This window comes from Actinomadura terrae, from assembly GCF_022751215.1.
GTDB classification, from domain to species: domain Bacteria; phylum Actinomycetota; class Actinomycetes; order Streptosporangiales; family Streptosporangiaceae; genus Spirillospora; species Spirillospora terrae.
Window position 1 is genome coordinate 341,980 of record NZ_JAICDG010000001.1, and the last position, 230,686, is coordinate 572,665.

The 230,686-nt window shown below is 72.6% G+C and carries 180 protein-coding genes, 2 tRNA genes, 2 pseudogenes and 1 riboswitch (2 of these 185 running past the window's edge); of the genes and pseudogenes, 102 read left to right on the top strand and 82 right to left on the bottom strand.

Annotated elements, in window-relative coordinates:
* A protein-coding gene (locus K2F47_RS01535) for an FAD-dependent oxidoreductase (protein ID WP_242900840.1) crosses the window boundary here: on the bottom strand, positions 1-1,093 show its 5' portion. 302 nt of this gene lie to the left of the window's left edge; the window shows 1,093 of its 1,395 coding nt (coding positions 1-1,093); its start codon is at positions 1,091-1,093; its stop codon lies off the left edge, out of view.
* Positions 1,094-1,366: 273 nt separating this feature from the next.
* Between K2F47_RS01535 and K2F47_RS01540 the strand changes: the two genes are divergently transcribed.
* Positions 1,367-2,197: a hypothetical protein gene (locus tag K2F47_RS01540; RefSeq protein WP_242900841.1), complete on the top strand. Its 831-nt coding sequence runs from the start codon at positions 1,367-1,369 to the stop codon at positions 2,195-2,197.
* Between the two features lie 117 nt (positions 2,198-2,314).
* Here K2F47_RS01540 and K2F47_RS01545 read toward each other — a convergent pair whose 3' ends face one another.
* Complete coding sequence (locus K2F47_RS01545) at positions 2,315-2,920, bottom strand: TetR/AcrR family transcriptional regulator (protein ID WP_242900842.1); 606 nt, start codon at positions 2,918-2,920, stop codon at positions 2,315-2,317.
* 104 nt (positions 2,921-3,024) lie between these two features.
* On the opposite strand from K2F47_RS01545, the gene K2F47_RS01550 reads away from it, so the two are divergent.
* Positions 3,025-3,993: an NADP-dependent oxidoreductase gene (locus tag K2F47_RS01550; RefSeq protein WP_242900843.1), complete on the top strand. Its 969-nt coding sequence runs from the start codon at positions 3,025-3,027 to the stop codon at positions 3,991-3,993.
* Positions 3,994-4,389: 396 nt separating this feature from the next.
* Here the strand turns inward: K2F47_RS01550 and K2F47_RS01555 are convergent, their stop codons facing one another.
* Positions 4,390-5,439, bottom strand: coding sequence for a hypothetical protein (locus K2F47_RS01555; protein WP_242900844.1), 1,050 nt, complete (start codon positions 5,437-5,439; stop codon positions 4,390-4,392).
* 100 nt (positions 5,440-5,539) lie between these two features.
* Entirely contained in the window at positions 5,540-6,073 is a 534-nt protein-coding gene (locus tag K2F47_RS01560) for a peptidoglycan-binding domain-containing protein (protein WP_242900845.1), read from the bottom strand.
* A 180-nt stretch (positions 6,074-6,253) separates the two neighbouring features.
* Between K2F47_RS01560 and K2F47_RS01565 the strand changes: the two genes are divergently transcribed.
* On the top strand, positions 6,254-7,087 hold the full coding sequence (locus tag K2F47_RS01565) for a transporter substrate-binding domain-containing protein (protein WP_242900846.1): 834 nt from the start codon (positions 6,254-6,256) through the stop codon (positions 7,085-7,087).
* Here the strand turns inward: K2F47_RS01565 and K2F47_RS01570 are convergent.
* Complete coding sequence (locus tag K2F47_RS01570; RefSeq protein WP_242900847.1) at positions 7,066-10,575, bottom strand: indolepyruvate ferredoxin oxidoreductase family protein; 3,510 nt, start codon at positions 10,573-10,575, stop codon at positions 7,066-7,068. The genes K2F47_RS01565 and K2F47_RS01570 overlap by 22 nt on opposite strands.
* 94 nt (positions 10,576-10,669) lie before the next feature.
* Here K2F47_RS01570 and K2F47_RS01575 point away from each other — a divergent pair, with 94 nt between their 5' ends.
* A complete protein-coding gene (locus K2F47_RS01575; RefSeq protein ID WP_242900848.1) occupies positions 10,670-11,179 on the top strand; it encodes an Lrp/AsnC family transcriptional regulator in 510 nt (169 codons plus the stop codon).
* Positions 11,180-12,741: 1,562 nt separating this feature from the next.
* On the opposite strand, the gene K2F47_RS01580 is transcribed toward K2F47_RS01575, so the two are convergent.
* The 3 genes from K2F47_RS01580 to K2F47_RS01590 all read right to left on the bottom strand — a co-directional run bounded on the left by K2F47_RS01580 (position 12,742) and on the right by K2F47_RS01590 (position 18,214).
* On the bottom strand, positions 12,742-14,295 hold the full coding sequence (locus K2F47_RS01580) for an HNH endonuclease signature motif containing protein (protein ID WP_242900849.1): 1,554 nt from the start codon (positions 14,293-14,295) through the stop codon (positions 12,742-12,744).
* Positions 14,296-14,598: 303 nt separating this feature from the next.
* Complete coding sequence (locus K2F47_RS01585; protein WP_242900850.1) at positions 14,599-15,684, bottom strand: acetate/propionate family kinase; 1,086 nt, start codon at positions 15,682-15,684, stop codon at positions 14,599-14,601.
* Positions 15,685-15,739: 55 nt separating this feature from the next.
* Positions 15,740-18,214: a phosphoketolase family protein gene (locus tag K2F47_RS01590; protein ID WP_242900851.1), complete on the bottom strand. Its 2,475-nt coding sequence runs from the start codon at positions 18,212-18,214 to the stop codon at positions 15,740-15,742.
* Positions 18,215-18,646: 432 nt separating this feature from the next.
* Between K2F47_RS01590 and K2F47_RS01595 the strand changes: the two genes are divergently transcribed.
* A complete protein-coding gene (locus K2F47_RS01595) occupies positions 18,647-19,942 on the top strand; it encodes an amidase (RefSeq protein ID WP_242900852.1) in 1,296 nt (431 codons plus the stop codon).
* Here the strand turns inward: K2F47_RS01595 and K2F47_RS41200 are convergent.
* From K2F47_RS41200 to K2F47_RS01615, 4 genes are all read right to left on the bottom strand, one after another.
* Positions 19,875-21,431 (bottom strand): toprim domain-containing protein, encoded by a 1,557-nt coding sequence (locus K2F47_RS41200; protein WP_242900853.1) that lies wholly within the window; start codon positions 21,429-21,431, stop codon positions 19,875-19,877. The genes K2F47_RS01595 and K2F47_RS41200 overlap by 68 nt on opposite strands.
* A gap of 61 nt (positions 21,432-21,492) precedes the next feature.
* Positions 21,493-24,189 carry an AAA family ATPase gene (locus tag K2F47_RS01605; protein ID WP_242900854.1) on the bottom strand — a complete coding sequence of 899 codons (2,697 nt, stop codon included), beginning with the start codon at positions 24,187-24,189 and terminating at the stop codon, positions 21,493-21,495.
* 197 nt (positions 24,190-24,386) lie between these two features.
* Positions 24,387-25,340 (bottom strand): serine hydrolase, encoded by a 954-nt coding sequence (locus K2F47_RS01610; protein WP_242900855.1) that lies wholly within the window; start codon positions 25,338-25,340, stop codon positions 24,387-24,389.
* On the bottom strand, positions 25,337-26,290 hold the full coding sequence (locus K2F47_RS01615) for a LysR family transcriptional regulator (protein WP_242900856.1): 954 nt from the start codon (positions 26,288-26,290) through the stop codon (positions 25,337-25,339). The genes K2F47_RS01610 and K2F47_RS01615 overlap by 4 nt, the downstream gene beginning before the upstream one ends.
* Positions 26,291-26,415: 125 nt before the next feature.
* Here K2F47_RS01615 and K2F47_RS01620 point away from each other — a divergent pair, with 125 nt between their 5' ends.
* The gene (locus K2F47_RS01620; RefSeq protein ID WP_242900857.1) at positions 26,416-28,086 is read left to right on the top strand and encodes a penicillin-binding transpeptidase domain-containing protein; all 1,671 of its coding nucleotides are present in this window, start codon (positions 26,416-26,418) and stop codon (positions 28,084-28,086) included.
* Here the strand turns inward: K2F47_RS01620 and K2F47_RS01625 are convergent.
* Together K2F47_RS01625 and K2F47_RS01630 are read right to left on the bottom strand one after the other, a co-directional pair.
* Positions 28,083-29,114 carry a magnesium transporter CorA family protein gene (locus K2F47_RS01625; protein WP_242900858.1) on the bottom strand — a complete coding sequence of 344 codons (1,032 nt, stop codon included), beginning with the start codon at positions 29,112-29,114 and terminating at the stop codon, positions 28,083-28,085. The two genes, K2F47_RS01620 and K2F47_RS01625, sit on opposite strands and share 4 nt — an antisense overlap.
* A 32-nt stretch (positions 29,115-29,146) precedes the next feature.
* A complete protein-coding gene (locus tag K2F47_RS01630; protein ID WP_242900859.1) occupies positions 29,147-30,151 on the bottom strand; it encodes a LacI family DNA-binding transcriptional regulator in 1,005 nt (334 codons plus the stop codon).
* A gap of 94 nt (positions 30,152-30,245) precedes the next feature.
* On the opposite strand from K2F47_RS01630, the gene K2F47_RS01635 reads away from it, so the two are divergent.
* Entirely contained in the window at positions 30,246-31,517 is a 1,272-nt protein-coding gene (locus K2F47_RS01635; RefSeq protein ID WP_242900860.1) for an MFS transporter, read from the top strand.
* Positions 31,518-31,533: 16 nt separating this feature from the next.
* Here K2F47_RS01635 and K2F47_RS01640 read toward each other — a convergent pair whose 3' ends face one another.
* Entirely contained in the window at positions 31,534-33,222 is a 1,689-nt protein-coding gene (locus K2F47_RS01640) for a dolichyl-phosphate-mannose--protein mannosyltransferase (RefSeq protein ID WP_242900861.1), read from the bottom strand.
* A gap of 146 nt (positions 33,223-33,368) precedes the next feature.
* Between K2F47_RS01640 and rsmI the strand changes: the two genes are divergently transcribed.
* Both rsmI and K2F47_RS01650 read left to right on the top strand, forming a co-directional pair.
* Entirely contained in the window at positions 33,369-34,202 is an 834-nt protein-coding gene (gene rsmI, locus K2F47_RS01645) for a 16S rRNA (cytidine(1402)-2'-O)-methyltransferase (protein WP_242902526.1), read from the top strand.
* A gap of 201 nt (positions 34,203-34,403) precedes the next feature.
* Positions 34,404-34,706, top strand: a complete 303-nt coding sequence (locus tag K2F47_RS01650) for a hypothetical protein (RefSeq protein WP_242900862.1) — start codon at positions 34,404-34,406, stop codon at positions 34,704-34,706.
* Between the two features lie 70 nt (positions 34,707-34,776).
* Here the strand turns inward: K2F47_RS01650 and K2F47_RS01655 are convergent, their stop codons facing one another.
* On the bottom strand, positions 34,777-36,621 hold the full coding sequence (locus K2F47_RS01655) for a glycosyltransferase family protein (protein WP_242900863.1): 1,845 nt from the start codon (positions 36,619-36,621) through the stop codon (positions 34,777-34,779).
* A gap of 311 nt (positions 36,622-36,932) precedes the next feature.
* On the opposite strand from K2F47_RS01655, the gene K2F47_RS01660 reads away from it, so the two are divergent.
* Complete coding sequence (locus K2F47_RS01660; protein ID WP_242900864.1) at positions 36,933-38,294, top strand: glycosyltransferase family 2 protein; 1,362 nt, start codon at positions 36,933-36,935, stop codon at positions 38,292-38,294.
* 219 nt (positions 38,295-38,513) lie between these two features.
* Entirely contained in the window at positions 38,514-40,367 is a 1,854-nt protein-coding gene (locus K2F47_RS01665) for a hypothetical protein (RefSeq protein WP_242900865.1), read from the top strand.
* A gap of 2 nt (positions 40,368-40,369) precedes the next feature.
* On the opposite strand, the gene K2F47_RS01670 is transcribed toward K2F47_RS01665, so the two are convergent.
* On the bottom strand, positions 40,370-41,992 hold the full coding sequence (locus K2F47_RS01670; RefSeq protein WP_242900866.1) for a glycosyltransferase family 39 protein: 1,623 nt from the start codon (positions 41,990-41,992) through the stop codon (positions 40,370-40,372).
* A 330-nt stretch (positions 41,993-42,322) separates the two neighbouring features.
* Between K2F47_RS01670 and metG the strand changes: the two genes are divergently transcribed.
* Positions 42,323-44,116: a methionine--tRNA ligase gene (metG, locus tag K2F47_RS01675; RefSeq protein ID WP_242900867.1), complete on the top strand. Its 1,794-nt coding sequence runs from the start codon at positions 42,323-42,325 to the stop codon at positions 44,114-44,116.
* The gene (locus tag K2F47_RS01680) at positions 44,113-44,937 is read left to right on the top strand and encodes a TatD family hydrolase (protein WP_242900868.1); all 825 of its coding nucleotides are present in this window, start codon (positions 44,113-44,115) and stop codon (positions 44,935-44,937) included. Before metG ends, K2F47_RS01680 begins: the two co-directional genes overlap by 4 nt.
* Before the next feature lie 14 nt (positions 44,938-44,951).
* Here the strand turns inward: K2F47_RS01680 and K2F47_RS01685 are convergent, their stop codons facing one another.
* On the bottom strand, positions 44,952-45,785 hold the full coding sequence (locus tag K2F47_RS01685) for a hypothetical protein (RefSeq protein ID WP_242900869.1): 834 nt from the start codon (positions 45,783-45,785) through the stop codon (positions 44,952-44,954).
* A gap of 463 nt (positions 45,786-46,248) precedes the next feature.
* On the opposite strand from K2F47_RS01685, the gene K2F47_RS01690 reads away from it, so the two are divergent.
* From K2F47_RS01690 to K2F47_RS01720, 7 genes are all read left to right on the top strand, one after another.
* Positions 46,249-46,995: an FHA domain-containing protein gene (locus K2F47_RS01690; RefSeq protein ID WP_242900870.1), complete on the top strand. Its 747-nt coding sequence runs from the start codon at positions 46,249-46,251 to the stop codon at positions 46,993-46,995.
* Between the two features lie 116 nt (positions 46,996-47,111).
* Complete coding sequence (locus tag K2F47_RS01695) at positions 47,112-47,927, top strand: resuscitation-promoting factor (protein ID WP_242900871.1); 816 nt, start codon at positions 47,112-47,114, stop codon at positions 47,925-47,927.
* A 57-nt stretch (positions 47,928-47,984) separates the two neighbouring features.
* Positions 47,985-49,004, top strand: coding sequence for a 16S rRNA (adenine(1518)-N(6)/adenine(1519)-N(6))-dimethyltransferase RsmA (gene rsmA / locus K2F47_RS01700; RefSeq protein ID WP_242900872.1), 1,020 nt, complete (start codon positions 47,985-47,987; stop codon positions 49,002-49,004).
* Complete coding sequence (locus tag K2F47_RS01705; RefSeq protein WP_242900873.1) at positions 48,904-50,073, top strand: glycoside hydrolase family 26 protein; 1,170 nt, start codon at positions 48,904-48,906, stop codon at positions 50,071-50,073. The genes rsmA and K2F47_RS01705 overlap by 101 nt, the downstream gene beginning before the upstream one ends.
* A gap of 101 nt (positions 50,074-50,174) precedes the next feature.
* Positions 50,175-51,113 carry a 4-(cytidine 5'-diphospho)-2-C-methyl-D-erythritol kinase gene (locus K2F47_RS01710; RefSeq protein ID WP_242900874.1) on the top strand — a complete coding sequence of 313 codons (939 nt, stop codon included), beginning with the start codon at positions 50,175-50,177 and terminating at the stop codon, positions 51,111-51,113.
* Between the two features lie 131 nt (positions 51,114-51,244).
* Positions 51,245-51,481 carry a hypothetical protein gene (locus K2F47_RS01715; protein ID WP_242900875.1) on the top strand — a complete coding sequence of 79 codons (237 nt, stop codon included), beginning with the start codon at positions 51,245-51,247 and terminating at the stop codon, positions 51,479-51,481.
* Positions 51,482-51,536: 55 nt separating this feature from the next.
* A complete protein-coding gene (locus tag K2F47_RS01720) occupies positions 51,537-53,312 on the top strand; it encodes an ABC-F family ATP-binding cassette domain-containing protein (protein ID WP_242900876.1) in 1,776 nt (591 codons plus the stop codon).
* A 60-nt stretch (positions 53,313-53,372) separates the two neighbouring features.
* Here the strand turns inward: K2F47_RS01720 and K2F47_RS01725 are convergent, their stop codons facing one another.
* Entirely contained in the window at positions 53,373-53,861 is a 489-nt protein-coding gene (locus K2F47_RS01725) for a MarR family winged helix-turn-helix transcriptional regulator (RefSeq protein ID WP_242900877.1), read from the bottom strand.
* A gap of 182 nt (positions 53,862-54,043) precedes the next feature.
* Here K2F47_RS01725 and K2F47_RS41900 point away from each other — a divergent pair.
* Positions 54,044-54,526 (top strand): annotated as a pseudogene (locus tag K2F47_RS41900) (TerD family protein); the annotation flags it as partial.
* Between the two features lie 785 nt (positions 54,527-55,311).
* A complete protein-coding gene (locus tag K2F47_RS01735; protein ID WP_242900879.1) occupies positions 55,312-56,100 on the top strand; it encodes a trans-aconitate 2-methyltransferase in 789 nt (262 codons plus the stop codon).
* A 193-nt stretch (positions 56,101-56,293) separates the two neighbouring features.
* On the opposite strand, the gene K2F47_RS01740 is transcribed toward K2F47_RS01735, so the two are convergent.
* Entirely contained in the window at positions 56,294-57,037 is a 744-nt protein-coding gene (locus K2F47_RS01740) for a TetR/AcrR family transcriptional regulator (RefSeq protein ID WP_242900880.1), read from the bottom strand.
* A gap of 53 nt (positions 57,038-57,090) precedes the next feature.
* Positions 57,091-58,044 (bottom strand): acyl-CoA desaturase, encoded by a 954-nt coding sequence (locus K2F47_RS01745; protein ID WP_242900881.1) that lies wholly within the window; start codon positions 58,042-58,044, stop codon positions 57,091-57,093.
* A gap of 398 nt (positions 58,045-58,442) precedes the next feature.
* Here K2F47_RS01745 and K2F47_RS01750 point away from each other — a divergent pair.
* The 12 genes from K2F47_RS01750 to rfbD all read left to right on the top strand — a co-directional run bounded on the left by K2F47_RS01750 (position 58,443) and on the right by rfbD (position 71,337).
* Positions 58,443-58,514: transfer RNA gene (locus K2F47_RS01750), tRNA-Gln, on the top strand.
* A 167-nt stretch (positions 58,515-58,681) separates the two neighbouring features.
* A complete protein-coding gene (glmU, locus tag K2F47_RS01755) occupies positions 58,682-60,118 on the top strand; it encodes a bifunctional UDP-N-acetylglucosamine diphosphorylase/glucosamine-1-phosphate N-acetyltransferase GlmU (RefSeq protein WP_242900882.1) in 1,437 nt (478 codons plus the stop codon).
* Between the two features lie 131 nt (positions 60,119-60,249).
* Positions 60,250-61,230 (top strand): ribose-phosphate diphosphokinase, encoded by a 981-nt coding sequence (locus K2F47_RS01760; protein WP_214620841.1) that lies wholly within the window; start codon positions 60,250-60,252, stop codon positions 61,228-61,230.
* 599 nt (positions 61,231-61,829) lie between these two features.
* Positions 61,830-62,447, top strand: a complete 618-nt coding sequence (locus K2F47_RS01765; RefSeq protein WP_242900883.1) for a 50S ribosomal protein L25/general stress protein Ctc — start codon at positions 61,830-61,832, stop codon at positions 62,445-62,447.
* 65 nt (positions 62,448-62,512) lie between these two features.
* Positions 62,513-63,082, top strand: coding sequence for an aminoacyl-tRNA hydrolase (gene pth, locus K2F47_RS01770; protein WP_242900884.1), 570 nt, complete (start codon positions 62,513-62,515; stop codon positions 63,080-63,082).
* Between the two features lie 169 nt (positions 63,083-63,251).
* Positions 63,252-64,727, top strand: a complete 1,476-nt coding sequence (locus tag K2F47_RS01775; RefSeq protein ID WP_242900885.1) for a sugar transferase — start codon at positions 63,252-63,254, stop codon at positions 64,725-64,727.
* Between the two features lie 143 nt (positions 64,728-64,870).
* On the top strand, positions 64,871-65,797 hold the full coding sequence (locus K2F47_RS01780; protein WP_242900886.1) for a 3'(2'),5'-bisphosphate nucleotidase CysQ: 927 nt from the start codon (positions 64,871-64,873) through the stop codon (positions 65,795-65,797).
* A gap of 169 nt (positions 65,798-65,966) precedes the next feature.
* On the top strand, positions 65,967-66,881 hold the full coding sequence (cysD, locus tag K2F47_RS01785) for a sulfate adenylyltransferase subunit CysD (RefSeq protein ID WP_242900887.1): 915 nt from the start codon (positions 65,967-65,969) through the stop codon (positions 66,879-66,881).
* Between the two features lie 5 nt (positions 66,882-66,886).
* Complete coding sequence (locus tag K2F47_RS01790; protein WP_242902527.1) at positions 66,887-68,155, top strand: sulfate adenylyltransferase subunit 1; 1,269 nt, start codon at positions 66,887-66,889, stop codon at positions 68,153-68,155.
* A 244-nt stretch (positions 68,156-68,399) separates the two neighbouring features.
* Complete coding sequence (locus K2F47_RS01795; RefSeq protein WP_242902528.1) at positions 68,400-69,467, top strand: glucose-1-phosphate thymidylyltransferase; 1,068 nt, start codon at positions 68,400-68,402, stop codon at positions 69,465-69,467.
* On the top strand, positions 69,464-70,453 hold the full coding sequence (rfbB, locus tag K2F47_RS01800; RefSeq protein ID WP_242900888.1) for a dTDP-glucose 4,6-dehydratase: 990 nt from the start codon (positions 69,464-69,466) through the stop codon (positions 70,451-70,453). Before K2F47_RS01795 ends, rfbB begins: the two co-directional genes overlap by 4 nt.
* Positions 70,450-71,337 (top strand): dTDP-4-dehydrorhamnose reductase, encoded by an 888-nt coding sequence (gene rfbD, locus K2F47_RS01805; protein ID WP_242900889.1) that lies wholly within the window; start codon positions 70,450-70,452, stop codon positions 71,335-71,337. Before rfbB ends, rfbD begins: the two co-directional genes overlap by 4 nt.
* Before the next feature lie 120 nt (positions 71,338-71,457).
* Here rfbD and rfbC read toward each other — a convergent pair whose 3' ends face one another.
* Complete coding sequence (gene rfbC, locus K2F47_RS01810) at positions 71,458-72,048, bottom strand: dTDP-4-dehydrorhamnose 3,5-epimerase (protein ID WP_242900890.1); 591 nt, start codon at positions 72,046-72,048, stop codon at positions 71,458-71,460.
* A gap of 33 nt (positions 72,049-72,081) precedes the next feature.
* On the opposite strand from rfbC, the gene K2F47_RS01815 reads away from it, so the two are divergent.
* Positions 72,082-73,149, top strand: coding sequence for a hypothetical protein (locus K2F47_RS01815; RefSeq protein ID WP_242900891.1), 1,068 nt, complete (start codon positions 72,082-72,084; stop codon positions 73,147-73,149).
* Here the strand turns inward: K2F47_RS01815 and K2F47_RS01820 are convergent.
* Entirely contained in the window at positions 73,099-74,466 is a 1,368-nt protein-coding gene (locus K2F47_RS01820; RefSeq protein ID WP_242900892.1) for an O-antigen ligase family protein, read from the bottom strand. The genes K2F47_RS01815 and K2F47_RS01820 overlap by 51 nt on opposite strands.
* A 149-nt stretch (positions 74,467-74,615) precedes the next feature.
* Here K2F47_RS01820 and K2F47_RS01825 point away from each other — a divergent pair, with 149 nt between their 5' ends.
* Positions 74,616-75,434 carry a sulfotransferase domain-containing protein gene (locus tag K2F47_RS01825; RefSeq protein ID WP_242900893.1) on the top strand — a complete coding sequence of 273 codons (819 nt, stop codon included), beginning with the start codon at positions 74,616-74,618 and terminating at the stop codon, positions 75,432-75,434.
* Between the two features lie 86 nt (positions 75,435-75,520).
* Here K2F47_RS01825 and K2F47_RS01830 read toward each other — a convergent pair whose 3' ends face one another.
* Positions 75,521-77,308 carry a right-handed parallel beta-helix repeat-containing protein gene (locus K2F47_RS01830; RefSeq protein ID WP_242900894.1) on the bottom strand — a complete coding sequence of 596 codons (1,788 nt, stop codon included), beginning with the start codon at positions 77,306-77,308 and terminating at the stop codon, positions 75,521-75,523.
* A gap of 93 nt (positions 77,309-77,401) precedes the next feature.
* Positions 77,402-78,004 carry a hypothetical protein gene (locus tag K2F47_RS01835; RefSeq protein WP_242900895.1) on the bottom strand — a complete coding sequence of 201 codons (603 nt, stop codon included), beginning with the start codon at positions 78,002-78,004 and terminating at the stop codon, positions 77,402-77,404.
* 248 nt (positions 78,005-78,252) lie between these two features.
* Here K2F47_RS01835 and K2F47_RS41205 point away from each other — a divergent pair, with 248 nt between their 5' ends.
* Positions 78,253-81,453, top strand: a complete 3,201-nt coding sequence (locus tag K2F47_RS41205; protein ID WP_242900896.1) for a LamG-like jellyroll fold domain-containing protein — start codon at positions 78,253-78,255, stop codon at positions 81,451-81,453.
* A gap of 256 nt (positions 81,454-81,709) precedes the next feature.
* The gene (locus tag K2F47_RS01845) at positions 81,710-83,356 is read left to right on the top strand and encodes a PQQ-binding-like beta-propeller repeat protein (RefSeq protein ID WP_242900897.1); all 1,647 of its coding nucleotides are present in this window, start codon (positions 81,710-81,712) and stop codon (positions 83,354-83,356) included.
* A 98-nt stretch (positions 83,357-83,454) separates the two neighbouring features.
* Here K2F47_RS01845 and K2F47_RS01850 read toward each other — a convergent pair whose 3' ends face one another.
* Both K2F47_RS01850 and K2F47_RS01855 read right to left on the bottom strand, forming a co-directional pair.
* Complete coding sequence (locus K2F47_RS01850) at positions 83,455-84,327, bottom strand: phosphotransferase (protein WP_242900898.1); 873 nt, start codon at positions 84,325-84,327, stop codon at positions 83,455-83,457.
* A 102-nt stretch (positions 84,328-84,429) separates the two neighbouring features.
* Positions 84,430-85,542, bottom strand: a complete 1,113-nt coding sequence (locus K2F47_RS01855; protein ID WP_242900899.1) for a DUF1972 domain-containing protein — start codon at positions 85,540-85,542, stop codon at positions 84,430-84,432.
* 183 nt (positions 85,543-85,725) lie between these two features.
* Here K2F47_RS01855 and K2F47_RS01860 point away from each other — a divergent pair, with 183 nt between their 5' ends.
* From K2F47_RS01860 to K2F47_RS01870, 3 genes are all read left to right on the top strand, one after another.
* Positions 85,726-86,892, top strand: a complete 1,167-nt coding sequence (locus K2F47_RS01860; protein ID WP_242900900.1) for a glycosyltransferase family 4 protein — start codon at positions 85,726-85,728, stop codon at positions 86,890-86,892.
* Between the two features lie 15 nt (positions 86,893-86,907).
* Positions 86,908-88,473, top strand: a complete 1,566-nt coding sequence (locus tag K2F47_RS01865; protein ID WP_242900901.1) for a YveK family protein — start codon at positions 86,908-86,910, stop codon at positions 88,471-88,473.
* A gap of 62 nt (positions 88,474-88,535) precedes the next feature.
* Positions 88,536-89,801, top strand: a complete 1,266-nt coding sequence (locus tag K2F47_RS01870) for a polysaccharide biosynthesis protein (RefSeq protein WP_242900902.1) — start codon at positions 88,536-88,538, stop codon at positions 89,799-89,801.
* On the opposite strand, the gene K2F47_RS01875 is transcribed toward K2F47_RS01870, so the two are convergent.
* The 3 genes from K2F47_RS01875 to K2F47_RS01885 form a co-directional block, all read right to left on the bottom strand.
* Entirely contained in the window at positions 89,778-90,746 is a 969-nt protein-coding gene (locus tag K2F47_RS01875) for a sulfite exporter TauE/SafE family protein (RefSeq protein WP_242900903.1), read from the bottom strand. The two genes, K2F47_RS01870 and K2F47_RS01875, sit on opposite strands and share 24 nt — an antisense overlap.
* 119 nt (positions 90,747-90,865) lie before the next feature.
* Positions 90,866-92,338 (bottom strand): adenylyl-sulfate kinase, encoded by a 1,473-nt coding sequence (gene cysC / locus K2F47_RS01880; protein ID WP_242900904.1) that lies wholly within the window; start codon positions 92,336-92,338, stop codon positions 90,866-90,868.
* Between the two features lie 246 nt (positions 92,339-92,584).
* Positions 92,585-93,592, bottom strand: coding sequence for a class I SAM-dependent methyltransferase (locus K2F47_RS01885; protein WP_242900905.1), 1,008 nt, complete (start codon positions 93,590-93,592; stop codon positions 92,585-92,587).
* Between the two features lie 273 nt (positions 93,593-93,865).
* Between K2F47_RS01885 and mfd the strand changes: the two genes are divergently transcribed.
* The 6 genes from mfd to K2F47_RS01915 all read left to right on the top strand — a co-directional run bounded on the left by mfd (position 93,866) and on the right by K2F47_RS01915 (position 102,947).
* Positions 93,866-97,417: a transcription-repair coupling factor gene (gene mfd, locus K2F47_RS01890; protein ID WP_242900906.1), complete on the top strand. Its 3,552-nt coding sequence runs from the start codon at positions 93,866-93,868 to the stop codon at positions 97,415-97,417.
* Positions 97,418-97,474: 57 nt separating this feature from the next.
* Positions 97,475-98,128 (top strand): SurA N-terminal domain-containing protein, encoded by a 654-nt coding sequence (locus K2F47_RS01895; RefSeq protein WP_242900907.1) that lies wholly within the window; start codon positions 97,475-97,477, stop codon positions 98,126-98,128.
* Complete coding sequence (locus tag K2F47_RS01900) at positions 98,125-99,150, top strand: nucleoside triphosphate pyrophosphohydrolase (RefSeq protein WP_242900908.1); 1,026 nt, start codon at positions 98,125-98,127, stop codon at positions 99,148-99,150. Before K2F47_RS01895 ends, K2F47_RS01900 begins: the two co-directional genes overlap by 4 nt.
* A gap of 70 nt (positions 99,151-99,220) precedes the next feature.
* On the top strand, positions 99,221-101,674 hold the full coding sequence (locus K2F47_RS01905; RefSeq protein WP_242900909.1) for a penicillin-binding protein: 2,454 nt from the start codon (positions 99,221-99,223) through the stop codon (positions 101,672-101,674).
* A gap of 97 nt (positions 101,675-101,771) precedes the next feature.
* Positions 101,772-102,719 (top strand): NADP-dependent oxidoreductase, encoded by a 948-nt coding sequence (locus K2F47_RS01910; RefSeq protein WP_242900910.1) that lies wholly within the window; start codon positions 101,772-101,774, stop codon positions 102,717-102,719.
* A 9-nt stretch (positions 102,720-102,728) separates the two neighbouring features.
* The gene (locus tag K2F47_RS01915; protein ID WP_242900911.1) at positions 102,729-102,947 is read left to right on the top strand and encodes a hypothetical protein; all 219 of its coding nucleotides are present in this window, start codon (positions 102,729-102,731) and stop codon (positions 102,945-102,947) included.
* Positions 102,948-103,141: 194 nt separating this feature from the next.
* Here the strand turns inward: K2F47_RS01915 and K2F47_RS01920 are convergent, their stop codons facing one another.
* The 4 genes from K2F47_RS01920 to K2F47_RS01935 all read right to left on the bottom strand — a co-directional run bounded on the left by K2F47_RS01920 (position 103,142) and on the right by K2F47_RS01935 (position 107,418).
* Positions 103,142-104,470 carry a sensor histidine kinase gene (locus K2F47_RS01920; RefSeq protein ID WP_242900912.1) on the bottom strand — a complete coding sequence of 443 codons (1,329 nt, stop codon included), beginning with the start codon at positions 104,468-104,470 and terminating at the stop codon, positions 103,142-103,144.
* A 242-nt stretch (positions 104,471-104,712) separates the two neighbouring features.
* Positions 104,713-105,591: an ABC transporter permease gene (locus K2F47_RS01925; RefSeq protein WP_242900913.1), complete on the bottom strand. Its 879-nt coding sequence runs from the start codon at positions 105,589-105,591 to the stop codon at positions 104,713-104,715.
* Positions 105,581-106,372, bottom strand: coding sequence for an ABC transporter ATP-binding protein (locus K2F47_RS01930; RefSeq protein ID WP_242900914.1), 792 nt, complete (start codon positions 106,370-106,372; stop codon positions 105,581-105,583). The genes K2F47_RS01925 and K2F47_RS01930 overlap by 11 nt, the downstream gene beginning before the upstream one ends.
* The gene (locus K2F47_RS01935; protein WP_242900915.1) at positions 106,369-107,418 is read right to left on the bottom strand and encodes an ABC transporter substrate-binding protein; all 1,050 of its coding nucleotides are present in this window, start codon (positions 107,416-107,418) and stop codon (positions 106,369-106,371) included. The genes K2F47_RS01930 and K2F47_RS01935 overlap by 4 nt, the downstream gene beginning before the upstream one ends.
* Before the next feature lie 198 nt (positions 107,419-107,616).
* Here K2F47_RS01935 and eno point away from each other — a divergent pair, with 198 nt between their 5' ends.
* The 4 genes from eno to K2F47_RS01955 all read left to right on the top strand — a co-directional run bounded on the left by eno (position 107,617) and on the right by K2F47_RS01955 (position 111,041).
* Positions 107,617-108,900 (top strand): phosphopyruvate hydratase, encoded by a 1,284-nt coding sequence (eno, locus tag K2F47_RS01940; RefSeq protein ID WP_242900916.1) that lies wholly within the window; start codon positions 107,617-107,619, stop codon positions 108,898-108,900.
* Positions 108,901-108,998: 98 nt separating this feature from the next.
* Positions 108,999-109,442, top strand: a complete 444-nt coding sequence (locus K2F47_RS01945) for an FtsB family cell division protein (RefSeq protein WP_242900917.1) — start codon at positions 108,999-109,001, stop codon at positions 109,440-109,442.
* A 160-nt stretch (positions 109,443-109,602) separates the two neighbouring features.
* Entirely contained in the window at positions 109,603-110,094 is a 492-nt protein-coding gene (locus K2F47_RS01950; RefSeq protein ID WP_242900918.1) for a DUF501 domain-containing protein, read from the top strand.
* Entirely contained in the window at positions 110,091-111,041 is a 951-nt protein-coding gene (locus K2F47_RS01955) for a Ppx/GppA phosphatase family protein (protein WP_242900919.1), read from the top strand. The genes K2F47_RS01950 and K2F47_RS01955 overlap by 4 nt, the downstream gene beginning before the upstream one ends.
* A gap of 31 nt (positions 111,042-111,072) precedes the next feature.
* Here K2F47_RS01955 and K2F47_RS01960 read toward each other — a convergent pair whose 3' ends face one another.
* Positions 111,073-111,861: a DUF2510 domain-containing protein gene (locus K2F47_RS01960; RefSeq protein WP_242900920.1), complete on the bottom strand. Its 789-nt coding sequence runs from the start codon at positions 111,859-111,861 to the stop codon at positions 111,073-111,075.
* A gap of 138 nt (positions 111,862-111,999) precedes the next feature.
* On the opposite strand from K2F47_RS01960, the gene K2F47_RS01965 reads away from it, so the two are divergent.
* Complete coding sequence (locus K2F47_RS01965; protein ID WP_242900921.1) at positions 112,000-112,815, top strand: uracil-DNA glycosylase; 816 nt, start codon at positions 112,000-112,002, stop codon at positions 112,813-112,815.
* Between the two features lie 12 nt (positions 112,816-112,827).
* On the opposite strand, the gene K2F47_RS01970 is transcribed toward K2F47_RS01965, so the two are convergent.
* Positions 112,828-113,361, bottom strand: a complete 534-nt coding sequence (locus K2F47_RS01970) for a DUF4232 domain-containing protein (protein ID WP_242900922.1) — start codon at positions 113,359-113,361, stop codon at positions 112,828-112,830.
* A gap of 303 nt (positions 113,362-113,664) precedes the next feature.
* On the opposite strand from K2F47_RS01970, the gene K2F47_RS01975 reads away from it, so the two are divergent.
* From K2F47_RS01975 to K2F47_RS01990, 4 genes are all read left to right on the top strand, one after another.
* Complete coding sequence (locus tag K2F47_RS01975) at positions 113,665-115,026, top strand: NAD(P)/FAD-dependent oxidoreductase (protein ID WP_242900923.1); 1,362 nt, start codon at positions 113,665-113,667, stop codon at positions 115,024-115,026.
* Between the two features lie 29 nt (positions 115,027-115,055).
* Positions 115,056-116,300 (top strand): class I SAM-dependent methyltransferase, encoded by a 1,245-nt coding sequence (locus K2F47_RS01980; protein WP_242900924.1) that lies wholly within the window; start codon positions 115,056-115,058, stop codon positions 116,298-116,300.
* A 170-nt stretch (positions 116,301-116,470) separates the two neighbouring features.
* Positions 116,471-116,543: transfer RNA gene (locus K2F47_RS01985), tRNA-Leu, on the top strand.
* A 209-nt stretch (positions 116,544-116,752) separates the two neighbouring features.
* Positions 116,753-117,583 (top strand): Bax inhibitor-1/YccA family protein, encoded by an 831-nt coding sequence (locus K2F47_RS01990; RefSeq protein WP_242900925.1) that lies wholly within the window; start codon positions 116,753-116,755, stop codon positions 117,581-117,583.
* A 166-nt stretch (positions 117,584-117,749) separates the two neighbouring features.
* Here the strand turns inward: K2F47_RS01990 and K2F47_RS01995 are convergent, their stop codons facing one another.
* The 3 genes from K2F47_RS01995 to K2F47_RS02005 all read right to left on the bottom strand — a co-directional run bounded on the left by K2F47_RS01995 (position 117,750) and on the right by K2F47_RS02005 (position 120,695).
* Entirely contained in the window at positions 117,750-117,977 is a 228-nt protein-coding gene (locus tag K2F47_RS01995; protein ID WP_156219064.1) for a DUF4287 domain-containing protein, read from the bottom strand.
* Between the two features lie 174 nt (positions 117,978-118,151).
* The gene (locus K2F47_RS02000; RefSeq protein ID WP_242900926.1) at positions 118,152-119,372 is read right to left on the bottom strand and encodes an acetyl-CoA C-acetyltransferase; all 1,221 of its coding nucleotides are present in this window, start codon (positions 119,370-119,372) and stop codon (positions 118,152-118,154) included.
* A gap of 330 nt (positions 119,373-119,702) precedes the next feature.
* Entirely contained in the window at positions 119,703-120,695 is a 993-nt protein-coding gene (locus tag K2F47_RS02005; protein ID WP_242900927.1) for an SGNH/GDSL hydrolase family protein, read from the bottom strand.
* 201 nt (positions 120,696-120,896) lie between these two features.
* Here K2F47_RS02005 and K2F47_RS02010 point away from each other — a divergent pair, with 201 nt between their 5' ends.
* The gene (locus tag K2F47_RS02010; protein ID WP_242900928.1) at positions 120,897-122,288 is read left to right on the top strand and encodes a cystathionine beta-synthase; all 1,392 of its coding nucleotides are present in this window, start codon (positions 120,897-120,899) and stop codon (positions 122,286-122,288) included.
* 16 nt (positions 122,289-122,304) lie between these two features.
* Here the strand turns inward: K2F47_RS02010 and K2F47_RS02015 are convergent, their stop codons facing one another.
* Positions 122,305-123,477: an ROK family transcriptional regulator gene (locus K2F47_RS02015; protein WP_242900929.1), complete on the bottom strand. Its 1,173-nt coding sequence runs from the start codon at positions 123,475-123,477 to the stop codon at positions 122,305-122,307.
* Between the two features lie 119 nt (positions 123,478-123,596).
* Between K2F47_RS02015 and K2F47_RS02020 the strand changes: the two genes are divergently transcribed.
* Positions 123,597-125,399 (top strand): glycoside hydrolase family 9 protein, encoded by a 1,803-nt coding sequence (locus tag K2F47_RS02020; protein ID WP_242900930.1) that lies wholly within the window; start codon positions 123,597-123,599, stop codon positions 125,397-125,399.
* Between the two features lie 173 nt (positions 125,400-125,572).
* Here the strand turns inward: K2F47_RS02020 and K2F47_RS02025 are convergent, their stop codons facing one another.
* Positions 125,573-127,735, bottom strand: a complete 2,163-nt coding sequence (locus tag K2F47_RS02025; RefSeq protein WP_242900931.1) for an MMPL family transporter — start codon at positions 127,733-127,735, stop codon at positions 125,573-125,575.
* 156 nt (positions 127,736-127,891) lie between these two features.
* Here K2F47_RS02025 and K2F47_RS02030 point away from each other — a divergent pair, with 156 nt between their 5' ends.
* Together K2F47_RS02030 and K2F47_RS02035 are read left to right on the top strand one after the other, a co-directional pair.
* Complete coding sequence (locus tag K2F47_RS02030; protein WP_242900932.1) at positions 127,892-129,040, top strand: cystathionine gamma-synthase; 1,149 nt, start codon at positions 127,892-127,894, stop codon at positions 129,038-129,040.
* A gap of 173 nt (positions 129,041-129,213) precedes the next feature.
* On the top strand, positions 129,214-130,344 hold the full coding sequence (locus tag K2F47_RS02035) for an alpha/beta hydrolase (RefSeq protein WP_242900933.1): 1,131 nt from the start codon (positions 129,214-129,216) through the stop codon (positions 130,342-130,344).
* 22 nt (positions 130,345-130,366) lie between these two features.
* Here the strand turns inward: K2F47_RS02035 and K2F47_RS02040 are convergent, their stop codons facing one another.
* The 3 genes from K2F47_RS02040 to K2F47_RS02050 form a co-directional block, all read right to left on the bottom strand.
* Positions 130,367-130,873 (bottom strand): hypothetical protein, encoded by a 507-nt coding sequence (locus K2F47_RS02040; RefSeq protein ID WP_242900934.1) that lies wholly within the window; start codon positions 130,871-130,873, stop codon positions 130,367-130,369.
* 120 nt (positions 130,874-130,993) lie between these two features.
* On the bottom strand, positions 130,994-133,030 hold the full coding sequence (locus K2F47_RS02045; protein WP_242900935.1) for a vWA domain-containing protein: 2,037 nt from the start codon (positions 133,028-133,030) through the stop codon (positions 130,994-130,996).
* 48 nt (positions 133,031-133,078) lie between these two features.
* Positions 133,079-134,500 carry a sigma 54-interacting transcriptional regulator gene (locus tag K2F47_RS02050; RefSeq protein WP_242900936.1) on the bottom strand — a complete coding sequence of 474 codons (1,422 nt, stop codon included), beginning with the start codon at positions 134,498-134,500 and terminating at the stop codon, positions 133,079-133,081.
* Between the two features lie 208 nt (positions 134,501-134,708).
* Here K2F47_RS02050 and K2F47_RS02055 point away from each other — a divergent pair, with 208 nt between their 5' ends.
* The 3 genes from K2F47_RS02055 (at position 134,709) to ilvA (ending at position 138,209) form a co-directional block, all read left to right on the top strand.
* On the top strand, positions 134,709-135,872 hold the full coding sequence (locus K2F47_RS02055; protein WP_242900937.1) for an FIST signal transduction protein: 1,164 nt from the start codon (positions 134,709-134,711) through the stop codon (positions 135,870-135,872).
* Positions 135,869-136,831 carry an ROK family protein gene (locus K2F47_RS02060; RefSeq protein ID WP_242900938.1) on the top strand — a complete coding sequence of 321 codons (963 nt, stop codon included), beginning with the start codon at positions 135,869-135,871 and terminating at the stop codon, positions 136,829-136,831. The genes K2F47_RS02055 and K2F47_RS02060 overlap by 4 nt, the downstream gene beginning before the upstream one ends.
* A gap of 154 nt (positions 136,832-136,985) precedes the next feature.
* Positions 136,986-138,209 carry a threonine ammonia-lyase gene (gene ilvA, locus K2F47_RS02065; RefSeq protein ID WP_242900939.1) on the top strand — a complete coding sequence of 408 codons (1,224 nt, stop codon included), beginning with the start codon at positions 136,986-136,988 and terminating at the stop codon, positions 138,207-138,209.
* 21 nt (positions 138,210-138,230) lie between these two features.
* Here ilvA and K2F47_RS02070 read toward each other — a convergent pair whose 3' ends face one another.
* The 6 genes from K2F47_RS02070 to hppD form a co-directional block, all read right to left on the bottom strand.
* Positions 138,231-139,661, bottom strand: a complete 1,431-nt coding sequence (locus K2F47_RS02070) for a M1 family metallopeptidase (protein ID WP_242900940.1) — start codon at positions 139,659-139,661, stop codon at positions 138,231-138,233.
* Between the two features lie 127 nt (positions 139,662-139,788).
* Complete coding sequence (locus tag K2F47_RS02075) at positions 139,789-141,213, bottom strand: M1 family metallopeptidase (protein ID WP_242900941.1); 1,425 nt, start codon at positions 141,211-141,213, stop codon at positions 139,789-139,791.
* A gap of 108 nt (positions 141,214-141,321) precedes the next feature.
* The gene (locus K2F47_RS02080) at positions 141,322-142,911 is read right to left on the bottom strand and encodes a M1 family metallopeptidase (protein WP_242900942.1); all 1,590 of its coding nucleotides are present in this window, start codon (positions 142,909-142,911) and stop codon (positions 141,322-141,324) included.
* A gap of 63 nt (positions 142,912-142,974) precedes the next feature.
* Complete coding sequence (locus K2F47_RS02085) at positions 142,975-143,943, bottom strand: RDD family protein (protein ID WP_242900943.1); 969 nt, start codon at positions 143,941-143,943, stop codon at positions 142,975-142,977.
* Between the two features lie 76 nt (positions 143,944-144,019).
* Entirely contained in the window at positions 144,020-144,904 is an 885-nt protein-coding gene (locus K2F47_RS02090) for an RDD family protein (RefSeq protein ID WP_242900944.1), read from the bottom strand.
* A 121-nt stretch (positions 144,905-145,025) separates the two neighbouring features.
* Positions 145,026-146,117 carry a 4-hydroxyphenylpyruvate dioxygenase gene (hppD, locus tag K2F47_RS02095; RefSeq protein WP_242900945.1) on the bottom strand — a complete coding sequence of 364 codons (1,092 nt, stop codon included), beginning with the start codon at positions 146,115-146,117 and terminating at the stop codon, positions 145,026-145,028.
* Positions 146,118-146,241: 124 nt separating this feature from the next.
* On the opposite strand from hppD, the gene K2F47_RS02100 reads away from it, so the two are divergent.
* The gene (locus K2F47_RS02100; RefSeq protein ID WP_242900946.1) at positions 146,242-146,715 is read left to right on the top strand and encodes an Lrp/AsnC family transcriptional regulator; all 474 of its coding nucleotides are present in this window, start codon (positions 146,242-146,244) and stop codon (positions 146,713-146,715) included.
* Between the two features lie 93 nt (positions 146,716-146,808).
* Here the strand turns inward: K2F47_RS02100 and greA are convergent, their stop codons facing one another.
* Both greA and K2F47_RS02110 read right to left on the bottom strand, forming a co-directional pair.
* The gene (gene greA, locus K2F47_RS02105) at positions 146,809-147,309 is read right to left on the bottom strand and encodes a transcription elongation factor GreA (RefSeq protein WP_214620878.1); all 501 of its coding nucleotides are present in this window, start codon (positions 147,307-147,309) and stop codon (positions 146,809-146,811) included.
* Between the two features lie 188 nt (positions 147,310-147,497).
* A complete protein-coding gene (locus K2F47_RS02110; protein WP_242900947.1) occupies positions 147,498-147,884 on the bottom strand; it encodes a DUF4307 domain-containing protein in 387 nt (128 codons plus the stop codon).
* Positions 147,885-148,074: 190 nt separating this feature from the next.
* On the opposite strand from K2F47_RS02110, the gene mca reads away from it, so the two are divergent.
* From mca to K2F47_RS02135, 5 genes are read left to right on the top strand one after another with little or no spacing between them, the layout of a single operon-like run.
* The gene (gene mca / locus K2F47_RS02115; protein WP_242902529.1) at positions 148,075-148,935 is read left to right on the top strand and encodes a mycothiol conjugate amidase Mca; all 861 of its coding nucleotides are present in this window, start codon (positions 148,075-148,077) and stop codon (positions 148,933-148,935) included.
* Entirely contained in the window at positions 148,935-149,174 is a 240-nt protein-coding gene (locus K2F47_RS02120) for a hypothetical protein (protein WP_242900948.1), read from the top strand. Before mca ends, K2F47_RS02120 begins: the two co-directional genes overlap by 1 nt.
* Before the next feature lie 42 nt (positions 149,175-149,216).
* The gene (locus tag K2F47_RS02125; RefSeq protein ID WP_242900949.1) at positions 149,217-150,053 is read left to right on the top strand and encodes a tetratricopeptide repeat protein; all 837 of its coding nucleotides are present in this window, start codon (positions 149,217-149,219) and stop codon (positions 150,051-150,053) included.
* 51 nt (positions 150,054-150,104) lie between these two features.
* Entirely contained in the window at positions 150,105-151,061 is a 957-nt protein-coding gene (locus tag K2F47_RS02130) for a ribonuclease Z (RefSeq protein WP_242900950.1), read from the top strand.
* A complete protein-coding gene (locus K2F47_RS02135) occupies positions 151,058-152,416 on the top strand; it encodes a dihydrolipoyl dehydrogenase family protein (protein WP_242900951.1) in 1,359 nt (452 codons plus the stop codon). The genes K2F47_RS02130 and K2F47_RS02135 overlap by 4 nt, the downstream gene beginning before the upstream one ends.
* A gap of 15 nt (positions 152,417-152,431) precedes the next feature.
* On the opposite strand, the gene K2F47_RS02140 is transcribed toward K2F47_RS02135, so the two are convergent.
* Positions 152,432-154,009, bottom strand: coding sequence for a recombinase family protein (locus tag K2F47_RS02140; protein ID WP_242900952.1), 1,578 nt, complete (start codon positions 154,007-154,009; stop codon positions 152,432-152,434).
* Between the two features lie 107 nt (positions 154,010-154,116).
* Here K2F47_RS02140 and K2F47_RS02145 point away from each other — a divergent pair.
* From K2F47_RS02145 to K2F47_RS02170, 6 genes and pseudogenes are all read left to right on the top strand, one after another.
* Positions 154,117-156,126 (top strand): annotated as a pseudogene (locus K2F47_RS02145) (thioredoxin domain-containing protein).
* 233 nt (positions 156,127-156,359) lie between these two features.
* Positions 156,360-157,535, top strand: coding sequence for a C40 family peptidase (locus K2F47_RS02150; RefSeq protein WP_242900953.1), 1,176 nt, complete (start codon positions 156,360-156,362; stop codon positions 157,533-157,535).
* Between the two features lie 95 nt (positions 157,536-157,630).
* Positions 157,631-158,152 (top strand): ATP-binding transcription factor AbmR, encoded by a 522-nt coding sequence (gene abmR / locus K2F47_RS02155; protein WP_272496407.1) that lies wholly within the window; start codon positions 157,631-157,633, stop codon positions 158,150-158,152.
* Between the two features lie 152 nt (positions 158,153-158,304).
* Positions 158,305-159,180: an isoprenyl transferase gene (locus tag K2F47_RS02160; RefSeq protein ID WP_272496408.1), complete on the top strand. Its 876-nt coding sequence runs from the start codon at positions 158,305-158,307 to the stop codon at positions 159,178-159,180.
* Positions 159,181-159,342: 162 nt separating this feature from the next.
* Complete coding sequence (gene phoH2, locus K2F47_RS02165) at positions 159,343-160,659, top strand: RNA 5'-3' helicase PhoH2 (RefSeq protein ID WP_242902531.1); 1,317 nt, start codon at positions 159,343-159,345, stop codon at positions 160,657-160,659.
* Positions 160,660-161,182: 523 nt separating this feature from the next.
* Positions 161,183-162,079 carry an aggregation-promoting factor C-terminal-like domain-containing protein gene (locus K2F47_RS02170; RefSeq protein ID WP_242900954.1) on the top strand — a complete coding sequence of 299 codons (897 nt, stop codon included), beginning with the start codon at positions 161,183-161,185 and terminating at the stop codon, positions 162,077-162,079.
* Between the two features lie 40 nt (positions 162,080-162,119).
* On the opposite strand, the gene K2F47_RS02175 is transcribed toward K2F47_RS02170, so the two are convergent.
* From K2F47_RS02175 to K2F47_RS02190, 4 genes are all read right to left on the bottom strand, one after another.
* Complete coding sequence (locus K2F47_RS02175; protein WP_242902532.1) at positions 162,120-163,520, bottom strand: class II fumarate hydratase; 1,401 nt, start codon at positions 163,518-163,520, stop codon at positions 162,120-162,122.
* A gap of 94 nt (positions 163,521-163,614) precedes the next feature.
* Complete coding sequence (locus K2F47_RS02180; RefSeq protein ID WP_242900955.1) at positions 163,615-164,880, bottom strand: serine/threonine-protein kinase; 1,266 nt, start codon at positions 164,878-164,880, stop codon at positions 163,615-163,617.
* Positions 164,881-164,981: 101 nt separating this feature from the next.
* The gene (locus tag K2F47_RS02185; RefSeq protein WP_242900956.1) at positions 164,982-166,625 is read right to left on the bottom strand and encodes a fumarate hydratase; all 1,644 of its coding nucleotides are present in this window, start codon (positions 166,623-166,625) and stop codon (positions 164,982-164,984) included.
* On the bottom strand, positions 166,625-167,608 hold the full coding sequence (locus K2F47_RS02190) for an EamA family transporter (RefSeq protein WP_242900957.1): 984 nt from the start codon (positions 167,606-167,608) through the stop codon (positions 166,625-166,627). The genes K2F47_RS02185 and K2F47_RS02190 overlap by 1 nt, the downstream gene beginning before the upstream one ends.
* A 115-nt stretch (positions 167,609-167,723) precedes the next feature.
* Here K2F47_RS02190 and pdxR point away from each other — a divergent pair, with 115 nt between their 5' ends.
* Both pdxR and K2F47_RS02200 read left to right on the top strand, forming a co-directional pair.
* Positions 167,724-169,160 (top strand): MocR-like pyridoxine biosynthesis transcription factor PdxR, encoded by a 1,437-nt coding sequence (pdxR, locus tag K2F47_RS02195; protein ID WP_242900958.1) that lies wholly within the window; start codon positions 167,724-167,726, stop codon positions 169,158-169,160.
* 29 nt (positions 169,161-169,189) lie between these two features.
* Positions 169,190-169,420 (top strand): hypothetical protein, encoded by a 231-nt coding sequence (locus K2F47_RS02200; protein ID WP_242900959.1) that lies wholly within the window; start codon positions 169,190-169,192, stop codon positions 169,418-169,420.
* Positions 169,421-169,441: 21 nt separating this feature from the next.
* On the opposite strand, the gene K2F47_RS02205 is transcribed toward K2F47_RS02200, so the two are convergent.
* The 3 genes from K2F47_RS02205 to K2F47_RS02215 form a co-directional block, all read right to left on the bottom strand.
* A complete protein-coding gene (locus K2F47_RS02205) occupies positions 169,442-170,665 on the bottom strand; it encodes an MFS transporter (protein ID WP_242900960.1) in 1,224 nt (407 codons plus the stop codon).
* Positions 170,666-170,771: 106 nt separating this feature from the next.
* Positions 170,772-171,569, bottom strand: a complete 798-nt coding sequence (locus K2F47_RS02210) for an ABC transporter permease (protein ID WP_242900961.1) — start codon at positions 171,567-171,569, stop codon at positions 170,772-170,774.
* Complete coding sequence (locus K2F47_RS02215) at positions 171,566-172,462, bottom strand: ABC transporter ATP-binding protein (protein WP_242902533.1); 897 nt, start codon at positions 172,460-172,462, stop codon at positions 171,566-171,568. The genes K2F47_RS02210 and K2F47_RS02215 overlap by 4 nt, the downstream gene beginning before the upstream one ends.
* 185 nt (positions 172,463-172,647) lie before the next feature.
* Here K2F47_RS02215 and K2F47_RS02220 point away from each other — a divergent pair, with 185 nt between their 5' ends.
* The gene (locus K2F47_RS02220; protein WP_242900962.1) at positions 172,648-173,256 is read left to right on the top strand and encodes a DUF1707 SHOCT-like domain-containing protein; all 609 of its coding nucleotides are present in this window, start codon (positions 172,648-172,650) and stop codon (positions 173,254-173,256) included.
* A gap of 26 nt (positions 173,257-173,282) precedes the next feature.
* Here K2F47_RS02220 and K2F47_RS02225 read toward each other — a convergent pair whose 3' ends face one another.
* Positions 173,283-173,999, bottom strand: coding sequence for a DUF4245 domain-containing protein (locus K2F47_RS02225; RefSeq protein WP_242900963.1), 717 nt, complete (start codon positions 173,997-173,999; stop codon positions 173,283-173,285).
* A 20-nt stretch (positions 174,000-174,019) separates the two neighbouring features.
* Entirely contained in the window at positions 174,020-174,685 is a 666-nt protein-coding gene (locus tag K2F47_RS02230) for a TetR/AcrR family transcriptional regulator (protein ID WP_242900964.1), read from the bottom strand.
* A 192-nt stretch (positions 174,686-174,877) separates the two neighbouring features.
* On the opposite strand from K2F47_RS02230, the gene glpX reads away from it, so the two are divergent.
* Positions 174,878-175,912, top strand: coding sequence for a class II fructose-bisphosphatase (glpX, locus tag K2F47_RS02235; protein ID WP_242900965.1), 1,035 nt, complete (start codon positions 174,878-174,880; stop codon positions 175,910-175,912).
* 28 nt (positions 175,913-175,940) lie between these two features.
* On the opposite strand, the gene K2F47_RS02240 is transcribed toward glpX, so the two are convergent.
* Positions 175,941-176,168 carry an exodeoxyribonuclease VII small subunit gene (locus tag K2F47_RS02240; RefSeq protein ID WP_242900966.1) on the bottom strand — a complete coding sequence of 76 codons (228 nt, stop codon included), beginning with the start codon at positions 176,166-176,168 and terminating at the stop codon, positions 175,941-175,943.
* A gap of 12 nt (positions 176,169-176,180) precedes the next feature.
* Positions 176,181-177,401: an exodeoxyribonuclease VII large subunit gene (xseA, locus tag K2F47_RS02245; RefSeq protein ID WP_242900967.1), complete on the bottom strand. Its 1,221-nt coding sequence runs from the start codon at positions 177,399-177,401 to the stop codon at positions 176,181-176,183.
* 110 nt (positions 177,402-177,511) lie between these two features.
* Between xseA and K2F47_RS02250 the strand changes: the two genes are divergently transcribed.
* Positions 177,512-177,937, top strand: coding sequence for a MarR family winged helix-turn-helix transcriptional regulator (locus K2F47_RS02250; protein ID WP_308198352.1), 426 nt, complete (start codon positions 177,512-177,514; stop codon positions 177,935-177,937).
* A gap of 69 nt (positions 177,938-178,006) precedes the next feature.
* Positions 178,007-179,215, top strand: a complete 1,209-nt coding sequence (locus K2F47_RS02255) for an MFS transporter (RefSeq protein WP_242900968.1) — start codon at positions 178,007-178,009, stop codon at positions 179,213-179,215.
* Positions 179,216-179,261: 46 nt separating this feature from the next.
* On the opposite strand, the gene K2F47_RS02260 is transcribed toward K2F47_RS02255, so the two are convergent.
* Positions 179,262-180,125, bottom strand: coding sequence for a DUF8129 domain-containing protein (locus K2F47_RS02260; protein ID WP_242900969.1), 864 nt, complete (start codon positions 180,123-180,125; stop codon positions 179,262-179,264).
* Between the two features lie 239 nt (positions 180,126-180,364).
* Here K2F47_RS02260 and K2F47_RS02265 point away from each other — a divergent pair, with 239 nt between their 5' ends.
* Positions 180,365-181,330: a 4-hydroxy-3-methylbut-2-enyl diphosphate reductase gene (locus tag K2F47_RS02265; RefSeq protein WP_242900970.1), complete on the top strand. Its 966-nt coding sequence runs from the start codon at positions 180,365-180,367 to the stop codon at positions 181,328-181,330.
* A 3-nt stretch (positions 181,331-181,333) separates the two neighbouring features.
* On the opposite strand, the gene K2F47_RS02270 is transcribed toward K2F47_RS02265, so the two are convergent.
* Positions 181,334-182,038, bottom strand: coding sequence for a DUF6542 domain-containing protein (locus K2F47_RS02270; protein ID WP_242900971.1), 705 nt, complete (start codon positions 182,036-182,038; stop codon positions 181,334-181,336).
* A complete protein-coding gene (locus K2F47_RS02275) occupies positions 182,035-183,495 on the bottom strand; it encodes a DNA recombination protein RmuC (RefSeq protein WP_242900972.1) in 1,461 nt (486 codons plus the stop codon). The genes K2F47_RS02270 and K2F47_RS02275 overlap by 4 nt, the downstream gene beginning before the upstream one ends.
* 178 nt (positions 183,496-183,673) lie before the next feature.
* On the opposite strand from K2F47_RS02275, the gene ychF reads away from it, so the two are divergent.
* The 8 genes from ychF to K2F47_RS02315 all read left to right on the top strand — a co-directional run bounded on the left by ychF (position 183,674) and on the right by K2F47_RS02315 (position 197,748).
* Entirely contained in the window at positions 183,674-184,765 is a 1,092-nt protein-coding gene (gene ychF, locus K2F47_RS02280; RefSeq protein ID WP_242900973.1) for a redox-regulated ATPase YchF, read from the top strand.
* Positions 184,766-185,307: 542 nt separating this feature from the next.
* Positions 185,308-186,312 (top strand): conjugal transfer protein, encoded by a 1,005-nt coding sequence (locus K2F47_RS02285; protein ID WP_242900974.1) that lies wholly within the window; start codon positions 185,308-185,310, stop codon positions 186,310-186,312.
* Between the two features lie 72 nt (positions 186,313-186,384).
* On the top strand, positions 186,385-186,663 hold the full coding sequence (locus tag K2F47_RS02290; RefSeq protein ID WP_372490830.1) for a hypothetical protein: 279 nt from the start codon (positions 186,385-186,387) through the stop codon (positions 186,661-186,663).
* Positions 186,664-186,737: 74 nt separating this feature from the next.
* Complete coding sequence (locus K2F47_RS41920) at positions 186,738-190,769, top strand: TcpE family conjugal transfer membrane protein (RefSeq protein WP_504911678.1); 4,032 nt, start codon at positions 186,738-186,740, stop codon at positions 190,767-190,769.
* Positions 190,770-190,914: 145 nt separating this feature from the next.
* Positions 190,915-193,404, top strand: a complete 2,490-nt coding sequence (locus K2F47_RS02300; RefSeq protein ID WP_242900977.1) for an ATP-binding protein — start codon at positions 190,915-190,917, stop codon at positions 193,402-193,404.
* Positions 193,401-196,055: a type IV secretion system protein gene (locus tag K2F47_RS40390; RefSeq protein WP_272496411.1), complete on the top strand. Its 2,655-nt coding sequence runs from the start codon at positions 193,401-193,403 to the stop codon at positions 196,053-196,055. The genes K2F47_RS02300 and K2F47_RS40390 overlap by 4 nt, the downstream gene beginning before the upstream one ends.
* Positions 196,055-196,705: a hypothetical protein gene (locus K2F47_RS02310; protein WP_242900978.1), complete on the top strand. Its 651-nt coding sequence runs from the start codon at positions 196,055-196,057 to the stop codon at positions 196,703-196,705. Before K2F47_RS40390 ends, K2F47_RS02310 begins: the two co-directional genes overlap by 1 nt.
* Positions 196,702-197,748 carry a C40 family peptidase gene (locus K2F47_RS02315; RefSeq protein ID WP_242900979.1) on the top strand — a complete coding sequence of 349 codons (1,047 nt, stop codon included), beginning with the start codon at positions 196,702-196,704 and terminating at the stop codon, positions 197,746-197,748. The genes K2F47_RS02310 and K2F47_RS02315 overlap by 4 nt, the downstream gene beginning before the upstream one ends.
* 65 nt (positions 197,749-197,813) lie before the next feature.
* Here K2F47_RS02315 and K2F47_RS02320 read toward each other — a convergent pair whose 3' ends face one another.
* Positions 197,814-198,266: a guanyl-specific ribonuclease gene (locus K2F47_RS02320; protein ID WP_242900980.1), complete on the bottom strand. Its 453-nt coding sequence runs from the start codon at positions 198,264-198,266 to the stop codon at positions 197,814-197,816.
* A gap of 138 nt (positions 198,267-198,404) precedes the next feature.
* Entirely contained in the window at positions 198,405-198,938 is a 534-nt protein-coding gene (locus K2F47_RS02325; RefSeq protein WP_242900981.1) for a MarR family winged helix-turn-helix transcriptional regulator, read from the bottom strand.
* A 62-nt stretch (positions 198,939-199,000) separates the two neighbouring features.
* On the opposite strand from K2F47_RS02325, the gene K2F47_RS02330 reads away from it, so the two are divergent.
* The 3 genes from K2F47_RS02330 to K2F47_RS02340 are packed head-to-tail and all read left to right on the top strand — an operon-like array spanning position 199,001 to position 201,571.
* On the top strand, positions 199,001-200,308 hold the full coding sequence (locus tag K2F47_RS02330) for an amidohydrolase family protein (protein ID WP_242900982.1): 1,308 nt from the start codon (positions 199,001-199,003) through the stop codon (positions 200,306-200,308).
* A gap of 46 nt (positions 200,309-200,354) precedes the next feature.
* The gene (locus K2F47_RS02335) at positions 200,355-201,146 is read left to right on the top strand and encodes a Mut7-C RNAse domain-containing protein (RefSeq protein WP_308198353.1); all 792 of its coding nucleotides are present in this window, start codon (positions 200,355-200,357) and stop codon (positions 201,144-201,146) included.
* 32 nt (positions 201,147-201,178) lie between these two features.
* Complete coding sequence (locus K2F47_RS02340) at positions 201,179-201,571, top strand: (deoxy)nucleoside triphosphate pyrophosphohydrolase (RefSeq protein WP_242902536.1); 393 nt, start codon at positions 201,179-201,181, stop codon at positions 201,569-201,571.
* A 27-nt stretch (positions 201,572-201,598) separates the two neighbouring features.
* On the opposite strand, the gene K2F47_RS02345 is transcribed toward K2F47_RS02340, so the two are convergent.
* A complete protein-coding gene (locus K2F47_RS02345; RefSeq protein ID WP_242900983.1) occupies positions 201,599-202,630 on the bottom strand; it encodes a C40 family peptidase in 1,032 nt (343 codons plus the stop codon).
* A 7-nt stretch (positions 202,631-202,637) separates the two neighbouring features.
* Positions 202,638-202,767: riboswitch (cyclic di-AMP (ydaO/yuaA leader) on the bottom strand.
* 272 nt (positions 202,768-203,039) lie between these two features.
* On the opposite strand from K2F47_RS02345, the gene typA reads away from it, so the two are divergent.
* On the top strand, positions 203,040-204,893 hold the full coding sequence (gene typA, locus K2F47_RS02350) for a translational GTPase TypA (RefSeq protein ID WP_242900984.1): 1,854 nt from the start codon (positions 203,040-203,042) through the stop codon (positions 204,891-204,893).
* A 296-nt stretch (positions 204,894-205,189) separates the two neighbouring features.
* On the opposite strand, the gene K2F47_RS02355 is transcribed toward typA, so the two are convergent.
* The 7 genes from K2F47_RS02355 to K2F47_RS02390 all read right to left on the bottom strand — a co-directional run bounded on the left by K2F47_RS02355 (position 205,190) and on the right by K2F47_RS02390 (position 215,089).
* Positions 205,190-206,518 carry an FHA domain-containing protein gene (locus tag K2F47_RS02355; RefSeq protein WP_242900985.1) on the bottom strand — a complete coding sequence of 443 codons (1,329 nt, stop codon included), beginning with the start codon at positions 206,516-206,518 and terminating at the stop codon, positions 205,190-205,192.
* Positions 206,506-207,252, bottom strand: a complete 747-nt coding sequence (locus K2F47_RS02360; RefSeq protein ID WP_242900986.1) for a 4Fe-4S single cluster domain-containing protein — start codon at positions 207,250-207,252, stop codon at positions 206,506-206,508. Before K2F47_RS02360 ends, K2F47_RS02355 begins: the two co-directional genes overlap by 13 nt.
* The gene (locus K2F47_RS02365) at positions 207,249-209,165 is read right to left on the bottom strand and encodes an AAA family ATPase (protein ID WP_242900987.1); all 1,917 of its coding nucleotides are present in this window, start codon (positions 209,163-209,165) and stop codon (positions 207,249-207,251) included. Before K2F47_RS02365 ends, K2F47_RS02360 begins: the two co-directional genes overlap by 4 nt.
* 52 nt (positions 209,166-209,217) lie before the next feature.
* Positions 209,218-210,366, bottom strand: coding sequence for a response regulator receiver protein (locus K2F47_RS02370; protein WP_242900988.1), 1,149 nt, complete (start codon positions 210,364-210,366; stop codon positions 209,218-209,220).
* Entirely contained in the window at positions 210,363-212,846 is a 2,484-nt protein-coding gene (locus tag K2F47_RS02375; protein WP_242900989.1) for a serine/threonine-protein kinase, read from the bottom strand. Before K2F47_RS02375 ends, K2F47_RS02370 begins: the two co-directional genes overlap by 4 nt.
* 10 nt (positions 212,847-212,856) lie before the next feature.
* Complete coding sequence (locus K2F47_RS02380) at positions 212,857-213,132, bottom strand: DUF4282 domain-containing protein (RefSeq protein ID WP_242902537.1); 276 nt, start codon at positions 213,130-213,132, stop codon at positions 212,857-212,859.
* 412 nt (positions 213,133-213,544) lie between these two features.
* Positions 213,545-215,089, bottom strand: a complete 1,545-nt coding sequence (locus K2F47_RS02390) for an LCP family protein (RefSeq protein ID WP_242900990.1) — start codon at positions 215,087-215,089, stop codon at positions 213,545-213,547.
* A gap of 515 nt (positions 215,090-215,604) precedes the next feature.
* On the opposite strand from K2F47_RS02390, the gene sdhC reads away from it, so the two are divergent.
* From sdhC to K2F47_RS02425, 6 genes are all read left to right on the top strand, one after another.
* Positions 215,605-216,435, top strand: a complete 831-nt coding sequence (gene sdhC / locus K2F47_RS02395) for a succinate dehydrogenase subunit SdhC (RefSeq protein ID WP_242900991.1) — start codon at positions 215,605-215,607, stop codon at positions 216,433-216,435.
* Between the two features lie 11 nt (positions 216,436-216,446).
* The gene (locus K2F47_RS02400; RefSeq protein ID WP_242900992.1) at positions 216,447-218,546 is read left to right on the top strand and encodes a fumarate reductase/succinate dehydrogenase flavoprotein subunit; all 2,100 of its coding nucleotides are present in this window, start codon (positions 216,447-216,449) and stop codon (positions 218,544-218,546) included.
* Positions 218,543-219,313 carry a succinate dehydrogenase/fumarate reductase iron-sulfur subunit gene (locus K2F47_RS02405; RefSeq protein ID WP_242900993.1) on the top strand — a complete coding sequence of 257 codons (771 nt, stop codon included), beginning with the start codon at positions 218,543-218,545 and terminating at the stop codon, positions 219,311-219,313. Before K2F47_RS02400 ends, K2F47_RS02405 begins: the two co-directional genes overlap by 4 nt.
* A gap of 122 nt (positions 219,314-219,435) precedes the next feature.
* Positions 219,436-220,350 (top strand): VOC family protein, encoded by a 915-nt coding sequence (locus tag K2F47_RS41210; protein WP_308198354.1) that lies wholly within the window; start codon positions 219,436-219,438, stop codon positions 220,348-220,350.
* Positions 220,351-220,715: 365 nt separating this feature from the next.
* The gene (locus tag K2F47_RS02420) at positions 220,716-221,423 is read left to right on the top strand and encodes a Crp/Fnr family transcriptional regulator (RefSeq protein ID WP_242900994.1); all 708 of its coding nucleotides are present in this window, start codon (positions 220,716-220,718) and stop codon (positions 221,421-221,423) included.
* A gap of 98 nt (positions 221,424-221,521) precedes the next feature.
* Entirely contained in the window at positions 221,522-222,523 is a 1,002-nt protein-coding gene (locus tag K2F47_RS02425) for a LysR family transcriptional regulator (RefSeq protein ID WP_242900995.1), read from the top strand.
* A 10-nt stretch (positions 222,524-222,533) separates the two neighbouring features.
* Here the strand turns inward: K2F47_RS02425 and K2F47_RS02430 are convergent, their stop codons facing one another.
* A complete protein-coding gene (locus K2F47_RS02430; protein WP_242900996.1) occupies positions 222,534-223,796 on the bottom strand; it encodes an MFS transporter in 1,263 nt (420 codons plus the stop codon).
* A 176-nt stretch (positions 223,797-223,972) separates the two neighbouring features.
* On the opposite strand from K2F47_RS02430, the gene K2F47_RS02435 reads away from it, so the two are divergent.
* Positions 223,973-224,428 carry a hypothetical protein gene (locus K2F47_RS02435; RefSeq protein WP_242900997.1) on the top strand — a complete coding sequence of 152 codons (456 nt, stop codon included), beginning with the start codon at positions 223,973-223,975 and terminating at the stop codon, positions 224,426-224,428.
* A 153-nt stretch (positions 224,429-224,581) separates the two neighbouring features.
* The gene (gene secY, locus K2F47_RS02440; protein ID WP_242900998.1) at positions 224,582-225,868 is read left to right on the top strand and encodes a preprotein translocase subunit SecY; all 1,287 of its coding nucleotides are present in this window, start codon (positions 224,582-224,584) and stop codon (positions 225,866-225,868) included.
* A gap of 79 nt (positions 225,869-225,947) precedes the next feature.
* On the opposite strand, the gene K2F47_RS02445 is transcribed toward secY, so the two are convergent.
* The 4 genes from K2F47_RS02445 to K2F47_RS02460 form a co-directional block, all read right to left on the bottom strand.
* Positions 225,948-226,700 (bottom strand): succinate dehydrogenase/fumarate reductase iron-sulfur subunit, encoded by a 753-nt coding sequence (locus tag K2F47_RS02445; RefSeq protein WP_242900999.1) that lies wholly within the window; start codon positions 226,698-226,700, stop codon positions 225,948-225,950.
* Entirely contained in the window at positions 226,701-228,638 is a 1,938-nt protein-coding gene (locus tag K2F47_RS02450; protein ID WP_242902539.1) for a fumarate reductase/succinate dehydrogenase flavoprotein subunit, read from the bottom strand. It lies immediately after the preceding gene.
* Between the two features lie 2 nt (positions 228,639-228,640).
* A complete protein-coding gene (locus K2F47_RS02455; protein WP_308198355.1) occupies positions 228,641-229,330 on the bottom strand; it encodes a succinate dehydrogenase cytochrome b subunit in 690 nt (229 codons plus the stop codon).
* A gap of 194 nt (positions 229,331-229,524) precedes the next feature.
* A protein-coding gene (locus K2F47_RS02460; protein WP_242901000.1) for a PP2C family protein-serine/threonine phosphatase crosses the window boundary here: on the bottom strand, positions 229,525-230,686 show its 3' portion. The gene runs 56 nt beyond the window's last position; the window shows 1,162 of its 1,218 coding nt (coding positions 57-1,218); the start codon falls outside the window, past its right edge; its stop codon occupies positions 229,525-229,527.

The following is a 230,686-nucleotide window of genomic DNA, read 5'->3' on the forward strand; positions in this document are numbered from 1 at the left end:
CGATGATCTTGGCGATGTCGGCCAGGAACGCGCCGGGCGCGGGCGGCACCCCGCGGCGCAGGTGCTCGCGCAGCTTCATCGCCTCCAGCGACGCCACGCTCATGCCCTGCCCGTAGACGGGGTTGAAGCTGCACACCGCGTCGCCCATCACGAGCAGCCGCTCGGGCAGCCGGGTCAGCTTCTCATAGCGCCGCCGCACGCTGGCCGGGAAGCGGAACGACACCGCCTCGTCCAGCGGCTCGGCGTCGCGGATCGCCTGGTAGACGTCCGGGACGGGCAGCGTCCTGGCGAAGTCCAGGAACGCCTCGTGCTCGGTCGGCGGGTGGTCGCCGAGGATGCCGGTCAGCGACAGGATGCACGTGTCCCGGCCGACCTGCCCGAAGAACGCGCCGCGCGGATGGGCGGGGGAGGCCACCGGGTTGATGGACTGCACCCCGTCGAACCACTCCGGCTGCGTGCGGTAGTGCCGCGTCGTGTACGCGAGACCGATCTTGACCTTGTCCTCGGCCGGACGGTCGTAGCCCAGCTCGGCGAACCACGCGGGGGTACGGGAGCCGCGCCCGGTCGCGTCCACGACCAGGTCGGCGTCGAGCAGCTCCTCCTCGGCGCCCTCGACCCGCCGCCGCACCCGCACGCCGACGATCCGGTCCCGCGCCTCGTCGGCCACCAGGCCCTCGATGTAGTGCCGCTGGAGGAACGTGACGTTCGGCAGCGCCGCCACGCGGTCCCGCACGTGGTTCTCCAGCACCGGACGCGGCGCCGTCACCGACACGAGCCCCGTGTGCGCCGGACGCAGCTTCCGCGCGTTGAAGTACCAGCGCATCTCGCCGAGGTCGCCGGTCGGCACACCGTCGGCGCGCAGCTCGTCGGTGAACCCGGGGAAGAGCTCCTCCATGATCAGATGCCCGCGCGCGTGCAGGCCGTGCGCGTGGACGGTGTGCGGCGATCCCCGCCGCGACACCCGCACCCCGAGCACCTCGTCCCGGTCCACGACCAGGACCTGCCCGTAGGACTCGGCGAGCACCCGGGCGGCCAGCAGGCCCGCGATGCTCCCGCCGAGGACGACCGCCCGTTCACCGAGATTCCCGCTCATCGGCCACCCACCTTCAGGGAAAGGGGCCACCAGGGCCCGTTCGGGTGGGGCGGACCGCGTGTCACCGCCGGTTCGCCCATGGCCGGCGGAATTCGTCCGCCGGCGCACGCGACCGTCTCGTCCGGCCACATCCGAAAGGGTCACATCCGGCCGGAGACCCCACATCTTCCCGATTGCGCAGGCGCTGTGGATCTAGGAGCGCACATTGGCGGATGTGGCCGCCGGCGCCGGTCCCTAGCGTCGTCATCGGACCAGCCACCAAAGGAGGAATCCGTGGCTCTACACAAGTTGAGGCGGCGCCACGTCATCGCGGCGGCCGCGAGCGTCGTGGCGCTGGCGGTGCCCGCCGGTGCCGCCGCCGCCAACGCGGCGAACGCCGACTCCGCCGCGCGACCGCCCCGGACCCCGCACACCGGGGCCGCGTGCACCACCTGGGAGCGGCTGAGCAGCTTCGCGGTGGAGCAGCGCCGGGTGCTGAAACTGTTCAAGGGCTTCGAGGTGCTGCGAAACCAGGCCGACATGGACCGCCTCGCCAAGGTCAACCCCCAGTACGGCACCCACTACGCGCTCCTGTCCCACATGTACAACAGCATGAAGGGGGTGGGGCTGACCATCGTCAACGACGGCGCCCAGGGGCCGGGCAAGCCGACGCTGGTGTTCTACAAGCCGAACCCCCGCGTGAAGGACCCCACGAAGGCGTTCGAGCCGAACTTCCCCTACCGGCTCGCCGGCTGGGGCTACGTCAGCCCCTACACTCCCGGCAAGGCGCCCGCCTTCCCGGACGACCCCGGCCTGCGCTGCCTCAAGCCGAAGGACTCCTTCATCCACGAGCGCAGCGTCCACCCGTCCGACACCTGGTTCAACACCCGGGTCCCCCCGAAGAACGAGGCGTGGAAGGGCGAGGACCCGGCCGCCTCGTGGCCGACCGCCGAGGAGTGCAACTGCCAGGTCGGCATGGCGCACGGCCGTTTCTGGGACAGCCACCTGTTCCTGACCGGCACCCCGTTCCCGTGGGTGTCGATGTTCAACCCGGGCAAGCCCATCCCCGGCTTCGACGCGGTCCCCGGCCAGGGCTTCTTCTTCCCGGAGCGGCCCGCCTCCTGACCCCGCGCCCATCCCTTCGCATCCGACCCTTCGCACCCGCACCCCGTGCCAGTCCCGGGGCCGGGTGCGAAGCACGTCGGCCCGGTTTCGAGAGCGGCCCGGTCTTGGACGGTGGTGTCAGAGGACGGTCGGGGCGGGGTGGGGCAGCGGGTGGGCGCCGGCGGGGCGCAGCCCGTCGAAGATGATCGCGAGGTAGCGGCGCCACAGGTCGGGGGAGGCGTCCGGCAGGTACTCGGCGACGTGGTTCGGCGCGCACATCAGCAGGACGACGTCGGCGCCGGTCACGTCCGCGCGGACGACGCCCTGGTCGCGGGCGCGGTCGACCAGGATGTGCACGATCTCGAACAGCCGCGCGCGGGCCTGTGCCACCTCCGTGCCGGTCTCGCCCAGGTTGTGCAGGAACGACACGTCGCGCTGCTGGCGGCTGTGCCCGGCTACGGTGAGGAACTCCAGGAGCGCGCCGCCCGCGTCCGGGCGGTCGAGGAGGCGCTCGCCCGCCTCGCTGAGCCCGTTCAGCCGGTGGAGGATGATCGCGGAGATCAGGTCGTCCTTGGTGGGGAAGTGGCGGAACAGCGTGCCCTTCCCGACGCCCGCGCGGCGGGCGATGTCGGCGACCGAGGCGTCCGCTCCGTGCTCGGCGAACTCGTCCGCCGCCGCCGCCAGCAGGGCCTCCCGGTTGCGCGCGGCATCGGCGCGCAGCGGGCGGGACGGTGTCAGGGTCACCCCCCCAGCCTACCAAGTTGACCGTTCGGTCCGTTTAACGCTAGCGTCGCGGCTAACATGACCGTGCGGTCCGCTTATTGCCGGGCCTGCTGCTGGGAGGGCTTATGAAGGCTGCCGTCGCCACCGAGTACGGACCACCCGAGCGGTACGCGGTGGTGGATCTGCCGGTGCCCGCGCCCGGGCCCGGGCAGATCCAGGTCCGCGTCGCGGCCGCGTCCGTCAACCCCGCCGACCTCCGCCTGCCCACCGGGGAGTTCCGCGACGTCGCGCCGCTGGATTTCCCGCACGTCCTCGGCATCGACTTCGCCGGGACGGTCACGGAGACGGGCGCGGGCGTGACCGCGTTCGCGGTGGGGGACGAGATCTTCGGGCAGGCGCTGCCGCGCGCGCTGCGGCCGATGGCGGGGGCGACCCGGCCCTCGCTCGGCACCGGCACGATGGCCGAGTACGCGGTCTTCGAGGCCGATACCCCGCTGCTGGCGCACCGCCCGGCCGGTGTCGCGGCGCGGGACGCGGCGGCGCTCGCCACCACCGGCCTCACGGCGGGGGCGCTGATGGCGACGGCCAAGGCCGCCGCGGGGCAGACCGCGCTGGTGGTCGGCGCCACCGGCGGCGTCGGGACCGCGCTCGTCCCCGTCCTCGCGGCGGCGGGCGTCCGGGTGATCGCCACCGCCACCGATGACGACGCGGACGTGCTGCGCGCTCTCGGCGCCGAAAAGATCATCGGCTATACGGAAGCGGACTATCCGGCGGGCGTTGATTTGGCGTTCAACCTGGTCTTTCCCGGCGACCATCTGACCGGCGTGGCGGCGGCGCTGCGTCCGGGCGGGCACCTGCTCACGATCACCTTCCCCGTGCCGGAGCCGGAATGGCTCGGCCGGAGCGATGTCGAGCTGAGTTTCGTCCTCGACATGGACGGCGAGCTCGGCGGAATGCGCGAGGTGGGCGAACGCGCGGAGAGCGGCGTGCTGCGCGCCACGGTCGGCCGCGAGTACGGCCTGGCCGAGGCCGCGCGGGCCTGCGTCGACTTCGCGCGCACGCACACGACCGGCAAGCTCGTCGTCACGATGTGAAGGACCGGGCGCCGCGTCCCACCATTTTGGTTTCGAGCAGTTGAATTCGCATAAGGGCTGGTGGGGCGGGGCGGAATCGGCGGGTGCCGATATTTCGGCATACCGTCTGCGCAACGACCGCGCATACTCCCGCGATCGTGGGATATCGTCCCGCGTGGCACGTCTCCGGCAAACCGTGGCAGGACTCGGGCGGACGAATGCGCCGCCGCCGGCCCGCGGGGACGAGTGAGCCGGTCATCGGCCGGAAACACACGCCGGTTACAGGCCCACCGGGCGTTTGGACGCGGCGTCCGGTGCTGGGGGCGGGCGCCCGGGCCAAGGCTTGATCCCTGCCTTCCTGGGCGCCCGTTTCCCCCGCTTCCGTCGCCCGGTTCCGTCTTTCGGGCTCCCGCACGGTCAGGCGCGGCGCCAGGCCTCCAGGAGCCGGGCCGCCGAGCCGCCGATCGGGCCGACCGCGTCGGCGAGCGTGCGCGGGTCGGGCAGCCGCGCGTCCTGGACGGCCCGGACCGCCGCTCCCGCGTCCTCGATCGCGGCCGAGCAGACCGCCCGCAGGTAGTCGGGCACCTTCAGGGCCGGGTCGGTACAGCCCACCAGCGGCGTCCCCACCGCGGCGATCAGCGGGAAGATCGTCCCCGGGATGCCGATCGCGGCCTCCGCGCGGGCCGAGGCCCGCAGCGTCGGGACCGTGCTGATCTCGTACTTCTCCCACAGGCGGCGGTCCTCGCGCGGGTGCAGGCCGACCAGGACCCGCTTCCCGGCGCCCCGCAGGTTCTCGGCCGCCTTGAGCAGCAGCTCGGTACCGGGGGCGGCGCCGCCCGTCCCGTCCGGGTGGGTGACGCTCGTGACGACCAGCACCAGCCCCTTCTCCGGCGCGCGCACCGGGAGGTCGTCGGTCTGCGGCGACCCGACGACCCGGACGCGGCGGTGCGTACCGAGGTAGCTCGCGAACGCGCGGGCCTCCGCCGGGGACGAGGAGGTGACGGTGCGCAGCCGGTGCCGCAGCCACCACGCGCCCGGCGCCTCGTCCGGGCCGAGGTAGGCGAGCGAGCTGGCGGCCAGGCGCAGGTGCCGGAAGCGCCGCGCGCACTCCAGCGGCCAGTCGCCCGCCCCCGCGACGACCAGCAGGTCGGCGCGCGGCGCCCGCCGGGGGACGGCGACCGGGACCGGGTCGCCCGGCTTGATCTGGGAGAGGTCGGGGACGAGCTGCGTCAGCCGCACGCCCCGCCGCGCGGCCTCGGCGAGCAGCGGCGCGACGTGGTAGGTGCCCCAGGGCTCGTTCGTCGCGACGAGCACCCGCAGGCGGCGGTGCGGCGGCCGGTGTGAGGGGTGCCCGGCGGCGTCGGCGGGCGCGGCGTCGAGACCCAGCGCGGCGGCCCCGGCCAGCCCGCCGAGGGCGCCGCCCAACAGTGCTCTGCGCGAGGGTCCTGTTTTGTCGATCTTGTCCATCGGTGCAGCGTAGGAGCCGTTTCCGTCCAGAGGGTGAACCCCCGGCGACGGTGCGGCGCGCGTCCGCGCCGCATGTCCCGCACGGCCCCGGGACGGACGGTCACTTGCCGAGGATCAGCCGGTGATAGGTGCGCACGTCCGGGACGCCGGTGGCGGGCAGCCCGTGCTCGGACTGGAACCGCACCAGCTTCTTCTTCGTGCGGGGGCCGTGGTAGCCGGTGATCGGCAGGTCGTCGTTGTAGCGCCACTTGTTGAGCAGCACCTGCAACGCCTTGACGCAGTGGTTCTTCTGCCCGTATCCGGTGGGCGCGGCATGCGTGAGCAGGGCCGTCCAGGTGAGCGCGCCCACATTGCCGTCGAAGGACGTCAGGTAGCGCTGCTGGAAGGCGCGGACGTTCGCGGTGGTCTTCGGCCCGTAGTGCGAGGGGGCGGGCTGGTCGTAGCCGTCGCAGCTCAGAAACCATTGCAGGGCGCGGACGTTCTCGCTGACCTGCCCCTGCTTCAGGACGGGCCAGTACCCATACGGCGAGGCGTAGGGGACGGTGTCGGCCGACGCGGGGGAGGGCAGCGCCGTCCCGCCCGCGACGACGGCGGCGGCGACCAGACCGGTGACGGCGATCCGCTTCACCTTCATGGGGGTTCCTTCCGGGGTGGGGGGGTACCGGGTGTCTCTTCCGGTTACGCAGGATTAGAAGGGTGTTGACCTGCGAATGTTCGGCGATGGCCGGGTTGAGCCAGTACCGAACCGGGGCGATCGCGGCGGAATCCAAGGGACCCGTCTTGACTGTCGCGGCGGACCGGGGATCATTTCCCTGTGCGAAACCGAAGGCCGACGCGGCTGCTTGCGACGATGATGCTGCTGGGCGGGCTGCTTGCGGCCTGCGCCGATGTGGGCGACGTCGGCGGCGGCGGGGAGTCGCTGCTCGACAAGGACGCGCTGGTCGTGGGCGTCCGTCCCGACCTGCCCGGCATCGGCCTGCGCCGTCCCGGCGGCGGCTACGAGGGCTTCGACGTCGACGTCGCCCGCTATGTCGCGGGCAAGCTCGAGCGCAAGGTCCGCTTCGTCGAGGTGCTCTCGAACGACCGGCTCAAGGTGCTGACGGACGGGAAGGCCGACATGGTCCTCGCGACCCTGTCGGTGACGCCCGAGCGCAAGACGAAGGTCTCGTTCGCGGGCCCGTACTACGTGTCCTACCAGGACATCCTCGTCCGGTCGGACGAGCGGGCCAGGGCCGTCCGCGACCTCAAGGGCCGCCGGTTCTGCGGGGTCGAGGGCTCCGATCCCGTCAAGCGGCTGCTCGCGGTGCACGGGATGACGGCGAAGATCGTCTCCGCCAAGGACTACGACGCCTGCATGGCGAAGATCCGCACCCGCGCCGTGGACGCGATCACCACCAACGACGTGATCCTCGCCGGGCTCATCCGCCGGGAGGGCACCGGGTACCGGCTGGTCAACGCGCGGATCAGCGAGCAGAACACCGGGATCGGGGTGCGCCGCGGCGACGTCGACGGCTGCGAGGCGCTGAACCGGGCGATCACGAAGATGTACCAGGACGGCACCGCCGCCAAGCTGATCACCAAGTGGTTCGGCGGTACCGGCCTCGACCTGACCTACGTGGAGATCCCTCAGTTCGAGGGCTGCTCCTGACGGGCAGTCCGGTGCGCGCCGCGCCATGACCCGAGCAGCTCGCGGCGGCGCTCCCGATAGCGCGCGACGTTGGCGGTCTTGACGTCCTCGTAGCCGCGGATCATGTCCGGCAGCTCCGCGATCTGGACGGCGAGGTCGTGGCGCCGCTCGTCCAGCCCGTTGAGCAGCTCCGCGACGGTGCCGAGGTACTCGGTGACCAGGCGGCGCTCCTCGCGGCGCTGCGCGGTCACACCGAACGGGTCCAGCGGCGTACCGCGCAGCCGCCGCATCGCCCGCAGCGCCCGGAACGCCGGACGCGCCGTCCGGCCGAGGGCGATCTTCCGGTCCAGGCCGAGCGCCCGCAGGACCGGCGGATGCAGCATGTACCGGACCGACGCGCCGGGCCCGAACCGCTCCTCCACCCGCCGCGCCAGCTCGGGGTCGAGGTGCAGGCGGGCGACCTCGTACTCGTCCTTGTAGGCCATCAGCTTGTAGAGGTTGCGCGCCACGGCGATCGCGAGCCGCTGCCCCTCGACGCCGGCGGCGCGCTCGGCGTCCGCGACGCGGCCCACCGCGTTCAGGTAGCGCCTGGCCAGCGCGACATCCTGGTAGGCGGCGAGGTCGGGGACGCGAATCCGCAGGACGCGCAGCAGCTCCCCGTCGGCGCCCGACGCGGCCACCAGGTTCAGCGCGGCGGGTGCGGACGCGTCCAGCGGACGGACGACCGGCTGCACCGCCTCCGGTGCGTCGTCCGCGAACGCCGGGTCCAGGACGAGGCGGCGGCCCGCGCGGAACGCCTGCACGTTCGCCTCCACCTGGACGCCGTTGAGCGCGAGCGCCTCCTCGATCGCGGCGGCCGGAACCGGCAGCAGGCCCGACTGGTACGCGGCGCCGACCACGATGAGGTTCGCCGTGGTCGTCGAGCCGAACCAGCGCTCGGCGAGAGCCAGCGCGTCCAGCGCGACCAGCCGGTCGCCGTCGGTGTGCTCGGCGATCCGCCGGACCAGCACGGCCCCCGGCGGCAGCGCGGCCGACGTGTCGGTGATCATCCGTCCGGTCGGGACCTCGCTGGTCGACACCACCGCGCCGGTGCGGCCGGGCGCGCAGCGCCGCAGGTTCGGCTCGGACGTCCCGGCGAGCGAGTCGAACACCAGGTAGGCGTCCGCGCCGCCCGCGCCGACCATGCCCGGACGCTCCCGGCCCTTCGCGCCCCGGGGGCCGATCCGCAGGTGCGACACGACCGCGCCCGCCTTCTGGCTGAGCCCCGTCTGGTCGAGCGCGCGGGCGTCCTTGCCGTCGAGCAGCGCGGCGGTCGCGAGGACCTGGTTGACGGTGACGACGCCCGTCCCGCCGATGCCGACGAGCAGGACGTCCGCCGCGTCGGGACGCACCAGGGGCTCGGGCAGGTCACCGATCGGCTTGAGCGACGGCGCTCCGGCCTTCCGCTCGCCCGGGATCACGGTGAGGAACGACGGGCAGTCGCCGTCCAGGCAGGAGTAGTCCTTGTTGCAGGACGTCTGGTTGATCTGCGTCTTGCGGCCGAACTCGGTCTCGACCGGCTCGACGCTGAGGCAGTTCGACGCGGTGCCGCAGTCGCCGCAGCCCTCGCACACCGCCTCGTTGATCAGCACGCGCGCCGCCGGGTCCGGCGCGAGCCCGCGCTTGCGCTTGCGCCGCGTCTCCGCCGCGCACGCCTGGTCGTACAGCAGCACGGTCACGCCAGGGACCTCGCGCAGCTCCCGCTGGACGGCGTCGAGGTCGTCGCGGTGCCGGACCCGGACGCCCGGCGCCCAGTCCGTTCCGCGCGGATACCGGGCCGGATCGTCCGCGACCACGACGATCCGCGCGACGCCTTCGGCGTGCAGCATGCGGGTGACGGCCGCCGGGTCCACGCCGCCGTCGGCGTCCTGCCCGCCCGTCATCGCGACGGCCGCGTTGAACAGCAGCTTGAACGTGATGTTCGTGCCCGCCGCCACGGCCTGCCGCACCGCGAGGCTGCCCGAGTGGAAGAACGTCCCGTCGCCGAGGTTCTGGAACATGTGCGCGGTGTCGCTGAACGGCGCCGCGCCGACCCACATCGCGCCCTCGCCGCCCATCTGCGTCGTGCCGATGCTGCGGTCGTTGAACACGGTCATGATGTGGCAGCCGATGCCGCTCGCCGCGACCGACCCGTCCGGGACGACCGTCGACCGGTTGTGCGGGCAGCCCGAGCAGAAGAACGGCGTCCGTGCGGCCGACAGCAGGTTCAGCGTCGGCTTGCGCGGCGTCAGGGCCGGATCGCGCAGGTCGAGGTGCTCCTCCCCGACCCGGTCGGCGAGGAACCTCGCGAGCGCGCGGACGATCCGGTCGGCGTCCAGCCCTCCGTCGGCGGGGATCAGCGGCGTGCCGTCCGGGCCCTTCTTGCCGAGGACGGCCGGACGCTCCGCCAGGTCGTACAACACGTCCCTGAGCTGCGTCTCGACGAACGCGCGCTTCTCCTCCACCACCACGATCTCGCGCAGCCCCCGCGCGAACTCCCGCGCCTTCTCCGCGTCGAGCGGGTAGATCAAGCCCAGCCTGAGCAGCCTGACGCCGCGCCGCTCCAGACCCGCGTCGTCCAGGCCGAGCCGGTCGAGGGCCTCCCGCAGCTCAAGATAGGTGCGGCCGGCCGCGACCAGCCCGACCGTCGCCTCGACCGCGCCGTCGATGCCGTCGACACCGTTCGCTTTGGCGAATGCGGTCGCGGCCTGAAGCCGCCCCTCCAGCACCTCGGCTTCCAGCGACGTGGTGTCCTTCAGGTCGACCCCGGGCCTGCGCGTCGGCTTCCACGGCCGCCCGCGCCACTCCCACTCGGGGACGGTGAAGTCCGGGACCGGCTCGACGTCCACCACCTCGTGGGAGTCCGCCACGTCCGTCACGAGCTTGAAGCCGGTCCAGGCGCCGCTGAACCGCGACATCTCGAACCCGGCCCGGCCGAGACGCAGCACGTCCGCGATCGACGCGGGCGACAGCACCGGCATGAACGCCTCGGCCAGCGCGCCCTCCGTAGCCGACGGCAACGTCGAGGACTTGCACGACGGATCGTCGCCCACCACCGCGAGGACGCCGCCGCGCTCGCTCGTCCCGAGCCAGTTGGCATGCTTGAACGCGTCCATGGAGCGATCCACGCCGGGGGCCTTGCCGTACCAGAGCCCGAACACGCCCTCGTACCGCGGCCCGGGCAGATGCTCCACGAGCTGCGACCCGTACACCGCCGTCGCCGCCAGCTCCTCGTTCACGCCCGGGACGAACCGGATGCCATGCCGATCGAGGAGCGCCGCGTCCCGGACGAGCTGCTGGTCGAGCCCGCCCAGCGGCGACCCCCGATACCCCGACACGAACCCGGCCGTAGCCCACCCGCGCCGCGCGTCCGCGCGCCGCTGATCGAGCAGCAGCCGGACGAGCGCCTGCACACCGCCGAGGGCGATCCGTCCGCGCTCCAGCTCCAACCGGTCGCGGAGCGGGTTCTTTGGGGTGGTGGTGGGGGTCATGCGTGCATTGAGCAACTTTCGCTGAGCAGGGTGCAAGATGTGAGAGAGAGAATTGAGCGGATTGCTCAAGTGTGAGCCGAGTCACCTGCCGGAGGTGAGCGATGTGACGCGCCCCACCCTGCTCGACATCCAGATCCTGCGCCGCCTCGTCGACCAGCCCCGCATCGGCATCACCGAACTAGCCGCCAAGCTGGGCATAGCTCGCAACACCGCCCACGCACGCGTAGAACGCCTAGAACGCGAGGGCGTGATCGGACACCGCGGCCGCGAGGTCGACCTCGGCGCTCTCGGCTTCGAACTCACCGCCTTCGTGACGCTGGAGGTGGCGCAGGGCCGCCTGAGGGAGGCGGCCGGTGCGCTGTCGGCTATCCCCCGCGTGCTGGAGGTACTGGGGATCACAGGCCAGGGCGACCTGCTCGTCCGCGCCGTCGCTCCGAACGGCAAACAGCTACACGAGGTGATCGACGCCATCCTCGCCTGCCCCGGCGTGCGGCGCAGCACGACGTCCATCGTCCTGACACACCAGGTTCCTTTCCGCATCGCCCCTCTTCTGGAAGACGAGGAAAACCGCGCCCGAGCAGAGGACCGCCGCCCGGCGCGGTGACCTTGTTGGTGTTGGTTCGCTGGGATGCTGCGGCCCGGCGTCATAACTCGAATGACGGCATGGGCATGGAGGTGCGTAAGCGCGCCACCGGGCCTCTAGACCGCCTGCCGCCCCGACGAACGAGCCGCCGCACTGCACGCGCAGGCCGGTCGGTCATAGCGGATTTTTCTCCGAGGTGATGCCGGGAGACGGCGGATCAGTGGACGCGCCGTCAGGCTTCCAGGCCGTCTGCCGCAGAGACGAACGGGCCGCCGTGCTGCGTGCGCGGGGAGGTCGGTCGTGGCGGATGCCGTGTGAGGTGGTGCCGGGGCGGCGTGCCCTGGCGTGGTAACTCGGGTGACGGCGGGGGCGGCGGACGTGTGGGTGCGCCGTCGGGCCTCCGGACCGCCACCCGCACGGACGAATCGGCTTGGGGTGGGGCCTTGGGTTGGTGGCCTCGGCCGAAGTGCTCTTGGTGCGGGGCCTAATGGGTTTGGTGGGTTTGGTGGTTGTAGTGGGTTTGGTCGAGGTGGGGCGGTAGGGGACTCGGCAGTTTTTTAACCGACATTCTTTAACCGGCATTGTTCACTCGCGGTGGGGGCGGCGCTGCGTACGGGGCCGCCCCTCCAAAGTCAAGGGCGCTGCGCGTCGCTTCGCGATGGGACTTCGTCCCACCCTTGACTTTGGAGCCTCTGCGGCCCCTGGGTGCAGCTTTCGTCGGGCAGGCTCCGCCTGCCCCCTGCCCGACGCGCCGCCCCCACCGCCTCTTCAGTACGTTCACTCGTGGCACGTCCACAGCCCGCACAGCACTGGGGCACGACCCGGAACCCGGGCCGGGAGCCTGCCCGGGCGGTCCCCCCAGGCCCAGCAAAGTGCCGTGGCGTCGTGCGGTGCTGTTGGTGCCTGTAGCGGGAGACTTCGGGCTCGTCGCATCAGAGCAGCGAGAACCGGAGGGGAGGGGCCATGGGGAGGATGCCCAGGGTGAGGGGGGTGTCAAGGGGAGAGGAGCCCTCGGGGCAGAGCCGAGCCACGCCAGACGGGAGGGGGCCTGGCGGGAGGGGGCAGGGCGGGGGCCTGGAGGCGAGGGCCGGGGCCCGGAACCGGGAGGCGGGGCGCGCGGGCGGAGACCGGGGACGTGAACGGAGGCCTGCGGGCCGGGGCCCGGCAGGGGAACAGGGCCGGGGTCGGAGCCTGGGAGGGGGGTGGGCGGAGGCTCTCGGGCCGGGGCTAAGCAGGGGCGGGGCCAATGACGGAACCGGGGGCCATGGGGGCCAGGGATGGTGCGTGGGCGCTGGGCGGAGACGCGGATGGAGGCTCTCGGCCGGGGCCAGGTCGGGTGGGGCCGATGACGGGCCGGGGCCTGGAAGGGGGGTAGGTGGGGGCGCGAGAGCGGGGGCGGACGGGGCCCTCTGGCCGGGGCCGGGTCGGGCGGGGACTAACAACGGGGCCGGGGGCCTGGGAACACGGCCGGGGCCTGGCGAGGGCCAAGGGGCGGGGGCGCATCGACGAAGACCCGAGGACCGAGGACCGAGGACCGAAGACCGGGGATGGCGTCCGGAGCTTGGAGACCGGAGCCTTGGGGGCTAGGGGCCGCTGGTTTGGCGTTGTTGGCCTGGGGGGCGGTTGCTGTTTCGAGTGGGGCGGGCCGCCTGCGCGCGGGGGCGGGGGCGGAGCTGGACTCGATGGGGCGCTGAGCTCGCAGCCGGTGTCGACGCGGGGGGTTCCAACCACGGGTTCGTTGTGAGGGAGGGAATCGGGAGGGAGGGAGCGTCTTCGTTCTGCGGGAGATCTGGCGCCGGGGCGGCCGCAGCGGTGACGGGCGCGGTGGGGGAGGAGTCGAACGCCGTCGCCGTCGGCCTCGGCCTCGCCGTCGGCCTTGGGAGGCGGGTGGGGGGCGGGATGAGGCGGTAGGTGTAGCGGCCGCTCTCGTCGGTGGTGATCTGGAGCTGCGACGGGTTGGTGTGCTTGAAGCGGTTGTGCCAGCCGCAGCACAGCGCGAGCTTGTCGATGTCGGTGGGGCTGTCACCGAGTGCCCAGCCGTCGACGTGGTCGATCTCGCACAGGGTGCCGGGCACCTCGCAGCCTTGTACCGCGCACGTCGAATACAGGGCTTCGAGGACTTGGCGTTGTGCTGGGCTTGCGAATCTTCGTCGATGACCGAGGTAGAGGGGCAGGTTCCCGCGCCCCAGCAGTAGTGGGGAGACCCCGGCGTTCAGCGCGATACGGCGGGCCTGCTCGGCCGGGATCGGCGTGCCGTCGGTGAGGCGGGCGGGAGCGTCGCCGCCGGTGAGGGTCTCCAGGTCGCAGATGACGGTGACCTTGGTCGCGGTGTGCCCGCCCGCCAGGACTCCGGTCAGCGCGGCCGCCGTTCGTTCCGACAGGTCGCGGCGGTCGTCGGTGCCAGCGGGCTTGGCCAGCGGCCCGAGTGTGCCCTCCCAGATGGCGGAGTCCTCGGGGTTCAGCCAACCCTTGATGTACCGGCCGCCGTCCAGGGAACGGGTGGAGTCGATCCACGACCGTTCGTATCCGCGTCGGGAGTCGGGGTCGGGGGTCTCGGTGCCGTCCCGCTCGGCGATCACTTCGCGGATGCGCTTACCGAACGAGGCGACCTTTCCGGCCGAGAATTCCTTGTCGACCATGTCGAGCAGGATTTCTTCGGCGGCCTGGCAGTCATCGTCGTCAAGGCGAGCGACGGCCCCGGCGATGGTAGCGGCATACCCGAAAGACAGGCTTCCGCTGGCCCACCGCTCAGTGACCTGGTTGAGTCGCTGACGCTGGCGGGCGAGAGTAAGACGTTCCTTGGCGCGAGAGTCGCGCATTCCCAACCGAGATCGCAGCCACGCCTGAGTGGACGGCAACCCCCAGCGCTGCACTTCGCCGTGAGTGTCGACACGGGCGATGAGCCCGGCAAGTGCACTCTCACATTGGTCGGTGGCGGCCGCGAGGGTTTCGCTGAGTTCCATGCACGCCGCCGAGGAATCCGGCGTGGGCCGCTGAGCGAGTTCGGCGACGATGACCGAGAGAGCGTTCACCATTTCTCTGGTGGACGCCTCATCGAGGTCGATCATCATCGAACGCATATTCATATCATACCCCACTCTCATGATCAATAGAGCCCCCAAGGGCCAGAAATTCAAGAATTCATGATGATCAAAAAATACGCGCCACAATAACCCAAAAGGGGCAAACGCCAAAAACAACACCCGAACGTTAAGAGGCGGTGGGGGCGGCGCGTCGGGCAGGGGGCAGGCGGAGCCTGCCCGACGAAAGCTGCACCCAGGGGCCGCAGAGGCTCCAAAGTCAAGGGTGGGACGAAGTCCCATCGCGAAGCGACGCGAAGCGCCCTTGACTTTGGAGGGGCGGCCCCGTACGCAGCGCCGCCCCCACCGCGAGTGAACAATGAAGCTTGAACAATGATGAATACACGCTGGTGGCCAGGGCTAACTAAGTACCTGACGAACCCCGGCAGCGATCTCCAGGTCCTCGCGAGCACGTATCACCAAAGACCGAACCCCAGCGCCATCCGACGTAACCTCCGCGTCCCCCGCGACACCCGCACCCGCGCCCACACCCTCATTGCGCTCATGGTCAATACCAACGCCCAAAAACCCGAGATCCTCAGCAAGCCGTATACGCACCGACGGATCGTGCTCCCCTACACCCCCCGTAAATACAAGAACATCCAACCCGCCCAACGAAGCGACCATAGCGGCAGCACACCCACGAAGCCGATGATGATAGACATCCAAAGCGGCCAGAGCATCAACATCATAAGAAGCAGCACGAGAACGAATCTCACGCATGTCCCCAGTGCCAGTAAGCCCAAGCAGCCCGGAGTCGCGCTCAAGACCGTCATTGACCTCGGCAGCATCCACCCCATGCTTGATCAACCACAGCGGGATCCCAGGATCGAGACTCCCCGCCCGAGATGCCATGACCAGCCCCTCCAGCGGAGTGAACCCCATCGTCGTATCAACAGACACACCATTCGCTACCGCAGCCAGAGAAGCGCCAGACCCCAGATGGCAGATCACCATCCGAAAAGCAGCGGGATCGCCACCAAGCAGCTCACCGGCCCGCCGCACCGCATAGGAGAACGACAACCCATGAAACCCATACCGCCGCAGACCGAACTGCTCCCGCCACCGTGCAGGCAGGGCATAGGTTGCGGCGGCATCCGGAAGAGTGGCATGGAAAGCGGTGTCGAAGCACGCCACCGCAGGGACTCCCGGCAGCGCTGCACTGATCTCCGACAAGGCATGCAATGAAGCAGGCTGATGCAGCGGCGCCAGATCGGCAAGAGCATGCAGCCGCTCGACGACACCATCATCGACCACGACAGGCCCAGTGAAATCGCTTCCGCCATGGACGAACCGAACGCCCACCGCATCCGGCCGAGGCATGCGGGCGACGAGCGGGGCCATCTCGTGCCCCGCCCCGGACTCTTCGGCGAGTACGGTTCCGTCCGGTTCGACCAAGCTCAGCTTCAGGCTGCTGGACCCTGGATTGACCGTCAGAACACGCATAAAGCTAGAGCCGGAGCTAGAGCCAGGGCTAGAGCTACGCATCAGACAAGCTCCCTCACCGAGGCCAGGTCCAGTCGCGGATTTCCGGGGCGTCCTCGCCGTGTTCGCGGGTGTAAGCACGTAGCCGGAGCCGTTCATCGGCCATACGCTGTCGGATGTGGGCGACCCGGCCGCCAAGCGACGGAACGCGGTCGATGACGTCCATGACGAGGTGGAAGCGGTCCAGGTCGTTGAGCATGACCATGTCGAACGGCGTCGTGGTGGTGCCCTCCTCCTTGTAGCCGCGGACGTGCAGGTTGTGGTGTCCGTTGCGGCGGTAGGTGAGCCGGTGGATCAGGTACGGGTAACCATGGAAGGCGAAGATGACCGGCTTGTCCGTGGTGAACAGCGCGTCGAAGTCGCGTTCGGGAAGGCCGTGCGGGTGCTCGGAGTCGGGTTGCAGCCTCATCAGATCGACGACGTTCACGACGCGGACGCGCAACTCGGGGAACAGGTCGCGGAGCAGCGCGGCGGCAGCGAGCGTCTCCAGCGTGGGCACATCACCCGCGCAGGCCAGCACGACATCGGGATCGGCCCCATCATCAGTAGAAGCCCATTCCCAGATACCGATGCCGCGGGTGCAGTGGGCGATGGCGTCGTCCATCGGCAGCCAGTTCAGCGCGGGTTGTTTTCCGGCGACGATGACGTTGACGTAGTCGCGGGAGCGCAGGCAGTGGTCGCCGACCGATAGCAGCGTGTTGGCGTCCGGCGGCAGGTACACCCGGACGATCTCGGGCTTCTTGTTCATGACGACGTCGAGGAAGCCGGGGTCCTGGTGGGTGAAGCCGTTGTGGTCCTGGCGCCACACGTGTGAGGACAGCAGGTAGTTCAGTGAGGCGATCGGACGCCGCCACGGCAGGGCGCGAGTGACCTTCAGCCATTTGGCGTGCTGGTTGAACATCGCGTCCACGATGTGGATGAACGCCTCGTAGCTGTTGAACAGCCCGTGCCGACCGGTCAGGAGATAGCCCTCCAGCCATCCCTGGCACAGATGCTCGCTCAGCACCTCCATGACGCGTCCCTGCGCGGCCTGGTGCACGTCGGTCGGGTAGCGCTCGCCGAGGAAGACCCGGTCGGTGGCCTCGAAGACGTCCTGGAGGCGGTTGGAGGCGGTCTCGTCCGCGCCCATGATCCGGAAGTTGGACGGGTTGGCGCTGACGACGTCGCGCAGGAACGTCCCGAGCAGGCGGGTGGGCGCGGTTGTGGTCGTGCCGGGCTCGCCGACTTCCGCGGCGTAGTCGCGGAAGTCGGGCAGGTCCAGCGGGCGCAGCAGCAGGCCGCCGTTGGCGTGCGGGTTCGCGCTCATCCGCCGTTCGCCCTCGGGCGCGGACGCCAGCAGGTCCGCCACCGGACGGCCCGCGTCGTCGAACAGCTCCTCCGGGCGGTAGGAGCGCAGCCACGCCTCCAACTGCGCCAGGTGGTCGGGGTTGTCCCGAACCCCCGCGAGCGGGACCTGGTGCGAGCGCCACGTGCCCTCCACGGGCTCGCCGTCGACCTCCTTCGGGCCCGTCCACCCCTTGGGCGAGCGCAGGATGATCAGGGGCCAGCGGCGGCGCTCGACCGAACGTCCCTCCCGCGCCGCGGTCCGGGCGGCGTGCTGGATGGCCGCGATCTCGTCGAGCGCCTGGTCGAGCGCGACGGCCATCTTGCGGTGCATGGACGCGGGCTCGTCGCCGCTCACCAGGACGGGGTGGTAGCCGTAGCCGTCGAAGAGCTGGACCAGTTCCTCCTCCGGGAGCCGTGCCAGCACCGCCGGGTTGGCGATCTTGTAGCCGTTGAGGTGCAGGATCGGCAGAACGGCCCCGTCGTGCACCGGGTCCAGGAACTTGTTGGAATGCCAACTGGCCGCCAGCGGGCCCGTCTCGGCCTCCCCGTCCCCGACGATGCACGCCACCACCAGATCGGGGTTGTCGAAGGCGGCGCCGTAGGCGTGCGCCAGCGAATACCCCAACTCCCCGCCCTCATGAATCGACCCGGGCGTCTCGGGCGCGACGTGACTGGGGATTCCGCCGGGGAAGGAGAACTGGCGGAACAGCCGCGCCATCCCCGCCCCGTCCCGCGACACCTGCGGATAGACCTGGCTGTAGGTGCCCTCCAGCCACGCGTTCGCCACCGCCGCCGGGCCCCCGTGCCCCGGGCCCATGATGTAGATCATGTCCAGGTCCCGCGCCCGGATCACCCGGTTCAGATGGGCGTAGCAGAAGTTCAGGCCCGGCGAGGTGCCCCAGTGCCCCAGCAACCGCGGCTTGATGTGCTCGGGCCGCAACGGCTCACGCAGCAGCGGATTGCCCAGCAGATAGATCTGACCCGCCGACAGATAGTTCGCCGCCCGCCAGTACGCGTCGATCCGCCGCGCCTCGTCGTCCGTCAGGCCGGGGCCCGGCGAGCCACGGTCCGGCGAGCCACGGTCCGGCGAGCCACGGTCCGGCGAGCCACGGTCCGAGGAGCCACGCTCCGGCGAGGTGCGGTCGGTGACAGCGTGGTCGGACATGGGCGCGTCCCTCCGGGTCGGTGTACCGCCGGAGGATCACGTCCCCGCGATCGACACCGCTTAACCGACGGGGGCGACGGGGGCCGACGGGGCCGAGGAGGCCACGGCGGCGGGTGCGCGCCGTCTACCGCGCCGCCGTGGCCTCGTCCCCCCACCCCGGCTGGACGTCACCGGCCGTGGGGCGGCGGCAGTCGAAGGGCCGCCGCCCCGCCCCCCATACGAACCGGTGGGAGCGTCTCCGCAAGGTGCGTTGAAGCTTGCCTTGTACCGGCGCGTAGGTTCGCCGGATCGGCGGACGCCTCGGCGAACGGTCCGTGACTCGCGATGAGCGGATGGTGACGGGTGCCGGGCGGACGCGACCGTTCCGACCGCTGTCCAGCCGGGGCGGCGTCTGCGATGCTACGCGGAAGATCAGGAGCGTGAGGAGGCGGAATGGGCGGATTCTTCGCCGGACGGACGCTGGCGGACCTCGGCGCGGCGCTGCGTGCGGGCACCGAGTCGGCGGCGGGGCTGCTGGAGCGGGCGCTGGAGTCGGTCGACCCGTCCCTCAACGCCTTCGTGACCCTCGATCCGGACGGCGCGGCGGTGGCGGCGCGGCAGGCCGACGAGGAGCTCGGGTCCGGTGCCGACCGCGGTCCGCTGCACGGCGTCCCCGTCGCGGTGAAGGACATCATCGACGTCGCGGGCCTGCCCACCGGCATGGGCTCGGCGCACTTCGCCGGGAACGTGGCCGAGCACGACGCCGCCGTGGTGACGCGGCTGCGCACCGCCGGCGCGGTGATCGTCGGCAAGACCGGGACGCACGAGTTCGCCTACGGCGGCACCGGCGACGTGTCGGCGGACGGCCCGTGCCGCAACCCGCGGGACCCGGCGCGGATGTCGGGCGGCTCGTCCAGCGGCAGCGCGGTCGCGGTCGCGGCGGGGACGGTCCCGCTGGCGATCGGCACCGACACGGGCGGGTCGGTGCGCATCCCCGCGGCGTTCTGCGGGATCACCGGGTTCAAGCCGCGGTTCGGCGCGATCCCGACCGGCGGCGTGTTCCCGCTGTCGCCGTCGTTCGACCATGTGGGCGTGCTCGCGGGCGGCCCGGCCGACTGCCGCACCGCCTACCGCGTGCTCGCCGACCTGCCGTCCGAGTCGCGGCAAGGGCGGAGCGGAAGCGTCGCCTGGATCGAGCCGCACGAGGTCGACCCGGACGTGGAGCGCGTCGTGGCGGGGACGGTCCGCGCGGTGTTCCCGGACGTCGCGTCCGAGAAGGTGGATCTGAAGGAGCTGCGCCGGGTCTTCGCGGCGATCCAGGACAGCGAGGCCTACGAGGTCCACGCCGAGCGGGTCGCCGCCGCGCCGGAGCTGTTCCAGCGCCCGACGCTGGAGCGGCTGGAGCGCGCCGGGAGAACGCCCGGGTGGCGGTACGTCCGGGCGGAGCGCGAGCGCGCGGAGTTCCGCCGCGAGGTCGACGCGCTGCTCGGACGGCATGACCTGCTCGTCCTGCCGACGATGGCGATCACCGCGCCGCCGATCGGGACGACCGAGAGCGACGGCCTCGGCCCGCTGACGCCGCTGCTGATCAGCCTCACCTGCGCGTGGAACGTGCTCGGGCTCCCGGCGATCAGCGTCCCCGCCGGGACCGTGGACGGCCTCCCGGTGGCCGCGCAGCTCGTCACCCGGCCGGGCGCGGAGGACCTGCTCTTCGAGGCCGCCGAGCGGCTTCGATCAGCGCCTCTGTGACGAGCCAGATGGGGACGCCTGTCCGTTCGGCGGCGCGCACGGCCTGACGTGCCGCCTCGGATGGGCGCTCCGCGATGACCGACGCGGCGGCGCGGAGCGCGGCGAGGCGCTCCTCGACGGTGGCGAGCGCGCCTCCGGCCCGCTCGATGGCGGCGTCGACGACGGCGTCCGCCAGCGGCGTGTGGGTGCGCAGGGCGCGGCGGACGGCCGCGCGCCCTCCCTCGTGCAGCAGGTCGGCGGGGTCGCGGCCGGACGGAAGCGCGACCAGGTCCACCGGTCCGGCGACGCGCGCGAGCGTCTCCCAGGCCCGGACGGCGCCGGACCGTCCCGCCGGGTCGCCGTCCAGCGCGACCAGCACGCCGGTCGCGGCGAGGTCGGCGACGCCGCCGAGCGCGCCGAGCTGCGCGCCGGTGAGCGACAGCCCGCAGGTCGCCACGGCCGCGTGCCTCGGGTCCCCGGCGACGGCGACGGCGATCGCGTCGAGCGGCCCCTCGACCAGGACGGGACGCGCCCCCGCCGCGAACCGGTCGCGCGCCTCGTGCAGGCCGTAGAGCAGCTCGGACTTGTGGAAGAGCGCGGTGGCCGGTCCGTTGAGGTACTTCGGGCCCTCGGCGCCGTCGCGGCGGCGGCCGAGGAACCCGGCGATCGCGCCGTCGGCCGTCCGGATGGCGAACATCAGCCGGTCGCGGAAGGTGTCGTGGAGGCCATCGTCGTCAGAGCGCTCACCGGCGGGCTTCGCCAGGCCGGACGCGACGATCTGCTCGTCGTCGTGGCCGAGCCCGCGCAGGTGGTCGGTGAGGGCCCGGGGGCCGGGCGGGGCGTGGCCGAGCTGCCAGCGCCGCTGCACGCCGAGGGGGAAACCGCGTCCCGCGAGGTAGGCGGGCACCCAGCTTTCGGGGCGCCGCGCCTGGAAGAACCGGTGCGCCGCGTCCATGATCCCGACGGACGGCGCCTGCCCGCACGCGGCCGAGTAGAGGCGCCTGGCGAGCCGCAGGATGCGGTCCCCGGCGTCCGGCCCGGCCCAGAAGGCGTTGACCGGGAAGACGGGCGGACGCGGCTCCAGCCCGAGCCACGCCCGCACCAGAAAACCGACCGAATCCGCCTCCACCACATGCAAATGGCGGACATGCTCGGACCAATCCCAGGACGGCGAGGCGTCACGCGACCCGGCACGCAGTGGTAACCCGGTCGTTTGCGCGACGTCGAACACCGCGCGCACCCCGCCGGACGGCCCGAACACGCGAATCCCGGTCTCGCCGCGCCGGACCTGACGCCCGGCCGCCTGCCACTCCTCGTACGAGCGGACGTCGATCGCCGCCCGCCACTGCGCCGCGATCAGCAGCGTGTTGGTGTACCCGAACCGGCGGCCGTGCAGGACGGCGCGCTCCAGCCACCACGTCCACGGGCGGGTCCCGTCGCGCAGCCGCGCGGTCTCCCGCGAGGCGATGCCCCGCAGCACGCGCTGTTCCTCGTCCAACCCCGAGAGCACGGCAGGGCCTCCTCACTCGCAGCGGGAAGCCGAACGGGGTTATACCCACATATGACCTCGGCTAGAGGTAGAGGCCGAAGAACTCCTCGGGGTGGTCCAGCAGCGGCGGCAGGTCCTCGGCGGTGAGCGTGATCAACTCCTTCTTGGACGGCGTCCGCGGCGGCTTGTCGCCCTTCTTCGCCGCCCGCCTGGCGGTGACGGCGGCGGAGGCGACCCGGTCGGCCTGGTTCGCGACCGCGACGTCCAGCATGTTGCGCATCAGGCGGCCGTTGCCGAAGGACGGGCCGCGCGGCGCCCGGCGCAGCATCGAGCGCAGCACCTCGTGCGTGCCGTCGGCGAGGCGGAAGCCGTCGGCGGCGGCGAGCTGCTCGAACACCGTCAGCAGCTGGTCGTCGGTGTAGTCGGGGAAGTGCAGCTGCTTGGGGAAGCGCGAGTCCAGCCCCGGGTTGGCGGCGAGGAACTCGGCCATCTCCTGCTGGTATCCGGCGACGATGACGACGAGGTCCTCGCGGTGGTCCTCCATCAGTTTGACCAGTTCGGCGATGGCCTCGTGGCCGTAGTCGCCCTTCAGCGGCGACTGCGTCAGCGTGTACGCCTCGTCGATGAACAGCACGCCGCCGATCGCGCGCTCCACCAGCCGCCGGGTGCGCGGCGCGGTCTGCCCGATGTACTCCCCGACCAGGTGCGCGCGGGACGCCTCGACGAGGTGCCCCGACGAGAGCACGCCGAGCCGCCGGTAGATGCGGCCGAGCAGCCGCGCCACCATCGTCTTGCCGGTGCCGGGGTTGCCGGTGAACACCATGTGCCGGGTCGGCGGCGTGATCCGCAGCCCGGACTCGCCGCGCAGCCGCGCCGCGTGCGTGCCCGCGACCAGCAGCGCGATCTCGTGCTTGACGGTCTCCAGGCCGGTGAGGTCGCGCAGCTCGGCGAGCGGGTTGCCGATGGACTGCGCGGTGTCGAGCGTCTCGGGGACGTCCTGCTTGCGGACGACCAGCTCCGCGCCCTCGGCCGTCCGCGCCTTGACGGCGGCGACGACCTGGTCGGCGAGGTGCGGCGCGAGGCGCGCGTTGCGGAGCGTCTGGGTCGGCGGGGTCGCCTCCAGCAGCGCGCCCGCCGCCTCGATCGCGTGCCGCGTCGCGCGGACGCCGTGCCTGTCCAGCGCGCGGCGGAACAGCTCGGCGTGCCCGGCCGCGTCGAACGGCCGGGTCCGCGCGATCCGGAACCGCTGCGGCAGGACGGGGTTGATCTCGCGGATGCGCTCGTCGCCGCCGGTGTCGCACAGCGCGACGACCTGGAGGTCGGGGTGGACGGCCAGCAACCGGTGCAGCTCGGCGGCGAGCGCCTCGCCGTTGCCGGGGTCGGCGACGACGCCGTCCAGCCCCTCGATGATCAGCAGCCGGTCGCCGGCGCAGTCGCGGGCGTCGGCGTGCAGCTTGGCGACCGCGTCCGAGAGCCGCTGCCCGGAGAACAGGTTGTCGGTGACCCACAGCGGGTCGCGGCTGAGCGCGAGCGCCTTGCCGAGCTCCTGCGCCGCGTCCCGCTTGCCGGTGCCGTCGGGGCCGGCGAGCAGCAGCCGGACGGGCTCCTTGCCGCGGGTCAGCTCGTCCAGCGCCGCCGTCACCTCCGGCTGCCCGACCAGCGACGTCGCCAGCTCGGGACGCGCCGCCGGGGCGGCGACCGCCGTGCCGGAGGTCACCCGCAGCCCTTCGATCAGCGGGTTCACGACGTGGCGGCGCGGCGCGTACAGCCGCCGCAGGTCGGTCTGGAACTGCCCGACGGGAATCCACTCGGCCTTCGGGAACCACGGGTCGCCCGGCAGGCCCTGCACGATCGCGACGAACCGCATCGCCATGTCGAGCCAGGCCCGGCACGCGTCCGCCGCGCCCGACACCAGCGCGCGGACCAGCCACGCCCGCGTCTGCTCCTGCCACGCGCCCGCCTTGAACCCGCGCCGCTCGCCGCTGAACCGCTGCTGCAACTCGCGGTAGCGGTCCTCGCCGAGCGCGACCGCCAGCTCCGCCGGGACGTGCTCCAGGCTGCCCTGGAGCAGCAGCTGGATCAGGTGCGACTCGACGGACTCCTCGCGCGGCGCGACGTTCGTCAGGTGCTCGTAGGCGGCGAGCAGCCCGGCGCACACCCACTCCAGGTAGCCGACCGGGCCGAGCAGCTCGGGGATGGACGCGATCGCCGCGTCGTCGGCGTGCGCGTGCCAGTGCTCGCGCAGCTCCATCTTCGGCAGGTTCACATCGCACGCGGGCGGGTCGTCGTAGAGCCGCAGCAGCGCGCGGCGCCGCTCGTCCAGCGGCTCGATGCCCTCCAGGACGCCGAGGCACTCGCGGGCCAGCTCGATCGCCAGCTCCCGGTCGGGCGCCTCGACCAGCCAGTCGACCGGTGGCCGCCACCGGCCGCCCGGCGCGTCCCAGCGGGTCATGCGGGTGCTGAGCGGGCCGGGGTTGACCAGGTGCCGGTTCAGCAGCCGCTCGGGGAGCTGCGACCACGAGCCCGCCTTGATCGCGCCGCCGCCGGGCAGGAACGCCAGGATGCCGAAGATCTCCGCGGTGACCAGCGAGGCGGGCAGCGTCAGCAGCTTGTGCTCGTCGGTGGTGAGGTCGACGGCGCGCGGGTCGGCGGCCAGCGCGTCGATCCGCGCGGCGATCTCCTCGAACAGCCCGTCCGGGACCCGCCACGGGCCGTAGGCGTAGACGTCGAGCACCGGCTCGTCGGTGAGCAGTAGCTCCAGATGCTCCGGCAGCCGCAACGCATTCTCCCCAAGAGTGATCAAAGCAGAGGTACAGCCTACGTTTCCGTAGGGGGTGCTGGTTTAGCGGTCAGGTGCGGCACGGGTATTGGGACGAGCACGTTTCCACGACGCACCAGGCGGCGTCAGTGACGGGTATCACACGTCGCACCGAAACCTTTTCGGCGCCGCGTGTGCGGCGCGGGTGCGGCGCGCGTTCACGGGGTGCGGCGCAGCGACTCGACGGCGAGCCGCGCGGCGGTGCCGATCACCGCGTCCGCCTGCGGCAGGACGGCGTTGGGCAGCAGCGAGCGGGTGAAGACGGCGACGGCGTACCGGCCGCCGTCGGGGTACTCCACGACGCCGACCTCGTTGCGGATCGTCGGGAGCGTCCCGGTCTTGCCGCTGACCACGACGTCGTCGAACGGGAACCCCGACGACAGCCGGTGCGGCCAGACCTGGAGGCCGAACAGCCGCCGCATCGCCGCGCACTCGGCGGCGGGGGCGGCCTCGTCCCGCCAGACGGCGCCGAGCAGCCGGGTCATCTCGCGCGGGGTGCTGCGGCTGGTCAGGACGGGGTCGAGGGCGCGCAGCCGGTCGAGCACGCCGGGCTCGTCGAGCCGCGCCCACACCTCGCCGAAGCTGTCGGCCTCCGCGTCGGCGAGCAGCGTCTCGAACAGGTCCCGCCCGCTGCCCTCGACGCGCGTGCGGGGGAGGCCGAGTTCGGCCGCGGTGGCGTTGACCGCGTCCAGCCCGACCCGCTCCAGCAGCACGTCCGCGGACGCGTTGTCGCTGACGGTGATCATGAGGCAGGCGAGGTCGCGCAGCGACACCCGCACCTCGTCGAGCAGCGCCGACAGCCCGGTCGGCCCGGCGGTGCGGTCCTGCGGGCGCAGCGTGAGCTGCTCGGTCGGGTCGAGCACGCCGCCGGCGACCTGCCGGTAGAACGCGACGAGCAGCGGCACCTTGAACACCGACGCGAGGACGACCGGCGCGTCGGCGCGGAGCCCGACCTCCCGTCCGGTGTCGATGTCGGTCGCGTGCAGGTACCCGGTCACGCCCGCGTCGCGGAACGCCGCCTCGATCCCGCTCGTCCCGGTCGTGTTCCGTCCGGTGGTCTTCCGTCCGGCGGTGCTCCGCCCGGCCCGTCCGGCCTGTTCTGGCGCGCTCATGCCAGGAACCCCGACGACGGGCGCGGGACGACGCGGCGGGCGGGCGCGCGGTCCAGCGGCGTCATGCCCGCCTCGCGGCGCAGCACGGCGGTCGCGACGGCGGCGAAGTCGGCGACGCCGTCGGGCGGGTCGGGGGTGCGCCACGCGCACGAGGTGCGCAGCGACAGCGGCTCGCCCGCGAGCGGCCGCCAGACGACGCCGGGCGTCGGCCCGTCGGCGGGGCGCGGGACGAGCGCCACCGCCGTCCCGGCGAGGACGAGCCCGACCGCGAACTGCGGGTGCCGGGCCTCGTGGACGGCGGGCGGCGCGTACCCGTGCCTGCGGCAGGCCGCCAGCAGCTCGTCGTAGCTGCCGGGCGCCTCCTCGCGCGGGAACGTGACGAGATCGTGGGCGTCGAGGTCGGCCAGGCGCACCTCGCCGGCGGGGGCGGCGCCGTCCGGGAGCAGGACGCCGAGGGGCTGGCCCAGCATCGGCCCGAACTCCAGGTCGCGCGCGGCGCACGGGTGCCGGAGCACGCCCGCGTCCAGCGCGCCCTCGGCGAGCGCGCGGACCTGCTCGGCCGTGCCCGTCTCGCGCAGGTCGAGCCGCAGGTCGGGGCGGCGCTCCCGGAACGCGGCGATCAGCGCGGCGACGATCGGGCCGCCGAGGTCGCTCGGCAGCCCGGCCCGCACCGCGCGGGCCTCGCCGAGCCGCGCCCGCTCGGCGACGGAGTAGACGCGGTCCACGCGGGCGAGGATGTCACGCGCCTCGTCCAGCAGCAGGGCGCCGGGGGCGGTCAGCTCCACCTTCCGGCTGGAGCGGTCGAACAGCCGCACGCCGAGCTCCTTCTCCAGGCGCTGGATCCGCTGGCTCAGCGGCGGCTGGGCCATGCCGAGCCGTTCCGCCGCGCGGCCGAAGTGCAGTTCCTCGGCGACCACGACGAAGCACCGCAGATGCCCCACCAGGTTCACGGAAGAGGACGATATCAAAGTCCATATGGCTGCGAGAGCGATATCAATCTTGGACTTTTCGCTGGTCGGATGGTGTCCTATGGCGGCGGTGTCAACGGGGGCGCCGTGGACGGAGGGGGAGGCCGATGACGCGCCGATCGCGTTGGGGGCTCGTCGCGGCGGTCGCGGCGGTGGCCGTGTTCGCGGGGGCGGGCGCGGTGTGGTTCCTGCGGGACGGGGAGGGCCCGCGCGGCACCGTGGAACGCTACCTCGCCGCCTGGAGCAGGGGCGACCTCGCCGCGATGCGGACGCTGACCGACGGCCCGCCCGCCGACTTCGAGCAGCGGTTCGCGCGGATGCGCGACGACCTCGGCGTCTCGCGGCAGCGGTACACGGTCGCGTCGGTCGGACGTCCCAAGGACGGGAGGGCCGGTTCGTCCTACGGCGCCGACCTGACCCTCGCCGGGTCCCGGACGTGGACGTACTCCGGGCAGCTTCCGCTGGTCGAGCGCGGCGGGAAGTGGCGCGTCCGCTGGTCGCCGGAGGTCGTGTACCCGACGCTGAAGGAAGGGCAGCGGCTCCGCGCCGCCCGGACCTGGCCGACGCGGGCGGGCATCTCGGCGGCGGACGGCAGCGATCTCGGCGGCTCGCCGTCGGGATCGGTGCAGCAGCTCGTCGGGCCGCTCGGCGCCGCGTCCGCCGAGGCCGCCAGGAAGCTCGGCGCCCCGTACCGGGCGGGCGACACGATCGGCGCCGAGGGCCTTCAGAAGCAGTACGAGCGGCGCCTCGCCGGGACGCCCGCGCTCGCCGTGCAGATCGTCGGCGCGGACGGCACGCCGGTGAAGACGCTCCAGCGGTTCGGCGGCACCGACGGGAAGCCGCTGCGGACGACGCTCGACCCCGCGACGCAGAAGGCGGCGGGGGAGGCGCTGGCGAGTGCCGCCAAGCCCGCCTCGCTGGTCGCGCTCCGCCCGTCCACGGGCGAGGTCCTCGCGGTCGCGAACAAGCCGGGCGGCTACAACCGGGCGCTGATGGGCCGTTACCCGCCCGGCTCGACCTTCAAGATCGTCACGGCGGCGGCGCTGGTCGCCGGGGGCATGGACGCGCGGACGCCGGTCCCGTGCCCGGCCACCACGTCCGTCGGCGGCCGCTCGTTCCACAACTACCACCACGAGGACTTCGGGACGGTCCCGCTCCGCGAGGCGTTCGCGCACTCGTGCAACACCACGTTCGCGCGCCTCGCCGTCGACAAGCTCGGCGTGAAGCGGGTGACGCAGCTCGCGGCCCAGTTCGGGTTCAACGCGCCGATCGTCGGCGGGCTGCCCGCCGTCCGCGCCGCGTTCCCCGCGCCCAAGGACGACACGGCCTTCGCCGCCGCCTCGTTCGGGCAGGGCGAGGTGCTGACCAGCCCGCTCAACATGGCGAGCATCGCGGCCGCCGCCGCGAACGGCACCTGGCGCTCGCCGCGCCTGGTGGACGCCTCGCTCGCCGGCAAGGCCGCCGACGCCGGGAGCCGCCGTCCCGAGCCGCCGCACCCGCTGGAGCCCGCGGTGAAGGCCGCCCTGCACTCGCTGATGCCCGCCGTCGTCAGCGAGGGCACCGCGTCCGGCGTGGACTTCCCGTCAGGGACGGCGGGCAAGACCGGCACGGCCGAGTTCGGAGAGGGCAGGAACCCGCCGACCCACGCGTGGTTCGTCGGCTACCGGGGCGACCTGGCGTTCGCGGTGATCGTCGAGGGCGGCGGCACCGGCGCCGAAGCCGCCGCCCCCATCGCCGCCGCGTTCTTGAAGGGGGCCCGTGGTCAAGGCAGGCGCTAGAGCCAGTCGCGCCGCTTGAAGACCAGGTACAGGCCGACGCTGCACACGATGATGACGATGGTGCTGACCACGAACCCGTCGTGCTGGGAGAAGCCGGGATAGGGGACGTTCTGCCCGTAGAAGCCGGTCACGGCGGTCGGGACCGCGATGATCGCCGCCCAGCTCGTGACCTTCTTCATCACCTCGTTCATCCGGTTGCCCTGGAGCGCCAGCCGCGTGTCGATGAGGTTCGCGACCAGGTCGCGCAGCCCGTCGGTCGACTCGGCGACGCGCAGCGTGTGGTCGTAGACGTCCTGGAAGTAGGGCACCAGCGCGGGCGGGACGAGCCGCAGGTCACGGCGCAGCAGCGTGTTGACGACCTCGCGCATCGGCAGCGCCACCCGCCGCAGCGCGACGAGGTTCTTGCGCAGCTGGTAGCTGCGCAGCTGCATCTCCTTGACCGGGAAGCTCTCGTCGAACACGAGCTCCTCGACCTCGTCGCCCGCGTCGTCCAGCGCCGTCGCCGCGGCCAGCTGGAGGTCGACGATCATGTCGAGCAGCCCGTAGAGCAGGTACGCGGCGCCGGTCCCGGCGAGGTCGCCGCCGAGCCCCTCGTCCCAGCGGCGGATCAGCGCGTCGATGTCGATGCCCGGGTCCTGCCGGATGGTCACGAGCGCCCGCTCGGACAGGAACGCCGACACCTCGTACAGGACGAGGTCGCCGTCCTTCACCTCCGGGATGTAGGCGTTGAGGAACGCATACCCCTGGTACCGGTCGAACTTGGCGCGCTCGTGCCGGGACACCGCGTCCTCCACCGCGACGTGGTCGAGCCCCAGCTCCTCGCTGATCACCCGCAGGTCCTCGTGGCGCGGCGCGCACAGGTCGAGCCAGACGACGACGTCCGGCCGCTCCAGGTAGTCGCTCACTTCGGCGACCGGGAACCCCTCCGCCTCGACCCTCCCGTCCAGCCAGGCTCTGGTGCGCGGCGGCGCGCCGCCGATGCGGTTGCCGGGGTGCGCGACATCGGTCTCGGACGGATGGGATCCCATGGGCCCCTCTATACCCCACCATCGCTTTCGACTCAGCGGGCGGTGCGCGCGGGTGGAGCGGTGGAGCCGCGCACGACCAGCTGGCCGCGCAGGACGCGGCGGGCCGGGCGGCCGCCGTCCAGCAGCTCCAGCAGCGCCTCCATGCCCCGCGCGCCCAGGTCCTCGGCGGGGAGCCGGACGGTGGTCAGCTCCGGCTCCAGCGCCGTCGCCAGCAGCACGTCGTCGAACCCGGTGACCGACAGGTCGGACGGGACGTCCAGGCCGAGCGCCCGCGCCGCCTTGTAGGCGCCCGCGGCGAGCAGGTCGTCGTCGCAGACGAGCGCGGTCGGCCGGTCGGGGTGGGCGAGCAGCCGCGCGGCGGCCTCGCGGGCGGCGCCGACCTCGATCGCGCACGCGGCCCGGGTCAGGGTTCCGCCGGCGCGCGCGGTCACGGCGGCGAGCGCGTCGGCGCGGGCGCGGAACGTCCACTGGTCGACGGCCGCCGCGACGTGCCCGATCCGGCGGTGGCCGAGCGCGACGAGGTGCGCGGCGAGCGAGCGCATCCCGTCCGCGACGCCGAACCCGACCGTCGGCACCGGGCCGGACGGGTCGCTGTCGAGCATCACGGCGGGCGTCCCTCGGAACTCCGCGAGCGCCTCGACCTCCATCGAGGACGCGAGGATGCCGTCGATCGCCTCGCGCGGCGCCGCGAACGGGCTCCCGGCGGGGCGCGCCGCGTCGTCCGGCCACACGTAGGCGACGACGCCGAAGCCGTGCCGCGCCGCGACCCGCACCGCGCCGGTGTGGACGGGCCCGAAGAACGGGGCGGTGAGCGTCGGCACCATGAGCAGGACGGTGCGGGTGGTGCCGAGGCGCAGGTTCCGCGCCGCCTGGTTCGGCCGGTAGCCGAGCCGCTCGGCGGCCTCCCGCACGCTCGCCGCCGTCGCGGGGGAGATACGGCCCGACCATTTCCCGCCCAGCACCAGCGAGACCGTGGACTGCGAGACCCCGGCCTCGTGCGCCACGTCCTTGCTGGTGGGACGGCTGGTCGCGGGCACCTGCGCCTCCCTGTGCGATCACCTGACGGCCGTCGCGGTCACCTGACGGTCACGGAACTTCCCCAGAGTAGGGCCGGGATGTCGGGTGGTACGTATGATTGCCCCGAGTACTACGTATGACCTGAACGACCTCACCCACCCCGGGGGCCGGATGCGCGCCTACGTCGAGTTCCTGCGCCGCCCCCACGCGGGCCGGCTCCTCGGCGGCACCCTGCTCGGCCGCCTGCCGAACGGCATGGGCATGCTCGCGGTCGTCCTGCACGTCCGCGCGGACGGCGGCGGCTACCCCCTCGCGGGCACGCTCGCCGCGCTGCTCGGGCTCGCGATGGCGGCGGGGCAGCCCGTCCTCGGCCGCGCGATGGACCGGCTCGGCCAGACCCGCGTGCTGCTCCCGGCCGCCGTCGCGTCCGCCGCCGGGTTCGCGGCCTTCGCGGCGGTCGGCGCCGCGCCGCTCCCGCTGGCGGTCGCGGCGGTGTCCGTCGCCGGTTTCGCGACCCCGCCACTGGAGGCCGGGCTGCGCGCGCTCTGGCCGGACGTCCTGGACGGCCCCGAGCAGGTCGACGCCGCCTACGCGCTCGACGCCGCCGCGCAGGAGATCCTGTTCACCGCCGGGCCGCTGATCGTGGTCGCGGCGGCGGCGGTCGACACCGAGGCCGCGCTGCTGCTGACCGGGCTGCTCGGCGTCGCCGGGACGCTGGCGGTCGCGCTGTCCGGGCCGTCCCGGCGGTGGCGGGGCGCGCCGCGCGCCGCCGACTGGGCCGGGCCGCTGCGCTCGCCGGGGCTGCGCGTCCTGCTGACGTCGCTCGCGTGCGCCGGGATCGCGCTCGGCGTGTACGCGGTCGCGGTCGTCGCCTACGCCGAGCGGCTCGACTCGGGCGTCGCGTCCGGGCTGCTGCTGGCCTGCATGGCGGCGGGCGCGCTGGTCGGCGGCCTCGGCTACGGCGCCCGCCGCTGGCTCGGCGAGCCGCACCGGCGGCTGCCCTGGCTGATGGCCGCGCTCGCCGCAGGATACGTCCCGCTCGTCCTCGCGCCGGGCCTCGCGGCGATGGCGGCGCTCGCGTTCGCCAGCGGCGTGTTCCTCGCGCCCACGCTCGCGTGCAGCTTCACGCTCGTGGACCGGCTCGCCCCCAGCGGCACCGTCACCGAGGCGTTCGCGTGGGTGGTCGCGGCGGTCGGCGCGGGCAGCTCGCTCGGCTCGGCCGTCGCCGGACTCGGCGAGGACCTCGCGGGCGTCCCCGGCGCGTTCGCGGGCGCGGGCGGCGGCGGCGCGCTGGCCCTCGCGATCTGCCTGGCGGGCGGGCGGACGCTCCGCCCCGTCCAGGACACCCCGGACTGGCGCCCCGACCAGGCCGAGGAAGCCGCCTAGCAGGCGTTCGAGGACATCAGACCCAGGTGCCGAACCAGATCCGGGCGTGCCAGTCGTCGTAGGGGAGCGTCTGCGCGGCGAGGATCGGATAGAAGTAGGCGAAGTTCGCCAGCACCACCAGCAGGAACGCGCCCGCCGCGGCGGCGCCGATGACGCGGCGCAGGCTCGCCGGGGGGTGCTGGACGCGGGTCGCGGTCGCTCCGGAGGCTTCCGGGACGTCGTCCAGCGCGTAGCCGAACCTGTCGGCGTCGGCCGGATCCGCGCGGGGGACGGACGCGGCGTGCGCGCCCATCACCGTCGACGCCGGGCCGATCAGATAGCCCAGCACCAGCACCACGGCGAGGACCATGAACGGGATCATCGGCGTCGCGTAGAACAGGAACATCGTGCGGTCGGCGAACGCCGACGGGAACCAGGTCAGCCAGCCCGCGAGGAAGCCCAGCACGATCGCGCCCGCGCGCCAGTCGCGCAGGATCAGCCACAGCAGCAGGACGCCGACGAGGGCGGCCAGCGCGCCCCACCACAGCGCGGGCGTGCCGATGCCGAGGATCTCCCGGGAGCAGCGGGCGGCGCCGCAGCCGGTCTTGGGCTCGTTGTAGAAGAACGCGACCGGGCGGCGCAGGATCGGCCAGTCCCACGGCCAGGACTGGTAGGGGTGCGAGGCGTCCAGGCCGGTGTGGAAGTGCAGCATCTCCTTGTGGTAGCGCCACAGGTCGGGCATCGCCTCGAACGGCCGCCACAGCGGGTTGCCCGCCACCTCGCCGCGTCCCCAGCCGCCCGGCTTGAAGATCCACCCCCACCAGGACGCCAGGTAGGTCACCACCGCGACGACGACGAGCTGGACGAACGCGGGCCCGGCCTCCAGCAGCACGGTCCCGGCGAACGGCTGCCGGACGGCGGCGGCGCGGCGGGCGCCGTAGTCCCACAGCACGACCATCAGGCCGAACGCGGCGATGTAGAAGACGCCCGTCCACTTGGTGGCGCAGGCGAGGCCGAGGCAGACCCCGGCCGCCCAGCGCCACCCGTGCAGGAGGAACGGCCCGTAGGGGGAGGGGTCACCGGCCTCGATCCGCTCCGCCAGCTGGCGGCGGGAGCGGTCGCGGTCGTTCACCAGGCAGGCGAACCCGGCGAGGATCCAGAACATCACGAAGATGTCGAGCAGCGCGGCCCGGCTCGTGACGAACTGGAGGCCGTCCAGCGCCAGCAGCAGCCCGGCGGCGCAGCCGAGCAGCGTCGAGCCGGTCATCCGCCGCGCGAGACGGCACAGGATCAGCACCGACAGCGTCCCGACCAGCGCCGGGACGAACCGCCACCCGAACGGCGTCGCGCCGAACAGCCACTCGCCGATCGCGATCATCCACTTGCCCGCCGGCGGGTGCGCGACGAAGGACGGCCCGTCCCCCCAGATGTCGGCGTGCTTGTCGGCGATGAGCATCTTGTCGGCGTTGTCGACCGTGTTGTGCTCCCAGCCGAACTTCCACAGCGCCAGCGCGTCCTTGGCGTAGTAGGTCTCGTCGAAGACCACCGCGTGCGGCGACCCCAGCCGGTAGAAGCGCAGGAAGCCCGCGAGCGCCGTGACCAGCAGCGGCCCGGCCCAGCCGAGCAGCGCGCTCCCGGGTATCGCGGGGGCGAGCCACTCCCGGGGGGTGGGGGTCCGCCGCCGGAGTGCGCCCAGCGGGGCGGCTACCAGTTCCGTCGTCGCCATCCTGCAATCGTACGGGCGGTCTCCGGCGGCATCAGGCGATCTCCACCGCGCCGGACGAACCGCCCGCCCGGGCGGGGGCCGGGGGACCGGTGCCGATAAGACGGGCGGGGCCCGCGGGACCGGTCCGATGGGACAATGGCGGCGTGATGGGGACCTTGCTGCTGGGGGCGGCGCCGATCGGGCGGCCCGAGGACGCGTCGGAGCGGCTCCGGGCGGCGCTGGCGGGCACCCCCGTGATCGCCGCCGAGGACACCCGGCGGCTGCGGCGGCTCGCGGGCGACCTCGGCGTCGAGCTGTCGGCGCGGGTCGTGTCCTACTACGACCAGAACGAGCGGGCCCGCGCCGAGGAACTGCTGGCCGAGCTGCTGGCCGGACGCGACGTCCTGGTGATCACCGACGCGGGGATGCCGGGCGTGTCGGACCCGGGGTACCGGCTCGTGCGCGCGGCGGTGGCGGAGGGGGTGCCGGTGTCGGTGCTGCCGGGGCCGTCCGCCGTGACGACCGCGCTGGTCGTCTCCGGCCTGCCCACCGACCGGTTCTGCTTCGAGGGGTTCCCGCCGCGCAAGCGGGGGGAGCGGGCCCGGCGCCTGGACGCCCTCGCCCGGGAGCCGCGCACGATGGTGTTCTTCGAGGCGCCGCACCGGCTGGAGGAGACCCTCGCCGCGATGGCGGACGCGTTCGGCGCGGACCGTCCGGCGGCGGTCTGCCGGGAGCTGACCAAGACCTACGAGGAGGTCCGCCGGGGCCCGCTCGGCGATCTCGCGGACTGGGCGCGGGACGGCGTGCGCGGCGAGATCACGGTGGTGGTCGGCGGCGCGCCCGAGCCCGAGGGGCTGTCGGAACCGGCCGACCTGGCCGCCGCCGTGGCCGTCCGGGAGGACGCGGGAACCCCGCGCAAGCAGGCGATCCTGGAGATCGCCAAGGAGAACGGCGTGCCCAAGCGGGTCGTCTACGACGCCGTCGTCCAGGCCAGGGGATAGGTCGGTCACGCTCCGTAGTCGCGCTGGGCGTGAGGCCAGGAAACACGCACCTTATCGACACCCCCTCCCGAGTGGTCCAACCACCAGATCCGGGGAATAACTGGTCGGGCCACCTGTTCGGGGTGAATAGGGGATGAAGCGCAATGGGATCGACGCGCTGCGCGACGCCTGCGCACCCGGCGTCACAAGGGGATGAGGGCCATGCATGACACATGGTCAGGCCACGAGATGTGGGTCTATGAATGTCTGGCCTGCATGACGACCTGGGACGAGCAGTTCGAGGTCCGTCACTACGACGACGGGCACGGCGGCGAGGCCGCGGTCTACGAGCGGGGCGGCCAGCGCTGTACGACGCCCTGGACCGACCACGTCTGCCCCAACTGCCAGAGCCAGAACATCAAAGTATTCTCCAAGCCGCTCGGCAGGCACGCCGAGGTGCCGAAGGCCCGCGCCAACGGCGACGTGGCGATGGTCTTCCACCTCCGCCGGTTGCACGCCTGGTAGAACGCTCCAGCCGTCCGGACGCCCCTCTCGCCGGGGCGTCCGCTCCGTCGGCGCGCCCCGCGACCCGGTATCAGGTCGCGGGGGCGGGCGTGGCGTCCCCGTCGTCCTGTGCGGGGCTCTCGTCCGCGGTCACGTCCGCGGTCACGTCCTCGGCCGCCGGGTCCGAGGTCACCGCGCCGCTCTCCGTGCCGCCGTCCGTACCGCCGTCCGTACCGCCGTCCGGGCGGCCGATCCGGCGGACGCGGCGCGCCAGCGTGCCGAAGCCCGCCCTGGCGTCCAGGGAGAACGTCATCCCGGCGGCGAGCGCGGCCAGCGGGACGGCGGGCAGCACGTACCGGTAGTCGAACTCGGCGGTGGCGGCGGGCGCGAGCAGCAGCCCGACCCCGAGCGTCCACGGCAGGAACGCCATGCCGCCGAACCGCCGCCACAGCGGGACCATCCCGGCGAGCCCGACCGCAAGGATGGCGGCGAGCATCGTCCCGCGCAGGAAGACGTGATCCTGGTAGCCCCGGATCAACCCGGCGAACGGTTCGACGACGCGGGTGCGGGCGTTGCCGCGCTCGTAGGCACTGGCCTCCTGCGCGGCGGTCATGCCGGAGCCCATCTGCCATTCGGGCAGCGGCCTGCTGCTCGCCTTGCGGAACTCGTACTGGTTGTAGGTGGCCTCGTCGGGGAAGACGGTGCGCTCCCAGCGGAACACCTTGAGGAAGTCGTGCGCGACGACCCGCGCGTAGTCGACGGGCTGCGCGAGGATCGCCCGCTTGGAGAAGTCGTTGGTCAGCTTGTTGTTCTCGGGACTGAACCGCTCGCCGGTGTAGCGGTTGAGGGGCGATCCCTTGTTCCAGATGCCGTCCTGGGAGTTCGGCAGCCGGTTCACCTGCTCGGTGCACAGCGCGTACTCCTCGACCGGCAGGTCGTGGATCTTGTGGCAGTCGGCGAACTTGTAGACCCGCGAGTACAGGAAGATGCCGTTGCTCTCGGTGATCGCGAACTTGCCGGTCTCGGCCTTGTACCAGCCCATGTAGGCGATGACGGGCAGCACGCACGCGACGAGCGTCACGGCGATGAGCCGCCAGCCGCTGCGCCGCACCAGCATGTAGGCGAGCACGCCGAGCAGCACCGGCATGCCGACCGACCGGGTCAGCCACGCGAGCGCGATGATGAGCCCCACCGAGGCCGCGATCTTCCAGGTCGGGCGGTCGCGCCAGAGCAGCAGCGTCACCGCGCACATCACCAGGAAGGTGAACATCGTGTCGGACAGGACGAGCTCTTCGAGCTGGATCTGGTAGCCGTCCAGCAGCACCGGCACGGTGGCGAGCGCGGCGCCCCAGCCGGGCAGCCGGAACCTGCGGCGCAGCAGCACGTAGATCATCGCGCCCATCGCGAGACCTATCAGGTGCTGGACGAGCACGACGAGCGCGAAGCTGTGGAACGGCTTCAGCGCGATCAGCAGGAACGAGTAGCCGTCCGGACGCAGCGGGTGCGGGTACGGCCGCATCGCGACGTGCAGGTAGTCGAAGGTGTCGTTGAAGTACATCGCGGGCTGGTAGCCGATCATCGCGACCAGCCGCAGCAGCGCCGCTGTGGTGATGATCACAGCGAACGCGGGGTGTCGCCGTACCGTCGCCCACAGTTTCGCCCACAGTTCGGCGGCGCGGCCCTGGCGGCCCTCGTCCTCCCGCGCGGACGGATCGTCCGCGGCGGACGGCTCCCCGTCCCCGCCCTTCGCGTCCGTGTCTTTTTCGAGGTCAGTGCCCGTTCCGGGAGCCGATTCAACCTCGGTCGCGGAATTGGTGACCGTCGCCGTGCGGCCGGGCGTGTCGCCGGACGCGGCGTCCCCTGCCGCCTCGTCGAGCGCGGCCTGGTCCGGCGCGCCCCCGTCGAGTACGGTGCCGTGCGGCGATTCCCCCGCCACTACCGCACCTCCCCTTCGATGCCTGATGTTCCACCTGGTGGCAGTGCGTTTCCCGCGAGCGTCACAGCCGACCCAACCTTTCCGGGCCGCTGTGCCCGTATGCTTGACGTCCTAGCCTGCCGCCCGCGACCGTGGCCGAGGATGGTTTTTCGGTTGCAAGTGAGCAACACGATACGGGCGCTCTTGTGGGGAGTGCCCGGCATCCTCCGTTCCCGGCAGGCATCATGAACCGATTGAGCCGCTCGGCGGAATACAGATGAGATTCATGGTAAACACCGCAGACGGTCACCAGGGGTAACGAAGGAGATCGCGTGGAACTCTCCGTAGTGATGCCATGCCTGAACGAGGCGGAAACGGTCGAGACCTGCGTCCGCAAGACGATCCGCTTCTTTGAGGAAAGCGGCATCGACGGCGAGGTGGTCATCGCCGACAACGGCAGCACCGACGGCAGCCAGCAGCTCGCCCGCGACGCCGGCGCCCGGGTCGTGCCGGTGATCGACAAGGGGTACGGCAACGCGCTGATGGGCGGCATCCGCGCCGCGCGCGGCCGCTACGTCGCGATGGGCGACGCCGACGACTCCTACGACTTCGCCACCCTCGGCCCGTTCGTGGACGAGCTGCGCGACGGCGCCGACCTCGTCATGGGCAACCGGTTCAAGGGCGGCATCGCGCCCGGCGCCATGCCGCCGCTGCACCGCTACCTCGGCAACCCGGTGCTGAGCTTCGTCGGCCGGCTGTTCTTCCGCAGCAAGATCGGCGACTTCCACTGCGGGCTGCGGGCCTTCAACAAGGAGTCGATCCTGCGGCTCGGCCTCCAGACCGGCGGCATGGAGTTCGCGAGTGAGATGGTCGTCAAGGCCACCCTCCAGAAGTACGACATCCGCGAGGTCCCGACCACGCTGTCGCCGGACGGACGTACCCGCGCCCCGCACCTCAACACCTGGCGGGACGGCTGGCGCCACCTGCGCTTCCTCATGCTCTACAGCCCGCGCTGGCTGTTCCTCATCCCCGGCCTCGTGTTCATGACGCTCGGGCTGCTCGCGGGGATCGCGCTCTCGACCGGCCCGGTCACCGTCGGCGACATCGCCTTCGACGTCGACACGCTGGTCGGCGCGTCCGCCGCGCTGGTGATCGGCTTCCAGGCGGTGCTGTTCGCGCTGCTCACCAAGGTCTACGCGATGCAGGAGGGGTTCCTCCCGCACGACCGGCGGGTCCAGAAGATCATCGACTGGTGGAGCCTGGAGCGCGGGCTGCTGCTCGGCGGGCTGCTCGCGGTCGCCGGCCTCGGCGGCCTGGTCGCCTCGCTGCTGCACTGGCGCGTCAACAGCTTCGGCGAACTCGACCCCCGGCACTCGCTGCGCATCGTCGTCCCGGCCGCGACCGCGCTGGTGATGAGCCTCCAGGCCATCTTCGCCTCGCTGTTCGTCAGCATCCTCGGCATCCGCCGCCGCCAGCACCCGCCGCTGGTCGACCCGACCGAGGAGGCCGCCGGCGTCGTCGACGCGGCCGCCGCGAAGGTCGCGGGCGAGCGCAGGGCCGTCGAGGGCGGCCTCACCAGGGCCGACGCCGCCCAGTCCGACGACGATTCGGCCGCCGGGGGCGGCGAGTCCACCGGCACCGCGTCCGCGGAGGAGGGCGAGTCCGTCGAGACGGGCGGCAAGGCCGAGGGCTGAGCCGGTTCCCCGGGCCGCTCCCCGGGGCTTCCCCGGGCGGTCTCGCGCCGCCTCGCGGGCCGGGGCGGTGACCGGTACCGGAAACCGAGAACTCCCTGAACGTTTCCGGGTCGCCGGTGATGCCCCGTTCCCGCTGTGACAGGCTTGCACGGCGATGGATCTTCCTTCCCTGACCGTCCGCCGTCACCGCGCCGGACCTCACCGCGGCGGACCTCCCCGATGAGCACGGGCACCAAGCCGCCGCCCAGCGGCGGCACCGGCGGCACCACCGGGGCGGGCACGGCGAACACGGCGGCCGTCACCCGCCGGCCCCTGCGCGACGTGCTCACCGCCCCCAAGCGCACGGGCACCGCCCCGGCGCGGGCGCGCCGCCGCTGGTTCTGGCTGTTCCTGCTCGGCTGGCTGGCGCAGGTCGCGGTGCGGGTGTGGCTCGCGTCCGGGCAGAGCATGCCGGTCGCGATCCCGGACGAGGCGGGCTACCTGTTCGCCGCCCGGGTGATGACCGGCGGCGCCGACGCCGACCTGTCCTACGGGACGGTCTACCGGGGCGGGTACCCGCTGCTGCTGGTGCCCGCGTACTGGCTCGCCGACGACCCCGTCACCGTCTACCGCTGCGCGCTGGTGATCAACGCGCTGGTCAGCGCCGCGATGCTGCCGCTGGCCTACCTGCTGCTGCGCGCGCTGCGCGTGCGGCCCCGCTGGTCGTATGTGTTCGGGCATGTGACGGCGCTGCTGCCTGGCGTGGTGTTCTACTCCGAGTTCGTGCTGACCGACGCGGTGCTGCCGGTCGTGCTGCTCGGCTGGCTGCTGCTGGTGCACGCGTGGCTGACGGCGCCGTACACGAAGGGGGAGCGCTCGTCCCGCCGCGTGCCGCTGTACGGGGTGGGCGCGTCGCTGCTCGTCGCGTTCGCCTACACCTCGCACACGCGCGGCGCCATCTTCCTCGTCGTGCACGGCGCGCTGCTGGCGGTCGCCGTGGTGTGCCGGTGGCGGCACTGGCGCGGCGCGGCCCTCGCGGCGCTCGTCGCGGGCGCGGGGACGGCCGCCGGGACCGTCCTGAACCATTCGCTGCTGCCGCACCTGTACCCAGACGGCGACAACAATCTGGGCGGCAACCTCGCCCGGCGGCTCACCACCCCCGACGGGCTCGGCTGGACGCTGTCACTCGGCACCGGCCAGGTCTGGTACCAGTGCGTCGCGACCGGCGGGATCGCCGCGGTCGGCCTCGTCACGGTCGGGTTCGCGGCGGCGCGGCGCGGCACCCCAGGGCGGCTGCGGGCGCTCGCGCTGTCGATCCTCGCGATCGTCGCGGGGATCGCGTTCGCGACCTCGGGCGCGCTGCCCGACGAGTACCGCGTCGGCAACTACGTCTACGGCCGCTACCTCGCCTGCGTCACCCCGATCCTGTTCGCGGTCGGCGTCGCGGTGCTGCTGCGCGCCTCGCGCCGGACGCTGCTGTGCGCGGTCGCCGCGGCGGGCACCGCGACCGTGCTGGCGACGTGCGTCGTCCGGTGGTACGCGGGCGACCGGCTCGCCCGCTACACCTTCACCCGCTACGACTTCCCCGAGACCTCGTTCCTGACCTGGGACTGGAACTCGTTCCGGCTGTTGCAGGCGACGCTCGCGGGGCTCGTCCTGCTCGGCCTCGCCGTCCTCACGACGCTGTCGCGGCGGTGGGGCCCGCTGATGCTCGCGGGGCTGTTGGCCACGGTCGCGCTCGCGATGACGGTCACCGCGACCGACCGGATCGCGCGCCCGCTCGTCCGTAGCACGACCGCCTACACCGACATCCGGGGCAGCGCCGACCTGGAGCACACCCGCTCGATCGCGCTCGACTGGAACGTCCCGTGGACGATCCGGCTCTCGCACTACTACTGGGCCTGGTGGGGCGACGGGAGCCTGTTCAACGCCCGCTGGACCGAGCCCCCGCAGGACGTGGACATGATCGTCCTGCGCTGGCCCAAGCACCGTCCCCCTGAGGCGTCCTGGCCGCACGGCGCCCCCGCCGGCTGGAAGGTCGTCGACAGCCGCCGCTCACCCGAGGGCGACTGGGTCGCCTGGACCCGCGGCTGACCTCAGCGGGTCGCGCCGGGCGGCGGGTTCCACAGCTGGAGGACGTTGTCGGACGAGCGCCACAGCAGCCGCCAGCCGCGCGACGGCCGCGGCCGCCAGCCGGCGCCGATCGGCGACTCCTGGCCGCGCCAGCGCGTGTAGAGCATCGGCCCCTCGAAGGCGTCGCGCGGGATCTGCGGCACGTAGTGCGGGAAGTCGCGGATCTCGCCGTGCCAGATCGGGTCGCCCCAGACGTCGCGGGTGTAGAACGTGAGCGTCTGCGCGAGCCGCCGGTCGGCGCAGATCAGCCGGATCTCGTCATGCTTCCCGAGATAGCCGCGCAGCTCGCTCCACGCCGTGTCGCGGGGCAGCTCGGGGACGGCGCGCACGGACGCCGCCGCGTACGTCCCGCCGAGCGCCACCACCAGCAGCGGCGCGAGGACCGTGCGGACGCGCAGTTTCCGCGCCAGGCCGTCCGGCAGCATCCGGGCCATCAGGATCACCGACCCGAACGCCCCCGCCAGCAGCGCGGGCAGCACCGCGAACCAGTAGCGCGGCAGCCACGCCCGGAGCGAGATGCTGTTCGGGTCGAGGACGCCCGACAGCGCCGTGATCGGGACGGCGAGCGTGAAGAACCACACCAGCACGAGCGCGAGCCGCCGGTCGCGGGTGACGGCGAAGCCGATCACGGTCAGCACCAGCGCGCCGGCGAACACCGTGCCGAGCGGCTGCCAGTCGTGCATTGCGCGGATGAACGAGCGCAGCGCGAGCTCGCGGGTCACGTAGTCGCGGGACTGGCCGCCGTGCTCGGCCGCCGACATCAGCCCCGCCAGCGGATCGCCCCACACCACAGCGTTGTGGACGAGGTTGACCACCAGCACCGCCAGCATCGGCAGCGCGAGCGTGACGTTGCGCCGCCACGGGATGCGCAGCAGCCACAGGTACAGCGGGATCGGCAGGAACAGGAACGCCAGGAACTCCCGGACGAGGAACGCCGACGCGAGGAACAGCCCGGCGGCGACCAGCATCCGGGTCTGGGCGCGGCCCGTCCGGCGGCTCGCGACGACCAGGCCCGCCATCCCGATCGTGAACAGCCCCGCGCCCGGCATGTCGGGCAGCATCACGCCGGTCGACCAGGTGACGTCGTGGCCGTAGGGGTTGGTCATCGTGAACAGCGGGTTGACCAGCAGCGCCGCTACCGCGAGGACGCCCGCCACGTCGCCGAACAGCGACCGGACGAGCAGATAGGACCCGGCGAAGAACGCGCAGCCGCCGAGCGCCGCGATCACGAAATAGGACGCCTGCCCCGGCCCGAGGACCTCCTGGACGAGCCGCGCGGGCAGCACCAGCCCGATCCGCGTCACCTGGTGCGGGACCTCGTCGAACGGCCACTGCGAAAGCGGGATGTCGGGCCAGTCGCGGGCGCCGAGCCACACGTAGTACGGGTCGAAGTACAGCGGCGGCGTCATGATCGCCCACTGGGCGAGCACGGTGGCCGCCGCGACGAGGAGCGTGAGCCAGACGACCCGCCGCGTCCGCCGGACGCGGCGCAGCGCCCGGCCGGTCCATCGGCGGTACATCCCGGCGCGCTCGGCGCCGCTCGTTCCCTGCTGGACGTCCGGCTCCCCGGCCGTGGTCTGGGCCATGCCTCGCTACTGCCTCGCTAGGTAGATCTCCGCCTGGACGAGCGGCGGTGCCGTGGCCGCCGGGGCGCCGGGTCCGCCGTACCTGCCGGACGTGCCCGCCGAACGTGCTCGCCGGGAGGGCCGGGGCCCCGGAGCGCCGGACCAGGCTACTCGCGTCCCGGGGCGTTCCGGGTCGTCCGGTCCGGGATTCTCAGGAACCTTCCAACCGGGGGACCTTCCGGCTCGCGGGGCGGCCGCCCGGCGCTCGCGGGCGACTCGCGGGCGATACGCGGGCGGTGCGTGGGCGATATTCGTGCGGCGCGGGGGTCCATGGCGACTACCCTTGATTCCATGTCCTCGTCAAGCCGACACATCTTGACCGCGCCCGCCTGGCCGTACGCCAACGGGCCCCGTCACATCGGGCACGTCTCCGGATTCGCGCTGCCCGCCGACATGTTCAGCCGCTACCAGCGGATGGCGGGCAACAAGGTCCTGATGGTGAGCGGCACCGACGAGCACGGGACGCCGATCCAGGTGCAGGCCGACAAGGAGGGCGTGACGGCCCGCGAGCTGGCCGACCGCTACAGCGGGATCATCGCCGAGGACCTGCACAGCCTCGGCATGACCTACGACCTGTTCACCCGCACCACGACCCGCAACCACTACGCGGTCGTTCAGGAGCTCTTCACGGGCCTGTACAACAACGGGTACATCTTCGAGCGGACGACGATGGGCGCGATCTCCCCGTCCACCGGGCGGACGCTGCCCGACCGCTACATCGAGGGCACCTGCCCGATCTGCGGGTACGACGGCGCGCGCGGCGACCAGTGCGACAACTGCGGCAACCAGCTCGACCCGATCGACCTGATCAACCCGGTGAGCCGGATCAACGGCGAGAAGCCGAAGTTCGTCGAGACCGAGCACTTCATGCTCGACCTGCCCGCCTTCACCGACGTCCTCGGCCGCTACCTGCGCGGCAAGCAGGGCGACTGGCGGCCGAACGTGCTGAAGTTCGCCCTCAACCTGCTGGACGACATGCAGCCGCGGGCGATCAGCCGCGACCTCGACTGGGGCATCCCGATCCCGCTGGACGGCTGGCGCGACAACCCGGCGAAGCGGCTGTACGTGTGGTTCGACGCGGTCGCCGGGTACTTCACCGCGTCGGTGGAGTGGGCGCGGCGCTCCGGCGACCCGGAGGCCTGGCGCGCCTGGTGGCAGGACCCGGACGCCCTGTCGTACTACTTCATGGGCAAGGACAACATCGTCTTCCACGCCGAGATCTGGCCGGCGATGCTGCTCGGCTACAGCGGCCAGGGAGACAAGGGCGGCACGCCCGGCTCGCGGGGCGCGCTGAACATCCCGACCGAGGTGGTGTCGTCGGAGTTCCTGACGATGGAGGGCCGCAAGTTCTCCTCGTCCCGGCAGGTCGTCATCTACGTGAAGGACTTCCTCGAGCGCTACGACGTGGACGCGCTGCGCTACTACGTCGCGATCGCGGGCCCGGAGAACCAGGACACCGACTTCACCTGGGCCGAGTTCGTCCGCCGCAACAACGACGAGCTGGTCGCGGCCTGGGGCAACCTGGTCAACCGGTCGGTGAACCTCGCCGCGAAGAACTTCGGCGCGATTCCCGAGGCCGGCGACCTCACCGACGCCGACCGGGCGCTGCTGGAGCGCAGCCGCGCCGGGTTCGGCGCGGTCGGCGCGGAGCTCGGGCGGTCGCGGTTCAAGAACGCGATCACCGAGGCGCTGGACGTCGTCCGGGACGCCAACCGCTACCTGTCCGACCAGGCGCCGTGGAAGCTCAAGGACGACCCGGCCCGCGTCGGGTCGATCCTGCACACGACGCTCCAGGTCGTCGACGACGCGAAGTCGCTGCTCACGCCGTTCCTGCCGAACACCTCGCAGAAGGTGTTCGAGATGCTCGGCGGCGAGGGCGAGTGGAGCGGCATGCCGGAGATCCAGACGGTGTCGGAGGAGGGCGGCCCCGACTACCGCATCCTCACCGGCGACTACGCGACGAAGGCGCGCTGGGAGTCGGTGCCGATCCGGCCGGGCGTCCCGCTGGCCAAGCCGGCGCCGCTGTTCAAGAAGCTCGACGCGTCCGTGGTGGACGAGGAGCTCGCCCGCCTGGAGCAGCCGTGAGCGACGACCAGGACGGGCAGGCGGCCCGGTCCTTCCCGCCGCTGCCCGAGCGGCTCCCCGTCGACGTCCTCGACAGCCACTGCCATCTCGACATCGTCGAGACGCCGGTGGAGGAGCAGCTCGCGGCGGCGAAGGCGGCGGGCGTGACGCGGATCGTCACGATCGGCTGCGACCTGCCGTCCTCCCGGTTCGCTGTCGACACCGCCGCCGAGTTCGACGACGTGTACGCGGCGGTCGCGATCCACCCGAACGAGACGGCGGGGATCTCCCGCGCCGTGCTGGACGACATCGCGGCGATGGCCGCGCACCCCAAGGTGCGCGCGATCGGCGAGACCGGGCTCGACTACTACCGCGACCGGGCGGGCCAGGACGACCAGCACACCGCGTTCCGCGCGCACGTCGACATCGCCAAGCGCACCGGCAAGGCCCTGGTCATCCACGACCGGGAGGCGCACGACGACGTCCTCGCGATCCTGCTGGAGGAGGGCGCGCCCGAGAAGGTCGTCTTCCACTGCTTCTCCGGCGACGAGCGGATGGCGGCGGTCTGTGCCGAACGCGGGTACGTGATGAGCTTCGCCGGGAACGTCACGTTCAAGAACGCCGACCCGCTGCGCGCGGCGCTGAAGGCGGCCCCGCTCGACCTGGTGCTGGTGGAGACCGACGCGCCGTTCCTCACGCCGGTCCCGCACCGGGGCAAGCCGAACGCCTCGTACCTGATCCCGCACACCGTCCGCGCGATGGCCGAGATCAAGGGCGTGGACGTGGCGGAGCTGTGCACCGCGATCGCGGCGAACGGCGAGCGGGTCTTCGGCCCCTGGTGACGGCGGGCCGGTGATCAGTGGGAGTCCGCGGCGGCGCGGACGGCGACCCGGTCGACGAGCGCCTTGACGGCGCCGACGCCCTCGGCCGGGTCGCACACCGGCGCGCCGGACGCGCCGATCCCGACCGCGCAGGGGAAGCCGAGGCCGGTCAGCGGCTCGGGGAGCGTGTCGCCGCGTCCGGCGAGGACGGTGGTGACGGCCGCGCGGCGGGCGGGGTCGACGGTCTCCAGCAGGCGGCCGAGGACCCGGCAGGACGGGCACCCCTCGGTCAGGTAGACCCGCACGCCCGTGATCTCCTCGGGGCAGGGCTCCACAGCGGCCGGGGCCTCCTCGGGGGTTCGGGTGCCGCCGGGGGACCGGGTGGTGTGCTCTCCGTCCGCGCGGCGGTCGATCAGCAGGACGGCGGCGACCGTCGCGACGGCCGCGGTGGCCGCCGCCCCGAGCCGGACGGCGAGGCTGGACTCCGCGCCCTCGGACGCGGCGAGCGCGATCAGGGCGAGCCCGGCCGCCGCCGCGTTGGCGCCGACGTGGACGCGCCCGACGGACGCGAGCCGCGCCGGGCCGAAGCACACGCAGCGCTGCCCCCGCAGCTGGTAGGCGATACCGGTGAGCGCCGTGTAGGCGGCGAGCACGACGGCCGCCGCGGGCCCGGTCGGGAGCGCGACGACCGCCACCGCGAGGGTGAGCTCCGCGATGCCCGTCAGCCGGGGCCCCCAGGGCGGGCGCAGCGGCCCCTGCCGGAACGGCCACACCAGCCGCCCGGACGGGACGAGCGCCTTCGCGGCGCCCGCGACCGCGAGCGGCCCGGCGAGCAGGCCGGCCAGCGCGTCCGGGATCTCAGACCACATCGTGACGACCTCCGATCGGTGCCCGGGTTCCCCGCGCGCCCCGTCCGGCCGGGAGCCGGGGCGGCGGATGTGTCTCCGCCCCGGCCGCTCCGGGCCGGTCCCGGTGAAATCGACGCACTATTTCCGGCGCCGGTTCCGTGGAATCGTGTGCCGTGTCGGCAATGGCTCAGAAATGGCGCGCCGGTGCGACGGCGAGAGGTGTGGTAAGGGCGGGAGGGCTGGTCCTGCGGTTGCCGTTCATGGGTCCCCCGGTGTTCGAGTAGGCCCGGCGCCCTGGAGGTTTCGACGCTCCGAGGTACCGCCGGGTTCGTTCTGCACGTGGCTTTCGACCGATGCGGGGAATCGGCGGCGCGCACCTGGGCCCGCGCCAATGGACAATCCTGCTGAATGGACGGGCGAGGGGCAACCTGGAAGGTTATAGGGTGGCGTGGATCGTTCCCGTCCCGTCCGGTAGGAGCCGCCGATGCCGGGCATCATCGTCCAGCGGGAGGGCGACGCGCGCTCGACCGAGGTGGCGCCCGGCGGCGAGCTGACGTTCGGGCGCGACCCGTCCGCCGGGCTGAGGCTCGCCGACCCCGCCGTCTCCCGCGTCGCCGGACGCGTCCGCGCCATGGACGGCTACTGGTTGATCAGCAACCTCAGCCGCACCGCGACCTACGTCGTCGAGAACCCCGAGGGCGCGGGGGAGTACCTGAGCGCCCGCCCCCGGCGGCTCGACATGCCGGTCCCGTTCGAGTTCTCCCGCGTGCTGATCCCGGCGGGCACCGGCACGGTGTCGTTCCTCGTCTTCGCGCCCGCCCAGATGTACGCCGACCCGGACGCGCCCGAGCCCACCGGCGGCGACGCCACCGCCATCCCCTACCCGCTGGACGTCGGCGCCAAGTACTTCCTCGTGCTCGTCGCCCTGTGCGAGCCCCGGCTCCGCGACCCCGCCAGCGTCGTGATCCCCACCGTCCCGGAGATCATCGAACGGCTCGGCGACGCCCCGGGACGCGGCGGCCTCACCCGCGCCGCCGTCAACTTCCACATCGACTACCTGGCCTCGGCGAAGCTGCGCGTCAAGGACCCCGCGCCGGACGGCCGCGCCGCCAAGGCCGACTGGCAGCGCGCCGCGCTGGTGTCGCTGGCGCTGCGCTTCAACCTCGTCCGCGACGAGCATCTCGTGCTGCTGCCGCCCGCCGGAGCCGCCGGAGCCGCCGCGCAGGGGTGAGAGCGGGGGTGCCCGGAAGCGACCTTCGGGGCCGAGGAGGTGGCGGCCACCGCCGGTTGGCTCTACTCTCTGGCCGGAACGGGCGCCCCCGAGCCCGGCCGGCCCTGGAGGAAACGGTGCGTCGAGCCCCCACGACCCCTGCGGTTCCCGTCCTGCTGGTGACGGCGCTGCTGGCCGCCGCGTGCGGTGGCGGCGGCGGAGGAGGCGGCGGGGCGGCCAAGCCCGAGGGCGCGGCCCCCGTCGCGGACGCGCCGCGCACCAGCGCCCCCGCGCCGCGCAAGGTCGTCATCGTGGTCGACAAGAAGAAGACCGAGACGATGACGACGGGGACGACCGTCCAGCAGGTCCTCGACCAGGCGAAGATCGCGCTCGGCCCGCACGACCTCGTCGCGCCGCCGCGCGACCGGCCCGCCGGGGCGACGATCAAGGTGGTGCGGCTGCTGTCGGCCCCGGTGACCAAGGTCGTCACGGTCGCGGCGCCGACCATCCGCAAGAAGAGCTCGTCGGTGCCGCCCTTCAGCGAGAAGGAGCTGCGCAAGGGCAAGCCCGGGCTGAAGATCGTGCGGACCGCCTACGTCCGGCGCAAGGGCAAGAAGGTCAAGGCGGTCATCTCCGAGAAGGTCAAGCGCAAGCCGGTCGCGCGCATCCTCGCGGTCGGGCCGCAGTCGGCGGCCGGGGGCTCGGCGGCCCGGCTGAACTGGAGCGGCCTCGCCAACTGCGAGTCGCACAACAACCCGAAGGCGGTCAACCCGGCCGGGTACTACGGGCTGTACCAGTTCTCGATGCAGTCGTGGGCGTCTGTCGGGGGCTCGGGTAAGCCGTCGGACGCGAGCCCGGGCGAGCAGACCTACCGGGCCCAGCTCCTCTACAACAAGGTGAACGGGCGCTGGCAGGGCCAGTGGCCCAACTGCGGACGTTTCCTGTTCTCCTGACATCGCTCTGCTGCATATAGCTCCATATAGCGTCCGCGGGTTTGAGACACTTGCTCCGTGGGGGACAAACAGGGGTTGCTCGGGGCCGCGGACGTGCGGGCGCTCGCGGGGCGGCTCGGCATCCGGCCGACCAAGACGCTCGGGCAGAACTTCGTCATCGACGCGAACACCGTCCGGCGGATCGTCCGGGCGGCCGACCTGCGCGCGGACGACGTCGTCATCGAGGTCGGGCCGGGCCTCGGGTCCCTCACGCTGGCGCTGCTGCCGGAGGCGCGGCGGGTCGTCGCGGTCGAGATCGACCCGGTGCTCGCGGCGGAGCTGCCCGCGACGGCGGCGGCGCGCGAACCGGATCTCGCCGGACGGCTGGAGGTCGTCCGCGCCGATGCGATGAAGATCACAGCGGTGCCGGGGCCGGAGCCGACCGCGCTGGTCGCGAACCTGCCCTACAACGTCGCCGTCCCCGTCGTCCTGCACCTGCTGGCCGCGCTGCCCTCGCTGCGGCGCGCGCTCGTCATGGTGCAGGCCGAGGTCGCCGACCGGATGGTCGCCGCGCCCGGCTCCAAGATCTACGGGGTGCCGTCGGTGAAGCTCGCCTGGTACGGCGAGGCCCGCCGGGCGGGGCCGGTCGGGCGCGCGGTGTTCTGGCCCGTCCCGAACGTCGACTCGGGACTGGTCGCGTTCACCCGCCGCGACCCCCCGGACACCACCGCCCCCCGCGCGGAGGTGTTCGCGGTGATCGACGCCGCGTTCGCGCAGCGGCGCAAGACGCTGCGCGCGGCCCTCGCGGGCTGGGCCGGGTCGGCGGCGGCGGCCGAGCGCGCGCTGCGCGCCGCGGGCGTTGATCCACAAGCTCGGGGCGAAGCCATTGACGTGGCCTCCTTCGCCCGGATTGCCGAGTATGGTCCAGTGAGCGACTCCCACTGCCCCCCGACGGCTGCTCCAGGGGGCGCATCACACGCGGAAGAGGCGGAGGGCGATGGTGAAGGCGCGTTCGCGGACGGCGCGGGTCGGGGTACCCGCGGCGGCGCCGATCGTGATCACGGTGCTGGCGGCGCTGGCCGCCGCCGGTTGCGGTAGCGGGGCGGGCGCCGCACCCAAGATCACGACGACCGCGCGGGCCGGCGTCGCCCCGACCCCGCCGGCGAAGGGCGCCTACTTCGGCGCCTACGCCCCCCCGGAGGACGCCGCCAGGCCCAAGTCCGCCTCGGCCTCCCCCTCCAAGTCCCCGGACGGGTCGAAGAGCCCCTCGGAGGGCCCCTCCGAAAGCCCTTCGGAAAGCCCGTCCAAGAGCCCCTCGGGGAGCCCGTCCGCCAAGCCGACGGGCAAGGACGCGGGCAAGCCCGGCATGGAGCCGGTCGCCGCGTTCGAGAGCGGGCTCGGCCGGCAGCTCGACATCGTGCAGAGCTACGGGGGCTGGAAGTCGCCGTTCCCGTCCGACCTCGACGGCTCGGTCCTCGCCAGCAGCCGGTACCTGCTGCTGACCTGGGGCGGCGCCGACACCAAGGAGATCGTCCAGGGCGAGCACGACGAGCTGATCCGGGCCCGCGCCCGCGCGATCAAGGCCACCGGCAAGCCGATCTTCCTGCGCTGGTCGCGGGACATGGACACGAAGAGCTCGCAGAAGCGCGTCCACTCCGCCGCCGACTTCATCGCCGCGTGGAAGCACCTGCGGGCCGTCTTCAAGCAGGAGAGGGTCGACAACGTCGCCTGGGTGTGGTGCCCGTCGGCGCGCGGCTTCGGCTCCGGCAACGCGGGGTCGTTCTACCCCGGCGACGACGAGGTCGACTGGATCTGCGCCGACGCCCAGCCGGGCGGCGACTACGACTACCGCGACCTGTCCGAGGCGCTGAAGCTGTTCGTGCAGTGGGCCCGGGGACGCGCCAAGCCCATCATGATCGCCGAGTTCGGCGTCCCGAAGGCCTACGGCGAGCGCCGCGCCGAGTGGCTCCGCGCCGCCGCCAAGACCCTCCAGGACCCGCAGGTCAAGGCCGTCGTCTACTTCGACTCCGACGAGCAGGCCGACGACGCGCGCGACCGGCGGCGGGCGTTCGCGGTGACCGGCGACAAGCGCGCCATCTCCGCGCTCCGCGAGATCGCGACCACCCCCTACTTCAACCCGCGCAACCTCCCGGTGACCAGCGACTGACCCGCCGAGACCCCGCCGAGACCCCGTCGAGGGCCCGCCGAGGCCCCGCTGACCTGGGGAGACGGGGCGGTTTCGATGGGAGGGCGCCGCGTCCCGTACGCTTGCGTGACGTGACGGCAGTGAGCGTACGCGTCCCCGCGAAGGTCAACCTCCAGCTCGCCGTGGGGCCGCTCCGCGACGACGGCTACCACGACCTCGTCAACGTCTTCCACGCCGTGTCGCTGTTCGACGAGGTGCGCGCCGTGCCCGCCGCACGGCTGGAGATCACCGTCGAGGCCGCGCCCTACTCCAGGGTGTCGGTCGAGGGCGTCCCCACCGGCGCCGACAACCTCGCCGCCCGCGCCGCGACGCTCGTCGCCGCGCGGCTCGGCGTCGCGCCGGCGGTGGCGCTGCGCATCCGCAAGGCCATCCCCGTCGCGGGCGGCATGGCGGGCGGCAGCGCCGACGCCGCCGCCGCGCTGGTCGCCTGCGCCCGGCTGTGGGACGACCGCGAGAACCCCGTCCTGTCCCGCGACGACCTGCTGGAACTCGGCGCCGACCTCGGCAGCGACGTCCCGTTCGCGCTGCTCGGCGGCACCGCGATCGGGGTCGGCCGAGGCGAGCGGCTCACCCCCGCGCTCGCCAGGGGAACCTTCCACTGGGTGTTCGCGACCGCCGGCGGGGGCCTGTCCACGCCCGCCGTCTACGCCGAGTGCGACCGGATCCGCGCCGCCGAGGGGCGCGCCCCGGCCCGGCCGCGCGTCAGCGAGGACCTGATGGCCGCGCTCGCCACCGGCGACGCCAAGGGCCTCGGCGAGGCGCTCGACAACGACCTCCAGCCCGCCGCGCTCGCGCTCCGCCCGTCCCTGCGCCGCACGATCGCCGCCGGACGCGACCTCGGGGCGCTCGGCGCGCTCGTGTCCGGCTCCGGCCCCACGTGCGCGTTCCTCGCGGCGAACGACGAGCACGCCGCCGAGCTCGCCGCCGACCTGGACGGCGCGGGGGTCGCGGCGTCGATCGTCCGCGCGTCCGGGCCGGTCCCGGGGGCCACGCTGCTCTGACAGCCATGTGAGGGTTACCGCACGGTGAGTGATCGGTGGCACACTAGCTGCTGTAGTCATACAAGCGAACTCCGAGCCCGCCGGGGGCGTCCATAGGGTGAACGCCCGAAATCCGCGGACGAGGTGGAGCGATGACGATTCTGTCCGGGCTGCTGGCACTGCTGGCCATCGCCATGATGGCCACGCTCGTCGGAAGGTCGGTACGCCGCGACCGGGACCTGCGCCGCAACGCCCCCGGCACCGTCGTCGCGCCGGACCCCGCGCTCGCGAGCACGTCGAACGCCGTGCCGGACGCCGTGCCCGCCGCCATGCCGGCGGCCGCGGCCGGTGGGCGGGCCCGGCCCGAGGCCGGTTCGCCGCCCCGCTGACCCGCCCCGCTGAGCCGCCCGACCGGTTCGCCGGGGGCAATAGGCTGGAGGCGTCGTGAATCTGATCAACGTTGAGAACGTCGCCAAGGCCTACGGCCCCGCCCCGCTGCTCGACGCCGTGTCCCTCGGGCTCGACGACGGCGACCGCGTGGGCGTCGTCGGACGCAACGGCGGCGGCAAGAGCACGCTCGTGTCCGTCCTCGCGAAGGAGACCGAGCCCGACGCCGGGCGCGTCACCCACGCCCGCGGCCTGCGGCTCGGCTACCTCACCCAGCGCGACGACTTCCCCGAGGGCGCGACGGTCCGGTCGGTGGTGCTGGGGGAGCGCGCCGAGCACGAGTGGGCGGGCGACACCCGCGCCCGCGAGATCCTCGCGGGCCTGCTCACCGGGCTCGACCTCGACGCCCCGCTCGCCGGGATGTCCGGCGGGGAGCGGCGCCGCGTCGCGCTGGCCCGGCTGCTCGTCCCCGACTCCGACCTGCTGGTGCTGGACGAGCCCACCAACCACCTCGACATCGAGGCGATCGACTGGCTCGCCCGCCACCTGCGCGGCCGCCGGATCGCGCTGCTCGTCGTCACGCACGACCGCTGGTTCCTCGACGAGGTCACCGAGCGGACGTGGGAGGTCGTCGACGGCCGCGTCGAGCGCTACGAAGGCGGCTACTCCGCCTACGTGCTGGCGAAGGCCGAGCGGTCGCGGATCGCCGCCGCGACCGAGGCCAAGCGGCAGAACCTGCTGCGCAAGGAGCTGGCGTGGCTGCGGCGCGGCCCGCAGGCCCGCACGTCCAAGCCGAAGTTCCGGGTGGACGCGGCGCAGGCGCTGATCGCCGACGAGCCGCCCCCGCGCGACTCGGTCGAGCTGACCCGCTTCGCGACCGCGCGGCTCGGCAAGACCGTCTTCGAGGTCGAGGACGCCACCGTCCGCCTCGGCGAGCGCGACCTGTTCTCCCGGGCGACCTGGCGGCTCGGCCCCGGCGACCGCGTCGGGCTCGTCGGCGTGAACGGCAGCGGCAAGAGCACGCTGCTGCGCCTGCTGGACGGCTCGGTCGCCCCGGCGGCGGGCCGGGTGGTGCGGGGCAAGACCGTCCAGCTCGCGCACCTGTCGCAGAACCTGGAGGACCTCGACCCGTCCCGCCGCGTCCTGGAGTCGGTGGAGGAGATCCGCCGCCGCATCACGGTCGGCAAGCGCGAGTGGACGGCGAGCCAGCTCCTCGAACGGCTCGGCTTCGCGGGCGACCGGCAGTGGACGCCGGTCGGCGACCTGTCCGGCGGCGAGCGGCGCCGCCTGCGAGTCCTCCGGCTGCTGATGGGCGAGCCCAACGTCCTGCTGCTGGACGAGCCCACCAACGACCTCGACATCGAGACGCTCACCGAGGTCGAGGACCTCCTGGACGGCTGGCCCGGCACGCTCGTCGTCGTCAGCCACGACCGGTACTTCCTGGAGCGCATCACCGACCACGTCGTCGCGCTGCTCGGCGACGGCCGCGTGACGATGATGCCCGGCGGCGTCGACGAGTACCTGGAGCGCCGCGCGGCCGGAACCGCCGGGGTGGTCGCGCGCGAGGCGCCCGCCGCGTCCTCAACGCCTGCCGCGTCCGCGCCGGCCAAGCCCAAGGGCGGCCAGGACTGGAAGGCCCGCAAGGAGCTCGACCGGCTCGAACGCCGCCTGGAGAAGCTCGCCGGGCAGGAGGCCGAGCTGCACGAGCGGCTCGCCGCGCACGCCACCGACTACGCCAAGCTCCAGGAGCTGGACGGCCGCCTCAAGGAGATCCAGGCCGAGGCCGCCCAGGTCGAGGAGGAGTGGCTGCTGCTCGCCGAGGACGTCGGCTAGCAGGCCCGGCCAGGGCCTCGGCTAGGAGGCTCGGTCACGAGGCTCCGTCACGAGGCTCGGTCACGAGTCGAAGGGGACCAGCAGCGTCCGCAGCAGGTCGGCGAGAGCGTTCCGCTGGGCGGGGCTGAGCCCCTCCAGGAACACCTGCTCGCGGTCGAGCAGGTCGGCGAACGCCGCGTCCACCCGCCGCAGCCCCGCCGGCGTCAGCCGGACGAGGACGCCGCGCTTGTCCAGCGGGTCGGGATGCCGCTCGACCAGCCCCGCCGCCGCGAGCCGGTCGATGCGGTTGGTCATCGTGCCGGACGTGACGAGCGTCGCGTGCAGCAGCCGGCCGGGGCTGAGCTGGTAGGGGGTGCCCTCCCGGCGGAGCGCGGTGAGGACGTCGAACTCCCACGACTCCAGGCCGTGCGCGCCGAACACCGCCCGCCGCGCGCGGTCGAGATGGCGCGCGAGCCGCGAGATCCGGCTGAGGACGTGCAACGGCGCGACATCGAGGTCGGGGCGCTCGTTGTTCCAGGCCGCGACCAGCCGGTCGACCTCATCCTCCATCCCGCCACCCTACCCATCTCGGGTATCGAGACGGCCGCCGCGAACGGCCGCCCGGCCGGGGATCGGCGCGCGGCCGACTCCGGCCAGCCCCACCGCGCCGATCACGATCATGGTCCTGCTGTAATGATCTTTTCGCGTTGCCGCAGGCAGACGGCCGACGCCGAGCCCCTCGGAGAGACACCATGCAGCACACCCTCGGCAAGGGCGGGAACGCTCCACTCGACGGCCCGGCGGCCACGGTCACGATCACGGCGGCCACGCCCATCGACGTCTCTGCGCTCCTGCTCACCGCGGCGCGCAAGGTCCGCGGTGACCACGACCTGGTGTTCTTCAACCATCCGGAGCAGGACGGCGTGAGCGTCGCGGGCGCCACGGTCACCGCCGACCTCGGCCGGGTGCCCGCCGACGTGCACACGGTCGCCGTCGTGGCGAGCGTCGACGCCGACCGTCCGGGGGCGCGCTTCGACGCGTCCAGCACCCCGCGCGCCGCCGTGGCCTGCGGGCCGGGCACGGTCACGTTCGAGCCGCCCCCGCTGGTGGACGGCGAGACGGTCGCCGTCCTGCTGGAGCTGTACCGGCGCGGCGCCGGCTGGAAGGTGCGCGCGGTCGGGCAGGGGTGGGCCAGCGGCCTGGCCGGGCTCGCCGCCGACTACGGCGTGACCGTGGACGACCCGGGCCCCCCCGCCCCCGCCCCCGCGCCGGTCGCGCCCCCGCCGGTCGCGCCCCCGGCCGCCGCCCCGCTCGCGCCCCCGGCGCCGCCGCTCGGCAAGATCACGCTGAAGAAGGCGGGCAAGGCGGCGATCAGCCTGGACAAGCGCGACACCACGGCGACGATCACCGCCACCCTCGAGTGGGACGGCGGCAGCAAGCGCCGCCGCAGCAAGGGCGCGGACCTGGACCTCTACGCCCTCTACGTGCCCGCCCACCTGGTCGCCCCGGCCAAACTGGCCAAGGGGCGCAAGGAGAGCGACGGCGTCGTCTACTACCGCGCCCTCGGCTCCCTCGTCTCGCAGCCCTTCGTCCAACTGGACGGCGACGCCAAGATCCCCGGCCGGGAGACGATCCGGATCACGCGTCCGGACCAGCAGGGCTACGTGCTGCTCTGCGCCTACAGCGCGGTCGAGAACGGCGCCGGGTCCTTCAAGTCCTACGGCGCCCGCGCGGTCGTCACCGACGGGCGGGGCTCCACGGTGACGGTTCCGCTGTTCAACGACAACCCGGGCTCCTACTGGGTCGCGATCGCGCTGGTGGACTTCACCGTCCCGGGCGGCTTCGAGATCAGGCACGTGGAGCGCTACAGCGAGGGCGGCGAGGCGCGTCCGATGCTCTACACGGACGGCACCTTCGAGATGGACGAGGGCCCCGTGGAGTTCAAGGACGACGACTTCTAGCGCGCCGCGCCGACCGGATTCTTGACATCAAGATAGGGGGCGGGGCATCCTCTGTCTTGATGTCGAGAGATGCCGAGTGGGACCCCGCGCAGTACGGGCGCTACGGTGACGAGCGCTCCCGTCCGTTCGCCGAGCTGGTCGGACGGCTCCACGGCCTGGACCCCGGATTCGTCGTCGATCTCGGGTGCGGGTCGGGCGAGCTGACCGCCACCCTCACCGAGCGGTGGCCGGACGCCGTCATCGAGGGCTACGACAGCTCACCCGACATGATCGCGGCGGCGAAGGCGCACGAGATCCCCGGACGGCTCGGCTTCGCGGTGGGCGACGTCGCCGCCTGGCGCCCGGACCGCCCCGTCGACCTGCTCGTCTCCAACGCCGTTCTGCATTGGGTCCCCGAGCATTTCGAACTGCTGCCGCAGTGGGCCGACGCCCTCGCCCCCGGCGGACGGCTCGCCTTCCAGGTGCCCGGCAATTTCGACGAGCCCAGTCATACGCTCCTGCGGGCGCTCTGCCGCTCGCCCCGATGGCGGGACAGGGTCGGCCACCTGATGCCGCCGTCCCCCATCCTCACCCCGGCGGGATACCTCGACCTGCTGGCAAGGCACGGATATGCCGTCGACGCCTGGGAAACGACCTACGCGCAGATCCTGCACGGCGACGATCCGGTTCTCGAATGGGTCAAGGGGAGCACGCTGCGTCCCATCCTGACCGAACTCGACCCGGCCGAGACCGGCGAGTTCATCGACGACTACCGGCGGCAGCTGAACGAGGCGTATCCGGCCGCGCCCTACGGAACCGTGTTCCCGTTCCGGCGCGTGTTCGTCGTCGCGAGCCGCAGCTCACCCTAGACGGGATGCCGTCCGCCCATCAGAGGCAAGCGACTCGTTCCCCTGCGGTGCGCGACCTCGCGGGCGGGCGGCATCCGGAACAGATCCCGGCACCGCGACCCGGCGCCGGCGACCCCGGCCGTCGGCCGTCCGGGCGAACTCCGGACGGCCGATGGTTCCACGGGGGAAACGAGCCACGGGAAACGAATTCCCGTCAACTCTCCTGGGGTTCGGCGTCGGCCTCGCCCCGCACCTTGCGCTGCGCCTTCTCCGCCTTGGCGGCGGCCTTCTCCTCGGCCTTCTCCGCCTTCGCCGCCGCCTTCTCGGCCCGCTTCTCCTGGCGCTCCATCTCCTTGCGGCGCTGCCTCGGATCCAGCGAGGGCCGCGGCTCCAGGCCCGAAATTCCGTTCCACGCGAGGTTCACGATGTGCGCGGCGACCTCCTCGCGGCGCGGCTTGCGCACGTCCAGCCACCACTGGCCCGTCATCGCGACCATTCCGACCAAGCTCTGCGCATACAGCGGTGCGAACTTGTCGTCGTAGTCGTGCCGGTCGAACTCCTGCGCGAGGATGTACTCGACCTCGCCGGCGATCTCGCTGAGGAGGCTGGCGTAGCTGCCGGTCCCGGTGCCGCCGTGCGAGTCGCGGACGAGGATGCGGAACCCGTCCGGATTCCCCTCGATGTACTCCAGCAGCGCCAGCGCGGCCTTCTCCAGCTTGCCGCGGTAGTGGGTCGCCGAGTTCAGCGACTCGGTGATCAGCCGCAGCAGTTTCTCGAACTCGCGGTCGACGACGACCGCGTACAACCCCTCCTTGCCGCCGAAGTGCTCGTACACCACCGGCTTGGAGACTCCGGCCGCGGAGGCGATCTCCTCGACCGAGGTGCCGTCCAGACCGCGCTCGGCGAACAGCGTCCGCCCGATATCGAGAAGCTGCTCGCGTCGTTCCTTGCCTGTCATCCGCTTTCTGCGGGGTCTGGGAGCGGGTTCCGTCACAGGATCAATTGTGGCGGTCAACGAGCCTGCTCGGTGCGTTTGGCCGCGAGCCGCTCCGCATTCGGCCAGCGGACGTCATAGGCCCACCCCGCGCGCTCGAACGCCCAGATGATCCGCGCGCTGATGTCGACCTGCCCCCGCAGCACCCCGTGCCGCGCACAGGTCGGGTCGGAGTGGTGCAGGTTGTGCCACGACTCGCCCAGCGACGGGATGGCCAGCCACCACACGTTGCGGGACTTGTCGCGCACCTCGAAGTGCTCCTTGCCGAACGTGTGGCAGATCGAGTTGATCGACCACGTCACGTGGTGGACGAGCGTGATCCGCACGAATCCGGCCCAGAACAGTGCGGTGAAGAACCCCGTCCACGACATCGTGAAAAGCCCGCCGAGCGCGGCGGGCAGGAAGAACGACAGCGCGACCAGCGCGGGGAACAGCTGGTGGATGCGGACCATGTCGCGGTCGTTCAGCAGGTCCTTGGCGTACCGCGGCTTGGACGTGCGGTTGCCGTCGAACAGCCACCCGTAGTGCGCCCACACGAGCCCCTTGCCGAGCGCCTTCCAGTCGTTGCCGAACCGCCACGGCGAGTGCGGGTCGAAGTCCTTGTCGGAGTGCTTGTGGTGGCGCCGGTGGTCGGCGACCCAGGTGATGACCGGCCCCTCGATCGCGAGGCCCCCCGCCAGCGCCATGAAGATCTTCAGCGGCCGCCGCGCCTTGAACGAGCCGTGGGTGAAGTAGCGGTGGTAGCCGACCGTGATCCCGGCCGCGGACAGCACGTAGAACACGGCCATGATCGCGACGTCCGTCCAGCCGAGGAACCTGCCCCAGGCGAGCGGGACGGCCGCGAAGAGGGCCAGGAACGGGACGCCGGTGAACACGGCGACGAGCAGCCGCTCCGCGTTGCCCTGCTGTTCCGGGTCGAGTTCGGGGCGCCGCTGCGGCCGGGGAGGGTCGAGGGCCGGGGCCGTGGTCATAGAGTCACCGCTTCCTGTGTCTGGGCCTGTCCTACCTACGCCACCGTAACCTACGCCTTCGTAGGTTGTGCAGTGGCGAACGGTAAATTCAGTGGGAATCTCCCCCACGGGCCGCATAACTCACATGCAGCGCACCGGTCCGGTCTCCGTGGGAGGGGGCACGACGGGCCCCTCACCCAGCACGAACGCGCGGCCCCCGGCAAAGGTTCGCGCCGACCGGCGGTACGAGGACGAAGTGCTCGCCTCCGGCCGCCCTAAACCAATCCGGACGAACATCACCATCTCGGTCGCCCCTCGCCGGGGCCCGGGGCGCGGGACAATAGACTGTGATCGTCCCCGCAGGCTCGGTATCGTTGGGGCGCCCGGGCGGTCGGCCGTGTCCGAACTGTCCGCTTTGATCCGGCGTGGTGTAATTGGCAGCACAAGGGTTTTTGGTGCCCTTAGACAAGGTTCGAGTCCTTGCGCCGGAGCTGTCCGCGACGCCGGGGATCGCAGGTCGCCCGGGTGGGGCGGACGCGGCGGCGGTGGCGGGCGGTATCCTTCCCCGTGTCGGGTGCGCTGCGGGCTCCAGGAGGCCGTCGCAGCAGGTAGACAGCCCGACCAGGAAACCTGTCCGCGACGCCGAGGAGCCTCCCCAGTGAGCGCCAGCCGCCCGGCAGCCGTCATCGTCCTCGCCGCCGGCGAGGGAACCCGGATGAAGTCCCGCACCTCGAAGGTGCTCCACGAGCTCTGCGGGCGCAGCATGCTCGGCCATGTACTGGCCGCTGCCCGCGAGCTGGAACCCGGGCGGCTCGTCGTCGTCGTGGGGCACAGACGCGAGCAGGTCGCCGAGCACCTCGCCGCGCACGCGCCGGACGCCGAGACCGCCGTCCAGGAGGTGCGGTCCGGCACCGGCCACGCCGTGCGGATGGCGCTGGAGCAGACCGGCGCGCTGAACGGCACCGTCGTGGTCACCAACGGTGACCACCCGCTGCTGCGCGGGGAGACGCTCGCGGCGCTCGTCCGCGCCCACGAGGACGAGGGCAACGCGGCGACGATCCTCACCACCGAGATCCCCGACCCGACCGGCTACGGGCGAATCGTCCGCGCGGCCGACGGCGGCGTCTCCGCGATCGTGGAGCACAAGGACGCCGACGCGACCGAACGCTCGATCAACGAGATCAACGTCGGCATGTACGCCTTCGACGGCACGCTGCTGGAGGACGCGCTCAAGCGCGTGACCACCGACAACGCCAAGGGCGAGGAGTACCTCACCGACGTCGTCGAGATCATGCGCGCCGACGGCCACCGCGCGGGCGCGCACCTGGCCGCCGACTGGGTCGAGACCCAGGGCGTCAACGACAAGGTGCAGCTCGCCCAGGCCCGCCGCCAGCTCAACGACCGGATCCTGGAGGCGCACATGCGCGCCGGGGTCACGATCGCCGACCCGGCGACCACCTGGATCGACGTGGGCGTGACCGCCGAGCCGGACGCCGAGATCCTCCCGGGTACCCAGCTGCACGGCGAGACCCACCTGGGCGAGGGCGCCCGGGTGGGCCCGAACTGCACGCTGACCGACACCCGGGTAGGCCCCGGCGCGACCGTCATCAACGCGGTCTGCGTGGACGCCGAGATCGGCCCCGAGGCGTCCGTGGGCCCCTACGCCTACCTCCGTCCCGGCACGAGGCTGGGCCGCAAGGCGAAGGCGGGCACCTACGTGGAGACCAAGAACGCCGACATCGGCGAGGGCTCCAAGGTCCCGCACCTGACCTACGTCGGGGACGCGGAGATCGGCGAGCACTCCAACATCGGCGCCAGCTCGGTCTTCGTGAACTACGACGGCGTCGAGAAGCACCGCAGCGTGATCGGCTCCCACGTCCGCACGGGCAGCGACAACATGTTCGTCGCGCCCGTGACGGTCGGGGACGGCGCCTACACGGCGGCCGGCTCGGTGATCGTCCAGGACGTCCCGCCCGGCGCGATGGCCGTCGCGCGGGCCCGCCAGCGCAATGTCGAGGGCTGGGTGGAGCGCAGGCGCGCCGGCACCCCGGCGGCCGAGGCGGCCCGCCGGGCCCGGGAGGACGCGGGCGAGTAGCCCCGGAAGGCGGGACAACGGTGTTCCCCCGAACAACAGGACAGTCCGCGCGCCACGAGACCCATGTGGCGCGGGGCAAGTGGGGACGACAACCCACGTATGAAAATTCGAGCGAGGGGGAGTTGTCAGAGGTGAGTGGGATCAAAGCGAGCGGTCAGAAGAAGCTGATGCTCTTCACCGGCCGAGCCCACCCGGACCTGGCCAAGGAAGTAGCCGACAACCTCCAGGTCGATCTCACGCCGACCTCCGCGTACGACTTCGCCAACGGTGAGACGTTCGTCCGGTTCCTGGAGTCGGTGCGCGGCTCCGACGCGTTCGTGATCCAGAGCCACACCGCGCCGATCAACCAGTGGATCATGGAGCAGCTGATCATGGTGGACGCGCTCAAGCGCGCCTCCGCCAAGCGGATCACCGTGGTCGCCCCGTTCTTCGGCTACGCCCGCCAGGACAAGAAGCACCGCGGCCGCGAGCCGATCTCGGCCCGCCTGATGGCCGACCTGTTCAAGACAGCCGGCGCCGACCGCCTGATCACCGTGGACCTGCACACCGCGCAGATTCAGGGCTTCTTCGACGGCCCGGTCGACCACCTGTTCGCCCTCGACCTGCTGGCCCAGCACTTCGAGCGCCGCCTGGACACCTCGAAGGTCACCGTCGTGGCCCCCGACGCGGGCCGCGTCCGCGTCACCGAGCGCTGGTCGGACCGCCTGGGCGGCGTCCCGATGGCGATCATCCACAAGAAGCGCGACCCCGACGTCGCGAACGAGGTCAAGGTCTTCGACGTGGTCGGCGAGGTCAAGGGCCGCACCTGCGTGGTCGTCGACGACATGATCGACACCGGCGGCACCATCGTGAAGGCCGCCGACGCCCTCTTCGACCACGGCGCGACCAAGGTAGTGGTAGCCGCCACCCACGGCGTCCTCTCGGGCCCGGCAGTAGACCGCCTGAAGAACTCCAGGGTCTCCGAGGTAGTCCTGACCAACACCCTCCCCATCCCCGAAGACAAGCAGTTCGACAAACTCACAGTCCTGTCGATCGCCCCCCTGGTAGCCAGAGCCATCAACGAGGTCTTCAGCGACGGCTCAGTAACCAGCCTCTTCGGAGGCCACAGTTAACATTGCAGTGCCCTCGGCGTCAGGCGCAGAGCGCCTTCCTTCGACGGGCCCTGCGGCGATCGCTGCATCGCTCCGAACTCGCCTGGCGGCTCGCTGCGCGATCAGGTCCTCGCAAGCTCGAACCTGGCTTCGCACGCGATCGCGGGGCTGGGCTTGTTGACGCCTGAGCAGTCGGCTGAGGCCAGCGTGCCCCAAGAGGAGCAACCCCTCACGTAAGCGCGGACAGCAACCACCACGCCAACCCCCGACAAGCGGAAAGGTTGCGATCGCGTCCGAAGGCAAGTTCGAGCTTGCGAGAACTTGATCGCGAAGCGAGCCGCCAGGCGAGTTCGGAGCGATGCCAGCGATCGCCGGAGTGTCCGCCGAAGGAGGGCGCTCTGCGCCTGACGCCAAGGACACTCCAATAGATACTGCTAGACTTGTGCAATCCGCGTATGCCCCGGGTCGTTCAGTGCGGTGCCTGTCCGGAGTCGCACTCCCTGGGGAACGCAAAGAATCTTCGAGGCGCCTGACGCGTCGAGCATCGCCTGATTCGCTCTGTCCGTAGCGGACGTCCATGACGGACGGCCGTGGATCGCAACAAACGAGGAGTTTTCGCCGTGTCCGAGGTACGCATCGCCGCCGAACCGCGCACCGAGTTCGGCAAGGGTGCCGCGCGGCGCACCCGCCGGGCCGGCAAGGTGCCCGCCGTCCTCTATGGTCACGGCACCGACCCGCAGCACATCTCCCTGCCCGGGCACGAGCTGATGCTCGCGCTGAAGACGCCGAACGTGCTGCTGACGATCGAGGGGCTCGGGAACGGGTCGGAGCTGGCGCTGCCGAAGGACGTGCAGCGCGACCCGATCAAGGGGTTCCTGGAGCACGTCGACCTGCTGCTGGTGAAGCGCGGCGAGAAGGTCGTCGTGGACCTGCCGGTGAACGTGGTGGGCGACGTGGTCGCGGGCGGCCGTCTCGTCCAGACCGAGGTGCAGATCTCGGTGGAGGCCGAGGCGACGCACATTCCGGAGTCGGTCGACCTCGACATCTCGGGCCTGGAGATCGACTCGCAGGTGCTCGCGAAGGACCTGAAGCTCCCGCAGGGCACGGCGCTCGCGGCGGACGAGGAGACGCTGATCGTCCAGATCGTGGACGCGACGGTGTCGACCGAGCCGGCCGCCGAGGAGACCGAGGAGGCCGCGGGCGAGGGCGCCGAGGGCGCGGAGCCCGCCGCCGAGTAAGGCCGGGACGTGTGACGGCCCCCGCAGGTGCATACCTGCGGGGGCCTTCGCGGTGAGGAGGCGTGGTGGACGTCTGGCTGGTGGTGGGCCTGGGCAACCCGGGGCCGTCCTACGCGGGCAACCGGCACAACGCCGGGTTCATGGTGCTGGACGTGCTGGCGGAGCGGACAGGTGGGCGGTTCAAGTCGCACAAGGCCCGGTCGGAGGTGCTGGAGGGGCGGCTGGCCGGGGCGCGGGTGGTGCTGGCGAAGCCGCGGACGTACATGAACGAGTCGGGCGGGCCGGTGAAGGCGCTGCGGGACTTCTACAAGGTGCCGGTGGAGCGCATCGTGGTCGTCCACGACGAGCTGGACATCCCGTTCGGGGCGTTGAGGCTGAAGCAGGGCGGCGGTGACAACGGTCACAACGGGCTGCGGTCGGTGACCAGGTCGCTGGGCGACAAGGAGTACCTGCGGGTGCGGTTCGGGGTGGGGCGCCCGCCGGGGCGCATGGACCCGGCGGCGTTCGTGCTGAAGGACTTCTCGGCGGCGGAGCGCAAGGAGCTGGCGCTGGAGGTCGACCGGGCGGCGGACGCGGTGGAGGCGCTCCTGCGCGAGGGGCTGGGCGCGGCACAGAACACCTATCACTCGGGGTGACTGTTCAGTTTCGTCCGATGTCGGCCGCGGGAACGCGGCAACGGTAATGGCCTCGTAAGATTCATCACGAATGAGCTTCGTGATGTGTGTGAACCTGGAGCGCCCCTCACCCGTCTTCGAGGTGAACCGGGGGTTCCGGGGCGGGCGTTACAGGGGACGGTGAGGGCGTATGGCCATCGTTGACAAGGTCGAGGCCGAGTCACCGGTGAGCCGTGACCAACGTCGTCCCCCGGCACAGGACTGGGGGACCCGGTACCGCCGGTTCGCGGGCGCGCTCGACTTCCTCAGCATGCTCGCGGCGGGCGTGATCGCGTTCGCGCTCCGCTTCCCCGGCGTGCCGAGCGACCCGACGGCGCCGTACGTGGCGCTGACGGTGGCGCTGCCGGTCCTGTGGGTGCCGCTGCTGATGCTGTGCCGGGCCTACCAGCCGCGCTACATCGGCGTCGGGTACGAGGAGTTCCACCGGGTGCTGCGGGCGGGGTTCATCTTCACCGCGACGCTCGCGATCCTCGCGTACGCGACGAAGACGGAGGTCGCGCGCGGCTACGTCGTGATGGCGATGCCGCTCGGCACGTTCCTCGACCTGGTGCTGCGGTACCGGCTGCGCAAGTGGCTGCACCGCAAGCGCTGGAACGGGGAGTGCATGCGGCGGGTGGTGGCGGTGGGGCACCGCACGTCGGTCGCCGACCTGATCCGCCTGTTGAAGCAGAAGCGCTACCACGGGATGAGCATCGCGGCGGTGTGCCTGCCCGCGCCGCTGGTGTCGGGCGACGACGCGGTCGGCGAGGTCGAGGGCGTGCCGGTGCTCGGCCACTTCGGGCAGGCCGCGGCGGTCGCCGAGCGGATCGGCGCGGACTCGGTCGCGGTGCTGGCGTGTCCGGAGATGGACGGGGTGGCGCTGCGCCGGCTGGCGTGGCAGATAGAACGCGACGACGTCGAGCTGGTGGTGGCGCCCGCCCTGATGGACGTGACGGGCCCGCGCATCTCGATCCGACCGGTGTCGGGGCTGCCGCTGCTGCACGTGGAGCACCCGGAGCTGGACGGCAGCCGCAAGATCCTCAAGGGCCTGTTCGACCGGACGGCGGCGCTCGGCGGCCTGGTGCTGATGAGCCCGCTGCTGCTGGTCGTCGCGTTCCTGATCAAGACGACCAGCGCGGGGCCGGTGATGTTCCGGCAGGTGCGGGTGGGGCGCGGCGGCCGCGAGTTCACCGTGCTCAAGTTCCGCACGATGGTGCAGGACGCGGAGTCCCGCAAGGGCGCGCTGATGGAACGTAACGAGAACGACGGCGTGCTATTCAAGATCAGGCAGGACCCGCGGATCACCCGGGTCGGCCGGTGGCTGCGCCGCTACTCGCTGGACGAGCTGCCGCAGCTCATCAACGTGCTGCGCGGCGACATGTCGCTGGTGGGGCCGCGCCCGCCGCTGCCGGAGGAGGTCGCCCAGTACGGCGGCGACGTGTACCGCAGGCTGGTGGTGAAGCCGGGGCTGACGGGCCTGTGGCAGGTGAGCGGCCGCTCCGACCTGACCTGGGAGGAGTCGGTCCGGCTCGACCTGCGCTACGTCGACAACTGGTCGCTGGCCCTCGACCTCCAGATCATGTGGAAGACGTGGTCGGCGGTGTTCCGGGGCTCCGGGGCGTACTGACCCCGGGGTTCTAATTGTCTGGCATGGCGGTCTGGGATCGGTAAGCGTCCTCGGGCATCCTGGCACCCTGGCACAAGCCGGGATCGGGTATCCATGAGATCGTGGGTCGGACGTATCTTCCGAGACAGGAACGTGATCGAGGGATGACGGACGGAGACGCCCCCGCGGCGGACGACCACGCCCTCGCGGCCGAGCTGGCCGCGGCGGCGGGGCGTGTGCTGCTGGGCGTGCGGGACGAGGTGGGGTTCGCCGACGCGCGGACCCTGAAGGACACCGGCGACCTACGGGCGCACGAGTACCTCATGGCGGCGCTGCGCGAGCGCTGTCCCGGCGACGCCGTCCTCTCCGAAGAAGGCCGTTCCTCGGTCGCCGGCAAGCGGGCGCAAGGGGCCGACGAGGCCCCGACGCGCAACACCGCCACCGCCGAGCGCCTCACCGCCGACCGGGTCTGGATCATCGACCCGCTGGACGGCACCCGCGAGTTCTCCGAGGAGGGCCGCCGCGACTGGGCCGTGCACGTGGCGCTGTGGACGCGCGCTCCCGGCGGCGGGCAGCTGACGGCCGGGGCGGTGGCGCTTCCGGCGCAGGGCCTGACGCTGCGGACGGCCGCGACGGGCGGGGCGCTGCTCGTCCGGGCCGACCCGGCGGGGACCGACCCCGCGGGCGGCCGCGCGGGCGGTCGCGACCAGCCGCGCGAGGTGCCGCTGCACGCGCCCGCGCCGGACGCCGGGAAGCTCCGCATCGCCGTCAGCCGCACGCGGCCCCCGGAGCTCGTCGAGCGGCTGGCCGAGAAGATAGACCTGGATGTCGAACTGGTGCCGATCGGGTCGGCGGGGGCGAAGATCTCCGCGGTGCTGCTCGGCGAGGTCGACGCCTACGTGCACGCCGGCGGCCAGTACGAGTGGGACTCGGCCGCCCCGGCGGCGGTGGCGCTCGCGGCGGGCGCGCACGCCTCGCGTGTGGACGGGTCGCCGCTGGCCTACAACCGGGAGGACCCCCGGCTGCCGGATATCCTGGTATGTCACCCCGTGTCGGCGTCGACGCTGCTGACCGGCATCCGGGACGGCTGACCGCGAGTACCGACCGCCAGTGCTGACCCAGTGCTGACCTCAGCGCTGACCCCGTTCTGACTTGCCGGGACGAAATCCCGGCGGGCCGACGTTCGAACCGGTGGGCGGGCATCCCGCCAGTCCCGTGCCGCCGGTGCTTCTGCCAGACCACTGAAGAGAGCCCCAGACCATGCAGCGTTGTGACTATCTGCTGTCTCAGCTAGACGTCCTCGAAGCCGAGGCCATCCACATCATCCGGGAGGTGGCGGCCGAGTTCGAGCGGCCAGTGCTGCTGTTCTCGGGCGGCAAGGACAGCATCGTAATGCTGCGCCTGGCCCAGAAGGCGTTCTGGCCCGCGCCGATCCCGTTCCCGGTGATGCACGTCGACACCGGCCACAACTTTCCCGAGGTGATCGAGTTCCGCGACCGGCGGGTCGCGGAGATGGGCGTCCGGCTGGTGGTCGCCTCCGTCCAGGAGTCGATCGACTCGGGACGGGTCGTGGAGGAGAAGGGGCGCCGCGCGTCCCGCAACCGGTTGCAGACCGTGACGCTGCTGGACGCGATCGAGGCGCACGAGTTCGACGCCGCGTTCGGCGGGGCGCGGCGGGACGAGGAGAAGGCCCGCGCGAAGGAGCGGGTGGTCTCGTTCCGCGACGAGTTCGGCCAGTGGGACCCGAAGAACCAGCGCCCCGAGCTGTGGAACCTGTTCAACACGCGCATCCGGCGGGGCGAACACGTCCGGGTGTTCCCGCTGTCCAACTGGACCGAGCTGGACATCTGGGACTACGTGCGGCGGGAGGAGCTGGAGCTCCCGCCGATCTACTTCGCGCACACCCGGTCGGTGTTCGAGCGGGACGGGATGCTGCTGGCCGACCTGCCGTACGCGAACCGGGCCGAGGACGAGCCGGCGTTCGAGGCGACCGTCCGGTACCGGACGGTCGGCGACGCGTCCTGCACGGGCGCGGTGAAGTCGTCGGCGGTGACGCTGGAGCAGGTCATCGAGGAGATCGCGGCGACGCGGATCACCGAGCGGGGGCAGACCCGCGCCGACGACCGGGCCAGCGAGGCCGCCATGGAGGACCGCAAGAAGGAAGGCTACTTCTGATGGCCGTGCAGATGGACATCCTGCGGTTCGCCACCGCCGGCAGCGTCGACGACGGCAAGTCCACGCTGATCGGACGGCTGCTCTACGACTCCAAGTCGATCTTCGAGGACCAGCTGGAGTCGGTCGAGCGCACCAGCGCCGACCGCGGCGAGGAGTACACGAACCTGGCGCTGCTGACCGACGGCCTGCGGGCCGAGCGGGAGCAGGGCATCACGATCGACGTCGCCTACCGGTACTTCGCGACGCCGCGCCGCAAGTTCATCATCGCCGACACCCCCGGGCACATCCAGTACACCCGCAACATGGTGACCGGCGCGTCCACGGCCGACCTCGCGATCATCCTCGTGGACGCGCGCAAGGGCATCCTGGAGCAGTCCAGGCGGCACGCGTTCCTGGCCACGCTGCTCCAGGTGCCGCACCTGGTCGTGGCGGTCAACAAGATGGACCTGGTCGACTACGACCGGGCCACCTACGAGCGGATCGTCGGCGAGTTCACCGCGTTCGCCTCCAAGCTGGAGGTGACCGACCTGACGTTCGTGCCGATCTCGGCGCTGCACGGCGACAACGTCGTCGAGCGCAGCGTGAACATGCCCTGGTACGAGGGGTCGTCGCTGCTGCACCACCTGGAGCACGTCCACATCGCCTCGGACCGGAACCTGATCGACGTCCGGTTCCCGGTGCAGTACGTGATCCGCCCGCACGCCTCGACCGACCCCGAGCTGCACGACTACCGCGGCTACGCGGGCCAGGTCGCGGGCGGGGTGCTGAAGCCGGGCGACGAGGTCGTGCACCTGCCGTCCGGGCTGACGACGACGATCACCCGGATCGACGGCCCGCACGGCCCGGTGGACGAGGCGTACGCGCCGATGTCGGTCACGCTGCGGCTGGCCGACGACATCGACATCTCCCGGGGCGACATGATCGCCCGGCCGAACAACCGCCCCGAGGTCGCGCAGGACCTCGACGCGATGGTGTGCTGGATGACGCCCGACCGGTCGCTGGCGCCGCGGACGAAGCTGATGATCAAGCACACCACCCGCACCGCGAAGGCGATGGTCAAGGACCTGCACTACCGGCTGGACGTCAACACGCTGCACCGCGACGACGAGGCGACCGAGCTCGGGCTGAACGAGATCGGCCGGATCTCGCTGCGGGTCACCCAGCCGCTGTTCGTCGACGACTACGGCCGCAACCGGCTCACCGGCGGGTTCATTTTGATCGACGAGGCCACCAACAACACGGTCGCGGCCGGCATGATCACCAGCGTCCGGTAGCCGCCCGGTAGCGGGGCGCTCGCGGGACGCGGGAACCGGCCCGACCGTTCACCTGAGCGGCCAGGGCCGGTCGCCCGCGGCCAGGGCCGGTCTCCGCGCGTTCGCACGCGTGCGGTGCCGGTAATGTCGGGAGTCATTCCCCTCCGGTTTCCCGCATCGTTGGAGTCCCCTTGAATCTGCCCGTCCCCCCGGGGCACCGCCCGCCGCGCGCGTGCTCCCCGGGCCCGCGCGTCCCGGCCGCCGCGTGAAGGCGCTCGTCCTGGCGGGCGGCGCCGGGTCCCGGCTGCGGCCGATCACCCACACCTCCGCCAAGCAGCTCGTCCCGGTGGCCAACAAGCCGGTGCTGTTCTACGGGCTGGAGGCGATCCGCGACGCGGGCATCCGCGAGGTCGGCATCGTCGTCGGCGACACCTCCGCCGAGATCCGCCGCGCGGTCGGCGACGGCTCGCGGTTCGGCCTGGAGGTGACCTACCTCGTCCAGGACGCGCCGCGCGGGCTGGCCCACGCCGTCCTCATCGCCCGCGAGTACCTCGGCGAGGACGACTTCGTCATGTACCTGGGCGACAACTTCGTCGTCGGCGGCATCGACGGGCTGGTGGAGCGGTTCCGGGCGGAGCGCCCGGAGGCGCAGATCATGCTCACCCACGTGTCGGACCCGCGCGCGTTCGGCGTCGCCGAGCTCGACGGCGACGGCCGGGTCGTGGCGCTGGAGGAGAAGCCCGAGTTCCCGAAGAGCGACCTCGCGCTCGTCGGGGTGTACCTGTTCGGCCCGGCCGTGCACGAGGCCGTCGCGGGGCTGACGCCCTCCGGCCGGGGCGAGCTGGAGATCACCGACGCGATCCAGTGGCTGATCGACCGGGGCCACCGGGTCGAGTCCACGGTGATCACCGGCTACTGGAAGGACACCGGCAACGTCACCGACATGCTGGAGGTCAACCGGCTCGTGCTGGAGAGCGTCGAGCCCGCCGTGCACGGCGAGGTCGACGAGGCCAGCGAACTGATCGGCCGGGTCGTGGTCGAGGCGGGCGCCCGCGTCACCGGCTCCCGGATCGTCGGCCCGGTGATCGTCGGCGCCGGCTCGGTCGTCCGCGACTCCTACCTCGGCCCGTTCACCTCCATCGACCGCGACTGCGCGGTGCTGGACAGCGAGATCGAGTACTCGATCGTGCTGCGCGGCGCGTCCATCGACGGCGTCGGCCGCGTCGAGTGCTCGCTGATCGGCCGCGAGGCCGAGGTCACGCCCGCCCCCCGCGTCCCGAAGGCCCATCGTCTCGTCCTGGGAGACCACAGCAAAGTGCAGATCAGCAAATGAGCGCCCCGCGGGTGCTGGTGACCGGCGGCGCCGGGTTCATCGGATCGAACTATGTGCGCGACCTCGTCGGCGGCGCGTATCCGGCGTGGGCGGGGGCGGAGGTCACCGTCCTGGACAAGCTCACCTACGCGGGAAACCTGCGGAACCTGGAGCCCGTCGAGGGCGAATACACGTTCGTGCACGGCGACGTCTGCGACGCCGGGCTGCTCGCCGACCTCGTCCCGGGGCACGACGTCGTGCTGAACTTCGCGGCGGAGTCGCACGTCGACCGGTCGATCGCGAGCGCGGGCGAGTTCGTCCGCACGAACGTGCTCGGCGTGCAGACGCTGATGCAGGCGTGCCTGGACGCGGGGACGCCCCGGATCGTCCAGGTCTCGACCGACGAGGTCTACGGCAGCATCGACGACGGCTCCTGGGACGAGTCCGCGCCGCTCGCGCCGAACTCGCCGTACTCGGCGGCCAAGGCGGGCGGCGACATGATCGCCCGCGCCTACGCGCGGACGCACGGGCTGCCGGTGTGCGTGACGCGCTGCGGCAACAACTACGGGCCCTACCAGTACCCCGAGAAGGTCGTCCCGCTGTTCGTCACCAACCTGATGGACGGCCGGACCATCCCGCTCTACGGGGACGGGGGCAACGTCCGCGACTGGATCCACGTCGCCGACCACTGCCGGGGCATCCAGGTCGCCGCCGAGCGCGGCGAGCCCGGTGAGGTCTACCACATCGCCGGGACGGCGGAGCTGACGAACCTGGAGCTGACCCAGCGGCTGCTGGACGCGTTCGGCGCCGGCTGGGACCGCGTCGAGCGCGTCGAGGACCGCAAGGGCCACGACCGCCGCTACTCGCTGTCGGACGCCCGGCTCCGGGCCCTCGGCTACGCTCCCCGGGTGCCGTTCGAGGAGGGGCTGGCGGCGACCGTCGCCTGGTACGAGAAGAGCCGCGACTGGTGGGAGCCGCTCAGGAAGCGCGCGGAGGACGCCCGGTGACCTGGCTCGTCACCGGCGCCGGCGGCATGCTCGGCACCGACCTGCTCGCCCGCCTGCGCGGCGGCGCCGTCGCGCCGAAGCGCGGTGAGCTGGACGTCACCGACGCCTCGGCGGTGCGGGAGGCGCTGCGGCGGCACCGCCCCGCCGCCGTGCTGAACTGCGCGGCGTGGACGGCCGTTGACGACGCCGAGACCCGCGAGGACGAGGCGCTCGCCGTCAACGGCACGGCGGTCGCCGCGCTGGCCGAGGGCTGCGCGGAGATCGGCGCCGCCCTCGTCCACCTGTCGACCGACTACGTCTTCGCCGGCACCGGCACGGAGCCCTACCCCGAGGACCACCCGACCGACCCCGTCAACGCCTACGGGCGGACGAAGCTGGCGGGGGAGCGGGCCGTCCTCGCCTACGAGCGCGGGTACGTGGTGCGGACGGCGTGGCTGTACGGCGCGCACGGGCCGAACTTCGTCCAGGCGATGGTGCGGCTCGCGGCCGAGCGGGAGACCGTGGACGTCGTCGACGACCAGACCGGCCAGCCGACCTGGACCGGCGACCTCGCCGACCGCGTCGCCGCGCTCGCCGCCCGCGCCGCCTCGGGCGCGGCGCCCCCCGGGATCTACCACGGCACCAGCGCCGGGCGGACGACCTGGTACGGCCTGGCCCGCGAGGTGTTCACGCTGCTCGGCCTCGACCCGGGCCGGGTGCGGCCGACGACGAGCGACCGGTTCGTCCGCCCGGCGGCGCGGCCGGCGTTCAGCGTCCTCGGGCACGCGCGGTGGGCGGAGGCGGGCCTTGAGCCGATGCGGGACTGGCGCGAGGCCCTCCACGCAGCGTGGCCGTGTCTTCAAGTCCCGGCCCAAGGGGGCTCGCCTGGCGGCTCGCCCCCTTGACCGCGCCTGTGCGGGCGCGGAATCGCTTCGCGATCTTCCCGGCGGGGCCTCGCCTTCGGCGTCGGCCCCGCCGGTCAGCTACGCGCCCGCGTGATGGCTGAGGTCGCTGCGGAGGGCGTCCTAGCCCAGCTTCGCGTAGTAGTCCAGGCAGCTCTGGTAGTCGGGCAGCAGGCCCGTCCGGCGGGCCTCGGCCAGCGTCGGGGCCTCGGCGTCCTTGGGGGACAGGAGCGGCTCGATGTCGGCGGGCCACTCGATGCCGATCTCGGGGTCGAGGGGGTGGACGCCGTGCTCGCGGCCCGGCGCGTACGGCTCCGAGCACAGGTAGACGACGGTGGCGTCGTCAGTGAGCGCCATGAATCCGTGCCCGATGCCCTCGCCGATGTACAGGCACTTGCGGGACGCGTCGTCCAGCCGGACCGCCTCCCACTCGCCGAACGTGGGCGAGCCGACGCGGATGTCCACGACAACGTCCAGGATCGCGCCGCGCAGGCAGGTGATGTACTTCGCCTGACCTGGGGGGACGTCCGCGAAGTGGATCCCGCGCAGCACCCCCTTGGAGGAGGTGGAGCAGTTCGCCTGCGCCAGGTTCAGCGCGTGCCCCGCCTGTTTCTGGAGCGCGTCGCCCCGGAACCACTCGTAGAAGGACCCCCGCTGATCGCCGTGCACGCGCGGGGTGAACAAATAAGTACCGTTGATGCCGAGCGGATCCACATGCGCAAGAATGCCACACGGTCCCCCGCAGAGATGGACGTCACCACAGTGAGAGCACACTCCTCCCGTGCGCTCCGCCTCGCCGCCGGAGGCGCGGCGGCCGCACTCGTGATATCGGCGGCCCCGCCGGCTCCCGCGGGCGCGGCGCCGACGCCGAAGCCCAGCCCGGCCGTGACGAGCACGGTGACCGCCGCGGCGGCGTTCCGTCCCGCCGACCCCCGGCTCACGACCCCCGCCGGGCTCGTCGCGGGCTTCGTCCACCCGGAGATCTGGTGGACGATCGGGTCCGCCTCCGGCCACCCGCTGCTGTTCGCGCTCGACACCCGCGGCCGCACCCGCGCCGCCTACACCCTCACCGGCGTCACCGGCGGCCTGGACGCGATCACGATCGTGAAGAACGGCTCGGGCCAGTCCGGGCTGTTCGTCGGGAACCTCGGCCAGGGCCGCGCCGGGAGCCTCACGCTGTACCGCGTCCCCGAGCCGTCGGCGCTGTCGGGCGGCGCCCTCCAGGTCAAGCCGTTCAAGGTCCGCTACCCCGACGGCGGACACCAGGGCGGCGCGCTGCTGGCCGACCCCGCCGAGAGCCGCGTCTACATCATCACCAGGGACGCGACCGCCGCCGCCGTGTTCGCGCTGCCGGGCGTCCTCGGGCCCCAGGTGAACGCGCTGACCCGGCTGCGGACGCTGGCGTTCCCCGTCCGCGGCGGCGAGTTCACCAGGGACGGCCGCGTCGTCCTCAAGACGACCCGGGACGTGCGGGTGCTCACCGGAATCCGGGAGCGGGTCGGTCAGGTCGTCCGGGCGGCCGTCCGGATGGGCGGGGCCGCGTTCGCGGTGACCTCGGACGGCAAGCGCGTCGTGCTCGCCGACCCGGGTCCGAAGCCGCTGTTCCGCTCCCTCACGCTGCCGACCGGCACCCAGAGCGCGGCGGCGCCGAAGCCGGGCAGCACGCTCCCGGTGGGCGACCAGAGCTCGCCGGTGTCGTTCCCGTCGGAGTCGGGGCCGCCCGGGGGGCTGCTCGGCACCGGCGCCCTCGTCGGGCTGGTGCTGCTAGGGCTGCTGGGAGGCGCCTTCTACGTGCGCGGGCGCCGGCACGGCTGACCACTCCGGGGCCCGCCGGGTCTCCGGGGCTTCGGCCCGCGCCTCGGCGGGCGGGTCGATCGGGTCGAGAGGGTCGCCGCCCTGCCGCCGCATCGTCTCCGCCCAGGCGATGATCAGCAGCATCCAGATATTGGACACGTTGGCGGGCGCCGCGAGGCCCTCGGTGGTGATGCTGTCGACCAGGAAGAACGCGAGGATGCCGAACAGCATGCCCGCGTCGGCGCGCAGCGTCCGGTGGCGGGCGAGCGTCAGCAGCACGAACGCGAGCGTCAGCAGCAGCGTCACGAACGCGGCCGTCCCGACCGTGCCGTTGTCGACCAGCGCGTTGACGAACGCGTTGTGCCCGCCGCCGAGGCCCATCTCGTCCAGGAACATGCCGCGGGACGCGCCGAGCCCGTTCCCGAACAGCGGCTGCTCGGCGTAGGCCTTCATCGCCAGCGACCACAGGTCGGTGCGGGAGTTGAGCGAGGAGAGGGTCTCGGCGGACTCGCCGCGCGCCACGAACGCGAGGATCTTGTCGGAGAACGCCAGCACGCCGAGGACGGCCACGGCGGCGCCCAGCACCAGCACGTCCACCCGGCCCTTGGGCCCGCGCGCGGTGGTCAGCAGCAGGACCAGCCCGGCGGCGCAGCCGAGCGCGGCGCCGCGCGTCCCGGTCGCGACGAGCGCGCCCGACAGGACGGCCAGGGCGCCGATGTAGAGCAGCGGATGCCACATCCGGTCACGGGGGGTCGTCCAGCGGATCAGGTAGCCGGCCGTCAGCAGCACCGCGATGCCCAGGTAGATGCCCGCCTGGACGGGATGGACGTACAGCCAGTTGAACCGCGCCTCGGTGTTGCGGGTGCGCGGGAACGGGTGCGCGACGCCGATCGCCACCGAGACCACCACGATCGCGATGAACACGTGCGCGAGCTTCCGCAGGTCGCCCAGGGTCGCGCGGGTCGCGAGCGTGTGCGCCAGCAGCATCGTGATCAGCAGCTGCGTGCCGCGCACGACGCCGAGCGGGTTGAACGGCGACCACAGCGCCGTGAACGCCACGTACCCGCAGAACACCCACCCCGCGAAAAGCAGGCCGGTGGTGCGCCGCGTCGGCGGCCGGAGCCCGAACTTGTAGACCAGGTAGAGCGCCGCCGCGCCGTACACGGCGATCTCCACCAGCACGGTCAGGTCGGCGCTGCCGCCCACGGCCTGGTCGACCTCGCGGCTGCGGAGCTTGTAGTCGCTGGCCAGCATGAGCGCGAGCGGGAGCGCCACGGCCCACCACCCCGCGCTGGGCGCGGGCGGGGTGCGGCGCGGAAAGATCCCCTTCACGGTCATGATCGTCCTCGCAGGCTCTAAAGACGCGACCAAGAATACGGGTGGCGGGCCGGTAACCTGTCCGCTGTGAATCGAGGTCCGCTGTGAATCGAGCGACGTTGCCCGGCCCGGTCGTGTCCGCGGGCCGGAGTGTGATCCGCGGGTACGGGATGAGCACCGCCGCCCTGCGCCCCGGCCCCGACTTCCTGCTGATCGGCGCGAAGCGGGGCGGGTCGACGTCGATGTACTACACGCTACTGGAGCATCCCCGGGTGATGCCGCTGTTCCCGAACGCGCGGCTGCTGCCCAAGAGCAACCACACCAAGGGCGTGCACTACTTCGACTCCAACTACGACAAGGGCGGCACCTGGTACCGCTCGCACTTCCCCGCGTCGGCGCGCCGATCGGGCAAGGTCGTGGGGGAGGGGTCGCCGTACTACCTGTTCCACCCGCTCGCCGCCGAGCGCGCCGGACGCGACGTCCCGGAGGCGCGCATCCTGCTCGTCCTGCGCGACCCGATCGAGCGGGCGTTCTCGCACTACCGGGAGCGGCGCCGGCAGAACGCCGAGGACCTCGCCTCCTTCGAGGAGGCCCTCGCGGCCGAGAACGACCGGCTGAGGGGCGAGGAGCAGCGGATCGTCTCCGAGCCCGGCTACCTCAGCTACGCCCACGAGCAGCAGTCCTACCGCGCGCAGGGCGAGTACGCCCCGCACCTGCGGCGCTGGATGGAGCACTTCCCGGCGGAGCAGGTCCACGTCGTCGCCGCCGAGGAGTTCTACGCCGACCCGCAGAAGGCCGTCGACGGGGTGGCGCGCTTCCTCGGCCTCGACCCGGCGCCGCTGCCGCCGTCGGCGGTCAAGGTGTGGAACGCCGCGCCCAGCCAGGAGCTGAGCCCCCACACCCGCCAGGAGCTGGCCGAGCACTACGCGCCCTTCAACGCCGACCTGGAGAAGCTGCTCGGTCGCACCTTCCCCTGGACCCGCCCCTGAGCACCTGAAGCGGCCCGCCGAGGCACCCCGGTCACACCCCGAGCCGCCAGGCGAGGGGGGTGACCGTGACTTCTAGACCGTGATTTCTAGAACCACGCGCCTACGTGGCGGGTGCCCGCCGGGCGGCCCAGGAGTCTGGCTATGTCCGCGGGGAGCGGCAGGGCCGTGCTGGTGTTGGCGCGGGCGGCGATCGTCGGGTCGAGGGCGCCGTCCGGGCTGGCGGCGGTGCCGTTGTCGTGGGCGGCGCCCCGCGCCTCCTGGCCGGTCGCCGACCGGAACCGGTCAAGGGAGCCGAAGGGCCGGTTCGACCACATGATCAGCGTGCGGGGGTTCGAGGCGGTCTGGCGGACGTAGAGGTTGCCGTTGACGGTGATGCCCATCCGCCCGGCGTCGCGCTTGCCGGTGTGGTCGGCCACGCACAGCAGGCAGGGGGTGCCCGGACGGGCGTCCGCGAACGTGTTGTTGCTGATGCTGACCCGCTCGACCCGCCACGTCATCGCGGGGTCGGGGGTCTTCTGCCGGGTGTCGCGGCCGGGCACGGACGGGTCGTCCGGGCGGCGCGGGTCCTGGTCGAGGCCGAGCGTGCGGCCGTTGCCGGACATGGAGTTGTTCCAGATCCGGACGTCGGAGGTGTTGTTGACCTTCAGCCCGTCGCCGGCGTTCCCGCTGATCACGTTGCCCGCGACCAGCGCCCGGGCGCTCAGCTCCAGCGAGACGCCGTGGTGGGCGTTGCGCAGGATGCGGTCGCCGGTGATCGTGATGTCGCGGACGGACTCGTCCATCCACAGGCCCTTGCCGAGGTTGTCGACGATCGTGCTGCCGACCACCGCGACGGTCCGGGACCGGGTGATCTTGAAGCCGCCCGAGACCGGCGAGTACTTGAACCGCTCGCGGTTGTTGTGGTCCAGCAGCACCGACTCCAGCCGCAGGTCGTCGGCGGTGTTGGCGTGCACGCCGAGGAGGCCGTTGCGCGAGCTGGTCAGCCGCCGGACGCGGCCGTGGGCGGCGGTGACGGTGAGGCCGGTCGTGGCCGCCTCGGTGGTCATCACGTTCTCGACCGTGACCCTCGGCGCGGTGACGCGGACCATGGCGATGTCGGGCAGCGACGTCCCGTACCGGCGGAAGCCGATGCCGCGCAGGGTGCTGCCCTCGCCGTCGATCGTGATCGCGATGCCGAGCGTGCTCGCGCGGACGTTGTGCCCGCGCGGGTCGGAGCCCAGGTGGAGGCGGGCGGCGGCCTCGTCCACGAAGAACGTGCCGGGCTTCACCGCGCCGCGCGAGGCGACCTGCTCCTGCCGGACGCCGTCCACCCACAGCTGGTCGGGGTGGGCGGCCATCGGGTGCTCGGGGGAGACGAACCGGAAGTCGGCCTTGTCGCTCGCCCGCGCGCCCTTGGTGTAGGTGGGGCTGGAGTCGAACCGCGTCGTCCAGCCGTCGCGGGCCCAGCCGGAGCCGTCGGCCCGCCAGCCGGTCACGAGCGAGCTGCCGTCGAACCAGACGGCCTCGCGGGGGAAGGACTGGATCGTCAGCCGCTTGCCCCTCGGGACGGAGACGGTCTCGTGGTAGACGCCGCCGCGGAGCACGACCGTGCTCCCGGAGCCCGCCTTCGCGACCGCCTTGCCGAGGCTGCGCAGCGGGTGCTCGCGGCTGCCCTCGGCGCCGTCGTTGCCGGACGGCGAGACGAACAGCGCGCCCTTCGGGACCTTGTAGGACGTGCCGCCGACCGGCAGCGACCCCGCCGGCGCGGTCGGGGGGGCGACCGAGAGCCCGCGGTCGCCCGACTGGGGGATCCGCCAGCCGAGGAACCCGGCGCCGACGACCAGCGGCAGCGCGAGCACCCCGGCGAGGGTTGCCCGGTGCGGAATGTTCGGCATGGCGCGACCTCACCCCCGGATAAGTCCTGACATACGAAAGTACCGACCGCGGGCCCGCGCGGCCACTCCCGGCCCACGCCGCCCGGCGGCCCGTCAGGGGTGCAGCGTGCCCACGAACAGCGCCGCCTTGTGCCGCGCGTCGAACTTGACCCCGAGGGAGACCGACTTGTAACCCGAGGTCGGGATGTCGAAGGCGTAGGAGGCCCGCTTGTCCTTGCCGGGCGGCACCGAGCCGTAGAAGTCGTTGATGTTGGCGTAGGACGTGGGCCGCGCCTCGGTCTTGGCCGGGCCGTATCTGGCCACGACCCGGACCTGGTTGAGGTCGAGCGGCTTGGCGGTGCCGTTGGTGAAGCTCAGCGTGAAGATCGTGAGGACCCGGCCGGCGATCTGCCCGGGGCCGTTCGCCTTGGGCTTGACGTAGCGGATCCCGCCGACCTTGACGGTGATCTTGTCGTCGTAGGTGACCGGCTTGCGCAGGCCCGCCGAGGACTTCAGGTCCAGCGACCCGGGCGCGGCGTTGACCTCCGCCTCCGGCTGCGTGCTCGGCGGCGGTGGCGGCTTCGCCTTCCCTGACTTCTTGTCCCCGCCCCCGCCACACGCGGTCAGCGCCAGTGCGGCGGCCAGCGTCACACACGCGCCCGCGGTGAGGCGGCGCCTCCGGCGACCCTTGGGCGGACGCGGTCCGCGATCGGACATGCGGTTCTCCTCGGTAAGAAAGGTCCGGCTGGAAAAGTCAAGCGCGCGGGGCCGGCTCCGGGTGCGGCCGACCGGGGGCTGACCAGTCTAGACATGGTGACTCGGTTACTCTGCCTTTACTCGCGTGACCGTGGAGGCCACGGGAGCGGCTTGGTGTGGATTGGCAGTGATTGGCAGGGATGCACCCGATGAGACCTCTACCTTCGCATTGGCGTGTGCCGCGCGTACGGCGAATGGCGACGGCCGCCGTGACCGCATTTTCGGCGGCGCTGCTGGGGCTGTCGGCCGCGCCGGCCCCCGACGCCGCCGCCGACATCGACCCGCCGGCCGGGACGCCGCCGACGGTGAGCGCCGACCCCCTGCCGACGTGGCAGGTCAATGGCGTCGTGTGGAGCATGACCACGGTCGGTAACACCGTCTACGCGACCGGCAACTTCAGCAAGGCGCGCCCGCCGGGCACCGCGCCCGGTGACGCCCGGGAGGTGGCGCGCGGCAACATCCTGGCGTTCGACCTCACGACCGGCGACCTGGTCACGTCCTTCGCCCATTCGCTGAACGGGCAGGGCCTGCGGATCGTGGCCTCGCCCGACGGCAAGCGCGTGTACGTCGGCGGCGAGTTCACGCAGGTGGACGGCAAGCCCCGCGCCCGCCTCGCGGCCTTCGACACCGCCACCGGCGCGCTCGACGAGGGCTTCGCCCCGCAGGTGTCCTCGATCGTGCGGGGCATCGCCGCGACCAACTCCAAGGTCTACTTCGGCGGGAACTTCTTCAACGTCAACGGCAAGTCCCGGACGCGCCTCGCCGCCGTGAACGCCGCCAACGGCGCCAACGACGACACCTGGCGCCCGACGGCCGACGACAACGAGGTGTTCGCGCTGGCCATGGCGCCGAGCGGCGACCGGGTCGTCATCGGCGGCCGGTTCCAGAAGCTCAACGGCGCGGCCCACGTCGGCATCGGCGCGGTGAACACGACCGACGGCGCGTCGGCGGCGTGGAGCAGCCGTCCGATCCCCACCAAGAAGGACAGCACCCACTTCTCCTACGTCACCGACCTGTTCGTCGCGGGCGACACCGTGTACGGCTCGGCGGACGGCGAGGGCGGCCACTGGTTCGACGGACGGTTCGCCGCCAAGGCCGCCACCGGCGACCTGGTCTGGCTCGACAACTGCTACGGCGCCACGTACGGCATGTTCGTCCAGAACCAGTCGGTCTACAGCGTCTCGCACGCGCACGACTGCGCCTCGCTCGGAGCGTTCACCGAGACCCAGCCGCAGAGCTGGCAGCGGGCGCTCGCCGAGACGACGTTCCCGACCGGCACCGACAAGGCGCCGCCTGGCGCCAACAGCAACTACAGCGGCCAGCCGATCCCGAGCCTGCTGCACTGGTTCCCGACGCTGACGCCGGGGACGTTCACCGGCCAGTCGCAGGCGGCCTGGGCCGTGACGGGCAATGACGCCTTCGTCGCGATGGGCGGCGAGTTCCCGAGGGTGAACGGGAAGGCGCAGCAGGGCCTCGTCCGGTTCGCGCTCAAGGCGAACGCGCCGAACAAGACCGGACCCCTGGACGGGGAGATGGGAACCCCCACGGCCAAGGCCCTCCCGGACGGGAGCGTCCGCGTGGGCTGGAAGACCACCTGGGACATGGACAACGCGTCGCTGAAGTACGAGGTGCTCCGCGACGACGGCACCACGCCCGTCGGCACGGTCGAGAAGACCTCGACGTTCTGGAACCAGCCGTCCGCCGCGTTCGTCGACCGGACCGCGCCGGCCGGCGCCCACACCTACAAGGTCCGCGCGGTGGACTCGACGGGCAACCGCGTGACCAGCGCCGCGTCCGCCTCCGTGACGGCCGGCGGCGGCACGCCCAGTCCGTACTCGGCCGAGGTCAGCGGCGACGACCCGGGTGCGTACTGGCGCCTCGGCGAGAGCAGCGGGCCCGGCTACGACTACGCGGGCGCGTACGACCTCACGTTCGGCTCCGGCGTGACCCGGGCCCAGGCGGGCGCGATCTCCGGTGACGCCGACCGCGCGGTGAAGTTCGGCGGCACCTCCACCGGGACGGCCGCCAGCGGCTCGGCCCCCACCCCGCAGAACTTCACCGTCGAGGCGTGGGTGAAGACCACGTCCAAGACCGGCGGGAAGATCGTCGGATACGGGAACGCCGCGACCGGGAACAGCTCCAAGTACGACCGCCACCTGTACATGACCAACGACGGGCGGGTCGTCTTCGGCGTCTACCCGGGCGCGGTCAGGACGCTCCAGAGCGCGGCCGGGCTGAACGACGGCAAGTGGCACCACGTCGCGGGCACGCTCGACGCCGGCGCCGGGCTCAAGCTGTACGTGGACGGCCAGCAGAAGGCCGCCGACGCCGCGGTGAAGACCGCCGACCCCTACCCGGGCTACTGGCGCCTCGGCGGCGACAACCTCAGCAGCTGGCCCAGCCGGCCGTCCAGCGACTTCCTGAACGGGACGCTGGACGAGGTCGCCGTCTACCCGCGCGCGCTGACCGACGCCGAGGTCACCCGGCACCACGGGCTCGGCACCGGCGGCATCCAGCCGAACAAGCCGCCGACGGCCGCGTTCACCTCGTCCTGCGACCAGCTCGCCTGCGCGTTCGACGGCTCGGGGTCGGCCGACACCGACGGGACCGTCGCGGGCTACGCGTGGGACTTCGGTGACGGCAAGACCGGCGAGGGCGCCAAGCCGTCCCACACCTACGCGACGGCGGGCACCTACACGGTCAAGCTGAAGGCGACCGATGACCAGGGCGCGTCCGCCGAGGTGTCGCACCAGGTCACGGTCACCTCCGCGACGCTCGCGGCCGACGCGTTCGGCCGCACCGTCAGCGGCGGGTGGGGCGACGCCGACACCGGCGGCACCTGGACGCGCAACGGCTCCGGCGGCGTGCTGTCGGTGGGCGGCACCGGGCAGATCGCGCTCGGCGCCCCCGGCAACAGCGGCGGCGGATACCTCAACGGCGTGTCCTCGACAGGCACCGACCTGACGTTCACGGTGGCGCTCGACAAGGAGGGCACCGGCAACGGCGTCTACGTCGCGCCCATCGGACGCCGCGTCGGGAGCGCCGACTACCGGGCGCGGGTCCGGCTGCGTCCGAGCGGCGTGGTGTCGCTCAAGCTCAGCCGCACCGCCGCCGGGAACGCCGAGACCGACATCGTCGCGGAGCAGACCGTCGCGGGCGTGACCTATGAGGCGGGCAAGCCGCTGCACGTCAGGCTCCAGGTCACGGGCACCTCGCCCACGACGCTGAAGGCCAGGGTGTGGGCGGACGGCGCGGCCGAGCCCGACTGGCAGCTCACGGGCACCGACTCCACCGCCGAGTTGCAGAGCGCCGGCGCTCTCGGCGTGTGGACCTATCTCGCGGGCAACACCACCAACGCGCCCATCGTCGCGTCGGTGGACGATCTGGTGGCGGTCCGCGCCACCGGCTGACCGGTCCGCGTGATCGGAATCCGCTTGATCAGAAACGGCGACGCGTGAAAGTGCCCCGGGGTTTACCGCCCGGGGCACTTTCTTTTTCGCGATCAACAATGACAACGGGCGCGCCGTGCCGGGAACTCCTGCGTTCCATGAATTCGGTCACGATTTCATCGGTTGTCCGATGCCGCGGACCGGGCGCCCGCTAAGCTCACCAGATCCAGCGTGGCCGTAGGGGCCACAGGGGTTTCAGCGCAAGGGGATCCGACTCGTGGGAGCTTCATCGCGACGGCGCCGGACGAGCGTGCGCGCCGGCCTCGCGGCCACCGCCACCCTCACGCTCGCAGGCGCGTCCATCATGCCGGCGGCGACCGCCGGCGCCGACACCGCGCCCCCGACCGGGACGCCCGCCACCGTCAGCGCCGACCCCCTGCCCACGTGGCAGGTCAACGGCGTGGTGTGGAGCATGACCACGGTCGGCAACACCGTCTACGCGACCGGCAACTTCAGCAAGGCGCGCCCGCCGGGCACCGCGCCCGGCAACGCCAAGGAGGTCGCGCGCGGCAACATCCTCGCCTTCGACCTCACCACCGGCAACCTGGTCACGTCCTTCGCCCATTCGCTGAACGGGCAGGGCCTGCGGATCGTGGCCTCCCCCGACGGCAAGCGCGTCTACGTCGGCGGCGAGTTCACCGCGGTCGACGGCAAGGAGCACAAGCGCCTCGCCGCGTTCGACACCGCGACCGGCAAGCTCGTCGACGCGTTCGACCCGCAGGTGTCCAACATCGTCCGGGGCATCGCCGCGACCAACTCCAAGGTCTACTTCGGCGGCAACTTCTTCAACGTCAACGGCAAGTTCCGGACGCGCCTCGCCGCCGTGAACGCCTCCAACGGCGACAACGACAACACCTGGCGCCCGACCGCCGACGACAACGAGGTGTTCGCGCTCGCGGTGGCGCCCGGCGACGAGCGCGTGCTGGTCGGAGGCCGGTTCCAGCAGCTCAACGGCGCGGCCCACGTCGGCATCGGCGCGGTCAACACCACCAACGGCGCGTCCGCCGCGTGGAGCAGCCGCCCGATCCCCACCAAGCAGGACAACAAGCACTTCTCCTACGTCACCGACCTGTTCGTGGACGGCGACACCGTCTACGGCGCGGCCGACGGCGAGGGCGGCCACTGGTTCGACGGGCGCTTCGCCGCCAAGGCCGCCAGCGGCGACCTGGTCTGGCTCGACAACTGCTACGGGGCCACCTACGGCATGTACGCGCAGGGGTCGGCGGTCTACAGCGTGTCCCACGCGCACGCGTGTGAGTCGCTGGGCGCGTTCCCCGAGACCAGGCCGCAGACCTGGCACCGGGCGCTCGCCGAGACCAAGGCCGCGACGGGCACCGACCACGCCCCGCCCGGGGCGAACAGCAACTACCGCAACCAGCCGATCCCGAGCCTGCTGCACTGGTTCCCGACCCTCACGGCGGGGACGTTCACCGGCCAGTCGCAGGCGGCCTGGGCCGTCACCGGCAACTCCAGCTACGTGGCCATGGGCGGCGAGTTCCCGAAGGTGAACGGGAAGGCGCAGCAGGGCCTGGTCCGGTTCGCGATCAAGGCCAAGGCGCCGAACAAGACCGGCCCGGTGAAGGCCGACCTGGCCGCGCCGACCGCGACCAAGACCACGCTCGGCATCCGGGTCGCCTGGAAGTCCACCTGGGACCAGGACAACGAGGCCCTCACCTACGAGGTCCTGCGCGACAACGGCACCACGCCGGTCGGCACGGTGAAGCGGAACTCCACGTTCTGGAACCGTCCGAGCCTGACCTTCACCGACGCCAAGCCGCCGAAGGGCAAGCACACCTACAAGATCCGCGTGAAGGACCCGCTGGGCAACACGCTCACCAGCGCCGCGTCCCCGTCGGTGGGCTGACCCTCCAGGTCGGCTGACCCTCCGGCACCGACACCACGCACAGCACGTACACGAAGCGCGCCCCGGCGATCCGCCGGGGCGCGCTTCGTGTGTCCGTCCTACTGGCGCGGGATCATCGACCGCAGGACGTCGCTCAGCCGCGCCTTCAGCGGGGCGTCGTGGTCGCCGTCCGAGCGCAGCTCCACCCGCTTCAGCCAGAACTCGGCGGCCTCCGCGTAACCCTTCCCCGCGTCCGGCGCGGGCTGCTTGCCGAACACCGCGACGCGGGTCGCCTCGTAGTAGACGGCGTCCGCGCCCGGCGGCGCCCACGCCGCGTCCTCCCAGTCGATCAGCCACGGGAGCCCCGGGCCGCAGCGGCGCAGGTTCCACGCGGTCAGGTCGCCGTGCATCGGCACCCAGTGCGGCGGCACCTCCGGCGTGCGGGGCAGGACGTCCCCCAGCCGCCGCTGGAGGTCGGCGAGCAGCGGCTCCAGCGCCACCCCCCGGACGGGACGCGCGGGCCGGGGCGGCATCGCCTCGATGACCATCCAGTGCCACCCGGCCGTCACGTCCCGGTCCAGCACGCGCGGCACCCGGAACCCCTCGGCGCGACCCTCGGGGAACGCCGACAGCGCCCGCTGCTCGCGGTCGAGCTCGCCCGGCTCCTCCCGGAGCTTGAGGAACCCCGTCGGCCTGCCCGCGCGCAGCAGCACGGCCGCCAGGCCCGTCCTGGACGCCTGCGGGCGCTCGTAGAGGGCCAGGTCGTCGAACGTTCCGATCCGCGCCCTCAGGGCCTCCCAGCGCTCCCGGCCGCCCGGCGGCTCCCACGCGACCTTCGGGCCCGGGACCGCGCGCGGCCCGAGCGCGGCGACCGCGCCGTACAGCGCCCACTGCGCCGCGAGCGCCGCTGGCTTGGACCGCGTGATCAGCGATATGCCCGCGAGCGCGCCGCGCCGCGACCGCGCCGGGACGAGGACGTTGCGCGTCCCCATGCTCGGCCGAACGAACGCTTGTCCAGTAGTGGTCATCTCACGCTCCGCCTCTCCACGCTGCCTGTACCACGGTGCCTGTCCCAGAGTTCGGTCGGCGCGCGGTCACTTCGGGCGCACGGTCTTGCGGGTGAGCCTGCGCTCCACGAGGTCGAGGCAGAGCCGCTCGTAGGCGGCGGCCACGTCGTCCCAGACGTAGCGCTCGGCGGCCCGCTTGCGCGCCGCGTCGCCCCGGTCGGCGGCCCCGCCCGGGTCGGCCTCGGCCTCCTCGATCCGCTTCGCCAGCTCCGCCGCGTCGCCGAAGAAGCGGCCCGCCTCCTCGCCGAGCACCTCGCGGTTGAAGTTGACGTCGAAGGCGAGCACCGACGCCCCGGCGCCCATCGCGCGCAGCAGCGACGGGTTCGTCCCGCCGACCGAGTGCCCGTGGACGTAGGTCAGCGCGCCCGCGTAGAGGGCGTCCAGGAGGTCCTGGTCCCACACGCCGCCGAGGAACGTGATGCGCGGGTCGTCGCCCGCCAGCTCCTTCACCTGGGCCGTGTACTCGTCGGCGTAGGGCGCCGAGCCGACGACCACCAGCGGCTTGCGCGCCGTGCTGCGCCGGTAGCCCTCCACCGCCACATGGACGTGGTTCTCCGGCTCGAACCGGGCCACGACCAGGTGGAACTCGCCCGGCTCGTAGCCCGCCGCGGCGAGCTTGCCGGTGTCGGTCGCGGTGAGGATCGGGGCGCCGTAGGGGATGAACACCGACTCGGCGCCGAACTTCTCGCGGTAGTAGTCCTGGATTCCGGCGGCGTCGGCGATCAGCGCGTCCGACCAGCGGACGGCCATCGACTCGGCGGCGCGGTAGTAGCGCTGGCCTGTACCGCTCCACTTGGTGCGCTTCCACTCCAGGCCGTCCACGTGCGTGGCCACCGGTATCCGCAGCGTCCGCAGCACCGGCAGCAGCGGCGCGTTCGCCGCGTTGAACAGCAGCGCCACGTCCGCGCCCTCGCGGGCGATCTTGCCCCGGAACGCGTGCAGCACCGACAGTCCGGTGTGGCTGAGCGTCTCGGCGACCTTCTTCTCGATCGCCGGAAGGTAGATGAGCCGCATCCCGAGATACTCCGGCTCGGGGTGGCGCTCGCCGCGGCAGTAGACCATGACCTCGTGGCCCCCCGCCGCGAGCCGCTGGCCGATCTCCTCCACCGCCGTCTCGAACCCGCCGTAGCGCGCCGGCACCCCGCGGGTCCCTACCATGGCGATGCGCACCCTGATCCCCACTCTCTCTGTGGACGCATTGATTACGATCCGCACAGATTATGCGCAAGGGACACCGCACGTCCTGGGGGGGAACAACAGTTAATCTGAAGGTTGCGCGAACGGTGGCGGCGCGGGGTTACGCGGCCGCCCGAAGGAGGGCAAGTGGCCGAACGGGACTCGCGGTCCGTGGTGGTGCTGGCGCATCCGTCACCCGACCTCTACGGCTCCGACCGGACGTTCATCGAATCGGTGCGGGCTCTCGTCACTCACTGGCGTGTCATCGTCACGCTACCCGAGGACGGGCCGCTGTCGAGCGTCCTCCGCGAAGCGGGCGCCGAGATCGTCGTGCTGCCCGTCCCCGTCCTGCGCAAGGCGTTCCTCACGCCCTTCGGTCTCGTGCGGCTCGCCGTCGCCGCCGCCCGCGCCCTGCCCCGCGCCCGCAGGCTGCTGCGCCGCGAACGCGCCGCCGCCCTCTACGTCAACACGGTGACGCTGCCGTTCTGGCTGCTCGCCGCGCGGGTCGCCCGCGTGCCCGCGATCTGCCACGTGCACGAGGCCGAGGACGGCATGCCGAAGCCGATGCGGGCCGTGCTGTACGCGCCGCTCCGGCTCGCCCGCACGGTGGTCGTCAACAGCCGGGCCACCGCCGCCGCCGTCGGCGGGTCCGCCGGGAAGGGCGGCGCCCGGATCATCTACAACGGGGTGGACGGGCCGGCGCCGGAGCAGGTGGCGCCGCCGCGTTCCGAACCCGGGCCGCCCGCCAGGATCGTGCTGGTCGGGCGGCTCTCGCAGCGTAAGGGGTCCGACATCGCGGTCCGGGCCGTCCAGTTGCTGCGCGAGCGCGGGTACGATGTGACCTTGACATTGGTCGGCAGCGTCTACCCCGGCTACGAGTGGTTCGAGAACGAGCTCCGGGCCCTCGCGGCCGGCGACGACGGCGTCGTCTTCGCGGGGTTCCGCCCCTCGGTCTGGAAATCCTTCGCCGAGGCCGACATCGCGGTCGTCCCCTCGCGCGTCGAATCCTTCGGGAACGGTGCGGTGGAGGCGATGCTGGCCGGCCGGCCCGTGGTCGCCTGCGCGACCCAGGGGCTGGTCGAGATCTTCACCGACGGCGAGAACGGCGTGGTCGTCGCGCCGGACGACCCGTCCGCGCTGGCCGACGGCATCGCCCGGCTGCTGGCCGACTGGGACGGCGCGCAGGCGATGGCCAAGCGGGCCGCCGCCGACGCCGCCGAGCGGTTCGGCGCCGACCGGTACCACCGCGACCTGCGGGAGGTCGTGCACGGCCTGACCGCGACGTCCCCCTCACCCTTGCACCCGGCCTCCTGAGGACCAGAGCACCCGATGACAGCACAGACACCCGTCACACCGGAGATCAGCCTGGTCGAGGCCGTCTGGCGCTACCGGCTGATGTCCCTCATCATCGTCCTGGCCTGCGTGCTGGCGTCGGTGGCGGCCACGCAGATCCTGTTCAGCGGCGCCACCGCCACCGCGCGGTTCGCGGTCACCGACCCGACCAACAACAACAACGCGCTGCGCATGGGCGTCATCTCCGGTCAGGGGTATGCCACCTACACCGCGCAGCGGGCGGCGTTCGCCGGGTCCACGCCGGTGATGGCGCGGGCGGCGCAGATCGTCCGCGAGAAGCGCGGCCCGAAGCTCACCGGCGAGCAGCTGCGCGGCCGGGTGAAGACCTCCAGCAAGCCCGACGGCGGCGTCGTGATCGTCACCGCGTCCGGGGCCAACATGACCGAGGCGGCGGTGATCGCCAACTCGGTCCTCCAGGCCTACCAGGACGTGACGATCAGCACCAACACCGGCAAGCTGGACGAGCAGATCAAGAACATCAAGGCGCTCCAGACCAAGGTCACGCAGGACATGGAGGTCACCCAGTCCGGCAGCCGCGCCTACCGCCTGCTCGCCAACCAGCTGACCAAGCTCCAGGGCGAGGAGAGCGGGCTGCTGTCGGCCCGGTCCAAGACCAACGACGGCGTCCAGTTCCTCGACACCGCCGACCCGTCGGCGCCCGTGCCGAGCAAGCTTCCGCAGAACGCCGCGATCGGCTTCGCGATCGGCGTGATCCTGGCGTGCGTGGTGTCGTTCCTGCGGGCCTCGTCGCGTCCGCGCCGTCCCGGGGGCTCCGGCCCGCTGCCGGCGGGCGGGCCGCCGGAGGGGATCGGCGGCGCGGCCGGAGCGCCGCCCGCTGGGGTGCTCGGCAGCGGCCAGCTGGCGGGCGCGGCGCCCGAGCTGCCCGCCGGACGCTCCTACCAGGGCCGCAGGCACGCCTCCGACGTGCGGGTCGGCGGTGCCCGGACCGAGGACGGCCTCGGGGAACGCCCCGAGCGGGACGATCCGCTCGCCTCCGCGTCCGGACGCGGGAGCCGGCCGCGCCGGGGCCGGGCCGCGCCTCCGGCGCCGCCGCGTTCGGCGTCCGCCACGCAGGCCCTCCCGGCGACGCCCCCTCCGGCGCCGCCCGCCGACCGCGACCGGGGCAGGCCGCGGCTGAACGGGTCGAGCCCCTCCAGTTCCAGCCCGGCTTCCGGGCTTCCGGTGACCCCCGGCGCCGGGTCGGGCTCCGGCTCGGGTTCGGGGTCGCGGAATTCGCGCGGCTCGGGCAACGCCTCGGGCGGGCTGGGCAAGGCGCCGCGCGGAAAGGGCGCGCGCGGCAAGCCGCGCGGCGAGACCCCGGCCGAACCGGAGGGCGGAACATCCGACGCCCCGGCCGATCTGTGGGCGGACGGCGGCGACCCGACCCGCACCGCCGAGGACCCGGCGTCCCTGCTCGGCGGTAAGGGCCCCCTGGGGGGCGCGCCGTCCGGCTCGTCCGATTCGGGTACGCCCGAGTCGGGCAACGGGTCCGGCAAGGGAAAAGGCGACACGTCCCTGATGCACTACGACCTGGACAGGTAGACCAGGCCGCCTCCGGGACGGGTGAACGGCGTCCCGGAGGGCTCGGGGGCAAGGCCGCCCGCGTGCTGGCATCGGCGGGCGGCGCGGTCACCGTCCAGTTCGTCACGGCGGGCGGCAGCCTGGTCGTCCAGGCGCTGTGCGCGCGGACGGTCGGCCCGTCCGGCTACGGCGCCTACGCGCTGTTCGTCTCCGTGCTCGTGATGATCACGGCGGTGCAGACGAGCTGGGTCGGCGACAGCCTCACCGTGTTCGACCGGTTCGACCCGCGCGTGCGCGGCGCGCTGCTGCTGTCGGTGCTGATCACCGTGGGCGCGGGCGCCACGGTCGGCGCGGGCGTGACGGCCGCGATGGGTCTCGCGGGAGTGGCCGGGATCGGGCTGTTCGGGCTGCTGGTCGCGCTCTGGCTGCTCAACGAGACCGGACGGCGCATCTTCACCGCGCGGATGGAATTCTGGCGGCTGGCCCTCAACGACTCCTCCTACCTCGTCGTGACGATCGGGACGCTCGCCGGCGCGCTGGCCCTCGGCGTCGACGCCACCGTCGAGCTGATGCTCGCCGCGTCGTGCGCGGGCTGCCTGGTCTCGATCGTGCTCGCGCGGCTGCGGCTGCCGTCCCCCGAGTACGCGCCCGCCCCGCTGCGCGGCACCGCGTTCAAGGAGATCGCGGGGTTCGCGGTGTGGCGGTCGGTGCAGGCGGGCCTGCGCCCGGGGTCGCTGCTGCTGGCCCGCGTCATGATCGCCGCGTTCGCCTCGACCGCCGCGCTCGCGGGCATCGAGGCGGCGCGGCTGCTGCTCGCGCCCGCGCTGACGTTCGTCAACGGCGCGGGCGGGTTCCTGCTCGGCGACTTCGCCAAGGCCGAGCGCACCGGCGCGCCCATGCCCGCCCGCCGCGCCGTGCGCGTCTGCGTGCTGCTGTCGGTGATCGCGCTGGTCATGAGCCTCGGCGGGATCCTGCTGGTCGACTGGCTCGGCCCGCTGGTGACCGGCGGGTCGTTCACGGTCGACCGGGTCGCGCTCGTCGGCTGGGGCGTCTACGCGGTGTGCTTCGCCTGCACGCTGCCGCTCGCCAGCCTGGCGACGGCCCGCAAGATGTCCCGGGAGGTGTTCACCGTCCGGGGCGTGGAGAGCGCGGTCGGGCTGGCAGTCCTGGTGGGGCTGCTGGTGACCGATCCCGGCCACGCCTCGATCGCGCCGTACTGCCTGGGCGCGGGCGGGCTGGTCTCGGCCGCGATGCTGTGGCGAACGCTCCGCAGGACCGACCCCGTCCCGGAGGCGGCGGACGAGACCTCCCCCGACCTCCCCGTGTCAGCGGACGAACTCGTCGGTTGACACCGCCGGCGCACCGTCGGCGGCGGGCTCTTCCGCGGCCCGCGCGGGGACGGGCGTGGCGGGCGTGGCGGGCACGGTGCGGCTCCGCATGACGAGCCAGACGGCCACCGTCGCGGAGGTGAGCGCGACCATCGTCCAGGCCAGCGGCACCGCGCCGAGGCCGAACATCTTCAGCGAGGACGCCACCAGCACCAGCGCGAGGACGCGGCGGATCAGCCCGCCCGGCGCCCGCGAGGAGATCTTCGAGCCGACGTAGACGCCCGGCACCGAGCCGACCAGCAGCGCGGCCGTGACCTCCATCCGGAAGTCGCCGAACAGCAGGTGGCCGAGCGCGGCGGCGAACACCAGCGGGACGGCCTGGAGCAGGTCGGTCCCGACGAGCTGGTTGGCCTTCAGCGCCGGGTACAGGGCGAGCAGCGCGACGATGATCAAGGAGCCGGAGCCGACCGAGGTGATGCCGACGACGAGCCCGCCGACCAGCCCGACCAGGACGGTCGGCACCGGGCGGATCGTGATCTCGGGGGCGTGCTCACCGTCGACGTCGGTCCCGGCGCGGCCGCGGTGGGCGAGGTAGCCGCGCACGACGAGCCCGGCCGCCGCGATGAGCAGGGCGACGCCCATCGCCTTGCTGATGATGTCCTCGACCCGGGCGCCGTGCCCGAGCGCGCGGGCGAGCAGGACGCCGGAGAACGCGGCGGGCACCGAGCCGAGGCACAGCCAGCCGACGAGCCGCATGTTGATCGTGCCCTGGCGGTAGTGGACGGCGCTGCCGACGGGCTTCATGACGGCGGCCGCGACGAGGTCGCTGGAGACCGCCGCGAGCGGGCTGACGCCGAAGAACGTGACGAGCATCGGCGTCATCAGGGCGCCGCCGCCCATTCCGGTCAGCCCAACGACGATCGCGACCAGGAACGATCCACCGGCCATCGTCCAATCGAAGTCCATCGCCATGACCTACCTGCTATGTAGGAAAACCGTGGTATCAGCCTAAGGCAGCACATGTCCCGGAGGTAACCCAGGTGACAGGGGTTGCACGGGTTGGTCGGACCGATATTGCTTTGCGGCTATTGCGGACGTACCCAGCCGCCGTCCACAAGGACCTCCAGGACGCGCCCGACCGCCTCGTCCGGCGTCATCGTGGACGTGTCGAGGGTCAGGTCGGCGTCGGCGGGCGCCTCGTAGGGGTCGGAGATCCCGGTGAACTCGGGGATCAGACCCGCCCGCGCCTTGGCGTACAGGCCCTTGCGGTCGCGGCGCTCGCACTCCTCCAGCGGCGTCGCGACGTGCACCAGCACGAAGTCGCCCGAGACCGACACCATGCGGCGCACCTCCGCGCGGGTCGCCGCGTACGGGGCGATCGGCGCGCAGATCGCGACGCCGCCGTGCCGGGTGATCTCGGCGGCGACGAACCCGATCCGGCGGATGTTGGCGTCGCGGTCGGCGCGGGAGAACGTGAGCCCGGCCGAGAGCATGCGCCGCACGACGTCGCCGTCCAGCAGCGTGACCGTCCGGCCGCCGCGCTCGACCAGCGCGTCGGCGAGCCCCCGCGCGACCGTGGACTTGCCCGAGCCCGACAGGCCGGTGAAGAACACCGTGATCCCGCGCGAGTGCTTGGGCGGCCGGGCGAGGGCCAGCTCGGCGGCGACGGCGGGCGGGGTGAACCAGTCGGGCACGGGCTCGCCCGCGTCCAGGAGCTCGCCCAGCCGCTCGGCCGTCAGCTCGGCCTGGACGTGGTCGGGCTCGATCCGCGCGACCGGCCGCCACACCTCCACGTCCGCGTCGTAGGCCCACGGCTCGGGGACGACGACGGGGACCGCGCTGCCCTCGATCTCCCGGTCGGCGAGCAGGTGGGTGGCGCCGTAGGCGGCGGCGATGTGGGCGTGCAGCAGGACGTCGCGCTCGGGGTCGTCGCCCCGGTCGGGCAGCGGGACGGGGATGATCCGGGTGCCCTCGGGCAGTTCCCGGCGGACCCCGAGCAGCGCCCGGACGAGCGACTCGTCGTGCTCCCCGCTCAGCATCGGCAGCACCAGCACGTGGGCGCCGAGCCGCTCGGCGACCTGGCGGAGCTGGCCGAGCTGCTTGCGGTGCAGGAACTCGCGGGTCGCGACGGCCAGCACGGGGCCCTCGACGGCCTCGACCTCGTCGGGGCGGCGGCGCAGGCGGTGGAACGGTCCGTGCGCGGGGGCGCGCAGGGCCTCCAGCGATCCGGCGAGCCGCCAGCCCTGCGTGGTCGGGTCCTGCCACGCCTCGGCGACCCGCAGCACCGCCAGCGGCACGCCCTCCGGGTCCTGGAGGACGACCCGCTCCTGGCCCGTCAGCTCCTTCGGCACGGCCAGCGTGACCGGCACCGGCCAGGGCGTCCCGTCGGCGAGCCGCCCGCCCGCGATCACCATGGCGGTGTCGAACGAGCCGAGGAACCCCGTCAGCGGCCGGTACGCGCCGGCCAGCAGCAGCTCAAGATCGGCGAGCTCACGCGCGTCCGGTGTCCAGACGGGCAGGTCGCGCAGCGTGTCGGGCAGGCCGGCGTCGGCGGTCACCGCGGTCTCCGATCCGGGCCCGGCGCGCGGCCGGGCCGATCCAGGTGGTTGGTCCAGGACGGCGGCTGGCCGCGCCGGCGGCGGGTCGGGTTCCGCGTGACACGGGTCGGCGTGGGGGCCAGCCTTGGGGGGCCGGGTGGACGCCACCCCGCGTCCCCTCCTCCCGCAGGGAAAATACTGCGGACCTGCCCGTCCGCGCATCCCGGGGGCCCGGTGCCGGGCCCGGCGGCGGCACGGGCGGCGGTTTCAGATGACCCGGGCGAAGCGGTTCTCGGGTTTGCGGATGACCAGCGTGATCTCGCTGTGGTCCGCGGGGAGCCGCCCCCGGCTGAGCGCCGACACCAGCCGGCACAGCACGTCGGCGAGGCCGGTTCCGGCCCCGAGCGCGTCGATGGCCTGCCGGGACGTGTACTCCTCGGCGATGACGAGCCCGCGCATCACGCAGTACCACTGCATGCCCTGGCGCGAGGCGACCCGGTCGTACACGGCGGCCGGCGGGTGGGCGGCCCGGCCGCGCCCGGCGCGGGGCTCGACCTCCTTGCGCGGCTCCGCCCGGCGGGGCTCGGGGAGGGCCTCGACCGCGGCCGGTGTGGCCGGCGCGTCGGGTTCGTCGGACGTGGCGGGTGCTTCCGAGGGCGGTGCGGGCTCGGGGGCGGGCTGGGGGGCGACCAGGACGTCGCCCGGGTCGTCCGCCGGAGCGGCGGGCTCGGGGCCCGGCTCCGGTTTCGGTTCCGGGACGGGGTCGGGGTGCGGGACGCGGGCGTGCGTGCCCCGGGGCGTCCGGCCGGCGCGGGCCCGGCGCCGCCGTCCGGAGGCGTGCATCCAGCGGGGGAGGTGCCGGTCGAGGAACCCGAACGCGGTGTTGCGGTCGCGCAGGTGGACCAGCAGCAGCCCGCCCGGCTTCAGCGCGGCCACGAACCGGTCGAGGACGAGTTCGGCGTGCGGGACGCGCTCGATCAGGTAGGAGGCGTGCACGACGTCGTAGGCGCGCGGCGGCAGCGGCACCGTGCGCAGGTCGCCCAGATGCCAGGTGTCGAGGTCGGCGCGCTCGCAGGTGCGGGCGCGCAGCTCGGGCGCCTCCACGTCGACGCCCGTGACCAGGCGGTCATGGTCGCCGAGGTCGAGCCCCTCGCCCCAGCCGCACCCCGCCTCCAGGATGTGGATCCGCTGTAGGGGCTTCTCTAGGGCGTACTGGCGGGCACGTTCGGAGAAGAGATCGCCGTCGCTGACCGGCGGCGTACGCAGATCGGTCACAGTCTCGCAGCGTAATCGTCCGACTGCACTCTGTCCGCTATTTGCCCATTGTTGGGCACGGCCGTGTCGCGTGCCGACCGGACCACTTCCGCCGGGGCGCCGCGCGGGCGGGTATCCGGGGGCCTCCGGGGGGCGCGTACCCTGGTACGGGCACCGGGTCCGGACGGATTCCGGTTCTTCGGGCTGCCCTGGCGACCGGTGGGCGGCCCGCGCGCACCGGCCGGTGCGTCCCTCAGCGGCGGACCTCAGCGGCGGATCGAGTAGCTGGCGAAGATGACCCTCAACGGACTTGTTGACCTTGCGTGCACCGACCCCGGGCTGGCGCGCGCGCTCACCCACGCGCGGCTGGACCAGGAGGTCGTCGCGCCCCCGTCGCTCTGGCCAGTGCTGGCCGCCGCCCTCAGCCGGGCGACCCGTGCCGCAGGCGGCGAGAAGGGCGGGAACGGCGGGCAGGGCGTCGTGCTGGCGGTGACCGCGACCGGCCGCGAGGCCGAGGACCTCACCGCCGCGCTGACGAGCCTGCTCGACCCGGGCCGGGTCGCGCACTTCCCGGCGTGGGAGACGCTGCCGCACGAGAAGCTGTCGCCGCGCTCGGACACGGTGGGCCAGCGGCTCGCGGTGCTGCGGCGCCTCGTCCACCCGGACGCGGGCGACCCCGCCGCCGAGGCGGGCGAGGGCCCGGGACGCGGCGGCGGCCTCGACGTGGTCGTGACGCCGATCCGGGCGGTGCTCCAGCCGATCGTGTCGGGTCTCGCCGACCTGGAGCCCGTCAGGCTGTCCTCCGGCGCGGACGCGGACATGGACGAGGTCGTCCGGCGCCTGGTGGACGCGGGCTACCACCGCGTCGACCTGGTGGAGAAGCGCGGCGAGCTGGCGGTGCGCGGCGGCATCCTGGACGTGTTCCCGCCCACCGAGGAGCACCCGCTGCGGGTGGAGTTCTGGGGCGACACCGTCGAGGAGATCCGCTACTTCAAGGCCGCCGACCAGCGGTCGCTGGAGGTCGCGGCGGGGGGCCTGTGGGCGCCGCCGTGCCGTGAGCTGCCGTTGACCGAGCCGGTGCGCGCGCGGGCGCGTGAGCTGGCGGCGCAGCACCCGGCGCTGGAGGAGATCCTCGGCCGGATCGCCGACGGCGACACCGTCGAGGGCATGGAGGCGTTCTCGCCCGTCCTCGCCGAGGGCATGGAGCTGCTGACCGACCTGCTGCCGGACGGTTCGGCGCTGCTGGTGTGCGAGCCGGAGCGGATCCGCACCCGCTCGGCGGAGCTGGTCCGCACGAGCCAGGAGTTCCTGGAGGCGAGCTGGGTCAACGCGGCGGCGGGCGGCGAGGCGCCGATCGACCTCGGCGCGGCGGCGTTCCGGTCGCTGGAGGAGGTCCGCGCGCACAGCACCGAACTGGGCCTGCCACGTTGGAGCGTGACGGCGCTTAACCCCGAGGGGGAGGCGCTGAGCCTTGGCGTGCAGCCCGCCGAGGCGTACCGGGGCGACACGTCCCGGCTGGTCGGGGACGTGAAGGGGTGGATCGACGGCGGCTGGCACGTCGTGATGGTCACCGCCGGGCACGGGCCCGCGGAGCGGCTCGTCCAGCTGATGGGGGAGGAGGGGCTCGGCGCGCGGCTCGCCGACCTGCCGGAGCCGCCCGAGCCGTCGCTGGTCACGGTCGCGACCGGGCTGCTGGAGAACGGCTTCACCTGGGAGTCGGTGAAGCTGGCGGTGCTGACCGAGACCGACCTGTCCGGGCAGAAGTCGTCCACCAAGGACATGCGGCGGATGCCGTCGCGGCGGCGCGGCGGCATCGACCCGCTCCAGCTCAAGCCCGGCGACTACGTCGTGCACGAGCAGCACGGCGTCGGCCGGTACGTGGAGATGGTCAGCCGGACGGTGCAGGGCGCCACCCGCGAGTACCTGATCCTGGAGTACGCCAAGAGCGACCGGCTGTTCGTCCCGACCGACCAGCTGGAGGAGCTGACCCGCTACGTCGGCGGCGAGGCGCCGAGCCTGCACCGGCTCGGCGGCGCCGACTGGCAGAAGGCCAAGTCGCGGGCGCGCAAGGCGGTCAAGCAGATCGCCGGGGAGCTGATCCGGCTGTACTCGGCGCGGATGGCGAGCCCGGGGCACCCGTTCGGCGCCGACACCCCCTGGCAGCGGGAGCTGGAGGACGCCTTCCCCTACGCCGAGACGCCCGACCAGCTCGCCGCCATCGACGAGGTCAAGCAGGACATGGAGCGGCCCGTCCCGATGGACCGGCTGATCTGCGGCGACGTCGGCTACGGCAAGACCGAGATCGCGGTCCGGGCGGCGTTCAAGGCCGTCCAGGACGGGCGGCAGGTCGCGGTGCTGGTGCCGACGACGCTGCTCGTCCAGCAGCACCTGTCGACGTTCTCCGAGCGGTTCGGCCCGTTCCCGGTGGTGGTGAAGCCGATCAGCCGGTTCCAGTCGAACGGGGAGATCGACCGGACGCTGGAGGGCCTCGCGCAGGGCACCGTGGACGTGGTGGTCGGCACGCACCGCATCCTGTCGGCGCAGACCCGGTTCAAGAACCTCGGCCTGGTGATCATCGACGAGGAGCAGCGGTTCGGCGTCGAGCACAAGGAGGAGCTGAAGCGGCTCCGGACGCAGGTGGACGTGCTCGCGATGTCGGCGACGCCGATCCCGCGCACGCTGGAGATGGGCCTCACCGGCATCCGGGAGATGTCGACGATCCTCACCCCGCCCGAGGAGCGGCACCCGGTGCTGACGTTCGTCGGCCCGTACGAGGAGAAGCAGATCGCGGCGGCGATCCGGCGCGAGCTGCTGCGCGAGGGCCAGGTGTTCTTCGTGCACAACCGGGTCCGGTCGATCAACAAGGTCGCGGCGACCCTGGCGCGGCTCGTCCCGGAGGCGAAGGTCGGCATCGCGCACGGGCAGATGAACGAGCACGAGCTCGAACGCGTGATGGTCGACTTCTGGGAGAAGAACTACGACGTGCTGGTCGCGACCACGATCGTGGAGTCGGGGCTGGACGTCCCGAACGCCAACACGCTGATCGTCGACCGCGCCGACATGTACGGGCTGTCGCAGCTCCACCAGCTGCGCGGCCGCGTCGGGCGCGGCCGGGAGCGGGCCTACGCCTACTTCCTCTACCAGCCCGAGCAGCCGCTGACCGAGACCGCGCACGAGCGGCTCGCGACGCTGGCGCAGCACACCGAGGTCGGCGCGGGCATGTACGTCGCGATGAAGGACCTGGAGATCCGGGGCGCGGGCAACATCCTCGGCGCCGAGCAGTCCGGGCACGTCGCGGGCGTCGGGTTCGACCTGTACGTCCGGATGGTGGGGGAGGCCGTCCGGGACCTGAAGGAGGGCGGCGGCGAGCCGCAGGCCGTCGAGACCAAGGTCGAGCTGCCCGTCGACGCGCACCTGCCGCACGAGTACGTGCCGGGGGAGCGGCTCCGGCTGGACGCCTACCGGCGGATCGCGGCGATCACGTCCGAGGACGAGATCGAACCCGTGCACGAGGAGCTGAAGGACCGGTTCGGGCCGCTGCCCGTCCCGGTGCTGAACCTGCTGGAGGTCGCGCGGTTCCGGGCCAGGGCGCGGGCGGCGGGGCTCACCGACGTCACGCTCCAGGGCAACTTCGTGAAGTTCTCGCCCGCGGCGCTGCCGGACTCCAAGCAGGTCAGGTTGCAGCGGCTGTACCCGAAGAGCATCCTCAAACCGGCGACCGACACGCTGCTCGTGCCGGTGCCGAAGACCGCGCCCCTCGGCGGCCGCCCGCTGCGCGACCAGGAGCTTCTGCGCTGGGCGACGGACCTGGTCGAGGCCCTGTTCCTCGAACCGGTCCGCGCATAGGCTGGCGCGGTCCTGAAATGATCAACGACGAGATGGGGTCCCGTGTTCGGTAGGTCCGTGAAGATCGCGGCGGCCGCCCTGGTGGCGGCCGGCGCGCTGGCCGGGTGCGGCGACGCGCCGAAGCCCGGTACCGCCGCCATCGTGGGTGACGACCGCATCACGGTCACCTCCCTCAGCCAGACCGTCCGCGACTGGCGCACGCAGTTCAAGAACGACGCGCTCGCCAACCGGATCCGCGCCGGGGCCGCGGGCCAGGGCGACCAGCTCGGCACCGAGGCGGGCGAGTCCGACCTGCGCATGGCGCTGACGCTGCTGGTGAACTTCCAGGTCGTCGAGAGGCTGGCGAAGGAGCAGGGCGTGGCGGTGCCGGACGGCCGCACCGACGACGTCCTGCGCGAGATGAACCAGCAGCCGGGCGGCGCCACCTCGATCACGCTGGCGAGCGGGCTGCCCGGCGACCGGTCCCGCGACCTGGCCCGCTTCGTCGCGACCAAGCGGCTGCTGCTGGAGCGGCTCGGCTCCGACGGCAACCCGCAGAGCCCCGCGACGATGCAGGCGGGCCAGCGCTACACCCAGCTCATCCGCGGCACCGCGGGCCGCCTGCACATCGAGGTCAACCCCAGGTACGGGACGTTCGACCCGCTGCGCGGCAACGTCGGCCAGGTCGCCTACCGGCTGTCCAGCCCCGAGTCGGGCCTCGACCGCTCATGAGCCTGACCCTGCTCGCCACCACGCACCGCGTGGCGCCCGGCCTGCTGACGTGGAAGGCGTGGGAGGCGCTCCGGTCGGCCGCGCGGGTGCGGGTGCGGGCCGGGCATCCGCTGCTGCCGTACCTGCGCGACGCCGGGATCACGCCCGAGGAGGTCGCCGCCCCCGACGCGTTCGACCTGGTCGCGGCGGCGCGGCGGGAGGACGTCGTGTGGGTCGCGGCGCCCGAGGGCGACGAGGCGCTGATGCGCGAGGTCGGCACGCTCGTCCTGGACGACCCGCTGGACGTGGAGGTGCTGCACGGCTCCTACGACCTGCCCGGCGCGCGGGTGCTCGACCTGGTCTCGGTGATGGAGACGCTGCGCCGCGAGTGCCCGTGGGACCGGGAGCAGACGCACGAGACGCTCGTTCCGTACCTGCTGGAGGAGGCCTACGAGGTCCTCGACACGATCGAGTCCGGCGACCTCGGGGCGCTGCGGGAGGAGCTCGGCGACGTGCTGTTGCAGGTCGCGTTCCACGCGGTGGTGGCGTCCGAGCGCGACGACGAGACCGCGTTCACGATCGACGACGTCGCGGGCGCGATCGTCGACAAGCTCGTCCGGCGGCACCCGCACGTGTTCGCGGACGTGTCGGTCTCCGGCGCCGACGAGGTCGACGCCAACTGGGAGCAGATCAAGGCGGCGGAGCGGGCGGAGAAGAGCGGCGCCGAGGCGTCCGCGCTGGACGGCGTGCCGATGGGCCAGCCCGCGCTGTCGCTGGCGGCCCAGCTCCAGCGCCGGGCCCGGCGGATGGGCGCGCCGCAGGACCTCGCCCCGGCCACGAATGGTGCCCTGACCTCGGAGAACGGTTCGGACGCCGGTTCCGGCTCCGGGTCGGATGTCGGAAGCGACCTCGGCGTAAGGCTTTTCGCGCTCGTCCGGGAGGCGGGCGAGCGGGGCGTTGATCCCGAGGCGGAGTTGCGCGCGGTTTCGCGGGTATTCCGCGATCGTGTCAGAGTCTGGGAAAGGCGCGGACGGGACGCCTGATTCGGGGGATACCGCCCGAAGAATCTTCGATGGGGTGGTCCGGCGGGTGTCGCCCGTCTACCCTGAGCGCGTGCCGATCAAGGCAGGAAACGGCGGCCGGGGCCCGCTCCCCACCCCGAAACGCCGCCGGCGCCGGGTGCTCACCGCGTCCACGACGCGCGCCGAGAAGGCCCGGGCGCTCCGCGGGCTGGGCGCGCTCGGCGGGCTGTCGGGCGTGCTGGTCGCGCTGATGATCCTGCCCACCGCCTGCACCGCCGGGGTCGGCACCCGCGACGCCGCGCACTGGTTCGGGAGCGAGCCGGAGGGGCTGAGCACGTCCGGCGTGCCGCAGCGCTCCCGCATCCTCGCCGCCGACGGCTCGACGATCGCGACGTTCTTCTACCAGAACCGGGTGGACGTCCCGCTCAAGGGCATCGCGCCGATCGCGCGCCGTGCCGTCCTCGCCATCGAGGACAGCCGCTTCTACGAGCACGGCGCGATCGACTCCCAGGGCACGCTGCGGGCGCTGGCCAGCAACCTGAGCAACGGCAAGGTGACGCAGGGCGGCTCGGGCATCACCCAGCAGTACGTCAAGAACCTGCTGCTGACCACCGCCGACTCGCGGGCCGAGCAGCGCGCCGCCAAGGAGATCTCGCCCGCCCGCAAGATCCGCGAGCTGCGGTACGCGGTGGCGCTGGAGAAGCGCTACCCCAAGGACGAGATCCTCCGCCGCTACCTCAACATCGCCTACTACGGCGACGGCGCGTACGGGATCGAGGCCGCGGCGCGGCACTACTTCTCCAAGCCCGCGGCCAAGCTGGACCTCGCCGAGTCCGCGCTGCTGGCCGCCGTGATCCGCTACCCCTACGCCTACGATCCCGTCCACCATCCGGGCGTGGCCCGCGAGCGCCGCGACATCGTGCTCCGCCGGATGGCCGAGCTCGGCTGGATCGACCACGCGACGGCGGAGGCGACCGCGCGGCAGCCGATCGCGCTGCGCGTCCAGGACGCCAGGAGCGGCTGCGTCACCAGCGGGGCGCCGTTCTTCTGCGACTACGTCCAGCGGGAGATCCTCACCAGCCCGGTCTTCGGGAAGACGCCGCAGGAACGGGAGAAGCTGCTCAAACGGGGCGGCCTCACCATCCGCACGACGCTGGACCGGCGGGCGCAGCGGGCCGCGCAGAAGGCCGTGGACGGGCACGTCCCGCGCAGGAACTCCGCGCACAAGGCCGCCGCCGAGGCGATGGTCGAGCCCGGCACCGGCGAGATCAAGGCGATGGTCGTGGACCGCACGCTCGGGCCCGACCGGGAACGCGGCAAGACCTGGATCAACTTCGCCGCCGACGCCGACCACGGCTCCAGCATCGGCATGCAGGCCGGGTCGACGTTCAAGGCGTTCACGCTGGCCGCCGCGCTGGACGACGGCCTGCCGTTCGGGACGCGGCTGATGGCGCCGCGCTCCTACACCGCCGTCGGCTACCGCGACTGCAAGGGCCGCAGCCGCGGCGACCCGGGCACACCGCTGCGCAACGCCGCCGACGGCGAGGGCGGCAAGAGCTTCAGCCTCGTCACCGGGACGCACCACTCGGTGAACACGTTCTTCCTCGCGCTGGAGAAGAAGGTCGGGCTGTGCGAGACCGTCCGGATGGCGGAGAAGCTCGGGATGCGGCAGGCCGACGGCGACCCGCTGGAGCAGTACCCCTCGTTCACGCTCGGGTTCAACCCCGTCTCTCCGGTGCGGCTCGCGGCGGCGTACGCGGCGTTCGGCGCGCGCGGCCGGTACTGCTCGCCGATCGCGATCCGGCGGGTCACCGACGCGTCCGGGCACCAGATCAAGGTGCCGGGCGCGGGGTGCAAGCAGGCCATCGACAAGGACGTGGCGGACGCCGTCAACTACGTCCTGAGCGGCGTGCTGACCAAGGGCACCGCCAAGGGGCTCGGGCTCGGACGCCCGGCCGCCGGGAAGACCGGCACCGTCGACAACTTCTCCGCCGCCTGGTTCGCCGGGTACACGCCCGAGCTGGCGTCGGCCGTGTGGGTCGGGGACCCGCGCGGCGGCTACCGCTACCCCATGCAGGACCTGTGCATGGACGGGGAGTGCTACGGGGCCGTGTTCGGCGCGACGATCCCCGCGCCGATCTGGCAGCAGAGCATGCTCGGCGCCCTGGCCGACACGCCCGCCGGGTCGTTCCACCGCCCGCCGTCGCACTTCTTCAGCAAGGGCTCGGGCGAGGACAAGGCGAAGGTGCCCGACGTGCGCGGGATGAGGCCCGTCGAGGCCGTCGCGAAGCTGCGCGCCGCCGGGTTCAGGACGCGCGTCGGGGCGCCCGTCGAGTCGGAGAAGTACCCGAAGGGCACCGTCGCCGAGATGGAGCCGGGCGCGCGCACCGCCGAGCCCGGCGACACGATCACGCTGCGGCCCAGCAAGGGCCCGGGACGGCGGCCGTGGCCCGGTGACGGCGGCGACGGCGGTGACGGCGGTGGGGGCGGCGACGAGCAGGTCCCGGTTCCGCCGATCACGTTCCCGCCCGGATTGCCTCACTGACCTGCTCTTTCCCTACCCCGGCCGTGTGATCGGCGGGCCTTCGGGTAGATCGACTCGCGGGGGCCGGCGCCCTCGCAGTGATCGATCGGGGGATGCCATGCGAGCCATCGCCGTGCCGGAGTACGGCGCCACACCCGAGATGACGCGCGTGCCGCGTCCGGAGCCCGGGCCGGGCGAGCTGCTGGTGAAGCTCATCGCGGCCGGGGTGAACACGCTGGACTGGCGGATCGCCGAGGGCGCGCTCAAGGACTCGGTCGACGCGGCGTTCCCGCTCGTCCTCGGCCGGGACGGCGCGGGCGTCGTCGAGGACGTCGGGCCCGGCGTCACGCGGCTGCGGCACGGCGAGCAGGTCTACGGGTGCCTGTCCGCGGTCGCGCGCGGCCTCGGTACCTACGCCGAGTACGCCGTCGTCGACCAGCACGGCCCGGTCGGGCGCATCCCGGACGGCCTCGTCTACACCGACGCGGCGGCGGTGCCGACCGCGTGCATGACCGCGCTGGAGCTGGTCGAGGCGGCGGAGGTCGCCGCCGGGCAGGTCGTCCTCGTGGTGGGCGCGACCGGCGGGGTCGGCCGGGCCGTGGTGCAGCTGGCCGCCGCGTCCGGCGCCAGGGTGATCGCGACCGCCCGGCGCGCGCTGGCGGAGGAGATCCGGGGCCTCGGCGCGGCCGCGACCGTCGACCCGTCGGCGGGCGTCCTCAACGACCAGGTGTTCGCCGCGCACCCCGGCGGCCTCGACGCGATCATCGACCTGGCCAGCGACGCCGCGCGGACGGAGGCGCTCGCGCAGCTCCTGCGTCCGGGCGGGACCTATGCCTGTACGACGTGGGCGGTGAACCCGGACGCGATGGCCGCCCGCCGGATCCGCGGGATCAACCTCGACGGCACGCCCACGGGGGCGCTGCTGGAGCGCGTCTCCGCCCTCCTAGACTCGGGTGGGTTGCGGGTCGCGGTCGAGCGGGAGGTGCCGCTGGACGCGGCGCCCGGCGCGCTCGCCGACGACCGCGCCGGACCCGCCCGCCCGGGCGCGACCGTCATCCGGATCTAGGAGGGCACCATGGGCGAGGACGGCGCCGAGGGCGACAAGCGGGAGCGGCTGCGCACGGTCGAGGCGGACATCGAGCGGCTGCGCGCCGAGCTGCCGCGGCCGACCGAGGACGCGGCCGACTTCGTCGACGCGGGCCAGAACCTCACGGCCCGCCAGGAGCTGGGCGGCCAGATCGAGGCGCTGGAGAACGAACGGCAGCGCCTGCGCGACGACCTGGGCCTCGACTGAGCCCCGACCCGGGCCGGGTCGCGGGCTAGCTAGGGCGCGTATCAAGTGGCCTCAGCCATCACGCGGGCGCGCTAGCTGAGCGGTGGGGCCGAAGCCGAAGGCGAGGCCCCACCGCGAAGATCGCGAAGCGATCCGCGCCCGCAAAGGCACGGTCACGGCCGCGAGCCGCCAGGCGAGCGGCCGTGGGCCGTGACTTAAATAGACAGAGCGGGCAGGCGCAGGACGAAACGGGCGCCGCGCACCCCGTCCGCGCGGTCGGTCAGCACGAGCGTGCCGCCGTGCGCCTCCGCGATGTCCAGCGAGATCGCGAGGCCGAGCCCGGTGCCGCCCGCGTCCCGGTGCCGCCCCTCCGCGAGGCGGGTGAAGCGCTCGAACACCCGCTCGCGGTCCTCGGGCGCGATCCCGACGCCGTCGTCGATGACCTCGACCAGCGCGGTCGCGGGCAGCACGGTCCCGACGATCACCGTCACCGCGCGCTCGGCGTGCCGGTCGGCGTTGTCGATCAGGTTGGTCAGCAGCCGCGCGAGCTCGCTGCGCCCGCCGTTCACCCGCACCGGCCCCTCCGACAGGACCGTCACCTGGGCGCGGCGGGGGCGGCGCAGCACCTCCTGGTCCACCAGCTCGGTCAGGTCGACGACCTCGCGGGTGAAGTCGCGGTCGGCCTCCAGCCGGGCGAGCGCCAGCAGGTCGTCGACCACGGCCGTCACCCGGTCGGTGTTGTTGAGGATCGCCTGGAGCGTCTCGGGCAGGTCGGTGGCGTCCGGGTCGGCCAGGGCCAGCTCCAGCTCCGTCCGCAGCCCGGTCAGCGGACTGCGCAGCTCGTGCGAGACGTCGGAGACGAACGCCCGCTGCCGCGCGACGGCCTGCTCCAGCCGGTCGAGGGTCGCGTTGACGCTGCGGGCGAGCAGCGCCACCTCGTCCCGGCGGGGCGGCACCGGCACCCGGCGCTCCAGGTCGGTCGCGGTGATCTCGTCCAGCTCCCGGCGGATCGCGTCGACCGGACGCAGCGTCCGGCTCGCCGACAGCCAGGTCGCGTACCCGGTGAGCCCGCAGATCACCGGGATACCGAGCGCCAGCAGCCCCGCCATCAGCGGGCGCGGCAGCAGGCCCGGCTCGGGCGCGAGCGTGTAGACGAGCCGCTGCCCCCGCCCCATCCCCGCCCGGTACACCACGACCTGGAAGCACCGGCCGTGCGGCGCGTCCACCGAGCAGATGTGCCCGTCGCCGCGGGTGTCGCCGGACGCCGGCGGCGCGAACCGGACGGGCCGGCGCCCGTCCATCGCGGCGCTGGAGGAGACGACCCGGCCCTGGAGGTCCTGGACCTGCTGGAGCCCCCCGTCGGGGCTGTAGACCCGCGGCCCGAGCGTCCCCGTGAGGATCTCGGCGACGACCCGGCGGCCCTCCCGGGCGAGGTCGTGCTCCTGGTCGGCGGTGGCCTGCCGTCTGAGCAGCACCAGCAGCACCACGTACAGGGCGGTGGACAGCACGAGCGCCGCGAGGACCGCCGACACCGTCACCCGCACCCGGATCTCCGGGTGCCGGAGCGCGGCCCGCCAGAGCCAGCGGGTCAGGCTCCTGGGGAACGGACGGGACCGGACACGGATGACGACCTCCCACGGTATGGGGCACTACCCGTTCTTCCTTGCCAGAACAGGGCAAACGGGACCGTGGGCGGCGGGTAAAAAGATCGTCCCATCGCGGAAGCCGAAGCTCGGGCCCTGGGGGCTCAGGGCCCGAGCTCCGGGACTCCGCGTGTCGGGTGGACTCAGTCCTGGTCGAGGCCCCAGCGGGTGCGGATCGAACGGTCCACGACGCCGAACAGCTGGTCGATCACGATCCCGATGACCAGGATGACGATCATGTAGGAGATCATGTCGGCGGTGTTGTTCAGCTCCCTGGCCTGCGACAGCAGCACGCCGAGCGAGGTGGTGTCGCCGATGATGACCAGCAGCTCGCCCGCCATCAGGCTCCGCCACGCGAACGCCCAGCCCTGCTTGAGCCCCGCCACGAACGACGGCAGCGACGCGGGCATGATCAGGTGCCGGTACAGGTTCACCCCGCGCAGCCCCATCACCTTGCCCGCGCGCAGCAGGATGGGCGGCGTGTAGTCGACGCCCGTGATCAGCCCGTTGGCGATGGACGGCGCCGCGCCGAGCACCACCACGAACAGGATCGCGCTCTCGCTGAGCTGGAACAGCAGGATCGCGAGCGGGAACCACGCGATCGACGGCATCGTCTGGAGCCCGGTGATCAGCGACCCGAACGCGCGGCGCAGGATCCGCGACTGCGACACCAGGGCGCCGACCAGCACGCCGATCGCGATCGCGAGCGCGAACCCGATCACGGCGCGCTGCATGGTCAGCGCGACCGCGTCCCAGAACCGGGAGCTCGTGACCTGGTCCTTGAAGACCGGCAGCGTGTCCTTCGGGCCGGGCAGGACCCACGGCTCCTTCCAGCCGCTCCACACCACGACCTGCCAGGCCAGCAGCCCGATCAGCGCGGCGGCCGCCATCGGCCAGATCGCCGACCACGCGCGTTGCAGGGCGCGGCGCGGCGCCCCGCCGCCGCCGAGCTCCAGCGCGTCCAGGCCGGCGAGCTCGCGGTCGAGGGCGCCGCCGCCCGGCGCCCGCACGTCATGCGCCATGGCGGCTCACCTCCTCGCGCAGCCGGTCGGTGATGGTCGCGGCGAGCGCGGCCACGTCGGTCGCGTCGATCCGCCTCGGACGTTCCATTGGCACGGGGAACTCCTCCACGACCCGGCCTGGGCGGCTGCTGAGCAGCACGACCCGGTCGCCCAGCCGCACCGCCTCCCGCACGTTGTGGGTGACGAACAGCACGGTCAGCCCGCGCGTCCGCCAGATCCGCTCGATCTCGTCGTGCAGCAGGTCGCGGGTCATGGCGTCGAGCGCGCCGAACGGCTCGTCCATCAGCAGGACGGTGCCGCCCGGGACGCTGTCCTCGTTCTTGTTCTCCTCGATCGTCAGCGCCAGCGCGCGGGCGAGCGCGACCCGCTGGCGCATGCCGCCCGAGAGCTGGTGCGGACGCTTCTTCGCGAACCCGCCGAGGTGCACCGAGTCGAGCAGCTCGGCGGCACGGTCACGGCGGTCCTCGCGCGGGACGCCGCGCATCTTCAGCGCCAGCTCCAGGTTCCCCGTCACGGTCAGCCACGGGAACAGCGCCGGCTCCTGGAACATCAGCGCGACCCGCGCGCCGTTCTTGTCGATCGTCCCGGCGCTCGGCCGGTCGAGGTCGGCGACCAGGTTGAGCAGCGTGCTCTTGCCGCACCCGGAGGCGCCGAGCAGGCACACGAACTCACCGGGCGCCACGTCGAGGGAGACCTGGTCCAGTGCGAGGAGGGAGGATCCGCCCGTGCCGAACGCCTTGGAGACGTCGCTGAGCCGGACCGCCGTGGCCGCCGCGGTCATTTGTCGCTGACCTGTGCCTTCCCGCTCGCCTTGAGCACGTCGTTGAGGGGGCCGAGGTCGTAGATCCCGTTCAGATCGGTCTTCTCCAGCAGCCCGATCTCCTCGGCGTGCTGGGCGCCCTGCACCAGCGAGGTCGCGACCGGGTCGGTGGTGAACTGGATCTCCTTGAACGCCGAGTCGAGCACGGCGGGCTTGAGCGGCTTGCCGCTGAGCTTGGTCAGCGCGTCGTTGACCGCGGCCTTGGCCTCGGCCGGGTGCTGGTTGATGTAGTCGGTGCTCTCCACGACGCCCTGGAGCAGCTTCTTGACCTGGTCGGGGTGGGCCTTCTCGAACTTCTGGCTGACCAGCAGGTTGGTGATCACGAACTTGCCGCCGGGCCAGAGCGTCTTCTCGTCCAGCAGCCGCTTGCCCTTGCTCTCCAGGATCAGCCGCGAGGCGTAGGGCTCGGGGACCCACGCGCCGTCGATGTTCCCCTGCGCGAACGTCTGGAGCGTCTGCGCGTTGTCCTGCGGGACGATCTTCACGTCGCCGCTGCCGTCCTTGTTCGCCTTGAGGCCGTTCTTCTTGAGCCAGTAGCGGATCGCGACGTCCTGAGTGTTCCCGAGTTGCGGCGTGGCGATCTTCTTTCCCTTGAGATCCTGGACGCCGTTGATACCGGGTTTCACGACGAGCGAGACACCGCCCGAAGCGGCGCCGGAGATGATGTGGACCGCTTTCCCGTGTGACTTCGCCCACGCGTTGATGGACGGGTTCGGGCCGACGAACGTCGCGTCGACCGCTCCGGAGAACAGCGCCTCGACGGCGGCCGGCCCGGCGTTGAACGTCGCGGTCTTGGGGGCGGTGCCGAGGTGCTTGGCGAAGATCCCCTTCTGCACGCCGACGAGCGCGGTGGCGTGGGTGATGTTCGGGAAGTAGCCGAGCTTGAGCTGGGGGGACGATCCGGAGCCGCCGCCGTCGTCGTCGCCACCGCAGGCACCGAGCGCACCCGCTCCAGTGAGGACGGTCAGAGCCACTGTGGCGAGACGCCAGCGGAGTCCGCGATGCATTGTCATGTTTCCCTACTTATCAAGTCTGTTTGACGTGGACAGTAGATAAGGTGGGCAATGACTTCGTCAAGTCGGTTGCGCGGATCGGTTTCGTAACAAGGGCCGGATTTGTGAGCGGCGAGCCAGTTGGGTCGCGCGGGACGGCGCCGGATAGGCTCGGTGACCGCACCAATCCATTCGCAAGATCAAGGAGATGCCGTGTCGTCGATCGAGGCCGTAATCGCCCGGGAGATCCTTGACTCCCGAGGGAACCCGACCGTCGAGGTCGAGGTGCTCCTCGCCGACGGCACCGAGGCGTCGGCCGCCGTGCCGAGCGGCGCCTCCACCGGCCAGTTCGAGGCCGTCGAGCTGCGCGACGGCGGCGAGCGCTACGGCGGCAAGGGCGTGCGGAACGCCGTCCGCGCCGTCACCGAGACCATCGACGACAAGCTCGTCGGCTACCCCGCCTCCGACCAGCGGCTGGTCGACCAGCTGCTGATCGACCTGGACGGCACCCCCGCCAAGTCCGCGCTCGGGGCCAACGCGCTGCTCGGCGTCAGCCTCGCGGTGGCCAAGGCCGCCGCCGAGTCCGCCGGGCTGCCGCTGTTCCGCTACGTCGGCGGGCCGAACGCGCACGTGCTGCCCGTCCCGATGATGAACATCCTGAACGGCGGCGCGCACGCCGACACCAACGTCGACGTCCAGGAGTTCATGATCGCGCCGATCGGGGCGGCCACGTTCTCCGAGGCGGTGCGCTGGGGCGCCGAGACCTACCACGCGCTGAAGTCCGTGCTGAAGTCGCGCGGCCTCGCGACCGGCCTCGGCGACGAGGGCGGCTTCGCCCCCGACCTGCCGAGCAACCGCGACGCCCTCGACCTGATCCTGGAGGCGATCCGCAAGGCGGGCTTCACCCCCGGCCGCGACGTCGCGCTCGCCCTGGACGTCGCCGCCAGCGAGTTCCACTCCGACGGCCGCTACACCTACGAGGGCGCCGAGCGGTCCGCCGACGACATGGCCGCCTACTACGCCGAGCTGGTCACCGAGTACCCGCTGGTGTCCATCGAGGACCCGCTCGACGAGGAGGACTGGGCCGGCTGGTCCGGGCTCACCGCCGCGCTCGGCGACCGCGTCCAGCTCGTCGGCGACGACATCTTCGTCACCAACCCCGAGCGGCTCGGCCGCGGCATCGCCGAGGGCGCCGGCAACGCGCTGCTGGTCAAGATCAACCAGATCGGCACGCTGAGCGAGACCCTCGACGCGGTGACGCTGGCGCAGACCAGCGGCTACCGCTGCATGATGAGCCACCGGTCCGGCGAGACCGAGGACACCACGATCGCCGACCTCGCCGTCGCGACCAACTGCGGCCAGATCAAGACCGGCGCCCCCGCCCGCAGCGAGCGCGTCGCCAAGTACAACCAGCTCCTGCGCATCGAGGAGCTGCTGGGCGACGCGGCCCGTTACGCCGGCGCCGCCGCGTTCCCCCGGTTCGACCGGAAGAGCTGACCCGGCCGGGCCCGACGGCGACTCGCTGCCGGGCCCGACCGCCGGACCGCCGTCCGGACCTCCCCGCGACCGCTCGCGTACAGGCAAGGGGACACGCCATGGCGAAGGACGACAGGGCCCGCTCCCGGGCCGCCCGCGACGACCCCGACGAGGACGCCGGGCGGCGCGGCAACCCGGCGCTGACCAGCCGCGCCGCGATCCTCGCGGTCGTCGTGTGCGCGATCGCGCTGAGCCTCGCCTACCCGGTGCGCGAGTACATCGCCCAGCGCAAGGAGATCGCCGACCTCCAGCACAAGGAGAGCGTCGCCCGCCGGCAGGTGGACGAACTGGCCCAACGCAAGCAGCAACTGGGTGATAAGTCGTACATTGAGCGGGAGGCGACGCGCAGGCTCCACTACTGCCGTCCGGACGTGAAGTGCTACATCGTCCTGGACGGCGGCGGCGCGGGCGAGCAGGAGGCCCGCAAGGGCCGGCCGCCGAGCAAGCCGCCATGGTACGAGACACTGTGGCGGTCGGTGGAGGCCGCCGACCGGCCACGCTGACCCCGCGCGCTCAGCGCGCGGGCAGGTCAGGGGTCATTTTGAGGGTCCGCGGGTGGGGACACAGATGGTTGAGGAACGCTCCTACAAAGAAGCAGCTGCCGGGGGGTCTGGGGGGTCGTCCCCCCAGAATGAAACGGCAGGCGGGGAGGACGTCGCGGCGGTGGCGGCGCAGCTCGGGAGGGAGCCGCGCGGCATCCGGCGGGTGGCCTACCGGTGCCCCTGCGGGAAGCCCGCCGTCGTCGAGACGGCGCCGCGGCTCCCGGACGGCACCCCGTTCCCCACGCTGTTCTACCTCACGTGCCCGAAGGCCGCCTCGGCCATCGGGACGCTGGAGGGCGGCGGGATGATGCGCGAGATGCAGGCGCGGCTCGCCGGCGACCCGTCCCTGAAGGACGCCTACACCGCCGCGCACGAGGACTACCTGCGCCGTCGCGGCGACGCCGCCCGCGAGGACGGCGTCGAACTGCTGCCCGAGGGCATGCAGAGCGCGGGCGGGATGCCGGAGCGGGTGAAGTGCCTGCACGCCCTCATCGCGCACGAGCTGGCCGTCCCCGGCGTGAACCCGTTCGGCCGGGAGGCGCTGGACGCGCTGCCCGACTGGTGGCGCTCGGGGTCCTGCGTCCGTCCCGGCGCGGGGGAGGAGGGCCAGTGACGCGCGTCGCCGCCATCGACTGCGGGACCAACTCGGTCCGGCTCCTGATCGCCGACATCGAGTCCGGCGCGGACGGCGGGGCCCTCACCGACGTCGAGCGCCGGATGGAGATCGTCCGGCTGGGGGAGGGCGTCGACCGGACGGGCCGCCTCGCCCCGGCGGCGCTGAAGCGGACGTTCACGGCGATGCGCGGCTACGCCGAGCTGATCGAGCGGCACGGCGCGGAGGCGGGGCGGGGGCCGCTCAAGACCCGGGTGGTCGCGACCAGCGCCACCCGCGACGCCGCCAACCGGTCGGAGTTCGTCGACGGCGTCGTCGAGATCTTCGGCGTCGTGCCCGAGGTGATCAGCGGGGACGAGGAGGCCGCGCTGTCGTTCGCGGGCGCGACGCGGGAGCTGGCGGGGCTGCGTCCCGCCCGTCCCTACCTGGTCGTGGACATCGGCGGCGGCTCGACGGAGTTCGTGCTCGGCAGTTCCTCGCCCGACGCGGCGCGGTCGGTCGACATCGGCTGCGTGCGGATGACCGAGCGGCACCTGCGGGACGGCGACCCGCCCTCGCCCGAGCACATCGCCGACGCGGTCGCCGACATCGACGCGGCGCTGGACCGCGTCCGCGAGGTGGTGCCGGTGGACGAGGCGCGCACGCTGGTGGGCCTCGCGGGCTCGGTCACCACGGTCGCCGGGATCGCGCTGGACCTGCCGGAGTACGACCCGGCGCGGATCCACCTGTCCCGGATCACCGCGGGCCAGGTGCACGAGGTGACGCGGCGGCTGCTGCACGCGACGCGCGCCGAGCGGGCGGAGTTCGGCGTCATGCATCCCGGCCGGGTGGACGTGATCGGCGCGGGCGCGCTCATCCTCGACCGCATCATGCGCGAGTACGGCTTCGGCGCGGTCGTGGTGAGCGAGCACGACATCCTCGACGGCATCGCCTGGTCCCTCCTATAAGAGGGGCACTACCGCTCGAACTCGAACCCGGCTACTGCTTGAACTGGGCGAGCAGCGCCGGGATCAGCACGGCGTTGGGGTTCTGCTGCGGCACGTAGAGGACGGGCGCCGCGCTGCTGGACTGGTGGATCCAGACGCGGCCGCCGTCCACGGTGGCGCGGGAGATCGCCGTCCAGCTCAGCGAGACCCGGTTGCCGCGCACGCCGCCGGGGTGGACGGTCAGCCCCTGCGCGACGTCGATCGACTCGCCGGCCTGGACGCGTCCGGCCAGCTCGGCGACCAGCCGCTGCTCGGCCTGGACCTGGCACAGCTCGATCAGCCGCCCCCAGATCCGCTCCGGCTCGCCCTCGGGGCCGAGCGGACGGCCGGGCATGGCGTCCGGCTCGATGACGACCTCGACGCGCGGCCCGCCGTGGAACGGGAAACGGCCCGCTTGGAACACCCATTGGGTGGTCGCCCCGTGGCCGAAACCGGACGGGACCTCCGCCGCCCAGTAGGCGACCCACTCGACCCGGGGCCATCCGAGCACGGCCGTCCCGTAGGAGACGAGCTCGTCGTCGGCGTGCAGGCGCAGACCGCGGACGTTCACGTCCACGGCCTGGACGGCGGGCTGCCGGCCCCAGTCGTTGCGTTGCCCTAACGGCGCGCTGTAGTACGGCTCCCGGTCGCGCCGCTCCTCCCGCCGCCGGGGCCGCTCCTCCCGCCGCGCGCGGGGCGGTCCGGGCGGCTCGGGGTTGAGGCGCTCGGTCCAGACCTGGCCGTCCCACCAGCGCAGGCTGCCGGTTCCGTAGGGGTCGGGATACCAGCCCGGTTGCGACAAGGCAGCCTCCGCTTCGCGAATGGGGTGCCGGACACCCGCCTCCCCGACCGGCCAACGCATCGTATCGAGCCGAGCCCCCGGCGCAGAGTGCGCGGCCACTCCGCGCCACTTGCTCCCCCGGGTGGGACGATGAGCGGTATGGCGAACGCTCCCTTCGTAACCCCCGGGTCGGGATGGCCGGGCGACCCGGCGACGCCCGACACGCCAGTGGCGCACGACGCCGCCGAGGTGATCGAGCTGGCCGCGAAGTCACCCGGTCTGGACGATTTGTGCGCCCGGCAGTCGGTGTGCCGGGCCTGCGACCGGCTCGTGGAGTGGCGCGAGCGGGTCGCGGTCGAGCGGCGCAGGGCGTTCGCGGACGAGGAGTACTGGGGGCGGCCGATCCCCGGGTGGGGCGCCGCCGAGCCCCGGGTCATGATCGTGGGCCTGGCGCCCGCCGCGCACGGCGGGAACCGCACGGGACGGATCTTCACCGGCGACCGGTCCGGCGACTGGCTGTTCGCCTCGCTGCACCGGGTGGGGCTCGCGGCCCTGCCGACCAGCGTCCACGCGGCGGACGGGCAGCGGCTGATCGACACGAGGGTGGCGGCGGCGGTCCGCTGCGCGCCGCCCGACAACAAGCCGACCCCGCTGGAGCGGACGACGTGCCTGCCGTGGCTGGCCCGCGAGGTCGCCGAGGTCGCGCCGAGCGTGCGGTGCGTGGTCTGCCTGGGCGGGTTCGCGTGGCAGGCGGTGTGGCCGGCGCTCCGGCAGGCGGGATACGGGCTGCCCCGGCCGCGTCCGAAGTTCGGGCACGGCGCGGAGGTCGAGCTGGCGCCGCCGTCCTCGGTGCCCCGCCGGGAGCCCGTCCTGCTGCTGGGCTGCTACCACCCGAGCCAGCAGAACACCTTCACCGGACGGGTCACCGAGGACATGCTGGACGCCGTCCTCACCCGCGCCCGCGACTACTCGTAGCGTTCCAGCGTGCTACGGGTGCGTGAGGGTGAGCGGCGTCAGGTGGATGCGCCCGTGCTGGCAGACGGCGCCGTAGTTCCACGGCGCGACCAGCCGCGTGGTCTCGTTCGGCGGGATCACGCTCAACGAGGTCGGGACGGGCTCGCACGGGTCGCCGGTCTCGTCGTCGGCCGGGACCGCGGCCCAGTGCAGCACCTCGTACGCCTTGTGCCCGGCCGGGATCGTGATCGTGTGGGCCTTCCCGTCACGGATGGTCGTGGTGGGGATGGCGCCCTCCGCGTCCGCCTGGTCGAGGCCCGACCAGCCGCCGGTGGTACAGGCGCTCTTCGAGACGTTGGTGAGGGTGAGCGTGAGGTAGCGCTGCCCCGCGCCGGCGTCGAAGTCGGACAACGACGCCTTGAGCTTGGACGTGGTGCAGTGCGGCGTGGCGCGTCCGGCGGCCTTGCCGGTGGCGGCCTGGTCCGCGTTGGCCGCCGCCGCGAAACCGGTCAGCGCGGTCGCGGTGACGGCGGTGGCGGCGATCGTGCCCCAGATGATGCGCTTCATTGTGCATCTCCCCAATCAGGTGACGTCCCCCAGAACGGGTGACGGCGGGGCAGGGCCTGGGCCAAGCGGCCGGAGCCGGGCGGGCCGACCCCTGAACGGCCCGCCCGGTCCGGCCGCTTGACGCCCCCGTTGGGCCCCGGCCCCACCGTCGATCTCTTCTGGCGGTTCATCGGGTGAGATGTTGATATATCGGCAAAAGTTCGGCGCGGATGGTCATGAAACTCCGCCCGGACGGGAGGGCTCCCGCGCCCGCTGAGGTGCGCGGCAGGGTGATCCGCGCGGTATGGGGGTACCGGTCCCGGTATGCCTTCCGAGCACAGCACGGCACGCGTCCAGCACATCGTGATCATCGGCGGCGGCTACGTCGGTATGTACACGGCCCTGCGCCTCCAGAAGAAGCTGCGCGGGCGGCTGCGCCGCGGCGAGGTCGCGGTGACCGTGATCGACCCGCAGTCCTATATGACCTACCAGCCGTTCCTGCCGGAGGCCGCCGCCGGGAACCTGGAGCCGAGGCACGTCGTGGTGCCGCTGCGGAAGGTCCTGCGCCGCTGCCGGATCGTCAACGGGTTCGCGACGCGGATCGAGCACGCGACGCGGACGGTGACCGTCCGCCCGGCGGGCGCGGACGCCACCGGCGCGCCCGACCAGGAGATCGGCTACGACGCGCTGGTGGTGGCGCTCGGCTCGGTGTCGCGGACGCTGCCGATCCCCGGCCTCGCCGACTGCGGGATCGGCTTCAAGACGGTCGAGGAGGCGATCTTCCTGCGCAACCACGTCCTGCACCAGCTCGACATCGCCGCGTCCAACCCCGCCGACGAGGAGGTCCGGCGGCGGGCGCTGACGTTCGTGTTCGTCGGCGCCGGGTTCGCGGGCATCGAGGCGCTGGCGGAGCTGGAGGACATGGCGCGGGACGCCTGCCGCTGGTACCCGACGATCGACGCGTCCGAGATGCGCTGGATGATGATCGAGGCCACCGACCGCATCCTGCCCGAGGTCGGGCCCGAGATGGGCCGCTGGACGGCCGAGGCGCTGCGCCGCCGCGGCATCGAGGTCAGGCTGGAGACGCTGCTCAAGTCCGCGGAGGGCCGGCACATCGTGTTGAGCGACGGCGAGGAGTTCGACGCCGGGACCCTCGTCTGGACGGCCGGGGTGAAGCCGCACCCGGTCGTCGGCGACAGCGACCTCCCGCTGGACGACAAGGGCCGGATCAAGGCGACGCCCGAGCTGACCGTCGAGGGGCTGGAGTACGTCTACGCGGCGGGCGACAACGCCGCCGTCCCCGACCTGACCGACACCGGCGACTTCACCGCGCCCAACGCCCAGCACGCGGTCAGGCAGGCCAAGCGGCTCGGCGACAACATCGCGGCGGACGTGTGCGGCAAGCCGCGCAAGCCCTACCGGCACGCCTACGTCGGCTCGGTGGCCGGTCTCGGCCTGCACAAGGGTGTGGCGAACGTCTACGGCGTGAAACTCCGTGGGATTCTCGCCTGGCTCATGCACCGCACATACCATCTGTCTCGTATGCCGACCGTGAACCGCAAGTTCCGGATCACCGCCGACTGGACGCTCGCCCTGTTCTTCCGGCGCGAGATCGTCTCGCTGGGCGAGCTGGAACGGCCCCGCCAGGAGTTCGAACTGGCGGCCGGGAGGCGCACCGACACCTAGCTCATGCCCCCGAGGAGGCGTTCCCGAGGATGAAGGACGGAGTCGCCTCCAGGTTGGCGCCGCTGCTCACCAAGATCATGCTCGGTGAGGGCCGCGAGGCCGAGCACGAGCTGCCGATCCGGGTGCGGGCGTGGGACGGCAGCACCGCCGGGCCGTCCGGTGCGCCCACGTTCGTGATCCGGCACCGCCGGGCGCTGCGCAGGCTGCTGTGGAAGCCGGGGGAGATGGGCCTCGTCCGCGCCTACGTCGCCGGTGAGCTGGACATCGAGGGCGACGTGTTCGCCGCGCTCGACGCCGTCCAGCAGGTGATGCGCAGCGGCGACCAGCCGATCAGGCTGAGCGGGGACGACAAGCGCGACATCGTCCGGACGGCGGTGACGCTCGGCGCCGTCGGCCCCGAGCCGAAGCCGCCGCCCGAGGAGTTCACCTCCGGTCGAGGCCCCGGCCCGCTGACCGAGTCGGCGGCGTTCTTCGCCCGGCTGTTCGGGGACGGCCTCGCGCACGGCACCGGGCAGTGGGACCAGGCCGTCGACCTCGACGAGGCCACCCGCGCCGCGCACCGCGCGCTCGCCGAGCGGCTCGGGCTGTTCACCGGCGCCCGCGTCCTGGACCTGAACGGCGGCTGGGGCGCGTTCGCCCGGTACGCGGGCGCCGAGCACGGCGCCCGCGTGGTCGCGCTGACCCGCACCGCCGAGCAGGCCGACCACCTCCGCGCGCTCGCGGCGGAGTCCGGCGCCGACCTCCAGCCGCGCGGCTTCGACCTCACCGAGGCGGGCGACGGCCCCTTCGACGCGATCGTCGGGATCGCGGGCATCGAGGCGTTGGATCGTGACACCGCGCGGCTGCACGAGCTGCTCGCGCCGGGCGGACGGCTCGTCCTCCAGCAGCCCGTCCGCCGCCCCGGCCCGCACCAGATCCGCCGGACGTTCACCACCAGCTACATGTTCCCCGAGGACGGCGAGCTGCGTCCCCTCGGCGCGATCGTCGGCGAGCTGGAGGACGCGGGCCTGGAGGTCCGGGCCGTCGGCGCGCTCCGCGAGCACCACGCGCGGACGCTCCGGGCCTGGGCGGCGAACCTTCAACGTCATTGGACACACTGCGCCGAACTAGCCGGAACCGGCCGCGCCCGGGTCTGGCTGCTCTATCTCGCGGCCTGCGCCCTCGCCAGTGAGAGCGGACGGATCGGTATGCACGAAATATGTGCTATTCGCCGAGATCGCGACGGTCGGGCGGGAACGACCTTGGTGGAAGGGCGCGCCGTAATAAGCCGTTGAACCGTGCCGAATTCCCGTCCGGCCTGGTGCACGCACAAGATCATGCGTTGCATGTCGAGCTGGCCGTTTCCGGCCCGCTGCCGCTCACATGGCCGCTCACCGGCGGGAATGCGCCTGGAGTCGAATTTCGCTCGTCCGGCGCCCCAAGGGCGTCCCGGTATGATTACGCCGCCCCTGTAGCCCAATGGCAGAGGCAGGCTCCCTAAAAGAGCCTATGTGTCGGTTCGAGTCCGACCAGGGGCACCCGACGACCGGCCGGCGGCCCGCCTGGGCGCGCCGGCCGGACTCCTTCCGAACGCTTACCGAACGGCTTTCGAACGGCACACGAAGATCCATTGAGCCGGTCTTTCGGGGGTTCGCCGACACGGTTAGGGGAAGGTTCCGCAACGTACCTGGACGAGCGCCATTCGGTGCTTAGACTGGTGCTCGGGTCGGCCGACATGGAGGCGTCAATGGAGAGCAGGAACCCGGCATTCCGGGGCCGTGCCTTCGAGCAGCGCTCGGGCGCCGCCTACGGAGCGCCCGGCGGTGGAGCGCCCGGTTACGGCGCACCCGCCTACGGCCAGTACGGATACTCCCCGGCACCGCCGCAGGCGCCGCCGGCGGCCACCCGTCCGATGACGATGGACGACGTCGTCGTCCGCGGCTTCTCGACCCTGCTCATGCTGGTGATCACCGCCGCGCTCGCCTGGACGCTGGTGCCCATCCGCCTGGCCACGGCGGTGCTGGCGGTCGCGCTCGTCGCCGAGCTCGGGATCTGGGCGTTCATCACCTTCGGCCGCAAGGCGAACGCGCCGATGGTGCTGGCGTTCGCCGCGGCCTACGGGGTCGCGGTCGGCATCATCAGCCACGTCTACAACGACATCTACCACGGCGTCGTCTTCCAGGCCGTGATCGGCACCGCGCTCGCCTTCGGCGCGACGCTCGCCGTCTACGCGCTGCGGATCGTCCGCGTCACCCCCGGTTTCGCCCGGTTCGTCATCGCGGCGGGCCTCGGCCTGATCGGGCTGATGCTCGTCAACGGGCTCGTGCACCTGTTCGGCGGCGACGGCGGCATCGGCATCCGCGACCCGAGCAGCCCGCTCGCCTACGTCTTCAGCGTCGCCGCGATCCTCGTCGGCTGCTTCTTCCTGCTGCTCGACTTCGACACGATCGAGCAGGGCGTCCGCTCGGGCGCCCCGGAGAAGTTCGCCTGGTACTGCGCGTTCGGGCTGGTGCTCAGCCTCGTGTGGATCTACCTGGAGATGCTCCGGCTGCTGTCCTACTTCACCGGCCGCGACTGACGCCGAGGGCCGGGCGCCGGGCCTGGAGGGCTCAAGACGCCGATCGGCCCCCCGCCGCGTCCAGCGAGGGGCCGATCGTCGTGGGATCTCTGCGCCAGGGTCGCATGCGTCGCGACTGCGGGGATCACCCGTTGGCGGGAACCCACCGGGTCCGTGGGGGCACGCCTCAGTAGTGGCGCGCACGGCGCGTGCGCTCGTGTTCGCGCACCAGCGCGGCGGCGTAGCCGTGGGAGAGGTTGTGCTCCTCGGCCAGCCAGCTACAGCGTTCCTCACAACGGGAGAACGACGGACCGTTCTCGATGGCGGTGAACCACTCGGGGATGTCACGTCCTGTGACTTGCGGAATGCGGGCGATCAACTTGCTGTGCGTCTCCGGCGAGTGGTTCAGTGACAATTGGCACCTCCAGGTCGCGGGGCTCTTCCTGCCGACTCTGCAACAGCGACCGGCATGTGACAACCCCCTAACGGGGACCTATCTATCACGTTACGTAGATCATTCGTAACGGGGACATCCTCCGGTAAAGACGCAGGTGGCCCGCCCGCGGGCCACCGAGCGCCTTGACACGGTCTACGACAGGCGTTCCAGCACCATCGCCATGCCCTGCCCGCCGCCGACGCACATCGTCTCCAGGCCGAACTGCCCGTCGTGGAAACGGAGCCCGTTCAGCAGCGTCGAGGTGATCCGGGCCCCGGTCATCCCGAACGGGTGCCCGACGGCGATCGCACCGCCGTTGACGTTCAGCTTGTCCAGGTCGATCCCGAGCTCCTCCGCCGAGGGCAGCACCTGCGCCGCGAACGCCTCGTTGATCTCGACCAGGTCGATGTCGTCGATGGTCATGCCCGCCTTCGCGAGCGCCTTGCGGGACGCGCCCACCGGCCCGAGCCCCATGATCTCGGGCGAGAGCCCGGTGACGCCGGTGGACACGATCCGCGCCAGCGGCGTGATCCCCAGCTCGGCGGCCTTGACGTCGCTCATGACGATGACGGCGGCGGCACCGTCGTTGAGCGGGCAGCAGTTGCCCGCGGTGACCGTCCCGTCCGGGCGGAACACCGGCTGGAGCGCGGCCACCTTCTCGTAGGTCGTGCCGGGACGCGGGCCGTCGTCCTTGGCGACGACCGTCCCGTCCGGCAGCGTGACCGGGGTGATGTCGCGCTCCCAGAACCCGTTGGCCAGCGCCTTCTCCGCGAGGTTCTGCGAGCGGACGCCGAACTCGTCCTGGGCCTGCCGGGTCACGCCCCGGGACGCGGCCACGTTCTCGGCCGTCTGCCCCATGGCGATGTAGACGTCGGGGACGGCGCCGTCCTCCCGTGGATCGTGCCACACCTCCGCGCCGCCCTCGGCGACCTTGGCGGTGCGGGCCTCGGCGTCCGCGAACACCGGGTTCTTGGTGTCGGGCAGCCCGTCGCTGCTGCCCTTGGCGAACCGGCTGACGGTCTCGACCCCCGCCGACACGATCACGTCGGCCTCCCCGGCCTTGATCGCGTGGAACGCCATCCGGGTCGTCTGCAACGAGGACGAGCAGTACCGCGTGATCGTCGCGCCGGGCACCCGGTCCCAGCCGAGCAGCACCGCCACGACACGTCCCATGTTGTAGCCCTGCTCGCCCCCGGGCAGCCCGCATCCGAGCAGCAGGTCGTCGATCTCGGCCGGGTCGAGCTGCGGCACCTTGGCCATCGCGGCGGTGACCATCTGGGCGGTGAGGTCGTCGGGACGGATCTCCTTCAGCGACCCCTTGAAGGCGCGTCCGATCGGGGAGCGGGCGGTGGCGACGATGACTGCCTCGGGCATGTGCGGGACTCCTGTCTCACGACCGGTCTGCTGGACCTGGGCGGGCGGCCGCGAGGGACGGCGTTACCCGCCGGTCACCAGCAATCTAGCTCCCGTCCCGAACCCGGGTACACGGCGGGTCCCGCCGATTTCCCGGCCGCGCTGTGACGGTGGCCCCATGCGAGCGGGACCCGGGGGGACACAGACTGTGATCACGCACTCGGACAAACCCGCCTTCGCGCGGACGGCGGCGGACCCGGGCGGCGAAGGACGACCGGGGCTCGCCACTGGTGACCGGGCGGGCCCCGGTCCTACTTCCCCGATCACCGGGACCAGCCGGTTCGCGCCTGGTCAGGCGGTGTCCGGTGCGGGAGCCGGGAGGTCGGACGGGGCGGTGCGGCGGCGCAGCAGCCGCGCCCAGCGGCCCCGGGGCCCCCGGTCGTCCCCGGCGACCGACGCGCCGGAGACCTCGGTGCCCGACACCTCGGCGGCCTCGGCGGCGGCCAGGTAGACCGGGAGAACGCCCTGGTCGAGCAGGGTCTCCACGTCCGGTTCGAGGTCGAGCGCGTGCGCCATCGAGGGCAGCAGCGCGGCGGACGCGGCGGCGTAGCCGCGGGCGGAGGGGTGGTAGCGGTCCTCGCTGAACATCGACAGCGGGTCGGCGGCGAACTCGCGGCCGAGCAGGTCGCCGAGGGACACCGAGCGGCCGCCGTGCTCCACGACCGAGATCGTCTGGGCGGCGGCGAGCTGGCGGCTCGCGCGCCGGGCGATCCACTTGAGCGGCTGCATGAGCGGCTTGACCGAGCCGAGGTCGGGGCAGGTGCCGACCACCACCTGGCAGCCGGTCGCGCGGAGCGCCGCGACCGCGTCCGAGAGGTGCCGGACGGACTCGGCGGGCGGCACCCGGTTCGTCACGTCGTTGGCGCCGATCATGACGACGGCCAGGTCGGGCCGGACCTGGGACGCCCGCTCGCACTGCCCCGCCAGCTCCGCCGACCGCGCGCCGGGCCGCGCCACGTTCGTCAGCCGGACGGGCCGTCCCGCGATCGACGACAGCCCCGCCGCCAGCATCGCGGCGGGCGTCTCGTCGGGGGTGTGGACGCCGAGCCCCGCCGCCGTGGAGTCGCCGAGCATCACCAGCGACAGCGGCGGGCCGTCGAGCCCGCCCCCGTACAGGCCGTCGGCCGCGGGCGGCGCGCCGTTCGGCGTCGCCTGGATGATCTTGCGGGCGAGCCGTGCCTCCACGACCACGAGCCCGAACGTGATGCCGCCGAGGGCCGTGATGCCCCCGCCCCCGTAGGCCGCCGCCGCGGCGATGCGGCGCGCGGTGAACGCTCTCAACATTCCGCGCTGACCCTCCGTGATCCGGTTCCTACCCTCGCGCGAGGAGGTTGATGCCCGTGGTGCCCGATCTGGGTTACCGTCGAGAGAGAAGAACGTCTTGTTCCCTATCCTGCCCTCCCATGGTGGACGCGGGCTGAACAGGGACACGACCGCTCAGACCGACCTACTGAACCGACCTACTCGACCGACAAGGACGTCGCGGTGCACGTACACGACTCGCTCGTCGAACTGATGGGCAACACCCCGCTCGTTCGGCTGCGCAAGGTGACCGGCGGGCAGCTCACCGGCGGCCGGGGGCCGCAGGTGCTCGCCAAGGTGGAGTACTTCAACCCCGGGGGGTCGGTGAAGGACCGCATCGCCGTCCGCATGATCGACGCCGCCGAGGAGTCCGGGGCGCTGAAGCCGGGCGGGACGATCGTGGAGCCCACGTCCGGCAACACCGGGGTCGGCCTGGCGATCGTGGCCCAGGAGCGCGGCTACCGGTGCGTCTTCGTCTGCCCCGACAAGGTCGCCAAGGACAAGGTGGACGTCCTGCGCGCGTACGGCGCGGAGGTCGTGGTGTGCCCGACCGCCGTGTCGCCCGAGCACCCCGACTCCTACTACTCGGTGTCGGACCGGCTCGCCGCCGAGATCCCCGGCGCGTGGAAGCCGAACCAGTACACCAACCAGCAGAACCCGGTCTCGCACTACGAGACGACCGGTCCCGAGCTGTGGGAGCAGACCAAGGGCCGCATCACCCACTTCGTCGCGGGCATCGGCACCGGCGGGACGATCACCGGTACCGGCCGGTTCCTCAAGGAGGTCTCCGGCGGGCGCGTCCAGATCATCGGCGCCGACCCGGAGGGCTCGGTCTACTCCGGCGGCAGCGGCCGCCCCTACCTCACCGAGGGCGTCGGCGAGGACATCTGGCCCGAGACCTACGACCGCGACATCTGCGACCAGGTCATCGCCGTCTCCGACAAGGACTCCTTCACGATGACCCGCCGCCTGGCGCGCGAGGAGGCGCTGCTCGTCGGCGGGTCCTGCGGCATGGCGGTCGTCGCCGCCCTGCGCGTCGCCGCCGAGGCCGACCCGGACGCGGTGATCGTCGTCCTGCTCCCCGACGGCGGCCGCGGCTACCTGAGCAAGATCTTCAACGACGAGTGGATGGCCGACTACGGCTTCCTCACCCCCTCCACCGAGGAGGCCAGCGTCGGCGAGGTGCTCACCCGCAAGGGCGGGACGCTGCCGGAGTTCGTCCACGTCCACCCGCACGAGAGCGTCCAGACCGCCATCTCCATCATGCGCGAGTACGAGGTCTCGCAGCTTCCCGTGATGAAGGAGGAGCCGCCGGTCATGGCCGCCGAGGTCGTCGGATCGGTCGTGGAGAGCGATCTGCTCGACATTCTCGTCCGCGAGCACGGCAGCCTGACCGAGGCCGTCGAACTCCACATGTCGGCGCCATTGCCGACGCTGGGTTCGGGCGAGCCGGTGAGCAAGGCGGTGGGCGTTCTGGAAAAGGCCGGGGCCGCCGTTGTGCTCGTGGACGGAAAGCCCAAGGGACTGGTCACCCGGCAGGACCTCCTCGCTTTCCTGGCCGCCGGGAGCCACTGACCGACCTGCCGGAACGTCAGTGGATTTTGAACAGCTGGCGTTCCACGTCGTCCAATGCGAGGCGCGCGGCGCCGAGGGCCACGGCTCGGTCGCCGAGTTCGGAGAGCGCCAATGCCGGGCGGACGAGAGTTCGCCCGTGCAAATGGCGTTCCAGCGCTTCGAGAAGCGGCGGTCCGGCGCGGACGACGCCGCCGCCGATGACGACGAGGTCCGGGTCGAGGATCAGCGTCAGCGGCGCCAGTCCCTGGACGAACCGGGCCGCGATCGTGTCGAGGACCTCCAGCGCGGCCGGGTCGCCGGCGCGGGCGGCGGTCAGCGTCGCGATGCCCGGGTCGTCCGGGGACGCGGTGTCGTGGGCGAGTTCGGCGATCGCGGTGGTGCCGACGCGGCGCTCGAACGGGCCGAGGCTCGCCGTCCCGATCGGCGGGCCCTGACGTTCCGGGAGGAAGCCGACCTCGCCGGCGGCGCCGTGCGCGCCGCGTAGCAGGCGGTCGCCGACGAGGATGCCCGCGCCGACGCGGCTGCCCCACTGCACCGTGACCAGGATGTCGGCGTCGCGGCCGTGCCCGTGCCAGCGCTCGGCGAGCACGGCCAGGTTGACGTCGTTCTCCACCACGACCGGGCAGCCGAAGAGCGGGCGGAGCCGGTCGGCGAGGTCGAGGGACGTCCAGTCCGGCATGTCGGGCGCCTTGACGACGACGCCGTGCTCGGCCTCGACGATGCCGGGCGTCCCGGCGACGACCGCGCGGACCGTCTCGTGCGGGACGCCGCCGCGCGCGAGCGTGTCCCGCACCTGCGCGCGGACGTGGGCGAGCATCTCCTCGCGCCGGCGCAGGCGGCTGCTGTCGCCGCGGTCCTCGGCCACGATGCGGCCGGACAGGTCCGCGACCACGACGAGCGTGCGGTGCGGGCCGATGTCGATGCCGACGACGTGCGCGGCCTCCGGGCGCAGCCGGACGAGCCGGGCCGGGCGGCCGGGGGAGCGGCGCCCGGCCTGGTCGGCCTCGATGTACTCGACCAGGCCCGCGTCGGCGAGCGAGGAGACGACCTGCGCGATCGTCTGCCTGGACAGCTCGGTCCGGTCGCTGAGCTGGCCGAGCCGCAGCGGCCCGGCCTCGTGCAGCCGCGCCAGCACGGTCCGCTCGTTGATCCGCCGCAGCAGCGCCGGCCGGCCCCCGCCGTCGATCATTTCCCCGTCCCCCTCTTGACCTGGGCCGCACGATCCCACAATATTGCAACGTTCTTAACCGAATTACGCCGGCAGGTGAGACATCTCGGGGGCCTCAACGGCACAAGGTGGGTGGGAGCATGAACGCAGGGCACGACCGCCGACGCTTTCTGATCGGCGCGGCCACCGTCGGGGCCGGGTACACGGCCGTCTCCGTGGCCGGGTCCCCGGCCGAGGCCGCGACCTCGGCGGGCCACGGGCACGGCGACGCCGCGACCCGGGTCTTCGTCAACAATGTGGGGTACGACCCCGGCGCCCCCAAGCGCGCCGTGGTCACGGCGCGCCACTCGCCGGGTCGCTACAGTCTCATTGACGTCGCGACAGGGACCACCGTCCACAGCGGGCGGCTGAGCGATGCGGGAACGGTCGCCGACTGGGACGGCCGCCGCTACTGGACCGCCGACTTCTCGCAGGTGAAGCGGCCCGGCGACTACTACATCGCGGTCGGCTCGGCCCGGTCCGCACAGTTCAAGATCGAGGCGACGGTCCTTGAGCGCTACACGCTCTCGCACGTCGTCCGCCATTTCAAGGGCTGGCGGTGCTCCGGCCAGTTCGACAAGTTCGACCACCATCTGCCGCTCGGAAACACCGGGAAGACGTTCGACGCGCACGGCGGATGGTACGACGCGACCGGCGATTTCGGCAAACACTTCACGCAATTGTCGGCGCTGTCCTATTTCAACACACTCCAGATTCCGCTGACCGCTTGGTCGCATCTGGTCTCGTACCGCGAGCTGACCGCGCGCAAGGACGAGAACTTCACGCAGCTTCGCACGTGGATGCAGGACGAGGGCCTCTACGGCGCGGACTATATCCGCCGCGTCCACGTCCAGGGCGAGTCCTTCTACAGTTCCGTCGGCCAACCCGGCCCGCCGAAGGACCCGGTGAAGCGCACGCTCGGCACCGCCCAGGTCAACTACCGCGAGGGCGGCGGCATGGCGATCGCCGCGCTGGCCATCGCGAGCACCCACGACGTCTCCGGCGACTACGAAAGCGCCGAGTATCTGGCGGCGGCCAAGGACGCCTTCACCTATCTGGAGGCCAACAACGTCCGCCTGACCAACGACGGCAAAGAGAATATCCAGGACGACTACAACGCCGTCCTCGCCGCCGTCGAACTGTACCGCGCGACCAAGGACGGCTCCTACAAGGAGGCCGCCGACAAGCGCGCCGCGAACCTCGCGGCACGCCTGGTGAGCTGGCGCGGCTACCGCGACTACTGGCGCGCCGACGACAAGGACCGCCCGTACTTCCACCCGTCCGACGCGGGCCTCCCGGTCGTCGCGCTGCTCACCTACGCCGAAATCGCGGACGGCGACACGAAGCAGAAGGCACTGGACGCGGTGCGCCGGTCGATGAAATTCGAACTGGCGGTGACCCAGGAGGTGCGCAACCCGTTCGGGTACGCGCGCCAACTCGTCCAGGACGCGAACCAGGTCCGCGCCAGCCAGTTCTTCTTCCCGCACAACGTGACACCGCGCACCAAGGACCAGTGGTGGCAGGGCGAGAACGCGCGCATCGCGTCCCTCGCCACCGCCGCCCGCCTGGCCGCCCGCCAGTTCGCAAGCGACCGAGCGTTCGCGGAGAAACTGCGCTCCTACGCCGCGGACCAGCTCAACTGGATCCTCGGCACCAACCCCTATGACGTCTGCATGCTGGACGGCTCGGGCCGCAACAACCCGCAGTACCTCTGGCTCGGGTCGTGGCAGTTCCTCCAGACCGCCGGCGGCATCGTCAACGGCATCACCGGAAAGAACGAGAACGGCAGCGGCATCCTCTGGGACGCCGGCTACGCCCAGACCGGCAAGGACGACGACTGGCGCTGGGGCGAGCAGTGGCTGCCCCACACCAGCTGGTACATGAACGCCATCGCGATCGGCTGACCCGCGCGGGCCGGGCGGGCCGTCCCCCGCCCGGCCCGCGCTCCTCGTGGAAACGGGAAACCCCCCGGCGGTGCCGGGGGGTTTCCTTTTTCTGTGGGTGTCGGGTTGTGGGGCCCGGTCTGTGGGCGGCATTTCTGACCGGGTCCCACAACCCGACGTCTGTGGGTTTCCTCTTACTGGTGGTAGCCCGACGGCGCGTAGTACTGCTGCGCCGGGTCCTGCGGGTTCTGGCGGTTCTTCTTCGGCTCGTCGCCGTGGCCCGGCCACCAGGCCCTGTGGCCCAACAGGGCCGTGATGCCCGGCACCAGGAAGGTGGACATCACGAAGGCCGACAGGGCGATGCCGATCGCGACCGAGAAGCCCATCTGCTTGAGCATCGAGACCGGCGCCAGCATCATGACCGAGAACGTTCCCGCGAGGATGAGTCCCGCCGCGGCGACCGTCGGGCCGCCGTGCTGGACGGCGAGGGCGGCGGCCTGGCGCGGCTCGTGGCCCTCCTTGGCCTCCTCGCGGAGGCGGGCGGTCATGAGGATGTTGTAGTCGGTTCCGATGGCGAGGACGAACAGGTAGAGCACGATCGGCAGCTGGAAGGTGACGCCGGGCTCGCCCTGGATCCCCTGGAAGACGTACACCGCGGAGCCGAGCGTGGCGGCGAAGCCCAGCAGCACCGACACGACCAGGTAGAGCGGTGCGACCACCGACCGCAGCAGCAGCGCCAGGATCAGCGCGATCAGTACCGCCGCCACCGGCAGGATGACCGACAGGTCGCGGTTGTTGACCGTGTTGATGTCGGCGAAGATCGCCGTCTGGCCGCCGACGTAGGCACGGGTGCCCTCCGGTGCCGCCTTGTGCACCGCCGGGGCCAGGTCGTTCTTGACCAGGCTGATCGACTTGTTGGAGACCGGGTTGGTCTTCAGGACGAGGTCGACGCGGGCGACGGAGCCGTCACTGCCCATCACCGGTTGCTGGACCTGTCCGACGCCGGGCGCGCTCTTGGCGGTCTGGCTGAAGGACGCGATCTGCTGCTTGGTGACCTTGCCGCTGTCGGCCTTGAGGAAGACCTGGACGGGGGTGGTCAGACCGGGCGGGAAGCCCTTCTCCATGTCCTTGGTGGCCTGGGCCGACTCGGTGTCCTGCGGGAAGCCCGCGGCGAAGTCGTAGTCGGCCTTGAAGCCGAGGGCTCCGGCGGCGAGGCCGGCCATCACCAGGCCGGCGAGCAGCGCGGCGATGGCGGGACGGCGGCCGACGCCGCGTCCGATGGCGGCCGAGACGGTGCCCTTCGGCTCCTTCTTCCACGCCTTGGACGGCCAGAAGACCGCGGTGCCGAGCAGCGACACGATCGCCGGGAACAGGGTCAGCGACGTGATGCCCATCACGACGACCGCGATGGCGAGGGCCGGGCCCCAGGCGCTGAACACGCCGAAGGTCGCGAGCAGCAGGACCAGGAACGTCACGGCGATCGCGGCGGCGGCCGAGGAGATGACCTCGCCGACGCGCTCCACCGCGGTGATCATCGCGGTCTTCTTGTCGTCCCCGGCCCGCAGCCGTTCGCGGAAGCGGAACATCAGGAACAGGTAGTAGTCCGCGCCGATGCCGAACAGGACGATCAGGATGATCGTGTTGAGGCTCTGGTCACCGGAGAAGTTGAACAGGTGCGAGGCGACGCCGATCAGGCCCATCGAGACCTGCATCGTCACCATGATCACGATGATCGGCAGGATCGCCGCGATCGGGGCCCGGAAGATCAGCAGGATCAGTCCGATGATCAGGACGAAGGTCGCGATGCCGACGATCTCGAAGGACTTGTTGAAGGAGTCCTCGTTGTCGACGAACCCGGCGACGTCGCCGCCGACCTTGTAGTCGAGCCCGCTGCCGTTCAGCAGGGTCGGCAGGTCCTTGCGGATCTGCTTGACCGCGTCACCCTGCTTCTCCTGGTCGTCCTGGGAGGTGCCCTTCATCGGCACCATGACCACCTGGACGGCCTTGTTGGGGGCGACGGCCTCCGGCCCGGTGGCGAAGTTCTGGACGGTCGGCGGCTTCTTCGCGTTCAGCGACTTGGCCGCCTGGTCGACCTTGGCGGTGTCGGTCGCGGTCAGCGGTTTGCCGTCCGAGCGCTTGATGACGATCAGCGAGGAGGTGTCCTCCTGCTGGGGGAACGCCTTCTCGGCGATCTTGATCGCCTGGACCGACTCGTACTTCGAGGGCAGGAAGTCGCCCTGGTCGGACTCGGTGGTCAGCTTGGGGGAGAACACGATGACGACCGCGGCTACGACGAGCCAGGTCACGATCGTCCACACAGGGTGTCTCACGACGAAGCGCGCGAGCCGAGCGAACATGGGTCTTCCTTCAATCAAGGGTTCGTTGGGATACGTGTAAAACGGTAGAGACCGGACGGCGGTTTGTGGTCAACCCCCGAGCCGAATTAGGGGGTGATACCTGCGGGGGAGTTCCTCCTCCTCCAGGAGGGTCGGCGGGTGGATAGCCTCGTTCCCATGGACAACGAGGTGCACCGGGGTTTCGAGACCCTGGCCATCCACGCGGGGCAGGAGCCGGACCCCACCACGGGGGCGGTCGTGCCACCGATCTACCAGGTCTCAACATACAAGCAGGACGGCATAGGCGGCCTGCGCGGGGGTTACGAGTACTCCCGCTCGGCCAATCCCACCCGCACCGCTCTGGAGGTGTGTCTCGCCGAGATCGAGGCGGGGACGCGGGGGCTGGCGTTCGCCTCGGGGCTCGCGGGCGAGGACGCCCTGATCCGCGCGGTCTGCAAACCGGGCGACCACGTGATCATCCCGAACGACGCCTACGGCGGCACCTACCGGCTGTTCGCCAAGGTCGCCGAGCCGTGGGGGGTGGAGTTCGACCCGGTGCCGCTGCTGGACGTGGCGGCCGTCGCCGCGGCGGTCCGTCCCGAAACGAAGATCGTCTGGGTGGAGACGCCGACCAACCCGCTGCTCGCCATCGCCGACATCCGGGCGCTGGCGCAGATCGCGCACGACGCGGGCGCGCTGCTGGTGGTCGACAACACCTTCGCCTCGCCCTACCTCCAGCGGCCCCTGGAACTCGGCGCGGACGTGGTCGTCCACTCCACCACCAAGTACATCGGCGGGCACTCCGACGTCATCGGCGGCGCGCTCGTCGTCGCGGACGAGGCGCTCGGCGAGCAGCTGGCGTACCACCAGAACGCCATGGGCGCCGTCGCGGGCCCGTTCGACGCCTGGCTGACGCTGCGGGGGATCAAGACCCTCGGCGTCCGGATGGACCGGCACTGCGCCAACGCCGAGCGGATGGTGGAGATGCTCACCCGGCACCCCGCCGTCCGGGAGGTGCTGTATCCGGGGCTGCCCGGCCACCCGGGCCACGACGTCGCCGCGAAGCAGATGCGGGCCTTCGGGGGCATGGTGTCGTTCCGGATGGAGTCGGAGGAGGCGGCCGTCCGGGTCTGCGAGCGGACCAAGCTCTTCACGCTCGGCGAGTCCCTCGGGGGCGTGGAGTCGCTGATCGAGCACCCGGGGCGGATGACGCACGCGTCGGTGGCCGGGTCGCCGCTGGAGGTGCCCGCCGACCTCGTCCGGCTGTCGGTCGGGATCGAGGACGCCGACGACCTCCTGCGTGATCTCCGGCAGGCCCTGGACTGAGGGTGGAACGCTCCCTGACCTGAGGCGATGCGCGGGCGGCCGGTGTTTCGGTACCGGCCGCCCGGGCACATCTCGGCAGGGCGAACCGGGGCCGAACCGGGCGTGGTTCCCGCCACGGGGTTGATCAAACATCTATGATGTCCGCGCCAGGTTCCGCCACGAAAGGGCCCGGGGTGCGCAAAGTACTGGTCTGTGGTGCGGCGTTCGCCGCGACGTGTCTGTCCGCGCTGGCCGTCCCGGCGGGCGCCGGCGCCGCCATGCCGCTGGGCGCCGCCATACCGCTCCGCGAACCGGCGCCGCCCTCGGCCCCGACGATCGTGCCGACCGAGGAGACCGGGACGGGCGCCCCGTCCGGCAGCCCCGAGACCGGCGAGACCGCCCCGCCCGGCGAGTCCCCGACCCGCGAGGCGCCGACCCTAGAGTCCCCGGACGCGCCGCCCCAGGGCGGGACGTCCGGCGGCCCCGGGACGACCGACGGCGTCGTCTCCGGCCAGGCCGTGATGGTGACGCCCGCGCTGCCGAAGTCCAAGACCTACGCCTACGGCAAGGCGTCCCGGCAGCGGATCGACGCGTACTGGCGCCCGGCGCCCAAGGCCGCGCCGCGGCCGGCCGTACTGATGATCCACGGCGGCTACTGGCTGGGCGGCGACAAGCGGAGCTGGAAGTACTTCGCACGGCGGCTGACCGCCGACGGCTACGTCGTGCTCGCCCCGAACTACCGGCTCGCGCCGAAGGCCGTGTGGCCCGCGCAGCGCGACGACGCGATGTCCGCGCTGGGCTTCATGAAGAAGCACGCGAAGCTCTGGAACCTCGACCCGAACCGGATCATCGTGATCGGCTCGTCATCGGGCGGGATGCTCGCGACCCAGCTCGGCACCTACGGCACCGGGACGCAGCAGGTGCGGGGCGTGGTCGCGCTGTCGCCGCCGAACAACCCGTTCCTGGCCTTCACCGACGGCGCCAAGCCCGGCGCGCCCGCCGCCGAGCGGACGCTGCGCCGCGCCGTGATCGCCCTCGTCCACTGCACCCCGGGCGAGACCGCGGACGCCGCCTGCTGGAAGCGGGTCGACGACGCCAGCTCGGCCTCGCACGTCTCGCCCGGCGACGCCCCGATGCTGCTCATGCACTCCACCGGCGACTTCGTCCCGGCGACGCACAGCACGGGCCTGGCGACCGCGCTGCGCGCCGCGGGCGTCGAGGCGACGGTGAAGGTCCTCCCGGGCGAGATGCACGCCTCCGGGCTGCTGGAGGACGAGCACACCTACCCGCAGATCCTGGCCTGGCTCCGCAACCACTCCGGCTGACGAGCGGGCCCGGAGAGGGCGCTCAGCCGTTCCAGACCATCAGGACGAGGATCACCAGCCAGATCAGCGCGATCACGCCGCCGATCGCGGCGATCCGGCCGCGCTCCACCTGCGCGACCTCCCCGCGCGCGGCGGCCGGCCGCTCCGCGCCGCCCTCCGCGCCCTTCGCCTCGGCCTCGGCCGTCCCCGCCGGGACGGCGGCCTCGACGGCCGCGGCCAGCAGGTGGACGGCCTTGCGCTGGTCGCGTTCCACGAGCAGCAGCAGCACCAGCGCCACGACGAACAGCGTGATCGAGGCCGACAGCCAGCCGTGCGCGAAGTCGCCCTTGGCGAGCGCCATCCCGAACAGGAAGATCCCCAGCGTGAGGATGCCGTAGATCTGGGTGGTGCGGTGCAGGTGGCGCAGCACGTCCAGGTTCCGGGAGCGGATGAAGCGCGGGGTGGACATGATCGCCGCGGTCAGCGGGCCCAGCGTGAAGATCGCGAAACCGATGTGCAGGAACAGCAGCAGGCGGTCGGAAGTCGACATGAGCCCGACACTAGTCCGCTTGCGAGCCGCGGTGCGGGGAGCGCGCGGCGGTTGTTTGGCCAGACTTTGCATCCCTCGGCGGCGCCCCATTGCCCACCGGGGGCGGCGTGCTCCGCCGTTTCAGCGGCGGCCGCGCCGAACCCGCAGGTAGTCGCTGACGACGTACTCGCCGAGCCGCTCCGCGTCGGGCGCGAACACCCGCCCGCCGTTGCGGTGCGCGACCTCCTCGACGAACGACACGAGCCGCCGGTCCTCGGCGAGCATGAAGAAGTTCATGCAGGCGCCGCGGCGCGTCATCTTGTCGACCTCGGCGAGCGTGAGCACCAGCGTGTCGGCGGACGGCGGGTAGTCGAACAGCGAGCGCCCGTCCGGGCGCAGGTGCGCGGTCGGCTCGCCGTCGGTGACCACGAGGACGATCGGCTCGAAGTCGGGATGGCGGTCCAGATGCCGTCCGGCGATCATCAGGGCGTGGTGCAGGTTGGTGCCCTGGACCATGTCCCAGTCGAGGCCCGCCATCTCCGTCGGGTGCAGCACCCGGGCGTAGTTGGAGAACCCGATGATCTGGATCGCGTCCTGCGGGAACTTGCTGGTCACCAGCGTGTGCAGGGCGAGCGTCGTCTGCTTGGCCGCCGCCCACGTCCCGCGCAGCACCATCGAGTACGACAGGTCGACCAGCAGGCAGACGGCCGCGCCGGTGCGGCGCTCGGTCTCGTGCACCTCGAAGTCGTCCACGCCGAGCCTGACGCCGCCCGGACGCGCCGGGGCGTGCCCGTTCCCGTTCGCGGTCACCGCGGTAGCTGGCGGCGCCCCTGTGACGAGGCCGCCCGTCGCGCCGTCCATGGCGCTGCGGCGGATCGCGTTGCTCACCGTCCGGACGACGTCCAGGGGCTGCTCGTCGCCGAACCGCCACTCGCGGCTCGCGCCGGTCAGCTCGCCCGCCTGGCCCGCGTCGCGCTGGTCGTGGTCGCCCGTGCGGCCGGTGGTGAGCTGGGAGAACACCCGGCGCAGCGCGGTCTCGCCGAGCCGCCGCACCGCCTTCGGCGTCAGCTCCAGCTCGCCCTTGCGGCGCCGCAGGTAGCCCTGCCGCTCCAGCTCCTTCTCGATGCGGCGCAGCGCGTCGAGGTCGTCCACCGCCTGGCGGCCGAGGGCCCGGCGGATCGCCTCCTCGTCGACGTCGTCCAGCCGCGCGCCGGGGTAGTCCTGCCCGAGGGCCGACTCCAGCTCGGCGAGGTCGGCCAGCTCGGCCAGCGCGGTGGTCGCGTCGCCCATGCCGAGCGGGTCCTGCCCGGTCATCTGCTCGGGCTCGCCCCAGCCGAGGTCGGGACGCCGCGCCCGCAGTGCGTCGCCGAGCCGCGTCATCTCCATCGCGAGGCCCGCGTCCTGCATGGCCTGCTCCATGAGCCCGGCCAGCTCGGCGCGCTGCTCGGGGCTGAGCGAGGCGAGCAGCCGGTCCATCGCGGCGGCGCGGCGGGCGAGCGCGTCGACCAGTTCCTCCAGGTTCTGGGGATCGTCGGGGAACATGTCCCCGTATTGACCCATGAACCGGTCGAAGTCGTCCTGGGTGTGCTCGCCGCGCGCGTCACGTTCCAGCATCTCGTTCAGCGCGGCCATCATGTCCTTGACGCGCTGCATCGCGGCCGGGTCCTGGCTCTCCAGGGCCTGCTTCATGCCCTGGAACTGCGCGTCCAGCACCTCGCGCCGCAGCAGGTCCTTGAGCTGCTCGAAGGTCGCGCGGGCCGCGTCCGAGCGCCACTGGTAGTCCGACAGCCGCCGGATCGCCTGCGAGGTGTCGGCGGGCAGCGCGTCCAGCTCCGCCTCGCGCAGCCGCGCCTCGTCGCCCGGATCGGGGAACAGCTCCGCCCGCTCCTGCCCGATCGCGGTGTCCAGCAGCGCGCGCGCCTGTTCGAGCGTGCCGTCGAGGCGTCCCCGGTCGCGCAGCGCGCGGCGCCGGTCCCGGACCTCCCGCAGCAGGTCGTCCAGGCCCCGGCGGCCCTGCGCGCCGGGCAGCCCGCGCCGCAGCAGCTCCCGCAGCGCGTCGCCCGGGCGGGTGCCGTCCAGCACCGCGTCGCCCATGGCGTCCAGGGCATCGCGGACGTCGTAGGGCGGCGCCAGCGGGTCGGGCCCGTCCTCGTACGCGCCGTAGCGGTAACGGCTCATCGGCTCTCCTTGCCCGTGGCGGCCCTAGTGCCCTGCCCGTGGCGGGCCCTAGGTGCGATACGTGGCCGTTCCGTCGGACCGTCCGTCGGAGACGTCCTTGGAGAGGCGCCGGGTCAGGAACAGACCCTCCAGCGCGAACTCCAGCGCGGCGGCGGCCTGCCCGGGGGACTCCCCGCTCATGCCCAGCCGCTCCATGATCTTGGCGAGCCCGGGGACCTGGCCGATCCGGCGCAGCAGCTCCGCCGCCGCGACCAGCTCGCCCGACTCCACCCGCTCGCCCGAGTCGAACTTGTCGAGCAGCCCGGTCAGGTCGGCGGCGCCGAGCGTGCGCCGGTAGGTCTCGGCGACGGCGCGGCGCAGCAGGTGCTCCAGCACCTCCTGCTCGCGGCCCTCCTCGCTGACCTCGAACTCCACCTTGCCCATCAGCGACGGGACGATCGCCGCGAGGTCGCAGACCCGCGCGACCGCGCGCTCCTCGCCGGTCAGCGCCGCGCGCCGGACCGCGCCCGCCGCCACCGTCTCGGCGCCCGCGAGCGCGAACCGCGCGGACACGCCGGAGCGGCCGTCCACCGCCGTGGACTCCCGGACGAGCCGGGTGAACCGGCCGATCACCTCGACCAGGTGGCCGGGCACCTCGGCGGGCAGGCCCGCGAGGTCGGCGAAGTCGGCCTCCTGGCGGATCAGCTCCAGCTCGGCGTCGAGCGCGAGCGGGTAGTGCGTGCGGATCTCGGCGCCGAAGCGGTCCTTCAGCGGCGTGATGATCCGGCCCCGGTTGGTGTAGTCCTCGGGGTTGGCGGACGCGACGAGCAGCACGTCCAGCGGCAGCCGCAGCGCGTAGCCGCGGACCTGCACGTCGCGCTCCTCCAGCACGTTCAGCAGCGCGACCTGGATGCGCTCGGCGAGGTCGGGCAGCTCGTTGATGGAGAAGATGCCCCGGTTCGTCCGCGGCACGAGCCCGAAGTGGACGGTCTCGGGGTCGCCGAGCGTGCGGCCCTCGGCCACCTTGATCGGGTCGACGTCGCCGATGAGGTCGCCGACACTGGTGTCGGGCGTCGCGAGCTTCTCCCCGTACCGCTCGTCCCGGTGCTTCCAGGAGACGGGCAGGTCGTCGCCGTGCTCGGCAGCGAGCCGGCGGCAGCGCACGCACACCGGCTCGTAGGGGTGGTCGTTGATCTCGCAACCGGTGACGACCGGGGTCCACTCGTCCAGCAGCCCGTTCAGCGTGCGGATCAGCCGCGTCTTGCCCTGGCCGCGCTCGCCCAGCAGCACGAGGTCGTGCCCGGCGAGCAGGGCGCGTTCCAGATGCGGGAGGACGGTGTCGTCGAACCCGACGATCCCGGGGAATCGCGGCTCGCCCGATCTCAGCCGGGCGAGGAGGTTGTGCCGGATCTCGGCCTTCACCGATCGCTGGACGTGACCGCTGGTGCGCAGGCCGCCCAGTGTGGTCTCGCGAGGTGTGGATGAACGCACGCGATCGACATTACGTCGCCGGTACGCGGAATCGCACCCTCACACCGGTTTTCGTCCGACGAGTCGTCACCCGGCGCCCCGGTGGCGGCCCGGGGGCGGCTTGGCGGCGGCTCGGCGGCGGCCCGGCGCGGGTTGGGTGCGCGGCGCGACGCGGGGGAGACTGCAAGGGTGAAGCGAGCCGGTGAACGGAATGAGGGAGGCGGCGCCGATGGCGCGATTCGGTGACGGCCTGGCCCTCGGCCCCGACCTGACCAGCGCGGCCGGGTCCGCGGTCGAGCAGGCCCTCGCGCCGCTCAGCGCGGCGCCCGACCTGGTGTGCGTGTTCGTCCGCGGCGACGACCCGGAGGAGGTGGAGGCGGCCGCCCGGCACGCGGCCGGGGCGGCGGCGCCCGCGCTGGTGCTCGGGTGCAGCGCGTCCGGGGTGATCGGCGCCGGGCGCGGGGTGGAGGACAGCGGCGCGGTCAGCGCGTGGGCGGCGGTGCTGCCCGGCGCCCGGCTGGACCCGTTCCGGCTGGAGACGCTCAAGGCCGACGACCGGCTGATCGTCGTCGGCATGCCGGAGGGGCAGGAGGACGACGTGGTCGGGGTGCTGCTCGCCGACCCCTACAGCTTCCCGGTGGACGCGTTCGTCGAGCGCTCCGACGACGTCCTGCCCGGGCTGCCGCTCGTCGGCGGGATCGCCGACGGCGAGGTCCGTGGCGGCACGCGGCTGTTCGTCGGCGGCGACGTCTACTCCGACGGCGCGGTCGGCGTGGTGCTCGGCGGCCCGCTCGCCGCCGCGACCGTCGTGAGCCAGGGCGCCCGCCCGATCGGCCCCGACATGGTCGTGACCCGCGCGGACGAGAACGTCCTGTACGAGCTGGCGGGCGTCCCGGCGCTGGAGAAGCTGGAGCAGATCGTCGCGCTGCTCCCCGAGGAGGAGCAGGAGATGGCCGGGCAGGGGCTGCTGATCGGCGTGGCGATGAACGAGTACGCCGACGAGCACGAGCACGGCGACTTCCTCGTGCGCGGGGTGGTCGGCGCCGACGCGGGCAGCGGCGCGATCGCGATCGGCGACGTCGTCGAGGTCGGGCGCACGGTCCGGTTCCAGGTCCGCGACGCGGGCGCCGCCGAGGAGGACCTCGCCGCGCTGCTCGACCGGTTCGACCTCGGGCCGGTCGAGGGCGCGCTGCTGTTCTCGTGCAACGGGCGCGGGCAGGCGATGTTCCCCGACTCCGACCACGACGCGAAGGTGCTCGACCGCGCGTTCGGGCCCGCCGGGATCGGCGGGTTCTTCGCGGCGGGCGAGATCGGCCCGGTGTCGGGACGCAACCACGTGCACGGGTTCACCGCGTCGATCCTGGCGTTCGGACGTCCCGGAGAGCCCGCGTGACCGACGCCGAGACGCCCGCCGGGGCTCCCGCGCTCGCGGTCGACATCGGCGGGACGAAGCTCGCCGCCGCCCTCGTCGAGCCCGGCGGGCGCGTCCTCGCCTACGAGCGCGCCGCCACGCCCCGCGACGTCGACGGCGAGGGGCTCTGGCGGACGCTGGAGGCGCTGCTGGACGGGCTCGTCACCGGCGCCGGGTCGCCGCCGCTCGCCGGTGTCGGCGTCGGCTGCGGCGGGCCGATGACCTGGCCCGCCGCCGAGGTGTCGCCGCTGAACATCCCGGCCTGGCGCGGCTTCCCGCTGCGCGAGCGGTTCCGGAAGCGGTACCCGGGGCTGCCCGTCCGGGTGCACAACGACGCGATCTGCGTCGCGATCGCCGAGCACTGGCGCGGCGCGGGACGCGGGCGCGGCGACGTCCTCGGCATGGTGGTCTCGACCGGGGTGGGCGGCGGCCTCGTCCTCGGCGGACGGCTCGTCGACGGCGCCAGCGGCAACGCCGGGCACATCGGGCACGTCATCGTGGACCCGGACGGCCCGCCCTGCGAGTGCGGCGGGCGCGGCTGCCTGGAGGCGGTCGCGCGCGGCCCCGGCCTCGCCGCCTGGGCGCGGGACCAGGGCTGGCGCCAGGGCAGCCCGGACGTCACCGGCGTCGAGCTCGCTGCCGACGCGCGGCGCGGGCACCCGATCGCCGTCGCCGCCATGCGCCGCGCCGGACGCGCGCTCGGCATCGCGATCGCCTCGGCCACGCACCTGTGCGACCTGGACGTGGTGGCGGTCGGCGGCGGCGTCTCCCAGGCGGGCGCGCTGCTGTTCGACCCCCTGGAGGAGGCGTTCCGCGCGCACGCCCGCATGGACTTCGCGCGCGGCCTGCGGATCGTTCCCGCCGCGCTGGGCCAGACCGCGGGGCTCATCGGCGCGGCCGCGCTGATCCACGCGGCCGACCGCTACTGGAACGCCGACTGACGGAACGCCGACTGACGGAACGCTGACTGACGGGAACGCCGACTGACGGGGAGCGGCGGGCCGACCGGAACACCGACCGACGGGAGCGGCGGGCGGACCGGAACGCCGGCTGACCACAGCCGACCTGGTCCGGGAGCGTGGCAAGATCAGGGGCATGAGCCTCGTCACCGTCGACGAAGTCCGGGCCGCGCGCGAGCTGCTCCGCGACGTGGTCGTCCCCACCCCCTTGATCCGCTCCCGGGTGCTCTCGGAGGCCATCGGCGGGCCCGTCCTGCTCAAGTGCGAGAACGTCCAGCGCACCGGCTCGTTCAAGATCCGCGGCGCGTATGTGCGGATCGCCCGGCTCAGCGACGCCGAGCGGGCCCGGGGGGTGGTCGCGGCGAGCGCGGGCAACCACGCGCAGGGCGTCGCGCTCGCGGCGTCCATGCTCGGCTGCAAGTCGACGGTGTTCATGCCGGTCGGCGCGCCGCTGCCCAAGATCGCCGCGACCCGCGGGTACGGCGCCGAGGTCGTCTTCCCCGGCCCCAGCGTGGACGACTGCCTCGTCGCCGCCGACGCCTACGCCGCCGAGAGCGGCGCCGTCCTCATCCACCCGTTCGACCACCCCGACGTCGTCGCCGGGCAGGCCACGATCGGGCTGGAGATCCTCGACCAGTGCCCCGAGGTCCGGACCGTCGTCGGCGCCGTCGGCGGCGGCGGCCTGATCTCCGGCATCGCCACCGCGCTCAAGGGCGTCGCGAAGGAGACCGGCGGCCACGACGTCAAGGTCGTCGGCGCGCAGGCCAAGCGCGCGGCGGCGTTCCCCGCCTCGCTCGCGGCGGGCCGGCCCGTCCGCGTCGACATCGAGGGCACGATGGCGGACGGCATCGCCGTCGGCCGCCCCGGCGACCTCACCTTCGACCTGTTCACCGAGTTGGTCGACGCGGTCGTCACGGTGACCGAGGAGTCGATCTCCCAGGCGCTGCTGCTCTGCCTCGAACGCGCCAAACAGGTCGTCGAGCCCGCCGGGGCGGCCGGGGTCGCGGCGCTGCTGGAGCACTCCTACGCGTTCCGGACGCCGGTGGTCGTGCTGCTGTCGGGCGGCAACATCGACCCGCTGCTGCTGTCGAGGGTGCTGCGGCACGGGCTGGCGGGCACCGGCCGCTACCTCGTCGTCCGGTGCCGACTGCGGGACCGTCCCGGCGCCCTCGTCACGCTGCTCAGCGAGCTCGCCGAACTCGGCGTCAACGTCCTGGACGTCATGCACGAGCGCGTCGCCGCGCGCCTCCACGTCGAGGAGGCCGAGGTGCTCATGCACCTGGAGACGCGCGGCTCCGACCACTCCGAGGACGTCATCGGACGCCTCCGCGAGAAGGGTTACACGCTCACTCTGAGTTGACGCTCACTTTTGAGTTGACGCTCACTTCGAGGTGAAGGCGGGCTTGCCTTCGGAGTACAGCCAGGGGGTCGCCCAGGCGCGCAGGTCCTTGTGGGCGATCCGCTCCGCGAAGCGGACGAAGTCGGCCGTGGACGCGTTGCCGTGCAGGTACGCGGACGGCCACGCCTTGATCAGCCGGAAGAACGCCTTCTCCCCGATGGTCTTGCGGAGCGCGTGGATCGCCATCGCGCCGCGGTCGTAGACGAGGGCGTCGAAGATGTGGTCCCGGCCCGGATTGGAGACCTTGCCCTTCCACAGGGTGGAGTTCGCGGGCGCCGCGTAGGTCTCGTCGAAGCTCCGCTGGACGGGCTTGCCCGCGAACTTCTCCGAGTACAGCCACTCCGAGTACGTCGCGAAGCCCTCGTTCAGCCAGATATCGGCCCAGCGCTCGGGCGAGACGGCGTCGCCGAACCACTGGTGGCCCAGCTCGTGCGCGAGCAGGGTGCCCGACGGGATCGTGCCAGGGCGGTGCGTCAGGTCGTACACCGGGCGGCTCTGCGTCTCCAGCGCGTAGCCCACGTTCGCCTTGGCCACGATGCCGCCGGTGGAGGTGAACGGGTAGCGGCCGTACAGCCCCGACTCGAACTCCAGCACCTGCGCGGTCTGCTCGGCGAACCGCTTGACGAGGTCGGGCTTCACCCCGAGGCTCTGGTCGGTGGCGACCAGGCTCGGGACACCCGAGCCGGTGCGTCCCGCCAGCAGGTCGTACCGGCCGATCGCGATCATGGTCAGTTCGCTGGCCATGGGGTGGCTGTTGACCCAGCGCGTGGTCGTCCAGCCGTTGCGGGTGCGGGTGCCCCCCAGGTCGCCGTTGGCGAGCGTCGTGAGGCCCTTCGGCGCGGTCAGCGTGAACGTGTAGGTCGCCTTGTCGGTCGGGTGGTCGTTCACCGGGTAGACCGACGCGGCGCCGATCGGCTGGTTCAGCATCACCGCGCCGTCGGCCGTCGGGATCCATCCGGACGTGCCGAGCGCCTTGTCGTCCACCGTCTGCGGGACGCCCGAGTACGCGACGGTCACCGTGAACCGGCGGTGCTCGCGCAGCCCCCGGCCGGGGGTGACGACCAGCTCCTGCGCGCCCGTCCTGCGGTAGGCGGCGCGGCGGCCGTCCACGGTCAGCGAGGAGATCTTCAGGGGTCCGAGGAAGTCCAGGTCGAATCGGGACAGGTTCTGCGTCGCCCGCGCGGTGATCCGGGTGACGGCCTCGATGCCCTTGGTCGCCGGGTCGTACCGCAGCGAGACGTCGTAGTGGGAGACGTCGTAGCCGCCGTTGCCCATGTCGGGGAAGTACGGGTCGCCCGCGCCGGGGGCGCCGGGCGAGAACCGGGTGGCGGCGCCGGCGGGGGCCGCCGCGATCAGGAGACCCGCGGCGACGCTCAGCGCCACCGCGGCAAGTGCTCTGGGGGTTCTGGTCATGACCTCGTCCTCGTCGTCAGGCCCACACTCGCGAACAGAATTTCGGGGGATCTTCTCGGGTTCAAGCGCGATTTGGTCTCGAAACGGCGTGTACGCAGGGGATTACGCGGGTTGGTTCGTCCCAGGATCACCACTTCTTCGGTTTTCCGCGGCCCTTCAGCCAGGCGTCGAACAGCGGGCCGAGCCGCCGGCCCGAGGTCCGCTCGGCATGCGCGACGAACTCCTCCGTGGTCGCCGACGAGCCGCGCCGCGATTCCGCCCACGTCCGCAGGACCTGGAAGAACGTCCGGTCGCCGACCCGTTCGCGCAGCGCCTCCAGGCACATCGCGCCCCGGACGTAGACCGAGAAGCCGAACAGGTCGGCCGCGCCCGGGTCGCCCGGCGGCGGCGCGAAGACGGGGGAGTCGGCGCGCTGCGCGTAGTACCGCTTGAAGATCTTCTTGGCGGAGTCCCTGGTGGTGCGCTCGCGCCACAGCCACTCCGCGTAGGTGGCGAAGCCCTCGTTGAGCCAGACGTCGCGCCACTCGCGCAGGCCGACGCTGTTCCCGAACCACTGGTGCGCCATCTCGTGCACGACGAACGCCTCGCCCGGCACGAACCCGGAGTAGACGGGGCGCTCCTGCGTCTCCAGCGCGTAGTCGAGCCGCGTGTCGGCGACGATCCCGCCCGCCGTCGCGAACGGGTACGGGCCGAAGACGCTCGACGCCCAGGTCAGCGCCTTGACCGTGCGGTCCTCCAGGGTCTTGGCCGACGCCTTGTACTTCGCGTCGACGGCCGTGATGACCGGGATGCCGGACACGGTCGTCTCGCGCACCCGGAACCGTCCGATCGCGACCATGGCCAGGTAGCTCGCCATCGGCGACTCCTCGGCCCAGGTGTAGGTCGCGGTCTCGCCGCCGGTGCCGGCCTCGCCGCCGAGGAGGGCCGCGCCGCTGGTGAGGGCCTTGCCGCCGGTGGCCTTTCCGGCGCCGGTGACGGGTTCGCCGGGACGTCCGTTGGCGAGCGCCCGCAGGCCCTTCGGGACCGTCACTCGGAACGCGTAGGTCGCCTTGTCGCGCGGGTGGTCGTTCACCGGCAGCCACGTCGGCGCGCCGTCGGGCTCGGCGACGACGACCGCGCCGTCCTTGGAGGGGACCCACCCGTACGTCCCGAACGCCGGGCTCTGGAGGGGACGCGGCGTGCCCGAGTACCGGACGACCGCCGTGAACGTCCGCCCCTCCTGGAGGGGGAAGGCGGGCGTGACCGTGAGTTCCTGGCCCGCGCGCGCGTGCCGGGCCGGCCGCCCGTCCACGGCGACGCTGACGATCTCGGGGCCCCGGAAGTCGAGGTCGAACGCCGACAGGTCCTGCGTCGCCTTCGCCGTGATCGCCACGGTCGCGTCCACCGCGCCCGTCTTCGGCCCCGCGTAGGTGAGCGCGACGTCGTAGTGGGCGACGTCGTAGCCGCCGTTCCCGGCGTTCGGGAAGTAGGCGTCGCCGATGCCGGGGGAGCCCGGGGCCGGAGTGCTGGACGCGGGCATGAGCAGGGTCAACGCGGCGGCAGCCGCGGTCATCCGTCCTGGAGGCCCGGTCACCCGTAGAGCATGACCCGGCACGACGCGGTGGCGGCGGCTACCTTGCCGTGCTTGACCGAACGCTTACCTGAACGCTGACCCGGGCGGTCATTTCGCGGGTCGGCCCCGCTGGTACAGCCACGCGTCGAAGAACGCGTCGAGCTTCTGGCCCGACACGCGGTTCGCGGTCGCGATGAACTCCGGCGTCGTCGCGTTGGAGTTCCGCTTCTCCTTCGTCCACGTCTGGAGGATCTTGAAGAACGCCGCGTCGCCGACCTTCTTGCGCAGCGCGTGCAGCGTCATCCCGCCCCGGTCGTAGACGGCCCGCCCGAACATCTGGCCCCGGCCGGGACGGCCGGTCGGCACGTCCCACAGCTCGCCGTTGCCCGGCTGCCCGTACAGCTCGTCGAAGTGCTCCTGCACGGTCTGGCCGCCGGACCGCTCGTCCCACATCCACTCGGCGTAGGTGGCGAAGCCCTCGTTCAACCAGATGTCCTGCCAGCGCTTGAGGCTCACGCTGTCGCCGAACCACTGGTGCGCCAGCTCGTGCGCGACGATCGTCGGCTCCAGCCCGAACGCGCCGTACACCGGACGGGTCTGCGCCTCCAGCGCGAACCCGACGCCCGCGTTGTCGATCAGCCCGCCGGTGGAGCTGAACGGGTAGGGCCCGAACAGCTTCGACCACTCGTCGGTGACCTGCGTGTTCAGCCGGTGGAAGGTGTCGAGGTTCACGGTGTTCAGCGACGGGTCCACCGCCGTGATCACCGGGACGCCGCCCGCCGTGCGGCCCGTCCGGACCGCGAACCGGCCGACGTTCACCGACGCCAGATAGGTCGCCATCGGGTCCTTGACGTGCCATTTCGTGGTGGTCGTCAGCTTCGTCGTGGTCGCCGGGCGGTGCGCGGCGGCCGGGACGACGGTCGGGTCCTGCGAACCGCCGGGCGGGACGTCGGGTCCGCCGGTCGGGTCGCCGGGGCCCGGGCCGTTCGCGCCGCCGGGCGAATCGGTCACCGGCGTCTCGGGCTCGCCGTTCGCGATCGCCGTCAGCCCCTGCGGCACCGTGACCTCGAAGTCGAACGTCGCCTTGTCGCTCGGGTGGTCGTTGCTCGGGAACCAGGTGTGCGCGCCGCTCGGCTGGCACGCCACGAACACCCCGTCGGGCGTCCGCACCCATCCGTACTTGCCGAGGATCGGGTCGGTCACCGGACGCGGCGTCCCCGAGTACCGGACCACGGTCGTGAACCGCGCTCCCTTCGCCAGCGGCTTCGCGGGCGTGACCTCCAGCTCGCCGCCGCCGCGCTGCTGCCGCGCGGGCGCCCCGTCCACCGTCACGGACGCGACGTCCAGCGCGGCCAGGTCGAGGTTGAAGCGCGCGAGCCGCTCGGTCGCGGTCGCGGTGATCGTCGCGGTGCCGTCCAGCTCCCGCGCGCCGCCCGGCGTGATCGTCAGCTTCAGCCCGTAGTGCTGGACGTCGTAGCCGCCGTTGCCGTCACCGGGCACATAGGGGTCGCCCGCGCTGGTGGGACCGGCCGGGCCGTCGACGGCTGGGCCGTCGCTCGCCGTCACCTCCGGGTCGTCGTCGCCGCCGAAGGGCGCCACGCAGGCCGTCAGCGACCCCGCGACGGCGAGCGCGGTCAGCCCGGCCGCCGTCCGTGAGGCGCGGCGGCGGCGGATGGGAGGGTTTCCGGCCTTGTGCACAACGACCAGACTGCCCGGCGGAGGGCGCGCTGGGCAACTCGGGTGTGTTTGCGGTGAAGCGTTTCAGCGGCGGAGATAGGGGTCGGGCGCCCCCGGTTCCACCTTGACGACGAGCGTGTGCGCCACCTTGCAGTGCAGCGCCTGCTTGCGCGGGTCCCACAGGATCCACAGGACGTTGATCAGGCCGATGCAGCCGCAGATCCCGCCGAGCACGCTGTAGAACGCCGAGCGCCCGGCGGCGCGGCCGTTGCCGATCGCGCCCCCGTCCTCCTCCCGGACGACGCGGATGTGCAGCAGCTTCTTGCCGAGCGTCTGCCCCCACTGGGCGTGCATCAGCCAGTAGTAGAGGAACCCGAGGACGATCCCGAACGCGTTGGACGTCGCGCGCCCGCCGCCGTAGAACGAGTCGCCGCTGTCGGGGTGGAAGATGCGGTCCCAGTCGAGGAACGGCAGCGAGATCAGCGTGGTCACGATGCCGAGGATGATCCCGTCGATGATGGCGGCGAACAGCCGCGCCCAGCGGCTCGCCAGGCCCGCCGCCGGATCGGTGTACCCCTCGGCCCCGCCCCCGTATCCGGGTAGCCCCCCGTACGGCTGCTGCTGGCCGTATCCGGACTGTTCCCCGTACCCGGACTGTTCCCCGTACCCGGACTGTTCCCCGTACCCGGGTTGCTGGCCGTACCCCGGCTGCTGCCCGTACCCCGGCTGTTGGCCGTAGCCGGGTTGCTCCTGGCCATATCCGGGCTGTTGGCCGTACCCCGGTTGCTGGCCGTAGCCGGGTTGCTGGCCGTAGCCGGGTTGCTGGCCGTGGCCGGGCTGCTGCCCGTACGGCTGCTCGGGGTAGGGCTGCTGCTGACCGTAGCCCGGCTGTTCTCCGTAGCCGGGCTGTTCGCCGCCGAGGGGCGGGCCTTCGTACGGGCCGGGACGCTCGGGCTCGTTCTCGGGTCCCCGCGGGTCCTCGGGTCCCTGCGGCGGCTGCCGGCCGTGGTCCGGCTCTTCCCCGGGCGCGGGGTCGTTCGGCGGTTGCGTCATGCCGTCAAAGTGGGCTCGGGCGCCGCCGAGCAAACCTCGCCGCGCCCGGGGCGCCGCAATGTTTACCCGTGGATGATCAAAGGTTGCCGGGATCGCCCGGAACGCGGCTCCGGGCGTACGGGTCGGGCGCCCACGAAACCGCCTTCACCACCACCGTCCCGGCCACCTTGTCGTGGAGGGCCTGCCGCCGCGGATCCCACAGGATCCAGGCGTGGTCGAGCAACCAGACGATGCCCACCAGGAGGCTCAGCAGGCTTCCCGCGGGTCCGAGCAGGCCGAGGAAGGACGAGGCGGCCGTCAGCACGGACACGAACCCCTGCCGCATCGCCGCCTGCCCCCAGCTCACCGCGCCGTGGTCGGACGCGCGGACCACCCGGACGCTCGCCGCGCGCTTTCCCGGCGTCCGCCCCCACCTGGCGTGCTGGATCGTGTAGTAGGCGAACTCCAGCACGAACGCGATCGCATACCCGGCGAAGAGAAGCGGGATGTTGTACATGTCGGCCGTGTCAAGGGTCTCGCCGGAGTCCGCGGCGTCCTGGATCCGGTCCCAGCGCACGGCCGGGAGCACGAAGGGGATCGACGCCGCGACGAGGATGACCCGGTCCAGCAGCCCGGCGCCGAACCGCGCGCCGCGTCCGGCGTGCGGGTCCGGCGCACCGCCGTATCCAGGAGGCCCGTACGGCTGCTGCCCGTAGGGCTGCTGCCCGTACGGCTGCTGGGGGGAGGGCGGCTGGCCGTAGGGCTGCTGTTGAGGGTAGGGCTGCTCGGGGTTCGGCTGCTGCGGGTAGGCGGGCAGCGGCTGCGCCTGGCCGCTGCCGTAGTGGCCCTGGTAGGGCGGAGGACGGTCGGCGGGCGCGGGACCGGACTCCGGCGGCGCCTCGCTCCGCGGCGGCGTCTCGTCCTGTTTCGGGGGTTCGTCGGGGGGATGCCAGCCTTGCGGCTGCTCGGGCGGTTGGTTCATGGCCACACAGTGTGCCCGTACCGGGGTGGGATTGGTCCCGTGCATACCCTTCCGGATCGCCGTCCGGCCCCGGACGCGGCGCGTCCGGGGCCGGGTCCCCGATCGGCGAGGGGGACGAACGTCACAGGTTGCCGCGGCGCTCCTGCTCCCGCTCGATCGCCTCGAACAGCGCCTTGAAGTTGCCCTTGCCGAACCCGAGCGACCCGTGCCGCTCGATCAGCTCGAAGAACACCGTCGGCCTGTCCTGGACGGGCTTGGTGAAGATCTGCAACAGGTAGCCGTCCTCGTCGCGGTCGACCTGGATGCGGCGCTTCTGGAGCTCCTCGATCGGCACCCGCACCTCGCCGATGCGCGCCCGCAGCTCCGGGTCCTCGTAGTAGGAGTCGGGGCACTGGAGGAACTCCACGCCCGCCGCGCGCATCTGGTCGACCGAGGACAGGATGTCGTTGGTGGCGAGCGCGATGTGCTGCACGCCCGGGCCGCCGTAGAACTCCAGGTACTCGTCGATCTGCGACTTGCGCTTGCCCTCGGCGGGCTCGTTCAGCGGGAACTTCACCTTGCGGGTGCCGTCGGCGACGACCTTGGACATCAGCGCCGAGTACTCGGTGGCGATGTCGGCGCCGACGAACTCGGCCATGTCGGTGAAGTTCATGACGCGGTGGTAGTAGTCGGCCCACTCGTCCATGCGCTCGACGTTGCCGACGCAGTGGTCGATCGCCTGGAAGAACCGCTTCTCCGGCGGCTCGACGATCGGGCCCGCAGCCTCGAACCCGGGCAGGTAGGGACCGTTGTACAGCGAGCGGTCGACCAGCGAGTGCCGCGTCTCGCCGTAGGTGGAGATCGCCGCGATCGTCACCTTGCCGTGCTCGTCCTCCAGGACGTGCGGCTCCTCCAGCCCCTTCGCGCCCTTCGCCACGGCGTGCCGGTAGGCCGCCTCGACGTCGGGAACCTCGATCGCGAGGTCCACCACGCCGTCGCCGTGCGCGGCGACGTGGCGGCCGATCTCCGTGCCCGCCTTGGTCGGGCCGCGGAAGACGAACCGGGCCTTGCCCGACTCCAGGACGTGCACGGCCTCCTCGCGCAGGCCGTTCTCGGGGCCGCGGTAGGCGACCCTGCGCATTCCGAACGCGGTCGAGTAGTAGTGCGCCGCCTGGTGCGCGTTACCGACAGCGAAGACGACGGCGTCCATGCCCTTGACCGGAAACTCATCCATGCCATCCAATCTCGTTGGACGCCTACAAGGTGCGCAAGAGTCGTCCAAAACACTGGTCAGTCTGTACAGTCGGCATAGGGTCCGACCGGACTTCCTGTACAGGGTGACCATCGCTGGAGGCGCGGTGACGATCGACGAGCTGGACGGCAGGCTGATCGAGCTGTTCGCCGCGGAGCCGCGGGTGGGCGTGCTGGAGGCGTCGCGGCGGCTGCGGGTGGCGCGCGGCACCGTCCAGGCGCGGCTGGACCGGCTGGCCCGCGACGGCGTGACGCGCGGCTTCGGCCCCGACATCGACCCGGCGGCGATCGGCTACGGGGTGACGGCGTTCGTGACCCTGCAACTGCGGCAGGCGGGCGGGCACGACCCGGTGGCCGCGCGGCTCGCGCAGGTGCCCGAGGTGATCGAGGCGCACACGATCACCGGGCCCGGCGACATGCTGTGCCGGATCGTCGCGCGCAGCAACACCGACCTGCAACGCGTCATCGACGTGATCGTGGACGTGGCGGGCGTGGAGCGCGCGTCCTCGGTGATCTCGCTGGCCGAGCAGGTGCCCTATCGGATGCTTCCGCTCGTTCGCGCCGCGGCCAGGAATGGTTGAACGCTGGGTGGGTGACCAGTGGGTGGTCGACCAGTGGGTGGTGGACCGCTCCGCCCTGGCGCCGGGCCCAGGACCCGACGCCGAGGGCGGGGATCACGCCCCGACGTAGGGCGTCGCGTCGAGGATCTCGACGGTCATGCTGCGTCCGTTGGGGAGCGAGTAGGTGGCCTTGACGCCGACCTTCTTGCCGTTGATGGCGGCGCCGAGCGGGGACTTCGGCGAGTAGACGTCGATCGGGGCGCCGCTCTCCTCGCGGGAGGCGAGCAGGAACGTGACCTCCTCGTCGTCGCCCTCGAACGCGACGGTGACGGTCATCCCCGGTCCGACGACCCCCTCGGTGCGGGGGGCCTCGCCGACGCGGGCGTTCTCCAGGATGCCCTGGAGTTGGAGGATGCGCCCCTCGATCTTGCCCTGCTCCTCCTTCGCCGCGTGGTAGCCGCCGTTCTCGCGCAGGTCGCCCTCCTCCCGCGCCGCCTCGATCTTCTGAGCGATCTCGATGCGGCCCGGGCCCGACAGGTGGTCCAGCTCAGCCTTGAGCCGGTCGTACGCCTCCTGGGTGAGCCAGGTGACGTTGTCAGCGCGGGTCTCGGTCACGGGTACTCCTCATCCACATGTTGCGATCCTCGCTCGTCCCGCCGGGGAGAGCGCCACATCGACATGAAGTGCGGCCGGGTGAAACCTCTAGCCTATCCGGTGTGTGCGGGTAAAGGTTCCCTGAACTCGGCGTCTGCAACCGGGCAAACCGGGGTCCGCGTCCCCGTGCCTTCCCCGGCGCGGGCGGGTCACACCTTGCGGCACTCCTTCACCCGCGCGCCGGTCGCGCGGCGGGGGGTGCGCAGGGTGTCGGAGCGGGTCGCGCCGGACGTCCCCGCCGGGACCGTGACCGCCTTCTCCACCAGCACCGCGAAGTTCACGTCGTAGGCGTCGATCTTGCAGCGCACCTCGTCGCCCTTCGGTTTGGCGACCGAGTAGCTGATCTCCACGGTGGTGTCGTCCCGGACGTCGTAGGTGATCGTCTGCGGGACGATGCCCGGGGTCTGCCCGGTGTGGGCGGCGAGGATGCCGAAGCCGCCCGCCGTCACCGCCGCGACGATCCCGATGACCACCAGGCCGAGGCGGCCCCGCCTCGGTTCCGCTGACGCCTCGGCGTCGGTCACGCTCGTGGTCATGGCGGGAATCTCCGTGCGGGGTGTGGACGTTGTCAGGGACAATTCTCGTCTGCCGCGGCGCATGCTCCGAACCGGGGGTCCGCCCGGCCCTGTATGTCCAGTTCGCGGAGAGGGAGATCCCCAGGTGTCCGAGGTCATCGACGGTACGACGCTCGAACGGCCGGGCGGGGGCGCGGAGCCGCTGCGCCTGATGGCGGTGCACGCCCACCCGGACGACGAGTCCAGCAAGGGCGCGGCCACGATGGCGAAATACGTCGCCGACGGCGTCGAGGTGATGGTGGTGACCTGCACCGGCGGCGAGCGCGGCGACATCCTCAACCCCGCGATGGACCGTCCCGAGGTGAAGGCCGACATCGGCAAGGTGCGCGAGGCGGAGATGGCGCGGGCGCGGGAGATCCTCGGCGTCCAGCAGCGCTGGCTCGGGTTCGTCGACTCCGGCTTCCCCGAGGGCGACCCGCTGCCGCCGCTGCCGGAGGGCTGTTTCGCGCTGGAGCCGCTGGAGACCGCGGCCGAGCCGCTGGTGCGCGCCGTCCGCGAGTTCCGCCCGCACGTGATGCTGACCTACGACGAGCGGGGCGGCTACCCGCACCCCGACCACGTGAAGTGCCACGAGGTGTCGGTGGAGGCGTTCGAGGCGGCGGGCGACCCGGAGCGCTACCCGGACGCGGGCGAGCCCTGGACGCCGCACAAGCTCTACTACCACATGACGTTCACCAAGGAGCGGGTCGTCACGCTGCACGAGGCGATGCTGAAGGCCGGCCTGGAGTCGCCCTACCACGACTGGCTGAAGCGCTTCGAGGAGGACACCGAGCCCGCCCGCTGGGCCGTGACCACCAAGGTCCCCTGCGCCGACCACTTCGAGACCCGCGACCGGGCGCTGCTCGCCCACGCCACCCAGATCGACCCGAACGGCTTCTGGTTCGTCGTCCCGATGGACGTCCAGCGCGAGGCGTGGCCGACGGAGGACTACCATTTGGCCAGGTCCCTGGTCGATACCGAGCTGCCGGAGGACGATCTGTTCGCCGGTATCCGGGAGAAGGTGTCCTTGTAGTGCTGCCACCAGCGGTTCCCCTAGCGATCCCCCTCAACGACGACACGGTCAGCCCCGGCTTCCTCGGCTTCGGGGTGTTCCTGGCGCTCGCGGTCGCCACGGTGTTCCTCGTCCGCTCGATGAACAAGCAGATGAAGAAGATCCAGGCGCCCCGCGAGGCCGACCTCAAGCAGCAGGAGTGGGAGCGCGCCCAGGCCGCGAAGGCCGCCGCCGCGGACAAGGCGGCCGACGACGCCTGACGCGTCCGGTTGGGGCGCGCCCGGCCGGGGAGGAACCCCGACGTGCGCGCCGAGTTCGAGGACGCCTACCGGGACCTGCCCGCCGGGGCCGCCCGGCTGCTGAGGCTGCTCGGCCTGCATCCGGGCGAGGACGTCGGGTCCCGGGCGGCGGCCGTCCTGGCCGACCGTCCCGAGGACGAGGTGCGCGATCTGCTCTCGACGCTGGCCCGGCGCGGCCTGCTGTCCGACGCGGGCGGCGGCCGGTTCACGCTGCCGGGGGCGTCGCACGACCACGCGCGGGAACTCGCCGAGCGGGACGAGCCGGAGCCCGAGCGGGAGGCCGCGCTCCGCCGCGTCATCGACCACTACCTGGCCGGACGCGGCGGCCCGCGCGCCGAGGGCCTCGCGCTGCTCGAACGCGAACGCTGGACGGAGGCGGCCGGCGTCCTGGAGGACGCGCTGGCCCGCGCCGAACGCGACGGCGACCCCCGCGACGTCCTGATGGCGCGGCACGACCTCGGGCGCGCGCTGACCGAGACCGGCGAGCCCGACCGGGCGCTGGAGCTGCTCGGCCCGCTGCCGGACGCGTTCGCCGCGCTGCCCGAGCCCGACGACTACCACCGGGCCCGCGCGCTGACCGGCCTCGGACAGGCGTACCTGCGGCTGCGCCGTCCCGTCACCGCCGTCAACCTCTTCGGCCAGGCGCTGGAGATCATGCGGGCGGCCGCCGCCGTGGAGCGGCAGGGCGACCTGTTCGTGCACCTCGCCGACGCCTCCCACCTGCGCGGCGACACCGCCGCCGAGCGCGCCGCGCTGGACCGCGCGGCCGAGCTGTACGCGTCGGTGCCGAGCTCGCGGGCGCGGGCCGTGGCGGGCCGCCGCGCCGCGCCGGCCTCCTGACCGCGCGGATCTTCGGGGGCCCGCCCGCTCCCCGCCCGGCACCATGGGGGGATGTCGGCTCGTGATCTCATCGTCCTCGGCTCCGCGAGCGCGGTGCCCACCAAGTCCCGCAACCACAACGGCTACCTCCTGCGCTGGGACGGGCACGGCCTCCTGTTCGACCCGGGCGAGGGCACGCAGCGGCAGATGGCGCATGCCGGGGTGTCCGCGAACGACGTGTCCTGGATCTGCGTGACGCACTTCCACGGCGACCACTGCCTGGGCGTCCCCGGGATCGTGCAACGCGTCGCCCGCGACGGCGTCGAACACCCGGTGGACGCGGCGTTCCCCGCGAGCGGCGCCCATTTCTGGGAGCGGCTGCGGCACGCGACCGCGTTCCGCGACACCGACGTGATCCGCGAGCACCCGGTCTCTGGCGACCGGGCGACGCTGGCCGAGGAGCCGTTCCGGCTGATCGCCCGGCGGCTGTCGCATCCCGTCGAGGCCTACGGGTACCGGCTGGAGGAGCCCGACGGCGTGACGATGCTGCCGGACGCGCTCGCCGCACGGGGGGTGCGCGGGCCGCTCGTCCGGCGCCTCCAGGCGGACGGCCGGGTCGAGGTCGGCGGGCGGACGGTCACGCTGGAGGAGTGCAGCGTGACCCGTCCGGGGCAGAAGGTCGCGTTCGTGATGGACACCCGCGTGTGCGAGGGAGCGCGGGAGCTCGCCGACGGCGCCGACATGCTGGTCATCGAGTCCACGTTCCTGCACGAGGACGAGGCGCTCGCGACCGAGTACGGGCACCTGACCTCGGTCCAGGCGGCGGCGATCGCGGCCGGGGCGGGGGTGCGGCACCTCGTCCTCACCCACTTCTCGGAACGCTACAAAAGCGCCGACGAGCACCGCTTCCTGGACGAGGCAGCCCGCGTCTTCGGCGGCGAGATCACCCTCGTCCACGACCTGGACCGCGTCCCCATGCCGCCGCGCCGTGTGACTACCGGCGGCTTCATGGGCAGGAGTGGGGCATGACCCAAGAAGTGGACATCGTCGTCATCGGGCTCGGGCCCGGCGGAGAGGACGCGGCGGGCCGGCTCGCCGAGGCCGGGCTCGCCGTGGCCGGGGTGGAGTCGCGGCTGGTCGGCGGCGAGTGCCCGTACTACGCGTGCGTGCCGACCAAGATGATGGTGCGCGCCGCCGGGCTGCTCGCCGAGGGGCGCCGCGTCCCCGGCATGGCGGGCGCGGCCACCGTCACCCCGGACTGGGCGCCCGTCGCCGCGCGGATCCGGGAGGAGGCCACCGACTCCTGGGACGACACGGCCGCCGCCGACCGCCTCACCGGCAAGGGCGTGACGCTCGTCCGGGGCCAGGGCCGCATCACCGGCCCGCGCGAGGTCACGGTCGACGGCCAGGTCATCCGCGCCCGGCGCGGCATCGTCCTCAACACCGGCACGTCTCCGACCGCGCCGCCGATCGACGGACTCGCGGACCTTCCGTACTGGACGAACCGCGAGGCCGTCCAGGCGACCGAGGTCCCCGCGTCCCTGCTTGTCCTCGGCGGGGGCGTCGTCGGCGCGGAGATGGCGCAGGTGTTCTCCCGCTTCGGCAGCCGCGTCACCGTGGTCGAGGCCGGAGACCGCCTCCTGGCCAACGAGGAGCCCGAGTCGAGCGAGCTGCTCCGCACGGTCTTCGAGCGCGAGGGCATCGGCGTCCGCACCGGCGTGAAGGTCACCGGCGCCTCGCAGGACGCCGAGGGCCTCACCCTCCACCTCGGCGACGAGCGCCTGACGGCCGACCGCCTCCTCGTCGCCACCGGCCGCCGCCCCAACCTGAAGGGCCTCGGCCTCGACGCCGTCGGCCTGGACGAGAACGCCCGCGCGATCCCCGTGGACGGCGCCATGCGCGCCGCCGACGGCGTCTGGGCGATCGGCGACATCACCGGCAAGGGCGCCTTCACCCACGTCTCGATGTACCAGGGCGCTGTCGCCGTCCGCGACATCCTCGGCGAGCAGGGCGCGCCCGCGAGCTACCGGGCCGTCCCGCGCGTGACGTTCACCGACCCCGAGATCGCCTCCGTCGGCCTCACCGAGGCGCAGGCCCGCGAGCAGGACCTGACCGTCCGCACCGGGACGGCGCAGATCCCCGAGTCCAGCCGGGGCTGGATCCACAAGGTCGGCAACGACGGCTTCATCAAGCTCGTCGAGGACGCCGGCCGGGGCGTGCTCGTCGGCGCCACGGCGGCGGGCCCGTCCGGCGGCGAGATCCTCGGCGCCCTGGCCGTCGCCGTCCACACCGAGGCCCCCACCGCCGCCCTCCGCGAAATGATCTACGCCTACCCCACCTTCCACCGCGCGATAGAGACCGCCCTGACCCCCCTAACCCCGTGACCACCCCGCGATCCATCACCGCTCGGCCGCCGACGCGCGGAAGGTGGGGAGGTAGCCGTGCCCCGCCCGCCTGACCCGCCCTCTCCCGGATGGGAAGACCAGGACCGATTCCAGGGCGCCGAAGACGAGCGCCCTGCGCTGGTGGAGGTCGTAACCGCCCTCGTCCGCTCCGAGCCTCCAGCGCCGGAGTCGCTCCGGCGTCCCATGCGCGAAGCACTCATCGACGGCCTCCCAGGCCCGCCGCTCCGAGCGCAGGTCCTGGAGAATCTCGTCGAGAACGGTCCGGCGTTCGTGGAACCTGCCCTCCCCGATCTCGCCCCGCCGCCACCGCTCGTCAAGCTCGTCACGGCTTGCCGTGATCGCGTCATACTCCGGACGCCTGACCCAGTCCGGCCGCCTGAGGAACCCGGGTCCCGCGTCGGACAGCATGTCGAGGACGAGGTCCGCGACTTCTCCGTCCATCCATTCGCCGCGTACCGACGTCCCGCCGCATCCTCCGTCAGCCTTCGGCCTGCACGAATAGCGGTACGCCGACGCCCCGGCCCTGCTCGCACAACCTTGCATCACGCAACGGCAGGGGCCGGTGCCTGTGTCATTGCCGCAGCGCAGGAGCCCGGAGAGCAGATACTTGCGGGCCTTCCGTCCCCGCGTGACGACGCCGTTCCCACCTGCGGCTCTTTCGCGCGGCTTGTAGCGCGCGCATACGGCCTCCCATTCGGGACGCGTAATGATCGGCTCCCAGCGTCCCCGTACCGGCTCGCCGTCCGGGCCCGTGACGAGTTCACCCGCCAGCAGGCGGAGCCCCGCCAGGCGCGGGCTTGAGATGATCTGCTTGACCGTCTGGACGCGCCACGGGCCGCCGTGCTCGGTCGGAATCCCCGAGCGCTCGAAGATCCGCGTGATCGCGCCCCATGAAAGGCCCTCCGCACACGCGGCGACGGCCGCGCGTATGACGGCCGCCTCCTCCGGCACGACCTCGATGTGCCCGGGCCCGCCCTCGACCGGACGGTAGCCGAAGGTACGCCCGCCGGTGTGCGCGACGCCGCGCCGCGCCTGGGCGGCGTGCCAGCGCCGCGTCCGGTCGCCGCGCCGCGAGTTCTCGCCCCTGGCCACGGCGACGTCGTGCAGGCCCGCCTCGTCGGCCTCCGCGGCGTACAGGTCGCGCGGCCCCTGCCAGTCCGCGAAAAGGCGCCCGGGGGCGGCCCGGAACGCGGTGACGAACCGTTCCCACTGCTCGGCCGTCTTGTAAACGCGGTCGACGTCCACGGTGATGACGCCGTGCACGGGGACGCGTCCGACCGTGCGGCCCCGGTAGAGGTCGGTGAGCATCGCCTCGAAGCCGGGACGGGACTCGCCGCGGCTGGCCGACCTGTCGTTGTCGGTGTACCGCTGGACGACGACGGCACCGGCGTCGAGTGCCATCGCCGTACAGACCTCGTGCTGTGCCTGGACGCCGAGGATGCTCGCGGCGGAGTTGCGCTTGCCCGACAGGTCGCTGATCCGCGCGTACGCGATCAGGCCGGGAGCGTCGGCGCCGGGGGAGGCGCGATCAGGTCGAGCGGTGATGGGGTCGCGTGGAGCGTCGCCGTTCATCCGATGCCTCCCGGGGGCGTGGTTCGAGAGGCTTCGAGACTACGGTCCGGGTACGACACAAAGCGGATGGTGATGGCGTCGGGATCCGAGGCGTGTGAGAGGCTGGTGTGATGAACCGACTAGCGCGAGCTACGTCGCCATACCTCCTTCAGCACGCCACCAACCCGGTCGAGTGGTGGGAATGGGGAGAGGAGGCGATCGCGGAGGCTAAGCGGCGGGACGTGCCCATACTTCTTTCGGTGGGGTACGCATCCTGCCATTGGTAGCTTCCTCGATCCCACTGGTGTCACGTCATGGCCCATCAGTCCTTCGAGGACGGTGGGACCGCGCGGATCATGAACGAGCTGTTCGTGAACATCAAGGTCGACCGGGAGGAGCGGCCGGACATCGACGCCGTCTACATGGAGGCCACCCAGGCCATGACCGGTCAGGGCGGCTGGCCGATGACGGTGTTCATGACCCCGGAGGGGCATCCGTTCTACTGCGGGACGTACTTTCCGCGCGCCCAGTTCCGGTCGCTGCTCCAGGCCGTCGACAAGGCGTGGACGGAGCGGCGCGAGGACGTCGTCGGGCAGGGGCAGCAGGTCGTCGCGGCGCTGACGGCACGGGGCGGCGGGCTCGGCGGGGACGCGGCGCCGGGGGAGGAGCGGCTCGCGCACGCGGTGCGGGTGCTCGCGGAGTCCTTCGACGCGGCGCGCGGCGGGTTCGGCGGGGCGCCGAAGTTCCCGCCGTCGATGGCGCTGGAGTTCCTGCTGCGCCACCACGCGCGGACGGGGGACGACGGCGCGCTCGCGATGGCCTCGGGCACGCTGGAGGCGATGGCCAGGGGCGGGTTGTACGACCAGCTCGGCGGCGGGTTCGCGCGGTACTCGGTGGACGCGGAGTGGGTCGTCCCGCACTTCGAGAAGATGCTCTACGACAACGCGTTGCTGGCGCGGGTCTACGCGCACTGGTGGCGGGCGACCGGGACGCCGTTCGCGAGGCGGGTCGCAGTGGAGACGTGCGACTGGATGCTGCGCGACCTCCGCACGGCCGAGGGCGGGCTCGCCTCGGCGCTGGACGCCGACAGCGAGGGCGTGGAGGGCAAGTACTACGTCTGGACTCCGGCGCAGCTGCGCGAGGTGCTCGGCGAGGATGACGGCGCGTACGCCGAAGGCCTGTTCGAGGTGACGGGGACGTTCGAGCATGGGTCGTCCGTCCTGCAACTCCTCGGCGACCCGGAGGACCCCGAGCGGTACGAGCGCGTGCGGACGGCGCTGCTGTCGGCGCGCGCGCACCGGGTGCCTCCCGCGCGGGACGACAAGGTCGTCGCGGCGTGGAACGGGCTCGCGATCGCGGCGCTGGCCGAGTGCGGCGCGCTGTTCGACCGTCCCGATCTGGTGCGGGCGGCGGAGGAGGTCGCTCGGCTTCTGGGTGACGTGCACATGCGCGACGGGCGGTTGGTCCGCACGTCGCGCGACGGGGTCGCCGGGGCGAACTCCGGCGTCCTGGAGGACTACGCGGACGTGGCCGAGGGGTTGCTGGCCCTGCACGCGGTCACCGGGGACGCGGCGCACGTGCGGCGCGCGGGTGACCTGCTCGATACCGTCCTGGAAAGGTTCGGTGACGGTTCCGGTGGGTTCTACGACACCGCCGACGACGCCGAGCGGCTGTTCCGGCGGCCCCAGGACCCGACCGACAACGCGACGCCGTCGGGGCAGTTCGCGGCGGCGGGGGCGCTGCTGTCGTACGCGGCGCTGACCGGGTCGGAGCGGCACCGGGACGCGGCGGTCGCCGCGCTCGGGCCGGTCGGGCCGCTGGCCGGGGAGCACGCGCGGTTCGCGGGCTGGGGGCTGGCGGTCGCGGAGGCCCAGGTGACCGGCCCGGCGGAGATCGCCGTCGTCGGCGGACGGGACGACGCGCGCACCCGTGACCTGCACCGGGCCGCGTTGCTGGCGGTGGCGCCGGGCGCGGTGGTGAGCGTGGGCGAGCCGGGCGCGGGGGAGGTTCCGCTGCTGGAGGGGCGCGGCCTCGTGGACGGTGCCCCGGCGGCGTACGTGTGCCGCGGGTTCACGTGCCGGTTGCCCGTGACGGCCCCCGCGGACCTGGAACGTGAACTACGTGGGCTGTTGGATTAATTGTCCATTTTGTGGCACTGTGACCCTGATCTCACCGAGACCGGCGAACGGCCGGGACGCGACTGACCAACGGGACGGGGCGGGCGGGGATACCCGACGGTATGCGGGGTATCTGGACGTCGGTCGCTCCGCTGGGCCATAGTCGAGGAGCCGGGCCGTAGCCGTTCGACCGGGGCCGTCGCCGTGCGCGCCGCCGTGGTAGAACGGGCATCGACCAACGAGGGAGCGTCGCAGTGCGAAAGCCGAACCGCCGGGTCCTGCCGACGATTATCGGTGTCTCCGTACTCTCCACTCTCAGCGTGAACGGCGCGGTGCTCGTCGTCCGCGACGGCGACGGGAAAGCGCCGCCGCTGAGCGACCAGCGGGCCCAGTTCGTGGCCGCGTCCTCCTCGCTCGCGACGCGGGCCGTGGCGCCGCTGTCCAAGCGGCTGACCCCGCACGTGCTGGTGGCCGCCCCCGCCACGCTCCCGGCGGACGTGGTGGACAAGGTCCGCGCGGAGAAGGGCGTCCAGGGCGTCGAGGTCGTGGACGCGGTACAGGGCATGGTCGCGGGCAAGCGGGTCGGGCTGCTCGGCGTCGAGCCGTCCACGTTCCGCAACTACACGCCGAAGCCGACCGCCCAGTCCGACGGGCTGTGGCGCAACGTGGCCGCCGGCGACGTCGCGATCTCCTTCACGATGGGCAACGACGGCGGCGTCCGGCTCGGGAGCCAGGTGCCCGCCGGGGGCCGGCAGCATCCGGCGCAGCTGCGCGTCGGCGCGTACGCGACGATGGGCATCAGCGACGTGGACGCCGTGGTCTCGCACGCGACCGCGCAGTCGCTCGGCATGCCGACCGGCAACGCGATGCTGGTCAGCGTCCCCAAGGCCAAGCCCGCCGCCTTCATCAAGCGGCTGAGGAAGCTGCTGCCCAAGAACGCCAAGGCCGTCGAGATCAACCCGGCGATCGACTACCCGAAGGCGGGTGGCGGCGAGGACGTGCCGACCGCGCGCGGCCAGGTCATGACCGCGAGCCAGGTGCAGACCGTCATCCGCGCCGCCTACACGCGGATCGGCTGGCCGTACGTGTGGGGCGGCGAGTCCGAGGCCGAGGGCGGCTACGACTGCTCGGGCCTCATGCAGTACGCGTTCGCCCGCGCGGGGATCAAGCTGCCCCGCGTCGCCGCCGACCAGGCGCGCGCCGGATGGGTGATCCCCTACAGCAAGGCCGAGCCGGGCGACATGCTCATCTGGGCCAACGACCCGACGGCGCCCGGCTACATCTCCCACATCGCCCTCTACCTCGGCGACGGGAAGATGCTGGCCGCGCCGAGGACGGGCCTGCGCGTCCAGGTCCAGGACGTCTACACGCGCAACATGCGCGGCGCCGTCCGGGTGAGCCCGCAGCGGGTCGCCGGTCTCTCCGGCTGACCCGCGCCCCTCCCGCAACCCCGTCAGGCCCACGGTCGACACCAATCGCCCGTGGGCCCTGCCGCTTGCGCCGATGGCGATGTAATGTTGATTACATGACTACCAACGAATCAGCGGAGCAGTTGCGGGGCTGGTTCTCCGGACGGCTCCCCGAGGGCTGGTTCGAGGGCCCGCTGGAGGTCGTGCTCGACCGCGAGGAGGTCAGCGTCGTCGGCCGCCTCCCCGAGCCGGACGGCGCGGCCGAGGTGTCGCAGACCGAGCGGGCCGCGCTGCTCGCCGGGCACATCCAGCGCTTCCGCGAGGACACCCGCGACAAGCGGATCGCGATCGCGCGCGAGGCCGAGCACCGCTTCGGCCACAAGGTCTCCTGGGGCGCCGACTGCGGCGACCAGCGGGAGATGTTCACGACGCTGTCGGTGCCGGTCATGACCCGGCTGCGGCAGCCGGAGCGCCGCGTCCTGGACACGCTCGTGGACGCCGGGGTGGCGCGCAGCCGCAGCGACGCCCTCGCCTGGTGCGTGCGGCTCGTCGGCAAGAACACCGACGAGTGGCTCTCCGAGCTGAGGACGGCCTTGCAGTATGTGGAGCGGGCCCGCGCCGCCGGTCCCCAGCCCTGACCGGGCGGGGGCGGCCGGGCAGGCCGGTTCCGGCCGCGAACGTTCTATCTCGCGCCAGCCTGATCTGACTGGAACGGTGGGAGAAGTATCGCCGTCAGGCCATAATTGAGCGGGTTCGCGCACCGGGGACCGTCGCTCGAAGGGATGCCTGCATGGGGGTTCGGCGTAGCGGGATGTCGCGCGGCGGCGCGCGCAGGGAAGGGGTGCGCCGCAACCCCTTCGACGGTGGCGCGGTCACCTCGGCGATCCGCCGCAGCGGCCCGTACGCGGCCGTCCGCGACGCGGTCTACCGGATGTACGAGCGCCGCGTCGAGGCGTCGCTGCCCACCGACGTGACGCCCCGCCACATCGGCGTCATCCTGGACGGAAACCGCCGCTGGGCCCGCTCGATGGGCCTCGCCGACGTCAACACCGGGCACCAGCGCGGCGCGCAGAAGATCTCCGAGCTGCTCCAGTGGAGCACCGAGGCGGGGGTCGAGCACGTCACGCTGTGGCTGCTGTCCACCGACAACCTGGGCCGTCCCGCACGGGAGCTGGACCCGCTGCTGGAGATCATCGAGAACACCGTCCGCGAGCTCGCCGACGACGGCTGGCACGTCAAGCCCGTCGGCGCCCTCGACCTGCTGCCCGACAAGACCGCCCGTGTCCTGAAAGACGCGGGAGAGGCCACATCGGACGCCCCCGGCCTGATTGTGAACGTCGCGGTTGGGTATGGAGGTAGGCGTGAGATCGCTGATGCGGTGCGCTCTCTGCTCATCGAGCAGGCGAGCCGGGGCACCAGCATCGAGGAACTCGCCGAGGTCCTCGACGTGGAGCACATCGCGGAGCATCTCTACACGCGCGGCCAGCCGGATCCGGACCTGGTCATCCGCACCTCGGGGGAACAGCGGCTCTCCGGCTTCATGCTGTGGCAGAGCGCCCACTCGGAATTCTACTTCTGCGAGGTCCACTGGCCGGACTTCCGCAAGGTCGACTTCCTGCGGGCCATACGCTCCTACGCCGCGCGGCACCGGCGCTACGGTACCTGACGGTCAGTCACCGGCCACCAACCCAGCACTGATCACCACCTCAGGCCCGGCCCCGATCCGGGGCGCGGGCCGCTCGGGGGTGGACTGGCGCGCCACCGGTAGTTCGCCCCTACTCAGGGAGATCGAGTGGCCACAACCCTCCCGCGCCGTCCCGAGTCCGGGATTCCGTCCGGGACGCCCGTCCCGGGCCGGCGCACGTACGTCCTCGACACCAGCGTCCTGCTCGCCGACCCGGGAGCGATGACCCGGTTCGCCGAGCACGAGGTCGTACTCCCCATCGTCGTCATCTCCGAGCTGGAGGCCAAGCGGCACCACCCGGAGCTCGGCTACTTCGCCCGCCAGGCCCTCCGCCTGCTGGACGACCTGCGGCTGGAGCACGGGCGGCTGGACGAGGCGCTCCCGCTCGGCGACCAGGGCGGAACGCTCCGTGTCGAGCTCAACCACATCGACCCGTCCGTCCTGCCGGACGGCTTCCGGCTCGGCGACAACGACACCCGGATCCTGTCGGTCGCGGGCTGGCTGGCGCGCGAAGGGCGCGACGTCGTGCTGGTCTCCAAGGACCTGCCGATGCGGGTGAAGGCGTCCGCCGTCGGCCTCGCGGCCGAGGAGTACCGGGCCGAGCTGGCCGTGGTCGAGTCCGGCTGGACCGGGATGCGCGAGCTGGAGGTCGGCGGCGCCCTGATCGAGGAGCTGTACGAGAGCGGCCGCGCCGACGTCGAGGAGGCGCTCGGCCTGCCCTGCCACACGGGCCTGCGGCTGCTGTCGGAGCGCGGCTCGGCGCTCGGCCGCACCCAGCCCGACAAGTCGGTGCGGCTGGTGCGCGGCGACCGGGAGGTGTTCGGGCTGCGCGGCCGCTCGGCCGAGCAGCGGATCGCGCTGGACCTGCTGATGGACGAGGACGTCGGCATCGTCTCGCTCGGCGGGCGGGCCGGCACCGGCAAGTCCGCGCTCGCGCTGTGCGCGGGCCTGGAGGCGGTGATGGAGCGGCACCGGCACCGCAAGGTCGTGGTGTTCCGGCCCCTGTACGCGGTCGGCGGCCAGGAGCTCGGCTACCTGCCGGGGTCGGAGAACGAGAAGATGTCGCCGTGGTCGCAGGCCGTCTACGACACGCTGTCGGCGGTGACGACGCCGGAGGTCATCGACGAGGTTTTGGACCGTGGCATGTTGGAGGTGCTCCCGCTCACCCACATCCGCGGCCGGTCGCTGCACGACGCGTTCGTGATCGTGGACGAGGCGCAGTCGCTGGAGCGCGGCGTGCTGCTCACCGTCCTGTCGCGGATCGGCGCGGGCTCGCGGGTCGTGCTGACCCATGACGTGGCGCAGCGCGACAACCTGCGGGTCGGCCGGCACGACGGCGTCGCGGCCGTGGTGGAGAGGCTGAAGGGGCATCCGCTGTTCGCGCACGTGACGCTGACGCGCTCGGAGCGCTCGCCGATCGCGGCGCTGGTGACCGACATGCTCGGCGACGTCGGCGTCTGACAGCCCGCCCGCGTCCCCGGCGGCCCTCTCTCGCGGAGGCGCCGCCGGGGTCGCGCTTTCATGATCTACGGATGGTGACGATCCATCATCACTGTGTAGATATGTGAGGAACATCACACGTTTGCCGGTCTGGGGGTAGATCCCCAGGTCCGCAGGATGTTTCGGCGCCGCACGCGCCGAGTTGACAACGGCACCAGCGGTCCCAATCATCTCGTTTCGGTTGCGGAGCAGCCCTCGGGCTCGGGCATTGTGTCCTGTCGTAAGCACCCCCGAACGGTGCCCGTCCGCAGCGCACCCCCTGGACTCACGCGCGGTGGAACGGCTCCGGTCTCGGCCCGAGGACCGCCCCCCGGCGGCCGGACGGGCCGGGGTGGAAACAGTTCGTGCGCGCGTCCATACGCGTGCGACCGTCGGAAGGGCCGCCTTGTACGGAGACCGCCCCGGGTCCCCTAGGCGAGACGATCGACAGAGCTTCGACCCCCAGCAGCCCCCGGCGGGCGCGCCGCACGAGGACGACGTGCGGGTGGCCGGTTCCCCGGCCGCGCCGAGCGGCCCGGCGGGCGACACGCTCGGCTTCCAGGCCGTCGGCCCCGGCGGCCCTGGTGGTCCCGCCAGTCCCGGCGGCCCGGCGGGTCCCGAGGGGCCCGACGAGATCTCGTCCGGCATGCCGATGCCCAGGGCTCCCAAGCCCGCCAAGGCCCAGCGCGGTTCCTCCGGGCGCTCCCGGACGTCCTCCGGCGGCACCGGGCGCCGCAACGGCGTGCGGATCGCCGCGGTCGTCGCGGGCGCGGCGGTCGTGGTCGGCGGCGGCGCGGTGGCCGCGCTCGCGCTGACGGGCGGCGACGGCGGCGGCTCCGGCGACAAGGCCACGGTCGCGTCCAAGCCGCTGGCGGACGCGCCGGCCCCGAAGGTCGACCCCAAGGTCATGGAGGAGAAGCGGCGCGAGCAGGCGCTCGACCGCGCCTCCCGCGCCGTCCGCGAGGAGGACGGCAAGGGCCCCTCCCTCCAGCCCAAGGGCGAGCCGATCCCGACCAAGACGCCCGAGAAGGACAAGGGCGACGGCGGCGGTGACGGCGGTGGCGGCGGCGGACCGACCGGCGACCCCGTCCCGGCGGGCGAGGCGCAGGCGATCGCCCGGGGCATGATGGGGAGTTTCGGTTCCGCGTTCACGAAGTCCGGCCAGTTCGGCTGCCTGGTGAACCTGTGGAACAAGGAGAGCCACTGGAACACCCACGCGGCCAACCCGTCCGGCGCGTACGGGATCCCGCAGGCGCTGCCCGGTTCCAAGATGTCCAGCGCCGGGTCCGACTGGCAGAACAGCGCCCGCACGCAGATCAAGTGGGGCCTCGGCTACATCAAGGGCCGCTACGGCAGCCCCTGCGCCGCGTGGAGCCACTCCCAGTCCGTCGGCTGGTACTGATCGTCGGTTAGTCCGGCGCCCCGCTCGAGGGCGCCGGACGTCACCCCTTTGACGCGTTGGTCATGCGCAGGACGTCGAGCGCCTCGTCCAACTGCTCGACGGTCAGCTTCCCCTCCTCGACGTAGCCGCGCTCCAGCACGACCTCGCGGATCGTCTTTCGCTCGCCGAGCGCCTGCTTGGCGACCTTCGCCGCCTCCTCGTAGCCGATGTAGCGGTTGAGCGGCGTCACGATCGACGGCGACGACTCGGCGTACTCGCGCAGCCGCTCGACGTTCGCCTCGATGCCGTCCACGCACCGGTCGGCGAGCAGCCGCGACACGCTCGCCAGCAGCGCGATCGACTCCAGGACGTTGCGCGCCAGCATCGGCAGCATCACGTTCAGCTCGAAGCTGCCCGCCGCGCCGCCGAACGCGACCGCCGCGTCGTTGCCGATGACCTGCGCGGCGACCTGCGTGACCGCCTCGGGGATCACCGGGTTCACCTTGCCCGGCATGATCGAGGAGCCGGGCTGGAGGTCGGGCAGCGCGATCTCGGCGAGCCCGGCGCGCGGGCCCGAGCCCATCCAGCGCAGATCGTTGGCGATCTTGTTGAGGCCGACCGCGATCGTGCGGAGCGCGCCGCTCGCCTCCACCAGCCCGTCCCGCGCGCCCTGCGCCTCGAAGTGGTCGCGCGCCTCGGTCAGCGGCAGTCCGGTGACGCGGGCGATCTCGGCGACGACGCGGCCGCCGAAGCCGTCCGGGGTGTTGATGCCGGTGCCGACCGCCGTGCCGCCGAGCGGCAGTTCCGCCAGCCGGGGTAGGACGGCCTCCAGCCGCTCCACCCCGTACCGCACCTGCGCGGCGTAGCCGCCGAACTCCTGGCCGAGCGTGACGGGCGTCGCGTCCATCAGGTGGGTGCGCCCGGACTTCACGACGGTCGCGAACTCCTGTGCCTTGCGGGCGAGTGCGGCCTCCAGATGCGCCAGCGCGGGCACGAGGTCGTTCAGGACGGCCCCGGTCGCCGCGACGTGGATCGAGGACGGGAACACGTCGTTGGACGACTGAGAGGCGTTCACGTGGTCGTTGGGGTGCACCGGGCGGTCGAGCCGCTCCTGGGCGAGCGTCGCGACGACCTCGTTGGCGTTCATGTTCGACGACGTGCCCGACCCGGTCTGGAACACGTCGATGGGGAACTGGTCGTCCCAGCGTCCGGCGGCGACCTCCAGCGCCGCCTCGCGGATCGCCTCCGCCAGCTCCGCGTCGAGGACGCCCAGCTCGGCGTTGACGACCGCCGCCGCCGCCTTGATCTGGCCGAGCGCGGCGACGTGCGCGGGCTCCAGCGTCCGGCCCGAGATCGGGAAGTTCTCCACGGCGCGCTGGGTCTGCGCGCGCCACTTCGCCGCCGCCGGCACCCGGACCTCGCCCATGGAGTCGTGCTCCACGCGGAACTCCTGCTCGGTCATCTGACAAGCCACCTCCGACACCGACGTCATGTCCTCATCGGTGGCAGCCATGCACGGACCCCGCGCATTCCCGCCCGGACCTCCGTGTGACCGGTCAGTTCCCGGGGGCCGCCCGGTTCAGGCTGTAGCTCTTGCGCTCGCCCGGCGACCCGAGCGGTTTCTGCCGCCCGTTCACCCACACGTCGCAGGCGGACGCGTCGTAGATGACCGCGTTGAGCCGCGCCTGGTCGTACTTGCGGACCTCGCCCTCCAGGAGCGTCGCGTCGGTGAGGACGGTGCTCACGCCGCCGGGCACCGACACGAAGATCTTGCAGGTGGCGTTGCGGGCCCGGACGGCAAGCGTGCTGGAGGCGACCCCCGCCGGGACCTCCGGCACGGGCGCGTCGGACACGGGCGGGGTCGCGGGGGAGGAGCCGGAGTTCTTCGTCATCCCGACGATGAGCGCGGTCGCGCCGATGCCGCAGGACGCGACGGTGGCGCCGACCAGCCCGATCACGACCATCACCCGGTAGCGGGGCGTCTCCGCGCGGCGGGCGCGGCGGGGGCCGGTGAGCGCGCGCTCCAGCCGGTCGGCGGCGCGGGCGTGGCTGAGGCGGCGGGTGGGGTTCTTCTCCAGCAGCCCCGTGATCACCGGCGCGAGCGGGCCCGCGTGCTGCGGCGCCGGGATCGCCTCGTTCGCGAGCGCGCTGAGCGTCGCCATCACGTTGTGCCGCTCGAACGGCGGACGGCCCTCCAGCGCGGCGTACAGGGTCGCGCCGAGGGACCACAGGTCCGAGCGGGGGGTGGCCTTCTCCCCGGCCGCGACCTCCGGCGCCACGTACGCGGGGGAGCCCATGAAGTGCCCGGTCTTGGTCAGGCTGGCCGAGCCGGAGGAGAACGCCAGGCCGAAGTCGGTGAGCACGACCCGGTCGCCGTCCAGCAGCACGTTGCTCGGCTTGAGGTCGCGGTGCACGATCCCGGCCCGGTGCGCGATGTCGAGCGCGTCCAGCAGCGCGCGGCCGATGTGCGCGACGCGGGCGGGCGGGAGCGGTCCCGACCCCTCGATGAGCTGTTCGAGGTTGGGCGCCTCGATCATCTCCATCACGATCCAGGGCCGGCCCTGTTCGATGACGACGTCGTACACCTCGACGATGTTGTGCGTCCGCAGCTGGGCGGGCGCGCGCGCCTCACGGAGGGTACGGCGGTAGAAGACCACCCGGTCGTCCTCGGAGAGTTCATCGGGGAGCCGCAGCTCCTTGATCGCGACGGCGCGATCGAGGAGTTCGTCATGCCCTCTCCACACGGTGCCGTTGGCACCCTGACCCAGCTCCGAGACCAGCCGGTAGCGCGTCGCGAGCACGAGGCGCTCAGACTGAGACATGGCCGAAAAGATACCGGAGTGGCAGTGCGGTCATCGGTGAGACCTTCGTACCAAGTTGGATTTCGGACCAATAATGTGATCTACCGGCTAATATCCCCTTGTCAGCTCCGTCGGCCGATGGACAGGACGGGTCCGGTGGTGTCGGCGAAGAAGTCCTCGCCCTTGTCGTCGACCACGATGAACGCCGGGAAGTCCTCGACTTCGATCTTCCACACCGCCTCCATGCCGAGCTCGGCGTACTCCAGGACCTCGACCTTGCGGATGCAGTCCTGCGCGAGGCGCGCGGCCGGGCCGCCGATCGAGCCGAGGTAGAAGCCGCCGTGCGCGGCGCACGCGTCGGTGACCTGCTTGGAGCGGTTGCCCTTGGCCAGCATGACCAGCGACCCGCCCGCGGCCTGGAACTGCTCGACGTAGGAGTCCATCCGCCCGGCGGTGGTCGGGCCGAACGAGCCGGACGCGTAGCCCTCCGGCGTCTTTGCCGGACCCGCGTAGTAGACGGCGTGGTCGCGCAGGTACTGCGGCATCGGCTCGCCCGCGTCCAGCCGCTCCTTGATCTTGGCGTGCGCGATGTCGCGGGCCACGACCAGCGGGCCGGTCAGCGACAGCCGCGTCTTCACCGGGTACCGGGTCAGCTCGGCCCGGATCTCGCTCATCGGACGGTTCAGGTCGATCCGCACGACCTCGTCGTCGAGGTGCTCGTCGGTCGTGTCCGGGAGGTACTGCGCGGGGTCGGTCTCCAGCCGCTCCAGGAACACGCCCTCCGCCGTGATCTTGGCGAGCGCCTGCCGGTCGGCGCTGCACGACACCGCGATCGCCACCGGGCAGGACGCGCCGTGCCGGGGCAGCCTGATCACCCGCACGTCGTGGCAGAAGTACTTGCCGCCGAACTGCGCGCCGATCCCGAGCCGCTGCGTCAGCTCGAACACCTGGAGCTCCAGCTCCAGGTCGCGGAACCCGTGCCCGAGCGGCGAGCCCTCGCTCGGGATCGTGTCGAGGTAGTGCGCCGAGGCGTACTTGGCGGTCTTCAGCGCGTACTCGGCGGACGTCCCGCCCACGACGATCGCCAGGTGGTAGGGCGGGCACGCGGCCGTCCCCAGCGAGCGGATCTTCTCCTCCAGGAACGTCATCATCCGCTTGGGGTTCAGGACGGCCTTGGTCTCCTGGTAGAGGAACGACTTGTTCGCGCTGCCCCCGCCCTTGGCCATGAACAGGAACTTGTACGCCTCGCCCGGGGCCGCGTACAGCTCGATCTGCGCGGGCAGGTTGCTGCCGGTGTTCTTCTCGTCCCACATCGTCACCGGCGCCATCTGCGAGTAGCGCAGGTTCAGCTTCGTGTACGCGTCGTACACGCCCCGGGAGATGTGCTCCTCGTCGTGCCCGTCGGTGAGGACGTGCTGGCCGCGCTTGCCCATCACGATCGCGGTGCCGGTGTCCTGGCACATGGGCAGGACGCCGCCGGAGGCGATGCCCGCGTTCTTCAGCAGGTCCAGCGCGACGAACCGGTCGTTGGGGGAGGCCTCGGGGTCGTCCAGGATGCGGCGGAGCTGCGCCAGGTGCGCCGGCCGCAGCAGGTGCGCGATGTCGCGCATCGCGGTCTCGGTGAGCAGCCGGAGCGCCTCCGGCTCGACCTGCAAGAACGTCCGTCCGCCCGCCTCGAACCTCGACACGCCCTCGGAGGTGAGGAGCCGGTAGTCGGTGTCGTCGGGGCCGATCGGCAGCAGGTCGGTGTAGGAGAACTCAGGCATCAGGCAGAACCTCGCGCGAACTCGATGGAGGCCGTCCCAGGGGGCTCGATGGGGGCCGCCTCACAGGGTACGGCCCGGGCGCGCAGGCCGACGACGACCCCCGCCGCGACGAGCGCGGCCCCGCCGAGGTCGGCGGGCCCCGGGGTGTCCAGGCCGAGCGCGACGGTCGCGATCACGGCGCTGACCGGGATGACCCCGGCGAACAGGCCGGCGCGGTCGGGGCCGAGGCGGCCGAGCGCGTCGTACCAGAGCAGGAACGCGATCGTCGTGACGATCACCGACAGGTAGCCCAGGCCCGCGAGCTCGGGGCCGGTGGGGACGCGCAGGACGGCGCCGCCGTCGCGCACCAGGCCGATCGCGAGCAGCATCGGCGCCGCGAGGCCCGCCGAGTAGGCCGACACCCGCAGCGGCCCGAGCCTCGGCAGCAGCGGGACGGCCAGCAGCGAGAAGCACACCTCGCCGCCGAGCGCGCCGAGCGAGAGCAGCAGGCCGCGCGGGCTCGCGCCGCCGAGGCCGCTCGCGAGCCCCGCCCCGGCCGCGACCACGCACGCCGACAGCACCACCGGCAGGGCCGGGCGGCGCCGCTCCATCAGCGGCCCGACCAGCGCCAGCACGATCGGGACCGTCGCGATCACCGTCCCGATCGTGGCCGGGCTGGTGTCGCGGGTGGCGAACACGATGCACACGTTGAACGCGGCGAGGCCCGTCGCTGCTAGCGCCGCGAGCAGCGCCCATTCTCGCGGCCTCGGCCAATGGGCCGTTCCGGGGGGTGTGGGGGCTCGGCCCCCCACAAGAGACCGGGCCGGAGTGCGGTCCAGGCGGGTGACCAGCAGCAGGATCAGCGCGGCGACCGCGTACCGGACGGCCTGGCCGCCGAACACCGGGTAGTCGGAGATCGTCGCCGACACGGCCGCCAGCGAGCCGACGAGGCACATCGCGGTCCCGGCGCCGACCATGCCGCGCCGGCTGGAGTTCAGGTTCATGACATGGCACGTTATGGCGTGTTTGGTCTGCGAAACAGGGCCAATCGCCGCGAGCCGCCCAGGACCAAAACTCCGGGCCGTGACACGCTCCATCCCTCCGGACGCTGAACGTGATGTGACCGACCTTCATCTCCCCCTCGACCGGGCCGCCGGACGGCTGTCGGCGCAGATCGCCGCGGGCTTCCGGGCGGCCGTCCGATCCGGCCGGCTCACGGCGGGGACCCGGCTGCCGTCGAGCCGCGACCTGGCGCGCGACATGGACGTCTCGCGGGGTGTCGTCGTCGCCGCCTACGAGCAGCTGACCGCCGAGGGCTTCCTGGTGGCCCGGCGCGGCGACGGGACCCGGATCGCGCCGCTCGCCCGTCCCGACGAGCCGCCGGGCCCGGCGTCCCCGGAGCCCCCGGCCGCCTACGCGGCGGACGCGCCGCAGGAGGGCGCCGGGGCGTTGACCCCCCGCCCCTACGACCTGTGGCCGGGCCATCCGGACCTGTCGTCCTTCCCCCGCGACCGCTGGCTGGCCGCCGCCCGCGCCGCGCTCCGCACGCTGCCGAGCGACGCGCTCTCCTACCCCGACCCCGCCGGCGTCCACGCGCTGCGCGCCGAGCTGGCCGGGTACCTCTCGCGGGTCCGCGCCGCGCACGCCGACCCGAACCGCCTGGTGATCATGAACGGGGTCGCGCACGGGCTGTCGGCGCTGGTCGCCCTGCTCCGCGCGGACGGGCACACGACGCTCGCGGTGGAGGACCCGACGAGCGTCCGGCAGCTGCCGATGCTGGAGGCGGGCATCCGCGTCGTCCGCGTCCGGGTGGACGCCGAGGGCCTGAACGTCGACGACCTGGCCCGCACCGGGGCGCGCGCGGTGCTGGTCACGCCCGCGCACCAGTACCCGACGGGCGTGGTGCTGTCGGCGCGCCGCCGCGCCGCGCTGATCGCCTGGGCCCGCGGCGTGCACGGCCTGATCATCGAGGACGACTACGACGCCGAGTTCCGCTACGACCGCGAGCCGGTCGGCTGCCTCCAGGGCGTCGATCCCGACCGGGTCGTGCTGCTCGGCTCGGTGAGCAAGTCGCTCGCGCCCGCGCTCCGGCTCGGCTGGGCCGTCGCGCCGCCCGTCCTGGCCGAGCGGCTGCGCGCGCACCGCGCCCACACCGACCTCGGCTCGCCCGTCCTGGAGCAGCACGCGCTCGCCGAGTTCATCAGGAGCGGCGGCTACGACCGGCATCTGCGCACGATGCGGCGCAGGTACCGGGCCCGGCGGGACGCGCTGGCCCAGGCGATCCACGAGCACGTGCCCGGCGCCATGGTTCAGGGCGTCTCAGCGGGCATCCACCTGTACGTGGAGCTTCCCCCCGGCTGCGACGAGGAGCGGGTGGCCGACGCCGCCGGACGCGCCGGCGTCGCGGTCGCCGGCGCCCGCACGATGTGGTCGCCCGCCCGCGCCGGACGCGCCGCGCCCGCGCTCGTCCTCGGCTACGCCAGGCAGAGCGAGCCGCGGCTGGTCAAGGCGGCGGAACTGCTGGGGCAGGTGGTTGCCAGGGAGGCTCGCGGGTAGGAACACGGTCCCCGGTGTAGGAGGTATGGATGAGTCTGGATGAGGCCGCGCGGCAGCTCAGGATGGCCGGCCACGACGCACAGGTGGCCTTCGACTGCGTCGGGCTCGGTGACCTGGAGCGGGCGCAGGAGCACGCCGTCACCCTCCGCGCCGCCGCCGACGCCGCCGAGGTGGCGTTGAGTCAGGCGTTGAAGGACCTCACCCCCGACCAGGCGCAGGTCGAGGGGGAACGTGCCATCACCGCGTTGGAGGACGCCTGACCTCCGTTCTGTGGAGATCCGCTAGAGGCCGGCGGCGGCGGCGTCCGGACGGGCGCCGCCGCCCGCCCGTGCGGGGTCGAAGCCCCGCGCGGTCGCGAACACGACGAGGACCAGCGCCGCCGGGACGGTGAAGGCCAGCCGCAGCCCGTGCTCCGCGCTGACCGGCGCGATGGCGCCGACGACCGCCGCGCCCAGCACGAACCCGACGTAGTTGAAGATGTTGACGCGGGCGACCGCGACGCCGAGGCCGGTGGGGTCCACCCGTCCGGCCGCGGAGAAGGACACCGGGGCGATCACGCTGAGGCCGAGCCCGGCGACCGCGAACGCCGCGATCGCCAGCGCCGCGTTCGGCGCCGCCACCACGCCCGCCATGCCGGCGAGGCCGACGGCGCCGCCGAGCCGCACCACCCGCACCGGGCCCGACCGCCGGACGGCGAGGTCTGCGACCGCGCGGCTCGCGACCATCGCGACCTGGTAGCCGACGTAGCCGAGCGGCGCGACCCAGTCGGCGCCGGACAGCTCGTCGTCCAGGTACTTCGCGCCGTAGGAGGAGATGGCCGAGTCGGCGAGGTAGGCGACGGCCAGCGCCGCCCCCACCGCCAGGATCGGCCGCCACGGGACGCGGCGTCCGGCCGCCCGCAGCTCCTCGGCCGACGGCCCGCCGCCCTCCTCCGCCCGGCCGTAAAGGCGGGGCCCGGTGGCGAGCGAGGCCGCGACCGCGGCGGCCGCCGCGACCGCGAAGGCGGTGCCGAGCGGGAGGTCCATCCTGTTGGCCAGCGACGACCACAGGCCGCCGAGGATCCCGGCGAGGCTCCACACCGCGTAGCAGCCGGTGATCAGGCTGACCCCGTACCGGCGCTCGACCGCGATGCCCTGCGCGTTCATCGAGGCGTCCACCGCGCCGACGAACAGGCCGAACAGCGCGACCGCCGCGTACAGCGGGAGGTCGTGGTCGCCGGTGAGGCCGATCACCGCGATCGTCAGCGCCACCGCGGGCTGCGCCGCCCGCAGCACGGGCGCGCTCCCGATCCGCTGGAACAGCGCGCCCGAGACGACGCTGCCGACCCCGGCGACCAGCGGGACCGTCAGCAGCACCAGCGACAGCGTCCCGTCGCCGAGGTGGTGCGCCTTCTGGATCCGCGGGATCTGCGTGACCAGCGAGGCGAAGCACAGCCCCTGGACGGCGAACGCCGCGTACGCGGCGGACCGGGCCCGCCGGTCCCGCGCGGTGATCCCCTGGCCCATGCCGCCCGACCTCTCTGCGCCGCGCCCCGCCGCGGACGAAATGTGAAGAAAGTTCGCGTCAGCGTAGGGAGTGGCGGCGTCCCCGGTCAATCGGCGTTCGCGCCCTCTAGTCGATGAGGCGGCGGCGCATGCCCCGGACGGCGATGATCCACGTCAGCGCGGCGAACAGCACCAGCGCGCCCAGATGGCCGAGGTCGGCCGGCGGCCGCAGGCCGAACACCGCGTGCCGCACCAGCTCCACGCAGTGGTACAGCGGGTTGAGGTGCGCCGCGAAGTCGACCCAGCCGGGCAGCTCGCCGATCGGGAAGAACGTCCCGGCGATCAGGAACAGCGGCGTCACCACACCGGTGATCACGTAGTCGAAGGAGTTGATCGACGGGACGACCGTCGACGCCCACATCCCGAACAGCCCGAACCCGAGCGCGGTGAAGAACGCGATGACCGGCACCAGCAGCATGCCGAAGGAGGGGTCCAGGCCGAAGCACAGCGCCACGAGCAGCGGCGAGCACGAGTACACCGCCGACTTCGCCGCGATCCACAGCGCCTCGGCCGTCACCAGCTCGTGCACGTCCACCGGCGCGGACAGCATGCCGGAGTAGGTGTGCTGGAACACCCGCCGGATGTAGCTGTTGAACATCCCCGGGAAGATCGAGGTGAACAGCGCCGCCGTGCCGACCACGCCGGTCGCGACGAAGTCCAGGTAGCGGTAGTTCCCGATCGCCGCGACCATCGAGCCGAACCCGTAGCCGAACGCCAGCAGGAAGAACGTCGGCTCCGCGATCGAGGCGAACGACTGCGACCTCCAGTAGCGCTTGTAGAGGGCCAGCTCGTGCCGCCAGACGCCCTTGACCGGCGCCATCTCGAACCGCCTGAGCCTCGGGGCCCGCTCCGCCCGCACGGTCATTCCACACTCTCCCCGGTCAGCACCACGAACACGTCCTCCAGGCTGGACGCGCGGCGGACCCCGTCGGGGCCGAGCTCCTCGTCCAGCGACGGCGGGATCGTCTCGGCCCGCAGCACCGACACCGACGGGCCGGTGCGGCGGGTGGGCAGCCCCGCGCCATGCGCCAGCCGCTCCACGTCGGAGAGCCGGTCGGGCGGGCCGTGGTGCTCCACCACCAGCTCGCCCGCGTGCTCGGCGACGAGCCGCGCGGGCGTCCCGCGCGCGATCACCCTGCCGTGCGACATCAGCGCGCACTCGTCGGCGAGCCGCTCGGCCTCCTCGATGTAGTGCGTCGACATCAGGACCGTCGTCCCGGCGGCGCGCAGCCCGTCGATCAGCCCCCACAGCTCGGCGCGGACCTGCGGGTCGAGGCCGACGGTCGGCTCGTCCAGCAGCACCAGGGCCGGGCGGTGCACGAGGCCGCGCGCGATCAGCAGCCGCCGCCGCATCCCGCCGGACAGGTCGTCGACCTTGGTGCGCTGCCGCTCGGTGAGGTGCGCCAGCGCGAGCGCGTCGTCGACCGCCCGGCTCCGCTCCGCGCGCGGAACCCGGTACAGGTGCGCGAACACCTCCAGGTTCTCGCGGGCCGTCAGCTCCTCGTCGAGGTTGTCCTGCTGGGGGACGACCCCCATCGCCGCCCGCGCGCGCTTGGACTCGCGCGGGACCGGGAAGCCGAGCACGTGGATCGTTCCCTCGGTCGGGACGGCCTGCGCGGTCAGCAGCTTCATCGTCGTCGACTTCCCGGCGCCGTTCGGGCCGAGCAGCCCCAGGCAGATCCCGGTGGGGACGTCGAGGTCGAGGCCGTCCACCGCCGTGAAGTCGCCGAAGCGCTTGACGACGCCCCGGAGGCTGATCGCCGCCGCGCCCCCGTCCTCCCCGGCGGCCGCGACGCCCGTCTGGTCTTTTGCGGGAGGACGACCGTCCAAATTCCCCGAAATTGATCTTTTTACCGCCATTGCGTCACCCTAAGTAGAAAACAGGCGAAAACGACAGTGGTCATGCCCTCGGAGCACCGCCGCCCGGCCGTTAACCTCTAGGTGTGGAGATCCCCCGGCGACCGGCCGCCGAACAGGCGACGCGCGTCCGCGACCTGCGCGCCTCCGATGCCGACCGGGAACGCGTCGCCGCCGTGCTCGCCGAGGCCCTCGCCGACGGGCGGCTGACCGCCGAGGAGCACGCCGACCGCGCCGACCGCGTCTACGCCGCCCGGACGCTGGGCGACCTGACCGGGCTGACCGGCGACCTCGGCCCCGAGGAGGCCCAGCCGATCCTCGTGGACGACCGTCCGCTCACCGTGTTCTTCGGCCGGACGCGGCGCGAGGGCCGCTGGGTCGTGCCCGTCAAACTCCCGCTGCTCGCCCTGTTCGGGACCGTCGAGCTCGACCTGCGCCAGGCCGTCCTCCAGCGCCGCCACATCGTCCTGGACGCCACGGTGCTCGGCGGGCGGATCAGGCTGCTGGTCCCCGAGGGCGTCCGCGTGGACGTGACGGGACGCACCGTCCTCAGCACCCGCGAGCTGCGCACCAGGCCCGGCGCGGACGGCCCGACGATCGAGGTCGCGGGCACGCTGATCTGCACGTCCGTGCGCGCCCGGTCGCCGCGCCGCTCGCTGCGCGACCGCGTCCGGGGCCGCCTCGGCCGCCGCTGAGCCCGGGGTTTCGCGGTGGGGCGGCGTCAGGAGCCGGGCTTGGCCGAGGTCGAGGGCGCCGGGATCGCGCCCTTGCTCTGCGGCCGGAGCGCGGCCGCCAGGACCGCCAGCTCCTCGTAGGACGCCGTGCCCGTCACCACCAGGCTCACGCCGTCGGGCAGGGTGCGCGCGAGCGAGTTCGCCTTCTTGTCCTTGCGGTGGTACTTCGTCCAGGTGACGCCGTTGACCAGCTGCGTCCCGAGCGGGTTGCGGTTGTTGGTCATGCGCGGGACGTAGTCGGCCGCCTTCTCGTTGCTCTGCTCCAGCGCGGCGTACTCGTCGCTCGGCGTCACGAAGCCCAGGTGCCAGGCGACGGGCCTGCCCCCGCCCTCGTCCAGGCCGTGCAGCCGGGAGCTGGTCGGACGCCAGCCGGGCGGGAGCCCCTGCGGCGCGTAGGAGGTGAACGGCGCGTCGTTGCGCATCGCCCACTGCTGCGAGGCGTAGTCGACGGTCGGCAGCACCTCCTTGTTGCTGCGCGGCGTGATCAGCACGATCACCGCGACCAGCAGCAGGCAGGCGCCCATCGCCATCGTGAAGCCGCCGAGGCCCGTGGTCAGCCGCTTGTGGACGCCCGGGCTCACCTGGACGACCTGCGGCGCCGGGGCCTTCTCCGCGGCGGCGGCGTCGGGCTCGGTGGCGGCGTCCCGGGGGGCGGAGGCGGTCTCCTCGGCGCTCTCGGCCGGGGCCGGGGTCTTGTCGGTCACCCCTCCAGCATCCCGCACGCTCAGCGCTGCTCCGTACGGGGGTTGCGGATCGTGCCGAGGATCGCCATGACCTCGCCCGCGAGCCGGCGCGCGGCGCCCTCGTCGTCCATCAGCGAGATCTCCGACACGGCGCCCGCCATCGCGCCGGTCAGCACCATGACCAGCGCCTCGTCCACCCCGCCGTCGTCGGTGTGGAACAGCGCCGCGTTGCGGCGGGCCCACTTGGTGAGGCGCTGCCGCATCACCCGGTCGAACCCGGGCGGGCCGTCGCCGGAGATGAACAGCCGCGAGACGTCCCGCTGGGCCAGGCAGCCGTCGAGGTAGGCGCGGGCCCCGGCGATGAACTGCCGCATCGGGTCGGTCTCGCCCGCCTCCCGCACGGTGCTGATCGCCTCGCGGGTGCGCTCCTGCTGCCCGGCCTGGAACTCCTCGAACAGCGTGAGGTACAGGTCGGCCTTGCCGTTGAAGTGGTGGTAGAGGCTCCCGACGCTGGCCCCGGCCTTGGCGACGATGTCGGTCACCGCGGCCTGCGCGAACCCGGACTCGCAGAAGACGTCCCGCGCCGCGGCCAGCAGGGCCCCGCGCGTCGCGGCGCCCCGGTCGGAGGTCCGCGCGGGGTCGCCCGCGGCACGCCCGCCGCCGTTGCCTGGCACCCCGCCGGACGAGACGTCCATGTCGCTGCTCATGGTGCCTGAGATTACGCCCTCCGCCCCGGGGGAAACGATCCCTTGCCCATGTGACCGCCGAATCCGTCCTCGTCACGGTGCCCGGCGCTCGCCCGGCGCTCCCGCGCGGCCGCTCTGGTCTGGTCCAATTTGTGGGCCACCGTCCGGTCCGCAGAGAATCCGAGTCACCACCGACCGAAGGGGCCGTCCGCCATGACCGACGACACCACCGTCTCCTCCCCGCTCGTGACCGAGCCCGCCGCGCCGGACCGCAACCTCGCGATGGAGCTCGTCCGGGTCACCGAGGCCGCCGCGCTGGCCGCCGGACGCTGGGTCGGGCGCGGCGACAAGAACGGCGCGGACGGCGCGGCCGTGAACGCCATGCGCCAGCTGATCAACACCGTCTCGATGCGCGGCGTCGTCGTGATCGGCGAGGGCGAGAAGGACAACGCGCCCATGCTCTACAACGGCGAGGAGGTCGGCGACGGCGGCGGCGCCGAGTGCGACGTCGCGGTCGACCCGGTGGACGGCACCCGGCTCACCGCGCTCGGCATGAACAACGCGATCGCGGTGCTGTCGGTGGCCCCGCGCGGGTCGATGTTCGACCCGTCCGCCGTCTTCTACATGGAGAAGCTCGTCACCGGGCCCGAGGCGGCCGACGCCGTGGACATCGGCCGTCCGATCGCCGACAACATCCGGGCGGTCGCGCGCGCCAAGGGCTCCTCGCCGCAGGACGTGACCGTCTGCATCCTGGACCGCCCGCGCCACGAGGGCATCGTCAAGGAGGTCCGCGAGGCGGGCGCGCGGATCAAGTTCATCCTGGACGGCGACGTCGCCGGCGCGATCATGGCGTGCCGTCCCGGGACCGGCGTCGACCTGCTGCTCGGCATCGGCGGCACCCCCGAGGGCATCATCGCCGCGTGCGCGATCAAGGCGCTGGGCGGGGTGATCCAGGGCCGGCTGTGGCCGCAGGACGACGCCGAGCGGCGCAAGGCGGAGGACGCGGGGCACGACCTCGGCCGCGTGCTGACCACCGACGACCTGGTGACCTCCGACGACGTGTTCTTCGCCGCGACCGGCATCACCGACGGCGAGCTGGTCGACGGCGTCCGCTACAGCAAGGGCACCGCGGTCACGCACTCGCTCGTCATGCGCTCCCGCAGCGGCACGATCCGGACGATCTCCAGCGAGCACCAGCTCGCCAAGCTCCGCGCCTACAGCTCGATCAACTTCGACACGGCGGTGTAGCGGCCGGCCGGGATGGGCGCGCCCGCGGTCAGAAGGGCGCGGGCGCGTCCGCCTCGCCGTTCTCGGGCGGGGCCGTGGCGGCGGCTAGCCGGGCGCGCGCCCCCTCCAGCCACTCCTCGCAGATCACGGCGAGCCGCTCGCCGCGCTCCCACAGGCCGAGGGACTCCTCCAGCGTGAGCCCGCCCGCCTCCAGCCGCTTGACGACGTCGGTCAGCTCGTCCCGTGCCTGCTCATACGACAGTTTCTCTTCGGCCACCCCTCCACCCTCTCACTCCGGGGTGGGCCCGGTGTCGGAGACCGTCACACCGAGGCGCCCGCCCGACAGCCGGACGAGGAGCCGCTCGCCGTCCTTGACCTCCGCCGGCTCGCGCACGACCGACGCGTCCTCCCGCTGGACGATCGCGTAGCCGCGCTCCAGCGTCGCGGCGGGGGAGAGGGCCAGCAGGCGGGCGCGGGTGTGGGACAGCTCGTCCCCGGCCCGGTCGAGGGCCCCGGCGAGGCAGCGGCGCGTCCGGTCGCGCAGGGCCAGCACCCGCTCGGACTGCCGCTCCACCTCCCGGACGGGGTCGGCCAGCGCGGGCCGCGACCGGACCGCCTTCAGCCACGCCAGCTCCCGCTCGACGCCGCCCGCCAGGCACCGGCGGCCCCGGTCGCGCAGCTGCCGGACGAGCTGGAGCTGCTCGCGCACGTCCGGGACGGCCCGCTTGGCCGCGTCGGTCGGGGTCGAGGCCCGCACGTCCGCGACCAGGTCGAGGAGCGGGCTGTCCTGCTCGTGGCCGATCGCGCTGACGACCGGGGTGCGGGCCGCCGAGACCGCGCGCACGAGCGCCTCGTCCGAGAACGGGAGCAGGTCCTCCATCGCGCCGCCGCCCCGCGCGATGATGATCACCTCGACGGCGGGGTCGGCGTCGAGCTTGCGCAGCGCCTCCATCACCTCGCCGACCGCGTACGAGCCCTGGACGGCGGTGTTCTCGACCTGGAACGCGACGGCCGGCCAGCGGCGCCGCGCGTTCTGGAGGACGTCGTGCTCGGCGTCGGACTCGCGCCCGCAGATCAGCCCGATCTTCCCGGGCAGGAACGGCAGCGCCCGCTTGCGCTCGGGACGGAACAGCCCCTCGGACGCGAGCACCTGCTTGAGCCGCTCCAGCCGGGCCAGCAGCTCGCCGACGCCGACCGGGCGGATCTCCAGGACGCTCAGCGAGAACGTCCCCCGGTTGATCCAGAAGTCGGGTTTGGCGTGGACGACCACCCGCGCGCCGTCGGTCACCGCGGGGCCCGCCGCCTCGAACACCGCGCGCGGCCCGACGACCCGCACCGACATGTTCGCGACCGGGTCGCGGAGCGTCATGTAGACCGTCCCGCCCCGGGCGTTGAGGTCGGTGATCTGGCCCTCGACCCAGATGCGCCCGAGCCTGCCGATCCAGCCGCCGACCGCTTGCAGGACGGTCCGCACCGGCACGGGGGACTCCGCCGTGGTCTCCATCGCCATGCCCGGAAGCCTACGGTGTGCGCGTCGGGGTGTGACCGGAGAGACACCGGGACCCGTTGAATGCTTAGTCCTACTAACTTAGGCTAGCTAAGTAATCGAGGAGAGCGACCGTGACCCTTTCCGACCGCGAGCTGGCCGCGGAGCTGAACCGGCGGCTGCGCCACGTCGTGCTGATGCTGCGCCGGGCCGGCGCCGACCAGCCGATCACCAGCCAGCAGCTGTCGGTGCTCGGCTCGCTGGAGGGCGGCCCGCGCCGGATGACCGAGCTGGCCGCCGAGCACGGCGTCCGGCTGCCGACCATGACCGCCCAGATCAACCGGCTGGAGCGCGACGGCCTCGTCGGGCGCGGCCGGGACGGGACCGACGCCCGCGTCGTCACCGCCCGGCTCACCCGCGCGGGACGCGAGCAGCTGGCCGCCGGACGCGAACGCCGTCTCGGCTACCTGGCCGAGCGGTTCGCGGGGCTGACCGAGGAGGAGCGCGCGGCCGTCGCCGCCGCGCTGCCCGCCCTGGACAAGCTCTTCGACCGTCCCTGACCCGGGGTCGGACCGTTCTGCTGGGGTCGCTCTCCTCGGGCAAGCGCACACCCCTGAAAGGAAGGTCCCATGCACCCCTCCGCGAAGGGCGGTGTCCTGCGGCAGCCGATGTCGGTGTGGGCCACCGCGTTCGCCGCCGTGGTCGCCTTCATGGGCATCGGCCTGGTCGATCCCATCCTGCCCGCCATCGCCGCGAACCTGGACGCCTCGCCGAGCCAGGTTTCGCTGCTGTTCACCAGCTACTTCCTGATCACCGCCGTCGCGATGCTGGTCACCGGATGGGTGTCCAGCCGGATCGGCGGCAAGCGGACGCTGCTGATCGGGCTCGGGATCGTCGTGGTGTTCGCCGCGCTCGCCGGGACGTCCGACAGCGTCTCCCAGCTCGTCGGGTTCCGGGCCGGATGGGGCCTCGGCAACGCGCTGTTCGTCGCCACGGCGCTCGCCGTCATCGTGGGTGCTGCGACCGGCGGGGCGGAGTCAGCGATCATCCTCTACGAGGCCGCGCTCGGCCTCGGCATCTCCCTCGGCCCGCTCGCCGGCGCCCTGCTCGGCGACCTGAACTGGCGCTTCCCGTTCTTCGGCACGGCCGCGCTCATGGCGGCCGGCTTCCTGCTGATCACGACGCTGCTCAGGGCGACGCCCCCGCCCCCGGAGCGGACCCGGCTGAGCGCCCCGATCCGCGCGCTCGGCCACGGCGGGCTGTCCACGACCGCGTTCACGGCGCTGTTCTACAACTACGCGTTCTTCACCGTCCTCGCGTACACCCCGTTCGTCCTCGGGATGGGCGCGCACGGCATCGGCCTGGTCTTCTTCGGCTGGGGCGTGATGGTGGCGCTCGCGTCGGTGTTCGGCGCGCCGCCGCTGCAACGGCGGTTCGGGACCGTCCGGGTCATGTACCTGGCGCTCGGCCTGCTGATCGTGTTCCAGCTCGGCCTCGCCGCGCTCGGGCACGGCGGCGTGATCGTCTGCACGGTCCTGTCCGGCATCCCGATCGGGCTGAACAACACCGCGTTCACCGAGGCGGCGATGGAGGTGTCCGACAACCCGCGTCCGGTGGCGTCGGCGGGCTACAACTTCGTCCGCTGGATGGGCGGCGCCCTCGCCCCCTACTTCGCGACGAAGCTCGCCGAGGAGGTCGACACGGCCCTGCCCTACTACGTGGGCGCGGCCTGCTGCGCGGTCGCGATCGGCATCCTCGTCGTGCGACGCCGCCACCTGGAGGCGCTGGTGCGCGTCGACGTGGACCACGCGCTCCGGGACGCCCCCGCCCCGGCCTGACCGCCGACGGCCCCCGCCGCGTGCCGGGCGGGGGCCGTCCGCGCGGTCAGCTGGAGCCGTTGAGCTTGGCGATGCGCCGCTCGTACATCCTGATCACCTCGGCGCGGGCGGCGTGCTCGCGCTCGTACTCGCGCAGCAGCCTCACCTGGTCGGCGGACAGCCCGCGCAGCCGCGCGCGCAACTGCGGCAGCGTCGCCTCGTCGTAGTTGGGGACGGGCAGCTCCTCCGCGTCCTTGGCCTCCGCGCCCTTGGCCTCGGGCTTCGCGGCCTCGCGCTTGGTCGGCTCGGGCTTCGCCGCTTCGGGCTTTGGCGCCTTGGGCTTGGCGGGCTCCGGCTTCGCTTCGGGCTTCGCGGCCTCGGGCTTGGCGGCCTCGGGCTTGGCGGCCTCGGGCTTGGCGGCCTCGGGCTTGGCGGCCTCGGGCTTTGCGGCCTTGGGCTCGGCGGGCTGCGGTTTCGCGGGCCCTTCGGCGGGACGGGCGTGCTTGGGCGTGTGGCCGTTCTCAGGCGGGGCGGCGGCGGGCTTGCCGATCGAGATCTCGCCGTCCCCGCCGCCGGCCGCGTGCCGGGGCGCCGTGCGGGGAGCGGAGGGGGCGGACGAATCAGACGGCGTGGAGGGACGCCCCGGACGCGTCGGACGCGGGGCCGGCTCCTCGCCGCGGACCCGCTCCACCACCCGTCCGACGACCCGCTCGGCCGTGCCCTGGACGTCGGTGCGCAGCCGGTCGAGCACCGGGCGCACCCCGCCGCCCTCGGTGATCTCCTTGTAGTCCCTGGTCACGCGGTCGCTGAGCAGCAGGGCACGGCCCACGCCGAACATGGCCAGCCGGACGGCGTGCAGCGGCAGGTCGCGCACCTGCTCGCCGACGGTGTCCTGGACCTGCTGTTTGAGGCGGCGCGGCGATCTCGTCATCGTCTTCCTCTTCCTGCCGCCGAGCGCGTCGTCCCGCGTCGTACGGCAATCGTCTCGTCGGTTTCACTCTGCCCCATGGGCGCGATCTCGGTCACCCCGCGTTAGTGGAATTTCGTCCAACAGTGACGTGCGGTGGGTCACACAGCGGGCTTCGCCTGGGATTTCATGGTTCGTCCGGTCTGCGCACGCTACCGTGCGGTGTTGTGCGGGACGGGTGGGGCGGCTCGTACGATGGGGCCATGACCGCTGACACCGAGCGCCGTGTCCTGCTCGCCAAGCCGCGTGGTTACTGCGCGGGCGTCGACCGCGCCGTGCAGGCGGTCGAGATCGCGCTGGAGAAGTACGGGGCGCCGATCTACGTGCGCAAGCAGATCGTCCACAACGTCCACGTGGTGAAGACGCTGGAGGAGCGCGGCGCCGTCTTCGTGGACGAGACCGAGGAGGTCCCCGAGGGCGCGATCGTGGTGTTCTCCGCCCACGGCGTCGCGCCGGTCGTGCACGAGGAGGCCAGGAACCTCGACCTGAGGACGATCGACGCGACGTGCCCGCTGGTGACCAAGGTCCACAAGGAGGCCGTCCGGTTCGCCGCGCAGGGCTACGACATCCTCCTGATCGGCCACGAGGGGCACGAGGAGGTCATCGGCACCACCGGCGAGGCCCCCGACCACATCCACCTGGTGGACGGCCCGGACGACGTCGCCCGCATCACCGTCCGCGACCCGGAGAAGGTGGCCTGGCTGTCGCAGACCACGCTGTCGGTGGACGAGACGATCGCCACCGTCGAGAAGCTGCGGGAGCGGTTCCCCAAGCTGACCGACCCGCCGTCCGACGACATCTGCTACGCCACCCAGAACCGGCAGACGGCTGTGAAGGAGATGGCGGCGCGCTCCCAGCTCGTGATCGTGGTCGGCTCGACGAACTCCTCGAACTCGGTGCGGCTGGTCGAGGTGGCCAAGGAGCACGGCGCGGACGCCGCGTACCTGGTCGACTACGCCGACCAGATCGACCCGGCCTGGCTGGAGGGCGTCGGCACCGTCGGCGTGACGAGCGGCGCGTCCGTCCCGGACGAGCTGGTGCAGGGCGTGCTGGGCTGGCTGGCCGAGCGCGGCTTCGGCGAGGCGGAGGAGATCGAGTCCGTCCAGGAGAGCATGCGGTTCGCGCTCCCGCACGAGCTGCGCAGGGACCTGCGCATCACGCCGGTCTAGCGGCTAGTCGACGTCCCCGTGGTGCAGGGGGCGTTCCCGCGCGGGACGCTCCTGCCCGGAGGACGGCGACTCGTCCCAGCGGACGGGGTCCTCGTTGTCCTCCTTCTCGAAGAGGCGGACCCGGACGAGCTTGCCGCGCAGCTCCCGCACGTTCGCGGGCAGCCCGCGGAAAAGGCAGATCACCAGCACCAGCAGCGTGCCGAAGAACAGCCACGGCGCGGTCGCCGCGAGCGCCGTCAGCACCCCGACCGTCATGCCGCGCAGCAGCGACCCGTCCCCGACGGTGTCGACGAACACGGCGGTGACCGTCGCGGCGAAGAACGCCAGCGGCGGGCTGACGACCAGCGTGAGCAGGTCGGCGGGACGGGTCGCGAACGCGGCGAGCACGCAGCCGATCGCGAAGCCGCCGCCCGCGAGCAGCCCGACGCCGAGCCAGCGCGACAGCAGCGCGCACACCAGGCCGGTGCCGAACATGACGACGATCCCGCCGCGCGCGGTGAGGGTCACGGGCGCCGAGGACGCGGCGGCGGGGGAGGCGCTCGCGCGCGCCCGGGACGCCCGCGACCCCTTCGACGACCCCTTCGACGACCCCTTCGACCCCCGGGCCGTTCGGGACGCCCGGGACGAGTCGTCGCGCCGACCACGCACTGGACCCCCTGAGGCCGGGGACGCGCCGCCCGGCGCGCCGTCCACCGTCGAACTGCTCATTGCCACCTCTCCCGCTGATCGAACTGATCAGGGATGGCCCGTCGGCCGAAACCTACCGGTTCGCCCCCGTACTCGGTATCGTGCTCGCCTTCGCGGGGGGCGTCGGACGGCTCCTTCCCATTGGATTCGCCATAGGGGTCGTCGGTTGGCTGATGATGCGCCTCTTCTGCGGGCTTCTCCTCAACGGGAACGCCGGGTCCGGGGACGGCCGGACGCTCGTCGCGGTCATGGACGGCCGGGCGCTCGTCGCGGTCATGATCGGCCAGCTCCGCCGCCGACAGCGCGCGCGGGCTCTCCTCGACCGGCCGGGGCCCGTCCAGGGAGCTCTCGACGACGCCCAGCTCGTTCAGGCGGCGCGCGCTGACGAGGACGCGGGTCTCCAGGGAGCCCACCGTCCGGTTGTAGGACTTGACGGCGCCGGTCAGCGCGCGGCCCAGCTCGTCGACGTGCTGGCCCATCGTCCCGAGGCGCTCGTAGAGCTCCTTGCCGAGCTCGAAGACAGCGCGGGCGTTGCGCGACAGCGCGGCCTGCTGCCAGGCGTAGGAGGCAGTCCGCAGCATGGTGATCAGCGTGGTCGGGGTGGCGATGTGGACGCGGCGCCGCATCGCGTACTCCAGCAGCCCAGGGTCGCGGTCGAGCGCGGGGGCCAGGAACGCCTCGCCCGGGATGAACAGCACCACGAACTCCGGCGCGGGGCTGAACGCCTGCCAGTACGACTTCGCCGAGAGCCGGTCGACGTGGTCGCGCAGGTGCCGGGCGTGCGCGTCCAGCCGTACCGGGTCGCCGCTCTCGGCCGCCTGGAGGTAGGCGGCCAGCGACACCTTGGAGTCGACCACGATGTTCTTGCCGCCGACCAGCCGGACCACCATGTCGGGACGGACCGTCCCGTCGGCCGTCGACGCGCTGGCCTGCTCGTCGAAGTCGCAGTGGTGGGCCATCCCGGAGATCTCCACGACGCGCCGCAGTTGCAGCTCGCCCCACCGCCCCCGTGCCTCGGGCCGCTGGAGCGCCCGCACGAGCGACTGCGTCTCCCGGCGCAGCTGGTCGGAGCTGTGCCGGACGAACTCGACCTGCTTGGCGAGCATCGCGTGCGACTCGCGGCGGCCCGTCTCGACCTCGCGGAGCTGCTCCTCCACCTTGGCGAGGGTGTCCTTCAGCGGCGCGACCAGGTGCTCGACGGCCTGCTGGCGCCGCTGCAACTCGCCCGCCGCCTCGACCCCGGCCGCCTTGAGCCGCGCGTCGGCCAGTTCGAGGAACCGCTGGTTGCTCGCGTCCAGCGCCTTGGCGGACAGGTTCTCGAAGTGCTCGGCCATCCGCTCCTCGGCGTAGGCGAGCTTCTCCTCGGCCGCGCGCGCCCGGGCGATCAGCGCGCCCTGCCGGCTCGTCGCCAGCGCGTACCCGGCGACGACGCCGAAGACGGCGCCGACGAGGAGTCCGGCGAACAGCGCGAGATCCATCCGTTCATCGTGACAGCGGACGCGCGTACCGTGTCCGCGACTCGCCGGGACGGGCACCGGACCGGACAATTGGCCGCACTGTTCGCAGGTGCCCTGGCCCCGCCGGGCGGACCATGCGAGGCGGGTTCCCCGGCTCGCCGTCTGGAGGAGGCGGGCCGGGCCCATAAACTTGACGGCCGTGAGCCTCTCCATCGGAATCGTCGGGCTGCCCAACGTCGGCAAGTCCACGCTGTTCAACGCGCTGACCAAGAACGACGCGCTGGCCGCCAACTACCCGTTCGCGACCATCGAGCCCAACGTCGGCGTGGTCGGGGTGCCCGATCCGCGGCTGGGCGTGCTGGCGGAGATCTTCGGCTCGCAGAAGATCATCCCGGCGACGATGGAGTTCGTCGACATCGCCGGGATCGTCAAGGGCGCGTCCGAGGGGCAGGGCCTCGGCAACAAGTTCCTCGCCAACATCCGCGAGACCAACGCGATCTGCCAGGTCATCCGCGCGTTCGAGGACCCCGACGTCACGCATGTGGACGGCGAGGTCGCCCCGTCCCGCGACATCGAGACGATCAATACCGAGCTGATCCTCGCCGACCTCCAGACGATCGAGAAGGCGCTGCCGCGGCTCGACAAGGAGGCCCGCACCAAGAAGGACAAGGAGAAGCTCGCGGTCGTCGGCGCCGTCACCGCCGCGCAGGAGCTCCTGAACGAGGGCGTGACGCTCTTCGCGGGCGCCGAGAAGGCCGGGATCGACCTCGCGCTGCTGCGCGAGCTGCACCTGCTCACCGCCAAGCCGTTCCTGTACGTGTTCAACCTCGACGAGGACGAGCTGCCGGACGAGTCCGTCCGCGCCCGCCTGCGCGACCTCGTCGCGCCCGCCGAGGCGGTCTTCCTGGACGCCAAGATCGAGGCGGAACTGATCGAGCTGCCCGACGACGAGGCCCTGGAGCTGCTCCAGGGCATGGGGCAGGAGGAGTCCGGCCTGTCGCAGCTCGTCCGGATCGGGTTCGCCACCCTCGGCCTCCAGACCTACCTGACCGCGGGCCCGAAGGAGTCCCGCGCCTGGACGATCCGCACCGGCGACACCGCGCCCGAGGCCGCCGGCGTGATCCACACCGACTTCCAGCGCGGCTTCATCAAGGCCGAGATCGTCTCCTTCGACGACCTCACCGCCGCCGGGTCCATGGCGGCCGCCCGCACGGCGGGCAAGGTCCGCATGGAGGGCAAGGACTACGTCATGCAGGACGGCGACGTCGTGGAGTTCCGCTTCAACGTCTGACCCCTCGGCCCGCCTCCGCCGCGAGCACCGCGCCCCCTCTGCGAGCCTGGCGCCTCTTCTGCGAGGCTCGTGCTTCCTCTTCGGGCCCCGCGCCACCGCCGGTGCGCGCGGGGCTTGTGCGTTCGGTGTGACGGGTGTTGCATGTGGTGCGATACGGACACCCATCCCGAGCTGGGTGTTCTGTTGCGATATGTCCCGAGATGGATAGTTTGCCGGTTTCCTTGGGGAAGAGATTCCGGCCGGGTTCGCCACGCGGTAACCAACCAACTCGTGATCCGGGACGCTTGTCCGCCTCCCCCTCCCGCGCTCCGTTCGGAGGCTTGGATAGGGGATCGTCACCGTTTGGCAATCTTCCCAGTTCCTGCTGAGGTGGATTGCATTATCCACAACCGCGTGCCGGGGCTGTGCTTCGCCGCGATGCGCTGGAACAATTGGCGCTCGTGGTTACGCTGGGCCCGGGGTGGGTTCGGAAAGGGCCACCCAGCACACGACCAGGCACACATGACCGCGCCGACCGGGGGCGAGGCGCGAGCGGAGGCAGGATGGCTCGCAGGTCGGCCGTTGGACGCGGCCGTGACACCGCCGTGGTGGAGGAGACGCCGGCGCCCGGCCGGGCGCTCGCCTCCTCCGCCGACCCGTGGGACATGCCGGGCCCCGACCGCCGCCGCGGACGCTCCGGCGGCGACTCCCGCGCCGGACGCTGGGGCGGCTCCGGCGGACGCTGGTGGGTCTGGGTCGGCCGCGCGATCCTGTGGGCCGTCATCCTCGTCATCCTCGTCAACGGCATCCGCGCGCCCTTCGAACGTTTCACCGCCGACGAGACCACGACCCCGAGCGCACCCAAGCCCGGCAAGAACGCGCAGTTCCCGACCAGCGCCGCCGGAGCGTTCGCGCTCCAGTTCGCCAGCGTCTACCTGAACTTCGACCAGAAATACGCCGCGTCCCGCGAGGCGCAGCTCCGCCCGTTCCTGCCCGACGGCGCCGACGCCCAGTTCGGCTGGAACCGCGTCGGCGGATTGCAGGTGCAATCGGTTCAGGTGGCCGGGGTGGACGCCCGCGACGCCCACAACGCGACCGTGACGCTGCTCGCCCGCAGCCAGGACAAATGGCTCCGGCTGGCCGTCCCCGTCTACGCCGAGAACGCGGGCTCGCTGGTCGTGTCCGCGCGTCCGGCGCTGCTTCCCCCGCCCACCAAGGCCCAGCTTCCCCAGGACCGCGTCCAGGACCGCGACACCGCCCTCGAGGCCGAACTACAGCCGTTCCTCGGTACCTTCTTCCAGAACTACGCCTCCAGCAACCAGTCGGCCCTGTCACGCTTCTCGGACGGGACGACCATCACCGGTCTGGCCAGCACCGTGACCTTCGTGCAGGTCAAGGAGGTGGTGGCGCCGAAGGGACCCGCCGGTGAGCGCACCGTCACCGCGACGGTCGTGTGGCAGCTGACCGGAGGCGGTGAGCTGGAGCAGAGCTACCAGCTCATCATGAAGAAGGGAACGACCTGGCTCGTGCGAGACATCCGCGGCACCACGGAAACGAACGCGTCATGAGACGACAGCCGGAACCGGCCCCCGACACAACCGCCGACCGAGGAAGGTAGCCCATCGATGCTGCACCACGTCATGGCGTCGATTCCGCACGAACTCCTGGCGGCGCCGACACAGAACAATGACGAACTCAAGACCGACCAGCTCGCCGACTGGCTCCGCCAGATATTCGGCCCCCTGTTCCTGGTGATCGTCTCCATTGTGGCGATCTTCTTCCTCTTCACGCGCGAGATCACGCGTTTCGTACAATTCATCGTCCTGGCGATCGGAATCGGAGTGGTCTTCTACGTGCCGAACATCATCGAGACCACGGCCAAGGCGATAGCCAAGGCCCTGGGAGTGGACGTCAGCTGAACTCCACACCGGCGGACTCGGACGGCCCCCCGTCCGCGGCCCGGCAGACGACACTGTGCTAGGGGAGTAGGGGCGTGGAACTACGCACGTACACGAGCATCTGGCGCATCGAGAAGCGGCTTTACAAGCTGTACGACCTGCGGCTTCCGATGCCGCTGCCGCTGGTCCAGATCGGTGTGTTCGCGGGCGTGTTCGTGCCCTGGATCGTGCTGCTGCGCTTCGTCGGCATCCCCTTCGAGTCGCCCTGGCACGTCCTTTACATCGTCCCCCCGGCCGTCCTGACCTTCCTGGCCACCCGGCCGGTCATCGAGGGCAAGCGCCTCACCGAACTGCTGCTCTCCCAGAGCCGCTACTTCGCCGAGCCCCGCACCTGGTGCCGCCTCACCCCGATCCGCGAACCCCGCGAGGTCGTGATCGTCGCCCGCGTCTGGCGCCGACCCGCCCTGCCCGCGCCCGACCCGGCCAAATCCCGCCGCCGCAAGCGCAAGGCCGCCCCCGAACCCGAGGTGGCCCCCGCCCCCGCGGCCCCGGTCGTCCCGCGCCCGTCCGCGGCCCCGGCCCCCCAACCCCTGGCCGTATACGCCGCCCAGCGCGCGGCCGCCCCCGCCCCGCCACCCCCTTTCGCCCCCGCCGAGAGCGTCCCGGTCGCAGACGTCCCCGTCGCGGCCCCTCGCCCGCCCAAGCCATGGCGCCGCACCACCCGCGACATCTCCCACGAGGACGACGTCCTCGTAGGCTCCCCGACCCTGGAAGGCCCCCCGGCGACCCCGCACCTGGAGGCCCCCGGCTCAGGCAAACGCGCCCTGGCGTCCGGCGTCCGCCGCCCCGGCGAACCCACCGAGTTCTGGCAGGCAACCCCCCCACAACACGCGCCCGAACCGCCCGCCCAGCAAACCCCGCAACCCCACGCCCCGGCCCCCCACGAGCCCACGCCATCCAAGTCCACTCCTCGCGAGCCGGGACCCCGAGAGGTCGGCCCGCGCGAGCCAGCGCCTCACCAGCCCTGGTCGTCCAAGCCTGCGCCGAGCAACTCGGAGCCAGGCGAATCCGCACCGCGCGAGGCCGAGCCGTCTAATCCCGCCCCTAGCGGATCGGGATCGCGTGAGGTGGGACCGCGTGAACCTGCGCCCCACCAGCCCTGGTCTCCCAAGTCTGCGCCGCGCAAGGCAACGCCCCGCGAGCCCGCCCCGCCGGAGCCGGGGCCGCGTGAGCCCGCGGCCCAGGCCCCGCCCCGCCAGCCAGTGCGCAATGAGTCCGCGCCGCGCGAGGTCAGGCCCCCCGAATCCGGGTCCTCTGGCTCCGTGCCGCGCGAGATCACGGCACCTGAGTCCGCGCCCCGAGAGCCGTGGTCACCTGAGCCCGCACCGCGCAGGTCGGAGACAGCCGAGTCTGCGTCGCGCGAGCCTGAGGCCAGCGAGCCCGCAGCCCAAACCACTCCCCGCGAGCCTGGGGCCCAGCAGCCCGCATCCCGCGAGTCCGAGCCTGCTCCTAGCGGCTCGGGACCGCGCGAGGCCGCACCTCCTGAGTTCGGGTCGAGCGAGCCCTCCCCCCGTGAACCGGAGGCACGCGGGCCCGCAGCCCAGGCGCCGCCCCGCGAGTCCGCACCGCGCGAGGTCGAGCCCTCTGAGCCCAGTCCTCGCGAGCCGGGATCTCGCGAGGTTGGGACGCGTGAGCCTGCGCCTCACCAGCCCTGGTCTCTCAAGTCTGCGCCGCGCCCGGCACCGCCACGCGAGTCCGGCCCGGTTGAGTCGGGGCCGCGTGAGCCTGCGGCCCAGGCCCCGCCCCGCCAGCCTGTGCGCAATGAGTCCGCGCCGCGCGAGGTCAGGCCCCCCGAATCCGGGTCCTCTGGCTCCGTGCCGCGCGAGGTCACGGCACCTGAGTCCGCGCCCCGAGAGCCATGGTCGCCTGTGGCTCCACCGCGCGGGTCGGAGGTACGCGAGCCTGCACCATCCGAGTCCGCTCCGCGCGAGCCTGCGGCCCAAGCCACTCCCCAAGAGCCTGCGGCCCAGGAGTCCGCGCCCCGCGAGTCCGAGTCGTCTGAGTCTGCTTCTCGCGAGTCTGGGTCGCGTGGGACGGAAGCGGAGGGGTGGGTGTCGCGCAAGTCCACGCCGCGCGAGTCGTCCGCCCGTGAGCCGGGGGCACGTGAGTCTGCGGGCCAGGCCGCGCCTCGCGAGGCTGCGCCCCGTGAGGCCACAGCGCGCGTGGTCAGGCCGCCTGAGTCGGCTCCGCGTGAGGTTGCGGGACCTGAGTCTGCGCCCCGAGAGCCGTGGTCGACGGAGCCTGCACCGCGTGGGTCGGAGGCACGCGAGTCCGCGCCGCCCGAGTCCGCTCCGCGTAAGCCTGCGGCCCAAGCCACGCCCCACGAGCCTGGGCCACGCGAATCCGCGCCGCGCGAATCTGGGGCCGTGCCGCGTGAGCCGGGGCCACGCGAGGCCGCGCCGCGTGAGCCTTTGTCCCGTGAGTCCGCTCCGCGTGAGGTCGGGCCGCAGGGGGGCGCGCCGCAAGGGTTCGGGGATGCTGAATCCGGGCGGCGTGGGGCGGACGTAGGCGGGTCTGCCCCATGGGGGCCTGCGCCGCAGGCCACTCCGCGCGAGCCTGTGGCCAGCGAGGCTGCTCCTGGGGGTCGTCAGGGCGTTCCGGAGGGGACGCGGCCGTCTGTGCCCGCTCGGGAGAGTCAGGGCGACGGCGGCGGGCCGTGGGCGCCTCAGCGGGGGCAGCGGCCTGCCGCGTCGCCTCGGGCGGGGCGCTCGTCGCAGGGGGAGCCCGGCGACAAGAAGGTCGCGGGGTGGAAGAACACTCCGCCCGCGCCTGAGCAGCCGGGGGAGCCTCCGATCACTCGGCCGGACGTTCCGATGGTGCCCGGGGCGTTCGGGGCGCGGCCGCCCGCCGAACCGCCGCGGAAGGAGCCGCCGAAGCCGTGGTCGAAGGGGCTGTCCAAGCCCGCGCGTCCGGGCGAACCCCGTCCGCCCGCGCCGCCTCAGCCACCGGTTCCGCAAGCACCGGCCGCGCAGCCGCCGGTTCCGCAGGCGCCGGCTGCTCAGGCGCCGGCGCCGCCTCAGCAGCATGGGGCCGTGCCGTACTCGCAGGGGCAGCCGTCGCCGGACGAGCAGGCGCCGCCGCGTGAGGTACGGTCGGGGCCCGCGTCGCCGGTGCGGCCGAGGCCGCTGCCGCCGCCGCCCGCGCCGCCGCCGTCCGGGCCCGCGATCACGCCGCCCGATCCGGAGCACGAGGTCACGGCGGGGGGTCTGCGGAGGCTCATCCAGGCCGTCGGCGGCGGACACGGGGACGTCGACGGCGACTACCAGATGCGGCTCCAGCAGCCGTTCCAGGGAACGCGCCACATCGTCGTGCTCGGATGCACGGGCGGTGCCGGGCAGACCGTGACCGCGCTGATGCTCGGGCACACCTTCGCCCAGCACAATGGGGAGCCGATCGTCGCGATCGACGTCAACCCCGGCCCGGGGGCGCTCGCCCGGCGGACGCGCAGCGAGACCAACGAGACGCTCACCGGGCTCATCACGCGCGCCGACCAGGTGGGCAGCCTGACCGCGATGCGCCGGTACACCTCGCAGGCCAAGTCCGGCCTCGACGTGGTGGCGGCGGGCAAGAACCCGCTCCAGGCGCTGGACGACCGCGACTACGCCCTCGCGATCCGGACGATCGACAAGTTCTACTCGGTGACGCTGCTGGACGCGGCGGCCGCCGTCGTCGCGCGGGTGCTGCCCTACGCCGACCAGATCGTGCTGGTCGCGCCCGCCAGCGCCGACGCGCCGCGCGCGGTCGCGATGACGTTCGAGTGGCTGGACGGGCACGGCTACGAGGAGCTGCGGTCCCGGGCGGTCACGGTCATCAACGGCGTCAGCCGCCGCAGCATGGACGACGTCGAGCAGGCCGAGGCCGTGGCGCGGGGCCGCTGCCGGGCGCTCGTCCGCATCCCGTGGGACGATCACCTCAGCATGGACCGCGCCCCCCGCAACGAGCTGAAGTCGTTGCGCGCGCCGACGCGGCGTGCCTATCTTGCCCTCGCCGGCGTGGTCGCCGGCGGCTTTACCGTCGTGCCCGAGCGTTACCAGGAGCTTCAGCAGGAGCAGGAGGCCACCCGATGAGCGCCCCTCGCGGGCATGCAGCGACGGCACGCGCGTCCCTTGCGGGCGCGCCTGATCTTGCTGGCCGTCCGGACGTCAAACACTCCCCCGGGCAGCCCTTCACCGGGCGCGGGGCACCGGGAGAATCAGTGGTCGGGAGGACGGGATGAGCAAGGCCAGCCGGCTGGCGGTGCGGTACTTCGACGACCGCGTGCTGCTCACCGACAACGCCGCCTGGGCCTACTTCCGGCTGCCCACGGTGTCGTATGAGTTCACCACCGGTGAGGAGCGCGAGGCGCTCGCCACCAACATCACGATCGCGCTCGCGGGCATCCGCATGCAGGACGCCGAGATCCACCTGCGGATCGCGCACCGGACGTATCCGGCGGCGGAGTGGGCGCTCGCGCTGGACCGGACGTCCGACGCCGGGTCCGGATGGCGGGAGTACCTGGAGGAGACCTACGCCCACGTGTGGGCCAAGGACTTCTGGACCAAGGAGGTCTACCTCGGCGTGCGGCTCGGGCCGCGGGGGATGGGCGCGCACCTGTCCGGCGGCGTCCTGTCGCAGCTCCTCGGGTTCTACAAGCGCAGCGAGAGCGTCCTCGGCGTGCACGACGACGCGGTCGACAAGCGGGAGATCGCGCGCTGGACGGAGCAGGCCGAGCGGATCGGGCGCGCGCTCGGCGGGTCGGCGCTGTACGCGCGGCACGCCACGGCCACCGAGGTCGCGTGGCTGTTCCAGCACGCGGTGACCGGGTCGCTGGCCGACCCGCCGCCCTCGGCGGTGCCGCGCCGGACGTGGGGCAAGGGCGAGATCGAGTCGCTGGTCGAGGGCGCCATCCACAACGGGCGCTCCTACCTGCGGGTCGAGCAGCCGAACTTCACGGGCGCGGGCGGCGGCGCGACCGCCGCGTCCTACGTGGCCTACCTGTCGTTCGCGCGGTTCCCCGACGCGATGCCGTTCCCGGACGGCGAGCCCTGGTTCCACTACGCCGACGCGCTGCCGTTCCCCGTCGAGGTCAGCGCGCGGATGAAGCTCGTCCCGCCGGCCAAGGCGTCCAAGGACGTGTCGCGCAAGCTCGCGCACGCCCGCGACATGGACCAGCACATCCGCGAGGCGGGCGCGGAGGCGCCGATCGCGCTGGCGGAGCAGATCGACGCGGCGCGGATGCTGGAGCACGGCATCACCAAGGAGCGGCTGCCGTTCGTGTACGGGTGGCACCGGCTGATCGTGTCCGCGCCGACCGAGGACCTGCTCGCCCAGCGGGTGGACGCGGTGGTGGAGCACTACCGCGACATCGGCATCGACGTGGTCAACTCGACCGGCGACCAGTTCTCGCTGTTCCTGGAGTCGCTGCCCGGCGACCGGATCCGGCTGAACGCCTACGCGCAGCGCCAGCCGCTGCGGACGATCGCGGGCGGGATGCCGGTCGCGACCGTCGACCTCGGCGACCGCCCGGACGAGAACGACGAGGGCTGGATCGGCCCCTACATCGGCGAGACGCTGGGGCGGGCCCGGTCGATCGTCCACTTCGACCCGCTGGTCGCCGCGGCGCGCAACCGTCCGACGGCGGTGGCGATCACCGGTGAGCCGGGCGGCGGCAAGACCACGCTCGCGCTGCTGCTGATCTACCAGATGGCGCTGCGCGGCGTCACGGTCGCGGCGATCGACCCGAAGGGCGACGCCGAGTCGCTGGTGGAGCTGCTGCGGGCGCGCGGGCGCAAGGCGCGCGTCCTGCCGCTCGGGTCGGCGGCGCCCGGCCTGCTCGACCCGTTCTCGTTCGGCGACGACCTCGCGGCGAAGAAGACGATGGCGACCGAGACGCTGCGGCTGCTGCTGCCGCGCATGTCGGAGGAGCGCGAGTCCGCGATGATCCAGGCGGTCGGCGCGGTCGCCAACGGCGAGCGCCCCTCGCTCGGCCGCGTCGTCGACCACCTGGAGGCCGCCGCCGACCCCGCGTCCAAGAACCTCGGCGCGGTGCTGCGCTCGATGTCGGAGATGCGGCTCGCGCGGCTGTGCTTCGACCCGTCCGGCGGCGAGCGCATCGACAGCGCCGGCTGGACGACCGTGTTCACGCTCGGCGGGCTCACGCTGCCCGACGTCTCCATCAACCGCGAGGACTACTCCTACGAGCAGCGGCTGTCGGTCGCGCTGATGTACCTGGTGTCGCAGTTCGCGCGGCGCCTCATGCACGGCCTCGACCGGCGGCTGCCGAAGGCCATCTTCCTGGACGAGGCGTGGGCCATCACCTCCACACCCGAGGGCGCGAAGCTCGTGCCCGAGGTGTCGCGGATGGGGCGGTCCCGCAACACCGCGTTGATCCTGGTCTCGCAGAACGCCGGCGACCTGCTGAACGAGCAGGTGACCAACTGCCTGTCGTCGGTGTTCTGCTTCCGCTCCACCGAACGGGTGGAGGTGGCCGACGTCATGTCGCTTCTCGGGGTGGAGGCGTCTGACGAGCACAAGGCCGTGCTGCGCAACCTCGGCAACGGCGAATGCATCTTCCGCGACCTCGACGGCCGTGCGGGACGCATCGGCGTCGACCTGATATCCGAGGAACTGCGGCGCTGGCTGGACACCAACCCGACCCGGTCGCATCCGGGCGCGTCCGAACTCACCACCGCGGGGGCGAAGGCCGAGGAGGTCCGTCGATGAGGAGTCCCCGCGACCGGATGGCGCGCCTACAGCGCTCCCCCGGCGAAGGGCTCGAACCCCCAGCCCCCCGATCCCGGCGGAACCGTACGCGCCGTCCGCGCCGTCCGCGCACCCGGCGCTCGGTGCTGCTGCTGATCATGATGGCGCTGTTCCTGGTCAGCCCCGTGTCGCCGGCGTCGGCGTCGATCCCGCTGCCGGGTCCGAGTGACGCGTGCCGTCCGGCCGACAACCCGTCGCCGGAGCAGTACGGTTCGGGCACGGACGGCCTCATCAAGCCGCCCGACTATCCCGACGAGCGCCTGCGCAAGACGCCCGTCGACCAGATGACCTACTACGACCGCTACGGGACGGCCGGGCAGACCTGGTACGCGGTCGACCTCGGCTGCTCGGACGCGATGGCGATGATGGGCAACGCCCTCGCCAACACCACGTTCACGCTCGTCCGGGCGATCGACCGGACGACGATCAGCGTCTACCAGGCCGCGGCGTCGGAGTCGCTGCTGAGCTGGCTGAAGGACACCGTCGACGGCGTCATCAGCGGCATGGGCAAGACGTTCAACGCGCGGTACTGGTCGTGGGTGGTCATCCTCGGCGCGATGTGGCTCGCCTGGTGGGGGCTCGTCCGGCGGCGGGCGAGCAAGGTCACCGAGGGCGTGATCTGGATGGTCGCGGCGATGGTGGCGCTGATCTGGCTGGTCGCGCGGCCCGCCGACTTCACCACGCTCGGGACGAAGGTGTCGGAGGCGACGAGCGCCGCGTTCAACGCGGCGCTGCCGCAGAGCGATACCAAGGGCGGCAGATGCGTGCCGCCGCCGCAGGGCAAGCAGGACCCGGCCGCGTCCCAGAACCTGGACGCGACGACCCGCAACGCGAACGGCCTGTGGGTGGCGCTGGTCTGCAAGCCCTGGTTGCAGGGCGAGTTCGGCACCACCGACCCCAACGCCAAGATCGTCAAGGACAACGCCGACCGGCTGCTGTGGTCGCAGGCCGTCGACATGCCGGAGACCTACGGCGGCCAGAAGGTCGATCTCGGGAAGAAGGCCGACGCCTACAAGGACGTCACCAAGGACATCAAGGAGAACCATCCCGGGAGCTACTCGCTCTTCCAGGGCCGGAACTGGCAGAACCGGCTGGCGGTCGCGTTCGGCGGGCTGTTCGCGGCGCTGGTCGCCGGTCTGCTGATCATGGTGATCGCGATCGCGCTGATCGTGGTGAAGATCGCCTTCCTGCTGCTGCTGGTCGCGGGGCCGATCTTCCTCGGCATCGGGATACATCCCGGCATCGGACGGGTGATCGCCGTCCGATGGCTGGAGCTGCTGCTGTCGATGCTGCTGAAACAGGCGGCGCTCATCGGGGTCCTGTCGCTGCTGTTGTGGGCCTACGGGCTGATCCTCGGCGAGACGCTGCCATGGGGCCTGCAGATCCTGCTGATCGCGCTGGTGACGTTCGCGGCGTTCATCTACCGCAAGCCGTTCCAGCACCTGTTCTCCGCCGTCGGGTACTCGGCGGTCGGGGCGCGGGAGAAGGGCGAGGCGCAGCTGGACAAGTCGATCACCGAGGCGCGGCGGAGCACGACGTCGGTCGCGGGAGCGGTGATGCCCGGCGCGGCCGGGTACCGGCTCGGCCGCTGGACCAAGCGCGAGGGAACCTCCGAGGCGGCTGCGGCCGCCGAGGGCCAGGGCGGCGGCGTGGTCGTCGGCGCGGACCGCAGGGCCGCCGCCGTCGGCGCCCCCGGGGCGGGCGAGGCGCCCTCGCCGGACGAGGCGCCGGTGCTCGCGGCCAGGCCCCGCACGTCCTCCGGTGCGGCGGCGGCGCAGGGTGGCCGGTCCCGCCGGGGCGCGCCCCCGCTGAACCTGCCGTCCCGCGCGGGCGGGCCTTCGAACGGCGGTGCCGACTCGGTCGGCGCCGCACCGCCGCGGACCGGCGGGCTGGCGGGTGCGCGTGCGGGCGGCGGAGCGGGCGCGGGCTCGGGCGCCGCGGCGACCGGGGGCGGCAGGCCGTCCTCCGGCACGGGCACGGGTGCCGGCTCTGGCGCGGGTGCCGGTTCCGGCTCCAGGGTGGGGGCCGGTGCGGGTACCGCCCGTCCCACATCTTGGACGGGACGCGGTGACACCTCCGGCGGAGGCGGCGCGTCCGGCGGCAACGGCTCGGGCGGCGGTTCGGGAGGCTCCGGCGGGTCCGGTGGCTCCGGCGGCGGGTCCGAGGGCAACGGCAACGGGAAGGGCGCCGGGGGCGGCGGCTGGTTCCCCGGCGGCGGTCGCGGACGCGGCCGGGCCGGGGGCGGCGCGGGCTCCGGCGGCGGTTCCAACGGCGGCGGAGGCTGGTTCTCCGGCGGCGGGGACGGCGGCGGCTGGTTCTCGGGCGGCGGTGAGGGCTCCAACGGTGGATCCGGCTCCAGCGGGTCGGGGTCCGGTGGAGCCTCCGGTTCGGGCGGTGGGTCCGGTTCGGGCGGCGGCGCGCCTAGGCTCGCCGATCCGGCGGCGGGCGTGCCGAGGCCGCGTCCGGGCGCGGGCGGCGGCGGGCAGACCGGCGGCTCCGGCGGTTCGGGCGGACCCCCGCCGCTGTGGGGACGCGGCGCCTCCAAGGAGGGCCCGCCGATCCCGTTCTGGCTGCGTCCGGTGGACGGCGACTCCGGTGATCGGGACGAGTGATGAACCTGAACGACCGACAGCGCAAGCTGCTGTTCGGGGGGCTGGTGGCGGTGCTCGCGGCGGTCGGCGTCTACCTGACGATCGCCGCGCCCGATGACGGCGACTCCGGCGGCGCGAGCGACCGGCCGAGCGCCGCCGCGTCCACCCCGAGCACGGGCCCGACCGGTCCGGCGTCGCCGCCGGCGGGCATCCAGACCTCCGTCAACCCGAACGACTTCGACGTGTACCGGCTGCTGCCGTTCTCCCGGCAGGAGTTCGCCACGGCGGCCGACCTGGCGCAGCGCTTCGTCGCCGCGTACGGGACCTACCGCTTCGACGAGGACCCCCAGGTCTACGTCGGACGGCTGGCCGGGCTCGTCACCGAGGCGCTGCGCGGCGAGCTCGCGCGCGGCGCCGCGGCCCCCGGCATCCAGGACGAACGGCGCCGCGAGCAGGTCGTCGCGCAGGGCACGGCGACGCTCGACCGGGTCCGCGACATCGAGGACAACTCGATCATCTTCCTCGTGACCGGCAGGCAGCAGGTCACCCGGGCGGGCAAGAACGGCGGCGACAGCAAGCAGTGGGCCGTGACCGTCGCCCGCGACGGCGGCTCGCTGAAGGTGTACGCGTTCCAGCCCGCCGACACCGGTCAGGCGGGTGACACCGGATGACGCCCAAGCGGCTGCTGGCGGCCGGGGGTATCGGCGCCGCCGCGACGCTGTTCATCGCCATGCTGTTCGTGCCCGTCCTGTTCGGCGGCGGCCAGCTCGTGTTCGGCGGCGGCGCGGGAGGATGCGTGGACGTGGCGCAGGCGGGCGCGCAACCGGCCGCCGCGACCGACGCCAGGGCGATCCCCGCGAACTACCTGGACCTCTACAAGAAGGCCGGGTCCCAGTACGGCATCCCGTGGAACGTCCTCGCGGGCATCGGCAAGGTCGAGACCGGGCACGGCACGTCCAACCTCCCGGGCGTCAGGAGCGGCGAGAACTACGCGGGCGCGGGCGGGCCGATGCAGTTCCTCGACCCCACGTTCAAGTCGTTCGCGGTGGACGGGAACAAGGACGGGCGCAAGAACCGCTACGACCCGGCCGACGCCATCCCTACGGCCGCTGCCTACCTCAAGCACAACGGCGCCCCGCAGCGGATGCGCACCGCGATCTTCATGTACAACCACTCGTGGGACTACGTGAACCTCGTCCTGGACTGGTCGAAGAAGTACGTCGGCGGGGACTTCGACATCGTCCAGTCCAACGGCGTCGAGTGCCAGGACAACCAGCTGCCCGCCAACGCCGGCGAGCTGGTCAAGCGGATCATCTCGTTCGCGCTGGCGCAGCGCGGCAAGCCGTACGTGTTCGGCGCGAACGGCCCGGACGCGTGGGACTGCTCCAGCCTGCTCCAGGCCGCCTACCGGTCCGTCGGGCTGGCGATCCCGCGCACGACGTTCGAGCAGTGGCCGTTCGGCGTGAAGATCGACAAGGGCAAGGAGCAGCCCGGCGACCTGGTGTTCTTCAACTCCGGGCCCGGGACGTCGGCGAACAACCCCGGCCATGTCGGGATGGTGATCGGCGGTGGCAAGATGATCGTGGCGAGCTGCTCGGCGTGCGTCCCGGCCATCGGCGTGAAGCCCTACAAGCGCGCCAACTGGGTCGGGACGACCCGTCCGCTCGCGCGCAAGGACCTCGGCCAGAAGGTCTCCCAGCTGGCGGCCCAGTAGGCCCCTGGGCCCCGAGGCCGGCTGGCGACGCCCCGTTCCGCGACGGGCCAGGGCCTCCGGGGAGGTCAGCAGCCGAAGTCGATGTCGTAGAACGTGCGGTAGTGGTCGGCGGTCCAGTACATGCCGTCGTGGCCCTCGTCGCCCGAGGTGATGATGCGGCGGGCGCCGCGGTCCGGGCTGCCCGGGGTCTTGACCGTGTACTCGTGGTAGAAGCCCTTGGGCTCCTTGGGCAGCAGGCCCTCGCGGTTCTGGAAGACCGTGCCGTCCTGCGGATAGGGGTAGGGGCCGCCCTTGTCGATGAGGGCGATGGTGTCGTCGGCCTGGTCGGGGAGCCGCGTCTCGCAGATCGGCGCGATCGCCTCGACGCGGACGGTCGTGACGGCGGCGGGAGCCGGGACGGTGGTCGTGGCGGCGGCCTGCGCGGCCGGCCCGGCGAGCCCAGCGACGAGCAGGGGGACGAGGAGCAGCGCGCGGCGGAACCGTGTAGGACGGAACGTGGAGTAGCGGGGGGAGCTCATACGGTGAGTGTCACCCGGGAGGGGCCCGCCCGTCACGACGGGACGGGGCAATTCAGGGGAAGTTGCCGATGGCGTCACCGCGAGTTCGGCACCGCTCCGAGGACCGGCGCCGTCCAAGACGGGACGTGACGGGGACAGTCAGCGGAAGCGGCGCCGGCCGATCACCACGTGGACGTCGCGGAGCGCGTCGGCCGCCGCCCGCACGGTCTCCGGCGGCAGGCCCGCCATGACCTCCTCGTGCACGCGGGCGGACATCTCCATCGCCTGCTCGGTGACGCGCAGGCCGTCCTCGGTGAGGTGGACGAACCGGCTCCGCGCGTCCGCGCTGTCGGCCTCGCGCTCGACGAGGCCGGCCTTCTGGAGCCGTTGCAGGACGTTGCTGGTCCCGCCGGAGGTGAGCAGCGCCGGGCCGGTGAGGTCGCTCGGGCGGAGCCGGTGGGGCGGGCCCGCCCGGTGCAGGACGGTCAGCACCTCGAACTCGGCGTAGGTCAGACCGTACTCGGCGAGGCCGGGGCGCAGCGCCTGCTGGACGATCAGCCCGATCCGCGCGGCGCGCTTGCCGACCTCCAGCATCGCGACGAGCGGCTCGGAGATCCCGTTCCGGCGCCACTCCCGCGCGAGCGCGTCGACCTCGTCCTGGGGGCCATCAGGGGAAACCTCGCCGTCGTGCACACGCCCGAGGATACTCGTCCACCAGATTGCTTTCTAAAAAGCTTTTCTTTAAGCTTTCGGCCATGGCATCGACATACCTGCTGCGCGACGGCCTGGTCATCGACACCGAGCCCGCGCCCACCGTGCTCGGCCGCGCCGACGTCCTCGTCCAGGACGGGCGGATCGCCGCCGTCGGCCCCGACCTGGCCTCCTCCGCCGCCGCGCCCCTCCCGCCGGACGCCGAGGTGATCGACGCGTCCGGACGGATCGTGCTGCCCGGCTTCGTCGACACGCACCGGCACGTCTGGCAGGCGGGAATCCGCGCCGCCCTGCCCGACGGGACGCTGCCCGCCTATCTGGAGCGCGTCCTCGGCGCGATGGCCCCGCGCCACACCGCGGACGACGTCTACGCCGGGACGCTCGCGGGCACCCTGGAATGCCTCGACTCGGGGATCACGACCGTGGTCGACTGGTCGCACATCCAGCACCGTCCGGAGCACGCCGAGGCGAGCGTGTCGGCGCTGCGCGCGTCCGGCGCGCGCGCCGTGTTCGGCTACTGCTACTTCGGCGACGGCGACCTCGACGCCCTCACCGCCGAGACGACCCGCGTGCGCCGCGCGTACTTCGACACCTCCGGCGGCCTCCTCACGATGGCGATGGCCGCGCTCGGCCCCGAGCTCACGACCCCGGAGCGCGCGCTGCGCGAGTGGCGGGTGGCCCGCGACCTCGGCCTGCCGGTCACCGTCCACATGGGCGGCCACGGCGCCGACAGCGCCGCGCGCGGGATGGCGTTCCTGGACGCCAACGGCCTGCTGGACCACCCAGCCATGTACGTCCACGCGAACTACTTCGCCGGCGACGACCTCGGGCGGATCGCCGCCTCCGGTGGGACGGTGTCGGTCACGCCCGGCGTCGAGGCGGCCCTCGGCATCGGCCCCGCCGCCACCGGGCGGTCGCTCGCGGCGGGCGTCCCGACCGGGCTCGGCGCCGACACCGTCGTCAGCGGCCCCGGCGACATGTTCGGCGTCATGACCGCCGCCCACGTCCTGGAGCGCGGACGCCCGGACGGCGCGGGAATGGGGTTCACCACGTCCGACGTGCTCCGGATGGCGACGATCGGCGGCGCGGAGACCGCCGGGCTCGGCGCCGTGACCGGGTCGCTCGCCCCCGGCAAGCAGGCGGACCTGCTCGTCCTGCGCACCGACACGCTGGGCATGGCGGCGGCCCACGACCCGATCGCGGCCGTGGTCCAGTACGCGGGGACCCGCGAGGTCGACACCGTCCTCGTCGGCGGGCGGATCGTCAAGCGCGGCGGCGTGCTGCTGGGGCAGGACGTCCCGGCGCTGCTGGCCACCCTGGAGTCGTCGGCCGGTCGCCTCACGGCCGCCTGACGATAATCCGGAGGGAATCGTCGGGATCGCGTGGCATGCTGACGGCGTGGAGCCCGAAATACGCATTCGGATCGCCGACGAACTGCTGATGTTCCTGCCCGCGACGCGGCGCCGGGCCGCGTGCCGGGTGGCCTACGACGGGACCTCGACGCTGGGGCACCTCGTGGAGTCGCTCGGCGTGCCGCTGCCCGAGGTCGGGCCGATGACGGTCGGCGGGGAGCGGGTGGCGCCGTCCGCCCGTCCGGACGTGGGCGCCGAGGTGCTGGTGGAGGCCGTCCCGCGCCCGCAGCCCGTCCCGCTGGAGCCGGGGCAGGCCGCGCCCCCCTTCCTGCTGGACGTGCACCTCGGCACGCTCGCGCGGCGGATGCGGCTGCTCGGCCTCGACACCGCCTACCACAACGACATGGACGACCCGGCGCTCGTCGTCCAGGCCAACGAGGAGCGGCGCGTCCTGCTCACCCAGGACCGCGGCCTCCTGCGGCGCCGCGCGCTGTGGTTCGGCGCGTACGTGCGCGGCTCGCGGCCCGACGACCAGCTCCGCGACCTGCTGGAGCGGTTCGCGCCCGTCCTCGCGCCGTGGACGCGCTGCACCGCCTGCAACGGCCCGCTCGCCGAGGTCGACAAGCGCGACGTCGAGCGCGACCTGGAGGCGGGCACCCGCCGCAGCTACGACGTTTACGGGCGCTGCGTCGACTGCGGGCAGGTGTACTGGCGCGGCGCGCACGGCGGGCACCTGGAGGAGATCGTCCGGGAAGCGCTGCGCGTCGTCGCGGATGTCCGTCCAACCGATAACGGTACGACCGGAACCGGAGCGGCCCCCGCGAACGTCTCAGAATGAAGTGAACGGAGAGCCGGAGGGGGCTGGTGGCGATCGACCTCGTCGTGGTGGGTGCCGCGATCATCTCGGACGGACGGCTGCTGACCGCCCAGCGCGCCGAGCCGCCGCACATGGCGGGCGGCTGGGAGCTGCCGGGCGGCAAGGTCGACCCGGGGGAGTCCGACGAGGACGCCCTCGTCCGCGAGTGCAAGGAGGAACTCGACATCGGGATCCGCCTGGACCGCCGGGTCGGCGGCGACTGGCGGCTCAGCGAGCGCAGCCTCCTGCGGGTGTGGACGGCCGAGATCGTCGAGGGTGAGCCCCGCGCGCTGGAGCACCTGGCGCTGCGCTGGCTCACCCCGGACGAGCTCTACGACGTCGACTGGCTGCCCGGCGACCGTCCCGTCATCGACGAGCTCGACCGCTGGCTGAAGCAGGCCCCCTGACCCGGCCGAGCACACCCGCGACGCGGGTCACGTGATGCGGTTCGCTCCGGCGAAGTCGGAGCGGTCGGACAGGTTCGAGATCTTGACGACGTCGCCGGTCTGCGGGGCGTGCAGGAACTTGCCGCCGCCGAGGTAGATCCCCATGTGGTGGACGCTGGCGCCGAAGTACACCAGGTCGCCCGAGCGCAGCGAGCCGCGCGACACGCGCTGCCCCATCGCGAGCAGGTCGCCGGTGTAGTGCGGCAGGCCCGACTTGCCGACCTGGGCGTAGGCCCAGACGACGAGCCCGGAGCAGTCGAACGAGGAGGGCCCCGCCGCGGCCCACACGTAGGGGGAGCCGAGCTTGGTGAGGGCCTTGCGCGTCATCTTGGCGGGCAGGTCCGACCCCTTGACGGTGGCCGAGAGCCCGGTGCGCGGGTCCTTGACGTGGGTCGTGGTCAGCTTGTCGAGTCGCCTGGTGACCTCCGCCACCTTCTGCCGGGCGGCCTCGCGGGCGGCCTTGGCCCGCTCCGTCGCCTGCCGGACCTGCGCGGTCTTCGCCTCGGCGGTGCGCCTGGCCTGGTTCGCCTGGTCGATCTGCTTCTGCAACGAGGCCACGGCGGTGGCCTGGCTCTGCGTGAGGTACGCGCCGTCGGACAGGCCGTCGGTCGAGCCGCTCACGCCGAACATCGCGCTCGGGCCGCCGTTCATGTAGTTCGCGGCGGCCATCTGGCCGAGCCGCTCGCGCGCGGGCGCGGTCTGCGCCTCCAGCGTCGCGGCGGCGCGGGCGGCGGCCTGCTCGGACTTCCTCGCCCGGTCCAGGTCGACGCGCGCCTTGTTGTACTGCTCGGTGAGCTTCTCCGCCTCGGTGTTCAGCGCGTCGAGGCTCTGCCGCAGCCCCTTCTCCGAGGTCGGCAGCGGCGTCGGGACCGGCGCGGCGACCGGTGCCGCGTTCGGCGCGCCGAACGGCTGCGCGGCGTGCGCGGCGAGCGGCGCGGTGGCGCCGAGGCCGATCAGGAGGGTGGTGGCCGCGACGGCGACGGGCGCGCGGCGGCGCCGGTGGTGGGAATCGGCTGTCAAGCCGGGGTTCTCCTCTCCCTGCGCGCCTACCGGGTTAGCTGACGGGTTCGGGCCAGGAGGCGCCCTACGACCCACGGGTCGATTCACCCCGGGAACTCCTGGGTCCCCGGCTCCGCGCCGCGCGGCCCGCGCTCGCAGGCCCCGCCGCGACGAACTCGGCGCTCCGGCCGCAGGCCCCGGGGGGTGGGGCGCTCCGGACGGCCGGATCTCAGGGAGATTACAAAGGATCGGCAAAGTTGGCCAATTCGCGCCGATCTTCTGCGGGGGGACGACCCCGCCACGTCCCCGGAACGGCCCGGTGTGACGGGCGGAACCCCTTGCGGGGGTGGGGCCGCGCGCGGGGCCAAGTAGACTAGGGGGTGCCGCGCGTCTGCGGCGACTCCCGAACTCTCACGCAAGGCGAGCCCGCATGCCCATCTCCACGCGCGATGACCTCCGCAACGTCGCGATCGTCGCCCATGTCGACCACGGCAAGACGACGCTGGTCGACGCCATGCTCTGGCAGTCCGGTGCCTTCCGCGAGAACCAGGACGTCGACGACCGCGTCATGGACTCCGGCGACCTGGAACGTGAGAAGGGCATCACGATCCTCGCGAAGAACACCGCCGTCCGGCACAACGGCCTCACGATCAACATCATCGACACCCCGGGCCACGCCGACTTCGGCGGCGAGGTCGAGCGCGGGCTGTCCATGGTCGACGGCGTCGTGCTGCTCGTGGACGCCAGCGAGGGCCCCCTCCCGCAGACCCGGTTCGTGCTGCGCAAGGCGCTGGCCGCGCGGCTGCCGGTGATCCTCGTCGTGAACAAGACCGACCGTCCCGACGCCCGCATCGACGAGGTCGTGGACGACACCTACGAGCTGTTCATGGACCTCGACGCCGACGAGGACCAGATCGACTTCCCGATCGTCTACGCGTCCGGACGCGCCGGGCGGGCCTCGATGAACAAGCCCGCCGACGGCGCCATGCCCGACAGCGAGGACCTGGAGCCCCTGTTCAAGGTCATCACCGAGACGATCCCGGTGCCCTCCTACGACCCGGACGCGCCGCTCCAGGCGCACGTCACCAACCTGGACGCCTCCAGCTACCTCGGCCGGATCGCGCTGTGCCGGGTGCACGCCGGGACGATCAAGAAGGGCCAGTCCGTCGCCTGGTGCCGCCACGACGGCAGCGTCGAGAAGGTGCGGATCACCGAGCTCCTGATGACCGAGGCGCTCACCCGCAAGCCCGCCGACGAGGCCGGGCCCGGCGACATCATCGCGATCGCCGGCATCCCCGACATCATGATCGGCGACACCATCGCCGACCCCGACGACCCGCGCCCGCTGCCGCTGATCACCGTGGACGAGCCCGCGATCTCGATGACGATCGGCACCAACACCGGGCCGATGGCGGGCCGCGAGAAGGGCACCAAGGTCACCGCCCGGATGGTCAAGGACCGGCTCGACCGGGAGCTGGTCGGCAACGTCTCGATCAAGGTGCTGCCGACCGAGCGGCCGGACGCCTGGGAGGTGCAGGGCCGCGGCGAGCTGGCGCTCGCGATCCTCGTCGAGAACATGCGCCGCGAGGGCTACGAGCTGACCGTCGGCAAGCCGCAGGTCGTCACCCGGATCGTCGACGGCAAGAAGCACGAGCCGGTCGAGCGGCTCACCGTCGACATCCCCGAGGAGCACCTGGGCGCGGTCACGCAGCTCATGGCCGTCCGCAAGGGCCGCATGGAGCACATGACCAACCACGGCACCGGCTGGATCCGGATGGAGTTCCTCGTCCCGGCGCGGGGCCTGATCGGGTTCCGCACCGAGTTCATGACCGAGACGCGCGGCACCGGCATGGCCCACCACGTGTTCGAGGACTACGAGCCGTGGTTCGGGGAGCTGCGCACCCGTCCCTCCGGGTCGCTGGTGGCCGACCGCGCCGGCGCCGCGACCGCGTACGCGATCACGAACCTCCAGGAGCGCGGGACGTTCTTCGTCGGCCCCACCACCGAGGTCTACGAGGGCATGATCGTCGGGGAGAACTCCCGCTCGGACGACATGGACGTCAACATCACCAAGGAGAAGAAGCTCACGAACATGCGCTCCTCGACCGGCGACGAGCTGGAGCGGCTGACCCCGCCCCGGCTGCTGTCGCTGGAGGAGGCCCTGGAGTTCTGCCGGGAGGACGAGTGCGTCGAGGTCACCCCGAGAGCCGTCCGCATCCGCAAGGTCGTCCTGGACGCGAAGGAGCGCGAGCGCACCCGCGCCCGCACCAAGCGCGCAGGCTGACCCGGCGACCGGCCGGCTCCGACCACCGGCCTACCCTGACAACAACTGGCTGACCTCGCGGACCGGCCGCCGAATGGCCGACCGCGGGGCGACCCGAAGACCAAGCGTTCCGGCGGGCCAAGCTTCACGGCCGACCGCGGCGGACCGAGCTTTCACGGCCGACCGAGCGCTATCGGGGAGCGGGGGCCGTCCGACACGGGCGGCCCCCGTTTCCGTCCCCGCCCGAGAAGCGATAACGGCGGCGGCCCCGGGGATCTCCCCCCCCGGGGTCGCCGCCGTCGTGGTTCGTTCCGGCCTCAGTTGAGCTGGACGGTGCCGGTCACGTCGGCCGCCAGCCGGAGCTGGTCGCCGTCGCGCAGCGGCGCCTCCACACCGCGGGGGAGGCGCTCGCCGTTGACGAACGTCCCGTTGGTGGAGCCCTCGTCCCGGACCCAGGCGGTGCCGGACGGGTCGAGCCACACCGTCGAGTGGCGCCGCGACACGTTGTCGTACTGCGTGAACGTGGCCGCCACCGGCGACTGGCCCGCGTCCCGGCCGAGCACGAGGTGCTGCCCCACCGAGACCTTCAGCTCGCCCGTCGGGAACTGGACCCGCAGGACCGGCGTCCCCTTCTGCGGCAGCGGTCGCAGGCACGTGTCGCACTGCGCGGCGCCCGGGTTGGTCAGGACGGCCTCGCAGTACGGGCACATGAACGCCGTGCTGTCGCTCGGCGGCTGCGGCCGCGACTGCCCCGGCGGCCCGTACTGGTGGTCGCCGGGCCCCCCTGGAGCACCGGGACCGCCGGGGCCGCCCGGGCCGGGCTGCGGCCGGCCGTACTGGTCCGGCGGCGCGTACTGGTGCTGCTCGGGCTGCTGCTGGTACTGGTCGGGGGCCTGCTGCTGCGGCATCCCCCACTGGTCGGGCTGCTGCGGCCCCGGGGCCTGCTGGCCGGGGGGCGGTGAGGCCCACGGGTCCGCCGCCGGCTGCTGCTGGTGCTGCGCGGGCTGGCCGTAGTCGACCTGCCCGCCCTGCTGGCCGTAGTCCGGTTGACCGTAGTCGGGCTGGCCGTAGTCCGGCTGGGCCTGCTGCTGCGGCTGCCCGTAGTCGGGCGGCCCCTGCTGCGGCGGGCCCTGCTGCATGGGCGAACCCCAGGGGTCCTGCTGCTGTTGCTGCTGCCCCTGCTGGCCCCACGGGTCGGGCTGGGACATCGGCTGGCTCTGCTGCGGCTGCCCGTAGTCGGGCGGCGCCTGCTGCTGGGGGGCCTGCTGCTGGTAGGGGTCGTGCGACTGCTGGGGAGGCTGGTACGGCTGCCCGTGCTGCGGCCCTCCCGGCTGCGGGGCCCCGTGCTGGGGACCGCCGTACTGGGGGGCTCCATGCTGAGGGGCTCCGTGCTGGGGAGGAGCGCCATGCTGCGGGGCACCGTGTTGAGGCGCGCCGTGCTGGGGCGCGCCGTGCTGGGGGCCGCCGTGCTGGGGAGGAGCGCCGTGCTGCGGGGCTCCGTGCTGGCCGTACCCGCCCTGGGCGTGCTGCCCGTGCTGCTGCTGGTGGCCGGCCCCGGCACGCGCCAGGTTGGCCCCGCAGCTCAGGCAGAGCAGATCGCCCGGCTGGAACGGTTCATCACAGATAGGACAGTTCAAGGTCGCCATGACACTTCCCCCGCGCGCACCCCGGCGCGTTCGAGCCTCGACGTGAGGTGCTCCATGTCACCCCTTCGCGGGATCCCGATGTAGTACACCCGCCTTCCCTCCGGCCCCTCGTCCACGGACACCTGAACCCGGGGCCCTGCCTCGTCCCTAGTCTCTCCGATACCGGCCGGTGCCCCGTACCGCTCGCGTCCCAGCGGGGACAACGGCACGACGCGCTGGTTCGCCGACCCCCTCCAGAGTAGAGAGCCGCCCTCGGAGTGTCGTCCCTCCGGGTTGAGCCGGTCGACGTACGGCCCCGTGATCACGGCGTCGCACATGTCGAGGATCTCCCGCGTCGCCGTGCTCCGCGAGAGCCGAGAGTAGACATATCCGCTGTAGACCAATATGTCCAACCCAATCGTCTCATGATGATGGTCGTCCCGCCACGCGCGGACCCCGCGCAGCAGCGCCGCCAGCGCGGACGGCTGCTGGAACGGTTCGCCGCCCGAGATCGTCACGCCGTCGACCGGTCCGGGCAGCGATCTCAGCCATCCGAGGACGGCCTCGACCGGCACCTCCTTACCGGGATCGGCGTCCCAGGTGTCGCGGGAGAGGCACCCGTGGCAGTGCAGCGTGCAGCCCTGCGTCCAGATGCCGGCGCGCGTCCCCGGGCCGAGCGTCGTCACCGGATAGTGCGCCTTGGCGAGCCGCAGCCGCTCCCCGGACGCGGCGCCGGGGGACGTGACATCGCTCACTGGATCTCCAGATGGACGATGCTGCCCTCGCGGCGGATGCCGGACACCGTGACCCGCTCGTCCGGGACGAGCTCGCGGTCGAACAGCGCCCGCGCCAGCGGGTTGACGAAGTGGGACTCCAGGGCCATGCCGATGCCGCGCCCGCCCTTGTCCAGCTCGTCGGTGCACCATCCGCGGAGCGTCTGGAGCGCGTCGCCCTTCACGGCCAGCACCAGCCGGTGCTCCTCGGCGACCCGCTTGCAGATGTTCGCGAACTGGAGGTCGAAGATCTTGTGCGCGGCCTCGCCGGAGATGAAGTCGAACACGACGATGTTGTCGCCGAACCGGTTGAGCAGCTCCGGCCGGTTGAGGACCTCGGTGAAGTGGTCGGCGACGGCGTCCTTGATCCGCTGCTCGACCTCGTCGTAGGTCATCCCCGGCGTGATGTTCTGCACACGGCCGGCACCGGAGGAGAAGGCGCCGTCGCGGGTCGTCAGGTCGCGTGCCGGCACGTACATGCCGAGGTTGGAGGTGAAGATGAGGATCGACTCGGAGAAGTGGACGGTGTTGCCGCGCCCGTCGGTGAGCCGCCCGTCCTCCAGGATCTGGAGGAACTTGTCGAGGATCCGGGGGTGCGCCTTCTCGATCTCGTCGAACAGCATGACGCGGAACGGGTCCTCGCGGACGGCGTTGGTCAGCTCCCCGCCCGCCTCGTGCCCGACGTATCCGGGCGGCGACCCGATCAGCCGGTCGCCGGAGCCCTCGGCGGAGAACTCGCTCATGTCGAAGCGCAGGTAGGCCGACTCGTCGCCGAACACGAGCTCGGTGATCGCCTTGGCCAGCTCGGTCTTGCCGGTGCCGGTCGGCCCGGCGAAGAACAGCACGCCGCGCGGGCGGCTGCCCGACCGGGTCGCCTGCGCGCCCGACAGCCCGAGCACGGCCCGCTTGAGGATGTCGAGGGTCTTGGTGACGGCCTGCGGCTGCCCGATCACCCGCTCGGGCACGCGCTTCTCGCCCTCCAGCACCCGCCGCCGCAGGTGCCCCCGGCTCCACGGGTTGTCCAGGACGCCGAGCTTGTAGGTCCGCACGGCGTCGGGCAGGTCGGCCAGGTCGACGTTGCGCTCCTTCGCCAGCCGGGTCACCTCGATCATCGACTGGAGCGTGAGCCCGTCGGCCTGCTCGGCGAACGCGTCGCACGCCGCCGCGGCGGCCTCGTCGCCGCCGACGTCGGTGATCCCGAACGCGCGGGCCAGCAGCCGCGCGGTCTCCTGCCGGTCGCCCAGGTGCGGGCGCGGGATCGTGATCTCGCGGATGTTCTCGTTGTCGGTGGTCAGCCACGGCGGCAGGTCGCCCGGCCGCTCCACCAGCCACAGCACCGGGTTGTAGAGCGGCTTCGGCCGCGCCCCCGGCACCCGGACCGGACGCGCCGTCCGCGACAGCTTCGCGCAGAACCGGAAGAAGTCGCGCTCGGCGGGCTCCAGGTCGGTCGGGGTCCGGGCGATCCGCGACGCCGAGTCGATCACGAACGCGGCGCGGATGTTCTCCGCGGGCCGCGCCACCGCCTCCAACTGGCGGGTCAGCGCCTCCAGCGAGGGCTTCTCGTCGCGGCCGCGCTTGCCGAGCAGCCGGTCGGCCGCCCGCTCCGCCTCCTCGGCGATCTCGTCGCCGGTGTCGGGGTAGACCTGCACGCCGTCCACCGGGTCGTACACGATCATGCAGGACGCGCCGCTGGAGCGCAGCGTCTCCCACAGCAGGCCGCGCAGCGGCAGCAGCCGCGCGGGCCCGACGACCTCCACCGGCGGCGCGAGGAAGCTGTCGTAGAGGTTGCCCGACAGGACGTACTGGGAGTGCACCGAGAGCGTCGCGTCCAGCTCGCGGATGAACGGCGGCCAGCCCTGCAACCGCCCGCCGAGGGTCGGCGAATCAATGCTCATCAGGCTCGCTCCACTTTCGTTCCCGCCTTCCTCACGCCGGCCGCGGGACCCCTCACAGGCCCCGCTCCCGGCGGCGCTCGCGCCGCTCGGCACGCCCCCCAGTCTGCCGTGGCCGCTCGGAAACCGGCAGCTCACGCACGCCCGGCTCCAGCCGCCAGGCCACCTGCGACCGTATCCCGGCCGCGGCGAGACGGGTCCTCGCGGCCTCGAACGCCTCGCACCACTCGCGCTCGCGCTCGGCGTCGACGCGCCGGTCGTCCTCGCTCTCGGCGGGCGTCTCGCGGACCATCGCGGCGCGCACGTGCGCCGCGTCCTCGACGCGCATCTTCACGCTGTGGTCGGGCCAGCCGCCCTTGGTCAGGACGAGCGCGCCGCCCCGCGCGGTCAGCGTCTCGAACCCGGGCCGCACCTCATACCCCAGGTCCTCGAACGCGGTGGTGATCGAGTCGAGGACGTAGCGGCGCTCGGCCTCGGCCTGCTCGGCGGCGTCCCGCTCGGCCGCGCGCCGCCGCTCCCGCTCGCGGTGCTCCTCGGTGCGGCGGTTGGCGTCCCCGATCCGCAGCCGCACCTCCTGGAGGACCGCCTCGGCCTCCTCGGCGGTGCCGGCCCCCGCGAGCAGGCGCGCCGCGTCCGCGACCGCGCGCCGCTCCTCCGCGGCCGCGTCGGGCAGCAGCCGCGCCATGATCCGTTCGAGTGTCTCCTGCACGTCGTCTTGGACGCGTGGGACCGGTGATGCGCCCTGTTCGGGCCCGCGCTGACCGGTGTCGGCCTGCAACCCGGCCTCGGGGGCCGTGAAGATCTGGGCCGTGACCTGGGCGGCGAGGTGCTCCGACAGGGCGCGCTCCGCCTCGTCCAGGACGGGGTCGAGCGCGGCGCACCACGCGGCCAGCTCCTCGGGGGTGTGCCGCTCGTCCGGCCGGAGCGGCTCGGGCAGCGCCACCTCCGCGCCGATCTTGGCGCGGGTCTCGGCGAGCGCGGCGATCCTGGCGTTGCGCTCGACGACCTCGCGCAGGGCGCGTTCGTGCGTCTCGACCTCGGCGAGCGCGGCGGCGCGCGCCTCGGCCCGCCCGGCGGCCAGCGCGGCGAGGGCGTCCGCGCCGCGTCCGGCCAGGCCCGCGCCGCGTCCGAGCACGCGGTTCATGCCGAGCGTGAGGATCACGGCCGCGTCCAGCGCGATATCGGCCTCGACGCCGCTGCTCATGCTGCTCCTCCGGGGTGCGTGGGGTCGTTCCATGCCGTCGGGTTCGCGGACGGGGCGCGGGACTCGCGCCAGCGGTGCAGGCGCAGGCCCGCCGCGGCGGCGTGCGCGGCGGGGACGGCGACGAGCACCAGCACCCACAGCACGCCCGCGAGGGCCGACAGCGCCCCGAACAGCAGCAGGAGGATCAGCAGCGGCACCGTCACGGCGAGCAGCGTCACGCCGCAGCCGCGCCGTCCGGTGCGCTGCGCGGCGCCCGACATCGTCTGCGACGCCTTGGACAGCCCCCGGCTCGACGCGCCAAGAGCCTTGGAGATCGACGACCACGGCCCGTAGGGGAGGTAGTCCTTGCCCTGCGCGCGCGCCAGCATCACCTCGGCGCCGCAGTGCACGGCCCACGCGAGGACGGACAGCACCGCGAGGAGCCCGAACGACATCCACGAGGACCGCTGGACGTGGACGCCGACCGACGACGTCCCCTTCTCCTCGCCCCCGCCGCCGAACAGGGCGTTGACGACCGCGCTGCCGAGCAGCCAGAACAGCAGGAGGGGGACCGTCCAGAGCGCGGCGCGGACCATCGCCGCGCCGCGTCCGGCGATACGCTCCCGTTCCCGTTCCGCCCACTGCGCCCGGAGCGCCTCGTCGCGCTGCCGCTCGGCGTGCCGCCGCTGGGTCCGGCTCTCGACCTCCAGGGCGGCCTCCGGCACCGCCCGGGTCACCGCGAACAGGCGCAGCGGGTCGTCGCCCGCGCCGTCGGCCAGCCAGTCGAACCACGGCACCGGCTCGGCGACGGCGGCGCGCGCGCCCTCCGCCGCCTCGGCGAGCAGCCGGTGCGTCTCGGCCGGACGCACCGCCAGCGCCAGCAGCGTGAGCAGCACCACGGGCGGGTCGTCGGACGGGGCCGGCGGACGCCCGCCCGCCACCCGCACCGCCTCGTCCCGGCGGGTGCCCGCGTCGGGGAGGCGGGCCGCGAGGCCGGGGGGCGCCGCGTCCTGGGCGCGCAGCCAGCGGGCCAGGTCGTTCCACGCCGCCACGTGCGCGCGCCACTGGCCGTCGATGCGCGCCAGGTCGCCGCCGCCCTCGAACCCGGCGAGGACGGGCAGCAGGTCCTGCTCCCAGAGCTCGCGCCCGAGCAGGCAGGCCGTGCGGTGGTCGGGATGCCGGTGGTCGGTGGCCAGCGCGGCGAGCGCGGGCAGGTCGGCGGCCGTCACGCGCCGTCCGAGGAAGTGCGGCGGGAGCGTCGGATCCAGCCACCGCACCAGGTGCAGCAGCTTCACGTCCGACGGCAGGCGGGCGGTCAGGTGGCCGTCGACGAGGTCGATGCGGCCGTCGTCGTCGGGGAGGTCGGCGAGCCAGTCGCGCAGGGAGCGCCACGCCTCGCCGGACTCGCCGCGTCCGAAGAAGTAGGGCGCGGCGTGCTCCCAGTCCTCGACGAGCGCGCGCGCCAGCTCGGCGCGGTCGGTGAAGCGGCGCCCCCTGAACGGCAACCCCGCGCCGGGGGGAGCGGACGGGGCGGCCTTCTCCTCGGCCACCGGGGGCGAGCCGCCGTCCAGCCATTCGGTGACCTGCTCGCCGGTCCAGCGGCGGCGCGGATCGCGGGCGAGCAGGCCCCGGCACAGCAGCCGCAACCGCGGATCGGCGACGTCGTCCGCCGTCACCGGCCGCGTCGCGAGATGGTCGACCACCACGGTCTCGCTCAGCCCGAGGAAGGGCGCGCGGCCCGTCGCCAGCTCCCGGACGATCATGCCGAGCGACCACCAGTCGCGGGCGGGCGACACCTGCCCCGACAGCGACTCCGGCGCCGCGTAGGCCAGCGTCCGCGACGACGAGGCGAACACCACGCTCTGGTCGAGCACCTTGCTCAGCCCGAAGTCGGCGATCGCCAGCCGCAGCGGCGCCGTGCCGAGGACCAGGACGTTCTCCGGCTTCAGGTCGCGGTGCACGATGCCCGCCCGGTGCAGCGCCGACAGCCCTGCCGCGAGCTGCGCCGCGATCTCGGCGACCGCCGCGGCCGGCCGCGCGTCCTCCATCAGGCCGCGCAGGTTGCCGTCCGGCGCGTACGCGGTGACCTCGTAGTCCCGCCCGTCCGCGTGGCCGGTCTCCAGGATCCGCAGGACGTGCGGGGAGTCGAGCGCGGGCAGCTTCGCCCACACCTCGCGGTCGGCGTGGTAGCCGCGCCGGAAGATCTTCACGACGTACTCGGCGGAGTCGTGCGGCGCGTGCGCGTCCCGGACCAGGAGCAGGTCGGACTCCGCCCCCTGGACGGGCAGCTCCGCGACCGCCGCGTACCGCTCGGCCAGCGCCGCCGGCAGCCGCAGCAGCGACTCGCCGGGCGGACCGCCCTCCCGCCGCGTCCCGCCGGTGTCCGGCGTCTCGCCGCGCGGCGCCGGAACCCACTGGTCGCGCCGCGTCACCCCGGCATCGCGCCGCGTCTCGCGCGGGGGCAGCCCCCCGCCGTTCCCCGTCCCGCCGACGTCTGTCACGGCCCTCCGCCTAGATCTTGTCCTTGATGATCCTCAGGTGCTCGGCGGTCTTGAACCGGACCACCAGGGCCTCCATGAAGATGCGGGTGAGGATCAGCTCGAAGAACCAGACGACGGGCGAGCTGCAGATGATGAGGAGCCCGAGGAACCAGCCGTCGTGCAGCTGGGCGACCTTGATGCCGATCATGACGACCATGAGGGCCGACAGGGTCACCAAGATCATCGACAGGATGTAGAAGATCTTGACGAGCTTCGGGGTCACCAGGTGGTTGAAGTTGGCGTCCATGAGGGCCCCGATCAGGCCCTTCTCCGAGCTTTGCGGCGGAACCCACGCCTGCTGCTGGTTTTGGGGACCCTGGAAGGGCGGACGGGGCCCCATGGGGTGGGGACCGGTGTTGTGAGGGCCTGTGGGGGGAGGGCCTGCGGGGGGAGGACCGGTGGGGTGGGGGCCGGAGGCTCGGGGGCCGGGGACGGGGCCCTGGTGCGGGGGCGGGGCGTACGGGTCTCCCTGGGGGCCGGGCCCGGGTGGGCGCGGTGGGTAACCGGGGTCCGAAGGGTGCGTCATCGCCGTCGTCTCCAGGGTGGGGCCGCCTACAGGAAGACTCTCCGCCTACAGGAAGACTCTAGAGCCTGGAACGCGCCTCGCGCGGCCAGCCGAGGACCGGGCCGCCCGCGTGCGGGGCCCTATGCGCCGGGCCTTACGCGCAGGGGTTCGGCCGCCCCGCCTTGACGCCTCCGGTGATCTTCAGGGCGGGCGGGGCGAGGCGGACGCCGTTCCGCCCGATCACGAGCCGCACGCCGTCCTTCGGGGCGGCGGCGTCCGTGAACAGGAGCGCGTCGGGGACGGCCCGGGCCAGCGCGGACGCCCGCAGTTCCTCGGACGGCGCGTACACGATCCTGCTCTCGGCGGACGCGGACCCCTTCTCGACCTTCGTCCCCACGTCGAAGCCCCGCTTGCCGAGCCGCTTGACGATGTCCGCGATGAGCTTGGGGTCGCCGCCCGCGTCCACAACGGTCACCTTGACCTCGCGCGGCTCGGGCGGCTTGCGCTCGGCCTTGGCGGGGACGGGCGGTTCGGCGGGCAGGTCGTTGTCGTGCTGGATCGCGGAGAACAGCGGTCTGGCGCGTTCCATGTCCCACTGGACGCGGTTGGGGTCGGGCGCGTATCCCTCGACCGGCACGGTCACGAACCGGACCTGCCCGGCGCTCATGCCCTTGAGGCCGTCCGCGAGCCTGCGCATCGTGGACAGGTCCAGCTCGTCGTCGGTCGTCATCGACTTCGTGGCGGCCTTGAGGAACTTGTAGGTCTTGGCGGGGTCGGTGAGCACCGAGCCGCTGGTGGCCTTGTCGACGACCGCCGCCATGAACCGCTGCTGCCGCTCGATGCGTTCGAGGTCGGAGCCGTCGCCGAGCGAGTAGCGGGCCCGGACGTACCCGAGCGCGGCCTCGCCCTTGACCGTCTGCTTGCCCGCCCTCAGGTGCAGTTCGGCGCGCGGGTCGTCCACCGGCCGGTCGACGCAGATCTCCACGCCGCCCAGCGCGTCCACCATCCGCTTGAACCCGGAGAAGTCGATCTGCACGAAATGGTCGATGTGGATGCCGGTCAGCGACTCCAGCGTCTTCCAGGTGCAGGACGGCCCCGCGTAGGCGAACGCGGCGTTCAGCATCCCGAACTGCGCCGGGACCGAGCCGCCCTTCTCCTTCTCGCACTCGGGGATCTTCACCATCGAGTCGCGGGGGAAGCTGATCCCGACCGCCTGGTCGCGGTTCGGGGACAGGTGCAGCAGGATCGCCGTGTCCGAGCGCGCCCCCGTCAGCCCGGCGGCCGCGCCGTACCGGGCGTTGTCGCCCTCGCGCGTGTCCGACCCGAGCAGGAGGATGTTGAGGCTCTTGTTGAGCTTCTTCGGACGGTTGGCCCCGAGCTGCCCGCCCACGTGCTTCTGCTCGATGCCGCCGACCAGGTCGCGGTACAGGACGACCGCGCCCGCGCCGGCGGCGAGCACCAGCGCGGCCGTGCCGATCGCGGTCCACCGGAGGACCTTCCGCCTGCGCGACCGGCCACGCCGCGGCCCCGCGTCCTCGGCAGCGGTGACGGGTTCCGCGTCCTCGGCTGCGGGCGTCTCGTCGCTGGCCGCGCCGTCCTCGGCCGCGTCGTCCTTGGCCGCGTCGTCCTTGGCCGCGCGGTCCTTGGCCGTGCGGTCGTCCCCTGCGAGGTCTTCGCGGCCGGTGTCTTCGTCGCTCATCCGGTCCCGTCTCGGGCAGGGCCCTGTCGAGGGCGTGTGGTCGTCGGGTGGGAGAGGCCCCGGGTACGTGCGCGGGCCCCATCCGTTGGATGCGCGATCGGCCCGATCTGTTGACACACGTCCTGAAATCGTCGTTCTCGTCCGAGCCGATGATGCCCCTCCGTAGCCGGCGCCGCGTTCGGCCTAGCGTCCCGGCGGACGAGGTGGGCCATGCTTTCGTGTGCTCGTCTCGATTCCGCTTCGCCATAACAACTGGTTATGGAAGGCGGGCGGTGCCGCGGGGCCTTTTCGCGCCTAAAGTCTGTGGTCAGAGTCACAGGCGGGTGTGGCTGTTATGTGTGTCACAGTGCCGGACGGGTGGCGTAGGGTCGCCTCGCTGGAAGCGCACACGAGGCGTCACCGCCCGCATGCGGCAGGGCCTCCGGCCGAGGCGCCACGGCCGCACGCGACGACCGCATGAGTGCGCTCGGACCGAGGTACGGGTACACGACGACCCGAGCTCAGGAGAGCGATCGATGAGCACAGTGGAGGCGCCGGTCAAGTCGCGCGCCCAGATCAAGGACCGCACGCTCCGGAAGGACAACTGGCGCCTCTACCCCGTCACCACGTTCGTGATCTTCACGGCGTGGGTGGTGTACGCGACCATCCGGGCGTTCTGGGGTTCCGCCTTCTACGTCCCGGAGTACCACTACCTGACGCCGTTCTACTCGCCCTGCTTCAACGAGATCTGCAACAACGTCACCGTGGACGGCCACACGGGCGACGCGGCGGAGTTCGGGACGTTCCTGCCGTCCGGCACGCGGGGCTTCATCCCGTTCGCGGCGATCTCGCTGCCGTTCCTGCTGCTGTTCCGGCTGACCTGCTACTACTACCGGAAGGCCTACTACCGGTCGTTCTGGGCGGCGCCGTCGGCGTGCGCGGTGCGGGAGCCGCACAGCAAGTACACCGGGGAGCGTCGCTTCCCGCTGATCGGGCAGAACCTGCACCGCTACTTCTGGCTGGCCGCCGTGCTCATCTCGCTCGTCAACACCTGGGACGCGGTCCGCGCCTTCCACGGTGAGGACGGCGGGTTCGGCATCGGGCTCGGCACGATCATCCTGGTCGCCAACGTGGTGCTGCTCTGGCTGTACACCCTGTCGTGCCACTCCTGCCGGCACATCGTCGGCGGGCGCTTGAAGAACTTCTCCAAGCACCCGTTCCGGTACCGGATGTGGGGCTGGGTGTCCAAGATCAACCAGCGGCACGGCACGTACGCCCTGATCACGCTGGGCTCGCTGGTGGTGGCCGACCTGTACGTCGCGCTGGTGGCCGGCGGCACCATCTCCGACCCGCGCATCTTCAACTGAGGCCGAGGATCATGACTGAGATCGAGAGGCACGCCTACGACGTCGTGGTGATCGGCGCCGGCGGCGCCGGGCTGCGGGCGGCGATCGAGGCCCGCCTCCAGGGCAAGAAGACGGCGATCATCTCCAAGTCGCTGTTCGGCAAGGCGCACACGGTGATGGCCGAGGGCGGCGCCGCCGCGGCGATGGGGAACGTCAACCCCAACGACAACTGGCAGGTGCACTTCCGCGACACCATGCGCGGCGGCAAGTTCCTCAACAACTGGCGGATGGCCGAGCTGCACGCCAAGGAGGCGCCCGACCGCGTCTGGGAGCTGGAGCACTGGGGCGCGCTGTTCGACCGCACCAAGGACGGCAAGATCAGCCAGCGGAACTTCGGCGGGCACGAGTACCCGCGGCTGGCGCACGTCGGCGACCGGACCGGCCTGGAGCTGATCCGCACCGCCCAGCAGAAGATCGTGGCGCTCCAGCAGGAGGACCACCGCGAGCACGGCGACTACGACGCGCGCCTGAAGGTGTGGGCCGAGACGACCGTCACGCGGCTGCTGAAGGACGGCGACCGCATCTGCGGCGCGTTCGCCTACGTCCGCGAGACCGGGAAGTTCGTGGTGTTCGAGGCGCCCGCGGTGGTGCTCGCCACGGGCGGCATCGGCAAGGCGTTCAAGGTGACGTCGAACTCCTGGGAGTACACCGGCGACGGGCACTCGCTCGCCATGCTCGCGGGCGCGACGCTGCTGAACATGGAGTTCGTGCAGTTCCACCCGACCGGGATGGTGTGGCCGCCGTCCGTCAAGGGGCTGCTGGTCACCGAGTCGGTGCGCGGCGACCGGGGCGTGCTGAAGAACTCCGGCGGCAAGCGCTTCATGTTCGAGTACATCCCCGAGGTGTTCAAGTCCCAGTACGCGACCTCCGAGGAGGAGGGCGACCGCTGGTACGACGACCCCGACAACAACCGGCGGCCGCCCGAGCTGCTGCCCCGCGACGAGGTCGCCCGCGCGATCAACTCCGAGGTCAAGGCCGGGCGCGGATCGCCGCACGGCGGCGTGTTCCTCACCGTCGTCGACCGGATGCCGGGCGGCGCGGCGGAGATCGTCCGGCGGCTGCCGTCGATGCACCACCAGTTCAAGGAGCTGGCGGACGTCGACATCACCAAGGAGGCCATGGAGGTCGGCCCGACCTGCCACTACGTGATGGGCGGCGTCGAGGTCGACCCGGACACGGCGGCTGCGCTCGTGCCGGGCCTGTTCGCCGCGGGCGAGGTCGCGGGCGGCATGCACGGCTCCAACCGGCTCGGCGGCAACTCGCTGACCGACCTGCTGGTGTTCGGACGGCGCGCCGGGCTCGGCGCCTCGGAGTACGTCGACGAGCTCGCGGAGCGTCCGGTGGTCTCCGACGAGGTGGTCGCGGCGGCCGAGCGGGAGGCGATGGCCCCGTTCGAGCGCAAGGGCGGGGAGAACCCCTACACCGTCCATGCCGAGCTCCAGCAGATGATGAACGACCTGGTCGGCATCATCCGCAAGGAGGAGGAGCTGGCGCAGGCCCTGGAGGGGCTGGAGAAGTTCCGCGAGCGGGTGGCCAATGTCAGCGTCGAGCCCGTCGCGGTGAACGACGGGCGCGGCTACCACCCCGGCTGGCACCTCGCGCTCGACCTGCGCAACATGCTGCTGGTGTCGGAGGCGATCGCCAAGGCGGCGCTGGAGCGGCAGGAGAGCCGCGGCGGCCACACCCGCGACGACTACCCGGGGATGTCGCCGGAGTGGCGCAAGGTGAACCTCGTCTGCCGGCTGGCGGGCGACGCGTCCGCGCCGCGGGTCGAGCTGAGGCGGCAGCCCATGGAGCCCATGCGGGACGACCTGATCGGGCTGTTCGAGATCGACGAGCTGAAGAAGTACCTCACCGAGGGCGAGCTGCCCGGCGCGGGTGGCGGGCGCGGGGCGGGAGCGGCCGCCGGAGGCGCTGAGAAGGCCGAGGAGGCCGCCGGGGACGCCGGTCCGGGAGCGGATGCCGCCGAGGGCGGCGACGGCGCGCAGGCGGCGGCTCCGAAGGGCGGCGCCACCGCCGCCGACGCGGCCGGGGACGCCGCCGACGAGAACAACGAGGAGGGCGGCCGATGAGCTACGAGGCCAGTTTCCGGGTCTGGCGCGGGGACGACGGCGCCGGCGAGCTCAAGGACTACAAGGTCGAGGTGAACGAGGGCGAGGTCGTCCTCGACATCATCCACCGGTTGCAGGCCACGCAGGCGCCCGACCTCGCCGTCCGGTGGAACTGCAAGGCGGGCAAGTGCGGGTCGTGCTCGGCCGAGGTCAACGGCATGCCGCGGCTGATGTGCATGACGCGGATGTCGACGTTCGAGCCGGACGAGACCATCACGGTCACCCCCGTCCGCACGTTCCCGGTCATCCGCGACCTCGTCACGGACGTGTCGTTCAACTACGAGAAGGCCCAGCAGATCCCCTCGTTCGACCCCGGGGACGTCAAGCCGGGCGAGTTCCGCATGCAGCAGGTGGACGTCGAGCGCTCGCAGGAGTTCCGCAAGTGCATCGAGTGCTTCCTCTGCAACAACGTCTGCCACGTCATCCGTGACCACGAGGAGAACAAGCCCGGGTTCGCGGGCCCCCGCTTCCTCATGCGGATCGCTGAGCTGGAGATGCACCCGGCCGACGCGGCCGACCGGCGCGAGATCGCCCAGCAGGACCACGGCCTCGGCTTCTGCAACATCACCAAGTGCTGCACCGAGGTCTGCCCCGAGCACATCAAGATCACCGACAACGCCCTGATCCCGATGAAGGAACGGGTGGTGGGCCGCCGGTACGACCCGGTGGTCTGGCTCGGCAGCAAGCTCGGCATCGTCAAGAAGGGCCAGGACACCCCGTCCGCCTGAGCCGGAATGCAGTGAACGCCTCCCGCCGTCCACCGGCGGGAGGCGTTCGTGTCTCCGGGCGCGATGAGTTCTGAAAGGCGGGGGAGTCTCAACACGAAACGACTCGACCTCAGGGGGGACCTGTGACACGGGCAGAGACGGAGGCGGCGGCGCGGGCGGTGCCCCGGCTCGGGAGCATGCTGCTGGCCAGCACCGACCCCGACCGGCTGCGCGCCTGGTACGAGAAGGCGTTCGGGCTGACCGCCGACATGGACGGCTTCCTCGACTTCGGCGGGGTGGGCGTCCTCGTGGACGGCCGCGACGACGTGGCCGACCGCGCGGTCGAGCCCGCGCGGGTGATCCTGAACATGCACGTGCCCGATGCCCGCGCGGTCGTGGCCCACCTCGACTCCATGGACGTGACGTGGCTGGCGCCGCTGGAGTACCGCGAGGTGGGTTCCTGGTTCGCCACCGCGATCGACCCGGACGGCAACCACGTCCAGATCATCGAACTGACCGAGGTGTACTGGAGCGGCCGCAGGGAGCGCGCCCAGCGCGCGCGGGTCCTGCGGGGGGCCGAGCGGGAGGAGACGGTGTGGACGCTCGCCGACGCGTCCGCCTCCGGACGCCTGCCCGCGCAGGACCTGGACCGTGCCCGGCGCTTCTACGCGGACAAGCTCGGCCTGGAGCCGGTGGAGTCCCGTCCGGGCGGCCTGCGCTACGAGACGCACGGCGGCGGGTTCTCGCTGTTCCAGTCGGCGGGACGCCCCTCGGGCGACCACACCCAGATCGCGTGGAAGGTAGACGACATCGACGCGGTGGTCACCGAACTACGCCGACGCGGAGTGGTCTTCGAGGACGTCGACGCCCTCGGCCTGCACACCGTGAACGGCATCACCGAGGTCGAGGGCAACTACCCGTCCGCAGGTGGACGAGGCGAACGCGCCGCCTGGTTCCGCGACTCGGAAGGCAACCTGCACGGCGTAGGCCAGGCGATCCACAGCCCACCACCGCACCACGCTCAAAACGGCGACCTCAGCCGTCACGCGAGTGCGTGACCTGACCGGTGGGGCGACGCCGAAGGCGAGCCCCACCGGGAAGATCGCGAAGCGATTGCGCACTCGCACAAGATCGGTCAGCGTGCGAGCCGCCAGGCGAGCACGCTGGGCCGAGCTTGCAGAGAACGCAGCTTGCAGTGAACACAGATTGCATAACGGGCGGCGTGCCCCCGAACCGCCGCCCGCCGTACCGCCGTTCCCCATGAACGCCGTGGACGCTGTGCCGCCGTGCGGCCGCACAGGCCCGGCCCAACACTGGTGCACCGTCGGCACGGGCGTATAGGGAGAAATACACACAACGCGTAATCCATTCGTGATTCGCCTTCGGGTGCCACCTGAACATCCGTTCCGTTTAGCGTGGTGGCATGACCGCCCTCGAACCGGGCTCGTTCCTGGCCGAACTCACCCCGGCGGAACGCGCCGACCTTGAAGCGCGTGGCCGCGTCCGCGACTTCGATCCAGGGGAGACCCTGTTCACCGAGGGGGAGCGGTCGAGCTGGGTCGCCGTCCTGCTCAAGGGGCGGGCCAAGGCGTTCTCCTACCGCGAGCACGGCGGCGAGGCGCTGCTCGCGGTGCGCGGGCCGGGCGCGCTGCTGGGCGAGGTCGCCGCGATCGACGGGCTGCCTCGTTCGGCGACGGTGGCGGCGATGGAACCGGCGCAGGTGCTCGCGGTGACGGCCGAGGAGTTCAGGGCGTTCCTCCAGGCGCACGGGCGCGTGTCCATCCTCATCATGCGGATGCTGTGCCAGCGCTGGCGCGACGCCGACCGCAAGCGGGTGGAGTTCGGCATGTTCGACGCCACCGGACGCGTCGCGCAGCGGCTGGTGGAGCTGGCCGAGCGGTTCGGCGTGCCCTACGACCGTGTCCCGGCTGCTAACGCGAACGCTGGCGGCACGCAGAGCGTCCGCATCACGCTCAACCTGTCGCAGGAGGAGCTGGCGGGCTGGGTCGGCGCGTCGCGGGAGGCGGTCAGCAAGGCGCTGCGCACGCTGCGGCGGCGCGGCTGGATCGAGACGGGGCGGCGGCGCGTCATCGTCCATGACCTCCAGGCCCTCAAGCGGCACGCGAAGTGAGCACCGCCCGCGCCGGGGAGCGCGGCGCACGCCGCTGAACTGGCTGGACGGGCGCCCGCCCGCGAGCGCGCGCGGCCGTGACCCGTACCCTGTGCAGGATGCAGTTGCAGCAGCTCGCCTACTTCGTCGCGGTCGCGGACGTACGCCACTTCACCCAGGCCGCCGAACTGCTGCGCGTCGCCCAGCCGTCGCTGTCCAAGCAGATCCGCGCGCTGGAGAGCGAGCTGAACGTCTCGCTGTTCAGCCGCGCGCGCGGGAACATCACGTTGACGCCCGCCGGTGAGACGCTGTTGCCGCTGGCCAAGCGCATACTGGCCGACGTCGACACCGCGCGCGTGGAGGTGCAGGAGCTGGCCGGGCTGCGGCGCGGGCGGGTGCGGCTGGGCGCGACGCCGTCCCTGTGCGCGGGGCTGCTGGCCGACGTCCTGCGCCGGTTCCACGACGCCTACCCCGGTATCCAGCTGATGGTGGAGGAGGGCGGTTCGCGCGACCTCGTCCGGGAGCTGACGCGCGGTTCGCTGGACCTGGCCCTCGTGATCCTGCCTCTCCACGGGGACGCGCCGCTGGACACCACCCCGATACTGCGCGAGCACCTGGTGGTCGCCTCCCCGGCGGGGCAGGGGGCGGCGGAGCGGCCGTCCAGGGCGGCGCACATGCCGCGCCGGTCGCATCTGCGCATCGAGGACCTGCGGAACCGTCCGCTGGTGATGTTCCGTTCGGGGTACGACCTGCGCGAGGCGACGATCAGCGCGTGCAGGACGGCCGGGTTCGAGCCCAAGTTCGCCGTGGAGGGCGGCGAGATGGACGCCGTGCTGCGGTTCGTCGAGGCGGGGCTCGGCATAGCGGTGGTCCCCAGCATGGTTCTGGCCGGACGCCCCGGCCTGCGCGGAACCCCGCTCGTCCTGGACGAGTCGGACGACCCCCCGCGGCGCGGCCACCACGGCCCCGGCCTGCTGCGGACGATCGCCCTGGCCCACCGCAAGGACGTCGACCTGACCCACGCCGCGCGCGCGTTCCAGGACACCCTGGAGACGTTCCTCGTCGAGGCCGGGCTGGAGGGCAGCCTCCCGGCCGGGGTGGAGAACCTCGTGGACGCCTGAGGGCCGGAAGTCAGGCGCTGCTCGGCTCGGGCACCTTGGGACGTTCCACCGAGGCGGGACGTCCGATCGACATCGACATCCCGGCGGCGAACAGGCACAGCACCCCCGCGCCCCACCACGCCAGCGTGTACGAGCCGAGCGAGGTGCGGATCAGGCCCGCGAGCGCGGCAGCGGCGGCGGCGCCGAGCTGGTGCGAGGCGAACACCCAGCCGAACACGATCGTCCCGGCGGACGGCCCGAACACCTCCCGGGCCAGCGCGATCGTGGGCGGGACCGTCGCGACCCAGTCCAGCCCATAGAAGATGACGAACACCAGCATGCTCGGATGCGGCGAGTCGGCGAACAGCACCGGCAGCGTGAGCAGCGACAGCCCGCGCAGGGCGTAGTACCAGGCCAGCAGCACGCGGCTGTCGAGCCGGTCGGTGAGCCAGCCGGACGCGATCGTCCCGACGATGTCGAACACCCCGACGAGCGCGAGCAGGCTCGCCGCCGTCGTCTCGTGCATGCCGTGGTCGTGCGCGGCGGGGATGAAGTGGGTGCCGACGAGCCCGTTGGTGGACGCGCCACAGATGAAGAACCCGCCCGCGAGCAGCCAGAACGCCTTCGTCCGGCACGCGCTGGAGAGCGCGCGCAGCGCCCGGCGCGCTGCGTCGCCGGAGGGCGGCGGGGCGGGCTCCTCGACAGTGGCGCCGTAGGGCAGCAGGCCGACGTCCGACGGGCGCTCGCGCAGGACGAGCACGACCAGCGGCACCACGACCAGCGCGGCGCCCGCCACCGTGAGCGACGCCGACCGCCAGCCGGACTCGTCCACGAGCCACGCCAGCAGCGGCAGGAAGACCAACTGCCCGGCGGCGCCGCCCGCGGTCAGGACGCCGACGACGAGGCCGCGGTGCCGCGTGAACCAGCGGTTCACGACCGTCGCCGCGAACACCATCGCCATCGACCCGGTGCCGAGCCCGACCAGCACGCCCCAGCACAGGACGAGCTGCCAGCTCGCGGACATGAACACGGTCAACCCGCTGCCCAGCGCGACGAGCGTGAGCGCGAGGGCGGTGACGCGGCGGACGCCGAAGCGGTCCATCAGGGCGGCCGCGAACGGCGCGGTCAGGCCGTACAGGACGAGGTTGACCGACACGGCCGCCGAGGTCGTGGCGCGCGACCAGCCGAACTCGTCCTGGAGCGGGACCATGAGGACGCCGGGCGTCGCCCGGAACCCCGCCGCGCCGACGAGCGCCACGAACGCGACCGCCGCCACCGGCCAGGCACGATGCATACGGGTGATTCTGGACACCGGACCACTGTGCGCGCGCCGCCCGCCGGAGCGACAGGGGCGAGATCGCCAATGTCCGGAAAGATCCGGCCAACCGCACCCTCCGCCCCGGGTCGTCCCCGATGATCGGCTCCGCGATGTACGGTTCTCGAAACGGGACGGGCGGGGGGAGGGCAGGCGTGCGCGACCGCACCGCTCGGCAGCGCCGCCTGCTGATGCTGCTCGCGGGCTTCTTCGGCTTCGCCGTCACCGCCACGCTCTCGATCGTCCCCGGCTCCGGCGTCGCCGAGGTCATCCGCGCGGGCACGGCGGCGGCCGCGAACAGCGCCGGGAACCGGGAGGCGGCGGGGAGGTCCGCCGCCCTGAACCGCGACCGGCGTCCGGCGGCGGTCTGGCAGCGGCTCGCCACCGTGGACGCGGCGCACTTCTGGCGCCAGGCGGACGCGTTCTCCCACCACCTCCAGTACGGGTCGTCCCCGGACGCGTCGCAGCACGCCGTCCTGCACTCGGACGTCACCGTCCCCGACCTCGGCCTGCACCGCGCCGACGTCACGCCGACGCGCGTGGCGGTGCCGCAGTCGATTCACCTCGGCGCGGTCAAGGTCCGAGGGCCTCCGTCCGGCACGGGTTCCTGACGCTCACAGTCATCTGCCGCGGTGTCCCCGCGGGCACTGCGGCGTACCCGTACGGAGGCTTGTCATCAACCGCATCGCCTTGGGGCGAGCGTTCTCGACGCTCGCCCGGAACACGCTTGCCAGGAAGACCCCCGCACACGACCCGGACGCGGCATGCTGACCGCGTTCACCCGCGCGTTCCGTACCCCGGAGCTGCGCGGAAGGCTGCTTTTCACGCTGCTCATCGTCGTCGTGTTCAGGGTGGGGCAGAACCTGCCCGCGCCGAACGTCGACGTCAAGGCGCTCAAGGACGCCTCGGACGCCGCCAGGAAGGGCAGCGAGCTTTACGGGATGCTCGACCTGTTCAGCGGCGGCGCGCTGCTGAGGCTGTCGGTGTTCGCGCTCGGTGTCTACCCCTACATCACGGCCAGCATCATCCTGCAACTGCTGACGGTCGTGGTGCCGCGACTGGAGTCGCTCAAGCAGGAGGGCCAGTCCGGCACCACGAAGATCACCCAGTACACCCGCTACCTGACCGTCGCGCTCGCGGTGCTCCAGGCGACGAGCGTGGTCGCGATGGCGTCGAGCGGGCAGCTGTTCCGCTCGTCCGGGAAGGTCCTGCACGACGACGGGGTCTTCCCGATCGCGACCATGGTGGTCTGCATGGTCGCCGGGACGGCCGTCACCATGTGGCTCGGCGAGCTCGTCACCGAGCGCGGCGTCGGCAACGGCATGTCGATCCTCATCTTCACCCAGGTCGTCGCCGTGTTCCCCGGGCAGCTGTGGGCGATCTACCAGTCCCGGCACGGGTTCGTGTTCACGCTCGTGGTGATCGTGGGGTTGGCGATCATGGCGGGGGTCGTGTTCGTCGAGCAGGCGCAGCGGCGCATCCCCGTCCAGTACGCCAAGCGGATGGTGGGACGCCGCCTGTACGGGGGCACCGCCACCTACATCCCGCTCAAGGTGAACCAGGCGGGCATCATCCCGGTCATCTTCGCGTCGTCGCTGCTGTACCTACCGGTGCTGGCGACGCAGCTCTGGCCCAACACGAGATGGTTGCAACGGGCGCAGCCCTACCTCCAGCAGACCAACCCCTGGCACATGGCCTCGTTCTTCGTGCTCATCGTGTTCTTCACGTACTTCTACGTGGCGATCACGTTCAACCCCGTCGAGGTCTCCGACAACATGCGCAAGTACGGCGGGTTCGTGCCGGGCATCCGTCCGGGACGTTCGACGGCGGAGTACCTGGACCACGTCCTCACCCGCGTCACCACGCCGGGCGCCCTCTACCTGGGGCTCGTGGCCCTCGTCCCGATGGTGTCGCTGGCGCTGCTGGACGTCGGCGACGACTTCCCGTTCGGCGGGACGGCGATCCTCATCGTCGTCGGCGTGGGCCTCGACACGGTCAAGCAGATCGAGAGCCGCCTCCAGCAGCACAACTACGAGGGCTTCCTCCGCTGACAGAGCGGACCGCCCCGTCCGAGGAAGGCCGGACGGGGCGGTCGGCGGGCCGATCGAAGGGCCGGTCGGCGGGAACGCGCTACTTCTTCTTGCCGCCCGCCGTCGCGCCCAGGTAGTCGCGGTTCAGGCGGCCGATGACGTCCAGCGGAATGCCCTTCGGGCACGCGACCGTGCACTCGCCGGTGTTGGTGCAGCCGCCGAAGCCCTCGCCGTCGTGGGTGTCGAGCATCGACACGACCCGGTCCCAGCGCTCGGGCTGCCCCTGCGGCATCAGGCCGAGGTGGGTGACCTTCGCGCCGAGGAACAGCGCGGCCGAGCCGTTCGGGCAGGCGGCGACGCAGGCGCCGCAGCCGATGCACTCGGCGGCCTCGAACGCGGCGTCGGCGTCCGGCTTCGGGACGGGCACGGCGTGCGCCTCGGGCGCGGTGCCGGTCGGCGCGGTGATGAACCCGCCGGAGGCGATGATCCGGTCGAACGCGGAGCGGTCGACGACCAGGTCCTTCACGACCGGGAACGCCTTGGCCCGCCACGGCTCGATGTCGATGACCTCGCCGTCCCGGAACTTGCGCATGTGGAGCTGGCACGTGGTGGTGGCGCGCTCCGGGCCGTGCGGGGTGCCGTTGATGACCAGCGAGCACATGCCGCAGATGCCCTCGCGGCAGTCGTGGTCGAAGGCGACCGGCTCCTCGCCCTCCGCGATCAGCTTCTCGTTGAGGACGTCCAGCATCTCCAGGAACGAGGCGTCGGGGGAGATGTCGTCGAGCTTGTACCCGACCATCCTGCCCTTGTCCTCCGGGCCGCTCTGGCGCCAGACGCGCAGTGTGAGCTTCATTTACTTGTACGACCTCTGAGTCGGCTTGACGTATTCGAAGTCCAGGGCCTCCTTGTGGAGGACGGGCTGCTCGCCCTCCCCGGCCCATTCCCACGCGGCGACGTAGGCGAAGTTCGCGTCGTCGCGCTTGGCCTCGCCGTCCTCGTCCTGGCTCTCGGCGCGGAAGTGGCCGCCGCAGGACTCGGTGCGGTGCAGCGCGTCGACGACCATCAGCTCGCCGAGCTCCAGGAAGTCGGCGACGCGTCCGGCCTTCTCCAGCTGCTGGTTGAGCTCCTCGCCCTTGCCGGTCACCTTGACGCGCGTCCAGAACTCGGCGCGCAGCGCGGGGATCAGCTCCAGCGCCTTGCGCAGGCCCTCCTCGGTGCGCTCCATGCCGCAGTACTCCCACATGATGTGGCCGAGCTCGCGGTGGAAGGAGTCGACGGTGCGGTCGCCGTCGACGGCGAGCAGCCGCTCGATCCGGGACGTGACGCGCTCCTCCGCCGCCGCGACGGCCTCCGGGTCGACCGGCGGGAGCGCGTTGCGGGCGATGTAGTCGTTGATGGTGTTCGGCAGCACGAAGTAGCCGTCGGCGAGGCCCTGCATCAGCGCGGACGCGCCGAGCCGGTTCGCGCCGTGGTCGGAGAAGTTCGCCTCGCCGATCACGAACAGGCCGGGCACGTTGGACTGGAGGTCGTAGTCGACCCACAGCCCGCCCATCGTGTAGTGGACGGCGGGGTAGATGCGCATCGGCGTGTCGTAGGGGTTCTCGCCCGTGATGCGCTCGTACATCTGGAAGAGGTTGCCGTACTTGGCCTCGACCTTGTCGCGGCCGAGCCGCTCGATCGCGTCGGCGAAGTCCAGGTAGACGCCGAGGCCGCCGGGGCCGACGCCGCGTCCCTCGTCGCAGACGTTCTTGGCGGCGCGGGAGGCGATGTCGCGCGGGACGAGGTTGCCGAACGAGGGGTAGATGCGCTCCAGGTAGTAGTCGCGCTCGTCCTCGGGGATGTCGGCGGGGCGCCGGGTGTCGCCGCCCTTCTTCGGCACCCACACGCGGCCGTCGTTGCGCAGCGACTCCGACATCAGCGTCAGCTTGGACTGGTGGTCGCCGCTGACCGGGATGCACGTCGGGTGGATCTGGGTGTAGCAGGGGTTGGCGAACAGCGCGCCGTGCCGGTGCGCGCGCCAGGACGCGGTGACGTTCGAGCCCATCGCGTTCGTGGACAGGAAGTACACGTTCCCGTAGCCGCCGGACGCCAGCACGACCGCGTCCGCCGTGTAGTGCTTGATCTCCCCGGTGATCAGGTTCCGGACGACGACGCCGCGCGCCCGCCCGTCCTCCATGATCAGGTCGAGCATCTCGTGCCGCGGGTACAGCTCGACGTTCCCGGCGTCCACCTGCCGCATCAGCGCCTGGTAGGCGCCGAGCAGGAGCTGCTGGCCGGTCTGGCCGCGGGCGTAGAAGGTGCGGGAGACCTGCGTCCCGCCGAAGGAGCGGTTGTCGAGCAGGCCGCCGTACTCGCGCGCGAACGGGACGCCCTGCGCGACGCACTGGTCGATGATCTGCGTGGAGATCTCGGCGAGCCGGCGCACGTTGGACTCGCGGGAGCGGAAGTCGCCGCCCTTGACGGTCTCGTAGAACAGCCGGTGGACGCTGTCGCCGTCGTTGCGGTAGTTCTTCGCGGCGTTGATGCCGCCCTGCGCGGCGATCGAGTGGGCGCGGCGCGGGCTGTCCTGGAAGCAGAACTGCTGGACGTGGTAGCCCGCCTCGCCGAGCGTCGCCCCGGCCGAGCCGCCGGCGAGCCCGGTGCCGATGATGATGATCTTCTTCTTGCGCTTGTTGGCCGGGTTGACCTGCTTGGCCTCGAACTTGCGGGTCGTCCAGCGGTCCTCGATCGGGCCGCCCGGGGCCTTGGTGTCGGCGATCGGCTCGCCGGACTTGTAGAAGCCGTCGGTCATGGTCAGCTCACCCACCCGAACGTGATGGACAGCGGGACGGAGACGAAGCCGAGCGTCACGAGCCCGGCGACGGTGTTGGCGAGGCCGCGCAGCGCGCGCTCGCTGCGGGGCGTGCGCAGGCCGAGCGTCTGGAACGCGCTCCAGATGCCGTGCCGCAGGTGCAGGCCGACGAGCAGCAGCGCGGCGACGTACCAGACGGTCACGTACCAGCGGGAGGCGTCGAAGTCGGCGACCATCCGCTCGTACGGGGTGGCCTCGGAGCCCTTGGGGTTGACCACGAAGAAGGTCAGGTCCAGCAGGTGCCAGACGACGTAGAACGCGATGATGACGCCGCCGTACCGCATCGTGTGGACGGCGTAGCCCTGCGCGTGCGACTTCTTCTTCGACTGGTACTTCACCGGGCGCGCGTGCGCGGCGCGCTTGCCGAGCGATATCGCCGACCACATGTGCAGGACGACGGAGACGGTGAGCACGACCTCGATCAGGGTCAGGACGGTGCGGCGCGGCACCGCGGGCTCGCCCATCGTCCGCAGCCAGTGCGCGTAGTGGTTGAACTCCTCCGCACCGAGGAAGATCTTCAGGTTCCCCACCATGTGCGCGACCAGGTACAGCACCAGAATGCCGCCGGTCACGGCCATCACGGCCTTCTTGCCGACGGTCGACCGGTAGATCGCAGGTATCGCTATAGCCACCTCGCGACCGTACGTCTGCCTGGGGAAAGAGTTCCAAGTCATCAGAGAACTCGTGGCGATAGCCGCAGGCTATGAAGCGAGCGGCGGGGCCACCTGGCGCGTTCCGGGACGGCCGCGAAGGTGAGTGACCTCATAGTCGGGCCGGGAACTCGGCACTCCGGTGACGCAGCCGACATTGACGACCACGCGCGGGATCAGGCGGGCGTGCCCTGCCGGGACAGCAGCAGGACGGCCAGGTCGTCGGTGAGGGAGTCGCCGTTGAGCCGCTCCACCTCCGTGACCAGCTCGTCGATCAGCGAGCGGCCCTTCGCGCCCCGGCCGCTCGCGACCCGCGCCAGCTCCACCAGCCCGTCGGTGCCGAGCCGCTCGGAGCCCCGGCCGACGCGTCCCTCGATGAGGCCGTCGGTGTAGAGCATCAGGCCCCAGCTCTCGCCGAGGTCGATCTCGGTGGTCGGCCACTCGGCGCCGGGCAGCAGGCCGAGCGCGGGGCCGTGCGCGTACTCCGGCAGCGCCGCGACCTCGGCGCCGCCCGGGCGCTCGCGGAACAGCAGCGGCGCGGGGTGCCCCGCCAGATGCATCCGGGCGGTCCGCCGGGACGGCGCGATGGTGATCATGCAGAGCGTGGTGAAGATCTCCTCGCTGCGCCGCTCGTGCCCGAGGACGCTGTCGAGGGTGCCGAGGAGCTGCTCGCCGGTGTGCCCGGCCAGCACGAGCGTCCGCCAGGCCATCCGGAGCTGGACGCCGAGCGCGGCCTCGTCGGGCCCGTGCCCGCACACGTCGCCGATCATCAGGTGCACCGCGCCGCCCTCGGTCTGCACGGTGTCGTAGAAGTCGCCGCCGAGCAGCGCGCGGCGGCGTCCTGGGCGGTAGCGGGTGTGGTGCCGCAGCGACGGGTCGTCGATCAGCGGGACGGGCAGCAGCCCGCGCTCCAGCCGGGCGTTCTCGCGCCCGAGGATGCGCGCCTCGACCAGCCGCCGCTCGGTCTCCTCGGCGCGCTTGCGCTCGATCGAGTAGCGGATCGCGCGGGCCAGCAGCGGCCCGTCGACCTCCTGCTTGACGAGGTAGTCCCCGGCCCCGGCGGCGACCGCGCGGACGCCGAGATGGGAGTCGTTCAGGCCGGTCAGCACGACGACGGCGGCATCGCCCGACATCGCGAGCACGCGGCGCAGCCCGTCCAGCCGGTCGATGCCGGGGGCGGACAGGTCGACGATGATGCACTGGGTGCGGCGGGTCAGCCTGCGCCGCGCGGCCGGCAGGTCGCCCGCGACGGTGATCTGGATGTCCAGGCCGCTGTCGGCGAGCATCTTCTCGACCATGAGGACGTCTTCGGGGTCGCCGTCGATGAGGAGCAGGTCG

Coding starts and splice junctions, on each gene's coding strand:
- K2F47_RS01550 (WP_242900843.1), top strand. CDS start 3,025: ATGAAGGCTGCCGTCGCCACCGAGTACGGACCACCCGAGCGGTACGCG.
- K2F47_RS01555 (WP_242900844.1), bottom strand. CDS start 5,439: ATGGACAAGATCGACAAAACAGGACCCTCGCGCAGAGCACTGTTGGGC.
- K2F47_RS01560 (WP_242900845.1), bottom strand. CDS start 6,073: ATGAAGGTGAAGCGGATCGCCGTCACCGGTCTGGTCGCCGCCGCCGTC.
- K2F47_RS01570 (WP_242900847.1), bottom strand. CDS start 10,575: ATGACCCCCACCACCACCCCAAAGAACCCGCTCCGCGACCGGTTGGAG.
- K2F47_RS01585 (WP_242900850.1), bottom strand. CDS start 15,684: ATGCGTGTTCTGACGGTCAATCCAGGGTCCAGCAGCCTGAAGCTGAGC.
- K2F47_RS01590 (WP_242900851.1), bottom strand. CDS start 18,214: ATGTCCGACCACGCTGTCACCGACCGCACCTCGCCGGAGCGTGGCTCC.
- K2F47_RS01595 (WP_242900852.1), top strand. CDS start 18,647: ATGGGCGGATTCTTCGCCGGACGGACGCTGGCGGACCTCGGCGCGGCG.
- K2F47_RS01610 (WP_242900855.1), bottom strand. CDS start 25,340: ATGAGCGCGCCAGAACAGGCCGGACGGGCCGGGCGGAGCACCGCCGGA.
- K2F47_RS01620 (WP_242900857.1), top strand. CDS start 26,416: ATGACGCGCCGATCGCGTTGGGGGCTCGTCGCGGCGGTCGCGGCGGTG.
- K2F47_RS01625 (WP_242900858.1), bottom strand. CDS start 29,114: ATGGGATCCCATCCGTCCGAGACCGATGTCGCGCACCCCGGCAACCGC.
- K2F47_RS01635 (WP_242900860.1), top strand. CDS start 30,246: ATGATTGCCCCGAGTACTACGTATGACCTGAACGACCTCACCCACCCC.
- K2F47_RS01640 (WP_242900861.1), bottom strand. CDS start 33,222: ATGGCGACGACGGAACTGGTAGCCGCCCCGCTGGGCGCACTCCGGCGG.
- rsmI (WP_242902526.1), top strand. CDS start 33,369: ATGGGGACCTTGCTGCTGGGGGCGGCGCCGATCGGGCGGCCCGAGGAC.
- K2F47_RS01650 (WP_242900862.1), top strand. CDS start 34,404: ATGCATGACACATGGTCAGGCCACGAGATGTGGGTCTATGAATGTCTG.
- K2F47_RS01665 (WP_242900865.1), top strand. CDS start 38,514: ATGAGCACGGGCACCAAGCCGCCGCCCAGCGGCGGCACCGGCGGCACC.
- K2F47_RS01670 (WP_242900866.1), bottom strand. CDS start 41,992: ATGGCCCAGACCACGGCCGGGGAGCCGGACGTCCAGCAGGGAACGAGC.
- metG (WP_242900867.1), top strand. CDS start 42,323: ATGTCCTCGTCAAGCCGACACATCTTGACCGCGCCCGCCTGGCCGTAC.
- K2F47_RS01685 (WP_242900869.1), bottom strand. CDS start 45,785: ATGTGGTCTGAGATCCCGGACGCGCTGGCCGGCCTGCTCGCCGGGCCG.
- K2F47_RS01690 (WP_242900870.1), top strand. CDS start 46,249: ATGCCGGGCATCATCGTCCAGCGGGAGGGCGACGCGCGCTCGACCGAG.
- K2F47_RS01705 (WP_242900873.1), top strand. CDS start 48,904: ATGGTGAAGGCGCGTTCGCGGACGGCGCGGGTCGGGGTACCCGCGGCG.
- K2F47_RS01715 (WP_242900875.1), top strand. CDS start 51,245: ATGACGATTCTGTCCGGGCTGCTGGCACTGCTGGCCATCGCCATGATG.
- K2F47_RS01725 (WP_242900877.1), bottom strand. CDS start 53,861: ATGGAGGATGAGGTCGACCGGCTGGTCGCGGCCTGGAACAACGAGCGC.
- K2F47_RS01735 (WP_242900879.1), top strand. CDS start 55,312: ATGTCGAGAGATGCCGAGTGGGACCCCGCGCAGTACGGGCGCTACGGT.
- K2F47_RS01740 (WP_242900880.1), bottom strand. CDS start 57,037: ATGACAGGCAAGGAACGACGCGAGCAGCTTCTCGATATCGGGCGGACG.
- K2F47_RS01745 (WP_242900881.1), bottom strand. CDS start 58,044: ATGACCACGGCCCCGGCCCTCGACCCTCCCCGGCCGCAGCGGCGCCCC.
- K2F47_RS01775 (WP_242900885.1), top strand. CDS start 63,252: ATGGCCATCGTTGACAAGGTCGAGGCCGAGTCACCGGTGAGCCGTGAC.
- K2F47_RS01780 (WP_242900886.1), top strand. CDS start 64,871: ATGACGGACGGAGACGCCCCCGCGGCGGACGACCACGCCCTCGCGGCC.
- cysD (WP_242900887.1), top strand. CDS start 65,967: ATGCAGCGTTGTGACTATCTGCTGTCTCAGCTAGACGTCCTCGAAGCC.
- rfbB (WP_242900888.1), top strand. CDS start 69,464: ATGAGCGCCCCGCGGGTGCTGGTGACCGGCGGCGCCGGGTTCATCGGA.
- K2F47_RS01815 (WP_242900891.1), top strand. CDS start 72,082: ATGGACGTCACCACAGTGAGAGCACACTCCTCCCGTGCGCTCCGCCTC.
- K2F47_RS01820 (WP_242900892.1), bottom strand. CDS start 74,466: ATGACCGTGAAGGGGATCTTTCCGCGCCGCACCCCGCCCGCGCCCAGC.
- K2F47_RS01825 (WP_242900893.1), top strand. CDS start 74,616: ATGAGCACCGCCGCCCTGCGCCCCGGCCCCGACTTCCTGCTGATCGGC.
- K2F47_RS01830 (WP_242900894.1), bottom strand. CDS start 77,308: ATGCCGAACATTCCGCACCGGGCAACCCTCGCCGGGGTGCTCGCGCTG.
- K2F47_RS01835 (WP_242900895.1), bottom strand. CDS start 78,004: ATGTCCGATCGCGGACCGCGTCCGCCCAAGGGTCGCCGGAGGCGCCGC.
- K2F47_RS01850 (WP_242900898.1), bottom strand. CDS start 84,327: ATGGGGACGCGCAACGTCCTCGTCCCGGCGCGGTCGCGGCGCGGCGCG.
- K2F47_RS01865 (WP_242900901.1), top strand. CDS start 86,908: ATGACAGCACAGACACCCGTCACACCGGAGATCAGCCTGGTCGAGGCC.
- K2F47_RS01875 (WP_242900903.1), bottom strand. CDS start 90,746: ATGGACTTCGATTGGACGATGGCCGGTGGATCGTTCCTGGTCGCGATC.
- mfd (WP_242900906.1), top strand. CDS start 93,866: ATGACCCTCAACGGACTTGTTGACCTTGCGTGCACCGACCCCGGGCTG.
- K2F47_RS01900 (WP_242900908.1), top strand. CDS start 98,125: ATGAGCCTGACCCTGCTCGCCACCACGCACCGCGTGGCGCCCGGCCTG.
- K2F47_RS01910 (WP_242900910.1), top strand. CDS start 101,772: ATGCGAGCCATCGCCGTGCCGGAGTACGGCGCCACACCCGAGATGACG.
- K2F47_RS01915 (WP_242900911.1), top strand. CDS start 102,729: ATGGGCGAGGACGGCGCCGAGGGCGACAAGCGGGAGCGGCTGCGCACG.
- K2F47_RS01925 (WP_242900913.1), bottom strand. CDS start 105,591: ATGGCGCATGACGTGCGGGCGCCGGGCGGCGGCGCCCTCGACCGCGAG.
- K2F47_RS01930 (WP_242900914.1), bottom strand. CDS start 106,372: ATGACCGCGGCGGCCACGGCGGTCCGGCTCAGCGACGTCTCCAAGGCG.
- K2F47_RS01935 (WP_242900915.1), bottom strand. CDS start 107,418: ATGCATCGCGGACTCCGCTGGCGTCTCGCCACAGTGGCTCTGACCGTC.
- K2F47_RS01945 (WP_242900917.1), top strand. CDS start 108,999: ATGGCGAAGGACGACAGGGCCCGCTCCCGGGCCGCCCGCGACGACCCC.
- K2F47_RS01965 (WP_242900921.1), top strand. CDS start 112,000: ATGGCGAACGCTCCCTTCGTAACCCCCGGGTCGGGATGGCCGGGCGAC.
- K2F47_RS01970 (WP_242900922.1), bottom strand. CDS start 113,361: ATGAAGCGCATCATCTGGGGCACGATCGCCGCCACCGCCGTCACCGCG.
- K2F47_RS01975 (WP_242900923.1), top strand. CDS start 113,665: ATGCCTTCCGAGCACAGCACGGCACGCGTCCAGCACATCGTGATCATC.
- K2F47_RS01980 (WP_242900924.1), top strand. CDS start 115,056: ATGAAGGACGGAGTCGCCTCCAGGTTGGCGCCGCTGCTCACCAAGATC.
- K2F47_RS01990 (WP_242900925.1), top strand. CDS start 116,753: ATGGAGAGCAGGAACCCGGCATTCCGGGGCCGTGCCTTCGAGCAGCGC.
- K2F47_RS02000 (WP_242900926.1), bottom strand. CDS start 119,372: ATGCCCGAGGCAGTCATCGTCGCCACCGCCCGCTCCCCGATCGGACGC.
- K2F47_RS02005 (WP_242900927.1), bottom strand. CDS start 120,695: ATGTTGAGAGCGTTCACCGCGCGCCGCATCGCCGCGGCGGCGGCCTAC.
- K2F47_RS02015 (WP_242900929.1), bottom strand. CDS start 123,477: ATGATCGACGGCGGGGGCCGGCCGGCGCTGCTGCGGCGGATCAACGAG.
- K2F47_RS02020 (WP_242900930.1), top strand. CDS start 123,597: ATGAACGCAGGGCACGACCGCCGACGCTTTCTGATCGGCGCGGCCACC.
- K2F47_RS02025 (WP_242900931.1), bottom strand. CDS start 127,735: ATGTTCGCTCGGCTCGCGCGCTTCGTCGTGAGACACCCTGTGTGGACG.
- K2F47_RS02030 (WP_242900932.1), top strand. CDS start 127,892: ATGGACAACGAGGTGCACCGGGGTTTCGAGACCCTGGCCATCCACGCG.
- K2F47_RS02040 (WP_242900934.1), bottom strand. CDS start 130,873: ATGTCGACTTCCGACCGCCTGCTGCTGTTCCTGCACATCGGTTTCGCG.
- K2F47_RS02045 (WP_242900935.1), bottom strand. CDS start 133,030: ATGAGCCGTTACCGCTACGGCGCGTACGAGGACGGGCCCGACCCGCTG.
- K2F47_RS02055 (WP_242900937.1), top strand. CDS start 134,709: ATGGCGCGATTCGGTGACGGCCTGGCCCTCGGCCCCGACCTGACCAGC.
- ilvA (WP_242900939.1), top strand. CDS start 136,986: ATGAGCCTCGTCACCGTCGACGAAGTCCGGGCCGCGCGCGAGCTGCTC.
- K2F47_RS02070 (WP_242900940.1), bottom strand. CDS start 139,661: ATGACCAGAACCCCCAGAGCACTTGCCGCGGTGGCGCTGAGCGTCGCC.
- K2F47_RS02075 (WP_242900941.1), bottom strand. CDS start 141,213: ATGACCGCGGCTGCCGCCGCGTTGACCCTGCTCATGCCCGCGTCCAGC.
- K2F47_RS02085 (WP_242900943.1), bottom strand. CDS start 143,943: ATGACGCAACCGCCGAACGACCCCGCGCCCGGGGAAGAGCCGGACCAC.
- K2F47_RS02090 (WP_242900944.1), bottom strand. CDS start 144,904: ATGAACCAACCGCCCGAGCAGCCGCAAGGCTGGCATCCCCCCGACGAA.
- hppD (WP_242900945.1), bottom strand. CDS start 146,117: ATGGATGAGTTTCCGGTCAAGGGCATGGACGCCGTCGTCTTCGCTGTC.
- K2F47_RS02110 (WP_242900947.1), bottom strand. CDS start 147,884: ATGACCACGAGCGTGACCGACGCCGAGGCGTCAGCGGAACCGAGGCGG.
- mca (WP_242902529.1), top strand. CDS start 148,075: ATGGCGGTGCACGCCCACCCGGACGACGAGTCCAGCAAGGGCGCGGCC.
- K2F47_RS02130 (WP_242900950.1), top strand. CDS start 150,105: ATGTCGGCTCGTGATCTCATCGTCCTCGGCTCCGCGAGCGCGGTGCCC.
- K2F47_RS02135 (WP_242900951.1), top strand. CDS start 151,058: ATGACCCAAGAAGTGGACATCGTCGTCATCGGGCTCGGGCCCGGCGGA.
- K2F47_RS02140 (WP_242900952.1), bottom strand. CDS start 154,009: ATGAACGGCGACGCTCCACGCGACCCCATCACCGCTCGACCTGATCGC.
- abmR (WP_272496407.1), top strand. CDS start 157,631: ATGACTACCAACGAATCAGCGGAGCAGTTGCGGGGCTGGTTCTCCGGA.
- K2F47_RS02160 (WP_272496408.1), top strand. CDS start 158,305: ATGGGGGTTCGGCGTAGCGGGATGTCGCGCGGCGGCGCGCGCAGGGAA.
- K2F47_RS02175 (WP_242902532.1), bottom strand. CDS start 163,520: ATGACCGAGCAGGAGTTCCGCGTGGAGCACGACTCCATGGGCGAGGTC.
- K2F47_RS02180 (WP_242900955.1), bottom strand. CDS start 164,880: ATGTCTCAGTCTGAGCGCCTCGTGCTCGCGACGCGCTACCGGCTGGTC.
- K2F47_RS02185 (WP_242900956.1), bottom strand. CDS start 166,625: ATGCCTGAGTTCTCCTACACCGACCTGCTGCCGATCGGCCCCGACGAC.
- K2F47_RS02190 (WP_242900957.1), bottom strand. CDS start 167,608: ATGAACCTGAACTCCAGCCGGCGCGGCATGGTCGGCGCCGGGACCGCG.
- K2F47_RS02200 (WP_242900959.1), top strand. CDS start 169,190: ATGAGTCTGGATGAGGCCGCGCGGCAGCTCAGGATGGCCGGCCACGAC.
- K2F47_RS02205 (WP_242900960.1), bottom strand. CDS start 170,665: ATGGGCCAGGGGATCACCGCGCGGGACCGGCGGGCCCGGTCCGCCGCG.
- K2F47_RS02210 (WP_242900961.1), bottom strand. CDS start 171,569: ATGACCGTGCGGGCGGAGCGGGCCCCGAGGCTCAGGCGGTTCGAGATG.
- K2F47_RS02230 (WP_242900964.1), bottom strand. CDS start 174,685: ATGAGCAGCGACATGGACGTCTCGTCCGGCGGGGTGCCAGGCAACGGC.
- glpX (WP_242900965.1), top strand. CDS start 174,878: ATGACCGACGACACCACCGTCTCCTCCCCGCTCGTGACCGAGCCCGCC.
- xseA (WP_242900967.1), bottom strand. CDS start 177,401: ATGGCGATGGAGACCACGGCGGAGTCCCCCGTGCCGGTGCGGACCGTC.
- K2F47_RS02255 (WP_242900968.1), top strand. CDS start 178,007: ATGCACCCCTCCGCGAAGGGCGGTGTCCTGCGGCAGCCGATGTCGGTG.
- K2F47_RS02260 (WP_242900969.1), bottom strand. CDS start 180,125: ATGACGAGATCGCCGCGCCGCCTCAAACAGCAGGTCCAGGACACCGTC.
- K2F47_RS02265 (WP_242900970.1), top strand. CDS start 180,365: ATGACCGCTGACACCGAGCGCCGTGTCCTGCTCGCCAAGCCGCGTGGT.
- K2F47_RS02270 (WP_242900971.1), bottom strand. CDS start 182,038: ATGAGCAGTTCGACGGTGGACGGCGCGCCGGGCGGCGCGTCCCCGGCC.
- K2F47_RS02275 (WP_242900972.1), bottom strand. CDS start 183,495: ATGGATCTCGCGCTGTTCGCCGGACTCCTCGTCGGCGCCGTCTTCGGC.
- K2F47_RS02285 (WP_242900974.1), top strand. CDS start 185,308: ATGGCTCGCAGGTCGGCCGTTGGACGCGGCCGTGACACCGCCGTGGTG.
- K2F47_RS02290 (WP_372490830.1), top strand. CDS start 186,385: ATGGCGTCGATTCCGCACGAACTCCTGGCGGCGCCGACACAGAACAAT.
- K2F47_RS02300 (WP_242900977.1), top strand. CDS start 190,915: ATGAGCAAGGCCAGCCGGCTGGCGGTGCGGTACTTCGACGACCGCGTG.
- K2F47_RS40390 (WP_272496411.1), top strand. CDS start 193,401: ATGAGGAGTCCCCGCGACCGGATGGCGCGCCTACAGCGCTCCCCCGGC.
- K2F47_RS02310 (WP_242900978.1), top strand. CDS start 196,055: ATGAACCTGAACGACCGACAGCGCAAGCTGCTGTTCGGGGGGCTGGTG.
- K2F47_RS02315 (WP_242900979.1), top strand. CDS start 196,702: ATGACGCCCAAGCGGCTGCTGGCGGCCGGGGGTATCGGCGCCGCCGCG.
- K2F47_RS02320 (WP_242900980.1), bottom strand. CDS start 198,266: ATGAGCTCCCCCCGCTACTCCACGTTCCGTCCTACACGGTTCCGCCGC.
- K2F47_RS02330 (WP_242900982.1), top strand. CDS start 199,001: ATGGCATCGACATACCTGCTGCGCGACGGCCTGGTCATCGACACCGAG.
- typA (WP_242900984.1), top strand. CDS start 203,040: ATGCCCATCTCCACGCGCGATGACCTCCGCAACGTCGCGATCGTCGCC.
- K2F47_RS02355 (WP_242900985.1), bottom strand. CDS start 206,518: ATGGCGACCTTGAACTGTCCTATCTGTGATGAACCGTTCCAGCCGGGC.
- K2F47_RS02365 (WP_242900987.1), bottom strand. CDS start 209,165: ATGAGCATTGATTCGCCGACCCTCGGCGGGCGGTTGCAGGGCTGGCCG.
- K2F47_RS02370 (WP_242900988.1), bottom strand. CDS start 210,366: ATGAGCAGCGGCGTCGAGGCCGATATCGCGCTGGACGCGGCCGTGATC.
- K2F47_RS02380 (WP_242902537.1), bottom strand. CDS start 213,132: ATGGACGCCAACTTCAACCACCTGGTGACCCCGAAGCTCGTCAAGATC.
- K2F47_RS02390 (WP_242900990.1), bottom strand. CDS start 215,089: ATGAGCGACGAAGACACCGGCCGCGAAGACCTCGCAGGGGACGACCGC.
- sdhC (WP_242900991.1), top strand. CDS start 215,605: ATGAGCACAGTGGAGGCGCCGGTCAAGTCGCGCGCCCAGATCAAGGAC.
- K2F47_RS02400 (WP_242900992.1), top strand. CDS start 216,447: ATGACTGAGATCGAGAGGCACGCCTACGACGTCGTGGTGATCGGCGCC.
- K2F47_RS02405 (WP_242900993.1), top strand. CDS start 218,543: ATGAGCTACGAGGCCAGTTTCCGGGTCTGGCGCGGGGACGACGGCGCC.
- K2F47_RS02420 (WP_242900994.1), top strand. CDS start 220,716: ATGACCGCCCTCGAACCGGGCTCGTTCCTGGCCGAACTCACCCCGGCG.
- K2F47_RS02425 (WP_242900995.1), top strand. CDS start 221,522: ATGCAGTTGCAGCAGCTCGCCTACTTCGTCGCGGTCGCGGACGTACGC.
- K2F47_RS02430 (WP_242900996.1), bottom strand. CDS start 223,796: ATGCATCGTGCCTGGCCGGTGGCGGCGGTCGCGTTCGTGGCGCTCGTC.
- secY (WP_242900998.1), top strand. CDS start 224,582: ATGCTGACCGCGTTCACCCGCGCGTTCCGTACCCCGGAGCTGCGCGGA.
- K2F47_RS02445 (WP_242900999.1), bottom strand. CDS start 226,700: ATGAAGCTCACACTGCGCGTCTGGCGCCAGAGCGGCCCGGAGGACAAG.
- K2F47_RS02450 (WP_242902539.1), bottom strand. CDS start 228,638: ATGACCGACGGCTTCTACAAGTCCGGCGAGCCGATCGCCGACACCAAG.